Source organism: Actinoallomurus vinaceus, assembly GCF_039542055.1.
In the GTDB taxonomy this organism is placed as follows: domain Bacteria; phylum Actinomycetota; class Actinomycetes; order Streptosporangiales; family Streptosporangiaceae; genus Actinoallomurus; species Actinoallomurus vinaceus.
In genome coordinates this window covers 57,672-275,903 of sequence record NZ_BAABHK010000017.1, presented here as the reverse complement: position 1 = coordinate 275,903, position 218,232 = coordinate 57,672, and the positions used below count along the sequence as shown (strand labels likewise).

Sequence of the window (218,232 nt, the reverse complement as noted above, 5' to 3'; positions counted from 1 at the left end):
CGGAAGTTAAGCCCTTCAGCGCCGATGGTACTGCACTGGAGACGGTGTGGGAGAGTAGGACACCGCCGGACATTCACATATATCAGGAAAGCCCGCCAGGCTACACGCCGGCGGGCTTTCCTGCGTTTACGGCAGTTACCGAAGGACTGCCGCGTGCAGTTCCCGGAGCGTGTCACCGAGAACGGCAGCGGCGTCGCCGAGCACTTCCTGTTCGAATGCCGAAGCGTTGTCCGTCCATGGTTGGGCGTTGACGAGCACCCGGACCGTGTCGGGACGGCAGAAGTCGATGAGCCCGGCGGCGGGGTAGACCGTCCCGGACGTGCCGATGGCGATCCAAACGTCGGCGTGGCGGGCAGCGTCGATCGAGGCCCGCATCTTCCTGGCGGGGAGCTGCTCTCCGAACAGGACGACGTCGAGGCGGGCGATGCGCCCGCAGTGCGGGCAGGTGGGCACGGATTCGTGGAGGTCATCGTCGAACCAGGCGCCGTGGCGTGCGTGGCATGCCTTCCCCGAACAGCGAGTGTGGAAGACATTGCCGTGGAGTTCGGCGACGTTCCCGGAGCCCGCCCGGCCGTGGAGCCCGTCGATGTTCTGGGTGGCGATGTGCACGTCGAAGTGGGCTTCGGCGGCAGCCAACGCCTCATGCGCCGGGTTGGGGCGGGCGACGGATGCGGCGCGCCGTAGTTCGTTCCAGTGACCCCATGCCTGTTGGGCCTTGCCGTGCCAGCGGGAGGCGGTGGTCAACGCCTCGATGTCCGGGTTGCGGTCCCACATGCCGTCGCCGCCCCGGTAGACGGGCAGTCCCGACGGGGCTGAGATACCGGCCCCGGTAAGGACCGCGAGCCGCGGTTTGTGGTCGGCGGCAGCATCAGGCATTCGATCATTATCGGCGCCGGCGGAGTCTGATGAAACTGGATTTCTCCAGCGTCATCGCCTGCTCTGCCGAGCGAAAGCCGGAGGCCGGCCGCTGACGTATTTGGCGATTCAGGCTCGTCCGGAACTTGCAACACTCAGTTGAACACGGTCAGTGCCTGCTACGTTGATGTCGTGCCGTACGGCAGTCGGCGCATGACAGGTCGCAAGACCCATCGGGGAACTGAGGTGCGTGGTGTCCAACGAGGCCCAGGGCGAGCGCGTCATCGCGGTTCGCGACAGCAAGGACCCGGACGGTCCGAAGCTGTTCTTCAGCGTGAGCGCGTGGAAGGACTTCCTCGACCGCATCAAGGCGGGCAAGCACGACCTTCCGGAGGACATGCGCGAGGGCCTCGACGAGCGCTTCGCGCGCTGAGCCGGCCGACGCGACCCAGACAGACCCGGTGCCATCCGGCACTTGACCCGTGCGGCCACGCAGCGGCGCTGTGACGGGTGCCGTAGCCGGGCGGCGTACGGCGAGCTCGGCGATCCCGAAGGCGTGGTGGGCCAGGCCGATCCGACGATGGCGCGGCCACCCTGCGGTCGATAGTGGTGACGACTAGGCCTGCGCTCGTAATACCGCAGGGTTGTGCACGCGCTCGCGGCCTCGGCGATGCTCAGGCCCGCCTGGGGTCGGAGCGAGCAGGCTGGGGCACCGGCTGCGGCTTGACTTCGAGCATGCTCTAAACCCTGGCGTCGCCGATCACGCGTGCTTCAATATGGCGGCGGGCGTGTCCGGAAACGGGCCACTATCCCGTTCTTTCTGTATTGCAGATGTAAGCAGATTAATTGCCGATCGGCGTTTGACGCCTATTGTCAGGTTTGCTAGTTTCGCCGGAACCTCATGGACCCCTCGGGAGGGAATGGTGAGACCTGTCGTCGCATCCCTGGCGGGCGCGTCGGTGGTCGCGGTAGGCGCCGCGACCGTCTGGGCGGCCACGGACCGGGACGCCGTCTCGCCGGCCGTACCGACGGCCGTTTCGGCACAGGCGGCCGCCGGGCCGAAGCTCGTCATTCCCTCCAATTTCCCTGACCCGGGCGTCATTAAGGTGGGCACGACCTTCTACGCCTACGCCACGAATTCGCACGGCAAGAACATGCCGGTTGCTTCAGCGCCGTCGGCCCGTGGCCCGTGGAGCATCCTCGCCGCGGATGGGCTTCCGCGCCTGGGCAAGTGGGCGACGACCGGCCGGACCTGGGCCCCGGCCGTCACGCGCCGCAAGGACGGCAAATTCCTGCTGTATTACGCCGCCCGGAACGCGGCTCTCAAGCGGCAGTGTGTCGGCGTGGCGGTCGCGTCCTCGCCGGTGGGGCCGTTCGCCCCGTCCGGTTCCAAGCCGTTGGTGTGCAACGCCCCGGCCGGCGCCAAGCAGGGCAAGCTGAGCCCGGAGATCATCGATGCCGGGAGTTACGAAGAGAGCTCTCGGCGCTATCTGCTGTACAAGGTCGGCTACAACCAGTACCACAAGCCCTCGTTCTTGGCTCTCCAGCGGATGAGCGCCGACGGCCTGCAGCCGGTGGGCAAGCCCAAGGTGATTCTCAAGCAGACCAACGAGCCGTACACGGTCGAGGCTCCCGAACTCGTCCATCGGCAGGGCGAATATGTGCTGTTCTACTCCGCCGGCGTGTTCAGCAAGGACAACTACCAGACGCGGTACGCCGTCGCGTCCTCGCTCGGCGGGCCGTACAAGAAGGCGGCCAAACCGTTGATGACCACAGCCGGCTTCGGGCGGAAGGTGAACGGTCCGGGCGGCGCCGATGTGGTGTGGGACGCCGGAACCTGGCGCATCTTCTTCCACGGCGCGATCCTGGTCGGCCCCCCGCCGAAGCCGGATCCCTCACCCCAGCCCAAGAACCTCCAGCGCGGCATGTACGAGGCGGACCTGCGGTGGTCCAAGGGCGGCCTGCCGTACGTCCAGTAGGGCGCTCGGGGCCGTTCTGGGCCATCGGGACCAGCCGTCGCCGCGCGCCCGCTACGGAGGCGCTCAGCGCCAGGGAGAGGCCGGCCCTCAGCTCCCGATGCGCTTGCGGGCCTGCCCGCGAACGCGACGCCGCTGTGAAGGGTCGAGCATGAGGTAGCCGACGATCGGCGCGGCGATGAGGCCGAGCACGATCAGAAGGGTCACCCATCCGGGCAGCAGCCACCAGGCGATCAAAGCCACGGCCACTCCGCCCACGACGTATCCGGTCCGTCCCATGACAGCCTCCATCCCGAGGACCTCGCTAGAAGAACGCGCACCGGCGCGACCGGTGTTCCGCAAACCGAGATATATCTTCTTTCCGTGCCGCGAGAGCCGTCGCCGCGCCGCGTACGACCGTCGGCGCGATCAGAGCCCGCGGCGGTGGGCGGCCGAGCAGTGACCCTGCCGACGCCTGTCGCGCGGGCCGGCCCGTGTGATGATCGATGCGTGCCCATCAACGAACATCTGCTCACCCTGTTCGCCCTCACCACGATCGTCGCGATGGTGGTGCCCGGGCCCGACATGCTGTTCGTCCTCGGATGCGGGATGCGCGGCGGTCCGAGCGTCGGTCTCCTGGCGACGGCGGGGGTGGCGACGAGCGAGGCCGTTCACGTCGCCGTCGCGGCCGCGGGCCTCGCCGCGCTTTTCACGGCGGTGCCGCTCGCCTTCACGGTCGTACGGATCGTCGGCGCCGCCTACCTGATCTACCTCGGTGTGCGGACGATCTGTCGTCGCGGGGACGATGCGAGCGACGTCCGGAGCGTGGCCGGCGGGATGTCCGGCCGCTGGGCGTACCTCAACGGTCTCGCGACCAACCTCCTCAACCCGAAGATGGTCACGTTCACCTAGTCCTCCGGAGGATGCCCCGGCCTTCAGGCCGGGGAGGAATTCGGACTCTGCCAGAACCGTCCCGGCATGGCTGAGACGGTCCAAAAACGGAATTCACCGCAATTCGACGAAGCGCTTTACGTGCGCGCATGTCATCTGTAAGTTCACGGGCATGCGGATGGCGTACAAGTGCCGGGCCTACCCGGACCCCGAACAAGCGGCGGTGTTCAGCCGCACGTTCGGGTGTGTGCGCCTGGTGTGGAACAAAACCCTCACCGAACGTCACGCGGCCTACCACCAGCGGGGCGAGAGGACCTCCTACAGGCAGACCGACGCTGCTCTGACCGCGTGGAAGAAGACCGAGGACCTGGCGTTCTTGTCCGAGGTGTCGTCGGTTCCGTTGCAGCAGACGCTGCGGCATCAGCACGCGGCGTTCGCGAACTTCTTCGCCGGACGCGCCAAATACCCCCGCTTCAAGAACCGCAACGCCCGCCAGACCGCGCACTACACACGCTCGGCGTTCCGCATGAAGAACGGCGAGTTGTCCATGGCCAAGACCCGGGCGCCGCTGCGGTTCGTGTGGTCCTTCAATGACATCGACCTGTCCGCGCTGAACCCGACCATGGTCGTCATCTCCCGGGATCCGGACGGCTGCTGGTACGTCACGTTCGCCATCGACACCGACGCGCCCGAGCCTATGGACGATACCGGGCACGCCATCGGCGTCGATCTGGGGATCAAGGACTTCGCGGTCACCTCCGACGGGGAACGCATCGCCAACCCCCGCCATCTGGAGCGCAAGGCCCGCAACCTCGCCCGCTACCAGCGACGCATGGCCCGCCGCGAGCGCGGGAGCATGAACCGGCGCAAGGCCAAGGCCAAGGTCGCCCGCGCCCACCGCAAGGTCCGCAACGCCCGCGCCGACTTCCTGCACCGCCTCAGCACGAACCTGGTGCGTCGGGCCGACACCATCGTCATCGAAGACCTCGCCGTCACCAACATGGTCAAGAACCACGCGCTGGCGCGGGCGATCAGCGATGCCGGGTGGGGGGAGTTCCGGCGGCAGCTGGAGTACAAGGCCGAACGCGCCGGACGCACCCTCGTGGTCATCGACCGCTGGTACCCCTCCTCCAAGACCTGCTCGGCCTGCGGGCACCTGCTCACCAAGCTGAGCCTTTCCACCCGGCACTGGACGTGCCCTACCTGCCGCACCCGGCACGACCGGGACATCAACGCGGCCAAGAACATCCTTGCGGCTGGTCAAGCCGTAGCCAGGGACAACCCTGGTGATGCCTGTGGAGCTGATGTAAGACGGCAAGGGCCCTCCCTTCCGCAGCCGGCGCTGAAACAGAAACCCCGCGCTGCGAGACGCCCGGCCTAGGCCGGATCGGCCGCAAGGCCGATGGGACTCCCCCTTCATCAGAAGGGGGAGGAAGTCAAGATCGCCTTCCTTCCCCAGTTCGTCGACCCGAAGATCGGGCCCGTCTGGGCCCAGTTCGCGATCCTCGGGGCGATCGCCTTCGAGTTCGTCGTCGACGGCACGGTGGGACTGCTCGCAGGGCGGATCGGGCGGTGGATGCGTCGGCGGCGAACGGCCCGTCGGCGCCTCGACGTCGCGGTCGGCGGTGTCTTCATCGGGCTGGGAGTGCGCCTCGCCGTCGAGCGGTGACGGCGGGCCACGATGACCGGCCCGGCCCGGGAGGGCCGAGCCGTGCCACGCTCGCGGCGGCAGGACCGCGTCAGACGCGGAGCGTCAGCGGCCCGCCGCCCAGCTGCTCCAGGGCCCGCGCGTGCAGCAGGCCGTTGCTGCAGACGACGCTGCCGCCGTCGGGGCTGGGCACCCCGGTCAGGTCGGTGAAGATGCCGCCCGCCTCCTCCACGATGATCTGGAGGGCGGCGACGTCCCACAGGGAGACCTCGGGCTCGGCGGAGATGTCAGCGGTGCCCTCGGCGACCATGACGTGGGACCAGAAGTCGCCGTACGCCCGGCTGCGCCACACCGTACGGTTGAGGTCGAGGAACTTGTCCAGCCGGCCCTGCGCCTCCCAGCCTCCCAGGCTCGAGTAGGAGAACGAGGCGTCCTCCATCTCGGTCACGCCCGAGACGCGGCAGCGAGTGGCCTTGGCGAGGCTGCGGCCGGTCCAGGCGCCGCCGCCGCGCGCCGCCCACCAGCGGCGGTTGAGCGCCGGCGCGGACACCAGGCCGACGACGACCTCGTCGCCTTCCATGAGGGCGATGAGGGTCGCCCACACGGGAACGCCGCGCACGTAGTTCTTGGTCGCGTCGATCGGGTCGATGACCCAGCACCGGGGGCCGTAGCCGGTGCGGCCGTACTCCTCGCCGTGGATGGCGTCACGCGGCCGGGCACGCTTCAGCGTGTTGCGCAGCGACTCCTCGACCGCCCGGTCGGCGTCGCTGACGGGGGTGAGGTCAGGCTTGGTCTCGACACTCAGGTCGAGGGCCCGGAACCGGCGCGTGGAGACGTCGTCGGCCGCGTCCGCCATCACGTGAGCCAGCCGCAGGTCATCCGAATAGTCCGCCACGAAGGGCAACGGTATCGCGACAGGACCCACCGCAGACACACTAGAGGGCGTGAACACACCAATATCTTCCGTGTCCGGGCCTCTGGCAGAGCCGCCGACGCCGGCTCTGCTGTTCGATCTGGACGGAACGTTGATCGACAGCGTGTACCAACATGTGATCGCCTGGCGCAACGCGCTGACCGTCGTGGGCATCGACCTGTCGGTGTGGCGGATCCATCGCCGGATCGGCATGAGCGGCGGCCTGTTCGTGTCCGCGCTGCTGCGAGAGACCGGGGTGTCGCTGACCCCGGCCGAGGTCGAGGAGCTGCAGAAGCTGCACGCCCGGGCCTACCTCGAGCAGGTCGGCTCCGTACGCGCGCTGCCCGGGGCGCCGGAGCTCCTGCGCTTCCTGACCGACCGCGGCGTGCCGTGGGCCATCGCGACGAGTGGCCGGATGGAGACGGCGCACACGGCCCTGGGAATGCTGGGGCTGCCCGAGGACACCCCGATGATCACTCGTGACATGGTGCGGTTCGCCAAGCCCGATCCGGACCTGTTCCTCGCCGCCGCGGCGCTGCTCGGGGTCGAACCCAACCACGCCATGGTGGTGGGCGACAGCGTGTGGGACCTCCTGGCGGCACGCCGCGCGGGCGCGCTGGGCATCGGCCTGCTGTCGGGCGGGTACGGCCGCGACGAACTCGAACGGACCGGCGCCTTCCGCGTGTACGCCGACCCGGCCGACATGCTGACCCGCATCGACGAGCTGGGGCTGCGCCAGACCATCTGACCCACGGCTCCGCAGGGCGCCCGTCAGCGGACCGGGGCCTCGCTGTTCCAGGAGGCGAGCAGGCGCAGGTTCGCCTCCGAAGGGGAGCCCGCCTCGACGGTGTAGGTCACGAGGATCTGGTCGGGGTCGTCGGGGAGCCGCAGTGACTCGTAGTTCATGACCAGATCGCCGACCAGCGGATGGTGCAGGAGCTTGCGGCCGTTGCTCTTGTCCTTGACGTTGTGGTCGGCCCACCACCGGCGGAAGTCCTCGTTCTTGACCGACAGTTCGCCGACGAGGGCGGCCAGCTCCGGGTCGTCGGGGTACTCCCCGGCCCTCAGCCGCAGGAATGCGACGGTCTCCCGGGCCTTGATCGTCCAGTCGTCGAACACCGCCTGCACGTCCTCGTTGAAGAAGATCATGCGGCCCCAGTTGCGCCGTGCCGGTTCAAGGGCGCCGAAGTCGGTGAACACGGCGGCGGCCATGCGGTTCCATGCCAGAACGTCGGCGCGCCGTCCGATGAGGTACGCGGGGACGCCCTCGGCCATGTCGAGCAGCCGCCGGACGCCGGGCCGTACGCGCTCGGTCCGCGGGGGCCGGCGGCGGGACCGCGTCGGCTTGGCCAGGTTGCGCAGGTACGCGCGCTCGTCGTCGTCCAGCCGGAGGGCCTGGGCCACGGCCCCCAGGATCTCCTCGGAGACGTTGTTGGTCCGGCCCTGCTCCAGGCGTACGTAGTAGTCCACGCTCACCCCGGCGAGCTGGGCCAGCTCCTCCCTGCGCAGCCCGGGGACGCGACGGCGGCCGCCGTACGAGCGCAGGCCCACGTCCTCCGGCTGCAGCCGCGCGCGTCTCGTGCGCAGGAATTCCGCCAGCTCGGCTCGCTTGTCCATGCCGCCCAGTATCGGAGAGATCGTGGCGTTAAAGGTGGCCCTGCTGGACCCAGGCACGCCGTACCCCCGGTACGACTCGGCCCTGGGTACCCCCTTTCGGCGGTCCCAGGATTGGCGATGTCACCAAGGACACCACCGGAAGAAGGACCACGATGACCGAGCTTCAGGGCCGTACCGCCGTCGTCACGGGAGCCGCCAGCGGCATCGGCCCCGCCATCGCCCGCCGCCTCGCCGACGAGGGCGTACGGGTCGCGCTCCTGGCGCGCCGCGAGGAGCGCCTGGCCGACCTGGCGGGCAAGATCGAGGCGAACGGCGGGCGGGCCATCGCCGTCTCCGCCGACGTGACGAGCGACGCGTCGGTCGCCGCGGCGGCGGAGCGGATCCACGAGGCCCTCGGCCGGGTCGACCTCGTCGTCAACGCCGCCGGCGTGATGCTGCCCAACCCGATCGAGGACGGGCGCGTCGACGAGTGGACCCGGATGATCGACACGAACGTGACCGGCGTCCTGCGCGTCATCCGGGCGTTCACCACGGACCTGACCGAGGCGGCCGCCGCGGGCGGCACGGCGGACCTGGTGAACGTCTCCTCGATCGGTGCGCACGTCCTGTTCCCGAACTACGCGGTCTACGGCGCGACCAAGGCGGCGCTGACCCAGCTGTCCGCCTCGCTGCGCACCGAGTTCGGGCCCAAAGACGTCCGGGTCACCAACGTCGAGCCGGGGCTGACCGAGAGCGAACTCGGCGAGCAGATCGACAACGCCGACCTGCGGGGACAGCTCGACCAGATGCACGACGCGCTCGGCCCGCTGGCCGCCGACGACATCGCCGACCTCATCGCGTACGTCGCCGGCAGGCCGCGCAACGTCAACCTGCGGCAGATCGTCATCCTCCCGACCCGCCAGGCCTGACCGCGCCGCGAACGTGTAGAACATCGTTCATGGCGTCTCGCATCAGCGAACTCGTGCTCGACTGTCGCGACCCGGAGCGTCTGGCCGCCTTCTGGGCCGAGATCCTGGGCTTCCAGGTGATCGGCGGGGAGGGCGACGAGGTCGTGGGGATCGGGCCGCCGGAGGGCTTCGGCGGGCCGCAGCCGGTGATCGTCTTCCTTCGCTCCGACGAGCCGAAGAACGGCAAGCTGCGGCTGCACATCGACGTGAACGCCACCGACCGTGACCAGGAGGCGGAGCTGGAGCGCCTCCTGGCGGCCGGGGCCGTACGCGCCGACGTGGGGCAGACCGGCGAGGAGTCCTGGGTGGTGCTGGCCGATCCGGAGGGCAACGAGTTCTGCCTGCTGCGCCGTCGGCTCGACCCGCTCTGACGCGCCCGCACGGAAGGACCCTGTGTGCTGGTCGTGCCGCGGTGCCGAGTCGTGTCGCCTGCGGCCGCACGAGGCGGACCGGCGCGTCAGTCGGAGTCGTCGCCCTCGCGGCTCGCGAGCAGGCGCCGCAGCGACTCGAGGCGGGAGACGCTCGCGTGACCGGCGGCGGCCCACGCGTCGAGCGCGCAGTCGCGCTGCAGGTGGGTGCAGTGCGGCGGGCACTCGGCGGCGCCCTCGAGGAGGTCGGGGAAGGCGCCCAGGATGTCCTCGGGGGAGACGTGGGCCAGCCCGAAGCTGCGGACGCCCGGGGTGTCGATGATCCAGCCGTCGCCGGAGGGCAGTTCCAGCGCGATCGCCGAGGACGAGGTGTGCCGGCCGCGCCCGGTCACCGGGTTGACCTCGCTCACGGCGCGCTCGGCGTCGGGGACCAGGGCGTTCACCAGGGTGGACTTGCCGACTCCGGAGTGGCCGACGAGCACGCTGATCCGTCCGGACAGCCGCTCGCCGAGGTCGTCGACCGGCTCGTCCTTGCGGGTGACGACGTACGGGACGTCCAGCGGCGTGTACATCTCCAGCAGGTGCTCCGGGGACGCCAGGTCGGCCTTGGTCAGGCACAGCAGCGGATCCAGGCCCGCGTCGTACGCGGCGACCAGGCACCGGTCGATCATCCCTGAGCGCGGCGGCGGGTCGGCCAGTGCCGTGACGATGACGAGCTGGTCCGCGTTGGCGACGATCACGCGCTCGACCGGGTCGGCGTCGTCCGCGGTGCGGCGGAGGGTGGAGCTGCGCGGCTCGATCCCCACCACCCGGGCGAGGGTGTCGGCGTGGCCGGACACGTCGCCGACGAGACGCACCCGATCACCGACGACGACGCTCTTACGGCCGAGCTCGCGGGCTCGCATCGCGGTGACCCTACGGGGCCGCTCGCCCTTCCGCTTCGCCGCGCGCCCGGCGCCCTCGGCGCCGATCAGACAGGTGTAGCGGCCGCGGTCCACCGCGATGACGAAGCCGACGATCGCGTCATCGTGGGCGGGTCGTCGGCGGGTGCGCGGCCGGGAGCCGCGCCCCGGGCGCACGCGAACATCGTCTTCGTCGAGTCTGCCCCAGTCGCGCGCCATCGGATTACCGAAGCATCTCCGTCCACAGCTCGCCGAATTCGGGGAGCGTCTTGCCGACGGTCGGGAGGTTCTCCACCTCGACGCCGGGCACGGCCAGGCCGAGGACGGCCCCGGCCATCACCATCCGGTGATCGTCGTAGGTGTGGAAGACCCCGCCGCGCAGCGGCCTGGGCCGGATCTCCAGGCCGTCGGGCAGCTCCCGCACGTCACCGCCCAGGCCGTTGATCTCCGTGGTGAGCGCGGCGAGCCGGTCGGTCTCGTGACCGCGCATGTGGGCGATGCCGCGCAGCCGGGACGGACCGTCGGCCAGGGCGGCCAGAGCGGCGATCACGCAGCTCAGCTCGCTGACATCACCGAGGTCGACGTCGATGCCGTGGATCGCGCCGCCGCCGCGCACGGTCAGGTCGCCCCCGTCCCATGAGGCCGAACCGCCCATGTCGGCGAGCAGGTGACGCAGCGCGTCACCGGGCTGGGTGGTCTCGGTCGGCCAGCCGCGCACCGTCACCCGGCCGCCGGTCACCAGGGCCGCCGCCAGGAACGGCGCGGCGTTCGACAGGTCCGGCTCGATGTCGACCTCACCGCCGCGCAGCGCGCCCGGCTGCACGCGCCAGACGTCCGGGCCGCTCTCGGCGGAGGCGCCGGCGTCGGCCAGCATCCGCATGGTCATCGCCAGGTGCGCCGCCGACGGCACCGGCGGCCCTTCGTGGCGCACCTCGATGCCCTTGGCATAGCGGGGACCCGCCAGCAGCAGGCCGGACACGAACTGCGACGACCCGGAGGCGTCGATCGTGACCGAGCCGCCCGCCACCGCGCCCGTACCGCGCACCGTGAACGGGAGCGCGTCGCCCTCCACCTCGGCGCCGAGCGCGCGCAGGGCGGCGAGGATGGGGCCCATCGGCCGCTTGCGGGCGTGCGGGTCGCCGTCGAAGGACACCTCGCCGGCCGCCAGGGCGGCGACCGGGGGCACGAACCGCATGACCGTGCCGGCCAGCCCGACGTCGAGCGTCGCCGGGCCGCGCAGCTCGCCCGGCGTGACGCGCCAGGCGCCCCCGTCCGCGTCGTCGACGGCCACTCCCAGCGCGCGCAGCGCGCCCGCCATGAGCAGCGTGTCGCGGCTGCGCAGCGGCCGCCGGATCATCGACGGCTCGTCGGCCAGCGTGGCGAGGACCAGCGCGCGGTTGGTCATCGACTTCGACCCCGGCAGCGCGACGGCGGCGTCGACCGGCCCGTCGGCGGCGGGTGCGGACCACAGAGGAGGCATGACTGAAGGGTACCGGTCCCGGGGGTACGCGAACCGCGCGTAAAACGCCGGTGCGGAGACGATTGTGGATCGTGAATGCGCCGGTAGATCCCCGGGCCACGGCCCTGACCGCTCGCTACGTTGACGGCACCCGGGCCCGTCGCGGATCCCGGACCACACGACCAGGCAAACGCCTCGCCGGACTCGGAAGCGAGCCCGGCGCAGCGATCGGAGCGAGCGGCCGAGGTACGACGCCGTCCGCGGAGATCGTGAGGAGGGGCGAGCGACCGGATGACAGGAGCGAGCCCGACGCGGCGACCGGAGTGGGCGGCTGGGGTGTGAGGCCGTCCGCGGGGGTCGTGAGGAGGGGCGAGCGACCAGATGACAGGGGGACGACTGTGGACGCATCGCCACGGCCACGGCACCGGGCCCGGCGCGCGGCGGCCGGTCCGGCCACGCCCGCGGACGGGCGGCGACCGGCCCGGCTTCCGTCGGGACCGTACGAGCTGCGCCTCGCGGACCTGCGTACCCGGTGGCCCGGCGGTGAGGTCATCGGCTTCGGCGACACGGACCTCGTGCTCCCGCAGGGACGCCGGGTCGCGCTGCTGGGGCGCAGCCGCGTCGGCACCTCGGCCCTCGCCGCCGTGCTCCTCGGGTTCCTGGACTACCAGGGCGTCGCCACACTCAACGACGTGCAGCTGCGCGATCTCGCCGACGAGGACGTCCGCACGGTCATCGGGCTGTGCGCGCACGACGCCCACCTCTTCGACACGACGATCGCCGAGAACGTCCGGGTCGCCCGCCCGGACGCCGGTGACGAGGACGTCGCCCGCGCGCTGGGCCGGGCGGGGGTCGACCTCCTGCCCGACACCCACGTGGACGATCGCGACGTCGCGGTCGGGCCCGGGCGGCAGCGCATCGCCCTGGCCCGCGCCCTCCTGGCCGACCTTCCGGTCCTGATCGTCGACGAGCCGGACATCCGGCCGGACGAGGACGCCGCGGACGCCGCGCTGGCCGAACTGATCGACGCCGCCGAGGGCCGTACGCTCCTGCTGATCATGCATCGGACGGTCCTTCCGGGCGCCGCGCCGATCCTCCGCCACGTCGACGAGGTCCTGGAGATCTGAGCCGGTTCGGGCAGGCGTCAGTGCCCGATCTTGGTGGCCTTCCGGCGGGCACCCTCGACGCGCCTGGCGGCTTTGCGCCGTGCGCGTTCGGCCTTGCGGCCGGCCTCCGCCCGGGCGAGCGCAGCCTGAAGCCGCGCCTCGTGGGCGCTGGTGCGGGCGGCCTTGATCGGGCGGTACCGGCTCGGGGCGGTCGCGGCGACGAGCAGCGCTCCGAACAGTCCGGCGGTCTTGAAGAACTGGGACCGCTCCGTGGCGCGCCGCTCCGGGTCGTCCTCGGCCCAGAACCGGTGCTCGGCCAGCAGGCTGGGGACGAGCTGACCGGCGAGCACGAGCGTCGACAGCCGCTCGAACCGGCCCATGGCCAGGAGAGCGCCGGAGCCCACGCTCAGCGCTCCCTGCATCCGTACGAGCGTCTCGGGGTCCTTGGTGGGGAGCCAGGACACACGGTCGGCGAGGGGCTTGATCACGGGGGCGAGCCGCTCGGCCCGGTGGCCGGGATCGCGCAGCGTCTCGATGCCCGTGACCACGAACGGCGCGGCCATGAGGGGACGGGCGAGAGTCCTGATGGGTCGCATGCACCCGTCATGCCCACCGCGTGGGCGAACAAGCCCACCTCTTTGGCAAGCTTGGGCGCGTCCGGCGCGCGACGCGCCGTACGGACCGGGAGGGGACACGCGGAGCATGTGCGGGCGGTACGCCACGGCGCGTGGAAGCCAGGAGATCATCGACGCCTTCGACGTCGAGCGCGACACGACCGACGCGCTCGAACCCGACTACAACGTCGCCCCGACCAAACCCGTGCCGATCATCCTGACGCGCGACGTCCGCGAGCTCCACGTGGCGCGCTGGGGTCTGGTGCCCGCCTGGGCCAAGGACCTGTCGATCGGTGCCCGGATGATCAACGCGCGGTCCGAGACCGTCCACGAGAAGCCGGCCTTCCGGAGCGCGTTCGTCCGGCGGCGTTGCCTGCTGCCCGCCGACGGCTACTACGAGTGGTACGCCCGGGAGGACGGCGGTAAGCAGCCGTTCTTCATCCGGCCCTCCGACGGGAGCATGCTCGCCATGGCCGGCCTCTACGAGATCTGGCGGCCGCACCGCCGCCGGGAGGTCGGTCGGGGTGGGTTGGTCGGGAATGACGAGGTCGGTCGGGGTGGGTTGGTCGGGAATGACAAGGACAAAGGGGAGGCCGCGGGGGAGGACGAGTGGGTGCTGACCTGCACGGTCATCACCACCGAGGCGACCGACGACGTGGGCCGGATCCACGAGAGGATGCCGATGCTGGTGGAGCCGGAGCGCTTCGGCGCGTGGCTCGACCCGGCGCTGACGGGCCCCGACGAGATCCGCTCGCTGCTGGTGCCGGCGGCTGCGGGGAGCCTGGAGGCCTATCCCGTCTCCACGGCGGTGAACAAGGTCCGAAATAACGGACCTGAGCTGGTAAAACCCCTGCCGGAAATGGGTATCTCCTCCAACGGAACCCCCACGCTGTTCTGACCGCGCCGCCGGGAGGTACGCATGGTCGTGGACACGGCGCAGAGGCGCCTGGAGGACATGCTCGCCGATCTCGATCGCGCGATCGCGGTCCTGCAGAGTGAGCACCCAGAGGCCGACCAGCACACCGCCGACGCCGGTGCGAGCCTCTTCGCCACCGACCGGGCCGACGCCGCGCTGGACGCGATGCGCCGCGAGCGCGCGGAGGTGCTCGCGGCCCTCGAGCGGGCCCGTTCCGGCACCTTCGGCAAGTGCGTCGACTGCGGCCTGCCGGTGCCTGAGGGCCGTCTCGAGGCACGGCCCGCCGCCGCGCGCTGTGTCACCTGCCAGGCGAAGCACGACCGGATCCGACGCTGAGCCCCTGCCGACGCTGCGAGAGCCCGGTTGAGGCTGAGCCTCTGCCGGGGCCCTGAAGCCCGCCTGCACGCAGGGAGCCCCTGCCCGGCCCGGAAGCTCCTGGCCGTACGGAGAGAGCCCCTGCCGGCGCGGAGAGAGGGCCCCGGTGCCGAGCCTTGGCCGTACTGACAGAGCCCTTCGGCGCTGGAAGGGCCCGTGCCCGCGCTGAGCACCCTCCGACGCTTCCGGGGCCGCGTCCCCGGGCGCGTCATGCGCCCGGGGACGGCGAGCCCGTGTCAGGCGCTCTTGATCGCGCTGGCGACGAGGTGGATCCCGACCGGCTCGTCGCCGAGCGGCGCGGTCAGCTCGGCGCGGACCAGCCGCGGGAGCGCCTGCGGGCTCGTGGTCAGGACGTGCTCGACCGTCGAGGGCGAGAGGGTCGTGCGCGGCCGGATCCACTCCAGCTCCAGCCCGCTGTCGGTCAGCAGCTCTCGCAGCTGCTCGGCGCCGAAGCAGCGGGTGATCGACCCGTCCGGCCAGGGGACCAGGACGACCTCCGAGCGGGGCACGTCGGACAGGTGCGCCCAGAAGTTCTGCTCGGCGAGGATGGCCATGCCGAGAACGAGCGAGTCGACGCACATCAGCACCCGGCCGCCCGGCCGGAGTACCCGCGCGATCTCCGCGACGACGTTCTCGGTGACGAGATGCCGGGAGAGCACGCGGCCTTCGGCGACCACCGCGTCGAAGCACCCGTCGGCGAGGAAGCCGAGGGATGCGGGATCGGCCACCACCGGCCGTACCCGCCGCGAGCGCGGCCCGCTCCGGGGTGTCTCCTGGACCTCGACGACCGTGTGGCCGGCCGCCGCCACCTGGGACGCGCACCGTGCCTGCGGACCTGACAGGTCGAGGACGCGGGACGGCCGGTGGGGGAGCCAGCGGGAGAGTTGGGCGGCGGCGACGGCCCAGTAGAAGGTCCAGTAGCTCGCGAGTGTCTCGGACTCGCCAACAGCGGGATGCTTCGCCGGAATCGACAGCACGGCGGCTCCTCGGGGATGCATTTATCCCAATCCTTCCCTGTCGACGGCACCGCTTCACCCGTCGTCACTGGTGACCGAGCATTCCTCTTTCCCGGGAATCACGCGGCCATGCGAGGTGTTGCACTGCGTCATAACGGCCAGTGACAGCGATTAGTTCGAGGTGATGATGAGCCTTCTGCTCGCGGACCGTCGGCAGGTGTCGCCGGCGGACCCGCTATCGTCTGGTGCGTACGGTTTCGATGCCGACGCCGGCCGGACAGAGGAGGTGGGTCAGGTTCCCGAGGCAGTGGAGACACTGGAGGAGCGGACCAGGCGCTTCGAGCGCGACGTGTTGCCGTTCCTCGACCAGCTCTACTCGGCCGCGCTGCGGATGACGCGGAACCCGGCCGACGCCGAGGACCTGGTCCAGGAGACCTTCGCCAAGGCGTTCGGGTCCTTCCATCAGTTCCAGGAGGGCACGAACCTCAAAGCCTGGCTCTACCGGATCCTCACCAACACCTTCATCAACTCCTACCGCAAGAAGCAGCGGGAGCCGAAGCAGTCCGCCGCCGAGGAGATCGAGGACTGGCAGCTGGCGCGCGCCGAGTCCCACACCTCGACCGGGCTGAAGTCCGCGGAGGCCGAGGCGCTCGAGCACCTGCCCGACTCCGACGTCAAGACGGCCCTGCAGGCGCTGCCCGAGGACTTCCGCATGGCGGTCTACTTCGCCGACGTGGAGGGCTTCTCCTACAAGGAGATCGCCGACATCATGGGCACTCCGATCGGTACGGTGATGTCCCGGCTGCACCGCGGACGGCGTCAGCTGCGGTCGATGCTCGAGGACTACGCGCGCGATCGCGGCCTTGCCCGCGCGAACGGCGGCCAGCGTAGGGAGGACCAGTCATGAGCTGCGGTAAGCCGCACGAGACCCCCTGCTCTGAGGTGCTCGGCCGGATCTATGACTACCTCGACGGTGAGCTGGACCAGACCGGATGTTCCGACATCCGGCAGCACCTCGAGGAATGCGGGCCCTGCCTCCGGGAGTACGGCCTGGAGGAGGCCGTGAAGAAGCTCGTGCACAAGTCGTGCGGCTGCGACCCGGTGCCGCAGGATCTGCGGTCGAAGGTCCTGGGGCGCATCGAGCAGGTCCGCGCCTCCCTGACCGAGTAAGGCGGATCAGGACCGTAGGTGACGATTGGTTCACGCTTTGCTCACGTTTCCGCGCTCGTCTGCGTGACCCCTCGCCGTCGGGTTAGGCTTACCCCCGATCATTCGGGGATCGGCGAGTCAGTTGGCGAGCCACCGCGCCGTCCAGGTGCCCAGGCTCGTCAGGGGAGGCTGAAAAACATGCGAAAAGGCGTGTCCTGGGCTTAGCCCATTACCTCGTAGGGGCGGCAATGCGTGGACTACCCCTGGCCGCATGGGCATACGTCTGTACGGTCGTCACGCTCGGGACCGCGTGCATCGCTCTGTCGTCCTTCGACGGCATCGACTGGACGACGCTCGCGGTGCTCGCGGTGCTCTCCGTGGTCTGTGAGTCGGTGCCGGCGCTGCTCAGCAGCGCGAGCGCACGCGTCTCGCTGAGCTACTCGGCGGGCCTGGCCTCGGTCGTGCTGCTCGGCCCCGTGGGCGCGGCACTGGTGGGCGCGTCGGCCGTGGTCACCGGCCGACGCGACGTCGCCCTCGTGAAGAGGCTGTTCAACAGCGCGCAGTTCGCTCTCTCCGGATATCTCGCCGGCGTCGTCTACCAGGCGGCCGGCGGCACGGTCGGCAAGCCGACCGACGGATCCTTCCCCGGCATCATCCCGCCGTACGTCGCGGCGGTCGTCACCTACGTCGCGGTCAACCTCGGCCTGGTCGCCGTCATCCTCATACTGACCAAGAAGGCGCCCATGTGGGGGTTCCGCTGGGCGCCGGTCGGCCAGCTCACCGTCGGGCAACTCGCGTACGGCATGTTCGGGCTGCTCATCGCCGCCCCGTGGCGCGTCGTCGGCCCGTTCTCCGCCGTGCTGGTGCTGCTGCCGATGTTCATCGCCCGGTGGGCGCTCGAGCAGACCCGGGGGCAGCGGGAGGCCCAGGCGGCGACGATCGCCGCGCTGTGCCAGGCGGTGGAGACCAAGGACTACTACACGCGCGGGCACAGCGAGCGGGTCTCCCGGGGCGCGTCGATGATCGCCCGCGAGATCGGCATGCGGCCCGAGCGGGTCGGCGCGGTGCGGTACGCCGGCATGCTGCACGACGTCGGCAAGCTCGGCGTGCCGACGAGGGTGCTGCAGAAGTCCGGGGCCCTGAGCGAGGAGGAGTTCGCCGCCATCCAGCTGCACCCGATGCGCGGCCTGGAGATCGTCCGCGACATCGGCTTCCTCGACGAGGCCCTGGCCGGGATCATGCACCACCACGAGCGGATGGACGGCACCGGATACCCCATGGGCCTGGCCGGATCGGAGATCCCGGAGTTCGCCCGGGTGATCTCCGTCGCGGACGCCTTCGACTCGATGACCTCCACCCGGTCGTACCGGCCCGCCATGCCGAACGACGCCGGCATCGCCGAGCTGCGGCGCTGCGCCGGCACTCATTTCGACCCGGCGCTGGTCGAGGCGTTCATCGCCGCGATCGAGCGGAACGGCTGGATCCGCCCCGACCCGGTCGTCCCGCCCGAGGGCGAGGAGACGGCACAGCAGGACCACGACGACCCGAGCGCCCCGCTGCGCGTCGCCGGCGAAGGCGTCCGCCCGTGAGCCGGCGAGCCCGTGAACCGGAATGCACCCCTGAGCGGGAGGCCCGCATGACCGGAAGGCGCCCATGACCGCGAGCGACCCGACGCAGCGAGCGGAGAAATGAGCGCCGCACCGGCGCCCGCGCGGCGGCGCACCATCGGCCAGTCACTCGACTCCGCCCAGCTCCTGCTGATCGCGGTGGCGGGGCTGCTCGTCATCGGCTCGGTCACCCAGGTCGCCGCGGTCGGGGTCGTCGACTCCCGTACGGCGGTGCTGTTCGGCGCGCTGATCGCGGTGGGCGAGCTGCTCCGCATGGTCGTCCCCGGCAACCGGGAGGTCGCGCCGATCGCCAGCGCGGGGGCCCTCGGCTACGCGCTCCTGCTGAAGGTCGGGGCCGACTCGGCCGCCCACTCCGCCTTCCAGGTCGTGACCGTCACCGCCTGCGGCACGCTCGCCGGAGCGCTGCCGCACATCGCGGTCGGCCGGGTACCCAAGCTCGACGCGCTGGCCCGGCGGATCCTCACGCCCTCCATCGTGGCCTTCATCTTCCGGCCGATCATGCACTCGCCGCTGCGCGACCACTGGCCCGCGCTCATCACCGTGATGGTCCTGACGGTGATCCTGTCCTGTGTCATCGACGTCACCACCGCGGCGGTCATCCGGGCGGAGGCCGTACGCGCGCGGTTCGGCATCGCGCTCGGCGACGAGATCCGGGCCAAGGGGCCGCTGTGCGCCGCCTCCGGGGCGACGGGCATGCTCCTCGCGGTCAGCACCTTCGTGATGGGCCCGGCCGCGCTGCTCGTCTTCACCGCCCCGATCCTCGTCACCCAGGTCGCCTTCCGGAAATTCGCCGGCATCCGGGCGACCTACCTGCAGACCGTCCGCGCCCTCTCCCAGGTCACCGAGGTCGGCGGATACGTCGAGGCCGGCCACTCGCGCCGCGTCAGCCGGCTCGCCGTCGCGATGGGCCGGGAGCTGGGCATGACCGAGGAGGAGCTCCTCGAGCTCGAGTACGCCGCGCTCATGCACGACATCGGGCAGCTGTCGCTGCGCGACCCCATCCCCGGCGGCGCGACCGTCCTCGCCTCGCCCCAGGAACAGCGGCGCATCGCCGAACTCGGCGCCGGCGTGATCACCAAGACCGGCGTCCTCGACGAGGTCGCCGAGATCGTCCGCCGCCAGTCCGACCCGTACCGCGTGAGCGACGGATCGCCGCCACCGCTCGCGAGCCGTGTCATCAAGGTCGCGAACGCCTACGATGACCTCGTCGGTGACTCTCCTGATCGCGACCGGTCGGCGGCCGTGCTGGAGCGGCTGCGGCTCGACTCGGCGGCGGAGTACGACCCCACGGTGATCGAGGCGCTCGGTCACGTTGTCGACCGCATGCGGTGACAAGTCGGCCCCACGGGTTTTTGTCACCGCGCACGGCGGTACACCGCGCAACGCGTGGTTATTCTCGCTGGGCCGAGTGCAAATGAGGAGGATTGGTGTTCGAGTCCGTATTGGTGGCGAACCGTGGTGAGATAGCCCGGCGGGTGATCCGTACCGTGCGCGCCCTCGGGATCAAGGCCATCGCGGTCCACTCGGAGGCCGACGCCGATCTGCCGTACGTCGACGAGGCGGACGAGGCGATCCTCATCGGCCCGGCCCAGCCGGCGCAGAGCTACCTCGACGTCGACGCGGTGATGGAGGCGGCCAAGCGCACCAACGCGCAGGCCATCCACCCCGGGTACGGCTTCCTGGCCGAGAACGCCGGTTTCGCCGAGCGGGTCATCGCCGAGGGACTGGTCTGGATCGGCCCGCCGCCCGAGGCGATCGCCGCGATGGGCGACAAGATCAACGCGCGGAACCTCATGGAGAAGGCGGGCGTGCCCGTCGCCGCCGGCACCCGCGAGCCCGTCCCCGACGCCGACGCGGCGGCGGCCGCGGGCATCGGCTATCCCGTCATGGTCAAGGCGGCCGGCGGGGGCGGCGGCATCGGCATGAGCGTCGCCCGCGACGAGGCGGAGCTGCGCAAGGCGTACGAGACGGCCCGCACCCGCGCCGAGCGGTTCTTCGGCAACCCGGACATCCTGCTGGAGCGCTACATCGAACGCGCCCGCCACGTCGAGGTGCAGATCCTCGGCCTGGCCGACGGCACGGTCGTCGCCCTGGGCGAGCGCGACTGCTCCGTCCAGCGCCGCCACCAGAAGGTCGTCGAAGAGACTCCGTCGCCCGGCGTCGGCCCTGAGCTGCGCGCCCGCATGCTCGCCGCCGCCGTACGCGCCGGCGAGGCCGTCGGCTACCGCGGCGCCGGCACGGTCGAGTGCCTGGTCGACCCGGTCGCACAGGACTTCGTGTTCCTGGAGATGAACACCCGTCTCCAGGTCGAGCACCCGATCACCGAGCTCGTCACCGGCCTGGACCTCGTCGAGCAGCAGCTGCTGATCGCGGCCGGCGAGCCGGTGTCCTTCACCACCGTCGAGCCCCGCGGGCACGCCATCGAGTTCCGGGTCTACGCCGAGGATCCCAAGCGCTTCCTGCCCAGCCCCGGGCAGATCACCGTCTGGGAGGAGCCGTCCGGCGACGTCGTCCGCGTCGACTCCGGCTACCGCGCGGGCAACAAGGTCACGCCGTTCTACGACCCGCTGCTGGCGAAGCTGTGCGTGTACGGCCCGGACCGGGCCCAGGCCCTCGTCTCCGCCCGCCGCGCGGTCGAGGAGTTCCGCGTCGAGGGCCTGAAGACCAACCTGCCGTTCTTCACCGAGCTGCTGGACGACCCGGACTTCGTCTCCGGCGAGTACGACACCGGCCTCGTGGACCGGATGCGGGCCCGGTGATGGACGTACGGCACGCTGTGAGGATGCGTGACGGGAACCTTCGTACTGATCGAAACATGCGTCCGGCTCACGTCGGCGTCTGAGGAGAGGAGCCGCAGTGGCTGAGGTCCGCGCGGAAATGGTGGCGAACGTGTGGAAGGTGCTCGTCAGCGAGGGCGACCAGGTCGAGGACGGCGACACCCTCGTCATCCTGGAGTCGATGAAGATGGAGATCCCGGTGCTCGCCGAGGACTCCGGCACGGTCACGAGCCTCAAGGTCGCCGAGGGCGACGTCATCCAGGAAGGCGACCTCATCGCCGTCATCGAGTAGTCGGGGCGACGCTCGCCGTACGGCTTACTGCCGAGACCTTTCGTTGCTCCGGCCACGAAGACTCTCGGCGATCACGGCGGACTTACAGATCGTCTGTGTGTTTGTAGTGAATCCAGATCTTGAGAGCCGGGGGAAAGTCGGAGATCGGTGTTGCATCCGGCACGCCCGTCCTCGACGTGTCAGAGGGCGAGGGCGTAGGTCAGGAGGTCGACGCCCTTGGCGGGGCTCCAGTCGCGGTCCGGGGTGCGGACGAAGCCGAGGCGGCGGTAGATGCGGTGGGCCGCGTGCATGACCTGCTCGGTCGAGAGCCGGAGCGTGGTGCAGCCGTCCTCGCGGGCGCGGTCGATGCAGAGGCGGACCAGGGCCTCGCCGAGGCCGACTCCGCGGGCCATGGGGCTGACCGCGAGCATCCGGAACTCCGCCTCGCTCGGCCCGGCCAGCTGGGCCCAGGAGCTGCCGTACGGGCAGTAGGTCACGGTGCCGATGGGCTCGCCGTTCCGTACCGCGACGATGAGCTCCGCCTCGCGGGCTCGGGACGCGGCGTCGCGGAGGTGGGGGACGTAGCTGCCGTTCGGGCTGATGTACGCGGCGGCGACGTAGACGGCCGCGGTGAGCTCGCCGATCGCGCGCAGCTCCTCGGGTCGGGCGACATGGATCTCGATGTCGTCCGGTATCCCGCGGGAGGGCGGTCGCCCCGGCGTACCGATCGCCGGAGGCGTGTCCTGGCTCACGGAGGAAGCTTAGAACACCACAAAAGGGGCGAAGCTCGCGGTGGCCTCCCAACGTCATGCGGAGGAGACCACCGCGGGCCGGTCAGCCGGTGGTGAGCTCGGGCAGGTCCTGAACCTGCGGGTCCTTCGCGTCGGCGAGGAAGTCCGACGGGCTGGTCTCGTCGGCGCCGTCGGGGACCTTCAGCGCCTTCAGCAGGCCGGTCAGCACGACCACGACGAGCATGTTGATCACGAACGCGGTCAGCGCGATGTACCCGGTGTGGCCGATGAACGGGATGTTCGCGATCGACTGCCCGAAGTGCTTCTGCGTCGGCGAGGACTGGTTGTACGCGGTGACGGTGCCGTACACCATGGCCACGGCCCAGCCGGCGAGCAGCGCCCAGCGGTGGAACCACCGGGTGAACAGCCCGAGCGCCAGCGCCGGGAAGGTCTGCACGATCCAGATGCCGCCGAGCAGCTGCAGGTTGATGGCGAGGCTCTTGTCGAAGGCCAGGACGAAGATCAGCGCTCCGATCTTCACCAGCAGGGAGACGAACTGCGACACCCGCGTCTCCTCCGCCGGCGACGCCTCCGGCCGGAAGAACGCCTTGTAGACGTTGCGGGTGAACAGGTTCGAGGCGGCGATGGACATGATCGCCGCCGGGACGAGGGCGCCGACGCCGATCGCGGCGAAGGCGACGCCGGTGAACCAGCTGGGGAAGACGTGGTCGAAGAGCGTCGGCACGGCGAGCTGCGGGTTCTTGGCGGCCTTGACGGCGGCGGCGACGTCGGGCTTGGCCAGGGCCATGTAGCCGAGGAGGGCGAGCAGGCCGAGCAGCAGCGAGTAGGCGGGGAGCAGCGCGGCGTTGCGTTTGATCACGTTGCGGCGGCCGGCGGCGAGCGCTCCTGTCACCGTGTGCGGGTAGATGAACAGCGCCAGCGAGGATCCCAGCGCCAGCGTCCCGTACGCCCACTGGTTCAGGTCGCCGGTGATGATCGAGCCGGTCGGCTTGTGGGTGACCGGGTTGGTCTTGGTGAGAGCCGCCTGGGCGGTGTCGAAGATGTGCCCCCAGCCGCCGAGCTTCGTCGGGATGTAGAGGATCGCCACGATGATCACGATGTAGATCAGCGTGTCCTTGACGAAGGAGATGAGCGCGGGGGCGCGCAGGCCGGAGGTGTAGGTGTAGGCGGCCAGGAGGGCGAAGGCGATGAACAGCGGCAGGTCCCTGGCCAGGCCGGAGCCCTTCACGCCCATGACGGTGAGGACGGCCTGGATGCCGACGAGCTGCAGGGCGATGTAGGGCATCATCGCCAGGATGCCGGTGACCGCGACGGCCAGGCCGAGCGCCTTGGAACCGAAGCGGCCCCGGACGAAGTCGGCGGGGGTGACGTATCCGTGGACGTGCGACACCGACCACAGGCGAGGGCCGATGAGGAACACGATCGGATAGGCGATCGCCGCGTACGGCAGCGCCCAGAACCCCATGGCCCCGCCGGCGAAGACGGCGGCCGGCACCGCGATGAAGGTGTACGCGGTGTAGAGGTCGCCGCCGAGGAGGAACCAGGTGACGAAGGTGCCGAAGCTGCGCCCGCCGAGGCCCCACTCGTCCAGGTGCAGGATCGTCTGCCCGCGCCGCCAGCGCGCGGCGGCGAAGCCGACCACGGTGACCACGGCGATGAAGAAGACGAAGACGCCGAGTTCGACGCCGTTGACGTTGTCCATGGGAGCCTCACTCGCCCTTCTCGTCGGCCTGGTCGCGGGCCGGTGTCCGGCCGCCGCCGTTGCGGGTGAGCGCGTACGCGATGCCGATGAAGACCGCGGTGAGGATCACCCAGAGCAGCTGCCACCAGTAGAAGAAGGGGAAGCCGGCGAGCCTGGGCTTGATCTTCGCGTAGCTCGGGACGGCGAGGTAGATGACGAACGGCGCGATGAGGAGGACGGCGACCACGGCCCGTACGACGGGTCGTGTCGACTGCGCATCTTTGTGCGGCATGTGAGGCCCTTTCGAAACAAAGTTTCGCTGGTGGCCACTGTGAACGCGCGCGGTCACGTTCTGATCTCGGCATGACGCCTATTGATAACGAAACGGCAACGCCGGGAACCTCGCACTAACCCGATCGGCTCGGTTTCAGGAGGGGGCCCGGCTTTCTCGAGGGCACTTTCTCCTTGCCGGAGACGACGGGCGGCCGTGTCGCGGGGACGGATTCGCCCGGCATCGGTGTCGCACCCGGGAAGGCCCCCTCTGGCCCCGGCGACGTCTCGTTCGGGGAGGACGGCACGCCGTCCGCCCCCGGCCGCACGGCCGCCCCGGGGCACATGTCCATCCCGGCCCGGAGCTTCTGCTCCTGCTCGGCCTGCAGTTTCTGGTCCAGGGCCCCGGGCATCCTCACGATCGGAGCGCCGGGCAGGAGGAGCGCCGTGCAGTAGATCTGGGTGTACCCGGCCATCGACTGCTTCGAGAAGGCGTTCGCGTACTCGACGAACACGGCCCGCGATCCGACCACGCGGATGGTCACGTCGGGCGTCAGCTCCGTGTGCAGCCCGTGGGCGCTCTCCTGGTCGGTCGGGCCGGCGAGGAGCGCGTCGAACACCGCCTGGGTGTCCCAGGGGGCCACCGCCCGCGTCACGGGCCGTGGTCTGCCGTCGTCCAGCAGGAAGTACACTTGCGCGCGCGGCAGCGAGGTGGCGGTCGCGGTGGGGGCCTCCCCGGCGTTCACCACGCCGGTCGGGCGCACTCCGCAGCCGACCAGGGCGCACACCGCCGCCGCCGGCCCGATGGCGCGCAGGACCCGCCTCATACCGGGATCCGGACGATGAACACCGCGCCGCCGTCCGGCGCGTTCGCGGCCTCGATGGTGCCGCCGTGCAGGGCGGCGTTGGCCTGGGCGATCGACAGGCCGAGCCCGGTGCCCTTGCCCGCCGGCCGCGCCGGGTCCGCCTTGAAGAAACGGTCGAAGACGTACGGCAGCACGTCCTCGGGAATGCCGGGACCGTGGTCGATCACGCGTACTTCCAAGCCGGGTCGGCCCGTGATGCGGACGGGCGGCGCGCCGTGCCGCAGCGCGTTGGCCACGAGGTTGGCGATGATGACGTCGAACCGCCGGGGGTCGAGCCGGACGCGCAGGCCGGGCGGGATCTCGATGACGACCTGGTCGCTCCAGCCGCGCGTGGTGACGCACTCGCGGACGAGCTCGGCGAGCGGCACGTCGTCCAGGGTGAGGTCGGCGGTTCGGGCGTCCATCCGGCTGATCTCCAGGAGGTCCTCCACGAGGGCGCCCAGGCGGCGGGTCTGGTCGGCCACCAGCCGGGCCGCCGTGCCGGTGTCGGACGGGAGCCGGCCCGCGTCCTCCTCGAGCATGCCGGTGACCGCGGTCATCGCGGCGATCGGGGTGCGCAGCTCGTGCGAGACGTCGGCGGCGAACCTCCGTGCGGTCGCCTCGAGGCGGCGCAGCTCGCGCACGGTGTCCTCGAGGGAGGCCGCGCTCTCGTTGAAGATGCGCGCGACGTCGGCCAGTTCGTCGCGGCCGCGCACGCGGACGCGGGTGCCCAGGTGTCCCGCGCCGAGCGAACGGGCGGCCCGGGCCAGCCGGCGCAGGGGCCGCAGGACGCTGCGTCCGAGCAGCGCCGCGAGCACCACGGCCACGACGACCGTCAGCGCCCCCGCGCGCGTCAGCGCGCTCTGGATGCGGTGCAGGTCGGCGTTCTCCTTGGCCAGCGAGGCGAACACGACGACGGTCAGCGGCAGCGGCCTGCCGTCACGGCCCTGCACACGCGTGCCGGCGACCAGCCACGGCGTCCCGTGGAGGACGACGCGCTGGAAGTACAGCCCCTTGGTCACGTGGGTCGCCAGGCCGACGGGCACGTCGCGCAGGCTGAACTCGCCCGTGGCGACCGTCGTCGTCCCGTCGGTCACGACGATGTACCGGTCGGGCCGGACCAGCGCGGTGGCCACGTCCTGGAGGGTCTTCTCCGGCACCGGAGCGGTCAGGTCGCCGGGCACGTTGTGCGCGAGCGTCTCCCGCGTGTCGATGAGGACGGAGTCCTGAGCGCGCTGCAGGACGGCCCGGCGGACAAAGACGTAGCCGATGCCGGCCACGAGCGCGGTCGAGGCGAGACAGGCGGCGATGAACGCGACGAACAGGCGCCTGCGCAGTCCGCTGATCACGGTGCCGCGAACCGGTAGCCGAAGCCCCGTACCGTCTGGATCAGCGTCGGCGTGCCCGGGTCCGGTTCGATCTTGGCGCGCAGCCGCTGTACGCAGGCGTCCACCAGCCGCGAGTCTCCCGCGTAGCCGTGGTCCCACACCTCCCGCAGCAGGTGCCCGCGGGTCAGGGCCTGCCCGGGGTGACGGGTCAGCTCCAGAAGCAGCCGTAGTTCGGTCGGGGTGAGGTGGACGTCCACGCCGGCCCTCGTGACGCGCAGCGCCGCCCGGTCGATGATCAGGTCGCCGAACGTGGACCGGATCATCGGGCTGTTCTCCGCGCGGCGCAGGACCGCGCGGATCCGCGCGTCCAGCACGGCGGGCTCGACCGGCTTGACCACGTAGTCGTCGGCGCCCGCCTCCAGCCCGACCACCACGTCCAGGCTCTCCCCGCGCGCGGTCAGCAGGATGATCGGGATCTGGTCGGCCTTGCGGAGGCGACGGCATACCTCCACCCCGTCGATCCCGGGCAGCATGACGTCCAGCACCACGATCTCGGGGCGGCGCGCCCGGGCGTACTCCAGCGCCTCCTCACCCGTCGTCCGCGCGGTGACGGAGTGCCCCTGACGGCTCAGGGCCAGTTCCAGACCCGTTCGAACCGACGGATCATCCTCGACGAGCAAGATCGCGACCACGCGCCCATTATCGAGCGACCGGCCCGGCGGCGTGGTTCTGTCACGGAATCAAGACAATTTCCGGGAAGTGAGACGGCACCCCGACAGCTTGATGATCTTCCGTGACCAGGGTTGTCAGGCATGGTGGGAAGGCGAAGACGCGAACGGAACCGGTGGATCCGGTATGCGGTGCTGGGGCTGCGCAGCCTCATCCCGCGTAAGGGCCGCAGGTGGCGCCTGGTCCGGCGGAGCGGATACGTGTTCGGAGGTCTCCTCCTGATCCTCGGGGTCGCCATCGGAGTGATGTACACGCAGGTCAAGGTGCCGCCGGTCAGCGCCGCCGCGCGAGCGGAGGCCAGCATCCTCACCTACCGGGACGGCACCCCGCTCGCCCAGGTCGGGCGGCTCAACCGCGTCGCCGTGCCGCTGCGCGCGATGCCGGCGCACCTGCGCGGCGCCGTGCTCGCCGCCGAGCAGCGCGGCTTCTACCACGACCCGGTCGTCTCGCCCGTCGGCCTGGGCCGCGCGGCGTGGGCCGCGGTCTCCGGCGGAGCGCGCCAGGGCGGATCCGGCATCGCCCAGCAGTACGTCAAGGTCGCCTACCTGGACCCGCGCCAGACCCTCACCCGCAAGGTCAAGGAGCTGTTCATCGCGGTCAAGCTGAGCCGCTCTCGGTCCAAGGACTGGGTCCTCGAGCAGTACCTCAACACCGTCTACTTCGGGCGCGGGGCGTACGGGGTGCAGGCGGCCGCGCAGGCGTACTTCCGCAAGGACGTCGGCGCGCTCACGCCCGCCGAGAGCGCGCTGCTGGCCGGGATGGTCCAGGCGCCGTCGTACCTCGACCCGGCGCTCGGGCACACCGCCCAGACGCAGGCCCGCTGGCGGTACGTCATCGACGGCATGATGACCACGGGCGTGCTGCCGAAGGGACCGCGACCGGCGTTCCCGGAGGTCGCGCCCGCCCACACCGACCCGCTGTACGGCGGGCAGCGCGGCTACCTGATCGAACGGATCACCAGCGAGCTGCACGCCCGCGGTTTCAGTGACGACGAGATCTACCGGCGCGGCCTGCGGGTGACCACGACCCTCGACTCCGCGATGCAGGCCGAGGCGCCGCGCGCGGTGGCCGGTGCGCTCGGCCGGGACAAGGATCTGGAGGCCGGGCTCGTCTCGGTGCGGCCCGGCACCGGCGACATCCTCGCGGCGTACGGCGGGCGGGACTATCTCAAGCACCAGTACGACAACGCGTTCCTCGCCGACCTGCCGTCCGGGTCGTCGTTCTTCCCGTTCGTCCTGGCCACGGCGCTGGAGAACGGGATCGGGCTGCGCAGCACCGTGGACGCCTCGCCGATGAAGGGCGTCCTCAACGACGACGATGACAAGGCCGGCGCGACGGATCTCCTGCAGGCCGTCGGCCGCTCGTACAACACGGCGTTCGCGCGGCTCGGCGCCCGGACCGGAGCGTCCGCGGCGGGCAGCGTCGGCCTGCCGGCACGGTCCTCGCCGCCCAGGGTGCACGCCGTCGACGAGGCCGCGGCGTACGCTGCCCTGGTCGACGGCCGGTACGCCACGCCGCACATCATCTCCCGCGTCACGGACTCCTCGGGGAAGACGCTGCTGACCGTACGGCCCCGCGTCCGCCGCGCGATCTCGGCGGGCGCGGCCGCGGACGTCACCTTCGCCCTGCGGACCGCCGCAAAGTTCGAAGTCGCCGGGCGGCTCGCCAAGCCGGGGGGCGACCCGCGATCCGCCAAGCCGGCGGGCGGCCTGGCACCCGTACTGCTCGACCGGCCGATGGCCGGCAAGATCGGCACGACGGACCACAACGCCGCGGCCTGGTACTGCGGCTACACGCCGAGCATCGCCACCGCCGTCGTCACGTACCGGGCGAGCAACCGGCCGTTGATCAACCACGGTGACGCGCCCCTGCGCGAGACCACGAGCACGCCGAGCGCGATCTGGCAGGCGTTCATGACGACGGCCGTTCGCACCGACGCCGTCCAGGAGTTCCCGCCGCCCGCCTGGGTCGGGAAGACCCGCCGGTTCGCGACGCCCAGCCCGACCCCCACGCCGACCGTCTCGACGCCCGGCGCGCAACCGTCCACGGGGCTCCCGGCAGGGGTCCCGCCCACGCCGAAACGGCCGATCGTGCCGTCGGACCTGCGCAAGCAGAAACAGGCGGCCAAGAGGACCCGCTCACCCGCCGTCGTGGCGACGCCCTAAGGACCTGGTCGCCGCGGGTGCCGGCGGCTGATCGACCGTTCGTGGCCCCGTGGTCCTCCTGAGCGAAGGGACTCAGCGGATCCGGTGACCCCTTATCGCACTCTCTCGAAGAGGCCGTCGGTTCTGCGTTCCGTGGTCTCGACGAGGCCACGGAGGGTCACGGCGGCTCGGCCTCCCCTCGCGAAGACGATGCTCCTGTCCTCACGGAACCGCGGGAATGCCCTGTCCCCGTCCTGGCCCCGCTCGAATCGATCTGCGTCGGACCTGCCGGATCGCGGTACGGCGAAGGCGGGCGTGGCGGCGCCGATGGTGAAGATCGCCAGCGCGACGCCGACCACGGTCGCTGTCTTGAGAGCCATGTGTCCCCCTAGGACGTGAGATGTCGCAGGCCGATGGCCTGGCACTCGCATCGCCACACCCTCGTCAATTACCCGATGCCACCCGTGTCACACTAAGTGACTGACTCATCACGAACGCCATGGGCCTGGTCATACGAGAGGGCGTCGGCGACGGATCAACGGGGTCCCGGCGGCGGCGCGCCGGCCGGGATTGTGAACCCAGCGCTTATCACTGTGTTGCCGAGACAGTTGTTGATCATGGCCCTGACCTCACAGGATGCTTACCCCACCGCCGCACCGCAAGCGATCGAGCGACCGGGTGTGCGTGCGCGACGAGAGGAGGTGCGCGATGACCCGCAACGACATCGGCTGGCCGTAAGGCTCGAACGATCTGGCAGCGGCCGGCCCCCGGCTTCGGCGGGGGCCGGCCGCCTAGGAAGAACTAGGCGAGTGCGGAGCAGCCGGCCTCATCGGGAAGGAGCGGGCGGAACTGCACCCGGTAGGGCCGGCCGTGGTCCTCCCAGTCGCTCCACCGGCGGGTCGGCGAGGACAGCCGCACGGCCGCACGGGCGTCCGCGCCCGTCAGCAGGGTGCAGATCCTCGTGCCCACCGGGGTCCCCGAGCCGAGAGGCGCAGTGAACGGCCAGCTTCGCGCCCCGGCCGCGGACCCGGGGACCGCCAGCGCCGCGACCTTGGCCGGACGGTACGGGTGCGGCGCGGACGCCAGGTCGTCGCGCGGCCACGCGGCCGGATCGAGCCGGGCCAGGAACGCCGCCGCCTTGGCGTCGGTGACCGGCTGCACGACCCTCGTCGTACGCGGCCGTCCGCCGACCACGAACGTGATGACCTTGTACATCGCGTCCGCCATGTGCGGGCTCGCCACGGTGCGCGGCGTGGCCAGCCCGGCGTCGCCGGCCGCCGCCACGAGGCGGCGAAGCGCCTGCGGCGTCAGCCGGTACTCCGTCAGCGGGCCGGACCCGGCGATCGCCCGCCCGTCGCCGTACAGCGAGAAGTCCGGAAGGCTCCCCGGGCCGCCGAACCCGGCGAAGCCCCCGCTGGTGCTCGTCCGCAGGACCAGGCCCCGGCCCTGCGTGACCGGCGCCGACGAGGGCGCTGGAGTCGACGAGGGCGCCGGGGTCGACGAGGGATCGAGTTTGGCCTCCGAACGTCCGGAACAGCCGGCCGCCGCCAGGACGGCTCCGGCGCATGCCACCACGACCATGGCCTTCATAGGTGATCGCTCCTCAGTGCGTGGCGCGTCCCCGGAAGTCAGACGTGTTCCGAGGCCGCGCGGTTCCCTGACAGGTCGGGGGGAGCGGGTCGTACCGGAGGGTAGAGGGGTTCACGGGATGAGATCCCAGGTGCGGGCCCGGGCGGCGCAGTCCTCCCGGAAGGCCGCCGCGTCGAAGACGCCACCGAGATGCGGGGCGAGCCCGTCACGGGCGGCGAGCAGGAACTCCGGGCCGTCGAGCCGCCCCGACCGCTCGGGCAGCGCCCCGGACAGCGGACGGGCGGCGATCGTCTCCAGGTCCCGGACGTTGCACAGGTCGTCCAGGCCGGGCCGGTGCGGCCAGGCGCCGATGACGATCCCGGCCGGCTCCAGGCCGTGGTTCGCCATCGCCTCCAGGGTCAGCGCCGTGTGGTTCAGCGTGCCCAGCCCCGGCCGTACCGCGACCAGAACGGGCGCCCGCAGCGTGTGCGCGAGGTCGGCCAGCGTCGCCCCGTCGTCGTCGTACCGGACCAGCAGCCCGCCCGCCCCTTCGACGATGACCAGGTCGCGGTCCAGCGAGCGGATCCGCTCGGCCGCGGCGGCCAGGTCGGGAGGCGGCAGCTCGGCCCGCCGGGCGGCTGCGGCCGGGGACAGCGCGTCGGTATAGCGGGCGAACTCGTGCAGGTCGCCGACGCCCGCGAGCCGCCGGACCTCGTCGAGGTCCCCGGGCTGCCCGGGCCGCGCCCCGGTCTGCGCGGGCTTGACGACCGCGACCGACGCCCCCCGCGCCCGCGCCAGGGCGGCGACCGCCGCCGTGACGACCGTCTTGCCCACGCCGGTGTCCGTCCCGGTGACCACGAGCACACTCACTCTGGTGACTCTAACGAGTCACGGCGCCGAATCCCCGGCGACACTGCGGCCGGCGCCATCTCATCACCGCCGAGGATTGTCGGGCCTCTGACCCCGAAGACTCGCGACGGACACCCCCTAGCGCGGAACCTCGTCCCAGGGGTCCCACTTGTCCGTTGGGATCGCGAAGCCGAATGGATCCGGGAGGCGGATGGTCTCTCCGAACTCCCACGACTGGAGATGTCGGTACATGCCGCTACCCCGGTCAGGGTTGGAGAAGAACAGGGTCTGCGCGGCGCGCGGGTCGCGATCGACCAGAAGATAGTTGGGGATCCCGGTCTGGGCGTAGCCGCTCCATTTGGTGGCGCCGCCACGCCTCGGTCCTGGCTGACGGTCGCAGGCGGCGTTGGAGCGCGAGGTGACCTCGACGACGAGATCTACCTGGGTGGCAAGAAGGTGCCGGGCGTCAGCCTTTCGTGCCTCATCTTGCATATCAACGTCCAGGATGATGAGGTCCGGAATGTAGCCATCGCGGATATCCCTGAGATTCAGGTCGGTGACCTGCACGCAGCGCCAGCGGAAGGTCGGATCCGCGATCCTTGCCTCGACCAGGCTGTCGGCGATGTCCTGGACTATCCCGTTGTGGCCAACGGTCGGACCCGGTGACACGACGATCTCCCCTCCGATGACCTCGACCCTGGTGCCGTCGTCAGGGAGGTGGAGGACGTCGGCCAGTTCGCCGCGGACCCAGAGGTCGTACGGGGTGTCCGGGAGCGTGTAGTAATGGGCCACCGCGCTCACGTTGTGTGACTCCTCCCTCACGATCAGCTCCGGGTCATCGTAGGGAATCCGCTTACTGTCCGTACCGAGAACGGTACATTCAACGACGCTACGGCGTCTGGTCGCGGCGGCGGAGGCGGGTGATGAACTTGTAGCGGTCGCCGCGGTAGAAGGACTGGGCCCATTCGACGGGGTGGCCGTCGAGGTCGAAGGCGTGCCGGGACAGCAGGAGCAGCGGCAGGCCGACGTCGACGCCCAGGAGCTGGGCGTCGTCGGGGGTGGCCAGGACGGTCTCGATCGTCTCCTCGGCCTCGGCGAGGTGCACGTCGTACGCGGTGGCGAGCGTCTCGTACAGCGAGCCGTGGCGCGGGAGCTCCTTGCGGAGGCCGGGGAAGCGGCGCGCGGGCAGCAGCGACGTGTCGATCGACATGGGCTCGCCGTCGGCGAGGCGGAGCCGGTGGATGCGCAGGGCGCGGCCGCCGGGGCGGATGCCGAGCAGGCCGGCGACGCGCTCGTCGGCGGTGACGTAGTCGATGTCGAGGATGCGCGTCTCGGGGCTGAGGCCGTGGTGCCGCATGTCCTCGGTGTAGCTGACGAGCTGCAGTTCCTGGGCGACCTTGGGCTTGGCGACGAACGTGCCCTTGCCCTGGATGCGCTGCAGGCGTCCTTCGATCACCAGCTCGGCGAGGGCCTGCCGGACGGTCGTGCGGGAGGTGCCGTACTTCTCGGCGAGAGTGCGTTCGGGCGGCAGGGGGCTACCGGGGGTGAGGGCTTCGGTCAGCTCGATGAGGCGCTTCTTCAGCCGGTAGTACTTCGGGACCCGGGGTTCGATCCCTAGCTCAGGTGCCCGCTCAGCCGTCACGCGCTCTCCTAACGTTCATCGCCGCGTCGCTCCGGCGTTAGGAGCAGGGTACGGTCTGGAATCTTCCTTGACAGTAGCCAGGGCCTTGCAGGCTACTGTGAGATCGGCCTCGCCCAGGTCGGCGCGGGCGCTGAGGCGCAGGCAGGCGCGTCCCTCCGGCACCGACGGTGGCCGGAAGCAGCCGACTCGCACCCCTTGTTCGGCGCACAGCTCGGCGGCGCGGACGGCGTCGTGGGGATCTCCGATGATCACCGGGACGACGGCGGCGGCCGGGGACGTGGTCTCCAGGCCGAGTTCCCGCGCGATGCCGGTCAGCCGGCGGGCGCGCTCGCGGGCGCGTTCGGGCCGGTCCGGCTCTGCGTCGAGGACGTCGAGGGCGGCCAGGGCCGCGCCGGCGCACGCCGGCGCCAGCCCCGTGTCGAAGACGAACGACCGCGCGGTGTCCACGAGCGTCTCGATGACCTCGGGGGCGCCGAGGACCGCGCCGCCCTGCGTGCCGAGCGACTTGGACAGGGTGACGGTGAGGACGACGTCGGGCTGCCCGGCGAGACCGGCGGCGTACGCGGCGCCGCGCCCGCCCGGTCCGACGACGCCTAGCGCGTGGGCCTCGTCGATCACGAGGATCGCGCCGTGGCGCCGCACGACCTGGTGCAGCTCGCGGAGCGGCGCGAGGTCTCCGTCCACGGAGAACACCGCGTCGGTGACGACGATCGCGTCGCCCGTACCGGTCAGGGCCGCGTCGACGGCCGCGACGTCCGCATGGGGGGTCACGGTGACGGCCGCCCGGGAGAGGCGGCAGCCGTCGATGAGCGACGCGTGGTTGCCCTGGTCGGACACGATCAGCCGGGGACGCAGCGCGGTGAGGGCCCCCAGGTTGGCGAGGTAACCCGAGGAGAACACGAGCGCGGACGGCATGCCGGTGAACGCAGCGAGGCGGTGCTCCAGCTCGGTGTGCAGCTCCGTCGTCCCGGTGACCAGCCGGGACCCGGTCGAACCCGCGCCCCACGTCCGTACGGCCTCGACGGCCCCCTCGATCACCCGCGCGTCGCCGGACAGGCCCAGATAGTCGTTGGAGGCCAGGTCGAGGAGCCAGGGCCCCGGCGGGCGGGAGCGGAGCGTACGGTGCAGCCCGGCTGCCGTGCGTTCGCGCGCCGCGGCCGTCAGCCGCAGAAGAGGGTCCACCTGGAAATCATTCCAGCATCGCCTGCGATTATGCAGAGGTGCCCACGTTGACCGACCTCACCCGGCAGCACACCGATCTCGACGCGGCGGACCTCGAGTGGATCCACGCCCTGGTGTCGGACTGGCAGCTGCTCGCGGACCTGTCCTTCGCCGACCTGGTGCTCTGGGTCCCGTTGACCTCGCGCCGTCCCCGCGGGAACGGCGTGGTGGAGGGCTGGGTGGCGGTGGCCCAGATCCGGCCGACGACGGGCCCGACCGCCTACCCGGACGACCTCGTCGGCATGGTCGCCGACCCCGGGACGCGCGGCCTCATCGACGTGGCGTGGGCGGAGGAGCGGATCTGCCGGGAGGGCGACCCCGAGTGGGGGAGCGGCATCCCGGTCCGGGAGGAGGCCATCCCCGTACGCCGGGGCGGCCGGATCCTCGGCATCATCCAGCGCAGCACGAACCTCAGCTCGGCGCGTACGCCCAGCCACCTCGAACTGACGTATCTGCAGAGCGCCAGCGACCTGGCGAAGATGATCAACGACGGGCGTTTCCCGTTCCCGGGCGAGGAGCCCAACCTCGCGCGGTCACCGCGCGTGGGCGACGGCCTGATCCGGGTCGACCACGACGGGCGCGTGCTCTACGCCAGCCCCAATGCCCAGTCGGCGTACCGCAGGCTGGGGCTGGCCACCGACCTGGAGGGCACGCTCCTGCGGGACACCACGGCGCTGCTCGTCAGCGCCCCGGTGGACGACTCGCTGGCGGTGGTCGCCGGCGGGCGGGCCCCCCGCGAGACCGAGATCGAGGCGAACGGCGCGATCGTCCAGCTCCGCGCCATCCCGCTGATCGTCGACGGCGACCGTACGGGCGCGCTGGTGCTGCTGCGGGACGTCACCGAGCTGCGCTGGCGCGACCGGGCGCTGATGAGCAAGGACGCGACGATCCGGGAGATCCACCACCGCGTGAAGAACAACCTGCAGACCGTCGCGGCGCTGCTGCGGCTGCAGGCGCGGCGGCTGCGGGTGCCGGAGGGGCGGGAGGCGCTGGAGGAGGCGGTGCGCCGGGTCGGCTCGATCGCGATCGTCCACGAGACGCTGTCGCACACGCCCGACGAGCTGGTCGACTTCGACGACATCGCGGACCGGGTGATGGCCATGGCGGGGGAGGTATCCGCACCGGAGACCCGGGTGCGCCCGCGGCGGGTCGGCGGCTTCGGGGTGCTGCCCGCGGTGATCGCCACGCCGCTCGCCATGGTCCTGGCCGAGCTGCTGCAGAACGCCCTCGAACACGGGCTGGCCAACCGCGCCGGATCACTCGAGGTGGTGGTGACCAGGGGCGAGGAGCGGCTCAGCGTCCTCGTCGCCGACGACGGGAGCGGGCTGCCGGCCGACTTCGACGTCGAGTCGGCCTCAAGTCTGGGCCTGCAGATCGTCCGGACGCTGATCGTGGGAGAGCTGGGCGGGGTGATCGACCTGCGCCCGCGTTCGGGCGGGGGCACGGAGGTGGTCCTGGACATCCCGCTGGACCAGGGGCCGCGCACCGCGCCGCCGGGCTGACCGGCCGATCAGCCGTTCAGGGATCGGAAACGACCGACGCCCGGGGCCGTGGGCCACGGGCGTCGATGCCGCCTGCTGTCGTGGGCCGACCTGCGAACCACGATGCGGCGTCGTCGTATTCAGGTGTTGTCGTTCTCAGGCGTGGGCGCGAGCGCGGGCGCGGGCGTTCCGGCGCTTCAGGGCGCGTCGCTCGTCTTCGCTCATGGCACCCCAGACGCCGGCGTCCTGACCGGAGGCCAGAGCCCACCTCAGGCAGGCGTCGGTCACCGGGCAGTTGCGGCATACCTGCTTGGCCTCCTCGATCTGTACCAGCGCGGGGCCGGTGTTCCCGATCGGGAAGAACAGCTCGGGGTCCACGTCACGGCAGGCAGCGCGGTGGCGCCAGTCCATGCGGTCCACTCCTTCGTAGCGCGTGAAGTGTCGACTCCACTTGTGAACGGTTTCACGATGTCGCGAACAGTCCAAGGCCTGTTGGGTGAGGTCCGGGAAGTGTTCATGGCGGTCTCGACCAGGGGCGATACCCGATGCCGCGCGCCACTTAGAGATTCCCAGGGCGTCAGAGAGGGCGCAAGACCTTTGAGAAAACTTTCTCAAAGTATGGCTGTCGCGTGTGTCACATGACCGAAACATGAACGTCGCTTCGTGCCTCAGATCACGATGCGAACCGCCTTGGGGACCGAGCGGAAGGTCACCGCCTCGCGTTGACCGAGGTAGTCCCCGTCGACCTGGAAGGCGATCGGCCGATGCGACCGCAGCGTGAACTCCGGCAGGTCGTGCAGGCCCACGATGTGGCCCCCGCGCGGCTGCCGCTTGAACGGCGGCACGATCTGTGGCAGCACGCTCAGCGTGGACAGCAGGTCCAGCCGCCGCAGCCCGAACAGGTCGAGGCCGGTCGCGAACGCCGCCCGCGGGCTCGGGTCGACCGGCCACGGCCCGGCGTACGTCCATGGCGAGGTGTTCGACACGATGCTCAGGAAGATGTGCCCGAGCGGCGGCTTGCCGGGCACTTCGAGGGTGAGCGCCGGGCGCCGGCGGTCCGTCAGCACGAAGAACTGGCGCAGCGCCGTCCGGATGTACAGCGTCGAGTAGGCGCGGGACCCGGCCGACCGGAGCTGCTCGACGGCGTGGACGACCTCCGCGTCCAGCCCCAGGCCCGCGCAGAAGGTGAAGTAGCGGGTGCCGGCCATGCCGAGCCCCACGGTCCGGTGCCGGCCGGCGCGCAGCGCCTCCAGGACCTGGCCCGCGGCGTCGAGCGCGTTGTTGGGCAGGCCCAGCGAACGCGCGAAGACGTTCGCGCTGCCCGACGGGACGACCGCGAGGGCCGGCAGGTCCTCCGACGGCCCGTCGGCGAGCAGCCCGTTGACGGCCTCGTTCACGGTGCCGTCCCCGCCCAGCGCGATGATCACGTCATAGCCCTCGCCGACCGCCTGCTCGGCCAGCTCGGTCGCGTGCCCGCGCCGCTGGGTCTCGGCGAGCTCCAGCCGCACCTCGCCGGCGAACGCGCGCATCAGCACGTCCCGGGCCCGCCGTGACGTGGTGGTCGCCTTCGGATTGGCGATCAAGAGTGCGCGCACGACCAAAAGGGTAGTTCACCGCAGAACAGGGGAAGGCGCGGCCTGGGCATCACGGGCGGGCGCGCCCTACTAGTGTTCCTGGATGTGTCCACACGTCCCGCCACCCTGAGCGCCGCCGCAGCCGTCGAGGCCCTGGAAGGGGCCGCCGTGCTGGCCGTCGGCCTGTACGTCGGCATCGAGGCCGTCATCGGCCGTCCCCACGACCTCGCGAGCGCCGTCGCCCTCGCCTTCATGGCCGTCCTCGGCGGCGCCGGCATCATCGCGGTCGGCTGGGGACTGTGGCAGGTACGCCGCTGGGGGCGCGCCCCGGCGCTCCTCACCCAGATCTTCACCCTGATCATCGCCGTGTCGATGTTCCAGAGCCACCGGGCGGCCCTCGGGGTCGTCCTCGTGGTGGTGGCCGTCGCGGGCGCCGCCGCGCTGCTCAGTCCACCCACGACCCGCGCGCTCATCGACGAGTAACTCGGAAAACGAACACCCCCCGCCGAACCGGTCGGCGGGGGGGTGCTGAATTCTCGGGTGGCGTTCAGTCGTCGGCGGTGAGGCCGTCGCGGAGCTGGGCGAGCGTGCGGGCCAGGAGCCGGGACACGTGCATCTGGGAGATGCCGAGCTCGGCGGCGATCTGCGACTGCGTCATGTTGCCGAAGAACCGCAGCAGCAGGATGCGCTTCTCCCGGGCCGGGAGCTTCTCCAGCAGAGGCTTGAGCGACTCGCGGTATTCGACCCCCTCGAGGGCCTCGTCGACGATGCCCAGGGAGTCGGCGACCGCCGGGGCGTCCTCGTCGCCGGAGTCGGGGGCGTCGAGGGAGACGGTGGAGTAGGCGTTGGCCGACTCCAGGCCCTCGAGCACCTCCTCCTCGCTCATCTGCAGGTGCTCGGCCAGCTCGCTGACGGTCGGCGCGCGCCCCTCGCGCTGGGCGAGGTCGCTGATCGCCTTGGTCAGCGACAGCTTCAGCTCCTGGAGCCGGCGAGGCACGCGGACGGCCCAGCCCTTGTCGCGGAAGTGCCGCTTGATCTCACCGACGATCGTGGGCGTGGCGTACGTGGAGAACTCCACGCCGCGCTGCAGATCGAAACGGTCGATGGACTTGATCAGCCCGATGGTCGCGACCTGCACCAGGTCGTCCAGCCACTCGCCGCGGTTGCGGAACCGGCGGGCGAGGTACTCGACGAGCGGCAGGTGCAGCTCCACGAGTTCGTCGCGGATGCGCTGACGCTCCGGGTCGCCGTCGGGCAGGGTGGCGAGTCGCTCGAACAGCAGACGTGCTCGTGCTCGGTCGGGCACGCCGTGCTCGTTGCCGGCCACCGTGGTCTTCTCGGTCACGCGTCCACCTCGCTCAGCGGCCCGGAGCCGCGTGGGCGGTGGTCGAGAGCCGTTGGGGTCGCGGCGTTCACGACGTCTTCCCGCGCCGCTTGTTCATCACGATGGTCACCCGGTCGTCGACGCCGACCTCGGCGTCGACGTCACCGGCGAGCGAACTCAGGACCGTCCAGGCGAAGGTGTCGCGGCTCGGCTCCAGGCCGTCGACGGTCAGAACCGACACCGAGATGCTCATCGCGTCGTCGGAGAGCTCGAATTCGCACGTCAGATCCGTGCCCGGCACCGCCTGGGCCAGGAGCATCGCGCACGCCTCGTCGATCGCGATACGCAGATCCTCGATCTCGTCGAGGTTGAAGTCGAGGCGTGCCGCCAGCCCGGCCGTGGCCGTGCGCAGCACGGAAAGGTAGGCGCTGTCGGCCGGCAGCCGCACGGTCACGACGTCGCGCACGTCGGACACACTCGCCGGCATGGCCGCGGTTTCCTCGGTCACGTCACTCCCTCGTTGGGGCTACCCGCTGTTGTCGAAACTACCGCCTCAACGCACCTTGGCGCGCATCCGGCGCGCTCGGTCGTCGAAGTGATGATCGTAGAGGCCAGGCGACGTCTCGTCGCAAATCGGTGCCGTCGGGGCGGCCGGATCGCCGGAGACGCGCGTGGCAGGGCGGGTGCCCCGCCCGGCGGCCTTCCGCGGCGTCGTTCCCCGGCGGCATCCGGTAGGGCCGTGATCACCGTGGGAGAGGGCTTTCGGACAAGGTCAAGGAACCGTAGATTGTTCGCCCCACACCGGAAGATCATGTGTGACCCGGCAGAGAGGTGCGTACGGATGGACTTCTCCGGCAAGGCCCTGCACGTGGGCAGCCTGCTCCGCCCCCCGGCCCTCCTCCGGGCGCGTGAACGCCACGCGGCCGGTGAGATCGACGCGGAAGAGTTGCGGCAGGTCGAGGATCAGGCGGTCCTCGAGGCGCTCGCCGTGCAGCGGGACAGCGGCATCGGCGTCTACACGGACGGTGAGTACCGCAGGAACGACTTCATGAGCCACCTGACCGCGGCGACGGACGGCTTCGTCAGCCAGGCGCCCGTCCTGGACTGGAACGCCGACGGGGACGAGCGGACCACGGACGACGCCATCCTCAACCTGATCGGCGGGCGGCTGCGGCACCGGGACCGGTTCACCGACCGGGAGGCGGCGTTCCTGGCCGACCACGCGCCGGGCCCGTGGAAGCTGGCGGTCCCCGAGGTCACCAACTTCGTCGTCGCCAACTGGCAGCACGGGGTGAGCGACACCGTCTATCCGACCCGGGCCGACATCGTCGATGACCTCGCAGCGGTCGTACGGGCGGAGACGGAGGCGCTCGCGCGGGACGGCGTGCGGCACGTCCAGATCGACGCGCCGTGCTTCACGAGCTTCGTGAACGACCGGCTGACCGCCGTCTTCGAGGCGGAGGGGCTGGACCCGTCGGAGCTGCTGGACCGATGCGTCGAGGCCGACCGTGCGATCGTCGGCGGCCTGCGCGACGCGGGGGTCACCGTCGGGATGCACATCTGCCGGGGTAACTACCGGGGCCAGTGGTTCAACGAGGGGACCTATGACGGCATCGCCGAGGAGGTGTTCGGGCGGATCCCCGTGGACCACTGGCTGCTGGAGTACGACACCGAACGCGCCGGGAGCCTGGATCCGATCAAGCACGTTCCCGCCGGCACGACCGTGGTCCTGGGGCTGGTGACCACCAAGACGGGCGCGCTGGAGGACCCCGACGTTCTGGCGCGACGGGTGGACGAGGCGTCGCGTCTCGTGCCCCTGGAGGACCTGGCGATCAGCCCGCAGTGCGGCTTCGCGTCAGAAGTGCAGGGCAACCCGCTGACCTGGGACGACCAGCGGCGCAAACTCGACCTCGTGGTGACCGTCGCGCAGCGCGTCTGGGGCTAGGGCCGGTCTCGAAGCCCCGCGTCCGTAGCGAGGCTTCGAGACCGGCCCCAGAAACGCGAATGGCGGGCGGCCGACCCGAAGGTCGGCCGCCCGCCACCGAACTGAAGACGGGAACGGACCCGGATCAGGCGTTCTTGGTCTCCCAGAAGATCTTGGCGATCTCGTCGATCTTGGCCAGGAGCTCGTCCGCCTTGGCCTTGTCGAGGCTGCCCTTGGTGCCGCCGGCGCCCGCGAGCTTCGTGGCCTCGTTGAACAGCTGGTGCAGCTGCGGGTACTTCTCGAAGTGCGGCGGCTTGAAGTAGTCGGTCCAGAGCACCCACAGGTGGTGCTTGACCAGCTCAGAGCGCTGCTCCTTGATGATCAGAGCCCGGGCGCGGAAGATCGGGTCGTCGTTGGCCTCGTACTTCTCGACGATGGCCTTGATCGACTCGGCCTCGATCCGCGCCTGTGCCGGGTCGTAAACGCCACAGGGCAGGTCGCAGTGGGCCGACACTGTGGTCTTGGGGCGCAGAAGTCGTGCAAGCACCTGCGTGTCCCTTCCGTTGTTTCGGATCATGCTCCGATAGCAGACACTACCCCTGCTACCCTTCCCGCTCGCAGAGAGGTATGCCACGTGCAGACGGTCGAGGTGACGGGCGAGTCGATGCTGCCGGTGCTCCGGCCCGGCGACTGGCTGCTCGTACGGCGTGGCGCCCGCCTCGCCCCCGGTCACGTCGTGGTGGCACGTCACCCGCGCGAGGCCCGGCTGATCGTCAAGCGGGTGGCCTGGCGCGACCGGCACGGGTGGTGGCTGGAGAGCGACAACCAGCGGGCCCCCGGCCGGCAGGACAGCTGGGACTTCGGGGCCGTGCCCGACGACCTGATCCTCGGGCGTGTGATCGCGCGCTACTGGCCCCGGCCCTCCGTACGACTCCGCGCGCCCCGGCGGGGCCGGAGCGCGCGGATACGGGACGACGCCTGAGTCAGAGCACCTTGGACAGGAAGTCCTGCGTACGTCGGTGCTGCGGGTCGGTGAGCACCTCGCGGGGGTCGCCCTCCTCCACGACGACGCCCTCGTCCATGAAGACCAGCGAGTCGCCCACCTCGCGGGCGAAGCCCATCTCGTGGGTCACGACGACCATGGTCATGCCGTCCACCGCGAGCTGCCGCATGACGTCCAGGACGTCGCCGACCAGCTCCGGGTCGAGCGCGCTGGTCGGCTCGTCGAAGAGCATGAGCTTGGGCTCCATCGCGAGCGCCCGCGCGATGGCCACGCGCTGCTGCTGACCGCCGGACAGCTGGGAGGGATAGCTGTCCACCTTCTCGGACAGGCCCACCCGGTCGAGGAGCTGCAGCGCCCGCTCCCGTACGACCTGGCGGGACTCGCCCTTGACCCGGATCGGCGCCTCCATGATGTTCTGCACGGCCGTCATGTGCGGGAACAGGTTGAACCGCTGGAACACCATGCCGATGTCCCGCCGCTGCGCGGCCACATCCTTCTCGTGCATCTCGTGCAGCTTGTCGCCGCGCTGGCGGTAACCGACGAGATGGCCGTCGACCCAGAGCCGCCCGGAGTCGATCTTCTCCAGGTGGTTGATGCAGCGCAGGAACGTCGACTTGCCGGAGCCCGACGGTCCGATGACGCACATCACCTGACCGGACCGTACCTCCAGGTCGATGCCGCGCAGGATGTGGAGCCGGCCGAAGAACTTGTGGATGCCCTCGGCCTTGACCATCACGTCGCTCGCCGGTGCGTTCTCGGTCATGCGGACCCCTCCCGTACGGCCGGGGGCTTGACGTGGAAGGTCGTCAGGTTCCGCCGCAGGCGTTGCAGCGGGGTCGGGGGCAGCTCACGCGAGGAGCCGCGGCCGAAGTGACGCTCCAGGTAGTACTGCCCGACCGAGAGGATCGAGGTCACGATGATGTACCAGACACTGACCACGATCAGCAGCGGGATCGTCTTGTAGTTGGCGTTGTAGATGTCCTCGCCGGCCTTGAGCAGCTCGGTGAAGGCGACCGTGGAGGCGAGCGAGGTCGTCTTCAGCATCGAGATCGTCTCGTTGCCGGTGGGCGGGATGATCACCCGCATCGCCTGGGGGAGCACGATCCGCCGCATCATCTGGAGCCGCCGCATGCCCAGCGCCTGCGCCGCCTCGGCCTGGCCCTCGTCCACCGACAGGATGCCCGCCCGGACGATCTCGGACATGTACGCCGCCTCGTTCAGGCCGAGGCCCAGGATCGCCGCGACGAACGTGGTGACCAGGCTGTTGACGTCCCAGGTGATGAAGACCGGGCCGAACGGGATGCCGAGCGAGATGTCGCCCATCAGGGACTTGAAGTTGAACCAGAAGATGAGCTGGACCAGGACCGGCGTGCCGCGGAAGAACCAGATGTACAGCCAGGCCGCCGACGACAGCAGCGGGTTCGAGGACAGTCGCATCAGCGCCAGGACGATGCCGCCCACGATGCCGATCGCCATCGCGATGACCGTCAGTTCCAGGGTGGCGACGAGGCCCTTGAGGATGCCGCCCTCGAAGAAGAACTGCCGGAAGGTCGACCAGTCCAGGTTCTGGTTGGTGAACAACATGTGGACGAACATCGCGGTCAGCACCAGGATGACCGCGCCGCTCACCCACCTGCCGGGGTGCCGGACCGGCACGGCCTTGATGCTCTCAGGCCGTACCGGTTCGGGCGTGTCGATCTGACTCACGTTCGCCTCAGCCACCGGCTCCGTTGACCTTCGGGTCGGTGACGGCGCCGGCCGAGATGCCCCACTTCTCGGTCAGCTGCTTGTAGGTGCCGTCCGAGATCAGGTCCTTCACGGCCTTCAGGATCCCGTCCCGCAGGTCGTTCTCGTTCTTGGGGATCGCGATGCCGTACGGCGCGGTGTCGTAGGCGTTGCCGGCGATGACGAACTTGCCGCCGGACTCCTTGGCCGCGTACGCGGCGACCGGCGAGTCGGCCAGGACGGCGTCGGCGCGGCCGTTGCCCAGGGCCAGGTTGGCGGCGTTCTGGTCGTCCAGCGAGATCTTGGTCGGGGCCGGCTTGCCGCCCTGCTTGCACTTGTCGAGCCGGGCGCCGGCGTCGGGCTTGGCCGCGGACTTGGGCGTGAGCTCGTCCTCCTGCGTCGTGCCCGACTCCACCGCGATCTTCTTGCCGCACAGCGACAGGTCGTTCGGCGCGAGCTTCTCCGGGTTGCCCGCCTTCACCATGAGGCCGGTGCCCGCGGTGAAGTACGTGACGAAGTCGAAGGTCGCCTCCCGCTGCTTGTTGTCGGTGAAGGAGGACATGCCGATGTCGTACTTCTTGCTCTGCAGCGCGGGCAGGATGTTGTCGAACTTGACGTCCTGGTACTCCGCCTTCACGCCGAGCTTCTTGGCGATCGCGGTGCCGAGGTCGACGTCGAACCCGACGATCTGACCGTTCTGCTTGAACTCGTTGGGGGCGTACGACGCGTCCGTCGCGATCACGATCTTGCCGTTCTTCTTGATCGTGTCGAGTGCGCTCTTGCTGCCCCGCGTCGTCGTCTTGGCGTTGCAGGCGGACATGGCGAGGGCGGCCGTCAGGACTGTGATGCCCGCCCCGAGGGCGCGACGGCGAAGACCGCTGTGCACGGCGTCCTCCTCCTATGACAGGGCGTAACGCCCTGGTCGATTGCTCGGTAGTTTCCCGACATCTTGGCGCAACCCCATCCGAAGTGCGATTACTGCCTTGCAACAATCCCGCGACAGCCGGATGATCTTTGGCCGGGACGGTCAGCCGCTCGCTGCGTTGATCTTGGGCTCGTGTACGGCGCCCGCGGAGATCCCCCACTTGTCGGTGAGCCCCTGGTACGAGCCGTCCTTCATCAGCTCCTTGACGGCCTTGAACACCGCGTCCCGCAGGTCCTCATGGTGTTTGGGGACCGCGATCCCGTACAGCGCGGTCCCGTAGGCCTGCCCGGACACCTCGAAGTGGTCGCCGGACTGCTTCGCGCCGTAGACGGCGGACGGGGTGTCGGCCAGCACGCCGTCGGCGCGACCCTTGGCCAGCGCCGCGTTGGCGGCGGCCTGGTCGTCGAACGACATACGGATGGGGGCCGGCCGGCCGGCGTTCTTGCACGCGCTCAGGCGCGAACCGGCGTTCGGGTTCGCCGCGCTCTCCGGAGTGAGCTCGTCCTCCTGGGTCGTGCCCTTCTCGACGGCGACGCGCCTCCCGCACAGGGACAGATCGTCGGGCCGCAGGCGCTTCGGGTTGCTCTTTCGGACGAGCAACATCGTGCCCGCCGACAGATAGGTGACGAAATCGAACCGGCCCTCCCTTTCCTTCGTGTCAGTGAAGGAGGAGAGGCTGATGTCGTACTTGCCCTCGCTCAGCGCGGGCATGATCGACTCGAATTTCACGTCCTGGAACTCGGCCTTGAGGCCCAGTTTCCGGGCGATCGCGTGGCCCAGATCGATGTCGAAGCCGACGATCTGCTCGCCCTGCTTGAACTCGTTCGGCGGGTACAGGGCGTCGGTGGCAATGACGATCTTGCCGGCCTTCTTGGCCCGGCCCAGCGCTGTGGCCGGATCGGAGTCCTGGCAGCCGGACAGGGCGAACGTCGTGGTGAGCACGGTGAGGCCCGCCGCGGCCAAGCGGCGGACGAGTGGACGGGGACGCAGGGTTCCTCCTCGGGGCGGAGGTGGGACGAACAGGGGAAGTAAGACGACATCTTGGCCTACTCCCGCCCGAGAGGTGATCAACAATGACACGAATGGATAACGGGCGAGGCCATGACGGCAGGCCCCCACCCCCTGACTGCCGCGCGCCCGAGCGTGTGGGATAATTGGTGAACGGGTGACCCCCGTACATCGAGAGACGGCCGCGCTGTCCATTGACCCGGAGGCAAATGCGGTCGTCTGCCCGTATTTTCTCACTAGTAGCAGGGGTCGCTGTGGCTGCTGAGCCTGTCGAACCGCACGATTACGATGCCGATCCGGCCTTCGCGTTGCACCGCGGAGGCAAGCTGGAGGTCCGCTCGACCGTTCCCGTCCGGGACAACGACGACCTCGCCCTCGCGTACACGCCGGGGGTGGCACGCGTCTGCAGCGCGATCGCCGAGCACCCGGAGCTCGCCTACGACTACACCTGGACGTCCAAGGTGGTGGCCGTCATCACCGACGGCACCGCCGTGCTGGGTCTGGGTGACATCGGCCCGGCCGCGGCCATGCCCGTCATGGAGGGCAAGTCCCTCCTCTTCAAGGAGTTCGCCGGGGTCGACTCCGTGCCGATCTGCCTCGACTGCACCGACACCGACGAACTCGTCGAGACCATCACCCGGCTCGCGCCCAGCTTCGGCGGCATCAACCTCGAGGACATCAGCGCGCCGCGCTGCTTCGAGATCGAGGACCGGCTGCGCGCCGCCCTCGACATCCCCGTGTTCCACGACGACCAGCACGGCACCGCGATCGTCGCGCTCGCGGCGCTGCGCAACGCGTCGCGCCTCACCGGCAAGCCGCTGGCGAAGATGCGGGCGGTCCTGGCCGGCGCCGGCGCCTCCGGCGTCGCCGTGTCCCGCATCCTGCTGAACGCCGGGATCGGCGACATCGCCGTCTCCGACAGCAAGGGCCTGATCCACGAGGGCCGCGACGGGCTCAACCCGATCAAGCAGATGCTCGCCCGCGACACCAACCGGGCCGGGCTCAAGGGCTCGACCGAGGACGCCCTCCACGGCGCGGACGTCTTCATCGGCCTGTCGGGCGGCACCATCCGCGAGGACTGCCTCGACGTGATGGCCGACGACGCCATCGTGTTCGCGCTGTCCAACCCCGACCCGGAGATCCACCCCGAGATCGCCCGCCGCCACGCCCGCGTGGTCGCCACGGGGCGGAGCGACTTCCCCAACCAGATCAACAACGTGCTGGCGTTCCCCGGCGTGTTCCGCGGGGCCCTCGACGTCCGCGCGCACACGATCACGGAGGGCATGAAGCTGGCCGCGGCCGGCGCCCTGGCCGACGTGGTCGGCGACGACGTGTCCGAGGACTACGTGATCCCCAGCCCGTTCGACGAGCGCGTCGCCCCCGCCGTCACCCAGGCGGTCGCCGACCAGGCCCGCAAGGAAGGCGTCGCCCGCCTCTGACCCGATCGCTCACAGCCACGGCCCGCACCCGCCCAGCGCGTGTGCGGGCCGCGGTGTTTTCGTCTTCTAGCGGGACGCGGCGAGTGCTGTCGGCCGCCAAGGGGTTTCCGTGGGTCGTCAACTGATCGTCCGGTGGGGGCGGGTTAGAGTGCGGGCATGTTCGCCGTCACCGCCGCACGTATCGATGCCGACAATCCGCTGAACGGGCTGGAGCTCGGGGAACGTCCCGAGCCGACCGTTCCCGAGGGGTGGACGACGGTCACCGTCAGGGCGGCCGCGCTCAACCACCACGACGTCTGGACGCTCCGCGGCGTCGGGATCCGCGAAGACCGGCTGCCGATCGTCCTCGGCTGCGACGCGGCCGGGGTCGACGAGGACGGCAACGAGGTCATCGTCCACTCGGTGATCGGCGATCCGGAGCGGGGCGGGGGCGACGAGACGCTCGATCCGAAGCGCTCCCTGCTGTCGGAGACGTACGACGGGACGTTCGCGGAGAAGGTCGCGGTGCCGCGCCGCAACCTCGTGCCCAAGCCGGCCTCGCTGTCGTTCGAGGAGGCGGCGTGCCTGCCGACCGCATGGCTGACCGCGTACCGGATGCTGTTCGACAAGGCCGGGGTGCAGCCCGGGTCGACGATCCTGGTCCAGGGGGCGGGCGGCGGTGTCGCCACCGCGCTGATCGCCCTCGGGTCGGCCGCCGGCTACCGCGTCTGGGCGACCAGCCGCGGCGAGGACAAGCGCAAGCGGGCGCTCGAGCTCGGCGCGGACCAGGTCTTCGAGTCCGGGGCGCGGCTGCCCGAGCGGGTCGACGCGGTCATGGAGACCGTCGGCCAGGCGACGTGGTCGCACTCGCTGAAGTCCCTGCGTCCCGGCGGCCGGATCGTCGTCTCCGGCGCGACCAGCGGCCAGGTGCCGCCGGCCGAGCTGAACCGCGTGTTCTTTCTCCAGCTGTCGGTGGTGGGCTCCACGATGGGTACCCGGGACCAGCTCGTACGGCTGGCCCGCTTCCTCGACAAGACCGGGGTGCGTCCCCGGATCGACCGCGCGATTCCGCTGCGGGAGGCCCGGGACGGGTTCGCCGCGATGATCGACGGAGAAGTCTTCGGGAAGATCGTCTTTACGGCCTGACCGGCACCGGCGCTGGCGGTCACCGGCGCTGGCGGTCAGTCGCCGGGACGCGGCTCGTCCCGGCCATGACGCTCACCGGCCTGGCTTGGCGGTCAGCGCCCGGGGTGCGGGTCGTCTCGGCCGAGGATCTCCGTGCGCAGCCGTTCGGACGTCTCGGCGAGCAGCGCGCGTACCTCGGCGATCTGCTCGTCATCGACGCCGTCCCGCGCCGCGACGCGGATTTCGTCGACGAACTTCCGCAGGGCCCGGTCGAGCTTGACGCGCGCCGCGTCCTCACTGGTGCCCGTGGCGGTCGCCCAGGCGTCGTCCCAGGTCTGCCGCCACTCCTCCTTCAGCACGCGCTTGTGCTCCCGCCAGTGCTCCTTCTGGCGCTGCCACTCGTCCTTCTGCCGCCGCTTCGTCTCCTTGAAGTTCTGCGCCGCCGCACCGGCCGTGCCCTGCTTGCGTACCTCGCGGGCGGCCTGGGTGAGCTCCTCACGCAGCGACCGCACCGTGTCGCGTACGTCCTCCTGGACCTCGCGGGCGATGTCGCGTACGGACTCGGTGAGCTCGTCCTCCAGCTCGGCCAGCTCGTCCATCCGGCGCTCGAGCTCGGCCCGGCCCGCGTCGGTCAGGCGGTAGACCTTCTTGCCCTGGACGACCTCGTGGGTGACCAGGCCCTCCTCTTCGAGGCGGGCCAGCCGCGGATAGATCGTTCCCGGGGAGGGGGAGTAGACGCCGAGGAAACGGTCCTGGAGCAGGCGAATGACCTCATAGCCGTGCCGTGGGCTCTCCTCGAGCAGCTTCAGCAGGTACAGCCGCAGCCGGCCATGACCGAACACGGGGCTCATCTCTGGCCACGCCTCCTCACGTGCTTCACCACCGGTCTCGTCCTCGCTGCGTCGACTTCATCGTCCGCTCATCCTTCTCGCCCGCCGATCACGTCAGCTCCTCCGGACCCGGTCGGCTGAGCAGCGTGATGGCGCCGGAGACCGAGTTGACGGCGAGGGACGCCCCACCGTCGCCGAGCGTACCGGTGACGTCCTTGCCCATCGGGCGGTCCTGCCGGGTGAGCTCCGGGAAGGCCGCGTCGACGCGGCCGGTCAGGGAGGTCAGGGTCACCGTCGCGGAGGTCGACGCGGGCAGCCGCATCGTCACCTCGCCGGAGACGGTGTTCACCTGGGCGCGGCCGTCGGCGCGCAGGTCGACGTCGGTGGTGACCTTTCCGGTGACCGTGTGCGCCGTGAGGCGGTCGAGGCTGCCTCCGGCCAGGGCGAGGTTCCCGGAGACGGACTTGAAGGTCACCGAACCGGCGAGGCCCTGCGCCTCGATGTCGCCGGCCGCGGTGTTCGCGTCGATCGATCCGGTGACCCCGTCGAGGGTGACGGCGCCCGAGGCGGTCTTGACGGACACCCGGCCGGCCAGGCCGGTGATGACCGCGTTCGCGGTCACGAGGTTGAGGGTGACCGGGCAGTCGGGCGGAACGGTGATCGTGACGGCGACCCGGCCTCGGGTGTTCTGCAGCCACTTGACGACACCGTCCCAGCCGCTGCTCTTGTGGTTGACGGTCAGCATCCCGGCCTCGTGGATCACCTCGAGCGGCTGCCCGGAGATCTCGCCGACCTGGAGTGTGGGCTTCTCGTCGCTCGCCAGGATGGAGATGGTGCCTGCCACGATGTTCGCCCTGAGTGCGACCACGCCGTCGAAGTCGATCGTCTTGGGCTCATCTACGGTCCAGCGCGCCACGGCACGATCCCCTTCCGGTCAAGACGCTTCCCTCTCAACAAGATATGTCGTGTTTTGGGAAAGTCAAGATGTATCGCGTCTCTCGGTGGCGTTGCGGGAGACCGCCCGCCGGGGCCGGCGGGCGGGCCGATGCGTCAGTCGTCGTCCTCGTCGCCCAGCCGCGCCAGCCACGTGGCGAGCCGTTCGACCGGTGTCTCGAACTCGGGATTGAGATCGACGAACTCCCGCAGCCGGTCGGCCAGCCAGACGAAGGAGACCTCCTCCTCGCCGCGCCGGTCGGCCAGTTCCTCGATCCCCCGATCGGTGAAGTACATTGCTCAGCCTCTTGTCCGATGTCATGCCCGGGCCCGGAGCGGAACGGCGCCCCGCACGCGACCGTGCGGAGCGCCGTACGCCAGGGCGCGTCGGTCAGTCGCCGAAGACGGCGGCGACCAGACCCTGCTGCTCCAGCGCGTGGATCTTGGCGGACCCGACGGCGGGCGAGGAGCTCGCCCGGCGCGACACCCGCTTGAGCTCCCGGCCCTCCAGGTACGGCGGCAGCTTCAGCGCCATGAAGGTCCACGCCCCCATGTTCGCGGGCTCGTCCTGCGCCCAGATCAGCTCCGCGTCGGCCGGGTACTTCGCCAGCTCCGCCTTGATCTCGTCGACGGGCAGCGGGTAGAGCCGCTCCACCCGGATCAGCGCGACCGAGGTGTCGCCGGCCTTCTCCCGGGCGGCGGCCAGGTCGTAGTACAGCTTGCCGGTCGTGAGCACGACGCGGCGGACCTGACCCGGCTGCGCCGGGTCGCCGATCACCGGCTGGAAGGACCCCGAGGTGAGGTCCGACGTGGCCGACGTGGCGGCCTTCAGCCGGAGCATCGACTTCGGCGTGAAGACGATGAGCGGCTTCTCCCGCGGCGACAGCGCCTGCCAGCGCAGCAGGTGGAAGTAGTTCGCCGGGGTGGTCGGCTGCGCCACCGTCATGTTGTCCAGCGCGCAGGTCTGCAGGTAACGCTCGATGCGCGCCGACGAGTGGTCCGGGCCCTGGCCCTCGTAGCCGTGCGGCAGCAGCAGGACCACGCTGGAGCGCTGGCCCCACTTCTGCTCGCCGGAGGAGATGTACTCGTCCAGGACCGACTGCGCGCCGTTGGCGAAGTCGCCGAACTGCGCCTCCCAGCAGACCAGCGCGTCCGGGCGGGTCATGGAGTAGCCGTATTCGAAACCCATCGCGGCGTACTCGCTGAGCAGCGAGTCGTGGACGTAGAACTTCGAGGTGCCCTGGCCGAACTGCTTGAGCGGGGTGTACTCCTCGCCGGTCTTGCGGTCGAAGAGCACGGCGTGCCGCTGGCCGAAGGTGCCGCGCTGGGTGTCCTGGCCGACGACGCGCACCGGACGGCCATCGATCAGCAGCGACCCGAAGGCGAACATCTCGCCGGTCGCCCAGTCGATCGCGTCCTCTTCCACCATCTGCGCGCGCTTGGCCAGCAGCGGCTGGACGCGCGGGTGCGGCGTGAAGCCCTCCGGCAGGTTGAGCTGGGTGTCGAGGATGCGCTTGATCGTCTCGTCGGAGACGGCGGTCGCGACCCCGGCGTGGTCGACCGGGATGCGCTCGACGTCGGGCCGGTCGAAGCCCGCGGGCGCCTGCTGCTTGGTGGCCTCACGGGTCTCGCTGAACGCCCGCTCCAGCTGCTGCTGGTAGTCGCGCAGCGCCTGCTCGGCCTCTTCGACGGTGATGTCGCCGCGGCCGATCAGGGCCTCGGTGTACAGCTTGCGGACCGACCGTTTGGCGTCGATGAGGTCGTACATGAGCGGCTGCGTGAACGACGGGTTGTCACTCTCGTTGTGACCCCGCCGCCGGTAGCAGATCATGTCGATGACGACGTCCTTGTTGAACGCCTGCCGGTACTCGAACGCCAGCCGGGCCACACGCGCGCACGCCTCGGGGTCGTCCCCGTTGACGTGGAAGATCGGCGCCTGGATCATCCGGGCCACGTCGGTGGCGTACACGCTGGAGCGGGAGTACTCCGGCGCCGTGGTGAAGCCGACCTGGTTGTTGACGATGATGTGCACGGTGCCGCCGGTGCGGTAGCCGCGCAGCTGCGAGAGGTTGAGGGTCTCGGCCACGACGCCCTGGCCCGCGAAGGCCGCGTCGCCGTGGATGAGGATCGGCATGACGGTGAAGCCGCCCTCGCCGACGTCGCGCAGGTCCTGCTTGGCGCGGACGACGCCCTCGGCGACCGGGTCGACGGTCTCCAGGTGGCTCGGGTTGGCCACCAGGGACGTGCGGATCTTCGACCCGTCGCGGGTCACGAAGTCGCCGTCGGCGCCGAGGTGGTACTTCACGTCGCCGGAGCCCTGCGCGCTGCGCGGGTCGAGGTTGCCCTCGAACTCGCCGAAGATCTGGCCGTAGGACTTGCCGACGATGTTGGCCAGGACGTTGAGCCGGCCGCGGTGGGCCATGCCGACGACGACCTCGTCGAGGTGGTCCCGCGCGGCCGCGGTGATCACCGAGTCGAGCAGCGGGATCAGCGACTCGCCGCCCTCGAGGGAGAACCGCTTCTGCCCGACGAACTTCGTCTGCAGGAACGTCTCGAACGCCTCGGCGGTGTTGAGCCGGCCGAGGATGTGCAGCTGCTCCTCGCGGTCGGGGCCGTCGTGCGGGACCTCGACCCGCTTCTGGATCCAGGCGCGCTCGCCGGGGTCCTGGATGTGCATGTACTCGATGCCGACGGTGCGGCAGTAGGAGTTGCGCAGCACGCCGAGGATGTCGCGGAGCTTCATCGTCGGCTCGCCGCCGAAGCCGCCGGTGGCGAACTCGCGCTCGAGGTCCCAGAGGGTGAGGCCGTGCTTGAGGACGTCGAGGTCGGGGTGGCGGCGCTGGGTGTACTCCAGCGGGTTGGTGTCGGCCATGAGGTGGCCGCGCACGCGGTAGGCGTGGATCAGCTCGTGCACGCGTGCGACCTTGGCGACGTCGTCCTCGTGCGTGGCGCTGATGTCGCGCACCCAGCGGACGGGCTCGTACGGGATCCGCAGCGCCTCGAAGATCTCGTCGTAGAAGCCGTCCTCGCCGAGCAGCAGCCGGTGCACCATGCGCAGGAAGTCGCCCGACTGGGCGCCCTGGATGATGCGGTGGTCGTACGTCGACGTCAGCGTCATGACCTTGCTGATGCCGAGCCGGGAGAGCGCCTCCTCGGAGGTGCCGGCGTACTCGGCCGGGTACTCCATCGCACCGACGCCGATGATGCTGCCCTGGCCGGGCATGAGCCGCGGCACCGAGTGGACGGTGCCGATGGTGCCCGGGTTGGTCAGGCTGATCGTGGTGCCCGCGTAGTCGTCGATCGTGAGTTTGTTCGCCCGCGCCTTGCGGATGAGCTCCTCGTACGCCGCCCAGAACTGGCGGAAGTCGAAGGTCTCGGCGGCCTTGATGTTGGGCACGACGAGCTGCCGCTGGCCGTCGTCCTTCTTCAGGTCGATGGCCAGGCCGAAGTTGACGTGCTCCGGCCGGATCAGGGTGGGCTTGCCGTCCACCTCGGCGTACGAGGAGTTCATCTCCGGCATCGCCTGCAGCGCCCGGATGATGGCGTAGCCGATCAGGTGCGTGAAGGAGACCTTGCCCCCGCGGCCGCGCTTGAGGTGGTTGTTGACGACGATGCGGTTGTCGATCAGCAGCTTGGCCGGGACCGCGCGCACGCTCGTCGCGGTCGGCACGGCCAGGCTGGCCTCCATGTTGGTGACCGTGCGGGCGGCGACGCCGCGCAGCCGCACCTCCTCGGCGCCGGCGGGGGCCTGGGGGGCGGGCGCGGGCTTCTTCGCCGGCGCGGCCGCCTTCTCGGCGGCGGCCGGGGCGGCAGGCGTCTGCTTCGGCGTGGGGGCGGGAGAGGGCGGAGCCGTGGGGGGCGCGGCCGCCCCGTCGGCGCCGGTGGGCGCCTTGGCCGGCCGGTCCGGCTGATAGTCGGCGAAGAAGTTCCACCAGGCTCGATCAACCGAGTTGGGGTCTTCTAGGTATTTTTGGTACAGCTCGTCGACCAGCCACTCGTTGGGACCGAAGTCAGGAGTGTTCAGGTCGGCGGCGGATCGCGACGACTGGGTCGACACGGCGGCGATCGCCCTCTTCCGCGGCTCGCAGGTGGATCAGTAACCGTGACAAGGCTACCGGCCCGAGCGCCGCAGCGGGGCAAAGCCTCGGGCGGGCAGGGCAGTCTTCGGAGATCTCCGCCAAAACGGACGGCATATTTAGGCAGAATCCGGGTAGGACCCGTCTCTTTGGACATCCGTGATGTGATACCCGTCTCATTCCCGGGAGGTCGGTCGGGCCGGGAGGTCGGTCGGGGCCGGTTGGTCGGGAAGAGCAGGGTTGGTCGGGTGAGACTCGGGCGACGGCGTCGAGCGTCCGCTCACGGGTCGGTGACGCGCGCCGCGAAGTAGACGGCCTCGCTGCCGGGATGGCGGACGAACACCAGGAACGGCCGGTCGACGCGGAACTCCACGGAACGCCCCGCGGTGATGGCGGACAGGGTCACCACCACGGCCGTCGCGGCCGCGCCCTCGAACCCGGTCTCGTCCACGTCCAGTACGGCCTTGTGCTCGATCCGGTCGAGGCGGACCGGTTCGGCGGTCATGCCGGACAGGTCGGCGTCACCGGTGAACGCGGTGCCGACGCCCAGCGCGGCGAGGGTCTCGGCCAGACTCACCCGGCTCTCCACCCGGAAACGCGGCAGGGACAGCGCCACGCTCACGTGCCGCGCGGACTCGCGCAGCCTCCGCAGGAGGCCGGGGCCGGGCGGCGCGACCTCCGGATCCGGCCCGAGCAGAACCTCGACCGCCACGCCGCCGTCGGCCGGCAGCGTCGCCATCCGCCAGCCGTCGGCCTCGGCGTACGCCATCCGCCCGGTCCGTCGCATCATCGGCACCTCGCGCCGCCCCAGCGCGCCGTGGAACGGCTCCGGCCGGGTGTTCCGCTCGGTGAACTCGTGCCGCCAGGCGGCCTTCAGATAGAGCGCGTTGGCGATGACGGCGGCGGTGCGCCGGTCGACGGCGCCGGGCGCGAGCAGATCCTGGATCAGCTCCCGCGTGACCTTCTCCACCTCCGCGTTGATCGCCCGGCGCGCGCCCTCCGGGTCGGCGGCGAAGTCGGCGACGTGTACCGCGGCCCCGGGAAGGTCCGCGATCGCCCGCTGGTAGGAGTCCTCGAAGGCGAGTCCGGCGCGGGCCCAGAGGATGTTCGCCACCGCCATCTCGGCGTCGTCCACTACGGCGGCCTCGGCGAGACGGAGCCGCTCCGGCGGCGCGCCGAGCAGCCGCGTCAGTTCCTCCCGGGTCGTGCCGCGTGCGCCCGCGGCGACCATCGCGAGGGCCGACGCCACGGAGTACGGCGACCAGACGAGGTTCCCCTCCGGCGGCAGCCGGCGGTGCAGATTCAGCGTGAAATCGTCCATGTACGGCTCCTTCCCGTATCCAAAGTAATGACCGGTCTCAGACCAGGGGACGATTCACGGAGCGACCAGGGCTCATACGATGACGGACATGACGACGCCGGAAACGGGATGTTGATCGCCTGTGGGCCAGATAACGAACGCTCTGCTCGACCTGCACGGTCCCGTCATCTACGGCGTCGTCGCGGCGCTGGTCTTCGCCGAGGCGGCACTGTTCTTCGGCTTCGTGTTCCCCGGGGAGACCGCCATCGTGGTGGCGGGCGTGCTGGCCAGCCAGCACCGGGTCTCGCTGCCGATCCTCCTGGTGGTCATCGTGCTCGCGGCGGTCATCGGCGACTCGGTCGGCTATGAGATCGGCCGTCGCTACGGCGACCGCCTGCTGGGCATGAAGGCGCTCCACAAGCACCGCCCGAAGGTCGACAAGGCGCACGGGCTGCTGCGGCGGCGCGGCGCGTTCGCCGTCTTCCTCGGCCGCTTCACGGCCCTCCTCCGCGCGCTGATGCCCGCGCTCGCCGGCAGCGCCAAGATGCCCTACGGCAGGTTCCTGGTGTTCAACGCGCTGGGCGGGGCCGCGTGGGGGATCGGCTTCACCACGGGGGGCTTCCTCGTCGGCACCGCCTTCGAGCAGGTGGCGCAGTGGGCGGGGCGGGTCCTGGCGATCGGGGTGGCCGTCATCGCCGTCGTGGCGTTCATCGTCTGGTCGGTGCGCCGCAAGCGCCGGGAGAACGCCGCCGGCGAAGAGGGGAACGCGACGGCCGACGAGCCCAAGCCGGTCCCCGACCTCGGCCCCTGAACGCCGCCGCCGATCGTCGCGATCCCCGGCCAGATCTCCGGCCGGTCGCACTGCGGCCGACCCGGCACGTACGCGGAAACGGCCCGCGATCCCGGTCACGGATCGCGGGCCGTCGCTTCTCCCCGGCCGAGCGTGATTCGGTCGAGTGATGGAGACTGTCCGCAAGGCGGACCCAGGGTCCAGGAGATCAGGTCGCGAGGAGGGTACGGAGAATGGCGGAACTGCGGTTTGACGGACGGGTGGCCATCGTCACCGGCGCGGGCCACGGCCTCGGGCGGCAGCACGCGCTCGAACTCGCCGCGCGCGGCGCGAAGGTCGTCGTGAACGACCTCGGCGGCGCGCTCGACGGCACCGGCGCCTCCACGGGCCCCGCCGCCGACGTGGTCGCCGAGATCAAGAAGAACGGCGGCGAGGCCGTCGCCAGCCCCGACAACGTGGCCACCGCGGAGGGCGCGGAGGCGATCGTACGGACCGCGCTCGACGCGTTCGGCCGCGTGGACATCGTCGTCAACAACGCCGGCATCCTGCGGGACAAGTCGTTCAAGAACATGTCTCCGGAGGAGTTCGACCAGGTCATCGCCGTGCACCTGCGTGGGTCGTTCCTCGTCACGCACGCCGCCTGGCCGCACCTGCGCGAGCAGGCGTACGGCCGGGTGGTCATGACGTCGTCGCCGGCGGGTCTGTTCGGCAACTTCGGGCAGGCGAACTACTCGGCGGCGAAGATGGGCCTCGTCGGCCTGACCAAGACGCTCGCGGCCGAGGGCGCCAAGTACGGGATCAGGGTCAACGCGATCGCCCCGGTGGCGTGGACCCGGATGACGGAGGACCTGTTCCCCGCCGAGTTCCAGGACCGGCTCAGCGTCGAACACGTCACGCCGGTCGTCGTCTGGCTGGCCCACGAGAGCAACGAGAGCAGCGGCGAGACCTACTCCGTCGGCGGCGGGCGCGTGTCCCGGGTGTTCGTCGCCGAGGGCCCCGGCTTCACCAAGAAGGACGGGCTGAGCGTCGAGGACGTCCGCGACAACTGGCAGCAGATCAACGAGACCGAGCCGTACCTGCTCCCCAGGAACATCGGCGAGCAGACCGCGGCGCTGTTCGAGGCACTGCAGTAGGGCGTGTCTGACAGATCCCGTTCGTAGCGAGCGGCGTCCAGGCGTCGTCTGGGCGCCGCGCAGCCGGACAGCGGATTTGTCAGGCACGTCCTGGGGTCGGTGGCAGGCCCGGCCGCCGCCGCGGCCGGGTCACGCCCGGAAGTCGGCGAAGTCGAAGCCGGGGGAGACGACGCAGCTGACCAGGACCTCCCGGTCCGACGCGGGCCGGGCGGCCTGCCAGACGCCGGCCGGCACGAGCGCCTGCGGACGCTGGCCGTGCTCGACCTCCGGCCCCACGATGATCGTCTCGGTCTGCCGGCCGGGCGTGTCGGCGTCCCCGCCCAGCGTCAGTTCCAGGGGGCCGCCGAGGTGCCACAGCCACACCTCGTCCGACCGGACCGCGTGCCACATCGACTCCTCGCCCGGCCCGAGCAGGAAGTAGATGCCGGTCGCGGTCGCCCGCTCGCCGCCGTGCGCCGCCACCCGTACGGACGTCCGCCACGTCTCGCGGAACCAGCCGCCCTCCGGGTGCGGCAGCAGGTCGAGGGCCTCGGCGATCACGGGCCGGGTGTGGAACCCGATGACCCGCCCGCTCGGGTCGCGGCGGGCGTACCGGATCTCCGTGACGGCCGACCGGTTGACGGCGCCGGGCAGCGTCAGCGGCGGGTGGTCGAACACCAGCGCGATGACCTGCTGGTCGCCGCCGAAGGCGTCGGTCGCCAGGGCGGCGGCGTCCTCCTCCGGCGCGTACGCGGCGGTCTCGCTGCGGAACGGCTCGTCCGGCCGGGCGCGCCAGGCGTCGAGCGTCGTGAGTAGGAGCACGGTTCCACCGTAGTGCGGGGAGTGATCTCATCCGCGGATGCCGGGCCGCGCACGAGAAGTCGTCCGTCCAGCCCCCTCGGAGTTAGAGAGAAGATAAGTTACGATACATCTCGACTTTGAAGGGGGTCTCGATGGAGCCGTACGACGGGGTGACGCCGGACCGGCCGAGCGTGCGCGCCTCCGATCAGGAGCGCGACGAGACGGTCCAGCGGCTGCAGGTGGCCTTCGCCGAGGGACGCCTCACCGACGGGGAGTTCGACGAGCGCATGCGCGGTGCCCTGGCGGCCCGGACCCACGCCGACCTCGCCACGCTGCTCGCGGACCTGCCGGCGGCCACCACTCCCGTCGTGCCGCGGTCCTCGGCCGCGGTGGCGGGCCCCAAGCCGGGGCGCTACACGGTCGCCTACAAGAACAGCGTGCGTCACGCCGGGCGCTGGCGGGTGCCCGGGAGATTCCGGGCCCTCGTCTACAAGGGCAGCGGGGTGCTCGACCTGCGGGCGGCGGAGCTGACCGAGCCGGTCACCGCCATCCTCGCCGTCGCCTATAAATCGGACATCCAGGTCATCGTGCCGCCCGGCATCCGCGTCGAGGTGAACGGCTTCGGTGTCACCCGGGACGAGGACTGGGTGGGCGACCTGGCGGCCGACGCCCCGATCGTGCACATTCGGGCCTTCGCCTACAAAGGCCTGGTCGAGACCCGCACCATGCCCAAACACTGACTCCGGGCTGTCCGAAGCGCTGACCTCAGCGTTCCGGAGGCGGTGACATCTCCCACACCGCCCGAACGAACCTTTTCGGCTGCAAAGGCATCGTAAAGGTCGCCCGCATGAGGTAAAACAGGTTGGCTGTGCAATCTGTCAATGTTTGGGAGAGCTGAATGCGAATAAGCCTGGGGAAGGCCGCCGCCATAGGGACGTTGTCGGCAATGGCCCTCGTCCCGGCTGTGGCCGCCCCCGCGACGGCGTACGCCGTCGCCGCCACATCCCCCGTCTCGGCGCAGGCCAACCCGACGCTTCACTTCGGCGACAAGGGCGCCGCGGTGACGCGTCTGCAGCAGCGGCTGATCGCCCTTCACTACGACCCGGGGACGGTCGACGGCCAGTACGGCAGTCAGACCCGTTTCGCGGTCTGGGCGTTCCAGAAGGTCCAGGGAATGCACCCGACGCAGGCGGCGCCGGTCGGCAAGCTGACCTGGGCCGCGCTGGCAAAGCCCAAGACACCGAAGTCCATCGTCAAGGGTGGCGCCAAGAACCGCGCCGAGGTCAACCTCAGCCGTCAGCTGCTCTACATCTACAAGGGTGGCAAGCTGGTTCTGATCAGCCACATCTCGTCGGGCCGGGCGTACTACTACCAGAACGGCCAGAAGATCAACGCCCGTACGCCGACCGGTAACTACGCCGTGTACCGGAAGGCCAAGGGCTGGGAGACCGGTCCGCTCGGCAAGCTGTACAAGGGCAACTACTTCCTCCGCGGCTACGCCATCCACGGCGAGCCGGACGTGCCGCTGTACCCGGCCTCGCACGGTTGCGTGCGGACGCCGATGCACACCGCGGACATCGTCGCCAACCTGCTGCCGATCGGCACCAAGGTCTACCTCCGGGGCAAGGCGCCGGCCTGACCTCGATGAAACGGAGCCGTACGCGCACGCGTACGGCTCCGTTTCGCTGTTCTCAGCAGTCGACGAGCTCGGGGCGCTGGTTGAGGATCTGGGCGCGCGGCGTGACGAACTCCCGGTAGGCCTCGTGGGCACCCGGCCGGAACACCGCGACGCGGTGGCAGTTCTGGAACGCCAGGCGCACCCCGAAGTGCCGCTCCAGCGCTCCGCGCATCGCGTCACTGGCCAGCATGCGCAGCAGCTGACCGCGGGCGGTCTCGTCGGGCGGCGGCACCTCGTTGGCCGCGAAGTCGGCGCCGTCCGTCCGGAGCTCATCGATCAGCCCGGAGACGACCTGCCAGGCGTACGGCAGGGACGTGCGGACGCAGTCGACGAAGGCCGCGTCGTCGACGTCGTCCCGGCGGGCGCGCTCGATCAGCTCGGGGGATACGGTCAGGGACATGTCACCACCTCCGACCGGACGGTAGGCAGGCCGTGTCGGAGGCGTCTATGGCCCGACGGTGAGGACCGTCTCCGCACCCGCCGTTCGACGGATGGGAATGGGCCGGTCACGGGCCGTTCACGCTGGTGAGATTCCATCCGGGATGCTCTGCTCCCGGGCCCCGTTGCGGGCCGAATAGCGGTTTGATAGGTCCTTGCACGAACGGTCTTTTGACAAGAGGTGAGCGTGACCACGACCGGAAGCGGAGCGCCCCCCGGGGAGCCTTTCGGCGGCAGTGCCGTCCGCCCGACCCCCAAAACCCCCCGGCGCTCCGGCCGCGACGAGCGCCGCCGGATCAGCGAGCGGCTCGCGGAGGCGGCGGAGGAGGCCGCGCCGGACGGCCGCCGCGTGCCCGGCGTGCCGACCTCCTCGCCCTGGCAGCGTTCCAACGCGGTGTGGCACCGCGCCGGCATCGACTGGAGCCGAGGCGAGCCGGAGCCCCGCCCGTCCCCTCCCACCAGCGTCCCCGTCGCGGCGAGCGCCGCGGCCTATCCGAACGCCGCGCCGGCAGCGCCGCCCGCGCCCTCGGCCGCACCGCCTGCGCCGGCGGCGTCGCCGGCCCCGCCCACGCCGCCGGTCACGGCGCCCGCGGAGTCACCGGCGGAGGATGCGGAGCCGTGGACGCCCCAGCGCCGGGCGCGCCGCCTGCCCGCCGTGCCGCTGCGCCCCGTTGCGATCGCCGCCGCTGCGGTCGTCGTCCTCGGCGGCGGGGCCTACGTCCTTTTCGGGACGGGCGGCGGCGACGGCCCGAAGAAGCCGGCCACCCCCGCCGCGGTGGCCGCGGATCGCGTGTTCGGCCTGGACCCGGCGGCCAAGACCAGCGGCCGGGCGCACGCGCTCGCCGGCGTGGCCGCGGCCGGTGACACCGTCGTGGCGATCGGTTCCGAGCAGGGCGGCGTGTACTCCCGGGCGCAGTTCCTGACCTCGTCCGACGGCGGCCGCACCTGGCGGGCCGCGCGGGTGCGCGGCGACGACGGCGGCGATCCGCCGGCGGGGGAGTACCCGCAGCTGGTCGCCGGCGGGGGCGGGGCGTGGGCGGCGCTCGGCGTGACGTCGTCGGGCGTCGTGTCGTGGACGAGCCGTGACCCCCGGTCGTGGACGCGCACCGCGGTCGCCGGCGCGTTCGGCCCCGGTGACAAGATCGAGCGCCTGGCCCGCACGCGTTCGGGGTTCGTCGCGGCCGGCACGGCGGCGGTGAAGGGCGGCACGCAGGCCATCGTCTGGACCTCCCGCGACGGCCGTACGTGGTCGCGCCTCGGCCCCGAGCAGATCAGCCCCTCGTCGGCGGGCACGCCGCTGCGGATCTCCGGCGTCGCGGCGTACGGCGACACGGTGGTCGCCGAAGGCACGCTGCGGACGACCGTGACGGTCACGAAGAAGGTCAAGAAGAAAAAGAAGACGGTCCAGCAGACGACCGACCGGGAGGCCTTCTGGCGGTCGCCGGACTCCGGGCGCAGCTGGGCGCCGGTGACGATCCCGCAGGCCCAGGGGTCGTCCGGCAACGCCGTGGCGCTGGTGGCGACGCGCTCCGGGCTGTTCGCCGCCCGTGAGGCGTCCCGGACCACGGGTTCCAAGAAGCACCGCAAGACGACCGCGTACGCGGTGATCTTCGGCTCCGCCGACGGGCAGACCTGGGCGCCGGTCGGTCAGCTCGGCACGGACGGATACTCCCGCCTCGTCGCGCTTCGCGGTGCGGACGGCGGCCTGGCCGCGCTCGCCGCCGTCGGCGGTGGCAAGACCGCCGTGCTGAGCAGCGCCGACGGGAAGACCTGGCGGCGCACCGGTGACGTTCCGTCGGGCCGGGTCCTCACCGACGTGGCGCCGGCGACCGCCGGGCCCGTGGTCACCGGCCGGATCGGCACGGCCGACGCCTACCTCACGGTGGCGGGGGCCGGCGACGTGAACCTCACCGCGGTCCCGGACGCCGTGCACCCGGAGCGCACGATCTCCGGACTGGTCGCGGACGCGGGCCGGATCCTGGCGGTCGGCAGTTCCAACGGCGATGCCGCGCTGTGGGCGTCGCCGGACGGCTCGGCGTGGACCCGGGCCACACTCCCGGCGGGGGCGCCTCCCCGGCAGATCCTCGACGCCGCTCACGGGACCGCGGGCTGGCTCGCGGTCGGGCGCGCCGGTGGCCGCGCGCTGGTCCTGATGTCGGCGGACGGCGGCTCCTGGCAGAACGTCCAGGGTGGCAAGGCGTTCGACACCACCGGCCTCGCGCCGGTGGCCGCCGCCGCGAACGGCGGCGCGTACGTCGTCGTGGGCCGGTCCGGCGACGCCTCGGCCGCCTGGTACTCCACGGACCTGAAGAACTGGGCCGTGGCCGGGAGCGCGGGCAAGGGCGACCTGGCCGGTACCGGTGACGCGCCCAAGTGGATGGGCGACGTGACGGCGGGCCCCGCCGGGTTCGTCGCGGTCGGCGGTCAGACGAAGAACAAGACGGCGCAGCCGGCGGTGTGGACCTCACCGGACGGCAAGAAGTGGACGCTGTCCCCGGCCGCGCCGGCGCTGCCGCAGGGCGCCGCCGCCGGTTCGCTGATGTCGGTCGTGGCGCGGAACGGCGTGCTGGTCGCCACCGGCGTGACGGGTGCCGCGGGCGTGACCGGCCCGCCGGCCGCGGACACCCCGGGCTCGGCCGCCTTCGCCTCCGTCTCGGCGGACGGGGGCAGGACGTGGCAGCCCGTCTCGTTGCCCGGGGCGGGACAGGGCACGGCGGTGACGGCGGCGACGGCGACGGCGCACGGGTTCGTGCTCGCCGGCGCGGCCGGTTCGGACGTGGTGCTGTGGACCTCGGCAGACGGCCGTACGTGGCGGTCCTCGCGACCGGCGGGCCTGGGGCTGAACGGGCTCGGGACGCAGCGGCTCACCGGGCTGACGGTCACCGGCGGCACGCTGGTCGGCGTCGGATTCACCGGGGACGCGTCCGGGGACGTGCCGACTTTGTGGCGTCGGCCCATTCCCTGAGCTGGGCACGGATCGGCCCGGAGCGGGCGATTCCAGGATTCGGTCCGGCGAAAACGTCATTGCGGCCGCTCTTGTCGAACGGCGGCCGCAATGACGGTGCGGGGGAGGCGTCAGCTCACGTGAAGGTCGACGCCGAGGAGAATGAGAACCCACAGGAAGATGGCGAGAAGCGCGCTCAGGACGTGCTTGAGCAGGCTGATCGTGATGTAGTGGCGGTTCCACGCCACGAAGATGCCGATCAATATGTAAATCAGGCCGACGAAGCTGAAGCTGCCCCGTATCCGCATTGGCGCCTCCTGGTTCGGGGTTGAACGCCCGCCAGATGCCCGATATGGGGGGATTAAAACTTTCGCCACTTGAGGGCCGTCGGGAATGGTGTAGCGAATTCGCCACGCGCGGCGATGAACCTACGAGTCACCGAGGATGGGTGACCGGCGTGCCGGTCCGATACCTCATCACGGCGCGACCGCGCTCCCCTCTCACTGGGTCAGGGACCGCGGGTCGTGGCAGGGCGGCCGGCGGCCGGGCAGCGCCCGCCGGCCGCCCCTTTTCACCGGTAAAAGCGGACGGCGGCCCCTCCGGGAGGAGAGGCCGCCGGTGGGCGATGAGATTCAGTCGAAGAGCACGACCTGCCGGATCGCGTCGCCGCGCTTGAGCGTCGCGATGGCGTCGTTGAGGTCCTCGAACCGGATCCGCCGCGTGATCAGGCCCTCGAGGTCGAGCTTGCCGGCGCGCCACAGGTCGACGAAGAGCGGGATGTCGCGCTTGAGGTCGCTGCCGCCGTACAGCGAGGACTTGAGGGTCTTGCCGTCGAACAGCAGCGAGAAGGCGTTCATCTCGAAGTTGTCGTCCATCGCCCCCGCGCCGACCACGATGACGTCGCCGCCACGCCGGGTCGTCTGCCAGGCCGTCTGGATCGCCGCGGCCTTGCCGACGACCTCGAAGACGTAGTCGAAGCCCTGACCTCCCGTCAGCAGGCCGTTCGTCTCCGTCAGGTCGTCGAGCGTGGCCGTGTGGGTCGCCCCGAACTGCTTCGCGATCGGATGCTTCGCCTCGTTCGGGTCGATCGCCAGGATGGTCGCCGCGCCGGCGATCCGGGCGCCCTGGATCACCGACAGGCCCACCCCGCCCGCGCCGACGACGGCGACCTTCGACCCGGGCCGTACCTTCGCGGTGTTGAACACCGCGCCGACCCCGGTCGGGATGCCGCAACCGAGCAGGGCGGCGTACTCGAACGGCACGTCCTCGGCCACCTTGATGACGCCCTGCCACGGCACCACCAGTTCCTCCGCCCAGGTGCCGCACCCGGCCATGCCGTACGCGGGCGCGTCGCCGCCCAGCCGGAACCTCGGGTCGCCGAACGTCAGCGCGATGAACGTCATGCACAGGTACGGCTCGCCGCGCACGCACTCGGCGCAGGTGCCGCAGTCCGGGGTCCAGTTGATGACGACGTGGTCGCCGGGCTGGACGTTCGTGACCCGGTCGCCGACCTCGACGACCTCGCCGGCGCCCTCGTGCCCGAGGACGCAGGGGATCGGCATCGGCAGCACGCCCGACAGGACCGACAGGTCGGAGTGGCAGACGCCGGTCGCCTTGACCTTGACCTTCACCTGGTCGGGGCCGGGCTCGGTCGTCGTGGCGTCGTCGCGCAGATCGAGCTCCTCGTCGCCGACCTGGCGTAGGACCGCGGCTCGCACCGTGCACACCTCCATGGCAGGGCCGACGGGAGGGCCGGCCGACGATGTGGCGCCCGGGGCCGGGCGCCGGGGCTACTCCTCGAGGGTCAGCGCGGCCTTGGGGCAGGACCGTACGGCGTGCCGGACGCGGTCGAGCAGCTCGGCGGGCGGGTGCGGCTCGACGATGTGCAGGACGTCGTCGTCATCGAGGTCGAACACCTCGGGCACCAGTCCCACGCACACGCCGTTGGCCTCGCACACCAGCGGATCGACTCGTACTTCCATGGCTCCCTCGCTCAGGTGAGCTTGCGATGGTCCCAGGACGCGACGCTCGTCGGCTCGACGATGTAGGCGTGGCGCTTGGCCGCGGTCTCCTCGACGAACGGGGCGATGGCGTCGTCGTCCTTGAGGTCCATCATCCTGCGGACCACTTCGGTGCCAACATACCGAACGTCGTTCGGTTCGGTAAGGGTCCGGACCGTGCCGTACAGCATCAGCCCGCGCAGCTCGAAGTATTCCTCGCCCGCCTCGATGAGGCAGGTCACCCGAGGGTCGCGGCGCAGGTTGTGCGCCTTCCGCGACGTCCGGTAGGTCCAGAACGCGATCTTGTCGTCGACCAGTCCGTAGAACATGGTCACCAGGTGCGGGGTGCCGTCGCGGTTGATGGTCGCGAGCTGCAGTTTCTTCTGCTCCTTCAGGAGCGTGGTGACCTCGTCGTCCGTCATCGCGACACGGGAGCGCTGACTCACGCCAGAAAGTAGAACACGTTTCAGTCCGCGGCGGCAAGGGCTCGCGGTGTCGCCACGGAAACCGTCCAGAGTCGCCGGGAACCGCGTGCCGCGGTTCGGTCGAGTAGGGGAGACCGCAGCGAACGCCGAAAGGATGCTCCAATGAACGGACGTGGTTCCCCCTGCTCGCGCCCCCGAGCGCGGGACCGGGTGATGCCGTGAACGAGCCCGTGTCCGACCGCGTGCTCATCGAACGATCGCTCGCCGAACCGGATCGCTTCTCCGAGCTGTTCGAGCGCCACTGCGCCGAGATCTTCCGCTACCTGGCGCGCCGCCTGGGACCCGACGTCGCCGAGGACGCGACGGCGGAGACGTTCCTGACGGCGTTCCGCAAGCGCGATCGCTTCTCGCCGGACCGGGAGGACGCCCGGCCGTGGCTGTACGGCATCGCGACGAGGACCATCGGCGAGCACCGTCGCGCCGAGCGGCGGCGCCGGCGGGTACTGGGCCGCCAGGACATCCTGGCTCCGGCCGAGCCGTTCGAGGACCGGGCGGCCGGGAGGGTGGCCGCCCAGCAGTTGGGCGGGCGGCTCGCCGGCATGCTCGGCAAGCTGTCCGCGGCCGAGCGGGACCTGCTGCTGCTGATCGCCTGGGCGGACCTGACGTACGAAGAGGCGGCCGACGCTTTGGGCGTGCCCGTCGGCACGGTTCGCTCGCGGCTGCACCGCACCCGCAAGAAGGCGCGCACGGCCCTCGGCGGCACGGACCCGCTGTCCCTCTCCGAGGAATCACTGGCATGAAAGGGCAGGACATGGACGAGATGCAGCTGCTTCGGACCGCCCGCCCGGAGGTGCCCTCGTACCCGGAAGAGGCACGGGAGGCGGTGCGCGCCGCGCTGGCCGCCGCGGCCGATGGCACGGGCCCGCGTCGGCGCGGGAGGTCGTCCCGGAGCCTCCGGTGGAGCCTGGCGGCCGCCGCGGGCGGCCTGGCGGTCGCGGTCGGCGTCGCCGCCCTCGTCCAGGAGGCCGGCACACGTGGCGCCGGGACCGGCGGCCGGGCACCGGCCCACACCTCGACGGGGACGGTGGTCAACGCCGCCCAGGTGCTGCTTCTCGCGGCGGACACCGTCGAGGCGCGGCCCGCGACGCATCCGCGACCCAGCCAATGGGCGTACACGAAGGAGATGAGCTATTCGAGCCAGACGACCACCCCCGCCAAGCCGACGACGGCGGAGAGGTGGATGCGGTTCGACGGCACCCAGGAGGCCTCGCTGGGAGGTGACATGCCCGGCGTCGACCCCCATCGCCTCCGCTTCAGCAACCTCGACCACGACGCCGACGAGACGACCCCGATGCAGGACTACGCCTACCTCGCCTCGCTGCCGACCGATCCCAAGGCGCTCGTGAAGAAGTTCTGCTCGCGGGTGCCCGCGAAGGCCGCGGACCACACCTCATGCCTCTTCACCAACGCCGACAAGCTGCTGCCCAATGTGGCCATGCCGCCGCGGCTGCAGGCCGCGTTCTTCCGTGCCCTGGCGGCTCTCCCGAACATCGTCGTCAGGCGCGACGTGGTCGACCTGGCCGGACGGCACGACATCGCGGTGGCGGAGGCCTTCCCGGGCGACTTCCAGAGCGAGGTGATCCTCCTCGACCCGCGGACCTACGAGTACCGCGGCCAACGGCTGGAGTGGACGACGGATCCGAACGAGGCGCCGCCCGGACCGGGACGGACACCGCAGCGGGTGCTCGGGTCGCCCACCGGCGCCGGGGCCCGGCACGCGTTCACCGAGACCACCCGGATAGCAGCGGGAATCGTCGACCGGCCCGGCACTCGTCCGTGACCACGTGGGCTCCAGGGCTCGCCGTGCCGGTGCGGGCTCTGGGGGCGCACCGGCACGGCACGGGCCGCAGGGCCCGCCGCCCGTGACGTACGGTCAGAACGCCACGCCGCACGGGGGCATCACGTTCGCGTACGGGGCCCGGCGGTGCGGCGGGTCAGAAGGCCACGCCGCACCGGAGGATCACGTTCGCGTACGGGGTCGCCTCGCCCGTCCGGACCACGAGCTTGACGGCGTGCGCGAGCAGCTTCAGCTCCTCGTGCGGCACGTACGTCAGGGCGGGGAGCCGGTCGTCGAGGAGGGCGTCGCACTCGGGGTTGCCGCCGACGACCTCCTCCGCCGCGATCGCGCCCTCGACGACCACCTCCGCCAGGATCCCGTCGAGCACCTCGGCGAAGCCGGGGATGCCCGGCAGGAACGCGAGGTCCACGACCTCGACGTCGGCCGGGATCGGCATGCCGCTGTCGCAGATCAGCATCTGGTCGGTGTGCCCGAGCCGGGCCAGGGCGCCCGAGAGGGCGCCGTTGAGGATTCCCGCGCGCTTCACACGTCCTCCAGATCGGCGAGGCGCGGGAACGAGCTCTGCGCGCCCGCGACCCGTACGGCGGCCGCGCCGACGCGGGCCGCGAAGCGCGCCGCCTCCGCGAGGTCGTCGCCCTGCGCCAGCCGCCACGCCAGGGCCCCGGTGAACGCGTCCCCGGCACCCGTCGTGTCCACCGCCTCGACGCTTGGGGTCGGAACCTCGGTCACGCCGGTGCCGTCGGCGACCACCGCGCCGTCCGCGCCCTTCGTGATCACGACGGAGCGCGGGCCGCGCGCCAGCAGCCCGGCCGGGTCGTCCGCCCCGAGGAAGGCCGCCTCGTGCTCGTTGACGACGAGGGGGTCGCACAGCGCGAGGAGCTCGTCCGGAACCTCGGCGGGCGGCGACAGGTTGAACACCACGCGGGCGCCGGCGTCGTCGGCGGCCCGCGCGGCGGCCAGCACGGCGTCGAGGGGGATCTCCAGCTGGAGGGAGACCACCGAGGCGGCGGCGATCAGCGGCCTGGCCGCCGTGATGTCGTCCTCGGTGACCCGGCCGTTCGCCCCGGGGGAGACGATGATGCTGTTGTCGCCCTCGGGGCCCACCGTGATCAGCGCGACCCCGCTCGGGCCCGGTGTGGTGAGCAGGTGGGCGATGTCCACATCGTCGCCGCGCAGCGCGTCCCGCAGGAAGACGCCCTGGCCGTCGGTGCCGGCGCGGCCGAGGAAGGCCACCCGGCCGCCCAGCCGGGCGGCGGCGACGGCCTGGTTGGCCCCCTTGCCGCCCGGGTAGGTGGCCAGATCCGAGCCGAGGACGGTCTCCCCGGCCGCGGGGCGCCGGTCGACGCGGACCACGAGGTCCGCGTTGACCGAGCCGACGACCAGCACGTCGTAGGTCTTGTCCGGCATCAGGCTCCGTTCGTGAACTGGGCGACGTTGTCCTTCGTGGCCACCTTCACGGGGACGGCCACGGTCGCCTCGATCTTGCCGCCCTTTGCGGCCTTCACGGCGGACTGTACGGCCAGCTGGCCCAGGAGCACCGGCTGCTGGGCGACGTCGGCGCTCAGCGTCCCCGCCTGGATGGCCTTGAGCCCGTCCGGCGTGCCGTCGAAGCCGACCACCTTGACCTGCTTGCCGGCCTTCCCGCCCAGCGCCTTGATCGCGCCCAGCGCCATCTCGTCGTTGGCGGCGAACACACCGGTGATGTCGGAGTGGGCCTGCAGCAGGTTGGTCATGACGTCGAGGCCCTTGGTCCGGTCGAAGTCGGCGGGCTGCTGCGCGACGACCTGGATGCCGGGGAACGCCTTGATGCCCTCGGCGAAGCCCTGCTGCCGGTCCCGGGCGGCCGAGGTGCCCGCCGTGCCCTGCAGGACGGCGACCTTGCCCTTGCCGCCGAGCGCCTTGCCGAGCTCCTGCGCCGCCAGCTTGCCGCCGGCGACGTTGTCGGACGCGACGGTCTGGGCGGCGTCGGCGCCGGTCACGCCGCGGTCGGCGGCGATCACGGGGATCTTGCTGCGGTCGGCGGCCTTGACCGCCGGCGCGGCGGCCGAGGAGTCGACCGGGTTGATGATGATCGCCTTCATGCTCTGGCTGACGAAGTTCTGCACCTGGTTGACCTGCTGCGAGGCGTCGTTCTGGGCGTCCGTCACCGTGATCTTGACGCCCTCCTTCTTCGCCTCCGCCTCGGCGCCCTGGCGCAGCTGCACGAAGTACGGGTTGTTCAGCGTCGACACGGACAGGCCGATCTTGATGTCGCCGCCACCGCCGCCCGCGGAAGAGGAGCTCTTGTTGCAGGCCGTGAGGCCGAGGGCGAGGACCGCTCCGGCGGCCGCCACCGCGGCCGGCTTGATGAACTGCATGATGGTGAGACCTTTCTTGATTCTTCAGCGGGCCTGGCGGCGGCGCAGCGTGTCGAGGAGCACCGCGAGGGCGATGACGACCCCGATCACGACCTGCTGCCAGAAGGCGGAGACCGACAGGAGGTTCAGGCCGTTGCGGAGCACGGCGAGGATGAGAGCGCCGACGAAGGTGCCGAGGGCCTTGCCCTTGCCGCCGGACAGGCTGGCGCCGCCGATGACGACCGCGGCGATCGCGTCCAGTTCGTAGCCGAGGGCGGCCTGCGGCTGGGCCGACGCGAGCCGGCTCGCGAGCACGATCCCCGCGACGGCGGCGAAGCCGCCCGCCAGGGCGTACGTGATGAGCTTCTGCCGGGTGACCTTGATCCCGGACAGCCGGGCGGCCTCCTCGTTGCCGCCGATCGCGTACATCGCGCGCCCGGCGTACGTGCGATTGAGCACGACGGCGGTGATGACGCCCATCACGAGCATCACGATCACCGGCACGGGCAGGTAGCTGCCGATCGTGTCGCCGAGGTGCGACACCGAGTCCGGCAGGGCGATCGGGCTGCCCTGGGAGATGACGAGGCCGAGACCACGCGCCACGCCCTGCATGGCGAGCGTGGCGATGAACGGCGGCAGCTTCCCGTACGTGATCAGCGCGCCGTTGACGAGGCCGCACGCGATGCCGACGAGCAGCGCAAAGCCGGTGGCCAGCGGCCAGGGCATGCCGTTGCTGGTGGCGGTCCAGGCGAGGACGACCGCCGACAGGGCCGCGACCGCGCCGACCGACAGGTCGATGCCGGCCGAGATGATGACGTAGGTCTGTCCGAAGGCGAGGATCGCGGTGACCGCCGCCTGGACGCCGACGTTGAGCAGGTTCGTCACCGTGAGGAAGTCGCCGGACAGCAGCGTCAGGGCGACGACGAGGACGATGAGCCCGATGAGCGAGCCGTTCTCGCTCAGTACGGAGCCGCCCTTGCGCAGGCGCAGGACTCCGGTTGTCATGCTGTCTCCTCCAATTCGCCGACGGCGAGTGCCATCACCGAGTCCTGGGTCGCTTCGGCGGCGCTGAGCTCGCCGGCGAGCCTGCCGCGCGCCATGACGAGCACCCGGTCGCTCATGCCCAGCACCTCGGGGAGGTCGCTGGAGATCATGAGCACCGCGTGCCCGGCGGCGGTGAGCGAGTTGATGAGCTGGTAGATCTCGACCTTCGCGCCGACGTCGATGCCGCGCGTCGGCTCGTCGAGGATGAGGACCTTCGCCTCGGCCAGCAGCCACTTGCCGATGACGATCTTCTGCTGGTTGCCGCCGGACAGCGTGCGGACCTCCTGGGTGAGCCCGCTCATCCGCACGCCGAGCTGCTCGGCGACCCTGGCGGCGGCCTTGGTCTGGCCCGCCCGGTCGACGAAACCGGCGTGCGTCGCGTGGCGCATCGTCACCAGGCCGAGGTTCTCGCGGATGTCCGCGCCGAGGACGAGTCCCTGGCCCTTCCGGTCCTCCGGCACCAGGCCGAGCCCCGCCTCCATGGCGGCGGTGACGTTCCCGCGCGGCAGTCGCCGCCCGTCCACGAGGACCTCGCCGGAGTCGTAGTGGTCCGCGCCGAAGATCGCCCGCACCACCTCGGTACGGCCGGCGCCGACCAGCCCGGCCAGGCCGACGACCTCGCCGGCGCGTACCTCGAAGGACACGTCCTCGAACACGCCCGTACGGGTGAGGCCGCGGACCTCCAGCAGGGGAGCGCCCTGCGTGGAACGTTCCCGTGGGTACTGCTGGTCGATGGAGCGGCCGACCATCAGGCGGACCAGTTCGTCCTCAGGTGTGTCGGCGGGCACCTCCGCGACCGACGCGCCGTCCCGCAGCACTGTGACCCGGTCGCCGATCTGGGCGATCTCCTCCAGGTGGTGGGTGATGAAGACGATCGCCACGCCCTGCTCCTTGAGCTGCCGGACGATCGTGAACAGCCGCTCCACCTCGGACGTCGTGAGCACGGCGGTCGGCTCGTCCATGATGAGCACCCGGGCGTCGAGACCGAGCGCCTTGGCGATCTCCACCATCTGCATCCGCGCGATGCCGAGGCTCTCCAGCGGCGCGCGCGGGTCCGCGTCCACGCCGACCCGGTCGAGCATCTCCTGGGCGCGGGCGTACATCGCCTTCTTGTCGACGAACCCGAAGCGCCGGGGCGGCCGGCCGAGCATGAGGTTCTCCGCCACGGTCAGCTGGGGCACCAGGTTGAACTCCTGGTAGATCGTGGCGATGCCGAGCCGCTGGGCGTCCTCGGCGGTGCGGATCGTGGTCTCCCGGCCGTCCACGAAGATCGTGCCCTCGTCCGGGTGGTACGCGCCGGACAGCATCTTGATCAGCGTGCTCTTGCCCGCGCCGTTCTCGCCGAGGAGGACGTGCACCTCGCCCGGGCGCAGGTCGAAGTCGACGCCGTCGAGCGCCACGACCCCGGGGAACCGCTTGCGCAGCCCGCGTACCCGCAGGATCTCCTCTGTCATCAGCTCTCCGTTTCTCCGCAGGAGCGGCGGATCACGAGCCGGGCCGGCAGGACCACCGACTCGACGGGGCGGCGCTCGACGCGCTCCAGGAGCACGCGCACCGCGCGCCGTCCGAGCTCTTCGGCGGGCTGGGTGATCGCGGTGATCGGCGGGTCCAGGTGCACGAACCAGGCCACGTCGTCGAACGAGGCCAGCGCGACGTCGTCGGGGATCCGCAGCCCGCGCGCCCGGATCTCGTCCAGGGCGCCGAGCGCCATGAGGTTGTCTCCCGCGAAGATGACCTCGGGAGGTTCGGGCAGGTCGAGGAAGCGGGCCGCGATGGCCCGTCCACTGGCCGCCTGGAAGTCACCCGCTTCGAGGTACTCGTCGCGGACGTCCAGACCGCATTCTCGCATCGCGTCCAGGAACGCCCGCGTCCGCTCCCGGCCGGTGGACAGCAGCTCCGGCCCGGAGATGAACGCGACCCGGCGGTGGCCGAGCCGCTGGATGTGCCGGACGAGGTCGTGGATGGCCGCGGTGCCGTCGGCGCGCACGGCCGGAACGTCCATGCCGGGGAGCGTGCGGTCGAGGAAGACGAGGGGGCTCCCGTAGCGGACGCAGTCCTCGACGAGCGGGGTCGCCTCCGCCGTCGGGCAGATGAGCAGGCCGTCGACCCGCTGCTCGAGGAGCGTGCGCACGTAGTGGTCCTGCTGCTCGGGGCGCTCGTCGGCGTTGCCGATGACGACCGTGTACCCGGCCGCCCGCGCCTCGTCCTCGACCGCCCGGGCCATCGCGGCGAAGAACGGGTTGAGGATGTCGCCGATGATCAGCCCGAGCGTCCGGGTGGCCTCGGTGCGCAGCGAGCGGGCGACGCCGTTCGGCGTGTAGTGCAGCGCCCGCATGGCCGTCACGACCTTCTCCCGGGTCTCCGCGCTGACCCTCGGACTGTCGTTGAGCACGCGTGACACCGTGGCGACGGACACGCCCGCGTGTGCGGCGACGTCCTTGATGCCGGCCATGGTCCTCCCTGTCAGCGTCGTGGAAACGATTACACGGGAGTGTATGGAAACGATTACATGATCGACATGTGGCCTGGCTCACATTCGGGGCGGATGAGGAGCCATCAGTCAAGACGGATAGGGTGCCCGGGATGACGAGCCAGGCGACGAACCGCGTGCCGAACCCGAAGGCCGGGGAGCCATCCGCCGTGCCGATGCCGGCCGACCTGCGCCGCGCCGCCGAGGCCGCCAAGGGCTTCATGCCGGTGCCGGAAGGACTCGCGCTGTACGAGACGGCCCTGGAGTACGGCGTGCGCGGGCCGATCCTCGAGGTCGGCAGCTACTGCGGCAAGTCGGCCGTCTACCTCGGCGCCGCCGCCCGTACGACCGGCTCGACGGTGGTGACGGTCGACCACCACCACGGCTCGGAGGAGAACCAGACGGGCTGGGAGTACCACGATCCCTCCCTCCTCGACCCGACGACGGGCCGGATGGACACCCTCCCGGTGTTCCGCCGGACGATCGCCGCCGCCGGCCTCGAGGACCACGTCATCGCGATCGTCGGCGAGTCCGGCGCCGTCGCGGCGCTGTGGGCGCGGCCGCTGGCCATGGTGTTCATCGACGGCGGCCACGCCGAGGACCTCGCCCAGGCCGACTACGACGGCTGGGCCCCGCACGTCATGCCGGGCGGTGCCCTCGTCTTCCACGACATCTTCCCCGACCCGGCCGACGGCGGTCAGGCCCCGTACCGCGTCTACCAGCGGGCCCTGGCCACCGGCGAGTGGACCGAACGCCGCGTCGAGGGCTCTCTCCGCGTCCTGGAGCGGTCCTGACCCTCAGCTCTGCGCGCGCCGGACGAACACCGCGAACGCCGCGGTGACCATCGCCATCGCACCGATGACAACGAGCTGGGTGTGCATCGGGGCGACCAGCGCCGATCGCACGTCACGCAAGGGGGTCGAGGCGGGGGGAAGGGCCAGGGCGTACAGGACGGAGGTCCCGACGGCGCCTCCGATGAGCTGCCCGCCCTGGTGCAGCCCGGCGGCGGTGCCCCCGAGGCGTACGGGCGCGTGGCCGAGCACCGCGGCCGCCGCGGTGGGAATCACCAGTCCCAGGCCGAGCCCGGCGGGCACGAGCCACGGCAACACGGCCACGTACGAGTAGCCGGTCCCGAGTGGAGACAGGCCGAACGCCGCCACCATGGTGAGCAACAGCCCGATCACGAGCGGCGGCCGGGGGCCCATCCGATCCCCGACGGCGGCCGCCACGATCGCGCCGGCGACGTACGCCAGCGTCATCGGCAGCGTGCCGACCGCGGTGCCCATCGGCGACATGCCGCCCACGATCTGCAGGTAGATCGCCAGCAGCATGTACAGGCCGTTCAGCGCGGCGAAGCCGATCGCCGTCAGGCCGATCGCCGCCGGGAGCGACGGGGAGGCCAGCAGGACCGGAGGACGGCCGCGCCGCATCTGCGACTCCACGATCCAGAAGATCACCACCAGCAGCGCGGCCCCCACCAACAGCACGCCCGTCACCACGCCGTTCGACTCGCGGACACGTGTCACCGCGAAGGTCAGCACGAACAGCGCCGCCGACAGGAAGACCATCCCCGGCGCGCTGAACGACGCCGCCGCGTCGCCGCGCGACTCCCGGCCGGCGACCAGGACGATCAGGGCGGCGAGGACGCCCACCGCCGCCGGGAGGACGAACACGAACCGCCACGCGAGCCCGGAGATCACCGGCCACGCCCCGAACACGCCGGCGAGCGCCGCGCCGCCGACCACGGCGCCCCAGATCCCCGTGGCGACGTTCAGCCTGACGCCGGAGAACGCCTCCCGGACGAGCCCCAGACCGGCCGGTAGTGCCAGGCCCGCCGCGACGCCCGCCACGAGGCGCAGCGCGATGAGCATCCCGAGGACGGGCGAGAGGGCCGCCAGGAAGGTGGCCACCGCACACGCGGCCGTACCGATGACGAAGAGCCTCTTGCGCCCGAACCGGTCGGCGAGCCACCCGCCGGCGAGGACCGAGAGTGCCAGACCCAGCAGTTGCGCGTTCACGACCCAGGTCAGGTCACCGAGGCTGACATGCATGTCTTGCCGGATCGCGGGGAGTGCGAGGTTCAGCCCGCTCGCGGTGAGCGAGTTCGCCAGCACGCCCAGCACCACCCCGATCAGCGCCACCCACGGAACGCCGCGAGGGGCCGCCCGGAACGGGGCCGCGGTCTGCCTGGTGGCGCCCGCGGCGGTCATCCCCTGGGTGAGCAGCCCCATGACGTCACCGTGATGCGCGCCGGGCGGCGCGCCCAGCAGGTGCAGCAGCGCCTGGACGGCGGTCGGCCGCCGTCGCGGGTCCTTGTCCAGGCAGGCGGCGACCAGCCCCGCCAGCCACGGAGGCAGCCCGCTCAGATCCGGGGCGCCGTACAGGATCCCGTGCATCACCGACGGGACCGAGTCGCCGGCGAAGGCCCGGCGGCCGGTGGCCGCGAACACCATCGTCAGGCCCCACGCGAACATGTCGGCGGCCGGCCCGATCGCGCCGCCGGCCAGCTGCTCGGGCGCCATGTACGCCGGCGTGCCGACGGCCTGGCTCGTCATCGTCGCGTCGGAGTCCAGCACCCGCGCGATGCCGAAGTCGATGACACGGGGACCGCCCGGCCCCATGATGACGTTCGCGGGCTTGAAATCCCGGTGCACGATCCCGGCCTGGTGGATCGCCGCGAGCGCGGTCGCGGTGCTGACCGCGAGCCGCAGCAGGTCGGGCTCGGCGAGCCGGCCCAGCTCCTGCAGCGCCGGGCCGGGCACGAACTCACTGACGATGTACGGCTGGTCGCCGGCGACGTTCGCGTCGACCACCGGCGCGGTGCAGAACGCCGGGACCCGCTCGGCGGCCGACAGCTCCCGCACGAACCGCGAACGCGCCTTGGCGTCCCCGCTGAGGTGGGCGCGCAGCAGCTTGACGGCCACCTGGCGCCCGGACGGGTCCGCCGCGAGGTAGACCACCCCCTGGCCGCCCTCCCCGAGACGCCCGGTCAGCGTGTACTCGCCGAGTCGCGGGGGATCGCTCGGGAGCAGCGATACCGTCATCCGTCCTCCGAAGGGCGTCGATCCGCAGCGGTTCCGTCACTCGTCGAGTGGCCGGACCCGATCATTATCGGGAAACCGGGCCGATGTCGATCATTTCGGTCGGCGACCGCGCACTCCAGTACCGGTCCGGATCCGGACACCCGCGATCATTCCGTGAGGGCGGCGCGGACGTCCATCAGCGCGAAGCCGAGCAGGTTCAGGCCGCGCCACTGAGATGGGCGGGCGGCCTCCGGCTGGGACGCCGACAGCCCGATGCCCCACACGGTGTCGTACGGGCTGGCCTCCACGAGCACCCGGTCGCCCGTGCCCAGCAGGAAGTCACGCAGCGCCGGTTGCTGCCCGAACTTCCCCTCATTGGCCGCGACGACCAGGCCGTACCGGTGCGCGGCCCAGGTCTCCTCGTCGAACCCGCGCACCTTGCGCCCGGCGCCCTTGGCCTTGCCCGGGTCGTCGTCGGCGAGCACGCGCTTCTCCGCCTCGGCGTCCCCGAACAGCCGCGCCTTCCCGGCCATCATGAAGTGCTCGGCGGTCGCGTACCGCACGCCGTCCACCGTGAACGGCGCCGGATACCACTGACTCAGAAACCCCTTGCCGACCCCACCGCCCTTCGGCGGCCGATGCCCCCAGAACAGCGGCAGCTCCGGCAGCTCCCCACGCTCTTCCAGCCGGACCAGATCCTCGACGCGTATACCGCCCGATGCTGCTGCACCCGGACGTCCCCGGCAAACCGGTTAGCGAGCCGCATCAGCCGGAGCGAAGCGATAGTGCCACATCGGCGTCCCCAACAGCCATGCCCTGGACTTTGATCGTTGGATCAGGCGAACCCAGGTTAATATCGCCGTCCGCCGACCCCAGGCAAGACTCGAGTGGGGCCTCTCTTAGGGAGAGTCCCCACTCATGTCCTGCGCCCATTCAGCAATCCAGGCCGCGGGACCTGTCTGCTCGGCCGCCTCTAATGTTTATGGTCACGGTTCGCTTCCCGGGGCGAAGGTTCGCGAAAGGGAGTCAATCTTCCACACCCCTTTGATCCGAGTCAGATGGGCGGTAATCAGAAGCGCATTCTCTGGCTCAGCCCAGGCTATGTTTCCGGAGGGCTGTACTTGACCCATCACCGCCCATTGAAGCGTCTTCCCGGAGATAGTCGCAGTACTTCCTTGCTGTGCAGTGTGGTTGATCTGAACACCGCTGACTCCTGCATCCATGTCGATAACGGGATACTGGGAAGCGCTTACCCCTTGCATCGCTTCAGCGTTTCTGAGTACTGTCTGTAGTCTGTTTCCTTCGACGACCGCTTGGCGTCCGTGGTAGACACCTTGAATGCGTCGCATGCTCGCCGAGGGGTCCACTTTCTGAAAAGCTGCCGGATACCTGCTTTTGACGGTCGATATCGTACGCCCAAAACTAGCTAGTGCCGGCGCGGGCTTAACCTCTTCGCGCGCTATTGAGATTGCGCGTGAATTTGCCTGTGCATCCAGTATGACGCCACTCACGAATGCGCGTTGCACCGATGATAGATGTGCAATTTTAGAGCTCTCGTTTACTAGAAGTGGGCTTCCGTTTCCGTAAGAATCGGCCCAAATGGTGAGGCCGCCCGTAGCGAGCGCTGCTACGAGAGCAACCATGCTTATGCGTCTACGGCTTATTCCCGTGATCTTCATATTCTGATTCCTTTGCCTCAGTTCACCTATCAAGGCCACACGTGCCACAGTTGGAATGTCGTGTCGGCGGCGCCACTGTTGTATGGGGCTAGCGACCAAAATGCGTGGTAGCGGCCTGAAGTATGTGCGTCCACGACATTTCCGTACCAGCCGCTGGTAGAGTCGGTGCCGATCCCTACCTGCATCGAGGCGTGTTCGCGTCCACCTCCATTCGCTCCGTCCCAGCTGTAGTAGATTACGTCACCAGTGACTATATCGTCCGGGGTGTACGTATTAGTCCTTTTTTCTGGGCCCCAGGTATAGCGCCAAGTTGCCCCGGGGATGGTGTTTTGTAGGTAAGCGGCTTGATGGTCAATGTTGACCCAGGAGAGAGCCCAAGAGTCGGCCGATGAATACCACCAGTGGTAATCGTCGCTGACGTGTGCGGTCTGTTTTAGGCCGCCAGCCCAGAGCGCCTGTGAAACGAAATTGTTGCAGTCGCCATCGAAGTGCGCGAAGCTTGGATTGTAGGTTGTCGCGAAAGCGTCGGCGTAGTTGGCTGCATCGATCCCTGAGTATCCATTACTCCCGGCACGTACGGCTTGTCCTGGCTTTGCCGTAAACTTATGCACAACGTCACGCCCCGGGTGAGAATCGCGATTGAAACTGACTGCTTTCCCGTCGGTGTGAAGATAGTTAGATGTGCCTGCCATCGAGCCAAGTGTGATTGACCCTCCGGAAGTCTGAACCGGGGTGGCATAGTCCGTTTCGGACTCGGTTGCTGCTCCCGCAGTCGCCGATGTGGCGATTCCTGTGATAAGGAGCAAGGTGAAGACGCCTAGAGCGGCAGTTCTCCTAGCCTTATTTGAGCTCATTGCTTGGTCCTTCCAGTTCTATCGCGTAATGACTATCGCACTTATATCCTGATAGAAGTCTGGTCTCCGTTATGGCAGTAGTCTGTTATCGGAACTTTCCGTTAGCTGTCGCAGGCGGGGTAATCCAAACTGAGAAACGCGGCGCGTACCGCTAGGTCGTGTCCTATATGGCTTCTCCTCGCGTCGAACCTTACGAGCTGATGATCTTATGGTTTAGATGCTTTGTCAATGCCGACCAGAAGCTAAATTAATTCCCTCCTTTTTCTCTCGTTTCGGGCAGCCTATAAGGCGGCTTCGGCGACGCGCATTTCGGGCTGGTGTAGTGAACAGAGCGAGCTCATCCTGCGGATTCGATGGTCCAAGGGCCGGGCTATTCCGGATAACGCGCCTGGCGGTTGCCTGGGCCGAGTCATCGACGACCGGCCCCACGGCCCGGTGATTTCGGAGCGCTGCCCCGCCAGCGATCGGGGACCGCCGGCAGGCCTCATTCGGCGTCCGCTGTCGCCACACGAGCGGGCAAGGGCGTCGGGCGCAGGTCAGGACGAGGCAAGGTGAGCTTCCGGCGTACATCCCGCAGGTCAGACGGGTGACGACATAACCTACGGCAGCGGCGGAAACGTCCGTACCTACGACTACGACCACCTGCACCGCCTGACCGGCGACACCGTCAAGACCGCATCCGGTACGACCATCGCCTACGGCTACGACCCCAACGGAAGCGAGACGACCACCGGCCCAGTCCGGCTAGACCGACGACGCCACCGGCAAGGTTGATATGGGCTCACGCTGGTACAACCCGGCTGTCGGCCGGTTTCACAACAAGGACACCCAGGCCTTCGCCCCATCCCGAACTCCGCCGCCAGCCCGATCGCCTGCATGGGACGACGACCCGCTCACCCGCACCGACCCGACCGGCCACTTGGTGGGGCGATACCTCGCACGCGACGAAGTCCGTGGCCTCCACCACCTGGCATGCTGTCACCTCGGCGGCGTCTCGGGCCTGGAACACGGTGCTTTAGAAAGATGAAAACATCACCATCTAGGGTCTCGAACGGATGTCTTCGGCCGCTATGCGTCGCTCGTAGATCGGAAATAATTGCTTAGGGATCCTGAGGCCTGCCCTGGTCGTGGATTGCCCGAGCGGGAAATGAATCTCGCTGCAAGTCGTTCGGCCGCGCAAGTGGCTGAGGGGTTCCTAGCGTCGGGGAACTCTGAGTGAGATTCATGCGAGGTCGGACCGGCTGTCCGGTGCCAGCCCCGGACGACGCCAGTTCTTCTTCCAGGTCTGTCGGGCAACCTGTGGACAGACCGGGGGCGGATGTTGGTCGGCAGTGCGGTTACTCTGAGTCGACTATCGAGTCACTGAATGGTTGTAAGTAGTATCTCGACGCAGTTACCGTCTTGGCTGCTCCTGCTGCTCTTGCGCCATGTGTCGTCGGAGAGCTCAGACTTAAGTGACATTTGTCTATCTCCCTATTACGAGGGAAGATCGCTGGCGGCCTGCTCGATGAGTGCCAGTGATTCATCGGGATGCAGGGCTGCGGCGACGAGCCGGTCGAATGCGATCATATAGCGTGTTACGTCCTCCGGGCCTTCGACATAGATGTCGCCGGCAAGGGTTTCGATGTAGACCACGTTGGGGTCAGTCGGCTGCGGGAAGCCCAGGATGACGAACGGTCCGGTCGTTCCTGCGTGGGCCCCTGCGCGGAAGGGAACCACCTGGATCGTTGTCCTACCCTCCTCGGCGGCCTCTATGAGCCGATACAACTGCTCGCGCATGATCTTCGGTCCGCCGACGATGCGCCGGATGGCGGCTTCGTCGATGACCGCCCAGAGGCGAGGACGCTCGGGCCCAGTCAGGATCTTCTGGCGAGTTGTCCTAACTTGGATACGACGTTCCACGTCCTCACGATTCAGTTCCCGGGGACCACCGTGGAACGTAGCGCGCGCGTACTCCTCCGTCTGGAGGAGTCCCGGGATGACCAGCGGCTCGAAGTTCTGAATGGATGCGGCACCGGACTCGAAGCCGATGTATGCCGCGTACGGGTCGGGTAGCACGTCACGGAACGAATGCCACCAGCCGGGTTGGCGAGCCTCGCGGGCGAGTTGGAGGAGACCTTCGCGTTCCGCACCCACGATGCCGTAGAGCTCCAGCAGCGCGCGAACGCTTCGTGGCTGTGGCACAGATCGGCCGGTCTCGATTCGGAACACCGTCGACGTCGACCATTCCAAGCGACTGGCTACGTCCTCCCGGCTCAGGTTCATAGCCTCGCGTCGGCGGGTGAGCTCAAGGGCCAGTTGGCGAGCGCGCAGTGTCGGACTGTGATTCGCGTTCTCTTGCCCGGATTGTCCCCGCGACATCGTCGATCCCCTCGCTCGATTCCGTTTGCACTATTGCATCGCACTACTCGCGGTGGCATGCTGCCTACATGTTGTCACCGATCGAGTACCTAGCGTGTCTGGTCGGCGAAATATCGATATGTGCACTGTGTCCGCTGGCTGTTCACGATCGCTCTTGGCTGCAGCAGAAGACATGCCGGCCGCACGGCTGGGTCGACGGCCCAGCCTCTCCAGTTCATCAAACACACAAAAAGGGCACTCATGACATCTATTTCACTCGGTCCCAACGGCTCGCCTGGAAACGGCGTCGAAGCCCTGGAAGGGCTAGCCGCCCGGCTGCGGGCGGAGGGCTGGTACGCGCGGGTCATCGCCTTCGAGGGGCAGGCAGCATTACTGCGGGTGGTGAACCCGCTCGCACCGCCGCTCAACGACGACCTCGCGCTCCGGCAAGACCAGGCGGGGCTGTGGTGGTTCTGCTGGTCCTTCGGCGACCGGATCGCCCACGCCGACAACCTCGACATCGCTGCCGCCCGCATCACCCAGGTCCTCGGCTGTCCCGAACGCTGAACACGCCACCACGGCGGCCGGGGCCTTCTCCCGATGCTCGGCCACCGCGGTCACCGACACCTCCTGGAGGTCCCCGGAAATGTGCCCCGAACGCGCCACCCGGACGCCGAGCGGGCGGCATCGGTCCTGCCGCCTCGACGGCGATCCCCAAGCCGTCGTCACCGCCCGCGCACTCACCACCGCCGTACTGCTCGGCTGGAACGCCGACCTGGTCGAGGACGCCGTCCTCGTGACCAGCGAGCTGGTCACCAACGCCATCGCGCACGGCGCCGCCCCCGTCACCCTCGCCATCACCGTACGCAACGGAGACGAGCCGGCCATCGTCATCGACGTCACCGACGCCTCCCCAGACCTGCCCGTGCAGCACATGCCCGGCGAGGTCGGCCACTTCGGCCTGTGGATCGCCGAAGAACTCGCCCGCGTCACCGTCCACCCGAACCCGCCCGGCAAGACCGTACGCGCCACCTTCGACGTCATCGACGCGAGCCTGCTCCCGTCCTCATTGCCCATGACGCCGCTAGCCGACCCGTGACGCAGACCATGCTGGGCTGGCGAAGCTGATCGGCGCGTTCGACGACGAGGGCTAGTTCAGCGCCAGGGACTCCGACTCGCAGCCGCAGGCGACCGGGTCGGCGGGTTCGGAGGGGCCGAGCGGGCGGCCGTCGACCTCTTTGAAGAGGCGGGCGGCGGGGGAGGCGTCGGCGAGGGCGTCGGCGGCGAGGATGACGGCGGCGGCCGTGTAGGTCGAGCGGTCGCCGGGGAAGTGGCGCCGGTTGGCGAACTGCCAGCCGGTCCAGTACGAGCCGTCGTCGTGCCGGAGGTGCTGGATGGCTTCGAACACGTCGCGGGCGCGGGCGGTGTCGCCCATCGCGTCGAGGGCGAGGACGAGTTCGCACGACTCCGCGCCGGTCACCCAGGGCTGGTCGGATACGCAACGGCAGCCGAGGTCGTCGACGACGAACCTCTCCCAGCCCTCGTCGATCCGGCGGTACGCCGCGGGGCCGCGGAGCGGGCCGCCGAGGACGGGGTAGTACCAGTCCATCGAGAACCGGCTCTTGTCGGCGAACGCCTCCGGGTGGGAGGCGACGACGTGGCCGAGCTGGTCGGCGGCGAGCTCCCAGTCGGGCTGAGGCTCGCCGAGGTGTTCGGCGAGGGCGACGGCGCAGCGCAGCGACTGGTGGATGGACGAGCAGCCGGTGAGCAGCGCGTGGTCGTCGGGGGAGCCGTTCGCGTGCCGGATCCAGATGATCTCGCCGCGGGCGGTCTGCAGGCCGAGCGTGAACTCGATGGCGCGGTGGACGGCCGGCCACATGCGCCGGGCGAACCCCTCGTCCCCGGTGAGCGTCAGCTCGTGCCAGACGCCGACGGCGACGTACGCGGCGTGGTTGGACTCGCCGCCCGGTTCGGTGATCTCGCCGAGGACCCACTTGGCGGGCCAGGAGCCGTCGTCGCGCTGGTTCGCGCGCAGCCACTCGTACGCGCGGCGTGCCTCGGCGCGGAGGCCGGCGACGGAGAGGGCCATGGCGGCCTCGACGTGGTTCCAGGCGTCGACGTGGCCGGGGACGCCGGCGGTGGGCGCGAACCACGGGATGGCGCCCGAGGGCTCCTGCTGGGCGGCGATGCTGCGGGCGGTGGCGAGGATGTCGTCTGCGGTCAGGATTCCTGGTACGGCCTCAGGCCGCCGCATGCGCCTTCTCCTGCTCCTCGGTGACGGGGGCGGTGGGCTTGGTGAAGTAGACGACGACGCTCTTTCCGATGACCGGGTTCAGCACGCGTTCGGCGAGGCGGGTGGCGAGGGGGCGTTTCATGATGTCCCAGACGAGGACCTGGTGGTACGCCTTGGCGAGCGGGTTGCCGTCGTTGTTGACGCCGACCGCGCACTTGATCCACCAGTACGGCGCGTGCAGGCCGTGGGCGTGGTGGTGGTCGCCGACCTCGAAGCCGATCGACTTGAGCTTGGCCTCGAGTTCGGCGCGGGTGTAGATGCGCACGTGCCCGCCCGGGGCGGTGTGGTAATCCTCCGACAGCGCCCAGCAGATGCGCTCGGGAAGCCATGAGGGCACGGTCACGGCGAGCCGGCCGCCGGGCTTGAGCACGCGCAGCAGCTCGGCCATGGCCGCCATGTCGTCCGGGATGTGCTCGAGGACCTCCGCGGCGACGATCTTGTCGAAGGTGTCGTCGGGGAACGGCAGGCTCAGCGCGTCGCCGGTCACCGTGCGCGCCGACGCCCCCTCGGGCGGCTCGCCCTCCAGCTCCATCGCGGCGAACATCTTCGCCACCTCGGCCAGCTCCCGCTCGTCGCGGTCGAAGGCGACCACGTTGGCGCCGCGCCGGTAGAGCTCGAACGCGTGCCGCCCGGCGCCGCAGCCCATGTCGAGCACGTGCTCGCCGGGCGAGACGCGGAACCGGTCGAAATCCACGGTCAGCAGGGTCATGCTCCTTCCGGGCGGTGCCCGCGCCGGCGGGCGATGGCGGCCTCGTACTGGCCCACGAGGGCCCGCGCGACGGCGGACCAGGTGAACCGCTCCTGCACGCGCGCGTAGCCCGCCGCGCCGACCCGCTCGCGCTCCTCGGGGGAGTCGTGCAGCCGGCCGAGCACGCCCGCCAGCTCCTCGACGTCGCCGGGCTCGACGAGGACGGCCGCGTCGCCGACGACCTCCGGCAGCGCGCCCGTACGGCTGGCGACGAGCGGGGTGCCCGAGGCCATGTGCTCGACGGCGGGCAGGGAGAAGCCCTCGTACAACGAGGGCACGACCGCGATCTCGGCACTGGCGAGCAGCTCGCCGAGCTCCTCGTCGGAGATGCCGGAGACGAACCGGACGCGGTCGCCGAGCGAGAGTTCGCCGACGAGCTTGTCGGTGGGGCCGCCGGGGGTGGGCTTGCTGACGACGATGACGTGGACGTCGCGTTCGGTGGCGAGCTTGGCGACGGCGCGCAGCAGCGTCGCGACGCCCTTGAGGGGGGAGTCGGCGCTGGCCACGGCGACGATGCGGCCGGGTACGCGCTCGCCGCGCGGGTGGAAGTAACGGGTGTCGACGCCGAGCGGGAGGATGTGCACCTGCTCGGGCGGTGCCTGGAAGTCGCGGATGATGTCGCGCTTGGACGACTCGGACACGGTGAGGATGGGGCCGATGCGCTGGGCGACCCGCGCCTGCATCGCGACGAAGCCGTACCAGCGGCGCTTGCCGAACCGCTGCTTGAGCCCCTTGGCCGCCTCGATCTCGATCCGGCGGTCCACGCTGATCGGGTGGTGGATGCTGGTGACGAGGGGCAGGCCGAGGCGGGGGATGGCGAGGTTGCCGTAGCCGAGCACCTGGTTGTCGTGGACGACGTCGAACATGTCGCGGCGTTTGCGCAGCTCGCGCAGCACGCGAAGGCTGAAGGTCAGCGGCTCGGGGAAGCCGCCGGTCTTCATGTGCGCGAACTCCAGGACGTCGATCCAGTCGCGGTACTCCGACAGCGCCGGGGTGCGGAACGGGTTCTCGTCGGCGTACAGGTCCAGGCTCGGGACCTTGTGCAGCACGATCTCGTCGCGGTCGAGCTCGGGGTACGGCTGGCCGGAGAACACCGTGACCTGATGCCCGAGGTCGACCAGCTCCCGGGACACGTGCCGCAGATAGACGCCCTGGCCGCCGCAGTGCGGTTTGCTCCGGTAGGAGAGCAGGGCCACGCGCAACGGTTCGCCGATCTCACCCACGCGCCGCCCCTCCCGCAAGTGTCACTCCTGGTGAAGTTAGACCATAGCCTGACAAGTGTTACCGGCGAGTTGGTATTAGGCACGGAGTCCAAAAAGGTGGCGAACGCCACTTTTGGTGCACCAGGGGATCACCCGCTGAAACGGACCGGCATCTCCTTGATGCCGTTGATGAAGTTCGACCGGAGACGGCGCGGCTCCCCGGCGAGGGCGATGCCCGGGAGCCGCTCGGCGAGCGTCTCGAACAGCGCCCGCAGCTCCAGCCGTGCCAGGTGGGAGCCCAGGCAGAAGTGCGGGCCGCCGCCCCCGAAGCCGATGTGCGGATTCGGGTCCCGCCCGATGTCGAAGTCGTACGGGTCGGGGAACACGTCCTCGTCCCGGTTGGCCGAGGCGTAGAACACCACGACCTTGTCGCCCTCGCGGATCTCACGACCGCCCAGCTCGGTGTCCCTCGTCGCCGTGCGCTTGAACATGTTGACCGGGCTGACCCAGCGCACGATCTCGTCGGCGGCCGTACGGGCCAGGTCGCCGCCGTTCCGGCTGTCGTCGACCAGGCGCCGCCACTGGTCCGGGTGCTCGAAGAAGGCCAGCATGCCGCCCGACGCGGCGTTGCGGGTGGTCTCGTTGCCGGCCACGATCAGCAGCATCATGAACAGGTCGAACTCGTCGACCGTGAGCTCCTCGCCGTCGTGCGGGCGCAGCAGCGTCGTGACGATGTCGTCCCTGGGCTCCTTCCGGCGCCGTTCCGCCAGCTCGTTGGCGTAGGCGTACAGCTCGGCCGCCGCGGCGCCCTCTTCCTCCTCCGTCGAGCGCAGGTCCGGGTCGTCCTCGCCGATCAGGCGGTTCGACCACTCGAAGATCTTCTCCCGGTCCTCCACCGGCGCGCCGATGAGTTCGCAGATCACGTACAGCGGCAGGGGAGCGGAGACGTCGTGCACGAAGTCGGCCTCGCCCCGGCCCGCGACCTCGTCGATGAGGCCCCGGCAGATCTCCCGGACGTGCTCCTCGAGCCGCCCGATGGTCCGCGGGGTGAACCCCTTGTTCACGATGCTCCGCTTGCGGGTGTGCTCGGGCGGGTCCTGGTTGAGCATCATCATCCGCTGCATCACGAGGTGCTCGTCGGTCGGCTCGTGGAACAGCGCGAGCCTCCGGTACGAGGAGAAGATCTCGGGGTGGCGGGAGACGTGCACCACGTCGTCGTAGCGGGTGACCGCCCAGAAGTCCGGGTCGCCGGCGTGCCGGTGGACGGGGTCGTGATGGCGCAGCCGGCGGAACTGGTCGTGCGGGATGCCGCTGCTCGCGTACCGGTCGGGGTCGACTAGGTCGATGTCCATCACGGACCTTCCTCACAGGTCGGCTGTCTTGAATCCTCCGGCGGGCAGTCCGGTCAGCGCCTCGGCGAGCGCTTCGGCGGTCGAGCCGGTCACCCGCAGCGCCACCGTGGGCGGCGCCATGACCGAGACGGTGCCGCCGTACACGACGAACACCTGACCGGTGACGTCAGCGGCGGCGGGCGAGGCGAGGTAGGCCACCAGGGGAGAGACGTGCTCCGGGGCCAGCGGGTCGCGGCCGTCCTCGGGCGGCGGGCCGAACGTCCCGGCCGTCATCGCCGTACGGGCGCGCGGGCAGATCGCGTTGGCCCGCACGCCGTACCGCCCGCACGACTGGGCGATGGCGACCGTGAGCGCGGCGATGCCGCCCTTGGCCGCCGCGTAGTTCGGCTGGCCGGGCGAGCCGAGCAGGAAGGACTCGGACGCGGTGTTGACGACCCGGGCGTACACCGGGCCGCCCTGCTCCTTCGACCGGGCCCGCCAGTACGTCGTCGCGTGCCGGGCCATCACGAAGTGGCCCTTGAGGTGGACGCTCACGACGGCGTCCCACTCCGCCTCGGACATGTTGAAGATCATGCGGTCGCGGGTGATGCCCGCGTTGTTGACCAGGACGTCGAAGGTCCCGTACGTCTCCAGCGCCGTCTTCAGCAGCGCCTCGCCGGCCGCCCAGTCGGCGACGTCGCCCTCGGCGATCACCGCCTCGGCGTCCTGGCGGCGTACGAGCTCGGCGGTCCGCCGGACGGCCTCGCCCGGCAGGTCGTTGAGGACCAGCCGGGCCCCCCGGCGGGCGAACTCGAGCGCGTGCGCGCGGCCGAGCCCGTTGCCGGCCCCGGTGATCGCGACGACCCGGCCCTTGAGCGATACGTCGTTCCCGTTGGAGTTCCCGTTGGACGAGACGGCCATTCGGCTCCTTCCACCGGACGATGGCATGTCAACCGTCCGGGTGGCCGTCCGGATGGCTGACATGCCGTGTCTCAATATAGGTGAAACCTGTTCTAATTGCGCGGTTTGGACGGGGTGAATCGGACCGGCAGTTCCTTGATGCCGTTGATGAAGTTCGACCGCAGCCGGCGGGCCTCGCCGGCCTGCTCGATGTCCGGCATCCGCTCCAGGAGAACCTCGAACAGCACGGTCAGCTCGAGCCGGGCGAGGTGCGTGCCGAGGCAGAAGTGCGGGCCGCCGCCGCCGAAGCCGATGTGCGGGTTCGGGTCGCGGCCGACGTCGAAGGTGTACGGGTTCTCGAAGACGTCCTCGTCGCGGTTGGCGGACGGGTAGAAGATGACGACCTTGTCGCCTTCCTTGATCTGCCGCCCGCGCACCTCGGTGTCCTGCATCGCGGTCCGCCGGAACAGGTTGACGGGGCTGACCCAGCGCACGACCTCGTCGGCGGTGGTCTTGATCAGGCCCCGGTTGGCCAGCAGCCGCCGCCACTGGTCGGGGTGCTGGAAGAAGGTCAGCATGCCGCCGGACGCGCCGTTCCGCGTGGTCTCGTTGCCCGCCATGATCAGCAGCAGGATGAACATCGCGAACTCGTCCGCGCTGAGCACCCGTCCGTCGGCGTCGGGCTGCAGCAGCTTGGTGGCGATGTCGTCGCCCGGGTGCTCCCGGTGGTACGCGGCCAGTTCGTGGGCGTAGCCGAGGATCTCCGCCGAGACGTCCCGCGCGTGCTCGGCCGAGGTGCCGTAGTCCGGGTCGTCGAAGCCGATCAGGGCGTTGGACAGGTCGAACAGCTTGTTCCGGTCCTCCACCGGCGCGCCGATGAGCTCGCAGATGACGTACAGCGGGAACGGCGCGGAGATGTCCCGTACGAAGTCGGCCTCGCCGCGCTCGACCACGTCGTCGATGAGCTGGTGGCTGACGTCGCGGATGTGCTCCTCGAGCTGCTTGATCATCCGCGGCGTGAAGCCCTTGTTCACGTAGCCGCGCTGGCGGCTGTGCTGCGGCGGGTCCATGAAGAGCATCATCAGCCGGTACAGCGCGATGTCGTCGTCGGTGAACTCGTCGAACATCGACGTCCGCGCGTGTGAGGAGAACAGCTCCGGGTGGCGGGAGACGTGGACCACGTCGTCGTACTTGGTCACCGCCCAGAAGCCGGGCGAGCCCTCGTTCGGGTCCTCGTGCCAGTAGAGCGGCGCCTCCTGCCGGAGCCGGCGGAAGCCTTCGTCCGGAAAGCCCCCGTTTTCGTACAAATCCGGCGAGATGATGTCGATCCGCATCGGCGCTCCTCGGGAGGCGGCTGGCTCTGAAACACGTTCTAAACCAAGCGCTCGCTCGGGTCAAGATGAGGGAGGTCGCGGGGGACGTGGCGCGCGTCTCATCAGCGAAATGTGACCGGCTCGTCACAGGAAATTCGGTGGCCGTAAATGAGGTTCAGGGCGGGCGGCGGGCGAGGGTGAACCGTGCCGGGCGGGTGCGGCCGCGGGAGTGGCGCGGCCGTGCCGGTGAGAGGGTTCGGAACGGGCCGGACGGGGTGCGGCGCGTGTCTCAGACGCGTTCGAGGATGGTGGCGGTCGACAGGGCGCCGCCGGCGCACATCGTGACCAGGGCCGTGGAGGCGTCGCGGCGCTCCAGTTCGTGCAGGGCCGTGGTGATGAGCCGGGCCCCGGTGGCGCCGACCGGATGGCCGAGGGCGATGGCGCCGCCGTTGACGTTCACCCGGTCCAGGTCCGGCTCGTGGACCGACGCCCAGGACAGGACCACGGACGCGAACGCCTCGTTCACCTCGAACAGGTCGATGTCCCGCATGGACATGCCCGCCGACGCGAGGACCGTGGACGTCGCCTGGACCGGGCCGTCGAGGTGGTAGTACGGCTCGGCGCCGACGAGCGCCTGGGCCCGGATCCGCGCGCGGGGTCGCAGACCGTGCGCCCGCGCCCGTTCTTCGGACATCACCAGCACGGCCGCCGCGCCGTCGGAGATCTGCGAGGACGTTCCGGCCGTGTGCAGCCCGTCCCCGGCGGCCGGTCGCAGCCTCGCCAGGCCGCCCCGCGTGGTCTCGCGCAGCCCCTGGTCGCGGGTGACGGTGCGGACCTCCCCGGTCGGCGCGCCGTCGTCGCCGAGCACCGGCGCCTCGATCGGCGCGATCTCACGCTCGAACCGGCCGTCCGCCTGGGCCTTGGCCGCCAGCTGCTGAGAGCGCAGGCCGAAGGCGTCGAGGTCCGCGCGGGTCAGGCCGCGGCGCGCGGCGATGCGCTCGGCGGCGGTGAACTGGTCCGGCAGGTCGATCGACCAGTCGTCCGGGCGGGGGCGCACGTACGGGTGCCGTCCGCCGGCCTCCTCGCAGGGGCCCGTGCTCGCGACGTTCGCGCCGAGGGGCGCGCGGCTCATCACCTCGACACCGCAGCCGATCGCGGCCTCGACGACGCCGGCGTGGATGAGGGCGGCGGCCAGATGAACGGCCTGCTGGCTCGACCCGCACTGGGCGTCGATCGTCGTGACGCCGACCTGGTAGGGCAGTCCGGCGTAGAGCCAGGCGTGGCGTCCGACGTGCCCGCCCTGCTCACCCGCCTGGGTGACGCAGCCGGCGAACACCTGGCCGATATCGGCCGGGTCGATCCCGGCGCGCTCGACGGCGGCGCGCTGGGCGTGGGCCAGCACCGCCTGGGGTTTGAGCCCGGCGAGCCATCCGCGGCGCTTGCCGATCGGTGTGCGTACGGCTTCCACGATGACCGGCGAGCCCATCTGGCCTCCTGCGGTTACGACGCTTCACCGAAACTATAACCCGTTCTAAGACGGTGTCTGCAAGCCTGTCCGCCTCTGTCGATGACGGAGAGAACTTGTTCTTGTTCGGTTTCGAGTCGGAGAGCGTGGCCGCGGAGGCCGGTGTGGTGCCCCTTCGGTTACCCCCGGCCGAGGATGCCCGGGCGGGGGTGTTGTGTGCGATGTGGTCAGGCGATCAGCGTGTCGAAGTCGCCGGCCTTGGCGCCCTGGATCAGGGCCTCGATCTCCGCCTTCGTGTAGACCAGGGCGGGTCCGGCCGGATGCCGGGAGTTTCTGACCGCGACGCTCCCGTCGGGAAGCTGCGCCAACTCGACGCAGTTACCCTGCGAGTTGCTCCGGTGGCTCTTCTGCCACCGCACGTCGGCGATATCCGTGGCGGACATGCCGTTGTAGACCCGATACTGCATTCATGTCTCCTGGAGAATCCTGCTGAGGATCTCGGCGGTGTTGTCCGGAGGTGCGCTGACCACACAGAGGCGTTCCATCGCCTCCATGTAGGCGTCCACGTCGTCGCGTCTGTCCAGGTACAGCGCACTGGTCAGTTGCTCGACGTAGACCACGTCCGGCAGGTCCGATTCGGGAAACCGCAGGATGGTGAACGCCCCGGCCTCGGCGGTATGACCGCCGACCCGGAACGGCAGCACCTGAAGAATGACGTTCGGCAGCTTCGTCGCCTCGATGAGGCGCTCGATCTGGCCGCGCATCACTTCTCGTCCCCCGATCGGGCGTCGCAACGCCGCCTCGTCCACGACCGCCCACAGTCGGGGTCCGTCCCCTCGGGTGAGCAGCTTCTGACGAGTTATCCGCAGGCTGACCCTCTGCTCGATCTCTTCCGGAGGCGCGGCCGAGTTGCCCAGGGAGATGACGGCGCGGGCGTATTCCTCGGTCTGTAGCAGACCGGGGATGAACTGGACCTCGTAGGTGCGGATCAGCGCAGCCGCCTCTTCCAGCCCCACGTAGGTCTCGAACCAGCCCGGAAGAACGTCCCCGTACCTGTGCCACCAGCCAGGAGTGTTGGCGTCCTGGGCCAGGGCGAGAAGGGTCTCCCGATCTCGCTCGTCCATGACGCCGTAAAGGGTGAGCAGGTCGGCCACGTCGCGCTCCTTGAAGCCCACCCGGCCCAATTCCAGGCGGCTCATCTTGGAGCCGGAGGCCCGGATGGCGTATCCGGCCTCCTCGCGCGTGATGCCCTGCCGCTCCCGCAACCGGCGCAGCTGAGCACCGAGGAGCCGGCGAAGAACGGTCGGTCCTCCTGCGGGCTGCGCTGTGTCCACCCCTACCTCCATGAGCATCGGTCAGCGCACAGTCTGCCACTCCCTTCCCTCTATGTCAGAGCTTGCACGATCGTCTGCACGTGCATCGGGCCTTGCATCTGCAAGGCATGTCGAGCAGGATAGCGCGCGAGGCACGCCGATCACTGCTTCCCAGAGGATCGCGATGACAGCACACGGAGCGCGCTGGATGACCGGTGAGAAAGTCGACGAAGCGCATGAGTGGCTGTGGTCGGCGATCGCGCGGGGTGGACCGTGGTCCGATCACGCCCGGTCGGCCATGAACGTCGGATCGAACGCGATCACGCTGGACCTCTCCGCGGTGCCCGAATGCGTCCGGGAGGCCCGGGAGTTCGCTCGCAAGGGACTGGCGGGCTGGGGCCTGACGGCCATGTACGACGACGTCGGGCTCGTCGTCTCCGAACTCGTCACCAACGCCCTGCGGCACGCCGTCGGGGGCCGTCCCTTCGGCGATACGCCGATCACTCTCGGCCTCGTACGCGCGGAGGGCCGGCTGACCTGCGCGGTCGCCGATCCCAGCGATGAGGTGCCGACGCAGGGGGAGGCCGATTTCGTCTCCCAGAGCGGGCGCGGCCTCTATCTCGTCGACGCGTTCAGCGACTCGTGGAGCTGGACGCCGCTGTACGGCCACGGAAAGGTCGTCTGGGCGATCTTCACCATCCGCCGCGGGTACTGACCGGTCCCGGCGCTCCCGACCTCACCGACCGGCGCTTCCAACCTCACTGACCGGCCCCCGACCCGGCTGACCGGTCCAGCGCCCCCATCTCCGCGCTCCCGCTCACAGCAGCACCACGCCGGCGACCGCGATCACCATGCAGGTGCCGACCGCGAGAACGCCCTCCATGCGCGACATCGGCGGCGGGGCGCCGTTCGCGCGCAGCAGCCGCCGCCTGCGGTGCGCGATGACCGTTAGGGTCACCGGGGCGAGCAGGGCCGCCGCCCCCACCGGAAAAGCGATCTTGAAGGCGAGCAGGCCGACCGCCCAGCAGGACAGCGCCGTGCGCAGCCACGCGAGTTCCGTTCGCTGGGCCTGCAGACCGGAGCTCACCGGGTCACGATCCCGCTCACGAGGGTGAGGGCGAACAGGATCGCCACGCCCGCCGCCAACAGGGTGGGAAGCGGGTCACGTGGCAGGCACACGCCCAGCCGCATGGCCTCCTGCGCCCGTCGCCACCGGACGTAGGCGAACGGAGCGATCAGAACGCTCAGGGCGATCGCGCCCAGTCCGATCTCGCGGTGCCAGCCCGGCAGCACCACGCCCTGGATGCCGCCGGCCAGCGGTATGCCGAGCGCGGCCAGCCCGAAGGACGTCCGCACCCAGGCCAGCAGCGTCCGTTCGTTGGCGAGCGAGAACCGGTAGTCGGGCTCGTGCCCGGGTTCCTCGTCCGACATGTTCCTCCTCACGAGAGTCGAACCCCTTCTCACGAGAGTCGAGGCCGAGTCGATGATGCACGTACCCGCTGCCCGGACTCGCCGCCGCCCTCTACGAGACGGCGTACCGGCGCGCTCGCCCGACCCTGGCTGGGAACAATCCCAGCGTTTGGTGCAAATCGCCTGAACTTGTCCTCTGTATGACCCTGACCAGGGAAAAGGTCTGTCCGGATCTCCTCTTGTGGGCTTGTGTCGAGGCCTTTCGCGGAGCAACGTGGACCTTCGAGAGCGGAAACGGTGTTCCGGCACGAGCGGGGGATGGTCGGCATGGCCGTGCAGAAGAAAGCCACGAAGAGCAAGCCGGCGTCGTCGAGGACGACGCGAACGACGACCACCTCCAGGGGCGGCCGAACGGAGGCCGCGACCCGGACGTCGCGCCGCGCGGAGCACGGGGCGAAGGTCCCGGTCCCCGTGGTCATGCCGCACGTGAAGGTCATGAAGGTCCCCGTTCCCGGGGCCTCCTACGTCGGCGACGCCGGACGGGCCGCCGCCTCCCACCTGCCGCCCCCGGAACGGCTGGCGTTCTACGGCGGTCTGGGCGCCGCAGCGGTCTTCGGAATCATCGACTGGCCGGTGGCGGCCGCCGTCGGCCTCGGCACCATAGTGGCACGCCGTGCCTTCGGCGGCCGACGCGGAGCCGCCCGGCCCACCCGGGCCGCGCGGGAACAGGCCACCGGAGAAACGGCGGGCGCGCCGGCCGCCACGAGCCGGACGGCGGGCAGGACCACGAGCAGGAGCCGGACCACGACCGGCGGCAGGACCGCCGCGAGCAGGACGACCACCGGTAGGTCGACCACGAGCAGGACGGCGTCGAGCAGGACGGCCGCGAGCAGAACGGCTGCGGGCAGGACCGCGAGCCAGAGGGCGACGGCGAGCCAGGGCGCGACCGCGAGCCAGTCCGGCGGCGCCGGGGGCTCGACCAGCCGGTCGAGGGCGACGCAGGGCGCATGACGGCCGGGCCCCTGACCGATGCCGCTGCCACGCCTCCTCCAGACCGCGACCGGTCTGCTCCAGGCGACGACGACTCTGCCCGGTACGGTCGCGCGGGCGTCAGGCGGAACGGCAGCGGTCCCGGGCCTGCTGGCGCGCGCTTCGGGTGAGGCCGCGCGCCTCTCGGGGGCCGCCGCCGTGCGGGCCTCGGGAGAAGTCGCGGCGGCTGCGACGCGCCTTTCAGGCACCGCCGTACGGGCCTCTGGGGAGGTCGCGGGCGCGGCGGGGCGGCTGCCTGGCGCAGCCGTACGGGCCTCAGGAGATGTCGCGGGTGCTGTGGCGACGCTTTCCGGCACCGCCGCATGGGTCTCGGGCGAGGCCGCAGGTGCGGTGATGCGTCTTCCGGGTGCCGCGGTACGGGCTTCGGGTGAGGCTGTGGGTGCGGTCGCGCGTGTTCCGGGTGCCGCCGCGTGGGCGTCGGGTGAGGCTGTGGGTACGGTTGCGCGCCTTCCGGGCGCTGCCGTGCGGGCGTCGGGTGAGGCTGCGGGTGTGGTGGCGACGCTTTCCGGTGCCGCGGCGTGGGCCTCGGGTGAGGCCGCGGGTGCGGCGGGGCGCCTTTCGGGCGCCGCCGTGCGGGCGTCGAGTGGGGCCGCAGGTGCGGTGACGCGTCTGCCGGGTGCCGCCGTGCGGGCGTCGGGTGAGGCCGTCGGTGGGGTGGTGTGTCTTCCTGGGGTCGCTGCGCGGGCCTCGGGGGAAGTCGCGGGCATGGTCGCGGCGCTTTCCGGCGCCGCCGTATGGGCCTCGAGCGAGGCAATGGGTGCGGTGACGCGGCTTCCCGCTCCTGCCATGCGGGCGTCGGGAGGGGCCGCCGGTGCGGTGATGCGCTTTCCGGGTGCCGCTGCGCGGGTGTCGAGTGGGGCTGCGGGTGCGGGGGCGCATCTTTCGGGGGCTGCGGTGCGGGGGTCGAGTGGGGCCGCGGGTGCGGTGACGCGTCTTCCGGGTGCCGCCATGCGGGTGTCGGGGGAGGTCGCGCGTCTGCCGGGTGTGGTCGGCCGGCTTCCCGGGGCCGCCGTACGGGAGTCGGGGGCCGTGCTGCGGGCCGTCGTGGAGGCGATCGAGGAACGACGGGTACACCGGGCCGAGGGGCGGACGAGCATCCGCGTTCGCGGCGTGCACCACCCCGGCCGTGAGGACATGGCGACGGACCTCGTCGCCGAGATGCTGAAGGTCGCGGGCGTCGCGCGGGCGGAGGTCAACGGCGTTCTCGGGACCGTCATGGTGATCGAGGACGGCGAGGTGCCCGTCGACCAGCTCATCGACGTGGTCGAGAAGGTCGAGGACCGCCACGGCGCCGCCGACGACCCGTACGCCCGGCATCGCGACCCGGCGCACCGGAAGGGGGTCCTGCGGGAGACGGCCCTCGTCGCGGCGTACCTGACCGGTGCCGGCACCGCGATCGCGGGCCGGCTGGCGCTGCGCGCCGTCCCCATCCCCCCGGCCGTGGGCACCGCGATCGCGATGGTCGACTCGACGCCTCAGGTGCGGGAGCGGCTGTCGCAGATGATCGGGCACGCGGCCACCGACATGGTCATCGGCAGTGCCCTCGCGACCGCGCAGGCGCTGGCGCAGCAGCCGGTCGGCCTCCTCATCGGCTCCGTGCACCGGGGCGTCCGGGTGGGGGAGATGCGCGGGCATCAGACGACCTGGCACCGGCGCGTGGAGCACCTGGTCCAGCACGAAGGCGCCTTCGACGCCCCGGCCATGCATGAGCCGGAGCGGCCCGTGCCGATGCCCCACGGACCCGTGGAACGGGTGGCCTGGACGGTACCGGCGGCGATCACGGCCGCGGTGGGCACGTACTTCTTCACGCGCGACGGCGCGCGGGCGCAGGGAGTGCTCGCCGCGGGCGTGCCGCGGGCGGCGCGGATGGGCCGCGAGGCCTTCGCCACGCAGATCGGCCGGATCGCCGCCGACCACGACATCGTCGTGCTGAACCCCGAGAGCCTGCGCCGGTTCGACCGGATCGACCACGTCATCGTCGACGCCTCGGTGCTGCGCACCGGCGACATGATGATCGAGGACGTCGTCCCCCTGTCGCCGGCGGTCGGCGCTGAGGAGGCCCACGAACGCGCCCACGCGCTGGTCGACCTGGAACGGCCGGACGTCCGGCAAGAGGAGGGCGCCTGGGTGGTCGCCCCGGTACGGCCGGCCGGGGCGCGCCGCCGTGGCACGGGCGACTTCGTGTCCGCATCCGGCCTCCCGGCGGTCGCGCGCGAGCACGCGGCCGAGCTGCGGGAGCGGGGCGCGAGCGTGCTCCTCCTGACCCGCGACGGCGAACCCGTCGCCCTCGTCTCCGTGGTCGCCGAGCTCGCTCCGCTGGCCGAGGCGCTGATCACCGCCGCGCGGGGAGTCGGGTCGGTCGCGGTGGCCGGCGCCGCGCCGCTGGCGCAGCGGCTGAACGTGGACCGCAGGGTCGCGGGCGGGAACCGGCTGCTCGCCTCCGTACGACAGTGCCAGGAGGAGGGGCGTGCCGTCGCGCTCGTCGCGGCGCACGGCGGTGAGTCGCTCGCGGCGGCGGACGTCGGCATCGGCGTGCTGAGCCCAGGCCACCGGCCGCCGTGGGGCGCGCAACTGCTGTGCGGCCCCGGCCTGGCCGAGGCGTGCGTGCTGCTGGAGTCGATGCCGGCGGCGAAGCAGGCCAGCGCGCGGGCCGCGCACACCGCCGCCGTCGGGTCGGCGTCGGGGGCGCTGCTGGCCGCGGCGGGGTCGTCCGCCGGGGCGGCGCGGCGCGCGCAGCTCGCGGTCGACTTCGCCACCATCGCTGCGTTCGCCGTCGGCACCTGGTCGGGCCGGGTCCTGGCCCGGCGGCCCGCCCCCGTCCCGCAGGACCGTACGCCGTGGCACGCGTGGCCGGCCATGGCCGTGCTGAGCCGGCTGCACTCGTCGGCGTCCGGCATCGACGAGGACGAGGCCGCCCGGCGGCGCTCCGACCTGGGGGAGGAGGTACGGCCGCCAGGCCTGGCGCAGGTCACCGTCGAGGAGCTCGACAACCCGCTCACGCCGGCGCTCGCGGCGGGCGCCGGGGTCTCGGCGGTGATGGGATCGATCACGGACGCGGCCCTGATCAGCGCGGTCCTCGGGGTGAACGCCGTGATGTCCGGCCTCCAGCGGGTCCGCGCCGACCGCGCGTTGCGGCGGCTCGTCGACCTGAGCGCGGTACGCGTCCGGCTCCGCCGTCCCGGCGGGGACGGCGAGGACGGCGAGGAACCGCGGGCCACGGCCGACGAGCTCGTCCCCGGCGACGTCGTCGTGCTGACCGCCGGAGACGCCGTGCCGGCCGACCTGCGCCTGCTGGCCGCCGAGGACCTGGAGGTCGACGAGTCCAGCCTCACCGGGGAGTCGCAGCTGGTCACGAAGAGCCCCCGGCCGAGCCTGTCGCGGTCGGTCGCCGAGCGGGCCTCGATGCTGTACCAGGGCACGGTGATCGCGGCGGGGAACGCGACCGGTGTCGTCGTCGCGACGGGCGCCCAGACCGAGGTCGGGCGCACGATGCGGCAGGCCGGCGGCGAACGGCGTCTGGGCGGGGTCGAGGCGCGCCTGCGCGCGCTGACGGAGGTGACGCTGCCGGTCGCGCTCGGTGCGGGGGCGGTCCTCTTCCTGTCGGACCTGCTGCGCGGGCATTCGATGGCGCAGGCGCTCGGGCCGGCGGTCAGCCTCGCCGTCGCCGCCGTCCCCGAGGGACTGCCGTTCGTGGCCACGGCCGCCGAGCTCGCGACGGCGCGCCGGATGTCCCGGCGTGGCGCGCTCGTCCGCAACCCGCGCACGATCGAGGCGCTGGGCCGCATCGACGTGCTCTGCTTCGACAAGACGGGCACGCTGACCGAGGGCAGGCTGCGGCTGCGGCAGGTGTCCGACGGCATGGCGGCCGCCCCGGTGAAGAAGAAGCAGCTGTCGCCGTACTTCCGGAGGATCATCGCGGCCGCCGTCCGCGCGACCCCGGACCCCGGCGGCGGCCGGCTGCCGCACCCGACCGACCGGGCGATCATGAGGGCGGCCCGGAAGCTCGACATGGCCGCGGGCGAGGGCCTGAAGTCCTGGGAGCGGGTCGACGAGCTGCCGTTCGAACCCGGGCGCGGCTACCACGCCGTCCTCGGCCGGACGGACGGCCGTCAGCTGCTGAGCGTCAAGGGCGCACCGGAGATCATCCTGGAGCGGTGCGACACCTGGCTTCGGGACGACGGGCCCGTCCCGTTCGACCAGAAGGCGCGGGAGAAGGTCGAGCAGGAGGTGGACCGGCTGGCGCGTCTGGGGTACCGGGTGCTGGCGGTCGCCGAGCGCCCGGCGTCGGGGCGCCGGGATTTGACCGAGTCGCGCATCGACCGGCTGGGCTTCCTCGGCCTGGCCTGCATCGCCGACCCGGTCCGGCCGACCGCCGCCGAGGCCGTGGACCGGCTGCGCAGGGCGGGCGTCGACGTGGTCATGATCACCGGTGACCATCCGACGACCGCGGAGGCCATCGCCGCCGAACTGCGCCTGCTGAACGGCCGGATCTTGACCGGGCCCGACCTCGACGCCCTGCGCGACGAGGAACTGGCCGACGCGCTGGCCGGGGTGTCGGTCTACGCCCGGGTCAGCCCCGCGCAGAAGGCCCGCGTCGTCCAGGCCCTCCGGGCGGCCGGAAGAGTGGTCGCCGTCACCGGCGACGGCGCCAATGACGCCCCGGCCATCCGGCTCGCCGACGTCGGCATCGCGCTCGGCGAGCGCGCCACGCCGGCCGCCCGCGAGACCGCGGACGTCGTCGTCACGGACGACCGGATCGAGACGATCACCGACGCGATCGCCGACTGCCGGGCGATGTGGCGGTCCACGCGTGACGCCCTGGCCGTGCTGCTCGGCGGCAACCTCGGCGAGATCGCCTTCACGGTGGGCACGGGCCTGCTCAGCGGGCGCAGCCCGCTCAACGTGCGCCAGCTCCTCCTGGTCAACCTGCTCACCGACATGCTCCCCGCGATCGCCCTCGCGGCCCGCCCGCCGTCCGGCGTGACGCACGAGGAGCTCCTCGCGGAGGGCCCGGACCGGTCGCTGGGCGGCGCGCTCACCCGCGACGTGACGGTGCGCGCGGGCGCCACGGCGGGCGCCGCGCTGGTCGCGTGGGTACTGGCGAGGATGAGCGGCACCCGCGGCCAGGCCGACACCACCGGTCTGGTCGCGCTCGTCACCACGCAGCTGGCTCAGACGATCGCGGCCGGCGGGCGCGACCCGCTGGTGCTCGGCTCGGGCCTCGCGTCAATCGCCGCGCTGGGGATCATCGTGCAGGTGCCGGGTCTCAGTCACTTCTTCGGCAGCCGTCCCCTGCTGCCGCACTCCTGGGCGATCGCGCTGGGCTCGGCCCTGGCCTTCGCCGTGGCCGCGGTGCTGTTGACGCGCCTGCGGCGAAACAGGGTCTGACTTGGGAAAATATTCACTCCGTCGTCATCCCCGACAGTCGCTTTAATTCGGACAAAGAGGCATACTTCACGCGAAGGTATCCCTCAACCCCGTAGGTGCCCCATGCCTGACATCGTGTCGGCGGTCCTCGCGAAGGCGCTCGTCATGCTTCTCGAGGCCCTCCTCACCCGGCTGGCCCTCTACCTGATCCGCACCGGGATGTTCCAGCAGATCATGGCCGCCTGACCGCCCCGGGGGCGGGTCGTGGACCCGCCCCTCACCGGCCGGTCTCGCCGTGCCTCCCGGCGTCAGAAGTCGGCGAGCAGGCGGGCCGCGGCGATCTCCAGCCGCACCTGGATCACCTCGTTCGTGGTGTGGCCGCGCAGCACTTCCAGCATCTCCATCACCCACACGCTGCTCAGCGACCGCAGCAGCACCCGGCTCTCGTCGGTCCCCCGCTCGGCGTCGGTCGCCGTCACCCGGGCCAGCATGCCCGCCATGCGGTCGCCGAAGTCCGTCTTGACGTCCGACAGCAGCAGCGACCTGATCAGGGCATCGGCGAGCTCCGGCTCGCGCATCAGTCCGCGCGTGGCGCGCATCAGCACCTCGACGGCGCGCCCGGCCGCGGTCGCCGAGCGGGGCGGGCGGCGATCGAGGCTGCCCTCGAGGGTGTCCATCTCCTCGCTGACGACGGCGACGACCAGGTCCATCTTGGACGGGAAGTAGCGGTACAGCGTGCCGAGCGCCACTCCGGCGCGCTCGGCGACGGTGCGCATCTGCATCGCCTCGACGCCTCCGCGGGAGGCGAGGGCGGCGGCCGCCTGGACGATGCGGCGGCGGCGCTGGTACTGGCTGCGGGAGCGGACCCCCTGGTGGCTGGCGGCTGCGGACTCTGCCGTCACGACGACTCCTTGGGCTGGGAGCGCGGTGCCCCGCCCGCGCGTGTCGAGCACCAGAGTACCGCTGGCGAGAACACGTTATGTATTACCGGAGTGTTGCGGGGATGAGGAGGTTTCACCGAGGTAAGCGGACTCTGACATCCCTTCGGGTGCGGTCGTCGATCTCCGGCAGTGGACACATATTAGAATCTGTTCTAGTTTTCATCCGGGTGAGACCGACCGGGAGGTGATGCGGTGTCCGGCACCGTGGCCGACCTGCTCCGGGCGCGGGCCGCCGACGACCGCGTGGGCCTGCGGTTCGGCGACGCCGCCTGGACCTGGCGCGAGGTCGTCGGGGAATGCGCCGCCCGCGCCGGCTGGATGGCGAGGATTCCCAGAGCGAGGATTCCCAGAGCGGCGATGCCGAGAGGCACGCGCCCGCTGCACGTCGGAGTCCTGCTCGACAACGTCCCCGAGTTCGTCTTCCTGCTCGGCGGCGCGGCCCTGTCCGGCAACGTGATCGTCGCGCTCAACACGACCCGTAGCGCCGACGAACTGGCCGGCGACGCGACGCGCGCCGACTGCGACCTGATCGTCACCGAGCCGCGCCACGCGGCCCTCGCGGACCAGGTCGCCTCCCGTACCGGCCTCCCGGTCGCCGAACCCCGCCCGGCCCCGCCCTTCGACTCGCCGGTGCCGGTTGATGCGGCCGCGGCGGCCTCGCCGCTCGGCGCGCCCCCGCCGGTCGCGCCGTCCGGTGCCGCGCCGGTCACACCCGTCGACGTCCCGGCCCCGGTCGCGCCTTCGGAGGCGCCTGCATCGGTCGCGCCGGTCGACGCGCCCGCGCCGGTCGACGCGCCCGCGCCGGTCGACGCGCCCGCGCCGGTCGACGCGCCCGCGCCGGTCGACGCGCCCGCGCCGGACACGCTCCTGATGCTGATCTTCACGTCCGGCACGTCGGGGCGGCCGAGGGCGGTGCGGGTCACGCACCGGAAGGTCGTCGTGCCCGGCGCGATCCTGGCGGGCCGCCTGCTGGGCCCCGACGACGTCGTCTACTGCCCCATGCCGCTCTTCCACTCCGGCGCCGTCATGGCGGCGTACGCGCCGGCGCTCGCGGCCGGCGCGCAGCTCGTGCTCCGCGTGCGGTTCTCGGCCTCCGGCACGCTGCCCGACGTCCGCCGGTACGGCTGCACGTACCTGCACTACGTCGGCAAGGCGCTGTCGTACGTCCTGGCCACGCCCGAACGCGCCGACGACGCGGACAGCCCGCTGCGGGTCGCCTTCGGCAACGAGGCGGCCCCGCTGGAGCAGAAGCGGTTCGGCGCGCGGTTCGGCTGCGCGGTCGTCGACGGCTACGGCTCCACGGAGACCGCGATCGCCCTGTCGCCCGACCCGGCCGGACCGCCGGGAGCGCTCGGCCGCCTCGGTGACGGCATCAGGATCCTCGATCCGGAGACCGGCCGGGAGTGCCCGCCCGCGCGGCTGGACGCCGACGGCCGCGTGACCAACGGCGACGAGGCGATCGGCGAGCTCGTGAACACCAAGGGGCTCGGCCTGTTCGACGGCTACTACAACGAACAGGCCGACGACCGGCTCCGGGACGGCATGTTCTGGAGCGGCGACCTCGCCTACCGGGATGCCGGCGGCTTCGTGTTCTTCGCCGGGCGGCACGCCGACCGGCTGCGCGTCGACGGCGAGAACTTCGGCGCCGCCCAGGTCGAGCGGGTGCTCGGCGAGCTGCCGGGCGCGGAGGAGCTCGCGGTGTACGGCGTGCCGGACGTCGCGGCCGGCGACCAGGTGATGGTGGCGCTGGTCGGCGACTTCGACCCCGACCGGTTCGCCGCGTACCTGCGCGGCCGCGCGGACCTGGGTTCCAAGTGGACGCCGCGCTACGTCCGGGTCGCCGGCCGGCTTCCGTGCACGGCCTCCAACAAGGTCGTCAAGCGCGCGCTCGCGGCGGAGGCCTGGAACACCTCCGATCCGGTGTGGTGGCGGCCTGGCCGGGAGCCGGAGTTCCGCCGCATGACCGCCGAGGACGTCGACCGGCTGCGCGCCGAGTTCGAGAGCCGGGGCCGGGGACGCCTGTGGCCCTCCGGCGCCACGGAGTGAGAAGGGGACCATGGACTTCGACCTGGACGAGAACGCGCGGGAACTACAGGGACTCGCGGCCGGCCTGCTCGAACGCGAAGTGACGACCGAGCGCCTGGAGGCGCACGAGAGATCCGGCGCCCCGTACGACACGGCGCTGTGGAAGGCCCTCGCCGACGCCGGGCTGCTCGGCGCCTGCCTGCCCGAGGAACTGGGCGGCGCCGGGCTGGGGGCGGTGGAGTTCGCGGTCGTCCTCCGGGAGGTCGGCGCGCGCGTCGCCCCGGTCCCCGCGTACGCCTCCCTCGTCGCGGCGATGACGCTCGCCCGGCACGGCGGCGCGGAGCGGCTCGCCGGCTTCGCCGACGGCGGCTCGGTCCTGAGCGTCGCCTTCCGCGAGCCGGGCACCGGCCTCACGACGACCGCACGCCGCGACGGCGACGCGTACGTCCTCGACGGGATCAAGACCTTCGTCCCGTACGCCGGGCAGGCCGACCTCATCCTCGTCCCGGCGCGTCTCGTGGACGGGATCGGCGTCTTCCTCGTCGAGCCCGGCCAGGCGACATTCGCCCCGCAGCCGTCGGCCACCGGCGAGCCGCTGTCACGGATCGGCCTGGAGGGCGTACGGGTCGGCGCGGACGCGCTGCTGGACGCCGGGGCGTACGGCACCCTCACCGGGTACGCCACCGCCGGCGCGGTCGCGATCGTCTCCGGCGTGCTCGACGCGGCCCTCACGCTCACCACCGAGCACGTCAAGACCCGCGAGCAGTTCGACAGGCCCCTCGCCGAGTTCCAGGCCGTCACCATGCAGATCGGCGACGTCTACATCGCCAAGCGCGCCCTGGACGTGGCGGTGTGGGCGGGCGTGTGGCGGCTCGCGGTGGGGTACGACGACGCCGCGGAGGTCCTCGCCGTCGCCGCGTACAACGCCTGCGACCCGGCGCTGAAGGCCTTCTACACCTGCCAGCACCTGCACGGCGGGCTCGGCCTGGACGTGACCTACCCGCTGCACCGGTACTTCGCGTGGGCCAAGCACCACGCGCACCTGCTGGGCGGCGCGGAGGCGCAGCTCGACGCGATTGGAGCTCTGGTGGCCTGATGTTCATCGACCTGACCGACGAGCAGAAGGCGCTCCGCGCCGAGCTGCGCGACTACTTCGCCTCCTGCCTGACCGCCGAGCAGCGCGAGGGGATCGCCGACGACCCGTTCGGCACGGCGTACATGGCGCACTGCCGGCGGCTCGGCCGCGACGGCATGCTCGGCATCGCGCTGCCCAAGGAGTACGGCGGCCGCGGCTTCGGGCCCGTCGAGCAGCAGATCTTCGCCAACGAGATCGCCCGCGCCGAGGTGCCGTACCCGATCATCACGCTGAACACCGTCGCGCCGACGCTCGTGCAGTTCGGGACCGACGAGCAGAAGAAGCGGTTCCTGCCCGGCATCCTCGCCGGGGAGTGCCACTTCGCGATCGGCTACAGCGAGCCCGGCGCCGGCACCGACCTGGCCGCGCTGCGCACCACGGCGGTCCGGGACGGCGACCACTACATCGTCAACGGCCAGAAGATCTTCACCTCGGGCGCGCACTACGCCGACTACGTCTGGCTGGCCGCGCGGACCGACCCGGAGGCCAAGAAGCACAAGGGCATCTCGATGCTCATCGTCGACTGCAAGGACCCCGGCTTCTCGTGGACGCCGATCGTCACCATGGACGGCCGCCACCACACGAACTCCACCTACTACCAGGACGTCAAGGTCCCGGCGGACCTGCTCGTCGGCGAGGAGAACAAGGGCTGGAACCTCATCGTCAACCAGCTCAACCACGAGCGGGTCACCCTCGGCCCGGCGGGGAACATCGGGCACACCTACGACCGCTTCGTCCGCTGGGCCCGGACCAAGAAGGGCCGCGACGGCCGGCCGCTCATCGAACAGCCCGACGTACGGCGCGCGGTCGCGCAGGTCCACGCGTACCTGCGCGTCAACGAACTCCTCAACTGGCAGGTCGCCGCGAACATGGACCTCGGCTGGCTCGGCGCGCCCGACGCGTCCGCGACCAAGATCTACGGGTCGGAGCGCATGCAGGACGTCGGCCGCGTCGTCGGCGAGGCGCTCGCCCGCTACGGCGATCCCGGCGACGAGGAGACCCGCGACCTCATCGACCGTCTCGACCACGGGGTGAAGGGCGCGATCGTGCTGACCTTCGGCGGCGGCGTGAACGAGATCCAGCGGGAGCTCATCGCGATGATCGGCCTCGGCCTGCCGCGCGCCCCCCGGTAAAGGAGAGATCTTGCACGATCAGTTGATGGCCCTCGCCGAGGAGCTGACCGCCGCGGGGGAGAGCCCCGGGTCCCCCTGCGCGGACCCGGTGAACGCCGCGATGATCCGCAACTGGACCCAGGCGCTCGGCGACCACGGCGACCGCTGGGCGGAGACCGCCCCCCCGGCGATGATCCAGGTCTGGTCGATGCCGGGACTGGACCCCGGCAAGCCCCCGTCGATCGCGGACCGCGCCCTGACGCTGCTGAACGAGTCCGGGTTCACCGGTGTCGTCGCGACCAACTGCGAGCAGACCTACGACCGGTACCTGCGGCACGGCGAGCGGCTGCGCTCGACCATGAGGTTCGGCGGCGTGACCGGTCCGAAGCGGACCGGCCTGGGCGAGGGCTACTTCGTCACCTGGTACCAGGCCTGGTACTCCGGGGACGAGCGCGTCGCCGAGATGATGTTCCGGGTGCTGAAGTTCCGTCCGCGCACCCGCTCGGGCGGCGCGGCGAAGGGCCGTCACCCGCTGCGGCCCGCCGTCGGCCTCGACAGCCGCTTCTTCTGGGACGGCGTACGCGAGGGCGAGCTGCGCATCCAGCGCTGCGCCGAGTGCGGGCGGCTGCGCCACCCACCCGGCCCGATGTGCCCGAGCTGCCACGCGACCAAACGCGACCACGTCGCGGCGAGCGGCCGTGGCACGCTCCACAGCTACGTCGTCCACCACCACCCGCCGGTCCCCGGGCACGAGCCGCCGTTCGTCGTCGCGCTCGTCGACCTGGAGGAGGGCGTGCGCATGGTCGGCAACCTGCTCGACTGCCCGCCCGACCAGGTACGCGTCGGCATGCCCGTCGAGCTGTTCTTCCAGGAGATGGACAACGAGCTGACCCTGCCCCAGTGGCGCCCGGCGGGAGCGCCGAGGGCCACGCCGGAGCCGGCCGTGGAGGCCGCCGACGGCCTGCCGGGGCTGAGCGTCGAGCTGACGCCGACCTTCGTCATCGCCACCGCCCTGGCCACCCGCGACTTCACGCCGGTGCACCACGACACCGCCCTCGCCCGGGCGCAGGGGTCGAAGGACATCTTCCTCAACATCCTCACCACGATCGGCCTGGTCCAGCGCTACGTCCTGGAGCGTCTGCCGGACGCCGCCCTGGAGGGCATCTCCGTACGGCTCGGCGTCCCCGCGTACGCCGGTGACACGCTGACCATGACCGGCCGCGTCGTCGACGAGCGCACCGTCGAGGTACGCGGCGCGGTGAGTCTCGGCGACCACGCCGTCGCGACCGTACGACTCGAGGAGCGAGCATGACGATCTCCGGGAAGGCGGCGATCGCCGGGATCGGGGCGACCGAGTTCTCCAAGGAGTCGGGGCGCTCGGAGCTCCAGCTCGCCGCCGAGGCCTGCGTCGACGCGATCAAGGACGCGGGGCTGACGCCGTCCGACGTCGACGGCCTGGTGACGTTCTCGTCGGACACCAGCTCCGAGATCGCGGTGGCGCGGGAGCTGGGCATCCCCGGCCTGTCCTTCTTCTCCCGCGTCGAGTACGGCGGCGGCGCGGCCTGTGGCACCGTCGCCCACGCGGCGATGGCGGTGGCGACCGGGCAGGCGCGGACGGTCGTGTGCTACCGGGCGTTCAACGAGCGCTCCGGGCGCCGCTTCGGCCAGGCGGCGCCCCGCTCGGAGCACGCCGCCACGTCCACCGACCTGGAGTTCTCCTGGCACCTGCCGTACGGCTTCGCGACCCCGGCGGCCTGGGTGGCGATGTACGCCCGGCGCTACATGCACGAGTACGGCGTGACCAGCGAGGACTTCGGCCGGGTGGCGGTCGCCATGCGCCGCCACGCGGCGACCAACCCCAAGGCGTGGTTCTACGAGCGGCCGATCAGCCTCGACGACCACCAGGCGAGCCGGTGGGTCGTCGAGCCCCTGCACCTGCTCGACTGCTGCCAGGAGTCCGACGGCGGCGTCGCGATCGTCGTGACGAGCGCCGAACGCGCCCGCGACCTGCCCCACCCATCCGCGGTGATCAACGCGGCGGCGCAGGGCACGGGGCCGAACCAGATGATGATGTTCGGGTACTACGAGACGGACCTGGCGACCCTGCCCGCGATGGGGCGCGTGGGGGACACGCTCTGGCGGCAGGCCGGGATCGGGCCGGACGACGTGCGGACGGCGATTCTGTACGACCACTTCACGCCGTTCGTTCTGGTGCAGCTGGAGGAGCTCGGCTTCTGTGGGCGCGGGGAGGCGAAGGACTTCGTCGCGGACGGCGGCATCGAGTTGGACGGGCACCTGCCCGTCAATCCGAACGGGGGTCAGCTCGGCGAGGCCTACATCCACGGCATGAACGGCATCGCCGAGGCCGTACGCCAGATCCGCGGCACCTCGGTCAACCAGGTCGCCGGGGTCGAGAACGTCATCGTGACCGCCGGAACGGGCGTCCCCACGAGCGGCCTGATCCTCGGCCGGTCGTGACGGTCGGCGCTTATTCCACCGAGTCTTACAGTAAAGCTTACGTTGCTCACTGTTTGGTGCTATCGCGTTGACCTGCTCTGTCCCCGCTGGCTGTAGTTGAAATGGATGCTTTTGTCCATCAACGGCACGAGGACAGGGGGCACTCGATGCGTCATATCCGTCTGCTTCTGCTGACGCCCGTCCTGGGCGCCGGGCTGGTCATGGGTGGGGTCGCGTCGGTATCGGCGTCGGTGACGCCGATCGGTCAAGGGCATTCCGCGGTGAAGCCGCACCCCAGGCACAAGCACAAGAAACACGCCCGTGAGCCGTACGCCGCCGGATTCCGGCAGGGTTACTCCGAGGGGTTCGCCGATGGCAAGAAGGCCTGCCGCAGTATGGGGGTCGCGGCGCAGCGGCAGAAGACGACCACCGGCGTCGCCGCCTTCCGTGAGGGCTTCGCGGCCGGCTACCCGTCCGGCTTCTCCGCCGGATGCGCGGAAGCCAAGCACCACTGACGTCCTGGTCGGTCCCGGCGTTCTCCGCCGGGGCCGACGGATCCCACCCTTATCCCAAAGAAGATCATCATGAGTTCTCAGGACCAGAAGGTCGCAGTCATCACCGGCGCAGGCCAGGGCATCGGGGCCGGCCTCGTCGAGGCCTACCGCAAGCTCGCCTACGCCGTCGTCGCCACCTCGCGCACCATCGCCCCGTCCAACGACGCGGGCGTCCTGACCGTCCAGGGCGACATCGTCGACCCCGCCACCGCCGAGCGCGTCATCGCCGCCGCCGTGGAGCGGTTCGGCCGCGTCGACACCCTGGTCAACAACGCGGGAATCTTCGTCGCCAAGCCCTTCACCGATTACACCCAGGGCGACTACGCCGCCGTGACCGGTGTGAACCTCACCGGTTTCTTCTGGATCACCCAGCTGGCCGTCGAGCGCATGCTCGCCCAGGGCGGCGGTCACATCGTCAACATCACCACCAGCCTGGTCGACAACGCCGACGCTCGAGTCCCCTCCGTGCTGGCCTCACTGACCAAGGGCGGGCTGCAGTCCGCCACCAAGTCCCTCGCCATCGAGTACGCCACCCGCGGCATCCGTGCCAATGCCGTCTCACCGGGCACCATCAGGACCCCGATGCACCCCGAGGAGACCCACGAGGCCCTCGCCGCCCTGCAACCCGTCGGCCGGATGGGCGAGCCGAGCGACATCGTGGACGCGGTGATCTACCTGGAGAACGCCCCGTTCGTCACCGGCGAGATCCTCCACGTCGACGGTGGCGTGAGCGCAGGTCACTCATGACGGACACCGAAGTGATCCTGCGCGGCGTCCTCGACCAGTGGAAGGCGGGCGTCGACGCCCACGAGCCGCATCGGGTCGCCTCCCACTTCACCGAGGACGCGATCTTCCAGGGGCTGCACCCCTACAGCGTCGGGAGGCAGGGCGTCGCCGACTACTACGAATCCCAGCCCCTCGGCCTGTCGGCCGCGTATCGCATTCTGGAAAGCAGACGCCTTTCCGACGACCTCGTGCTCGGATACCTGGCCGTCGACTTCTCCTTCACCGACCGGCCCACGCTGAGCGTCAACCTCGGCGTACTGCTGAAGCGTTCGGGAGACGACTGGCAGATCGGCCACTACCAGGTCTCCCGCCTCTAGACCTGCCATCAGCGTGGGCAGCGCCCGAGCCGTGGACATGGCTCGGGCGCTGCCGCATGGTGGCCGCTTGAGATGGATCAGTCCGCGACGAGGCGGCTCCGGCGTCCCTCGCGCTCACGCTGCCGCCGGACGACGTACGTCCCGGGTGCGCAGCCGGTGGCTCCGTGCTCCGGATGCAGCAGGTAGGCGACGGCCGACGTCTCGAACACGCCGATCGCCAGCCCGTCGGAGTCGGAGACCCGCGTGGTCCAGCGGCAGGTGCCCGGGTCGGCGACGAGCGTGTGCGGGTTGCCACCGGCCTCGCCGCGCAGCAGCTCGACGCCCTCGGCCGGCACATCGGTCCAGGCCGGGTCCGGCCAGAAGCCCATGGCCGCCGCGACCATGGAGAAGGGGATGACGATGAGGTCGCCCTGGGCCTGAAGCCCGTCGACGACGGGGATTGTGACCGACGTCTCGAGGTGGTCGAGCACGGCGAGTCCGGTCTGCTGGGACAGGGAGGCAAGCGTCACGGTCATGGAGATCACCTCAGGTTCGTCGAAGAAGGAGGGAGTACTGCTCGGCGGACAGCCCGTACGTCCAGCCGGCGGCGGCGATCGGATCGTCGAGGAAACCCGGCACGGTCAGCCCGTACCTGCGGCGCCGCCCGTCGCGTTCCACGGACCCGTTGACCGCGAGGAGCACCCGGGCGTCCTTGCGCAGGTCGTACAGCTGTAGTTCCGATCCGAGGTTCCCCGGGTCCGGCGCGGTCGCGATCAGGCGCAGCCCGGCCTGGTCGATGTACGCGGCCCAGCCGATGTGCTCGATCGCGCACCGCCGGACCTCGACGTTCGTCTCGCGGGCGATCCGCTCGACGGTCGGGTCCGCGATGACCCAGGAGGGCACCGGCGTCCCGTGCCAGGCGTGGACGTCCCAGCCGTCCGCGTACCGCACGGCCGGGCCGTCCACGGAGTGGAGCCGGACCTCGCCGTCGTCGCCCCACACCTCGGTGCTCACGGCGACGGGCCGCTCCGAGAGCACACACGCCCCGTCGCGCGGCCACCACCAGCCGCACGACCGGGCCAGCGTGGCCCAGAGCTCGAACCGTCGCGTCAGCTCCGGGGAGAAACCCACCCCGGTCAATCGGCGGAAGGCGTCGTAGCGGGCGACCCAGGAGACACACTGTGTGCGGTACCAGGCGGTCGCCATGTGCAGCGGCGAGTCGTGGGCCGCGCGGAGCGCGATGACGATCGACCTGGACGAGGACTGGGCGAGCGAGATCTCGACCCGTCGGCGAATCAGCTCGTCCAATGGCCGGTCGGCCCAGCGCGCGAGGGCGTCGAGCTCATGGCGCAGCTCAGTTACCAGCCGCTCGAACCGTGACGGCAACGGCCACGCGGTCACGCGGTCGAGCGGTTCCGAAGGGCGCGGACGTACGCCCGGGGGAACGGTCGTCAGGGCTACGGCGGGTGAGGACACCCAGTGGAACCGTGGTGGATCGAGCCCGATCAGGCGGTAGAGCTCGGAGATGGCGGCCTCTGCGGCCGGACGGTCGGCGGGCGACGTCGACAGCAGCCGGCCCAGCCATTCTTCGCGGATTTCGGCAGCTTCCCGCTGCGGCAGCGCGCTCACCCGATGAAGGCGGCGTCCGCCTTTCCAATGATCATGTCCGAAGGGTGACAGATCGACCGCGCCCCTGTCCACCCGCCCACCGGCCGTCAGTTGTGTGGGTCCCCGAGCGTGAGCTTGACCTGGCCGGCGTCGACTTGGGCAGCGGTGAAGTTCACGACGCCATGGTGAGTGACCTCGACGCCGTAGAGCTTTTGCTTCGGGACGCCGGTCACGGTGAAGGGGAATGTGCAAGTCGTGGGACTATGGCTGGAAACGCCGCCGAAGTTCATGAATCCACCGGTATGGGCTTGGGATCCGATGGTGCCAGCGCCAACCTTTTTCCTCTTACCGTCGTAAACGGTCACCGGTGCTCCGGCAGCGATGTCGAGGTAGTCGCGGCCTATGGTGTAGCAGTAACCATCATCGGTCCACTGAAATTTGGTTGTCGGCGCATTCTTGTCCTCGATGACGATGCTTCCCTTGACCGCGACACTCGGGGTTTGGTGGCTGCATGCGGTGAGGACCAGGAGGGCCACGTCAGGCGACACGCGTGGCGTGTCGCCACAACGATGCCAAGGTCTATTGATGGGCGGTCGGGGTTCCTCCGCTGCCGAACGCGGCTTCGTGCCCGGATTGACCATTCGCTCCTGGACTGGTTGTATTCCAGGTAATCGAGGCAAATTACGGGACTCTTTTCCGTCCGGGACTGCTGCCCTTGTTCTGCGCCGTTTCGTCAGACGAGAATTTTCCCGCCTGAAGGTACGGCGCAGAACGAAGACCCTCGCCCGCTAACGACATTCAGGCGTTATGTCAGGTCTCGCCGTCCCCGGCGATCCCCGAGGCGAAGTGTCGGGGCCGGAACACGAGGCGATCGGCTTAGCGGAACGTCGTCCTTGTCGAAACGCCACCGAAGGCTTCGGAAATCGTCAGACGCGGCCTGTCCGTGTCGGAAGCCACCGGTGCGGTCGGTTCGGCTGGGCGATCGATGCTATTGAGTCGAGCCTGGATCCGGTCGAATGCTTCGCCGAGGATGGGAGAAGGACGATGACGACGTTGGTGATCGGGGCTCGCGGCAGCATCGGGCGAGAGGTCCTCAGGCTGCTTCTGGCCGCCGGCGAGCCGGTGCGTGCCTCGGTCCGTAACCGCGCGTTCGCGGATCTGCCGGCCGGTGTGCCGGTGGTCGCCGCCGATCTGACCAGACCGGAGACCCTGCCCGCCGCGCTGGACGGTGTGAAGAAGGTCTTCCTGTACTGCCCGCCCGAAGGGGTCGAAGGTTTCGCCAAGGCCGCCCAGGACGCCGGGGTCGACCACGTGGTGCTGTTGTCCTCGGGGTCGGTGCTGCTGCCGTACGCGGCCGGTAACGCGATCGCCGAGGAGCACCGTCTCGTCGAGCAGGCCTTGGCCGGCTCCGGGCTGCGCTGGACCCCGATCCGCCCCCTCGTACTGGCCAACAACGCCCTGAGCTGGGGCCATTCGATCCGCGCGGACAGTGTCGTCCGGCTGCTCCACCCCGAAGCGGCCATGGCGCCCGTACACGAGCGCGACGTCGCCGCGGTCGCCGTGGCAGGGCTCGACGGCGTCGACGACGTGAGCGGTGTGCTGACGGGCCCGGAGCCGATGACCCAGCGTCACCAGGTCGAGTTGATCGCCCAGGCGGTCGGCAGACCGATCCACATTGAGGAGCTCTCCGCCGAGGAAGGGCGCATTCATTTCAGCCGGTTCATGCCGCCGGACGCCGCCGACGCGGTCGTCGACCTCGTCACGGCCGCCCTGAACGGTGGCTCACCCGCCACGACCACGGCCCAGCGGGTACTTGGCCGAGTCCCCTTGCCCTTCGCCCAGTGGGCCCGCGACCACGCCGCCGACTTCCGCTGAGCCGGATCACCGTACGCGGGGCGGCCGGTCAGTGGACGCGGGCGTCGTCACCGTCGATCACGAGGACCTGTCCGTCGCGCAGCGGCCGATGTGGGACGCCCTCCGTGCGGTACCGCGCCGCGACCGCGTTCAGGGCCTCGCTCTCGGGGTGATCGGGGGAGTCGACGTGCGGCACGATGGCGTGGTCGAGGATGCCGAGTCCCGTCCAGGTCACCGGTTCGCCGTAGACGTCGGGAACGACCTGCGGGTCGTCGCAGTGCTCCAGGCCCCGCAGGCTCGGCGCGAGCACGCAGGCTCCGGCGCTGTACCCGGCGTACACGAGGGCGTCGCGGCGCAGGAGATCGGTCAGCGCGGTGTCCGCGCCACTGCGGGCGAGCGCGTGCCGGAGCATGAACACGTTCCCGCCCCGTACCCACACGGCGGGGAACCGGGCGAGCGCCGTCGCGACGGCGTCCGGCTGATCGAAGAAGTTACGTAGATCCAGCTCCACCGGCCGAAGGCCGAGGCCGGTCAGCGCGTCCAGCTCCCGGCGGACCCCGGCACGGCGTTCCTCCTCGGGCTGGGCGTCTATCGCGTTTGCCACCACCGCGACATCGCCCGGCCCGGAGCCGTCGAGTAGCGCGAGCAGCCGGTCCGGCCGGTCGCCAAGGCGGAATGAGGACAGGTACATGCGCATCGGGCACCCGTTCGTTGTTCGGAACGTCGCGGTCAATGACCTGGATCGGGCAGTACGGCGTCGGCCTCGAGAGGCCATGTGGCGGTACGGAGCGTGAGGCGGTCGCCGTAGGGGAACCAGTCCCCTTTGTCTTCGTCGGCCGGCAGAGGCGCAATGACGAAGTAGCGGTGCAGGAGCAACTCGCGGCGCCGTTCGAGGGGCAGGTCCGCGTTGGCGTCCTGCTCCGAGGCACGGTAGCCGTCTTCCAGATACTGTGCACCGTCCCAATTGAGGTGCAGCCCGTCGGGGTCGTCGTAGAAACGATGAAATTTGGTCCGATATTGGGAATTGCTGCCCCAGCCGACGGCGAGGTCATCGGTTCTTCGGGGATCGCGCCGGTGGGTGAAGTACAGCATGGACGTGGTCGCCACCTCGGCGTCGATCAGGCGGGAGGGTGCCCGCACGTGGACACCGGCCCGGCAGAACAGCAGGTCGCCGACGTGCGAACAGGGCTTCCAGGTACCACTCCCTCGACTCCTCATCGCCGGTGGACGGCCCTGGCGGCCACTCGCGGTGGCGAAGCGGCGCGACCGCGTCGAACAGTTCGGCCACTCTGGCGACCCACTCACGCAGGCCAAGGCGTTCTTCGCCGCGCTCCGTTTCGAGAAGGCGCTCATAGAACCGCCGGTAGACGAAAGCATCGAGGTCCACCGGCCTTGTCTACGGTCTGGTGCTCTATCCGCGCAACCGGAAAAGGCGCGGGCCGAGGACCGGCGGTGGACGGCGTATGCGCGGGTGCTCTGGCCGGCTTCCGGGTGGGTGTCAGAGACGGGGCTTATTGGCGGCTGAGGTAGGTGAGGACCGCGAGGACGCGGCGGTGGCCGCTGTCGGCCGGCGAAAGGCCGAGCTTGGCGAAGATGTTGCCGATGTGTTTGTGGACGGCGTTTTCGGTGATGACGAGCCGGGCTGCGATTGTGGCGTTGTCCTTTCCTTCGGCCATCAGGGCGAGCACTTGGCGTTCGCGCGGTGTGAGGTCGGCGATCGGGTCGTGGGCGTGACGGGTGAGGAGTTGCGCGATCACTTCGGGGTCCATGACGGTGCCGCCGGCGGCGACTCGCCGCACGGCGTCGATGAACTCGCTCACCCGGCTCACCCGGTCCTTGAGGAGGTAGCCGACGCCGCCGCGTTTATCGGAGATCAGTTCGGCGGCGTACTGCTGCTCGACGTATTGGGAGAGTACGAGCACCGGCAGGCCGGGGTGCCGGCGGCGGGCGTGGAGGGCGGCGTGGATGCCCTCGTCGCGGAAGGTCGGTGGTAGCCGTACGTCGACGATGGTGATGTCCGGCCGGTGTTCGGCGACGGCGTCGATGAAGCCGGGGGCGTCCTTGGTGATCGCGGCGACGTGGAAGCCTTTGGCGGTCAGCAGGAGTTCCAGCCCACTGGACAGCAGGACGTTGTCCTCGGCGATCACGACGCGCATGACAGGCTCACAGTGATCGTGGTCGGGCCACCGACGGGGCTGTGGATGCGGACGGTGCCGTCGAGCGCCAGGACGCGGTGGCGGATTCCGGCGATGCCGGTGCCCAGCGTCTCGTCGGCGCCGCCGATCCCGTCGTCGGTGACCTCGATCGTCAGCCGGTCACCGTCGCGTGCGACGCGGACGGTGGTCCGGGTGGCCCGGCTGTGCTTGGCGGCGTTGGTGAGCGCCTCGGCGATCGTGAAGTAGGCCACGGCCTCGACCGCGGCGGGGATCGTGCCGAGGTCGCCGATATCGAGGGTGGTGTCGATCGCCGATCGGGTCCCCAGGGCGGTCAGCGCCCCGGCGAGTCCGCGATCGGCGAGGATCGGCGGATAGATCGTCCGGATCACCGCACGAAGCTCCGCCATGGCCTCCTCGGTACCCTCATGCGCTTCCCGGAGGAGTCTGGCCAACATCTGAGGGTCCTCGCCCGACAACTCACGGGCCGCGCCCAGCCGCATCGCGATGGCGACCAGCCGAGCCTGGGTGCCGTCGTGCAGGTCACGTTCGATCCGGCGGAGCTCCGCGCCGTGCGCGTTCATGGCACCGGCGCGCGTCTCGGTCAGCGTCTCCACGCGCTGCGTCAACCGCTCGGCGGCCGAGGGGGACAGCAGCGCCACACAGATCCGGGCGTGCAGGCGCGCCAGCAGCGGAACCAGCCAGTAGGTCAGAGCCGCGAAGATGACGAATTGTGCGGTCCCCAGGGTCAACGCCGTACCCCACCCGGACAGCGGAACACCGGCGGCGAAGCCGCCCGCGCGGGTGCCGGCGGGCAACGCCCACCACAAGGGCACCGTCACGGCCGTCGCCACCGCGTTGCCCGCGCACACCACCACGACGAGCCCGAACGCCAGACTGGTCACGATGTATGTGCCCAGCCACCCGAGAACACGCCACGTACCGACACGGACGGGACCAGAACGCGGAGAAAGCAGCAACCGGCCGGCGCGGCGACGATGCCAGGACGCCCAGGCGCGAGCCATCGCCGGGACGAGGAATACGGGCAGCGCGAACAGGGCGACCGCAGCGGTCAACAGGCTCACCAGCAGATAACCCAGACCGCGCCACATCGCCGAAAGTCGACCGGCCCCATGGTGGTTCATCCGCACAAGTCTGAGCCACGGCGACCGAGCCCGGCACTACAGCCCACTACCCCTTTTTCTCGCGAGTGAGCTGTATCGTCCGCTTCCCCCCGCCAGACCTAGCGTCAACGCCCATGACGAGTTCACCGATTCATTCACCGCGGCGGCGCGGCCGGTCCATCCGACGGAACCTGGCCCTGGCCGCCATCGTGGCCGGAACCCTCTCCACTGGCATGCCCGGCGCGAGTGCCGCCCAGCAGTACGGCGACCAGGCCCGGCTCCGGCGCGACGCCGATGCGATCACGGCACTCGGCGTGACGGGAGTGCAGGCCCGCCTGGTCACCTCTGACGGCCGGAACCTGACCGCAACCAGCGGTGTCGCCGACCTGACGACCCGGCGGCAGGTCTCCTCGAACGGCTACTTCCGGATCGCCAGCGTCACCAAGGCGTTCGTCGCCACCGTGATCCTGCAACTGGCCGGGGACGGCAGGCTCTCCCTGGACGACACGGTCGAGCGTTGGCTTCCCGGCGTGGTGTCCGGCAACGGCAACGACGGCCGCGCGATCACCATCCGCCAACTGCTCCAGCACACCAGCGGCATCCACGACGACTACCCCGACTACACCTCGGCGGAGGACTTCTACCAGCACCGATACGACACCTACACACCTGAGCAGATCGTCGCCAGGGCGATGCGCCACCGCCCGGACTTCCGGCCCGGCACGGACTGGCGTTACTCCAACACCGGCTACGTCCTGCTCGGCATGGTCATCCAGCGGGTCACCGGGCACCCCTGGCATGAGGAGGTACGGGATCGGATCGTCCGGCCGCTCGGCCTCAAGCACACCTTCTGGCCGGGCACCTCGCCCACGCTGCCCCGGCCACACGCCAGCAGCTACCAGAGGTTCAAGCCCGGCGAACCACTCGTGGACGTCACCGAGCAGGTCGGCCCGTTCGCCGGTGGAGAGGCCGGACTCGTCTCCACCACCGCCGATCTCAACCGATTCTTCGGCGCCCTGCTCGGCGGCCGGCTCCTGCCCCCGGCGCAGCTGGCGCAGATGAAACAGACCATCCCCGTCAGCAAGGAGTTCGAGCCGCTCATGCCCGGCGCCCGTGACGGGCTGGGGCTCTTCTCACGCCCGCTGTCCTGCGGCGGGGTGTACTGGGGTCACGAGGGCGGCGATTCCGGCTGGATCAGCGCCGCCGGCGTCACGGCCGACGGTCGGCGCAGCGTCACGGTCTCGATGTCGGGCACGATCGCCGATTCGACGGACGACGTTCTGCGCATCACACGGGCCGAGAGCAAGCTGGTCGACGACGCCCTGTGCTCGACCCCGAACGCCGACGGTAAAACGGACTGACGGGCGGCGGGAGCGGAGACAGGCACGGGTCTTTGAGTCGGGCGGCAAGCAGGGGTGATGCGTTCTCACGCTTTGAACGGGATCCACGCACGGTCTTGCCGTCGACGGCCAGGCCGACCAGCGTGTCGCCGGGGTCGCAGACCGGGTCGGCGGCGTGCCGGGCGAGCCAGGCGCCCACGGCGTCGTCCAGTGCGTCGCCGTCCAGGCGGGCCAGGAGGCGTCCCAGCGTGGAGGCGTTCGGTGTGCTGGAGGTCAGCCCGAATTGTTCGCGCAGCCCGGTGTCGGTATCGGCGGCGAAACGGGCGATGGCGGCCAGCGATGTGGCTCCGCCGAGGACGGCGGCCAGGCACAGCGCGAGCAGGGAGCCCAGGCGGTAGCGGCGGCCCCGGACGCGGCGGGGATCGGGTATCCGGTCCAGGACCTCGGCGAGTGAGGTCAGCGCCGGCGGCTCCGAATCCGGGCAGGTGGAGTCGATGCCCGTGTAGTGGCGCTGCAGGACACCGATCAGGGAGAATGGCACGCGAACGCGACCCCTGTTCGTGATCAAAGGCTTCGACAACCTTGATCATCAGGGGTCGCGTCTCTCGTTGCCGCACTGGGTGAACCACGCGCAGCGACACGTATGCGGCCAATCAACTCATCTCGCTGGCTGAGAACGCATCAGCCCTGGCCGCTACATGCTGTCGCTCACCGACTTACCCCAGGCCACGCCGTCGGTGTGCGTACTGGCGAAATCCGGGTCCTCGTAGATGTGAGCCCTCTTGATGCGTTCACCTTCGAACTCGAATACGTTACAGAACAGCCCGAAGGACGAGACCCCGTCGGGGAAGGCCACACCCGATGTCGTCGTCCCCTTCACCGCCCCCTCGATTACCACATAATTTCCGGACGACAGCACGATGAAACCGGGGATGTCGTGTTCAATCGCCGAAATTCCCCTGCCGAGACCCTGCGCGAACGCCCCGATCTGGTCCTTCCCGGTGGCGAATCCAAACTTCGGGAAGAACATCTGGGCGTCGTCGGTGAAAAGATCCAAGACAGCCGGGTCTGCAGAATCCACCAAACGGAAATAGTTGATGGCTGCCTCTTCGCGCGCTTTCTGGAGATCACTACTGTCATGCATGCTTACTCCTGATGTGCGGTTGGCGCAGCGCTTTCCGCTGCGCAACGTATGCATTTCTGTGCCGCCCGGCACGCACTTCCCGAGTGATGGCGACCGTGACGACGAGTGTCCACGGACGGCCCGGGCCGATCGGGTCCACGGCGTGGGGGTGAAAGCGGGCCGGTCGCGCATGGTCCCGCTGGCACGTGCCCGTCCGGGCGCCCCGCACCGCTGTGATGTAACATACACGGTTACATCTGCGGGTGTCGAGGCGGACCAGGAGTCCGCCCGCATGAGCACCCGCTTCTTGTCAGGTCACGCCGGCGTGACCGTCGTCCGCCTCCGCCTCTGCGAAGCACAGGCTCCGCGCCGTGGCGCGGCGCGGATCAACAGGGGCGAAGGCCCCAAGGAGAGAGCATGAGCAATCCTTCCAGTGTGGCTTCGGCCGTTCAGTAGCCGGAATCGATACAGACCCCGGTCGAAGGCAAGCGTTCCCCGCGGGGTGGCTGGCCCGCCGTCGTCTCCGTCGCGCTGGTGTCGTTTGTGCTGGTGCTGTCGGAGTTCCTGCCGATCGGGTTGCTGCCCGTGATCTCCTCCAGCCTGGGTGTGTCCATCGGCACGGTCGGACTGGTGGTGGTCGTGCCCGGTCTGATGGCTGCGGTGACGGCTCCGTTGGTCACGATGGCGTCCGGGCGGCTGGACCGGCGCAGGGTCCTGATCGCTCTCGCCCTGGCCACCCTGGCAGTCAAGCTGCCTGCGCTGCCGCCCACCGGGGCGATCCGCTTGGCCACACTCACCTCCGCCCTGCGCAATCCCGCAGCCCGGGTCGCCCTGCTGATCTTCTTCGGGCACTTCGCCGCCTACACCTACGTGACCCCGTACCTGGAGGAGCAGGCACACTTCGGGTCCTCCACCGTGACGGCGGTGCTGCTGGCCTACGGTCTGGCGGGACTGGCTGGCAACTTCGCTGCCGGCGCGGTCATCGGCCGCCGTCTGCGCGCGGTGTACGTCGCCGCGGCCGTCCTGGTCCAACCCCCCGCCGAATCTTTGGTGGACGGCCCGTCGACGTCCTTGCACGGTCCCGACGGAAACGTCAAGCAGCGCACGTTCAACTGGGGGCAGGCAAAGCACTGCGGCCGATCCCGGGACGTCGCCTGTGTTGTAACATTAAACGTTACGGTGGGAGACGTAAGGCGCGGGTAGGAGCGTGATCCTGCTCGCTCGGAGGAGGCTGGGTGAGCGCGAACAGCAGAATGACGATCGGCGCACATGTGCTGACTTGGATGTCCCTGGACCGACAGAACAATGCGGTCGCCGTCTCGGAGCGCATCGCGGAGAGCGTCAACACCAATCCTGTGGTGATCCGCCGCTGCCTCGGCGACCTGCGCAAGGCGGGCTTGGTGCAGGCCAAAAGGGGCGTCGGGGCCGGCTGGACTTTGACGCGGGAGCCCGAGGAGATCACCCTGCTCGAGGTCTACCTCGCCATGGAGAGCGGGGGCCCGTTCGGGATGCACCACACCCCGCCGAACGCCGACTGCCCTGTCGGCTTCGGAATCCGACCGGCCCTGCAGCAGGTGTACAGCGGACTGGAGAAGCAAATGCAGCAATACCTGGCTGGCACCACGATCGCCGACCTGCTGCGAGATGTTCTCGCTCAACAGCCAGCGAGCACCGCCTCCCCCTGAACGAGAATTTCTTCCCGCGGGGCCATGTGCCGCGCCAGGTCGATCATCAGCCCAGCTCGTCGATGCACAAAAGATCGACGCGTCCGTAGCGGGCGATGGTCTTGCTCAGCTGCTTCTCGTCGGCTGCCTCGACCAGCTCGTTCACGAGCTTCGTCGCCAGGGTGTACTTCACCCGGAAACCGGCCATCGCCGCTTCGGTTCCCAACGCGATCAGCAGGTGGGACTTGCCAGTGCCGGAATCGCCGATCAGGCAGAGAGGCTGTGCCTTCTTCCGGTGACGGCTGGGAGTACTCACGGCAGCGACTCCTTCGGTGCGGCGGGACGACGGTGCAGCAGCTGGTCATAGGCGGCCGGCGAGGGCAACGGCCGCCGATCGGGCGGCAGGTGAGCGAGACGACGCTGCGTCAACGAGGCCACGGGAGACGGCTCCTGGGGCTGGGCCGGGGCGGCATCATCATCGGATTCAGCGGCCTTGCGGGCCTCCAGGGCGACCGCGTCCGCGGTCAGCGCGCCCACCCGTAAGGACGCGGCGAGCCCGACCACCAGGTGTTCGTGCGGGATACGACGGTGCAACAAGAGCACCTCGATCAGGGCCTTCGTGCCCTCCTTGTCCCCGCGGGCCTTGCGAGCCGCGGACCACCACGCGTCGTGGATCGGGGTGAACCTGCCCGTCTGGCGGGCCTGTTCCAGCGCGGTCGCCGGGGTGTTCGGAGATGAAGCCGGCGATCACGCGATCGCCTTCGGCGGGGAAGTCATCGGCCCAGTACGCGAGCCGGGTGCCGTTGACGACGGCGGTCACCTCGTCGGCCGACCACGTCCGCAGGATGAGGCGGTCGGTGGTCAACTCGGAATCGGTCGATGAGAAGGAAGAAGACACGAGAGAACTCCTGGTCGTAAGGAACGACCCGAGCGCGATCTAACCTCGCGCGGGCCGGATAAGGGCACGCTGAACAGGGCTGCTGGCAGCCATATTCATCACCCTCCTGGCATCCGGCCATCACGCGTCTCTCGCGTGGACGGCGACCGTAGCAAGATCTCATCTGTCCCGGCAACGAGAGAAGCTGATCCCCTCACGCGACAGCCGGACGTTAAGGAGATCGAGCATTGAGCCGTAAAGACGCCACTGTCTGTGACACGAGCGGATGCCGGGCGCTGACCTTCTATCCGCGAGTCCCGGCGACCGGTGCCCCGGAGGGATGGACGAGCACCGGGGACATGGAGGCCTGTCCCGCCTGCAGCGCGGGCACCGGCCCGGTTTTCGACGAGGGGCCATGTCCGCGATGCCACGGCATATGTGTGCTGCGCGGCGACCCGCCGGAGCGCGGGCAGTGCGTCTACTGCCACTACTGGATGACCCAGGCCGACTACGACCTGACCGAGGACGGCGGGACGGTCGCGGAGGTCCAGAATCCGGACCTGCCGGATCCGCGCGTGCTGGCCATCCTCCTGATGCGCAACAACGCCGAGTCGTTCCGCGTCCAGCACGCCCTGCTCCAACCGCTGATCGAGGCGATCGCCGCCGGAGGCCACCACACCTCCGCCGGGCAACTCGTCCTCAATTCCATGGTGACCGAGCTCGCGCAGTGGGCCAACAAGGCGATCAGCGCCGGCCTCGACGCCCTGCCCTTCCTCGACGTCTCGTACGACGAGGTCTGGGCGAAGCTGCTCGGCGACGGCGCGGACTTCTCCGGCCTCCCCGGGTGGCTCGTTCCGGGCTCTGCCGAAGAGGCCCAGGCCGACGAAGAACTGTGCGACGGTTGTGGCGCGCCCGATCACTGCCTCACCGCCGGTTGCCTGCGAGACGCCATCGCCGACCGCTCCGCCGCCGAGCAGGAGTGGTGACCGTAATACTGGTCGATTAGCCTCGCGCTTTCACGAAGTATTTTGTCCGGCTGTTGGTCAGGTAAGCAGAAATTGCCGCTGACCAGCGAGAATGAGGATTGTCCAGGTCCTTGTTCCTGCACCAGTCGGAAGCACTTCCCAGGTGAGGAAGCGTAGGTGGTCACACTACTGGCCGGGTTGCGCAGCATGTCGCGGGCTGTGCGGATCAGATCCTCGTTGACGACGGTGGGGCGTCGGCCGATCCTGCCACGGGCGCGGGTTCCAGCACGAAGACGGGGATCACGCGGTCGGTCTTCTCCTGGTATTCGGCGTACGGCGGGTACGCGGCGACCGCGCGATCCCACCACTCGGCCTTCTCATCCCCGGTGATTTCGCGGGCCGTCATGTCCTGGCGTGCGGACCCGTCCTGGAGCTCCACGTGCGGGTCGGACTTGAGGTTGAAGTACCAGACCGGGTGGCGCGGGAAGCCGCCCTTCGAGGCCACGGCCGCGTACCGCCCCTCGTGCTCCACGCGCATCAGCGGGATCTTGCGGATCTTGCCACCGAGCTGGCGTACGTGGCGACGGCTCTCCGCGGGATCACGACCAGCGAATCGGGCGATATTCGCCTACTCTCGGATGCGTACGATGAAATTCGCTCGCGGGCCCTTCCGGTGGAGATGTCTCGCGACCTGATCCGCCGGATTTTGGAGGAACGATGGACATGACGGACGCCACCTGGCGGAAGAGTAGTCGCAGCGAAGGGAATGGCGGCGACTGCGTCGAGCTGACCGTGGTCGAGGTTGCTGCGGGCTGACCGAAATTACCAATTAGGGTGGATTATGGAGATCGCGGGCGCGGCTTGGCGAAAGAGTAGCCGCAGTGAAGGAAACGGCGGTCACTGCGTCGAGGTGGCCGTCGTTGAGTCGGCGAGGGCTGCCTTCTCGTAGTTCACGTCCCTGGACGCTTCAGGAGCGCCGGGCCGGGATCCGACCCGTGTGCCCGGCGGGCTTCGAGCAGGGCGGGGAGGTGCTCCTTGCTCCAGGCTCGGGCGGCGTCGATCAGGGTCAGCAGGCTGCGGCCAAGCGCCGTCAGCTCGTACTCGACGCGGGGTGGGTTCTCGTCGTACGCGGTGCGGGTGACCAGGCCGTCGCGCTCCATCGCGCGCAGGGTCTGGGTGAGGACCTTCGGGGTGATGCCGCGCAGCGGTGTGCGCAACTCGGTGAACCGGCGGGGGCCGCGTTCAAGGCAGAGCACGACCATCGCGGTCCACTTGTCGCCGATCTGGATCGGCATGGCGCTCGACGGGCACACGGGGTCGAACATCTCCGGGTCCAGCGGCTCGGCCATGGCCCCGGACCCTATCCCGGTATCGTTGAGGTAACCAGTATCCCGTGGATACCGTCCCATCGCGGCGGCGAGGTACGCCGTCGGAGGGGAGTCACGGCATGAGCGGGATCGTCATTTTCGGGGCGGGCGGCCGGGCGGGGCGGGCCATCATCGCCGAGGCCCGTGACCGGGGGCATCGGGTGACGGCGGTCGTGCGGGATCCGGGCCGGTACGCCGATCTCGGGTCGGACGGCGTACGGGTGGTGGCGGGCGACGTCACCGACGCGCGGGCGGTCGCCGAGGTCGCGCGAGGCCACGACGCCGCGGTGAACGCGGTGAGTCCGTTCTCGGGGCCGGAGCAGGGGTTCGACGATCTCGATCCGGAGTTCTTCGTCAAGGCCGCCGACGCGCTGCTGCGGGGCCTGGCCGAGACCGGGGTGTCACGTCTCGTCGCGATCGGCCTGTTCGCCAACCTGAGGATGCCCGGTGGCGGCCTGGTGATGGACGATCCCTCGGCATTCCCGGCCGAGATCCGGCCGTTCGCCGCCGCGCACACGGCCGGCCTGGACCGGCTCCGTACGGCGGACACGACCGTCGACTGGCTGATGCTCACCCCGCCCGCGCAACTGGAGGCCGAGGGCGCCAGGACAGGGGGCTATCGGGTCGGCGATGAGACCGTGCCGCCGTCCGGGGCGCGCCTATCGTACGCCGACCTCGCCGTGGCGGCGGTGGACGAGATCGAGGCGCCGCGTCACCACCGCACCCGGGTGTCCGTGTTCGCCTGAGCGAAGGCGGCGGACGTCACGGGGCGGCCCGGCCACCGAGATGGCCGGGCCGCCGTCATTTCGCCGGTCGGCTCAGGGGCACGTCTTCCAAGCCCAGTGGTAGGTCGTCGTGATGCTGCCGTCCGTCGAGTCCATCGCCATGAAGCTGGTGGTCTTCGTCGGGTCCGAGGTGCCGGCGTTCACCCGCAGCTCGGTGTTGATGTTGAAGTTCCGCGACTCGCCGCACGGCAGGTAGACCAGCTGCGCCACGTCGGTCGTGTCGGTGTTCTGCCAGTTGTCGTCGTACGCGCCGTTGAGCGTGTGGCTGATGGCCGTGGTCTGCGAATGGCCCTGGAAGTAGTAGTTCGCCTTCTCGACGCCGCTGGCGCCCTTTTCGAGGTGGGCGAACCCGCGATAGTCGGCCTCGGCGATCGCGTACGTGAATCCCTGGGGTACGTGCACGGCCAGATTGAGCTGGCAGTTCTTCCGGAAATCGGTCGATGATGAGCCGACGCCGACCTGGGCCAGGTAGTCGCTGTACGTGACGGTGAAGGCCGTGTTGTCGGGAGAAACGGCCACCGCCGCCGTCCCGGCCGGGCAGCCTGAGCCGTTGACCGTCGCGATATCGATGACGATCTTGTCAGGCGGTGGGTTGGTGGGCAGGCCGGCGTGCCCCGGAGTCATGGTCGTGGCGAAGAACGCCACGATCGCTGCGGCGGCGACCACTAATCTGCGCATGGACGGGTCCCTTCTATGGGGGATCGACGTTTCCGGAATCAAGAACAACGCTTCCACTGGAAGCGATAGATGGTGTCCACTCCGCCTTGCGTGGTGTTCATTGCCATATAGCTGGTCGTATTCGCCGCGTCGGAGTCGCCTGTCGAGACTCTCAGTTCCGTGTTCACATTGAGAATGCGGTCCACACCGCAGGGCTTGTACACCAAGGCCGCCACATCGGCCCGGTCGGTGTTGTGCCATGCGCCGTCGTACGGGCCGCTGAGCGGGTGGCCGACCGCCACCGTCTCGGAGTTCCCCTGGAAGTAGTAGTTCGCCTGCTCCAGACCCGTCGCGCCGGATTGGAGATGGGCGTAACCGGCATAGTCGGCCTGGGCGATCGCGTACGTGAACCCTTGGGGCACGTGTACGAGGAGGCTGAGCTGGCAGTTCTTCCGGAAGTCGGTCGACCCCGCGCCGGCTCCGGCCTCGGCCACGTAGTCGCTGTACTTGACGGTGAACCCCGTATTGTCGGAGAGCTCGGTCACCGTGGCCGTTCCCTGTGGACAGCCGGAACCATTGACCGTCTTGACGTCGACCGTGATCCGGTCCGCCGGAGGCGCGGTGTCGGCATGGGTGGCCGGAGTGAGGGATACCAGAATCGCTGCGGCGGCACCGCCGATCGTCAGTTGCTTGAGCATTAAGGAGTCCCTTTGATGAGGAGGTGATTCCCGCAGCTTCTTCGGTGCGGTGGGAGCGGATAATAGTGACCGATAAACGACCGGTAGGTGCTCCGCCGTCGCGGGTCATCTCTGGTGAACGCATGATATGAGCGGCCTAACATCGAGTCAACTATCATTCTGACTCAGATGTAAATATCCGCTCAAGGTAGTCGCTCCGTAGCGGAGTGCGACTATTTACGGCAATGATTAAATCTGCTCTTGAGAATGCGTACCGCGCAGGAAGGCATCGCTTTCGTTTGCGGAACCTGGAACGTGGCGATATTGGATCGTTCCTCGGCGCTCGCCGTCGGTAAAGGGCGCTCGGGGATCGCGGCTGGGCCGTATCTGGAATACGGCGGCAACGTCTTTCATCGAGATGTGGCGAACGGGCGTTGTCGTTGTCGTAGGCTCGGCGCCGTGCGGAAGATCGACTGGGCGGACGTGCGCCGCAGAGTGACGAACCTCGCGGGTGCCCCGGCGGCGGCCGAGGTCTTCGGATACAACGGGCACCGTTTCGTGCTTGAGCCCGTGCTCCGACCCGATGAGCTCGCCGAGGTGGAAACGCAGCTCAACGTCGTCCTTCCGGAGGACTACCGGGAGTTTCTGCTCAACGTCGGGCGCGGCGGCGCCGGGCCCGCGTACGGGGTGTTCCCGCTACGGCGAGCGGACGACGGGCGCTGGCACTGGGTCGGTGACGGGGCGGACATGACCGCCCTGAACAGTCTCGACCGGCCGTTCCCCGTCCAGGGGCCGGACCCGGCCGTCCTCGACGCTCTGCGGGCCGAGCGCCCGGAGGAAGAGGACTTCCCGGTCATCGAGGACTTCGACGTCGCGTACGAGGCCTGGGAGGAACGTCTCGTCGCGGTGCTGGGGGACGAGGCGCGGACCATGGGCGCCATCTGCATCTGCCACCTGGGCTGCGCGCGGCGCGAGTGGCTGGTGGTCAGCGGTCCCGAGCGGGGGAACATCTGGGCCGACGACCGGGTCGACGACATCGACCTCTATCCGCTGACCGACAGCGGCTCCCGCCCCGACGATGGAGATCGCGTGACGTTCGGGGCGTGGTACCTCGAGTGGCTGGAGCAGGCCGAGGCGAAGGCGCGTACCTGATCGTGCCGGGCGTAACGGCTCGAACCGCTTCAGCCATCGTCGGTGGAGGCCGTGCCTCGGCTGGAAGGTCATCGCGTAGTGGCCGGTGACCCGGACGCCGGGCGCGGTCGGATCTGGCTGCTCCGTTGCGCTATGTGCCGTGCTTGGTGTTCGGGTCGGCGGCCGAGCCCATGGCCTGCTTGATGATCGACGTAGCGAGGACGTTGAGTGCTGCGTATCGCAGGGGGTCGTCGGTGATCTGCTGGGCGAGCTGTTCGGCACGGTGAGCATCGGTCGCTGCGAACGCCGAAGCTGCGATGCACAGCAGATGATCTCGGCCGGGACCGTGGTGTTCCCGGAGGAACTGCTCGATGACCGGTAGGTTCGGTGTGCCGGTCTCAGCGATCGACAGGTACGCGGTCGACTGTGCGGCCAAGGCTGCCTCTAGCAGATGGCGCAAGATGCGTCTGATCTGTTCGGGCTTGGAGTCGGCCCAGGCCATCGCCACGGCCATCAAGGTTTCGGCGATGCGCTCCAGATCGTGGTTGTCGAGCCGCCTCTGGCCGGGCTGTTGCGCTCGGGTCTCGGCGAGGTCGATGAGGCGGACCGCCAGCTCCGGGTCGACGGCGACGACATCCTCGGCGACCGTGACCAGCAGCCACGCTTCCAGGTCCGTATCGTCGGCATGGTCGGCGATGTACTGGGCGGCCTGCTGCGCGGTGGCGGGGCCGACGCCGGCTCCGGCTGCTGCGATCTTTCCCATCACGGACAGAACACGTTCCGGCTCGGCTTCCAGAGCGGTCTGGTAAGCGGTGTTGAGCCACCACCGTGCCTGCAGGGGGTTGGTCTCGGCGATCTGGTCGGCCATGGCGGCGAATGCCTCGCACCGATCGTCGGCATCGGTGATCCGCGAGGCGATGGCCTCGGCCCGCGACGGATCGCACCGTGCCGCGCCGGTGGCGATATACCTGAGATACCAAGGACCGGCGTTCTCTTCCCTCTGATGGTCGTCGCCGATCGTGGATTTGGCTTGCCAGCGCCCCCACCAGGGGTCGGGCTTCACAGGGACCGCTTCCTGGGCGACGGGTTCCTGGGCGACAGGTTCCGTGACGCTTCGTTCGGCCGCGTCGAGCAACGGCCGGTGATCCTGTCCGGTAGAGGCCGCTGCCTCGAGGATGTCCCTCCAGGCGGATGCGCGGATGTATGCCTCCGTGATCTTGCTGATGATCTGTTCCGCCCGGGCGGGGTCGGCCTCCGCCACCTCCACACCGGTCCATTTGAGTGCCCAGTCCTGGTCATCGCCCCTGACGCCGAGCGCGGTCGCTTCGGCAAGATCGATCAAACGCTCGGCGTGCCGCCGGTCGGCGGTATAACCGACCTTGGCGATCTCCGCCAGCGTTTGGGGCAGGTGGAACGCATAGTTAGCGTTGGGTGGGATCGTGCGGGCCACTTCTACTGCCTGGCCCATCAGCCCGGTGGCGCGGGCTGGGGCGGTAGCGGCCACTCTGCCGGCCTCGGCGGCCAGCGCCTTGGCTCGCAGCTCGGGGTTGTCGAAGTCCACGACACGTTGCGTGGCGCGGTCCAGCACCGCGAGCGCCCGCTGGGGATCCACCGCGATGAGCAGATCGATCAGACCCTCCAACGTCTCGTGTTCCACGGAGTACGAACCGTCGTCGAGAAGCTGGGCGATGAGCCGTTCGGCGTGATTGATCAGCTGCTGGGCGCGGGCGGTGTCGGACAGTTCCTCGACGGACGCCAGTAGAGCCAATGCCCGCGCTTCCACCGAGGGGAGCTGCTGCAGGTGCTGTTCGGCGTGGTCGAGATCGGCCTCGGCAATCGCTACGGCAACCTCGTACAGCGCTTCTTGCTGCTTTTCGGGATCGTCGATGGAACAAACGATCCGTACGGCGTGGTCGACCGCCGACCGGTGCTTCGAATCGGCGACCGGCCCAGAGACGGCACCGCCGCCAGACGATTCGGACAGGTCCTGTTCGAGCTGGGTGATCAACGCGGTGACCTCGGGTGGGAGCCATCGCGTGGTGCCCTCGCCGGGTTCGGCCAGCCGGTCGAGGAGGTCGGTGACACTGGGCCGTTTCTCCGGAGTCTTGGCCAGGCAGGCGCCCACCAGGTCGGCCAAGTCCTTCGGCAGTCCGGCCAGGTTGGGATCGTCGTGCACGATGCGGTACATGATCGCGTGACCCTGGCCGACGCCGAAGGGGCCGCGGCCGGTGGCGGCGAACGCCAGCACCGCCCCCAGGGAGAACACATCGCTGGCAGGACCGACCTGGTCGCTTTGGACCTGTTCGGGGGACATGAACGCCGGAGTGCCGACCACGGCCCCCGAGACGGTGTGGGAGGTGGCGTCCAGCGCGCGGGCGATTCCGAAGTCGATGACCCGGGGACCGTCGGCGGCCAGGATCACGTTGCCGGGTTTGAGGTCGCGGTGCACCAGGTCGCAGTCGTGGATCACGGCCAGGCCCTCGGCCAGACCCGCCCCCAGCACACCGATCGCCGCAGGCCGCAGCGGTCCGTGCTCAGCGACGGCCTGGTGCAGGGACGGGCCGGGGACGTAGGCGGTGACCAGCCACGGCGGATCGGCGTCGGGGTCGGCGTCCACCACCTGCGCGGTGTAGAACCCCCCGACCCGCCGTGCCGCCTCCACCTCGATCGCGAACCGGCGCCGGAACCCCGCATCGTCGGCCAGCTCCGGCCGCACCACCTTCACCGCGACCGGCCGGCCGCCGCGGGAACGACCCAAGAACACCTGACCCATACCGCCGCCGCCCAGCCGCCCCTTCAGCCGGTACGGCCCCACCTGGTGCGGATCACCCGCCCGCAGCGGCTCCATGCACCACCCTTCCGAAGGAACAACGCTGTATGTACGACAAGCCTAGATCCTTACAGGAAACGGCTCTTCCGTGAAGTGATCGGCCCCATGCCCCACCTCGGCCCGCGAAGGGGGCGGCGAGCGGCGCTGAGCCGAAGTGGCCGTCGTGGCGGGCCGCGGTCAGCCGCGCGGGGTCAGGATGACCGGGAGGCCGTTCTTGGGCTGGTAGGTCATCGCGTAGCGGCCGGTGATCTGGGCGCCCGGTACGGTCCGCACCTCGTACGCCTGGGCGATCGTCGCGATGAGGAGCTGCGCGATGGTGAGCGACATCGGCTCGCCGATGCACATGCGCTGGCCCTTGCCGAACGGGTAGTACGCCTCGCGGGCGCGGGAGTCGTAGCGTTCCGGGGTGAAGCGGTCGGGGTCGAAGGCCTCCGGGTCGTCCCAGTGGCGCGGGTCGTGGTGGGTGGCGTACGGGCTGATGATGATGTTCGCGCCGCCGGGGATCGCGTACGGGCCCACGACGTCGTCCTCGACGGAGCCGCGGAAGTACATGGGGAACGCCGGGTAGAGCCGGAACGTCTCGCTGACGACCCGCCGGGTGTACGTGAGCTCGGCCAGGTCGTCGTACCCGGGTCGCCGGCCGCCGAGGACCCGGTCGACCTCCTCGCCGAGCCGGGTGGCGGCCTCCGGATGCTGCGACAGCAGGTGCCAGGCCCACGCGACGCCGGTCGCGGTCGACTCGTACCCGGCGAGGAAGATGGTGAAGACCTCGTCGCGGAGCTGGCGGTCGCTCATCCGCTCGCCGGTCTCGGCGTCCTCGGCCTGGATCAGCGCGCTCAGGAGGTCCTCCCCGGCGTCGCCGTCGGCCAGGGCGGCCCGTCGGGCCGAGATGAGGGCGTAGATCTCCTGGTCGAGCGCCTCGATCGCGCGCCCGTACGCCGCCGCGCCCGGGGTCGGCAGCCAGGACGGCACGAAGAACGTCCACACCCGCCGGGTCATGCCGGCGAACACCTGGTCCGTCAGGTCGTGCAGGCGGGTGGAACGTTCCTCGTCGATGTCGGTGCCGAAGAGGGTCTTCAGGATGATCGTGATGTTGATCTGGACGGACTCACGGAGGATGTCGATTGGTGCGCCGTTCGCGACCGCCGGGGCCCAGCTCGCCATGGAGGCATCGACGGCCTCGCCGACCGTCTCGGCCATCCGCTGGATCCGCCGGGTGTGGAAGGCGGGCTGCATGAGCCGCCGCTGCCGCCGCCAGAAGTCGCCGTCGCTGGTGAACAGGCCGTTGCCGAGGGCGAGGCGAATGCCGTCCATGATGCTGCCCTTGACGTAGTTGGCCGCGTTGCCGACCAGGATGTGACGCACGTAGTCCGGGTGGCTGACGAGGTAGGCGCGGACCGGTCCGGCGCCGAGCCGTACGAGGCCGTCGCCCTGCCGCGCGGCCTTCATGCAGTAGCCGAAGGGGTCCTTCGCCAGCGCGACGAGGGAGACACCCCGGACTCCGGGGACGGGTACGGTCGCGTCGATCTGGGTGGCTGTGCCCATCGCGGCGTTCTCCAAAATCCGGCCGGGGGAGTGCCGGTGACCCGTGTGTGATCCGGAATCAGGCCTGGGGAAGGCCGAAACCGAAGCAGTCGTCCTAAACGGGGATTTTGGATCATCAGAGGGCCAAATGGCCAGCCGTAAACCTGTTTTGAGGTCTGCGGCCTCCAGGGCGGCTGCCGACGCCCGCCGCCGATCCGGCCCCGCAGCCCCTTGTCGGCTGCCGGCCGTCGAGACGCCCGCTACCGGCCGGCGGGGTGGTTGATGCCGTCCTCCGCGAGCCACAACTTCCGGCGACCCGATGGCAACGATCGGGGGTCGCGGTCGCCCAGACGCGGCGCTTGGATCTTGTCATGGTGTGTGATGGGGGCATGGACGCGGCGAGCGGGTTCACGGCCCGGACCGCGCATATCGTGGCGGTCACGTCCGCGCTGGCGTTCTCGGCCTTCGACGTGCTGCTGTACGTGCTCGGCCAGCGCACCGATGGGGCCTTCGGCCCGGCCGCGGGCCTGGCCCTCAGTCTCGTCGCCGACATCGCTCTTCTCTGGCTGATCCGGTCTCCGCGCACCGTGGCCGCGATCGCCCTGGCGGTGTCCGTCGCTCGGGCGATCGGAGAACTCGTCGCGCCCGGGACGCTGACGCCGGTCCATCCCCTGACGAGGATCGTCGTCCCGACCTGCGCCATCGTGATCATCTGGGTGATCGTGACGGTGCGGCCGGTCCGGGAGGCGCTGTCGTTCACGGTCGCGTTCGCCCTGCTCGGAGCCCATCCGTGGCAGCCGAGCGCGCTGGCCACCCCGACGGGGATCGCGGCGACGCTGGTTCCGGCGGCGCTGGCCTACTCCGTCCGGGCACGGGTACAGCTGCTCGCCTCGCTGCGGGCGAGGGTGGCCGCGGTCGAGCGTGAGCAGCACCTGCTCGCCGAGCAGGCCGTCGCCGCCGAACGCCGGCGGCTCGCCACGGAGATGCACGACGTCGTGACGCATCACGTGACCGAGATGGTCCTGCACGCGGGAGCGCTGAAACTGACCAGCGAGAGCACGCCCGTACGGACGGCCGCGGAGCAGATCCGCGCGGCGGGGGAGAAGGCGCTGGGTGAGCTCCGTGAGCTGATCGGGGTTCTGCACGGGGACGGGCGGCGGAACCCCGAACCCGCACCCCGGCGAACCGAGACGTCGGACCCGGTGGAGGAGATCGGTGACCTGGTCCGGGTCGCGCGAGAGTCCGGTGGAACGGTGACGCTCGAACTGCGCGGTGCCCGGCGGCCGATGACGACGGCGATCGCGCGCACCGCCGTACGCGTCGTTCAGGAGTCCCTGTCGAACGCGCGCAAACACGCTCCGGGCGCATCGGTGCACGTGAGGATCGACTATGGGGGACAGGCCACGACCGTGTCCGTACGGGATTCGGGGGGCGATGACCGGCATGGGAATCCGGCTCTGGCCGGCAGCGGATCCGGGCTCGGGCTGGTCGGCCTGCGACGTCGAGTCGAGCTCATCGGGGGAGAGTTCTCCGCCGGGGAGTCGGTGTCGGGCGGTTGGCAGGTGACGGCCTCACTGCCCGACTTCGGCGCCCCGGCACGGCCGGGAGGTGACGCGTGATCGAGGTGCTCATCGTCGATGACGACCCGATGGTGCGCCGGCACCTGACGACCATCCTGGAGACCGACGCGGAGATCCAGGTGGTGGGCGCCGCCGAGGACGGCGCGGAGGCCGTCGAGATGGCATTGAGGCTGTCCCCGGACGTCGTCCTGATGGACCTCCGGATGCCGACGGTCGACGGCATCACGGCCACCGAGCAGATCGCCCGCCATCCGAATCCGCCCGCGGTGATAGCGCTCACCACCTTCGATTCGGACGTCAACGTCGTACGGGCGCTGCAGGTGGGTGCCCAGGGGTTCCTCGTCAAATCGACTCCGCCTGAGGATCTGCTCCGCCTCATCCGCGTCGCGGCCGATGGGAACGGCGTGCTGTCGCCGGTGGCGATGCAGCGGCTCATCGCGCGGGCCGAGACGGCCGACGCCGCACAGCGGGAGGCGATGGCACGGATCGCCGGCCTCACCGAGCGCGAGCGTGACATCGCCGGCTGCCTGGGGCTCGGGCTGAGCAACGGTGAGATCGCGGCCAGGCTCTTCCTCTCCGAGGCCACCGTGAAGAGCTACATCTCCCGCCTGCTCGACAAGTTGCAGGTCCCCAACCGCGCCAAGGTCGGTCTCCTCGCCCAGCAGGCCGGACTGGTCGGCCTGGACGGCGAGTGAGCGTCCACCAGGCGATCCGCAACCCCTGGCCAACGGCATCAACCTTCGGCCGTACTCCCGTGGCCCCTCTCCGCCCTAGCGTCCCTGCCAACAGCCATCGACGTACCGGCGGGAGAGATGATGAAGGGCACGCGTATCACCAGGAATCGCCGTCAAGGACGAGACGGCGGCAGCCGGATGACGGACCTGTCAGGGAGCAGGCCGCCATCCCCGGGCGACACCCGGAAGCCCGCATCGGAACGGTCGCGGAACGGCCGCCCGCCAAGAGGCCGCCGAGCGGCGCTGAGCCTCGTGGTCATCACTCCGCTCGTCGCGGAGTTCACCCTGGGGACCACGCCGATCAGGATGGTGTGGCTGATCCTGCTGTACATCCCGATCTACGGCTTCGGCGTGCTGCTGATCCGTGAGCTGATCCGCAGAACCGGTGGCGGTCCGGGCTCCATGCTCCTCATGGGGGTCGTCTACGGACTGGTCGAAGAGGGCATCGCGCTGCAGGGCCTGACCAGCCCGCATCTCTATCACGTCGCGCGGTGGGCCCCGCGCGTGCTCGGGATCAATACCGCGTACGCCGAACTCAACCTGACGTATCACGTCGTGTTCAGCGTCACGATCCCGATCGTCCTGGCCGACCTGGTCTTTCCCGACCTCGCGCGCGGGCCGTACCTGCGCCGCCGCGGCCTGATCGGGACTGCGAGCGTGGCGCTGCTGGGAGTGCTCCTGCTCCGGGCGTCGGTGCCGCCGCAGGAGGATCCCGGCTACGTCGTGCCCGCCGCGGCGCTCCTCGGCTTCCTCGCGGTCATCGCCGTGCTGTCGACGACGGCACTGTGGCTGCTGCCGAAGGCCGGGCGCTCGCGTCGTTCGCCGACCGGCACGCCGGTGCCGTCGCCGGCCGTGGTGGCGACGGCCTGCGGCATCGCGACGCTGCTCTTCATGGGGCTGCTGTACCCGTTCGGCGGCGCCCACCGGTCCGCGTTCACGCACGGCGACTGGACGCTGGTGCCCATGGTCCTGGCCGCCGCCGTGGCCGTCGCGGCAGGGGCGACGCTGCGACGATGGAGCGCCGCGACCGCATGGACACGACGTCACCTGCTCGCCGCGGTGACCGGCGCACTGGTCGCCCACACGCTCTTCGGCCTCGTCGCCGACACGCACACCATCGCCGACGGCGTCGCCCTTGCCGTCGCCGGAGTCATCATGTGCGTGCTCCTCGCGCTGCTCGACCGGCGCGTACGTGACGGCTCCGCAGGGGAACTCCGCAGGCCCGTATAGAAGCCGTTGCTCCTACTCGTTCGCCATGGAGATCCTTGCGGCCTCGGCGTCCGCTGCCGTCGCCTCGTCGACGCGGTCGAGCCGGCGTAGGCAGGCGCTCAGGGTGAGCAACGCGTCGTGCAGCTTCCGTTCGGCCCGGTGGACGGCCTCCAGCGACGATTCCAGTTCTCGCTGCCGCTCCTGCAACAGAACCCGCTCGTCGTAGCGCGGGTCGTCGTCCCAGTGGTCCGCGGCCTCCAGTTGCCGGTGTCCTACTCGTTGCCGAAACACGTTCCTGCGGTAGAGGTTCACCACCTCCTCGCCGGCGGTCAGGGCTTCGTCCGGCAGGCCCAGTGAGAGCAGGCGGGCGCTGAAAGCGTGCCAGGTGGCCGCCAGCTCGGGGACCCCCCGAAAGACATTGGGACCTTCACGGCGCCGGATCTCTCGCATCGCCTCGGTGATGCGCACGCCCGCCTCTTCGGCCCGCTCGCTCCGGACCAGCCGCTCGCTGAGCAGGTCGACCATCGTGGCGAAGTTGAATGTCGAGTCGGGACGCTCGCGTCGGAAGGCCACGACCTCGGCGGTCACGTCGGCCGCCTCGGCGACGCGGCCGACGCCGTCGAGCTGATCCGCATAGGTCGCCAGCACGTGGCTGAGCTCAAGGTCCGCCGAAGCGTCTCCACGGTGCCCGAGCCGCCCACGGACCTCGTTCACCGCCACGGCCGCGTACTCCACCGCCTCCTCGCGGCGGCCGAGCCTGGCAAGGATCAGCAACCGCCATTGCACCATCCGCCAATATTCGGCCTCCTCCGTGGATCGGTCGGTGCTCGACAGCCGCAACTGCTCGTCGACGACTTCGAGCGCCTCTTCGTGGTGCTTGAGGTCGATGAGGTTGCTGAACAGCGCGGCCAAGGTACGGCGGACCTCGTCGGAGAAGACACCCGATCGAGCGGCGTCCAGCTCCCGATAGACCGTTAGTCTCTCCCGATTCGCCAGTGCGGCGAGGTCATCCCATCCCAGCGTCGTCAGCAACTCGGCGAGTTCACCCAGTGACTCAGGCAGTGCGGTCGGCGTGGGCCAGGCCTCCGGGGGCCGCCCGCGCAGCCGTTCGACCTGTTCCAGCTTGTCTTCCGCCCACCGCACGGTCTTGTCCGGCCGGGCCACACCCCGATAACGGCTGGAGTCCACCCGGCGGCTGAGCATCCCATGGCGGACGACCTCGGCGTTCAGCTCCTTCACCACCCCGCCGGCCGCCCCGGTGTCCGTTATCGGTCGGCGGGGACCGCGGCGGGATAGTTGATGCCCTCCTCCGCGAGGGCGAGGAGCTCCGACAGCACCTCGGAGAACCGATCGGCCTTCACCGTGCCGGAGCTGAGCAGCTCGAACGCCGTGTGGAACACGGAGTTGACCGCGGTCGCGACCACGTGCGGGCGCAGGTCGGTGGTGGGGTCGACGCCCATGCGCTCGGCGACGAGGCGGGTCATCTCCGCGTGCTTCTTCTGGCCGTGCTCGAGGCTGCTGCCGAACACGGTCGGGCTGGACTCCATCAGCTGCTTGATGCAGCCGAACCGCTCGGGGTCGAAGCCGAACGCGCCGTCCTCACAGGCGCGGATGACGTCGACCGCGGCGTGGCGGATCGCGGTGATCACCGGCTCGTCTGCCGGACGGGCGGTGAACGCCTCCTGCATCGCGGCGAACTGCTCCTCCTGGAACGTGTGGAGGACGTCCTCCTTGGAAGCGAAGTAACGGAAGAACGTCCGGGAGGACACGTCGACCGCGTCGGCGATCTCCTCGACGGTCGTCGCCTCGAAGCCCTTCTCGGCGAAAAGCTGGAACGCACTGTCCACGAGAGCCTCGCGGGTGCGCTGCTTCTTGCGCTCACGCCGACCGGCCGTCGGTGTGCAGGCCTGAACAGCAGTCGTCGCCTCCATGCCCGGATGGTAACCGACCTTGGACGCTCCGGCCAATAGTTCGTTCATCTTGTGACAGTCGTCATAGCGGGACGTTCGTCGCTTGACGACAAGTGTCACAGCATGACAGTTTGAGATCCACGCGAACTCTCGGAGGCAAGTTCATGTCCCAAGCGACACTCGCGTCCCGTCCGGGGGCGCGCGAAAGGCCGGCCCGTCCCGGGCATGGCCATCCCTGGTTGACGCTGCTCGCTGTCGCGCTCGGCGTGATGATGGTCGGCCTCGACGCGACGGTCGTGTCGATCGCCAACCCGGCCATCGCCAAGGACCTGCACGCCGACCTGACCGGTCTGCAGTGGGTCACCAACGGCTACCTGCTCGCGCTCGCCGTCACCCTGATCCCGGCCGGCAAGATCGCCGACCGGTTCGGGCGCAAGCGCACCTTCCTCGCCGGAGTGATCGGCTTCGCGGTGGCGTCCGTGCTGGTCGGGGTGTCCGGCGGCATCGGCATGGTGATCCTCTGGCGTGTCGTCCAGGGCTTCGCCGGCGCGCTGCTGCAGCCCGCCAGCCTGGCGATCCTCCGCAACACCTTCCCGGCCGAGCGGCTCAACGCGGCGATCGGAATCTGGGGCGCCACCGTCGGCATCTCCATCGCCGGTGGCCCGATCGTCGGCGGCCTGCTCGTCCAGCACGTCAACTGGGAGTCGGTCTTCTTCCTCAACGCCCCGCTCGGCCTGGTGGCCCTGCTGGTCGGTCTGTGGGTGATCCGTGAGTCCCGCGACGAGGAGGCGGTCGGCTCGTTCGACTTCGCCGGGGTCGCCCTGCTGTCGGGCGCGCTGTTCGCCCTGGTCTGGGGCCTGATCAAGGCCGGGACGTACGGCTTCGGCGACCAGGTGCCGCTGCTGTCGTTCGCCGCGTTCGCCGTCCTGATCGTCGGCTTCGTGATCTGGGAACTGCGGACCCCGCACCCGATCCTGCCGATGGGCCTGTTCCGCTCGGCGTCGCTGTCGGCCGCGACCGGCCTCATCGTCCTCGGCGCCTTCGCCCTCTTCGGGACGATCTTCTTCATCACGCTGTACCTGCAGCAGGTCCACGGGATGACCCCGGTGCAGGCGGGCGTCCGGATGCTGCCGATGACCGCGATCTTCATCGTGTCCTCGCCGCTGGGCGGGGCGCTGACCCAGCGCTTCGGGCCCCGCGTGCCGCTCGGCCTCGGCATGGTCTTCACCGCCGGTGCCCTGTTCGGCCTGTCCCGGATCGGGGTCGACGCCTCGTACAACCAGATCTGGCCGTGGTTCGTGCTCATGGGCCTGGCGTTCGGGTTCATCCTCACCGCCGGCACCGAGGCGATCGTCGCGAACGCCCCCGTCCACCTGGCCGGGGTCGCGGGCGGCCTGCAGCAGACCGCGTTCCAGGTCGGCGGCGTGCTCGGCACGTCGGTCCTCGGCACGATCCTGTCCAGCCGCGTCGGGAGCGTCCTCATCGACCGGCTGACCGGAGCGGGGCTGCCCGCACCGGCGGCCCACCAGCTCACCGCCGCCAAGGACTACATCGCCCAGGGCGTCGCGCCGGTCCCGGCGGGCGCGCCCGGACCGGTCGCCAAGGCCATCACCACCGGCAGCCACCTCGCCTTCATGGACGGTTTCCAGACCTCCATGACGGTCGCCGCGGGCGTCGCGCTCGTGGCCGCGCTCGCCGCCCTCCTCGTACGACGCGGCGAGTCGCCGGTCGAAGGCGGCGTCGCCATCTGAGTTCCACCCGGGTACGGGCGGCCGTCACCGCCCGTACCCGGGCCCCGAATGGAGGTCGACCATGTCCCACGCGATGCCGTTCCCCGCGACACCGTTGCCCGCCAGTGGCTGGGAGCTGCGCGTCGGGCGCGGCAGCCGCCGGCGTCCCGCCCTCGAGGTGCACACCGGCGACGGGCTCATCGACGTGGCCGTGGCCCGCGGCGTCGACACCGCGCTGATCCGCGGCGCGGTGAGCGGCAGGGGCTGGTCCATCGCCTGGGGGGAGCTGCCGCCCGGCGGCGAGGTGCTCGTGGAGTTCCACGCCGGAAGGTCCGTGCTGAAGGCCCCCGCCGTGACGATCGCCGGGGCGTTCTGGGTGGCGGAGGTGCCGAAGAGGTTCCGCTCCGTCGTGGTCACGACCGCGGTCGGGCGGGTCTCCCACCGCGTCCGGCGGTTCCGGCAGGCTCGCCTGCCCCGCGGGTAAGGCACCGGGAGGCCGGCGGTCCGTCGGCAGACGAGATCGTCAGGCGCGGCTGTCCGCACGGTAAGACGCGTCTGACGATCATCTGGTTGTCATCAATCTCTCAGAAACAACCCCTAGTCTGTGCGGCGTGCACTCGATCCTCAGGCGTTACCCCCTCCCCACGCTGTTCATCGTGGCGTTCTGCGGCGTCTCCGGTGTCTACGCGTACGGCCTGGGCCCGGCGCAGCAGCGGCTGGTCGTCGGGGCGACGGCCACCAACCTGGTGAACCTGAGGAGCGACCCCCTCGGCACGATGATCGCCTCGGCCTTCGTGGCCGAGGCCGCGCCGTGGATGTGGGTGGCCTTCGCCATCGTCGGCCTGTTCCCGGTGGCGCACCGGTTCGGCAACGTACGGACGCTCGTCCTCGTCGGCGCCGCCCAGGTGATCGGCACGCTGCTCAGCGAGGGACTGCTCGCCTGGCGGATCTCGACGGGCGCCGCACACCCCTCGATGCGCTACCTCGACGATGTCGGCCCGTCCTACGTGATCGCCTCCGCCCTCGTCGCGACCATCCTGTACGGCGCCGAGCCCCTCGTGCGCACCGCCCGGCACGGCCACTGGCTGTTCGACCGCGTCCCGAGCCGCTGGTGGCGCATCGGCGCCGCCGTCGGCCTGGCGTTCCTGGCACCGCATCTGTTCAACAAACTGGACCGGCTCGACGTCGCGGCCGTCGGCCACGTCGTCGCCCTGCTCGTCGGCGCGGGAGTCGGACTGCTCTTCGTCCACCGCGAGCGCACCCGCGTCGGCCCCGGCGGAACCGCACCGCGTACGGAGCTCGCCCCCGCCCTCAGCGAGGCCTGACCGCCCCCGTCCGCACATTCTGATCGGCTACTCGTCCGCACCGCGGTTCTCTGGGCACCCCGGCGGTGGCCGGAGTGCCCGGAGGAGCGGCTACTGCCGGCGGGCGATCACGGGCTGATAATCACTGGCCGTGCCGACGCTCCACATGCCGCCGCCGGGAATCGGTGCCAGCCCGAAGAGGGTCGCCTCTCCCTCGACCGGGACTGGCGCGTGCTGCCAGCCGTCAGAGGTCCGGCGCAGCGCGTACATCGTGTAGTCGTAGTTCGGCGTGAGGGTGTCGCCGACGGCCAGGGCCTGTCCGCCGCTGACCGCCATGTCGAACAGTTCGCCGCGCTCGTCCGGCACCTTCTCGCTGGTCCATTTGTGGCCGTTCCAGTGCAGCAGCATCGGACGGCGGATCTCCTCGATGCCGGGGGCGCGTTTGCCCCAGCCCGCGACCCACACGTCGTTCTTGGCCACCATCCGCACCCGCATGAGCACCTTCGTCCATTCGCCAGTGTCCGGTGCGGGGAACCGTTTCCACGAACGGCCGTTCCAGTGCATGATCAGCAGAGGGTCGGGATGAACATCGTCGTCCGTGTTCTGCGTTCCCGCGGCCCACACATCGCGTGGTCCCAGCGCGTCGATGTTCCCCAGGTGGAAGTTGTCGCCGAGTCGGGGCAGGGGGACTTTCCGCCACTTCTGGCCGTCCCACCGCTGGATGACCGAGCGCGTGGTCTTGTCGAGCGCCCAAACGCTGAGCCATGCCTCAGTGGGGCTGACCGCCTTGATGGCCTCGGTACCCACCTGCTCGGCGTTGACCGGGGCGATGGGAACGGACGTCCAGCTTTGGCCGTTCCAGTGCAGCAGTCCGCAGTCGGTGGAGGCCCAGGCGTCGTTCGGGCTGGAGGCGCTGAGGGCGTTGACGCGGGCGGACGGGGGGACGGGCACCTGCTGCCAGCTGTGCCCGTCCCAGTGCAGCATGACGGAGGTGAACATTCCCTTCGCGAAGGTGCAGGTGTCGTCGTCGGACGCGGCCGCGGCCTTGGCGAGCTGTTGAAAGCCGAGTGAGGGGTCCTTGGCGAGCCGTCGGTAGGCGGGGTTCTCGGGGGGCTTTGGAGGGTTCTTCGGTTTGAGGAGGAGCCCGCCGGCCCACGCGTCGTCGCGTCCGGTGGCAGTCACGCTGAGCAGGCTGACCTGTCCCTGAACGGGCACATCGAACGACTGCCAGTTCGGGGACCCCGCCGTCTGCGCCGCGGGTGCCGCTTTGGTGGGGGCCGCCGTGGACGTCGCCACTGCGGCCGCCGCCGCGGCTGCGAGCGTGACGGCCACAGCGGCGCTTTGAATGGACCTTGTCTTCTTCGGCATGTAAGGACCTTTCAACGGTTCGTGGGGTTGGGGTTTCAGGAGGTGGGGACGGCGCCGATCTTGTTCACCCAGCCCTGGCCTTCGAAGGCGACGTAGGTGCTGGCGCCGTGCTCCCCCGGTGTGCCGGGGCGGTTGCCGGGCCGCTGCTCGACGTCGAGGAGCTGGGCGGTCACCGGGTCGACCACCAGCCGCCCGATCACGCCGTCAGGGGTTTCGGCGGTGATCGTCACGCCGGACCTGCCCTCCCGGTCCTTGATTCGTCCGGTGACGCGGACGGACGGGTACTCCGCGAGGATCCGGTAGAGCGCCGCCCGGGTGCCGGGGGTGGTCGGTGCCCTGAACAGGTCTCCGGCGTTTTCGAAGACGTACAGACCGAAGTCGGCGGGGGCTCCGTAGCCGTTCGCGCCGCCCTTGCGGTCCTCCTGCCACAGCTTCCGCAGGTAGCTCTCCAGGCCGCTCTTGGTCGCCGGCAGGTCCGCCATGGTCTTCCACTCGATCTCGTGGGAGCCGATGTCGGGGTTCACCAGATGCGAGCCCTTGTCGTACGTCGTCGTGAACGGCTTGGACGCCGTCGTGCCACCGTTGACCATCAGTGGCGGTGAGCCCGCAGCCCGCCAGGCCGCCTCGTCCTTCTTGGTGGGGAAGGTGAGCTTGACGTCGAGTGGCAGGTGCGTACGAAACCGCATGCCGGTGCCGCTCGACAGGGTGCACGCCCAGTCCTCGGTGCTGCTCGCGGTCTGGGCCTGGAACGTCTGACGCTTGCCCTTGGGGATCGGGGCGTGCGGGCCGGGCTTGTAGGGCATCAGGTCCTGCCACATGCGCGTCCGGGTGTACCAGCAGGTCCCATGGGTGGCGGGCTGCTTGGCGACCGTCTCCGCGCTGGCCAGCAGGAACGCGCGGGTGTCGAGCGCCCCCTTCGGTCCGGTGTTGCCGTTCCCCGCCGTACCGCCATCGCGACCTCCGGACAGCACCCCTGCGGCCAGCACCGCCGTGGCCGCCACCACCGCGGTCGCGCCGGTCGCGAAGGCCAGCCGCCGGACCGGCCGCCGTCCCGGGACGAGGCCCCGGCTCACGGTGGCCTTTCCGGCGCGTGCCCGGACCATCCTCGTCTCGGGGCGTCGTTCGTAGGCCGCGTCGGCGAGTTCGTCCACCATCGCGGGCTTCAGGGCGTTGATCACGCTGTCGAGCTCGTTCTGCTTCACTGCTTCTCCGAAATCACTCGGGGGCGCGGGGCGCGTTCGGGCGTTTCCGCGCCGGGCTCGTGGAATGCGCCGAGTGCCCTGGCCAGCCGGCGGCGTCCGCGGTGCAGCCGGACGGTGAAGGCGGTGCGGGAGCAGCCGACGACCCGGGCCGCGTCGGCGGGCTCGAGCCCGTGCCAGGCGGTCAGGGCGACCGCCTCCGCCTCCTTGGGGGACAGGGTGCGCAGGGCCGCCAGCGCCTGATCGCGGGCTATGACGTGGTCGGCGGCGTCCCAGGCGTGCAGGTCGGCGTCGGTGGTCAGGCTGGCCAGCCGGTCGACCAGGCGCCGCGCCTGACCGGCGGCTCCGTGGGACTGACGGGCGAGGTTCCTGGCCACGGCCAGCAGCCACGGCAGCGCCCGCTCGGGGATCTCATCGACCTTCCGCCACGCGATCGTGAACACCTCGTTGGTGATGTCCTCGGCGGCCTGGGGCGCGACCCGCAGCACGACGTAGCCGAAGACGTTGCGGTAGTACGTCTCGTAGAGGCGGGTGAATCGGGCCTCTTGCTCGTCCACGCCACCTCCTTTCTTCTCGGGACACGAACGCCAAGAAGTCGAAGAAGGCGTCACCGGATTACGCGACAGATCGAGGATTCTCCACGAGCCCGGCCGACCGTACGAGGCGCCGACCGGTTCTCCCGGGGTGGAAAACCGATTGACCGGTGGGGCGTCGCGACGATCTCATCGGCGGATGGTCAAGATGCACGCCGACGAGGTGGAGACCGACGCGGAGCTCGTCCAGCGGCTGATCCGCGGGCAGTTCCCGCAGTGGGCGGACCTGCCGGTCGAGCGGCTCGCCTCCGGGGGGACCGTCAACGCCGTCTACCGGATCGGCGCCGGCCTGACCGCCCGGCTCCCGCTCACGGCGGGAGGGGTGGAGGCGCTGGAGCGGGAGCAGCGGTGGCTCCCGAGGCTCGCGCCCGTGCTGCCGGTCACCATTCCGGCCGTGGTGGGCCAGGGCGAACCCGCCGAGGGATACCCGTTGCCCTGGTCGGTCCACCGGTGGATCGAAGGTGAGGGCCCGGTCGAGGGCAGGGTCGCCGAACCCGAACTCCTGGCGCGCGACCTGGCGGCGTTCGTCACGGCCATGCGGAAGGTCGACCTCGACGACGCGCCCGTTGCCTATCGTGGGGTCCCGCTGGCGACCGTCGACACGGGGACGCGTGCGGCGATGGAGGAACTGCGGCACACCGACGAGCCCTTCGACGCCGAGGCGGCGATCGCGGCCTGGGAGGAGTCGCTGGCCGCACCGCCCTGGACGGGCGCGCCGTGCTGGCTGCACTCCGACCTCATGCCCGGCAACCTGCTCGTCGCCGAGGGAAGGCTCACCGCGGTTCTGGACTTCTCCACCGCCGGTCTCGGCGACCCCGCCTGCGATCTGATCGTCGCGTGGAACCTCCTGCCCCCATCAGGGAGGAAGGTGTTCCGGGACGCCCTGGACGCCGACGACGTGACCTGGGCGCGCGGCCGCGGCTGGGCCCTGTCCATGGCCGTCGGCCAGCTGCCGTACTACCGCCACACCAACCCGATCATGTCCGCCAATGCCCGCCACGTCATCCGCGCGATCCTCACCTGACAGAGCTCACTGGGCGCTTGATCTCAGGGCGTTCTCGCTGCCGGTCCGGCCGCGGCGACGGTCCATCTCGCGCCACTCCGGCCGCAGCCCGGCAAGGCTGGTCGTGAGGAAGTACGCGGCGCCGCCGGCCAGCAGCACGGGAACCAGCCCCCACGACGCGACCGCCGCCCCGCCGATCAGCCCGCCCAGCGGGATGCCCGCCCAGGCCACCGAGTCGCCCAGCGCTCTGACCCGGCCCAGCAGGTGACGCGGCACCCGCTCGAAGGAGATCGCCCCGATGATCGGGTTGAGGAAGCCGGCCCCGAACCCGGAGATGGCGAACACCGGGACGATCACCCACATCGGTGCGGTCGAGGCGAGGATGAGGAATGGCGGCGCGCCGGCGATCGTGAACCCGGCGAAGAAGACCAGGCGGCGCCGCATGCGGTGGGCGATCGCAGCGGCACACAGGCTGCCGGCGAGCGCCGTCACCGCGAGCGCGCTGCTGGTCAGGCCGATCGCGGCCGCTCCGTTACCGGAGTCCTTGGCCCACACTGGCCGGAGCACCGCGTTGAACGCCGAGTCCAGCAGGTTGGTGATCCCGACCATGATGACGATGGTGAGCAGGAGCGGCTCTCCGCGAAGGAAGGCGAAGCCCTCGCCGAAACTCCGCCAGTACCCCGGCTCCGCTTGAGCCGATCCCGCCTTCTCCGTCGCGCCGCCCATGCCGCGAGGCAGCACGAGAGCGGTGATCACTGATCCGAGCGCGAAGCAGCAGGTGTTGAGGACGAGGCCGGTCAGCGGGCCGAGCAGTGCGACCAGCGCGCCTCCGGCCGCCGGACCGATGGTGGAGGCCAGCCGTTCGGTCGCTCCGGACAGGCCCGTGGCGCGCTCCGTCGGCACGCGGCTGCGCTCGGCCGCGTCCGGGATCATGACCTCCTTGGCCAGGTCGCCCGGGCCACGTGCCGAGCCGATCAACGCGACCAAGCCCAGCAGCACCGGAAAGGTGAGCAGGCCCGAGGAGTGGAGCAGCGGAATGGCGCCGACGGCGCCGGCGCTCGCCAGGTCGGTGGTCCAGGAGACCGCCCGCGGGCCGGCCCGGTCCACCAGCGGTCCGGTCAACGCCTTGACCAGCACGTAGGGCGTCATCTCACAGAACGCCACCAACCCGGTCCGCGTGGCGCTGCCCGTCGTGATGAGCACGAACCACGGCAGCGCGATGGCCGAGACCCGGGTGCCGGTCAACGACACGGCGATCGCCGTGAGCAGCCCGGCCAGCGGCCGTACGGTCCGCTTCCCGGACACGCCGGCGACGTCCGGGACCTCCCCCGTCACGTCCTCTCCCGGACGGCCACGTCCAACTCCAGGCTCATCCTTCGGGGGCGATCATGGTCCTCACCTTAGATCGCCGGCAACTCCTTGCAAAGTCATTTGCAAAGGAGCGCCACCACGCCCGCGTCGGCGCGGACGTAGAGGATGCCGTCGGCCGGTAGAACGGCCTGCGCGTCCTCGTCGAAGGCGCTCTCGTCGTCCTTCCCGACCAGAATGTCGTCGCGGACGTCGCCGATGCGATGGCCCGTCGTGATCGTCCAGCGGACCTCACCACTGTCGGCGGCGAACGCACGGACCACACCAGACCGATCCGCGACGTCGGCCGGCAGCCCGTTTCGTCGTATCGACGCACCGGGCGGAGGGCCGCGCTCAGCCGGCTCAGTGCTTCGGCTGCCCGGAGTCGCTCTTCTTCGGGGCCGGGGTGGGGCTGGCCGTTACGTTCGGGAGCGGAAGGGAGGGCAGCGACGTCGTCGGGCTCGGGGTCGCCGGGGCGGACGTCGGCGGCTTTGGAGTCGGCGTCGTGGGGCTGGACGGGCTCGTGGGCGGGCGGCTCGCCGACGCCGACGAGGAGGGGCGCGCGGGTGTGGCCGTGCCGGACGGCGACGCCGCGCCGGCCGCGGACGGGGCCGGGGTCGCGCCGACGGGCGAGGACCCGCCGTTCAGCGGGGTCGTGCCTCCGGTCGAGGACGCGGGACTGCTCGTGGACGTGGCCCGGTGCTCGATCCGGGTGTGGTCGTCGACGGTGGAGGCTCCCCGGTCGGTGCCGGCCGGCCAGATCACGATCGCCCCGATGACCGCCGCGGCGCACGCGGCGAGGGTGAGCGTCTCGGTGAGCACGGCGTGCCGGGCACGGGGCTTGCGGTGGTGCCGGGCCGGCGGGGCGGCGGGCCCGACCTTCGGCTGGGGACCGGTGGCCGCCTCGGCCGGGCCGAACAGGACGTCCAGTGGGACGGGCAGGCCCTCGGCGTCGAACAGCAGCGCGCCGCCGGTCGCCCGCTCGGTGGCGGCGCAGGCGGCCAGCACCCGCTCGCGCAGCGACGCCGGCGGGTCGACCGGCCGGATCACCAGCGTGTGAAGGCGGCCCTTCGCCAGCGCCGTCAGCACCTCGTCGTCGGCCTCGGCACCGGCCTCAAGCACGGCGATGACGGCCTGCTCGAGCCGGCGTCGCGCCAACCGGACCAGCAGCTCGGCGGTGTCGCGCGCCACGCCGAGGATCCGCGCGAGATCCTCGGTCTCCAGGACGGCGGTCAGCGCGAGCGCCTCCCGGTGCTCCGGGCGCAGCCGGGCCAGCGCGCGCTCCAGCGGCGCCGCTTCCGGGGCCGCGTGCGGCGGCGCGCCGCGGCGTACGCACTCCGCGCGCGCCAGCGCGTACAGCCACACGGGGAGCGACGCGTCGTCGGACGGCGGCCCCGCCGGGTGACGGGCGGCGGCGACGAAGGCGTCCCGTACGGCGTCGGCGGCCTCGTCGCCGACCATGCGCCGGCAGCAGGCGTACATCAGCGCGCCGTGCTCGTCGTAGAGCAGGGCGAAGACCTCCGGGTCACCGGCGCGCAACGCCTCCGTCAGGGACACCCTCTAACTCCGTTCTGGCACGCAGGCCCACGTAACAAGTCAAGAGCAAGTTACCAGCGGGCCAAAAAACGACGCCAGGGGGATTTCTACCTGAGTTACGTTGTCGAGGGCGACTTCTTCCCTACGCCACCTCGTCGAGGGGGCGGAGTTCGTCCGCGTAGCTGACCGAGACGCGGCGCATCACGCCGCCGTCGTCGATGGAGTACTGCCCGAGGCGCCAGAGCGGGGGCGAGTAGGCGTGGATGGACACGCTGCGGTCCGCCGACCCGACCAGGCGGTGGATGTGCTCGGGGCCGAAGGAGAACGACGTGCCCGCCGCCACCTCCACCTCGACGTGCTCGCCGCCGATCCGGGGGTTGCACTCCTTGAGGGCGCCGTCGACGACCGCGACCGCGCCGGAGGAGATGTCGTGGTCGTGCCAGCCCGTGTCGTTCTCCGGTGTCCAGCACAGCAGCCACACGTCGAGGTACTCGTCGCGGTACAGGGACACGTAGTGGCGCTTGCCGTCGGGGAAGTCCACGAGCTCACGCCACGTCTCGGGACGGGCGGCCAGATCGTCGACGAGGCGGCGCAACTCGTGCCGGTCGAGGCTTCGTGCAGGCAGGGACTCGAAGGCCACGGGGGTCAGTCCTTTCCGGTGAGCAGTCGATGGGGATTCGCCGTGCGGATGGCGTGCTCGGCGGCGTCGCCGAGGCCGAAGTCGGCGGGGGGCCGCGCGTACGGGCGGTCGGAGCCGCACACGATCGGGTCGATGCCGATCGCCCGGACCACGGCGTCCACGGCGCGCGGCCCGTACGACGACGTCTCCACGTAGGCGTTCGGGTCGACCTGGCCGCGTCCGCCGCCGCGGGCGGCCAGGCGTTCGCCGTGCAGGGGAGCGAGCCCGGCGAGCAGCGCGAAGCACACGCGCAGGCCGGGATGGCGCGGCCGCCCGAACGCGCGGAAGGCGAACCAGGCGGCGTGCATCTGCTGGACGTACGGCACCAGCGCGGGCCACCACGCCGGCCCGTCCGCCACCGGCGCCGGGCCGGGGTGGACGAGGAGCGGCCGGCCGCGCTCCTCCAGCAGCGCCAGAAGCGGCCCGCACCGGTCGTACCCGGCCGCGTCGAGCAGTGCCGTCGCGGGCAGTTGCAGGCCGGTGAACCCCTGGTCGAGGAGGCGGGCGAGGGCGGTCGCGTCGATCTCGGCCAGGCCCGCCGAGGCCCACGCGCGGAACCGCTCGGGCAGCAGCAGCGCGTCCGCGTGGTGCGCGTCGAGCAGCGGGCCGCCCTCCTCGGGGGGCAGGAACTCGACGCCGAGCGGCGAGGACAGGGAGGTCAGCGCGAGATCGACGCCGTCCTCCGCGAGGGCGGCGGTGCGGCGTGCGACGTCGTGATCGGCGGGATCGACCTCGTACGGGGCCTCGCCGGGGAGGTGGAGCGTCCAGTGGTCGAGCCGGGGAGGGGCCGGGCGCCTTCGGAGCGCGTCGATGAACGCCGGCCCCCAGAGGTGCTGGTGGACATCGATCCGCACGTGCTCTCCTCCTTGGGCCGGATGTTCCTGAACCGGTTCACTGAACCGTATCAGTGTACCGGTTCAGTTGACCGTTTCACCCGTTCAGCGGTCACCCGGTGGACATCTGGGGCTTTACGTAATGAAAAACACTTTTCGGATTATTGATGCGGTTCAGTAGGGAAAGCTCTCGGTTCGTCGCCGGATCGGAGGTGCGCCGATGAGCCGCCTGACCATCGATGAGATCTACGAACATGTGAAGGGAGTGTGCTTCAAGACCGGGCCACCCGGGCTCGTCGGCGTGGAGACCGAGTGGTTCGTGATCGACCGGAACGCCCCTGCGCGGAGCGTTCCGCTGTCGCGTGTCCAGGCGGCGATGGAGGCGGCCGGGCCTCCGCCGGCCGGAAGCCGCATCACGTACGAGCCCGGCGGCCAGCTCGAGCTCAGCTCGCCCCCGCGGCGAGGCCCCGCCGCCGCGTACGCCGCGATCGCGCGGGACATCGCCCACGTCGGCGCTCACCTGGCCGAGGAGGGCTTGGCCCTGGACGGACGCGGCGCGGACACCCGCCCGACGGTGTTCCAGGCGACCGAGGGCCGCTATCGGTGCATGCGGGACTACTTCGGGGAGTCCGGCCTGCGCATGATGTGCGGCACGGCCTCGCTCCAGGTCTGCCTCGACATCGGCGCCGACGACAAGGACGCCGCCCGGCGATGGCGGCTCGCGCACGCGCTCGGTCCCGTGCTGGTCGCGGCCTTCGCCAACTCGCCCGGCCCGGCCGCGCGGTCGAGCCGGCAGATCGTGTGGGAGACGCTCGACCGGGGGCGCACCGCGCCCGTCGGCGGCGACGACCCCGCCGAGGCGTGGACCCGCTACGCCCTCGACGCGCAGGTCATGCTCATCCGCGACGGCTGGGTGGCGGCGCCGGGGATGACCTTCCGCGAGTGGGCGGCCACGGGCAGGCCCGACCTCGGCGACCTGGCCTATCACCTGTCGACGCTGTTCCCGCCGGTCCGGCCGCAGGGCTGGCTCGAGCTGCGGATGATCGACGCACTGCCGGAGCCGTACTGGCCGGTGCCCCTCGCCGTCGCGACCGCGCTGCTGGACGACCCGCTCGCGGCCGACGCCGCCGAGGAGGCCGCCGAGCCCGCCCGGGACCGCTGGCGGCAGGCCGCGCGGGACGCCCTCGCCGACCCGGTGCTGGCCCGCGCCGCCCGGCGCTGCTTCGAGGCCGCCCTGGACGCCCTGCCCCGGCTCGGCGCCGACACGCTCATCCCGCCGGTGGAGGCGTACGCCCGCCGCTTCGTCGAACGCGGCCGCTGCCCGGCCGACGAGGAGGCCGAGCGACCATCCGACGCCGAGCGAGGCGGGCGGAGTGGCCGGGTGAGGGAAGAGCCCGCTCGCGGAGCGAGTGCGAAGGCCGGGCGACCGGCCGACGCCGAGCGAGGCGGCCGCGGAGCGAGCGAGAAGGCCGCGCGAGGGGCCGGCGACGAGCGACCCACCGACCGGGCCGGTGAACGACTCGCCGGCCGGGCCGACGGACGTCGAGCCGCGAGACCCGACGCGTACCCGGCCGTGCCGGGCGTCCCCGCCGGGCCGCCCGCCACGACCGCCGAGGAGGAACCCACGTGGACCTGAAGGAACGGATCGCGACCGAGCTGATCGCCGCGCGCGAGCGCAGCGTCGGCCTGACCCTGGAGGCGCTCGACGAGCCGGGCCTGGTGACGCAGGTCTCGCCGCTGATGTCCCCGCTGGTCTGGGACCTGGCGCACATCGGCAACTACGAGGAGCTGTGGCTGCTGCGCGCCGCCGCGGGCCAGGAGGCGATGCGTCCGGAGATCGACAACCTGTACGACGCGTTCGAGCACCCACGCGCCGAACGGCCGAAGCTGCCGCTGCTCACCCCGGCCGAGAGCCGCGCCTACATCGACACGGTGCGGAACAAGGTGCTCGACTCGCTGGAGAAGGTGCCGCTGACCGGCGGCCCGCTCACCGAGGGCGGCTTCGTCTACGGCATGGTCATCCAGCACGAGCACCAGCACGACGAGACGATGCTCGCCACCCACCAGCTCCGCAAGGACGGCCCCGCGCTGCTGGACCCGTCCCCGGCGGAGCCTCCGGCGGGGGACGTCGCCCTGGCCGGGAAGGAGGCGCTGGTCGAGGCGGGCCCGTTCGTCATGGGCACCTCCGACGACCCGTGGGCGTACGACAACGAGCGCGGTGCGCACACCGTCGACCTGCCCGCCTTCTTCATCGACGTCACACCGGTCTCCAACGCCGCGTACCTGGCGTTCATGGAGAACGGCGGGTACGACGACCCGCGCTGGTGGCACCCCGACGGCTGGGACTGGCGCATACGGTCCGGCAAGCGGGCCCCGGCGTTCTGGCGGCGGGAGGGCGGTCAGTGGCTGCGCCGCAGGTTCGGCCGGACCGAGCCGATCCCGTCGGCCGAGCCGGTGCAGCACGTGTGCTGGTACGAGGCCGACGCCTACGCCCGCTGGGCGGGCAAGCGGCTGCCCACCGAGGCCGAGTGGGAGAAGGCGGCGAGCTGGGACCCGGCCGCGGGCCGCAAGCGCCGCCTGCCCTGGGGGGACGACGGCGAGCACGCGAACCTCGGGCAGCGCATGATGCGGCCCGCCCCGGTCGGCTCGTACCCCGAGGGGGCGTCGGCGTACGGCGTGCGGCAGCTGCTCGGCGACGTGTGGGAGTGGACGTCGAGCGACTTCCGCGGCTACCCGGGGTTCCGGGTCTTCCCGTACAAGGAGTACTCCGAGGTGTTCTTCGGCACCGACTATAAGGTGCTGCGCGGCGGGTCCTGGGCCACGCACCCGATGGCCTGCCGGACGACGTTCCGCAACTGGGACTATCCGATCCGCCGGCAGATCTTCGCCGGGTTCCGCTGCGCGAGGGACGTCTGATGTGCCGTCACCTCGCCTACCTCGGCCCGCCGCGCACCCTGCACGAGCTGCTGTACGCCCCGGAGTTCTCGCTGGAGCGGCAGGCGTACGCGCCGCGCATGAACGGCACCTGCATCCTGAACGCCGACGGGTTCGGCGCGGGCTGGTACGACCCGGCCCGTGACCGGCCCGTGCGGTACCGCCGGTCCCAGCCGATGTGGACGGACCTGTCGTTCGCCGACATCGCCGAGGTCGTCCGGAGCGGCTGCGCGGTCGCGGCGGTCCGCTCGGCGACGCCCGGCTTCCCGGTGGACGAGTCGTGCGCCCAGCCGTTCACCGACTCCGAGCGGCTGTTCAGCCACAACGGGCGGGTCGAGGGGTTCGCCGGGGTCGAGGCGAAGCTGCGGGAGCTCGCCGGCGACCTCGCGCCGGTCCCGGACGCCCGCGCGCCGGTGGACTCGGCCCTGGTGTTCGCGCTGGCCGCCGGGCGGTGGCGCGCCGGCGGAACCCTCGCGGAGGGGCTCGCGCACGCGGTGGAGGTCACCGCCGCGCTGGCCCCGGGCCGGTACAACCTGCTCGCCGCCGACGGGCGTTCGCTGGCCGCCACCGTCTGGGGCGACACGCTGTTCGTCCGGCGAGGCGAGGGGGCGGTGATCGCCTCCGAGCCGTACGACGACGAGCCCGGGTGGGAGGAGATCCCCGACCGCTCCCTGGTGACGGTCGATCACCTCGAAGTACGCGTAGACCCGCTCTGAAAGGGCCCCACCGGGCCGACGACGGACACGAGAACATCGGGAGGCAATCGTGGATCGCTTTCTCACCCCCGACGACCTGGGGAAGGCGCTGCGCCGGGACGTCGCCGAAGGCCTGGGCGCCAGACCGAGGACCCTGCCCGCCAAGTGGTTCTACGACGAGCGCGGCAGCGAGCTGTTCGAGGAGATCACCCGGCTGGAGGAGTACTACCCGACCCGCCGCGAACGCGCGATCCTCGCCGCGCGGGCGCCCGAGATCGCCGAGGCGACCGGCGCGCGCACGCTCATGGAGCTGGGGGCCGGGTCGGGGGAGAAGACCCGGATGCTGCTCGACGCCCTGTCCGGCACCCTGCGCACGTACGTGCCCGTCGACGTCAGCGGCGACTTCCTCGCCCGTGCGGCCGCACAGATCGCCGAGGACCACCCCGGCCTGCGGGTGCACCCGGTCGTGGCCGACTACGAGCGGCACATGTCCCTGCTGCCCGACGGGGAGCGCCGCCTGGTCGTGTTCCTCGGCGGGACGATCGGCAACATGACCCCGGCCGAGCGGGTGTCGTTCCTCAGCGCGCTGCGCGCGACGATGGACGACGAGGACGCCCTGCTCCTCGGCGCGGACCTGGTCAAGGACGAGAAGCGACTGGTCCGCGCGTACGACGACGCGCGCGGGGTCACCGCGGAGTTCAACCGGAACGTCCTCAATGTGATCAACCGGGAGCTCGGCGCGGACTTCGTCCCGGAGCGCTTCGCGCACGTCGCCCTGTGGAGCCCGGGAGACGAGTGGATCGAGATGCGCCTGCGGTCACTGGAACCGCAGGTGGTCCATGTGCCGGCGATCGACCTGGAAGTGGAGTTCGACGAGGGGGAGGAGGTGCGTACGGAGATCTCCGCGAAGTTCCGCCGGGAGCGCCTGGAGGCCGAGGCAGGGGCGGCCGGCATGACGATCGACCGATGGTGGACGGACGCGGACGGCGACTTCGCCCTGACTCTTGTCAGACCCGGTCTATAGGGTTGGAGCGTGGCGCAGCAGCAACGCAAGCGAGCGACCATCCGCGAGGTGGCGAAGGCGACGGGGCTTTCGCCGGCCGCGGTCTCGTACGCGTTGCGCGGCATCCAGACGTCGGAGGAGACGCAGCAGCGGGTCCGCGAGGCCGCCCGTGAGCTGGGCTACGAGGCGCATCCCATCGCCCGGGCCCTGGCCAGCGGGCGCACCGGCATGGTCGGCCTGCTCTGCGGCTCCCTCGAGGACCTGTGGCAGCAGTCCCTGGCCGTCGGCATCGGCCGGGCGCTGTTCGCCCGCGACCGCTACGCCATCATCCTCGACGCGGCCGGCGACCCCGAGCGGGAGGTGACGCTCGCCCGGCAGCTGCGCGACCAGCGCGTCGACGGCCTGATCGTGCAGCCGGTCGACCCGGCCGCCGATGTCTGGGCCGAGCTGGGGGAGAGCCTGCCCGTCGTGTCCATCGGCGACTCGCTGCGCGGCGGGCACGCGTACGGCGAGGTGGTGTTCGACAACCGCGCCGGCGTCACGCTCGCCCTGGAGCACCTGCACCAGCTCGGGCACCGGCGCGTCGCCGTGCTCACCCCGACGCGGGCCAGCACCCCCGACCGCCCCGCCGACGTGCACGTCCACGCCGAGGCCGAGCGCATCGGGATCGCGGTCCACGTCGTCACCTCGCCCCAGGACCTGCCCGGCGCCACCGAGACGGCCCTGACGGTGCTCGGCGAGGCGGACCGGCCGACCGCGCTGTTCTGCTTCTCCGACTCGATCGCCTACGGGGCGTACGCCGCGACCCGCGCGCTCGGCCTCGCGGTGCCCGGCGACGTGTCGGTGGCCGGGTTCGACAACCATCCGATGTCCGCGCTGCTCACGCCGCCCCTCACCAGCGTCGACTGGGACATCGACGACATCGTCCACTCGGCCGTGCGGGTGATCGTCGGCGGCATCGACGGCAAGCCGCGCCGCCGCCGCATCGTCTGCGAGCCGAGCCTCCTCCCACGCGAATCGACCGGGAAATGCCCTCAGTAGGAGCCGTACGGCGCGATCCGGGCCAGCAGGTCGGCGGCGGTGGCGATGTCGGTGTCGAGCGGCCGGTCCTCGACCGCCGGGTCGAGCGCGTCGGCCGTCTGGGCGTACACCTCGCCGAGCCGCCCCAGCGGGATCCGGTTCTGCATGCGCAGCGCGCGCACGGCCGCGACGAGCTCGCAGGCGAGCGCCGTGCGGAACGCCGTGATGACGTCCGTGGTGGCCCGCGCCGACTGGGTGGAGAAGCCCGCGTGCTCCTCGACGCCCCGCGACAGCACGGCGCTGCCGAGCGCCGCCGGGGCGGCGAGCCGCCGGATGTCGGCGATGGCCGAGTGCGCGACGTACTCCAGGATCATGATCCCCGAGCCGGGCTCGCCGGGCGCGGCCTGGAAGGCCTCCAGCCCGGTGAAGGCCGGCTCCACCAGCGTGCCGAGGCGGGCCGCCGACAGCGCCGCCGTCTGGAAGATCGCGGCCCGTACGGCGTCGAGCGCCAGGCCCACGTACGCCGTGTGGAAGTTGCCGTTGTGCCAGACCGTGCGGTTCGCCACGTCGACGAGGGGGTTCTCGGCCGCGGCGTTGATCTCTCGCGTGACGACGCCCTCGGCGTGCTCGGTGACGTCCACGGCGGGGCCGTGCACCTGGGGGAACGCCCGGTAGCCGTACGGATCCTGGATGCGGGCCGGGCGCAGGTCCAGGTCGGCGGTCAGCGCGCGCATCGCCTCGGCGACCCGGCGCTGGCCGGGGTGCGGGCACGCCTCGTGCACGGGCGCGGCGAAGGCCTCGATGGAGCCGCGCACGGCCAGCAGCGACAGCCCGGCCACCGGGATCGCCGCGCGCAGCAGCTCGGTGACGTCCCGGCAGGCGAGCGCGGACTCGCCGAGCGTCGCGGCGTTCGAGCTCATGAACGCCAGGGCGTCGGTCGGGCGCAGCGGGAAATGCGGGCCGGCGGCCCCGCCCTGCCAGGGGCGTTCGCCGACGAGGCAGAGGGCGGTCGCGGCCAGCGCGGTCAGGTCGCCGGTCCCGATCGCGCCGTACGCCGGGATCGGGGGGATCGCCCACCGGTTGATCGCGTCCGACAGCGCGCCGAGCACGCCCGGGTCGACGCCGGAGCCGCCCGCGGCGATCTGGTTGAGGCGCACGACGAGCATCGCGCGCACGGTCTCGGCGGGCAGCAGCGGCCCGGCCCCGCCGGCGTGGCTGCGCAGCAGGCGCAGGCCGTGGGCGTCGTCGTCCTCGATCGCGACGTTCCGGTTGGCGCCCACGCCGGTGGTGCGGCCGTAGACCGGCTGCCGGTCCGCGACGTCGCGGGCGACCTCCCAGGCCTGCCGGGCCCGCTCGACGGCTTGTGGCGAAACCGTGACCAAAGCGCCACTTCTGGCGACAAGCCCCACGATGTCGCAGGTCAGGCCACTGCCGTTGATCTCCACGGCCGTCTGGTTCATCGTTGAAACCTTACGACGAGGGAATATGCCACTATCTTGACCTTTAATCTCGGATAAGTGAGAGGCTGCGCCACTCGTGATCGAACCGGACCTTGTCCTCCGGCGACACCCCGACGCCACCCGGCCGCGGGACGGGGTCTCCGCCCCGGCCGCGTCGTCGGCGCGCGCCCGGAGCGTGATGTTCCGGATGATAGGCGGTGGATTTCGGGCCGCCAGGGCCTGGACGCTCCTCCGGTGTCCGGGTCCATCGTCCGCCATGCTTCCGGCGGGCGGATCCGGTGTGCGCAAAATGCCGGTTACGCTGCTGAAACGTACCCGTCATGCCTCTCCGCGAGCCTCTGTCAAGAGTCTCGCATCTCAGACACAAGCAGGATCGGCCGGGTGTCGTGACCGCCGCCGGTCGAGTCCAATAAGGGACCCATACGGCCATCCGGTCACGCGTCGACGTGGGGGCGGGTCGCGCACGTTCCACGCAAGGGAGAGCCAGTCTTGATCAAATTCGACGGCGTCTCGAAGCGGTACGCCGACGGCACGGTGGCCGTTGACGACCTCACGCTCGAAATACCCACCGGACAGATCACGGTCCTCGTGGGCCCGTCCGGCTGCGGCAAGACCACGACGCTGCGGATGATCAACCGCCTGATCGAGCCGACCAGCGGCACCATCACGATCGACGGCGAGGACATCCGCAGCCAGGACCCGGCCCGCCTGCGCCGCGGCATCGGCTACGTCATCCAGCACGCCGGGCTGTTCCCGCACCGGACGATCGTCGACAACGTCGCGACCGTGCCCTACCTGCTCGGCTGGGACAAGAAGAAGGCCCGGGCCACGGCCATGGAGCTGCTGGAGCGCGTCGGCCTCGACCCGAAGATGGCCAAGCGCTACCCCTACCAGCTGTCCGGCGGCCAGCAGCAGCGCGTCGGCGTCGCCCGCGCGCTCGCCGCCGACCCGCCGGTCATGCTGATGGACGAGCCGTTCAGCGCCGTCGACCCGATCGTGCGCAGCAGCCTGCAGGACGAGTTCATCCGGCTGCAGTCCGACCTGCGCAAGACCATCGCGTTCGTCACCCACGACATCGACGAGGCGGTCAAGCTCGGGCACACCGTCGCGGTGTTCAAGGTCGGCGGCGTCCTCGCCCAGCACTCCACGCCCGACGAGCTGCTCGGCCACCCGGCCGACGACTTCGTCAAGGAGTTCCTCGGCGGCGACAAGGGGCTCAAGCGGCTGCGCTTCAACCGCGAGCTCGACCTGCGGGACGAGCCGGGCGTCGGGGCGGCGGAGCGATGAACGTCATCGCCGCGGCAGACGGCGAGCCCCTCATCCGGTGGGACTGGATCGGCGACCACACCGGCCAGCTCGCCGACCTGACCGTGCACCACCTGAAGCTCGCGCTGCTGCCGATCCTGTTCGGCCTGGTCCTGGCGATCCCGCTCGGCGTCATGTGCGTGCGCTGGCGCTGGCTCTACCCGCCGACGCTGGGCGTCGCCAACGTCCTGTACGGCGTGCCGTCGCTCGCGTTCTTCATGCTGCTCATCCCCTACTTCGGGATCGGCTCCGGCGGCAAGGCCGACTTCACCATCATTGTGCCGATGACGCTGTTCTCCCTGTCGGTCCTCGTGCCCAACGTCGTCGACGGGCTCCGGTCCGTTCCCGACCCGGTCCGCCAGGCCGCCACCGCCATGGGCTTCGGCACGCTCCGGCGGCTGATCCAGGTCGAGCTGCCGATCGCGGTTCCCGTCGTCATCGCGGGCGCGCGAGTCGCCACCGTCGCCTCCATCAGCCTGGTCAGCGTCGGCATGCTCATCGGCAACGGCGGGCTCGGGCAGCTGTTCATCGACGGCTACGCCCGTGACTTCACCACACCCATCATCGTCTCCTGCGTGCTGATCATCGCCCTCGCGCTGGTCAGCGACGGTGTCCTCGTCGCCGCGCAGCGCCTGCTCACGCCCTGGGCCCGGAGGAGGACCCGATGAACCTCGCCGACCAGATCAGGGCCGCCTGGACCTGGCTCACCACCTCCGCCCACTGGAGCGGCGGTGACGGCATCCCGCACCGGCTGCTCGAGCACCTCCAGTACAGCGCGCTGGCCCTCGTGATCGCCGCCCTCATCGCGCTCCCGCTCGGCGCGATCGTCGGCCACACCGGGCGCGGCGGGTTCGTCGTCGTGACGATCGCCAACTTCGCCCGGGCCATCCCCACGCTCGGCCTGCTCCTGATCATCGTTACGGTGATGTCCATCGGGCTCACCCCCGTCCTCATCGCGCTCACCGCGCTGGCGATGCCGCCGATCCTCGTCAACACGTACGAGGGCATCCGCGGCGTGGACCCCGACATCAAGGACGCCGCCCGGGGGATGGGCATGACCGGCCCGGGGATCCTGCTGAAGGCCGAGGTGCCGGTCGCGATGCCGCTCGTCCTCCTCGGCCTGCGCACCGCCGCCATCCAGGTCGTCGCGACCGCCACCATCGCGGCGGAGGTCGGCATCGGAGGCCTCGGCCGTTACATCATCGACGGCCTCGCCCGGAAGGACTACCCGTCGGTCGTCGGCGGCTCGGTGCTGGTGCTCCTCCTTGCCGTCGCCGTCCAGGTCGCCTTCGTCGGCATCCGGCGGGCCGTCGTGTCGCGGGGCCTGCGCAACCAAGCCTGAGCTCATGATTCACAGGGAAGGAATATCCATGATCCGCATAGTCCGTGGGGCCGCCGTCGGTGTGGCCGTCGCGCTGGCCCTCACCGCCTGCGGGAGCAGCGGTGACAAGAGCGGCGGCAACCCGCTCGACCAGAAGAGCAGTGGCGGCGGCTCGGGAGGCGTCGTCGTCGGGTCGGCCAACTTCCCCGAGAGCCAGCTGCTCGGCGAGGTGTACGCCCAGGCGCTGGAGGCCAAGGGCGTCAAGGTCACCAAGAAGTTCAACATCGGCAGCCGTGAGGTCTACTACGACCAGGTCAAGTCCGGCGGCATCACCGTGATGCCGGAGTACAACGGCGCGCTGCTGACCACCTCGGTCGACAAGACCAGCAAGGCCGTGACGACCGACGAGGTGAACGCCGCGCTGAAGGCGAAGCTGCCCGCCTCGCTGGAGGTCCTCGACTCCTCCAAGGCCGAGGACAAGGACTCGGTGACGGTCAACTCCCAGACCGCCGCCAAGTACCACCTCAAGTCGATCGCCGACCTCAAGCCGGTCGCCGGGCAGCTCACGATCGGCGGCCCGTCGGAGTTCAAGACCCGCGAGCAGGGCCTGGTCGGGCTGGAGAGCAAGTACGGGCTGAAGTTCAAGAAGTTCCAGCCGTTCGACGCCAACGCGCAGACGACGCTGGTCAAGCTGCTGAAGAGCGACAGCATCCAGGCCGCCGACCTGTTCACCACGGACCCGACGATCGCGGCCAACAAGTTCGTCGTGCTGGAGGACCCCCAGAACGTCTTCAGCGCGCAGAACGTCACGCCGCTGGTCTACAAGTCCGGCCTGAACGACACCGGCGTCGCCGCCCTCAACGCGGTGTCGGCCAAGCTCACCACCGCCGACCTGCTCGCCATGATGACCAAGGTCGTCGGCGACAAGCAGGACGCGAGCACCGTCGCCAAGGACTGGCTCAAGCAGGCCGGCCTCGGCGGCTGACCCGGGCAGTGCGGCCCCTCGGCGATCGCCGAGGGGCCGTCCGCGCATCCCGGAAGGAGGTGAGCGCGCGGTGAGCGCACGGGAACTGGCACAGTGGACCAGGGCGCGGCTCGGCCGGTGCGGGCCCCCGCTCGACCTGCTCACCGCCCGTTTCGACAAGCACGTCTACGCCCCGCACGCGCACGCGGAGTTCACCGTCGGCGTCTGCGTCGGCGGCGCGGAGTCCATCGACTACCGCGGCGGCCGCATCCGTACCGGCCCGGGCACCATCGTCGTCCTCGAGCCCGGCGAGATGCACACCGGCGGCCCCGCCACACCCACCAGTGGCTACGCCTACCTCGCGCTGTACACCGACCCGGCCCTGCTCACCGACGGCGTCCTCGGCGGCGTTCCGCACTTCCGGGAACCGCTCCTCGACGACCCCGAACTCGCCGGAGCGCTGCGCGCCGCGCACATCGACATCGCCCGCTGTCCCGACCCGCTGGAGGCGGAGTCCCGCCTGCCCTGGCTGCTGACCGCGCTCGCCCACCGGCACTCCACCGCCCGCCCGGTGAGCGACACGGTCCCCGGCGCCGCCCGGATCGCCCACACCGTCCGCGACCGTCTCGCCGACGAGCTCATCGCCCCGCCCTCCCTCGCCGGCCTCGCCGCCGAGCTGGGTCTGTCCCGCTACCAGCTCCTGCGCGCCTTCCGCACGGCGATGGGCGTACCGCCGTACGCGTGGCTCGCCCAGTACCGGGTGACCAGGGCTCGCGCGCTCCTGGAGTCCGGGCTGCGGCCCGCCGAGGTGGCCGCACTCGTCGGCTTCGCCGATCAGGCGCACCTCACCCGGTGGTTCCGGCGGGTGCTGGGAGTGACCCCGGCGGCGTACCGCACCAGCGTGGCAAGGGCCGCGTAAGCGCGACGCGAGGGCTGTGTAGGCGCGACGCGAGGGCCGGTTGGCGTGAGGCGAGGGCCGCGTGGGCGCAACAGCGTTCAAGACGGCGCCCGCCGGCCCGGCCGATACTCGCCGCATGACTGCACGCGGTTGGCTCCTGTTCTCCCTGATGGGAGTGGTCTGGGGCATCCCCTATCTGATGATCAAGGTGGCGGTGGACGCCGTGTCCCCGTCCACGGTGGTGTTCGCGCGCTGCGCGCTCGGCGCCGCATTGCTGCTGCCCTTCGCGTTGCGGCAGGGCGGCCTGGCCCGCACCGTACGGGCGCACTGGCGTCCCCTGCTGGCCTTCGCGTGCATCGAGATCATCGTCCCCTGGTTCACCCTCAGCGACGCCGAGCGGCACCTGTCCAGCTCCACGGCTGGCCTGCTGATCGCGGGCGTGCCGATCGTCGGGGTCGTCGTGGCCCGCTTCTTCGGCGACACGGACCGGCTCGGTCCCCGGCGGGCGGCCGGCCTGGCGGTGGGCCTCGTGGGCGTCGCGGTCCTCACCGCGCCGCACCTGACCGGCGGCGACGCCCGCTCCCTCGCCGAGGTGTTCCTGACCGTGCTGGGCTACGCCACGACGCCGCTGATCGCCGCCCGCTACCTGAAAGACGTCCCCTCGCTCCAGCTCACGGCCGCCTGCCTGGCCCTGGCCGCCCTGGTCTACGCGCCCGTGGCCGCCGTCACCGGTCCGTCCACCATGCCGTCCGCGAAGGTCCTGGCCGCGCTCGCCGGTCTCGGCGTTGTGTGCACCGCGGTCGCCTTCGTGGCCTTCCTGGAGCTGATCAAGGAGGCGGGCCCGACCCGCGCCACCGTCATCACGTACGTCAACCCGGCGGTCGCGGTGGCGGCCGGGGCGCTGTTCCTCGACGAGCCGCTGACGCCCGGGATCGTCACCGCCTTCGCGCTGATCCTGGCCGGCTCGGTCCTGGCGACGGCGGGCCCCGCCGCCAAGGAATCGCGCGACGGGTCCGGCGCCGTCCGCCGGACCGGCGCGCCGCGCACGCCTGATGCCTTGGTCGGCACGGCGGACGAGCCCGGCGTCGAGTGCCCCTAAGGCGTGTCTGACAAGTCCCGTTCGTAGCGAGCGGCGTCCAGGCGGCGCGTCGCAAGGCGGAGGAGGGAGTCAGCCCGGTGTCGGCCGGCGACTCCTTCCGGGGTCCCCGCGGAAACGCGGAGGTCGGCGAAGCCGTCTCTGCGCGTTTCCGCGAGGTGGGGGCGACAACGCGGCGAGGCGCGGCCTGGGCACCGCGCAGGAGGACGGCGGGGCTTCGAGACAGGTCCTGACGGCGGGTCACATCTCCCGGAGGCGGTCGCGCAGGGCCCGTGCGACCTGGCCCATCAGCGCCTCCGCCCCGGGCTGGTGCATCGCCGGCACTCGCGACTCGGTGAGCGCGGCCACCCCGAAGACCCGGCCGTCGGCGTGCTCGACCACCCCCACCTCGTGGCGCAGGTTGAGGAGCGTCCCGGTCTTGGACGACCAGCGTGAGGCGTCGGAGCTGAAGTCGGGCGCCAGCCGGTGCCGCAGCATGTTGTCGCCCATGAGGCCCCGGACCCGCTCGGCGACGTCCGCGTCGATCTTCGAGGGAGCCCACAGCACCTGCAGCAGGTCCAGGAACGCCCGCGCGGAGCCGGAGTTCGCGAGCGTCACGTCGAGCTGCGGGATCCGGTGGCCCCGTCCGGTCGTCCCCGCCTCGATGGCCAGGGCATGGGCGAGATGGACATCCTCGCGGGGCAGGAGCTCCGCCAGGGTCTTGGCGAGGTCGCCGATGGTGTGCCGGACCGTGATGCCGCGCACGCCCAGCCCCTGCAGGATCGCCGCGACCTCGGCGGGCGGGGTCAGGGTGAACAGCGCGTCCGTCGCCGTGTTGTCGCTCACCGTCATGCTGAGGTGGAGCAGGTCGTCGACGGCGATCTCGGCCGGGTGACGGAACCTGCTCAGTCCGGCCGGTCCGGGAGCCGTGACGCCGCCCGGCCCCACCAGGAGCCGCGTGGTGCCGTCGAGCTCGCCCCGCCGGATGCGCTCGAGGGTGGCGAGGGCCAGCGGGATCTTCACGAGCGAGGCGACCGGGAACTCCAGATCGGGCTCGATGCCGATCTCGTCGCCGGAGTACAGGTCCCGGACCAGGAACGAGCCGCTGAGCCCCGCGTCGTCCAGCGCCCGCCGCAGCTCACCGATCAGGCCCTCGACGCTCGTCACCGCCCACCTCCAGCCGTCGTCTCATCCGCCGGGCCCGCGTCCCGGCCGGGCCGGTGAGCGCCCAGGCAGCGGGCGATCTCCTCCCGGAGCCGGGTCCGTACGCGCTCCGCGTCGTCGCCGATCGCCGCGGCGACCCCGAAGCCGCGCGCGACCTGGAGATCGCCGACCGGGCGCCAGTGCAGGCCGAGGTCCTCCGCCTGCTTGGGCGAGCATAGGAGGAGATCGCCCGCGCCCACGACCTCCGCGGTGGCGGCGACGAGGGAGGGCGCGACGGTGACCTGGGCGGGCTGCAGGCCGACCGCGTCGCGCATCCGGAACACGCGGTCCCGGATGTGGGGGACGTCGTCCTCGGGCTGGATCCAGATCCGGCGTCGCCGCGCCGACAGCGGCGCCCGGCCCGCGCGGAGACTCTCCAGGTGGACCGTCCGGACGGGCGGGTCGGCGGTGCCGGCCAGCCCGAGCCGTACGGACCAGGTCCCGTCGTCCGGCGGAACCGCCGTCAGGGCGGCGCGCACCTCCCGGGACCGGACGAGCTCGGCCCGTTCGGCCGGGGGCGCCGGGTGGAAGTCCAGGTAGACGCCCTTGCGGCGGGCGTCCGCGTCGAGCACCGCCAGATCGCGAACGCCGCAGGCGTCGGGGACGGCGAGGCGAAGCGGGCTCAGCCTGGCGCGCTCGGCCTCGTCTTCCATGGCCTCGGCCAGGCGGACGAGACGTTTGGCCGACGGGAGCATGTCGCGGCCGAACCGCGTGAGCGTCACCCGGCGCGACGACCGGTCCAGCAGGCGCTCTCCGAGATGCTTCTCCAGGGCGGCGATCCGGCGGCTCGCCACGGACTGCGGGATGCGCGTCGCCGCCGCGCCCTCCGTGAAGCTGCCGTGCTCGCTCACGTTGACGAACGCTCGCCAGGCTCCGAGGACGTCCACGACCTGAGTCTATGCCGGAACAGCATCGGTCGGTCGGTTTCCGTCTTTGACGGCATAGGAGGGCGGCCGTGAGACTCCCGGCCATGACCAACGCACGACAGGAAGACCGGTCCATCCGCCGCCTGGCGGCGCTTGCCGCCCTTGCGCTGGTGCCCCTGACGGCGTGCGGCACGGGCGGCCACGCGACCACGGCGTCCTCGAAGGTGAGCGCCGCGGCGACGCCCGCGGCCGAGCGGAGCGACCAGGCGTTCCAGGCCCTGGAGAAGCAGCACGACGCGCGCCTCGGCGTCTGGGCGCTCGACACCGGCACGGGACGGATCGTGAGCTGGCGCGCCGGCGAACGGTTCGCCTACGCCTCCACGCACAAGGTCCTGAGCTCCGGCTCCGTCCTGCGCCAGGACTCGATGAAGCGGCTGAACACGGTCGTCAAGTACACCTCGAAGGACCTCGTCGCCAATTCCCCTATCACCGAGAAGAACGTCGACAAGGGGATGACGGTCAGCGCGCTGTGCGACGCCGCGCTCCGCTACAGCGACAACACGGCGGCCAACCTCCTCTTCCGGGAGCTGGGAGGGCCGAGCGCCCTCCAGGCCGCGCTGCGGCGGACCGGGGACGTCACCACGCACGTCGACCGCACCGAACCGACCCTCAACACCGCGATCCCGGGCGACGTCCGCGACACGACCACGCCACAGCAGATGGGCCTCGACCTGCAGAAGTACACCCTCGGTCACCTGCTGCCGAAGCCCAAGCGCGCCATGCTCGTCGACTGGATGCGGCGGAACACCACCGGCAACGCCGTGATCCGCGCCGGTGTCCCGGCCGACTGGATCGTCGGCGACAAGACCGGATCCGCCGACTACGGAACGCGCAACGACATCGCGGTCGCCTGGCCGCCGCACCGGGCCCCGATCGTCATCACGGTCTTCACCACGCGGTCGACCAAGGACGCCAAGACCGACGACGCGCTCGTCGCGGCCGCCGCCAAGGTCGTGGCCGGCCGCCTGAGCTGACCTCCCGCGGGCGGCCGTACACGTGACGCACCGATCGGAGCAGCGTCGGCCGGGCGCTCACCCGGCTGCGTCGTCGATCTCGCCGACACCCGGGCACCGCGCGGCCGCTCGCCGACCGCGAGCGGTCGCACCCGGTGCACCGGTCCCGTACGGTCGTCCTCCGATCAGGACGGCCGTACGCGGTGGACGGGCGCCGTACGGACGTCCCGAAGACGTCTCGGGACGTCCGTACGGCGTCACGACATCGGTCAGAAGTAGCCGACGACCCGGTGGACGCGGCCGGCGGCGAACTCCATCACGTCGTGACCGGTCGCCACCGCCTCGTCCGAACCGGCCGGGCCGAGTCGCCAGGTGAACAGGACGGTGTCGTGGTGGGCGCCGATGACCTCGCCCAGGGTGAAGACGAGGGTGCCGAACTTCTCGTGGGCGTTGGCGATGGCGGTGGAGAGCGCGGCGTGGCCCTCGATGCGGGCGTAGTCGGGGTCGGAGTAGGTCGAGTCCTCCGTCAGGACCGCCTTGATGAGGGCGTCCCGGCGGGCGTCGTCCCGCTCGTTCCAGATCTCCAGGTACTGCGTGATGAGGTCGACGGTCTCGCTCATGACCCGATTCCTTCCAGTGTTTCGATGGTGGTGGTGTCCTGCGGCGCGGACGCCGAGGGACGCTTGAGGATGAGGGCGATCAGCCCGCCGGCGGCCGTCACGGCGGCCGCCGTCCAGCCGGCGGTGTGCAGGCCGCCGAGGACGCGGGCCGGGGCCCGGTCCGCGCCCAGGCCCGCGTTGGCCACGGCGACGAAGACGGCCAGCCCCATCGCGCCGCCGATCTCCTTGGCGGTCGTGGCCAGCCCGGACGCGACGCCCTGCTCGGCCGGGGCCACGCCGGACCCGGCGGCGACGAACACCGCGACGAAGGCGACGCCGCCGAAGAAGCCCCACAGCACGCTGCCGGGTAGCAGGGCCCAGAAGGTCCCGTGCGCCGACGTGCCGGCGACGAGCGCGGCGATCCCCACGCCGGCGCCGAGCATCCCGAGGCACAGCGTGGCGCGGAAGCCCCACCGGCCGAGCATCATGGGCGCGGCCTTCAGCGCCGCGCCCATGCAGACCAGCGTGAGGGGCAGGAAGGCCAGCCCCGCCTCCAGCGCGCTGTAGCCGAGGACGGGCTGCAGGTAGGTGGTGAGCACGTAGTAGCCGCCGCCGAGCGTGGCCTGGAAGACGGCGATCACCGCCATGGTGGTGGCGAGCCCCCGGTTGCGCAGCAGGCGCAGCGGTACGAGGGGATCGGCGGTGCGCGACTCGACGAGCAGCAGCAGCGCCAGCAGCGCCGCGCCGGCGGTCAGGGACCCGGCGCCGCGAAGCGAGCCCCACCCGGCCTCCGGGCCGCTCGCCAGGCCGAGCACCAGCAGCGCCGACCCCGCGGTGGCCAGCAGCGCTCCAGGCACGTCGAAGCCCGCCCAGCCCGACCTGCGCGGCGGGTCGGCCTCCAGCAGCCGGCGTCCGGCCAGCGCCGCGCCCAGGGCGAGCGGCACGTTGACGAAGAACACCCACTTCCAGCCCAGGTAGTTCGTGAGGACGCCGCCGAGCAGCGAACCGGCGGCCAGGCCGGCGCTGCCCGCCATGCCCCAGGCACCCATGGCCCGGTTGCGCTCGGGCCCCTCCGCGAACCCGGTGAAGATCAACGCGAGCGTCGCGGGGGTGAGCAGGGCTCCGCCGGCTCCCTGGACCGCCCGGGCGGCGACCAGCAGGCCGGGGCCCGAGGCGAGGCCCCCGGCCAGGGACGCCACGCCGTACAGGACGAGTCCCAGCGTGAACATCCGCCGGGCGCCGAGCCGGTCGACGGCGCGGCCGCCGAAGAGCAGGAGGCCGCCGAGCCCGACGGCGTAGGCACTGACCACCCACTGCACGGACTGGGCGGTGAAGCCGAGCGCCCGGCCGATGTCGGGCAGGGCGACGTACACGATGTTGTAGTCCAAAGCCACGATGAGCTGGGTGAATGCCAGCAGGGCCAGCCTCGGGCCGGCCCGGTGACGGGACATGTCCAGACCACGCTCCTCTTCGCCGTAGATTTACTACACGGCGTTCAATATCGACACGGCGAACAGTAGCGCAACGCTGTAGCCTGTCAAGGGTGGGAGAGCAGACGATCAGCCGGCGGGCCCGGCTCCGCGCCGAGACGACGCGAGAGATCAAGGAGATCGCGCTCCGGCTGATGGCGGCCGGTGGGCCCGACGCCATCTCGCTGCGCGCCATCGCCCGCGAGATGGGGATGACCGCCGGGGCCATCTACAGCTACTTCGCCACCCGCGACGACCTGATCACCACGCTGATCTCCGACGTCTACACCGAGCTGGTCGACCGGGCGGAGGCCGCCCGCGACGCCGTCCCGGAGGCCGATCCCGGAGGCCGCGTCGTGGCCTGGGCCCAGGCCGTCCGCGAGTGGGCGCTGGCCAATCCAGAGGGCTTCCGGCTCATCTACGGCGATCCCGTCCCGGGATACCGGCCGCCCGAGGGCGGGGCGGCGCGTGAGGCGAACCATCGGGCCTGCGGCGGCCTGACCGGCCTGGTGGCCGCCGCGTGGCCGCAGGCCGAGGCCCTGCACGACGGCGACTACGACTGGTCCGACTTCGACCCGGACCTGGTCGCGCAGGTCCAGGGGGAGTTCCCCGGCCTGCCCCCGGCCGCCGTCGCGCTGGCGCTGCGCGTCTGGGGCCGCATGCACGGCCTGGTGGCCCTGGAGATCTACGGGCACATCGGCCCGCTGGCCAAGGACCCGGCGGCGCTGTACCGCGCGGAGATGTGCGACCTCGTCCGCTCGCTAGGCCTGGAACCGCCCGCCTGACCACCCCCTATGTGGCAATTCCGGATTTGCCGCATAAAGAGCGTGCGCCCTTTGGCTGTCTTTGCCGAGCCTCACGCCCGTCGATCCTCGGCATGAGCCTGCTCGTCGAGAAACCGACGAGAATTCCCGCATTTTCCCGGCCGTGACAGGGAGCTCTGATCCGTTTCACTGGGTGACAATGGTCCCGGCTTGCGCATATTCCGGGGAAGGGAAGTGCGATGCGCGACATCGATCCGCTGCGCCCCGAAGATCCCGACCGGGTCGGCGACCACCGGCTCACCGGGCGGCTGGGCGAGGGCGGTCAGGGCGTCGTCTACCTCGCCGTGGACGGCGACGGTGGCCGGGTCGCCGTCAAGCTCCTGCACGCCCGGCTGCTGCGCGGCGCCGCGGCGCAGGCCGAATTACGCGATCAGATGGCCCTGGTGCGGCGGGTGGCGGACTTCTGCACCGCGAAGGTCCTCGATTTCGGCATGGACGGCGACCGTCCCTACATCGTCACCGAGTACATCGACGGCCCGTCGTTGCAGACGCTCGTCGAGACCGACGGCCCGCTGAGCGGCGGCGCACTCCAGCGGCTGATGGTCGGCACGGCGTCGGCGCTCGCGGCCACCCACCAGGCCGGCGTCCTGCACCGGGACTTCACGCCGCACAACGTTCTCATCGGCGCGGACGGGCCACGAGTGATCGATTTCGGCATCGCGCGGGCGCTGGACACCGATGCGACGACCACCAGCGGGCTCGTCGGCACCCCCGCGTACACCGCGCCGGAGCGGCTGGACGGAGACCGGCCGGGCGCGCCGGCCGACGTCTTCGGCTGGGCGGCGACGATGACGTTCGCCGCGACCGGGCGGCCGCCGTTCGGCACCGATTCCGTCGCCACGGTGCTCAACCGGATCCTCCACGACGAGCCCGGCCTCGACGGCGTTCCATGGCCGTTCCGTGACGTGATCGGCCGGTGCCTGGCCAAGGATCCGGAGCGGCGGCCGGAGGCCCGCGACGTCCTGCTGCGGCTGCTCGGTTACGCGGAGGCGGCCCCGGCCACGGCCGGCGCACCGGAGGGGCTCCTGCGCGCCGATCGGCTGACCGTCGACCGGCCGGATCGGTTCACCCCGCGGCACCCGGCCCCGGTGCCACCGTCGCGACGGTGGTGGCGCGGCCGGGGCCGGGCGCTGATGGCGGCCGGTGTCGCCGTCGTCGCCATCGGCGGCTCGGCGATGGCGTTCGTCCTGAACCCCGACGGCCGGCACCACCGGCACGTGACACCTCCCTCCGCCCCTCCCACGGTCACGGTCGGCTCGGCCAACTTTCCCGAGAGCCACCTGCTCGCCGAGATCTACGCGCAGGCGCTCGAGGCGAAGCGCATCAGGGTCATCCGGAGATTCGACCTGGGCGACCGCGAGACCTACTTCAGTCAGGTCGCGTCGGGACAGATCCAGGTGATGCCGGAGTACAACGGCGCGCTCGCCGAGTCGCTCGACCACACCGGCGAGGCGGTCGGCACGGACGAGGTCAACGCGGTGCTGAGACGCGTGCTGCCGCCCCAGCTCCAGATGCTCGCCTCGGCGCGGGCGGAGGACAAGGACTCGGTCACGGTGTCCAAGAGGACCGCCGACCAGTACCACCTGCGCACCATCGCCGATCTCGCCCCGATCGCGGGCCGGCTCGTGATGGGCGGGCCACCGGAGTTCCAGACCCGGCACCAGGGCCTCGTCGGGCTGCGCGGAACGTACGGGCTGGGGTTCCGCAGCTACCAGCCGTTCGAGACCGGGGACCGCGACACCATGATCCAGCAGCTCGGGAACGACGTCATCCAGGCGGCGAACCTCTTCACGACCGAGCCCGCGATCGCCGAGAACCACTTCGTCGTCCTCGCCGATCCGAAGCACCTCTTCAGCGCGCAGAACGTCACTCCGCTGGTCTACCGGTCGGCGCTCAACACCGCCGGGCGGGCCGCGCTGGACGCCGTCTCGGCCAAGCTGACCACCGAGGACCTGCTGACCATGAACACCAAGGTCTCGGTCAACCAGGTCGACCCCACGGCGGTGGCCAAGGACTGGCTGCAGCGGACCGGCCTCCTCGAGTGAGGCCGGTGTCGTGACGGGGTGCCACCGGCACTGACTGGTTGATCAAGTCACGCAATGATCATCTTCCGGTCGCCGGACCGCCACCAAGATCAAGTCGACTGTGTGCACTACGTCCATGATCGTTAAGGGGACACCGTGCCACGTCGACTCAGGTCCATCGGCGCCCTGCTCGCCACGACCGCCCTGTCTCTCACCGTCGCCACCGGAACCGCCCACGCCGGCTCCCCGGCGGACGCCGTCATCGGCGGCACCGGGAAGGCGAGTCCCAGCGCGGCCGACGGCGCCGACTACTGGACGCCCGAACGCATGGCCGCCGCCACTCCCGCCGCCGACCCCACCGACACCTCCACCACCCCGTCCAGCCCGCCGTCGTCGGGAATCTCGCAGAGCAGCCCGGGCAGCCTGCCCGCAGGCTCCGCAGCCGCTCCGGGGACCGTCACACCGCAGGCGCTGACGTACTTCTGGCAGTCCAAGGTCTGGGCCTCGCACGGCGTGATGCCCGCGACGACCATCGGCAAGCTGTACTTCACCGACACGTCGGGCGAGGGCCACTGGTGCACGGCGACCACGATCGCGTCGAACAACCGCAGCACGATCTGGACGGCCGGGCACTGCGTCACCGACGGCAAGAAGCACTGGTACTCGAAGTTCCTCTTCGCCCCGGACTACCACGACGCCGAGTGGCCGTACGGCACCTGGTCCGGCAAGGCCTGGGCGGCCCCGAACGGCTACTACGACGGCGGCGACAGCATGTATGACATGGCCGCCATCGCCCTGTACAACAACAACTCCGGCAGCAAGGTCGGAGACGTCGTGGGCCAGCAGGGTTACCAGTTCAGCGACTCCAACAGCGGCCGCCTGTGGCCGGACGTCCGCTCCTTCGGCTACCCCCAGGACACCCACCCCGCCCGCTCCGACATCGACCCGAACGCCCACGACCTGCGCTTCTGCGTCGGCGAGGTGACGACACCCGCGTACCAGGAGATCTCCTGCGACATGGGCCACGGCGCCAGCGGCGGGCCGTCCCTCTACGACCTCCAGCTCTCCCGCGGCTGGGGATACATCATCGGGCTCAACAGCTTCCAGAACTCTATGGCCAGCCACATCAACTTCGGCCCGGTCCTCGGCACCGCCGCCGTCAACGCGCTCAACGCGGTGAAGTCCCAGTAGGCCGCCGCGCCGATCAGCCCTTGACGGTGAGCAGCGGGCGGAGCTCGACGACCGGGTCGGCGACGCCCGCCCGGCCCAGGCTGGACACGACCGGGCCGATGTCCTTGTAGACCCAGGGCGCCTCCTGCTTGAGGTCACGGCGCCACGCGGCCATCACGTCCGACCGGCGGGTCACGGCCGGGTCGTGGTGGTCGAGGGGCGTGACGACCCGGAAGTCCCGCAGGAAGGCGTCCAGGTCGGCGTCGCCTCCGCGTGAGGCGGCACCGCGGGGGACACGGCGGCCCGCGCCGTGGCAGGCGCTCGCCAGCGTGCGCGGGTTCCCATGCCCGCGCAGCACGTAGCTGGCCGCGCCCATCGAGCCCGGCACGATGACCGGCTCGCCCCACATCGCGTACGGCCCGCCGGCCGCCTCGGCGTATCCACCCGCCGGCGTCGCGCCCTTCCGGTGGACGACGTGGCCGTCGTCGCCCTGCCAGAGCAGGTTGTGCGGAGCGTCGTACACCACGTCGCCCGAGAGCTCCCCGCACTCGGCGGCCAGCCCGATGCGCATCATGAGCGCGAGGAAGAACCGGTTGCCGACGGCGAAGTTCGCCGCGTTGCCGAACGCGTCGAGATACCGCCGCCGCGCCCCCTCGGACCGCTCGTCCAGCAGCATCGGGAGGATGCCGTTGTCCGGCAGCGGCACGCCGCGTGGCCACATCGCCTTCGCCTGTTCCAGCCCGGTGGCGTTGGCCTGGTGTCCCAGGGACAGCGAGCCGCTGTGCACCATCAGCACCACCTGGCCGGGCGTGAAGCCCCAGGCGTACGCGGCCTGCCGGTCGTGCACGGCCGCGACGTACTGCAGCTCCGCGAAGTGGTTCCCGCCGCCGACGCTGCCGATGATGCTGTCGTAACTGGTGCCGCCCGCGCTGTCGATCCAGTCCCGGAACGCCTCCGCGGTCGTGGTCGGGTACCGGGCCGCGTGGATCCGCCCGGCATCGGCGTCACCGGGCCGCAGGGCCGGCCATACCCCGTCGGCGACCGGGTCCCCGGCGTCCAGGAGCCCGGGCAGGCCGTCGCGCAGCAGCGCCTCGCGCTGCACGCCGGACAGGGCGATCCGCCGCCCGCCCTCGAAGAACAGGTGCCGGAGCCGCCGCTCCAGCGCGTCCAGGCACGGGCGCACCCGGTCGACGGTCAGCGACGTCGTCTCCAGCCGCATGCCGCAGTTGATGTCGTTGCCGACCGCCTGGGGGATCAGCGCGCCGTGGCTCCGCAGCACGGTGCCGATCGGGATGCCCGCGCCCTTGTGCAGGTCGGGGGTGAGGACGACCCGGTCGATCGCCGCGCCGGAGTGGCCGGTCGCCGCCGAGAGCCGGTCGAGCGTGCCGGCGGTGTCCAGCACGGTGAGGATCTCGTCGATCGCGCTGGACTCGATGGGCACGTCCGGCCCGGCGCAGATGTCGATGGGGACGTCCCACCGGTTCGGCAGGGTGAGCCAGTCGTCGTCGACGCGGACGAGCCGGGGGTCGGGAGAGGAGGCGAGGGTCCGCCGCTTGGCGATGGTCATGAGGACTTCCTGATTGCTGCTGGTGGGAGGGCATGGGTGGATGGCGCCGCCATCCGTGGATCGATGACGCACGGGATGCCGCCGGAGTGGGTCCGGCGACGTGCTCCCCGGGTTCAGCAGCCGCAGGGTGGACCCAGCGTAACGATCGCGATCAACGCGGTCGACCGGATATCCGCGGTCATACCGGGATGTGGCCGCCGAGGCGGCGTGTCAGCTCGGCCGCCGCCTCGCGGACGCGGGCGGCGATGTCCGGCCACTCGTCCTCGTCCCGGGTCTCGCGCCGGAACGTCACGGTGATCGCGGCGGCCGGGCGGCCGACGTGGTCGAAGCTGCACGCCGCGATGCTGGCGAACCCCTCGGTCACGTGACCGTCCTCGATCGCCCAGCCGCGCCGGGCGTCCTCGGCGAGCAGCCGCCGCAGCTCGCGCAGGGACGTCGGACCGGCACCGGTGCGGTCGACGAAGGCCCCGGGGAACAGCGCGCGCACCTGCACGGCCGGCAGGTGGGCCAGCATCGACCGGCCACTGGCGGTGAGGTACGCCGGTAGCCGTACGCCGACGTCCGTGACCAGCGTCGCGTGGTGCCGGGGCTGCTCCTTCAGCAGGTACAGCGTCTCGGCGCCGTGCAGCACGCCCAGCTGGCCGATCTCGCCGAGCCGGTCGACGAGGCGGACGAGCAGGGGGCGGGCCAGCCGTTCGAGGGGCCCCTGCCGCAGGTACGCCGAGCCGATCTCGAACGCCGTCACACCCAGGCCCCACAGCCGGTCCTCGGGCAGGTAGGTGACGAAGCCGTCCTCGGCCATGGCGGTGAGCAGGTGGTACGTGCTGGACCGCGGCAGCGAGAGCTCCCGGGCGATCGCGGAGGCGGCGAGTGGCCGGGCGGAGGACGCGAGCAGCCGGAGAACGGCCAGCGCGCGCCGCGCCGCGGGCACCTGTTCGGCGGCCATTCCACCCTCCCTCAGGTCAGAGTCTCGCATCTCAGACACCAGGGCCGCCCCCCGGGTCCCGGCCGCCGGACGCGTCGAGTCCAATAGATGCATGGATACGACCAATGGTGGGTCCGTCGACGTCGGGGTGGGGCCGCTCGCCTTCGACCAGGTCGTGGCCGTCGCCCGGCACGGCGCGCGGGTCACGCTGACCGATGAGGCCCTCAAGGCGATCGCCGTCGCCCGGGCGTACGTCGACGAGCTCGCCGCGCGGCCCACGCCCGCGTACGGCATCTCGACCGGCTTCGGCGCGCTGGCCACCCGGCACATCCACGAGGACCTGCGGGCCAAGCTGCAGCTGAACATCGTCCGCTCGCACGCCGCCGGTTCCGGCCCGGAGGTGGAGGCCGAGGTCGTCCGGGCGATGATGCTGCTGCGGCTGAGCACGCTCGCCACCGGGCGTACCGGCGTGCGTCCGGTGACCGCCGAGACCCTCGCCGCGCTGCTCAACGCGGGGATCACGCCGATCGTGTACGAGTACGGCAGCCTCGGCTGCTCCGGCGACCTGGCGCCGCTCTCGCACGTGGCCCTCGCCCTGATCGGCGAGGGCGAGGTGCGCGACGCCGACGGGCGGCTGCGCCCCGCCGCCGAGGCGCTCGCCGAGGCGGGCATCGAACCGCTGAGGCTCGTCGCCAAGGAGGGCCTGGCCCTGCTCAACGGCACCGACGGCATGCTCGGCATGCTCGCCCTGGCCATCGAGGACCTGCGCGGCCTGCTCAAGGCCGCCGACGTCGCCGCCGCGATGAGCGTCGAGGCGCAGCTCGGCACCGACCGGGTCTTCGCCGCCGACCTGCAGGAACTGCGGCCGCACCCGGGCCAGGGCGTCAGCGCCGCCAACCTGCGGGCCCTGCTCGCCGACTCGGCGATCATGGAGTCGCACCGCGGCCCCCACTGCAACCGCGTGCAGGACGCCTACTCGCTGCGCTGCTCGCCGCAGGTCCACGGCGCCGCCCGCGACACCCTCGACCACGCGGCCCTCGTCGCCTCGCGGGAGCTGGCCTCCGCGATCGACAACCCGGTCGTGCTGCCGGACGGCCGGGTCGAGTCCAACGGCAACTTCCACGGCGCGCCCGTCGCGTACGTGCTGGACTTCCTCGCCATCCCGGTCGCGGACGTCGCCTCGATCTCCGAGCGGCGTAGCGACCGGATGCTGGACGTCGCGCGGTCGCACGGGCTGCCGGCGTTCCTCGCGGACGACCCGGGCGTGGACTCCGGCCACATGATCGCGCAGTACACCCAGGCGGGCATCGTCTCGGAGCTCAAGCGGCTCGCGGTCCCGGCCAGCGTCGACTCGATCCCCAGCTCCGCCATGCAGGAGGATCACGTCTCGATGGGCTGGAGCGGCGCGCGCAAGCTGCGGCGGGCCGTCGACGGCCTGACCCGCGTCATCGCCATCGAGATCCTCACCGCCGCCCGCGCCCTCGACCTGCGGGCGCCGCTGCGACCCGGCCCGGCCACCGGCGCGGTGGTCACCGCCCTGCGCTCCCGGGTGCCCGCGCCCGGCCCCGACCGCTATCTCGCCCCGGAGATCGCCGCCGCCGTCGACCTCGTCCGCGACGGCTCCCTCGTCGCCGCCGCCGAATCCGTCACCGGGCCGCTGGCCTGAGTAAGGAGATGCACACGATGGGTCCTCGCCCCGTCCGCGCGCCGCGCGGAACGACGCTGAGCACCAAGGGCTGGCAGCAGGAGGCCGCCCTGCGCATGCTCATGAACAACCTCGACCCGGAGGTGGCCGAGCACCCCGACGAGCTGATCGTGTACGGCGGGTCCGGCCGGGCGGCGCGCTCGTGGGACGCGTTCGACGCCATGGTCCGCTCGCTGCGCTCGCTCGAGGCGGACGAGACGCTGCTCGTCCAGTCCGGCAAGCCGGTCGGCGTCATGCGCACCCACGAGTGGGCGCCGCGCGTGCTCATCGCCAACTCCAACCTCGTCCCGCAGTGGGCCACCTGGGAGGAGTTCCGCCGCCTGGAGGCGCTCGGGCTCACGATGTACGGCCAGATGACCGCCGGGTCGTGGATCTACATCGGCACGCAGGGCATCCTGCAGGGCACGTACGAGACGTTCGCGGCCGTGGCCGCCAAGCGGTTCGGCGGCTCCCTCGCCGGCACGATCACGCTCACCGCCGGGCTCGGCGGCATGGGCGGCGCGCAGCCGCTCGCCGTCACCATGAACGGCGGCGTCGCGATCTGCGTCGAGTGCGACCCGACCCGCATCGACCGCCGCGTCGAGCACCGGTACTGCGACGTGCGCGTCGACGACCTCGACGAGGCGCTGCGGCTGGCCGTGGAGGCCCGCGACGCGCGGCGTCCGCTGTCCATCGGCCTGCTCGGCAACGCCGCCGACATCGTGCCGAAGCTGCTGGAGATGGGCGCGCCGATCGACGTCGTCACCGACCAGACCTCGGCCCACGACCCGCTGACGTACCTCCCGCGCGGCGTCGCCTTCGAGGACATGGCCGACGAGCGCGCCAAGGACCCGGAGGGCTTCACCACCCGGGCCCGCGAGTCCATGGCCGCGCACGTCGAGGCGATGGTCGGGTTCCAGGACGCCGGCGCGGAGGTCTTCGACTACGGCAACTCGATCCGCGGTGAGGCAGAGCTCGCCGGGTACACGCGCGCCTTCGACTTCCCGGGCTTCGTGCCCGCCTACATCCGGCCGCTGTTCTGCGAGGGCAAGGGCCCGTTCCGCTGGGCGGCGCTGTCCGGCGACCCGAAGGACATCGCCCGTACGGACAAGGCGATCCTCGACCTGTTCCCCGAGAACGAACAGCTCGCCCGCTGGATCAAGATGGCGGGGGAGAAGGTCCACTTCCAGGGCCTGCCCGCGCGGATCTGCTGGCTCGGCTACGGCGAGCGCGACCGGGCCGGCCTGGAGTTCAACAAGCTCGTGGAGACCGGCGAGATCAGCGCGCCGATCGTCATCGGCCGCGACCACCTCGACTCCGGCAGCGTCGCCTCGCCGTACCGCGAGACCGAGGCCATGGCCGACGGCTCCGACGCGATCGCCGACTGGCCGCTGCTGAACGCCCTGGTCAACGCCTCGTCCGGCGCGTCCTGGGTGTCGATCCACCACGGTGGCGGCGTCGGCATCGGCCGGTCCATCCACGCCGGGCAGGTCTCGGTGGCCGACGGCACGCCGCTCGCGGCGCAGAAGCTGGAGCGGGTGCTGACCAACGACCCGGGCATGGGCGTCATCCGGCACGTCGACGCCGGCTACGACCGCGCCACCGAGGTCGCGACCGAGCGCGGCGTCCGCGTCCCCATGAACGAGCAGTAGGCCGACCCTTTGAACGGACGGTAGGCCGACCGTTTTGAACGGACGGTAGGCCGACCGTTTTGAACGGACGGTACGGCGATCGCTTGAACGGGCGGTAGGCCGTTCCTTCGAACGGGCGGGTAGGCCGATCCCTCCGCTCCGCTCGCCTGCCATCGGCATGGGAAGGTGAGCGGAGCGGCCGCGTGAGGAGACCGAATGGGTTACGAAGAGATGTGGCGGGACCTGCTCCCGATCGGGCGCGTCTCCGGCGGCGGCTACCGCCGGTTCTCCTGGACGGCCGCCGAACGGGAGTGCCGCGCCTGGTTCGCCGAGGAGGCGGGCCGGCGGGGGCTGACCCTCGAGCAGGACCGCAACGGCAACCTCTTCGCCTGGTGGGACGTCCCCGGAGGCCGCCGGGACGCCGTGCTGACCGGCAGCCACCTGGACTCCGTGCCGGACGGCGGTGCGTTCGACGGGCCGCTCGGCGTCGTGTCGGCCCTGGCCGCCGTCGACCTGCTGCGCGAGCGCGGCGTGACGCCGGTACGGCCGCTGGGGATCGCCGTCTTCGCCGAGGAGGAGGGCGCTCGGTTCGGCGTCGCCTGCCTCGGCTCCCGCCTCCTGACCGGCGCGATCGACCCGGTCCGGGCGCGCGCCCTGCGCGACGGCGACGGCGTGACCTGGGCCGACGCCATGGCCGCCGCCGGGCACGACCCCGAGGCGATCGGCCCCGATCCCGACCTCCTCGCGGGAATCGGCTGCTTCGTCGAACTCCACGTCGAACAGGGCCGGGCCCTCGAAACGCCCGTCGGGGTGGCCAGCGCCATCTGGCCGCACGGCCGCTGGCGGTTCGACTTCACCGGCCAGGGCAACCACGCCGGTACGACGCTGCTGCCGGACCGCCGTGACCCCATGCTGCCGTTCGCGCACACCGTGCTGGCCGCCCGCGATGCCGCCACCCGGCACGAGGCGGTCGCGACCATGGGCAAGGTCCGCGTCACCCCGAACGGCGTCAACGCCATCCCGTCGGCCGTCCAGGCCTGGCTCGACACCCGCGCGCCGGACGACGCCGCCGTACGCGCGACCGTCGCCGACATCCGCGCCGCCGCAGAGAAGGCCGCCCGCGAGCACGGCGTCGAGGTGGCCCTGGCCGAGGAGTCCTACACGCAGGTCGTGGACTTCCACGCGGAACTGCGCGACCGGATCGCCGCGACCCTCGGCGGGCCGCCCGTCCTGCCGACGGGCGCCGGGCACGACGCGGGCATCCTGTCCGCGCACGTCCCCACCGCGATGCTGTTCGTCCGCAACCCCACGGGCGTCTCGCACGCGCCCGAGGAGCACGCCGAGCCCGCCGACTGCCTCACCGGAGTCGAGGCCCTCGCCGATGTCCTGGAGAACCTGATCGCGAAATGAAACGTCACGCCGAGCCCGGTGACCGCCTCACCCGAGTCGGGGCGCTCGCCGCCGTTCTGGAGGACCTGATCACCCCATGAAACCGCGCGCCGAGATCGGTGACCGCCTTAGCCGGGGTCGAGGCGCTCGCCGCCATCCCGGAGAACCTGGTCACGCCATGAAACGTCACGCCGAGATCGGTGACCGCCTCGCAGGGGCCGGGGCCCTCGCCACCGTCCTGAAGGGCCTGAAACCGCACGCCGAGACCGGTGGCCGTCCCGCCGGGGCCGAGATGCTCGCCGCCGCCCCGCAGGACCGGGTCACCCGATGAGACTGCACGCCGAACACGCCTGGCTCGGCGACCGCGTCGCGGCCGACGTCCTCCTCGAGATCGCGGGCGAGCGCCTCGTCCGGGTCACCCCGGGCGTGCCGGCCCCGCCGAACGCCGAACGCCTGCCCGGACTGACGCTGCCCGGCATGGCCAACGTGCACTCCCACGCCTTCCACCGGGCGCTGCGCGGGCGGGTGCAGGCGGGCCGGGGCGACTTCTGGACCTGGCGCACCCACATGTACGAGGTCGCGGCCCGGCTCGACCCGGACTCCTACCTCGCCCTGGCCCGGGCGGTGTACGCCGAGATGGCGCTCGCCGGGATCAGCTGCGTCGGCGAGTTCCACTACGTCCACCACGCCCCGGGCGGCACGCCGTACGCCGACCCGAACGCCTTCGGCGACGCCCTGAAGCAGGCCGCCCGCGAGGCCGGCATCCGGATCACGCTGCTCGACGCCTGCTACCTGACCGGCGGCATCGGCAAGGACCTGGAGGGCCCGCAGCTGCGGTTCGGCGACGGCACGGCGGACGCGTGGGCCGAACGCGTCTCGGAGTTGCGCGCCGACGACCACGCGCGGATCGGCGCCGCCATCCACTCCGTACGGGCCGTCCCCGGCGACCAGATCCGCACCGTCGCCCAGTGGGCCCGGCAGCGCCGCGCGCCGCTGCACGTCCACCTGTCCGAGCAGCCCGCCGAGAACGAGGCGTGCCTGGAGACGTACGGCGTGACGCCCACGCGGTTGCTGGCCGACCAGCGGGCGCTAGGCGGCCGGACCATCGCCGTCCACGCCACCCACCTCACCGCCGACGACATCGGCCTGCTCGGCGCCAGCCAGAGCGGCGTGTGCATGTGCCCGACCACCGAACGCGACCTCGCCGACGGCATCGGGCCGGCCCGTGAGCTGGTCGCCGCCGGGTCGCCGCTGTCGCTCGGCTCCGACCAGCACGCGATGATCGACCTGTTCGAGGAGGCCCGCGCGGTCGAGCTCGACGAGCGCCTCCGTACCCGCAGGCGCGGCAACTGGACGGCCGGCGAGCTCCTCGCCGCCGCGACCTGCAATGGCCACTCGGCGTTGGGCTGGCCCGAGGCGGGCCGCATCGAGCCCGGCTCGTACGCCGACCTGGTGACCGTGGGCCTGGACTCGGTACGCCTGGCCGGCGCCGCCCCCGGCCACCTCGCCGAGTCGGCCGTCTTCGCCGCCTCGCCCGCCGACGTCCGCCACGTCATGGTCTCCGGCAGGCAGATCGTCCGCGACGGCCACCACCTCCTCATCGGCGACGTCCCCCGCGCCCTGACCTCCGCGATCACCGCCCTGACCGACTGAGACCTCAGGAAAGTGACGCCTGCCGGACCGCGTCGAGTGAGGAGGTCGCCGGTCTGTGCAGCAGGTCCGCCAGGTCGGGGCGGGGTGTGTCGGCCCATCCGGAGCGGAAGGCGCCGTAGTAGGCGATCAGCATCTCGATCGCCGGCGCCGGCCACCCGGCCGCCGCCCACTGGGCGCGGCACTCCTCGTCCGAGACCGGGCGGTAGCGGATCTCCCGGCCGGCCAGCGTGCTCGCGAGAGATGCCAGGTCGTGCCAGCTGATCGCGTCCGGGCCGGTCAGTTCATAGGTACGGCCCTCGTGGCCCGACTCGGTGAGGACGTTGGCGGTCGCCTCGGCGAGGTCCGTGACGGCCGCCGGAGTGGCGCGGGCGTCGCCGGCCGGCGCGGTGAGGGTACCGGTGTCCATTGACGACCGGACGTCGCGGTCGAGGGACGCCGCCATGCCGTACAGCATCCGCAGGATCGTCCAGCCGGTGCCGGACGTGGCGACGAGTTTCTCGGCCGCGGCGAAGTCGCGGACGAAGTCGAGCGGGCAGCGGTCCAGGTCCTGCCAGCCGGTGAACACGACGCGGCCGGCCCCCGCCGCCAGCGCGGCGTCGACGGCGGCCGCCTGCTGCCGCGCCCGGGTCTCGGACGCGGTGCCGTAGTTGGTGGCGTTGATCAGGACCGTGGTGGCCCCGGCGAAGGCGTCTCGAAGCGTTTTGGGCCGGTCGAAGTCGCCGTGGCGCACCCGGACGCCCTGGTCGGCGGGCCGGGTCGCCTGGGCGGGGTCGCGGACGCTGACGGCCAGTTCGCCGGCCGGTATCCGGGTCAGAAGATGGTCGACGACGAGGCGGCCGAGGGGTCCGTTCGCGCCGGTTACAACGATCACGAGATCTCCTTGGGGATCGACTAAAGTGGGGCGCACGCCCCGCTTAGGGAATATACGGGGCGATCGCCCCGTTTACAACGTGTGTTGAGGGAGCCATGCCGGACGACACATCAGCCGACGCCCGAAAGCGCAGGTCGCCGCGCGCGGACGCGGTCCGGAACAGGCAGCGGGTCCTGTCGGCGGCCCGTGAGGCCTTCGCCGCCGAGGGGCCGTCGGTCAGCCTCGACGACATCGCCCGTCGTGCGGGAGTGGGCGCCGGTACCGTTCACCGTCACTTTCCGACCAAGGACGAGCTGCTCAGGGCGGTCATCGTCGACCGGCTGGAGGAGTTGGCGACGGCCGCGCGAGGGCTCGCCGACGCCGCCGATCCCGGCCAGGCGTTCTTCACCTTCCTGCGGCAGTTGGTCGCCGAGTCCCGGCACAACCTCGCGGTCTCGACCGCGCTCACCGATCCGTCGGATGTCGGCGGCGCGGTCCTGGAGGCCGGCGGCGCTCTGCGCGAGGCTCTCGCCGCACTCCTCTCTCGTGCGCAGGAAGCCGCCGCCGTTCGGTCGGACGTCGACGCGGACGAGCTCCACGCGATCATCCTGGGAGCGCTCACCATGGAGCAGCATCTCCCGCCCGATTCCCGGGGGCTGGGCCTGGCGGTCATCGTCGACGGCCTGCGTTCCGTGCGCGATCGCTGATCGGGCGCGGAAGACGGCGAGTCCCCGGCGGCGGCCTCGCGGCCCGCACTGCCGCTGCCCGCCGTCCGGGATGCGCTGCCGGCTGTACGCGCATCGGTGTGCGTGATCGTCCGCTCTTCTCGACAAACGGGGCGAGCGCCCCGTATCGTTCTAAGCGGGGCGCTCGCCCCGTTAATCCTGCACGAGTCACAAGAGGACGCCTAATGTCGACGACCACCCCCCGCGCAGTCATCGAGCACCTGCTCTCCCTCACCGCCACCGGGCCCACCGAGAAGATGGCCGACCTGTTCACCGAGGACGCGACGTTCGAGGCTCCGACCGCACCGCCCGGCGCGCCCGCGCACGAGGTCGGACGCGAGACGTTCCGGGCGCACCTGGCCGCCGGGGCGCAGATCCAGGAGTTCACCGGCATCGACCAGGTCACCATCCACGAGACCGCCGACCCCGAGGTCGTCATCACCGAATATCGACTACACGGCCGCGTGCTCACCACTGACACCCGGTTCGCCGCCGACATCGTCATGATCACCAGGGTTCGGGACGGCCTGATCACCTGGATCCGCACCTACTCCCACGAGAAGGCCCAGCCGGCCGCCGCCTGACCTCGTACGGCCTGGCCGGCGCGCTCTCCCGTCCGCGGCAACCTTTCGGGCGTGCCGCGCGACTGGGGAGGTGGCGGCGCGGTCTCCGGACGGCAAGGACCGCGTTGCCTCCGTTCAGCCACGAGGTAAGGATTTTCATGCGCAAAGCCCTGCTCGTCGCCGGTCTGGCAGCCCTCTCGGCCGGCACGACCTTCGCCGTGACCCAGACCGGCGGGGGTCGGATCTCCACCGTCTCCAGCGGGTCGACGGCGTCCAAGGCGCCGACGGTCACCGTGGCGGCCTGGCCGAAGCCCACCACCACGAAGAAGCTCACCGCCACGCGGAAGGTGACGACGTCGTACGACGGGAGGCTCACGCGGTTCGTGGCCGGAGGGAACCTCGGCAACGGCGGTCAGGGCGAGAGCCAGAAGGCGATGTTCGAGCTGGCCGACGGCGCGGTGCTGAAGAACGTCGTCATCGGCGCCCCGGCCGCCGACGGCGTGCACTGCAAGGGCACCTGCACCCTGCAGAACGTCTGGTGGGAGGACGTCGGCGAGGACGCGGCGACGTTCAAGGGCACCAAGGCCGGCCAGACCATGACCATCGACGGGGGCGGTGCCCGGAAGGCGTCGGACAAGGTGTTCCAGCACAACGGCCCCGGCACCATGGTCATCAAGAACTTCCAGGTGGAGGACTTCGGCAAGCTCTACCGGTCCTGCGGAAACTGCTCCAGGCAGTACGCACGTCACGTGATCTTCCAGAACATCACGGTGACCGCGCCCGGCAAGGCGATCGCCGGGATCAACCCCAACTACGGCGACACCGCGAGGTTCTCCCGGATCACCGTCCGCGGCGACGCCAAGAAGAAGATCACCGTCTGCGCCCGCTACCAGGGCGTGACGCACGGCGAGCCGAAGAAGACCGGCAGCGGTCCCGACGGCAGGTACTGCCTCTACAAGCCGTCCGACGTGACCTACCGCTGACCCGAGGGCACCATCACCGGCGTCCGCTAGGCCGAGTGACACAGCGGACGCCGGTGATCTCGGCTCGTGCGGAATCGCCGCATGACGACTGTGCTCTGCGTACCCCAATGGCAAGGCTCGGCGTCGGGCAAGGCGCCCCGGCTGATGGCGGGTGCCCGCCGTGCCGCCGAGCTCGTTCCGTTCGACGCGGTGGTGACCGTGCCGGTGCTGGAGACCGCCGGGGAAGGCGCCTGACGACATCATCGGGGCGGCCCTCACCGAACACGCGCCGTCCGGCGACGACGTCGACCTCGGCGAGGCCGATGTGATCCGCCGGCTGGGCGCCGCGCTGACGCGCTGACGGCGGGGATGGCCGCGCCAGGGCGCAGCGCCGGGGACCTATGCTCATCCCGCCATGCGTATCCGGATACTGGGGCCGCTGCAGGTGCGGGCGGGGGACGGGCGGCCGGTCGAGGTCGGCGGGACGCGGCTGCGCCTGCTGCTGATCCGGCTCGCGCTCGATCCCGGGCGCCTGGTCACGGCCGAGCGGCTCATCGACGATCTGTGGGACGGTGAGCCGCCGGTCGATCCGGCCGGCGCCCTGCAGAGTCTCGTCGCCCGGCTGCGCCGCGCGCTCGGCGAGGACCGGGGGCTGATCGCCTCCCACCCCGCGGGCTACCGCCTCGACCTGCCGCCGGACACGGTGGACGCCGAGGCGTTCGAGCGAGCGGGGGCCGAGGCGCGCGCCGCGTTGTCGGCGGGCGAGCCGGCGCGCGCGGTCGCCGTGCTGGACGAGGCGCTCGCCCTGTGGCGGGGAACGCCCCTGGCGGACGCGGCCGGTGCGGCCTTCGCCGCCGCGCCGGCGGCGCGGCTGGAGGAGCTGCGGCTGTCCATGGTCGAGGACCGGATCGACGCCGCGCTCGCCGCGGGTGTGCCGGTACCGGTCGCGGAGGTCGAGGCGTCGGCCGCCGCCCATCCCACCCGGGAACGCCTGCAGGCCAGGCTCATGCGGGTCCTGTGCGCTGCCGGCCGCCGGGCCGACGCCCTGGAGGCGTACGAGCGGGTGCGGCACGCGCTCGCGGACGGGCTGGGCGTCGATCCCGGACCGGAGCTGCGGGGCGCGCATCGCGCGGCGTTGCGGGAGGAGGCCGCGTCGCGGCCCGGCGCGCTGCCCGCCCGGTCGACGCGGTTCATCGGCCGCGATCGCGAACTCACCGGGGTCCGCGCCGCTCTGGAGGACGCCCGGCTCGTCACCCTCACGGGGTTCGGCGGCACCGGCAAGACGCGGCTGGCCGTCGAGGTCGCGGACGGGTGGCCGGAGCCGGTCCGGATGGTCGAGCTGGGAGCCGTCACCGCGCCGGGCGGAGTGGCGCCGGCCGTCATGTCTGCGGTGGACGACGGCGAGGCCGGCGCGTTCGGGGCGTTCGCGTCGGCGGATCCCCTGGACCGGCTGGTGGCGGCGCTCGCCGGCCGCCGCCTCCTGCTGCTCCTCGACAACTGCGAGCACATCGTCGACGCCGCGGCTGAGCTGGCCGAACGCCTGCTGGCGGCCGCGCCGGAGGTCCGGATCCTCGCCACCAGCCGGGAGCCCCTGGCGATCGCGGGGGAGTCGCTGTACCCGGTGGCGCCGCTCGGCCTGCCGGAACCCGGCACCGACCCCCGGCAGGCCCCGGCGGTGAGCCTCTTCGCGGATCGGGCGGCGGCGGTCCGGCCCGGCTTCGCCGTGACGGACGACATCGTCCGGGTCTGCCGCGAACTGGACGGCATCCCGCTCGCCATCGAGCTCGCCGCCGCCCGGCTGCGGTCGCTGACCGCCGACCAGCTCGCCGAGCGGATCGGCGATCGCTTCCGCCTCCTCGACCACGGCCGGCGGTCGGCCCTGCCCCGGCACCGTACGCTCAGGGCGGTCGTCGACTGGAGCTGGGACCTGCTCGACGAGGCCGAGCAGGCGCTGCTGCGCCGGATGTCGGTGTTCGTGGGCGGCGCGGACGCCGGGGCCGTACGCCGGGTGTGCGCTCCCGGCGGCGACGTGGTCGAGGCACTGGCCGGGCTGGTGGACAAGTCCCTGGTCATCGCGGTCGCCGACGGTACGAGCGTGCGGTACCGGCTGCTGGAGACCGTCCGGGAGTACGCCGCCGGCCGGCTGGAGGAGGCGGGGGAGACCGCGGCGGTGACGCGCGCGCACGGCGCGTACTACCTGGAGCTGGCGGAGACGGCCGAGCCCCTGCTGCGCGGCCGCGACCAGCTCGTCTGGCTGGCGCGGCTCGACGCCGATCAGGGCAACCTGGACGCCGCGCTCGGCCAGGCGGTGGCGTCCGGGCTGGCGGAGACCGCACTGCGGATGGTCGTCGCGCGGGTCTGGCCATGGGTCCTGCGGGGCGGGTGGCGTCAGGTCGGCGAGTGGGCGTCCAGGGTCCTCGACGCCGCCGGACCCGAACCACCGCCCGGCTGCGAGACGGCCCACGCCATCTGCGTGCTGATCGCCTCGTCGGACGGCGCGCCGTTCGGGGTCCGGCAGGTCACCCCCGCGCTCGGCCGGGCCCTGCGGGTCATCGAGCGCAGCGATCATCCGGCGGCGTTCGCGGCCTGGGCGCTCGCGGGCGGCCACGCGGGGGAGGCCCCGGGCGATCGGCTGGGCGCCCTGGTCGAGCGCTTCGGCGGGCACGCCGACCCGTGGCTGCGGGCGATGACCCGGCTCGTCGAGGGAATCGTGGAATTCGAGTGGACCGCGGGCGGCGCGGCACGGGCCGAGGCGCACGTGCGGGCGGCGCTGGACCTGTTCGACGAGGTGGGCGACCGGTGGGGGCAGGCGTTCTGCCTGTACGAGCTGGCCCTGATCCTGGCGAACCGCGGATCCTGGGCCGACGCCGCGTCGGCGCTGGAACGGGCGCGGGCGCGGGCCGCCGAGATCGGCGCGGTCGAGGAGATCCCCGCGCCCATGATGCTGCTCGTCCAGCTGGGGCAGGCGCGGGCCCGAGCCGGCGATCACACCGGCGCCCGGACCGATCTGGAACGGGCACTCACCGCCGCCGACCGCGGCGGGGACGCGCTCGGGCGGGCGCGGGTCCGCGGCGCGCTGGGCGAGCTCGCGCTGCTCGGCGGCGACCTCGACGAGGCCGCCCGGTGGCTGCGGGACGCGCTCGCGATCGCGCCGGAGCGGGCCCCCGCCCAGTTCGTCGCGCTGCTGCGCGGCGTCCTGGCCCGCGCCGAGACGGCCCGGGGCGACTCCGGCGCTGCCCGCGTCCTGCACGCCGAGGCCCTCGGCCTGATGGCGGGGACCGGGGACGACGTGGCCCGCGCGACCGCCGTGGAGCACGCCGCCGCGTGGTGCCTCGACCAGGGCGACGCCGAGTGCGCCGCGACCGTCCTGAGCGCGGCCCGTACGCTCCGGGGCATCGACGAGACGGACGACCCTTGGATCCGGGAACTGCTGGGCCGGTGTGCGGCCGCGCTGGGAGAGGCGCGCCTCCACGCCGCGTGGGAGCGCGGCCGCGTCCTCTCCCGGCCCGAGGACCTGCTGCTTCAGGCGATGGAGCGCAGGTAGGCGTCCGGGTCCGCGTCGTAGGACCCGATGTACCCGTCGGGCCGGACCACCACGATCCCGTCGGTGCCGTACGCCGCGCGGGCGTGCCCCTCGGTGTCGACGAGGTCACCGCCCTCGCCCACCGTGTAGGCGCGTACCGCCGGCCCGTACGACGCATTGATGCGGGCGACGGTCTCCGCGTGGGTCGCGCCGAAGCCCAGCACCGTGACGTGCGGGCCCCGGAACACGTCGAACAGCCGGGCCGGCCGTCCGTCGGCGCTGTGGCAGGGCGCGTCCGGCGCGCGCCCACCGGCCTTTCCGCCGCCGACGGACAGGGGGCTGTCGGGGTAGCCGATGCCGAGCTGCTGCGTCTCCTCACCGCGCCGGAACGCGTCCGCCTGGCCCTCCACGGCCTTCCGGTACAGCCTCGTGCTGATGCCGAGCACCCCGGCGGCGACCGGCAGGCGCTCCTCTTCGTAGGTGCCCAGCAGCGTGTCGCCGCCCCGGGCGAGCTTCCATCCCAGGTTGTAGGCATCCTGGATGCCGGTGTTGAGTCCCTGCCCGCCCGCCGGGGAGTGCACGTGGGCGGCGTCTCCGGCTAGGAACACCCGGTCGGCGCGGAACCGCTCCGCCATCCGGATGTTGACCCGGTAGACCGACGTCCAGCCGATGTCCGTGAGCCGTACGTCGGCGACCGAACTGACGATCTTCTGGAACGTCTCCAGGGACAGGTCCGGCGTCTCCTCCCCCTCGATGGGAGCGGTCAGCTGGAAGACGTCGGTGCCGGGCAGCGGGCACAGCCCGACGGTCAGCTTCTGGGTGGCCATGTCGCCCCATACGTGCCAGTGGCCGCGGTCCAGGTCGCCGGTGCGGACGTCGGCGATCAGCATCCGCTCCGCCTCGTGCGTCTCCCCGTCGAACCGGACCCCGAGCCGCTTGCGGACGAGGCTGCGCCCGCCGTCCGCGCCGACGAGGTACGCGGCGCGCACCCGGCGGCCGCCGTCGAGCTCGACCGTGACGCCGTCGGTGTCCTGCTCGAAGCCGGTGACCTCGGCCTGTTCCACCCGCCCGCCGAGCTCCGCGAGCCGGTTCCGGAGGATCTCCTCGGTGCGCCACTGCGGCACCATCCAGACGTTGGGGTAGGGCACGTCCGGGGTCGGCTCGGCCGGTTCGTGCATGCGGCCCTGCCACACCACCGACCCGTTCTTGTAGGCGTTGATCAGCGGGTAGGGGGCGCCGGACGCCAGCACGGCGTCCACCACGCCGAGGTCGTCGAACACCTCGAGCGTGCGGGGCTGCAGCCCCTTTCCACGCGATCCGGTCAGCTGCTCCCGCTCGACGATCCGGAAGTCGACGCCACGGCGGGCGAGGTCACAGGCCAGGGTCAGGCCGGCCGGACCGGCTCCGGCGATGAGGACGTGGGTCTCTGTCTCGTTCATGCCGCCGACGATGGACCGGGCCGCTGTCATCCCACCGGCATCCCGCTGTCAGCGCGGTCCTCTTGAGCTCTGAATTGCCATACGGTACGGTATGGCCGTCCATTTCCCCGGCACATTATTGGCTTATGACACACCCATCTAATTCCGACGCCGGTTACCCGAATGAGAATCCAGACTGGGGTTCGCAGGGCCGGCCGCCCATGCCCGCGTACGGTGAGCAGTCGTACGGACCACCACCGTCACACCCTCCGACCGGCGAAAAGATGAGCGGACTGGCCGTTGCCAGCTTCGTCTTCGGCCTGACCGGGTGCCTCTCCCTCTTCGGGGTGATCCTCGGCATCTCCGCGCTTCGTCAGATCAAACGGGACGGCGACCGCGGTCGTGGATTCGCGATCACTGGAATTGTTCTCGGGGGCATTTGCAACGGAACTGCGGCGATCCTCGTCATTGCCTCCTTCGCCGCCGGCTCCTAGCGGACGAACGATGGACCGGGCCGCTGTCACCTCACTGGCATTCGCTGTCGGTGCGTCGGCCCGGTCCGCCCCCTTCTCGCCGGCGACGTACCGGAGGCCTTGGCCGGCGCGGGCGCCGGGACGCGCCGGCCAAAGAAGCGGACCGCCGGACGAGCTTCGTGCTGCGGTCCTTCTCCTCCGGAGCTGTGACGCCGGGTCGCGGCGGACGGCCCGAGGCCTGTCCGCCGGGAACCGCTGGTAGCAGCCGCCGCCCCACCATACGGCACCGTATGGGACGTGTAAAATGGGGATCCGCGATCAGATCGACGGCTCGCCGTGCGGGACGAAGCGCCGATCGTCTCTGCCGTACCTCATCCGGGATGACGGACCGGGCCGGGGTGGCGCCCGTACGGCGACGTATGGGGGTCGGTCACTGCGGTAGTGTGCGGCCGTGGTGAAGGAGCAGGGCAAAGGCGGCGGCCGGCGGCTGACGGCGCAGGATTGGGTGGACGCGGCGCTGACCGCGCTGGGCGAGGGCGGCCTGGCCGCGGTGGCCGTCGAGCCCCTCGCGAAGCGGCTCAAGACCACCAAGGGCAGCTTCTACTGGCATTTCGCCAACAGGGAGGCCTTGATCGAGGCCGTGTTGAAGCGCTGGGAGGAGCTCAACACCGAAAGCGTCATCAAGGCGGTGAACGACGAACCGGACCCGGAACGGCGGCTGCGGAACCTCTTCAAGGAGGTCCCCGCGGCGACCGACGGGGATCCGATCGAGGTCGTCCTGGTGGGCAATGTCAGACACCCGCAGGTCGCCGCCGTACTCCAGAGGGTCACCGAGCGCCGCATCGACTACGTGACCCAGATCTTCACCGAGCTCGGGTTCCCGGCCGATGAGGCGCGCCGCCGTGGCGTGCTGATCTACACCAGCCACCTGGGTCAGACCCACCTGATGCATGCCGCGCCGAACGTGCTCCCGGCGAGCAGGGCCGAGCGCAAGCGCTATCTGGAAACGCTGCTCGAAATCCTGCTGCATCGCGAATGATCCTTGATCGTCCAACCTGCGCGCCGTCGTCGGATCAAAGTCTGGACGAAAAAGACCGCCCCGGCCGATGGTCCGGGGCGGTCGACACCTGCGAAGTCGGCCGTACTCGATCTTCTTGATCTTTCCTTCGACCTTGCCGGCTCAGGCCTGCTTCGCTCCGCCCTTCAGGCTCCTTCGGTGGCCTCGTCGGAATCGCGCTGAGGGCGGTTGGAGGGGTGGTGCCGGTCACGGCCTGCCTCGCGGAGGCGGTCACCTAGGGGGATCGCCGTGACCGACACCGTCGACGGGCGGGCGCGGTGCCGCGAGAACGTCGCGCCCGCCCGCGATCTAACCGGCGGGTGAAGCGTCCGTCGGACGAGTGTTACGGCACGTGCGATTCGTTGGCGACGATGGGGGCGTGGCCGTCGCCGGCGACGATGGGGGCGTGGCCGTCGCCGGCCGCGATGCTCGGCGGCGGCGGGATGAGGCGCGAGTTGGCGGGTGCGGCGGGCAGGGATTCGTCGGCGGAGGCCGCGGTGGCGCTTGCTCCCAGCACGCCCACCCCGAGGGTGAATCCCAGCGCCGCCACGCCGATCAGCTTCCTGTGGTTCATGTGACCCCTTCTCTCCGTGCGGGATTCCCGTGGTGTTCGCACGGAACCCGCGCCGATACCAACCATACGGTTGCGTATGGGGGAACCATACCATACGCAACCGTATGGTCAGGCCCCGGGTCATCTCGGATGTCAGACGGCATCGCGCTCCGGGCGCGATCCGCAAGCTGCCTCGGGTGCGATGCTGGCGATGCACGGACCGAGCGAGCCGGAGGCATCTGTGAGCATCGTGATCACGAACATCGGGGAGCTGGTCGGCGCCGACGAGGAGCGCTGGCTGATGCGGGACGCCGCGCTGGTCATCGATGGGGACCGGATCGCGTGGGCGGGGTCCGCAGCCGAGGCGCCGGCCGCCGACGAGGTGTACGACGCGGGCGGCCGGGCGGTGCTGCCCGGGTTCGTCGACTCGCACGCGCACCTGGTGTTCGCGGGGGAGCGCGCGGAGGAGTTCGCCGCACGCATGAGCGGCCGGCCGTACGCAGCCGGGGGCATCCGTACGACGGTCGCGAAGACCCGCGCCGCCTCCGACGAGGAGCTCGGCGCCAACGTACGGCGGCTGGTCGCGGAGATGGCCCGGCAGGGCACCACCACCGTGGAGTGCAAGTCCGGGTACGGGCTGACCGTCGCCGACGAGGAGCGCGCGGTACGGATCGCGGCCGGGCTGGTCGACGAGGTCACCTACCTGGGCGCGCACGTCGTCCCGGCCGGGTCCGACCCGGACGAGTACGTCCGGCTGGTCACGGGGGAGATGCTGCGGGCCTGCGCGCCGTACGCGCGGTGGATCGACGTGTTCTGCGAACGCGGGGCGTTCGACGCCGACCAGACTCGGGAGATCCTGACCGCGGGCCGGGACGCCGGGCTGGTCCCGCGCCTGCACGCCAACCAGCTCGGCCACGGCCCGGGCGTCCAGATCGCCGTGGAGTACGGTGCCGCGTCCGCCGACCACTGCACGTTCCTGTCCGACGCCGACGTGACCGCGCTCGCGGACTCCGAGACGGTGGCGACCCTGCTGCCCGGTGTGGAGTTCTCCACCCGGCAGCCCTATCCCGACGCCCGCCGTCTCATCGACGCGGGGGTGAGCGTGGCGCTCGCCACCGATTGCAATCCGGGCTCCTGCTACACCTCCAGCATGGCGTTCTGCGTCGCCGTGGCGGTCCGGGAGATGCGGATGACGCCGGAGGAGGCGGTACGGGCGGCCACCGAAGGCGGCGCGCGGGCGCTGCGCCGGACCGACGTGGGGCATCTGCGGCCGGGCGCGCGGGCCGACGTTCTGCTGCTCGACGCCCCGTCGCACATCCACCTGGCGTACCGGCCCGGTGTTCCGCAGGTGGCGAAGGTGTGGCGGGCCGGACTGCTGGTCTGACAATAGAAGGATGGCTCGCGTCAATTATTTTATTAATTGATCTTGTCAAATAAGCGGTTACTGATTTACGGCCCGAGGTGGCCACACTGTGGCGTTGACTGTTAACCCATCGTCATCCACTCTTGAGGGGACAGCCCCCAGCCCCTCGGGAGCCTCCTGATGTCCAAGCACGTCTGCCACATGCCGACCCGCCCGCCTCTCGCGATCAGGCGATGATCGCGCGATCGCACGACCCCGGCGTAGGAAAGATTTCACGAGCGCGGAGAAACCGATGGCTCGCCGAAATCAAAAAATGCCGAGAGGCGGAAATGATACGCATTCTCATCGTCGAGAATACAAATCTTGTACGCGGCGGGCTCGTCGCCCTGCTCGACGGGCAGCCCGACATGTCGGTCGGCGCCGCCTTAGAGTCCGCCGACAAAGCCGTGCCGACCGCACTGGAAATGGACGCCGACGTCGCCCTCATCGGGGCCGGCCTGGCGGGCGGGGACGGTCTCGCGGTCGCCGGTGAGCTGCACGACGAGCTCCCCTCCTGCGGCATCCTCATCATGGCCGGCCGCCGCCGACCAGGCGACCTGCGCCGGGCGGTGGCCGCCGGGGTGATGGGCTACCTCCTGATCGACGCACCGCCCGAGGACCTCGCCCACGCCGTCCGGCGAGTCGCCCAAGGGGAGCGGGTGATCGACGCGGAGCTGGCCTTCGCCGCCCTGCAGACCGCCGACAGCCCGCTGACCGAACGGGAGCTCGACGTGCTGCGGCTGGCCGCCCAGGGAGCGTCATCCGCCGAGATCGCGAACCATCTGTTCCTCTCGGTCCGTACCGTCCGCAACCACATGTCGCGGATCATCGGGAAGATCGGCGCACGTAACCGGGTCGACGCCATTCGCATCGCCGACGACGCGGGTTGGCTCTGAGCCTCCCGCCGGAGTCCGCTCCGGATCCACCCGGCGGCCGGCGGGCGTCCGGTCGCGCAGCGGGCGACCTTCCGCGTCCCCCCGAGCCCACTCGCCCACCGGGCTGCCGTCCACGCCCGCCGGGGACGGTCGCTCCGCCGGGTGGCGGTCCGCGTTCGCTCGGGTCTGCTGGTCCGCCGGATGGGGGTCCGCGCCTGCCGGAGGCGGCTGGTCTGCGCCCGCCCGGGTCGGCCGGTCTGCCGGGTGGCGGTCTGCGTCTGCTCGGGTCGGCTGGTCCGCTGGGTGGCGGTCCGCGCGCGGCAGGGTCGGCTGGTCTGCGCCTGCCGGGGTCGGCTGGTCAGCCGATTGGGCTGTCGTATCCGCCGGACGGCTGTCCGTGCCGGCCGTCCAGTGGCCGTCCAGATCCCGGTACGGCGCGCAGCGGACGAGCAGATCCTCGTGGCCGCCGAGCCAGGCCCGCGTCCCGTCGAGGAGGAGGACCCGGCGGGCACGCCGTGCCGAGGTCATCCGGTGCGCGATGACGATGAGGGAGCCCGACCGCGCGGCGAAGGCCTGCTCGGCGCGCTCCTCGGCCGCGGCGTCCAGGTGGCAGGTGGCCTCGTCCAGTACGACCAGCCGCGCCGGTGACAGGTAGGCGCGCGTCAGCGCGACGAGCTGGCGTTCACCGGCCGACAGCGCGGCGGGGTCGAGTATGGCGTCGTACCCGCCGAGGCGTTCGACGACCGGTGTCAGGCCGACGGCCTCGGCGGCGGCGTCGAGCGTGCGGTCGCCGGGGCCCGTGCCGCCGTCCCAGGCGTCCGGGCGCAGGTAGCAGAGGTTCTCCCGCAGCGTGCCGCCGAAGACGTACGCCTCCTGCGGGATCAGCGTGCGGGCGTCCGGGGTGACCTCCGTGGCGGGCGTCCCGCCCAGGCGCACGGTCCCGCGGGCCGGCGTGAGCAGCCCGGCGATGAGCAGGGACAGGGTCGACTTGCCGATGCCGCTGGGGCCGACGATCGCCAGGTGGTCGCCGTCGAGCACCGACAGGGACAGGTCCTCGATCACCGGGTCGGCCGCCGGCCCGTACGCGAAGGTCACCCCGGACAGCCGCAGGTCCCCGCCGCCGGGCGCGCCGGGGCGGGGCACGGGCGGCACGTCGCCGGCCTCCATCAGGCGGTCGAGGGTGACCGCCAGACGCAGCCCGCTGCCGCCCAGTCCCCGGATCGCGGTGTGCAGGGCGGGGGTGAGCCCTTGGAGGACGTACGTGAGCGCGCCGAGCACCGCGCCGGGGGTCGCGCCGTGGCGCAGCAGCCATGGGGCGGCCGCGACGATCGCCAGCAGCGGCACCCGCCCGCCGACGGCGAGCGCGATCGTCCGGCCGGCGGCCAGGCGCGCCACCGACCGTGCGGCCGCCGCCTGCGCGTCGATGAGCCGCCCGGTCTCGGCGGCCATGGAGTCCTCCGCGCCACAGGCGACGACGTCCCGCAGCCCGGCGACCAGCGCGGTCGAGGATCGGGCGATCCGCTCCTCGGCGAGGATCAGCTCCCGCTGGCGGGCCACGGCCCGGGACACCATGCAGAGGAACAGCCCGAGCCCGGCCGCGACCGGCGGCACCACGAGAACGAGCGTCACCGGCATCAGAGCCGTCAACCCGATCAACGCGCTCACCAGCGTGAACACGAAGCCGCGAACGACCACCAGCAGCCCCGCGAACGTGTCCCGGACGATCTCCACGTGCTGGGTCAGCCGGGCGACGGCGGCGTCGTCCGGACGCCCGGTGCGGACGGCCTCACGGACGGCACTGCGGACCACCTGGCGCACCAGGGCGTCGCGCAGCGGCTCGACGATGCCGGCCAGCGGCCGGTACGCCCGCGCACCGCCGACCGCGCCGACGGCCGCGGCGGCGGCCAGGGCGGCCAGCCAGGTCAGCCCCACCCCCGTACGGTGGGCCAGGAACGCGTCCGTGGCGCCCGCGACGGCCCGGCCGAACACGAGGACGGGCGCCGCCTCGACCGCCGACCAGACCGCGAGCAGCGCCGTCTCGCGTGGATGCCGACGCACGGCGGCGAGCAGCACCTGCCAACTGCGGACCCGCTGCCGGGCCATCAGCGGATCACCTCGCGGTGCGCGGGGTCGGCCCACGTCTCGTGGTGTGGCGTGCGGGAGCGGGTCCGTTTCGGCTGCCGGGCCATCAGCGGATCACCTCGCGGTGCGCGGGGTCGGCCCACGTCTCGTGGTGTGGCGTGCGGGAGCAGGTCTGTTTCCGCTGCTGGGCCATCAGTGGGCCACACCTCCCGGTACGCCGGGTCCGCCCACGGCTCGCGGTGCGGGGGACGGCGGTGGGTCCGGTTCGGCTGCTGGGCCATCAGCGGAACACCTCCCGGTACGCCGGGTCCGCCCACAGGTCGTGGTGCGGGGCGCAGGCGCGGATCCGCCCGCCGTCGAGCCAGGCCACCAGGTCCGCGCGGGCCGCCGTCGCCGCCCGGTGGGCGATGATCAGACGGGTGCGCGGGTCCCGGGTGAGGACGTCCCCGATCTGGACCTCGGTCACGGTGTCGAGGCTGGAGGTCGCGTCGTCGAGGATCAGCACCCGCCCGGGATGGGCGAACGCGCGGGCGAGGCCGAGGCGCTGCAGTTCGCCGCCGGAGAGCGGGGCCGCGTCGGGCGGGGTCCGGTAGCCGGCGGGCAGGCGGCGGATGAAGGTGTCCGCCTGGGCGGCGTGCGCCGCCGCGACGGCGTCCCCGCCGATCGCCTCGGCGATGGTCGCGCCGAACAGGGCGGGCCGCGCGAACGCGTACCCGAACGCCTGCCGCAGTGCCGTACGGCTCAGGTCGCGTAGCGGAACGCCGTCCAGGAGGATCTCGCCCGCGTCCGGTTCGGCGAGGCGGCCGGCGAGGGCGGCGAGCAGGGACTTGCCCGACCCTGACCGCCCGACGACGGCGACGGCCCGGCCTCCGGGGACGGTCAGGTCGAGGCCGTCGAGGGCGGGAGCGGCCGACACGCCGCGGAACTCCAGGCGGCCGGGTCCCGCCGGCGGCGAGGCGGCGCCATGGGCCGGCGGTTCCCGGTCGAGCACGGGGGACAGGCGGGCCGCTCCGGCGCGGGCGCGGGCCAGCCGGCCGAGCTGAGTGATCACCGGGCCGACGTCGGAGCCCAGCCCCGCGTACTGGGTGGCGGCGAGCAGGCCGCCCGCGGTGAGCCGCCCGGCGGCCAGTTCGTACCCGGCGACGGCCAGGACCGCGATCTGCAGCAGCGGGACGGCGAGGGTGCTCCTTCCGGCGGTCGCGGCCTGCACCCGCCAGGTCGCGTGCCCGTGCGCGGCGAGCTCGGGGAGGGGCGCGAGGATCCGGGCGGCCTCGCGGTCGGCCGTACCGGCGGCCGCGACCGTACGGTTGCCGGCCAGGGTCTCCACGAGCCGGGCGGCGATGGCGCCCTGGACGGCCAGATAGCGGCCGACGACGGCGGAGGTGTCACGGACGAACGCGTTCAGCACGAAGACGATCAGCGGCAGGCCGAGGGCGAAGGTCAGTGCGAGCCAGGGGTCGAGCAGGACCAGGGCGATCACTCCGCCGACCGGGGGAAGGATCGCGGTGACGGCGAGGACGAGCGCGGACGGGGCGAGGCCGGTGTCCGCGGTGGCCGTGACGGCCCGGCTGGTCACGTCGCCCGCCGCGAGGCCGGTCGACGTCGTCATGGGCCGTTCACCCTCCTCACTCGCGCCGCGAGCGACGTTCGTCGTGTCGGAGGCGCGCCGGGCGGCGTCGCTCGGCCACTCACTCCGCTCGCTGCCGAGGGCTTGCCTGTTCCCGGGTCGCTCACCCTCTTCACTCGCTCCGTGGTCGGCCTCGCCCCGCGGCCGCCCGCTCTCCTCGCCGCGGCGGGTTCGCTGCACGCCGGCCGAAATGCCGGGCGACGTGCTGAGAGACGGGCCCAGCGCCAGGAGGCGGCGTACGAAGCGGTGGCGCATCCGCGCGGTGGCGGTGGCGGCGCTCGCGCCGATCGCGAGTTCGGTGAGGACGTCGCCGGTCGTGGCGGTGGCCACCAGGGCCGCGTAGGCGAGCGGCCAGGTGGAGGTCCCGCCGTCGTGCAGGACGCCGTCCACGGCGCGGCCGAGGACGGCGGGCAGGAGCGTCTCCGCCCCTGCGCGCAGAAAAGAGGTGACGGCGAGCAGGTTCGCCCAGACGCCGCCGTCGCGGACCGCCCGAATCACGAGCCTGCTCGCCGTCATCGGTCTCCCTGCCTTCATGGCCCGAGCCATGGTTCTCGGAGCCATCAGTCGATCATCAGAGGCAGATCGTGATGCTGTGCGAGCTGTGGCACAGCAGGCTCAGGCTGCTGTTCGCCTCGCCGCCACCACCCGGGGTGGTGGACTCCATGCCCTGCATGTCGAGGAGCGTCATCGTTGGTTCACCTCCCTACCGTGTTCGTGTCTCCGACACCCGCGAGGGTTCTCGCGGGTTGCTCTGGTGCTGCCAGGAACGGCAGGTGGACCGGCCGGTCGTGCAGTGCCGCGCCGAGCGCGAGCAGGACGCCGGCGGTCCCGGTGCCCAGGTCCATCGAGAGCCGGAGCAGGTTCTCGCCTGGGAAGGCCAGGCCGCCCTTGTACGAGACGGCGTGCCAGGCCAGATCGCGGACGTGCGCGGCCGCCTGTGGATCGCCCTGCCGGGCGAGGTGCAGCAGCATCCCGGCGCGTCCGCTGAACAGTCCGGACTGGGCGTAGTAGACCGACCGGGCCGCGAGCCGGATGCCCTCGCGGGCCTCGGCGAACCGTTCGTCCGCGCGGTGCGTGAGGTAGTCGTCGATGACCATTCCGATGCCGACACTGCCCCGGGCTAGGTACGGGAGGATCCGCGAGCCCTCGTCGACGTGGAGCGCGCCGTGCTTGTCGGTCACGCACCGGTCGAGGTCAAGCCGGATGGCCGTGGCGGCCAGGTCGAGGAGGTTCGTGTCGCCGGTGCGCTCGAAGAACCGTACGAACATCAAGGCCGGGCCGGACATGCCGTTCAGCAGCCCGGGCCGGGCCGGCGGGCCCGCGGCCACGAGGCGGTCGGCGACCAGTTGGGCCGCGCGCGCCGCGGCGTCCCGGAGGGCCGGCGCCTCGAGCGGGCCGGACAGCTGCTCCAGGGCGAGCGCGATACCGGGCAGCCCGCCGTGCAGGTCGAGGGCGAGACGGTCCCACCGCTCGCCGAGGCAGACGTCGACGACCTCGGCCGCCGCGTCCAGGTGGCCGAGGTGGGCCAGCGTGAACGCCGCCCCGTACAGGCCGTCGTACAGGCCGAGCCCGGTGCCGGACGGCGGGTTCGTGGCGTGCTCGATCAGCCAGTCCTCGTGGTCGACCGGACAGCCGGTGACGTCGAGGGCGTACAGGATGCCCGCCGCGCCGTACGCGAGGCCGAGCGCGCCGCCGCCGAACTGCTGGATGTCGCCGGGGAAGAGCCGGTCGTCGCGGTCCGGCGTGGCGCTGGCCATGATCGCCGTGCTCAGCGCCGAGCGCGCCTCCTCCCAACCGGCCTGGTCGGGGCTGATCCGGGGACGGGGACCGACGAGCCGCGTGCCCGTCGCCGCGTCCCGGGAGATCTCCGCGACGGCCGGCTCGAGGAACCCCTCGGGCACCGGGAACCGTTCGGCGATCACCTCGGCCAGGTGTGCGGCCTTCGTCCGGTCGAGCTGGAACAGCGTCGTCAGCGGCGCGAACAGCGCGAGTCTCAGGCAGGCGAGGCAGTACCGGTCGACGGCCGTGCCCCGGCGGTCGGGCGGGGCCAGGAAGCCGGGGTTGGCGAGGATCTGCCGCCCCTCGTCGGCCGCCGGCGCGGCCGTCTCGAAGTCGATCAGCGCGATCGTGTCGTCCGGCCGTACGACGATGTTGAACATGTGCAGGTCGTTGAAGACGACCCCGCGGGCGTGGACGGCCTCGACGACGCGTTCGGTGCCCTCGTAGACCTTCAGGGCCCATGCGGTGTACTCGGCGAGCCGGGCGGGATCGGGCTCGGGGTCGAGGAGCGGATGCCGCTCGGCGAAGAAGGTGTTGAGCGTGCGGCCCTCGACGAACTCCTCCACCAGGAAGTGGTGGTCGCCCAGCGTGAAGTAGCCGCGTACCGCGGGCACACCGTCGATCCCGGCCAGCCGCTCCAGCATGTCGCGCTCGCGCTCGAGCCGCGTCACGGCGTCGGCGCCGTCGGCCGCCAGGCCGGCGTGCGGCCGGCCCTCCTTGAGGACGACGCGCTCGCCGGTCCGGGTGTCCTCGGCGGCGTAGACCCCGCCGCCGTTGGAGAAGTGCAGCGCCTCGGTGACCCGGTACGGCAGCCCGGCCATCGTGACCGCGTTGCGCGTCTCGAGGTGCGGCCGCAGGCAGTCGGGGACGGTCACCCAGTCCGGCACCCTGAACACCGGGTCGCGGCGGTCCGGCACGAGCCGGCCGTCGCCGTCCTCGATGGCCGAGACGAGCCGGCCGTTCTCGTCCATGCAGTGGCGTTCGGTGAAGCCGCCGTAGCGGACGTAGAGGGGGCCGTCGCCGATCCGCAGATCGGTGAGGATGTACGGCCCGGGCTCGCCGGTCAGGAGCTCGCCGAGCTCCCGCAGAATCAGCTGGAGTTCGGCCTCGTCGCGCGGATATATGGTGACGAGCTTCCCGCTTCCACCGCGTGGCGCGTATTTCGCGTTGCGCATCAGCAGGACGTCGACACTGCGGAGGTGCTTGAAGGAAATGCCGCGCGGAACGCAATAGTCGCGCACCCGGGTCACCACGCCCTCGGCGTTGTCGTGACACGCGGACACGTGGATCTTCCAGCCCTGATGGGGGATCTGCTGGGCCGGCGGGACGTAGACGAGCCATTCGCTGCGGCGAATCCGCTGCCACCCTTCGGGGAGGGACTCATCGGCGATGGAGAAAGCCGGGCGCTCCTGTCCGTCGAGGACGTCATAGAAGAGCCTGTCTTTCTGGCAATACAACTCGTACTGCTTTTCCACCGGTGCGTCCTCTGCTCGGAGCGGGCAGGTCGGGAGAGGTTCCAGGCGTTTCGAGAAGGAGAATGTCAGGGCGGCCGCTGGATCGCCTAGGGACAAGTGTCACGAATGACTCGTGAACATGTCCTATAGCCACATGTGACCTCGAAAGTAGACAAGTCGGCCGATGCCGCATCGGCGCAGATAGCCGCCTTTCCGAATGGCTACTCTGCGGTATCTCTCGCGCGGGCCGAGGTGCCCGAGGTGGGGCGGTGACCGTGACCGGCATGAAGGCCCGGAGCGCGCCGGTCGGCGTATGTCGGGGCCAGGCCGTGGCCGGGTGGCGTGGGGACCGCGATGAGTGTCTCTTTGCCGGTCGTAGGGGGTGCGCCCGGCTATCCGAAAGGAGGTCGCATGGCTGCTGGTCCAGGCTTGCCAGTCCTGACGGCGCCGTCGCGCACGAGCATGCGTAGTGGGGCACCGGCTCTGGTCGGATCAGCGTTGCCTCTCGGATGTCTCCCGTGTCCCGTTCTCGCCGGTCAGATGCGACAGAGTATCCGTCATATCTCCGTCACACAGAACGCTCATACGATCACGCGCTTATCAGCGTGTTATACTCCGGCGGTCCTGCTTTTGTTGGCAGAATGAGCAGGCGACCAGCCCGATGACCGTACGGAAACCCGTCCGGTCATCGGTCAGAGGATGGTCCACGACCGCCTGGCTGCCCGCGAGACGAGAGGCGGATGGACGCCATGCCCGAGACACCGAGATCCCCAACGGGGGGAGCGGCGGAGTCGGGGCAGGGGAGGGCTTCCATGGCCGGCCGTTCCCCCGGGCCGTTGGAGCGGGTGACCGTCAATCTCACGCCCCGTTCCGCCAAAGCGCTCGACGATGTCGTCCAGTTGACCCGGGACACCAAGACGGATGTGATCAACCGGGCGCTCCAGGTGTACGCGTACGTTGAGAAGATCATGTACGACGGTGGCGCTGTCTATATACGGGAAGCCGAATCTGAAGATCTTGAGCGGCTGAAATTCTTCTGATTTTTCATCGCTCGTTCCCCGTGGTCTCGCGCCACAAAAAGCGAGGCGAGCGCCATTCCTGCTGGTCTACACGTATGCCTGCTGTCGCCAAACCGAATTGGAACGTGCCAATACGATCGGCGTGCACACCCCGTAGTGACTGTCCGGGTGGATGATTGCTACCTCGCTCGGTGCGGGTATGGCGTTTTGCCACCTAGCTGATTTAATCTGAGCTCGTTGCGAGGTCGCAGAAGGCAAGATCGCAGACCCCCGGATTCTCGATCTTGACCGGCAAGGGGAAGAAGATGGCTTCGGATCCCGGCCCTGTCGTTCAACGCGCGCGGCTGACCGCCGAGCTCCAGCGGATACGCCGCGACGCCGGGAAGACGCAGGAGGAGGTCGCCCGCGCGCTGGATTGGTCCCCGTCGAAACTCATCAGGATCGAGGGCGGAAACGTCGGTATATCGACAACCGACCTTCAGGCGCTGCTGAGATATTGCGGGGTCAACGACGAGGCGCGAATCCGGGAGCTCGCCGCGCTCGCACGTGGCGCGCGGACCCGCGGCTGGTGGGATCCATACAAGGGCGACTTGGACAGCGCCTATGCGACGTACCTCGGCTACGAACTCGGGGCATCGAGCCTACGGTGGTTCTCACCGCTCCTCGTGCCCGGCCTTCTGCAGACCGAGGAATACTCGCGCGCACTGACCATCGAATACTTCCCCGACGCCCGTACGGCCGAGCCGGTCATCGAGGTCCGCCTGCTGCGGCAGGACAAGGTGTTCAATCGCGAGGACCGGCCACGGCAGCACTACATTCTGGATGAGGCGGTGATCCGACGACGGGTCGGCGTGCAACGTGATCCTACGATCATGCCGCGCCAGCTCGCTCACATCCTGGAGATCGCACGTATGCCGGATGTGACGATCGAATTGATCCCCTTCGATAAAGGGTCACATTTCGGCTTGCGTGGCGAATTCACCATTCTCGGCTTCGACACCGGTCCTGCCGGAATTCTCTATCTCGAGAATGCCCGCGGCGGTGACCTAACCGTCGCTGACAGTGAGCAGATCGCGGCCTACCGAGAGGCATTCGACCACCTGCGACAGCTGGCGTTGCCCGAAGAGGAGACCGTGGCCTTCATCGAGGCAGCCGCTGCGCAAATGAGCGCATGAGCACCACCGGACGCGTGACTACAGCCATAAGCGCCGGGCGCGTGAACGAACGCGTGAGGCCAGAGACCTCGGGCGCCGGACGGCACTGGCGGATCGACCCGATGCGCCCTCCTGACTGCTCCAGCTCATAGGAGACGAGCGGTGCGCAGAGAACAGATTGACGAGATCGACCTCGGCGAGGGCGAAGAGCCGACCGGCCGCGCGGACGTGGCCATCGAGCGGCAGACGCACGAGATGACCGCCACGATGGGGGACCTGCGGCTGCGGACCGCTTCGGACGAACCCGTCCACTCACCGAGCGGGATGGCCACGGCAGGCCTGAAGACGGCGCTCGCCGGACTGATCGCCAGCGCGCCCTTCATCACCGGCGGTTACCTGCTCCACGTGCCGGCCTGGCTCGCTCTCGTACTGGCCATGCTGGCCTTCCTGCCGCTCGTCACCTGCATCGGCGTGGTGATCATCACGCGGGAGCTCCGGCGCGGCGCCGCCCCATGCACCGTACGGCAGTCTCGGGCCCCCTGGTCGGTCGGCCTCACCTCGCCGGCCGTCACGGGCTCCCGGTCGGCCCGCCTCACCTCGCCGGACGCCGTCGCCGACGCCCGGCCACCCGTCCGCGCAACCGCCCTCTCCCCGGATGGAGGCTCTTCATGTACATCGTTCTCGCCGTGATCGTCGCCCTCTTCATCGGCGCGCGTTCCGAACGCGCCCGTCAGGCCCACCGGAACTGGGGCATGTACAAGGCCCGCCTCGCCGAGATGCGCGGCCTGCGGATGCGGGAGACCGCCCGGGCGATCTTCGGGATCGTCGCCCTGCTGGCGATGATCGTTCTCGTCAGCGGTATCGGCGGTTGACGCGGATCAGCGGCGGCCGGTCGGCGTCGACGTAGTCGACGGCGAGGACCTCGGCGATGAACAGCATATGGTCACCCGCGGTGACCTGCTGCCGGGCCTCGCACTCCAGCGCGGCCGCTCCACCCTCGATCACGAGCGCCCCGGACCGCGAGCCCCGATGGTGGGGCTCCCGGCGATCAGCAATCGGAGGCTCGGCTGGCCCCGCTGCGGCGGACCGGCCGAGCCCCCGCTGGACCGTGACCAGCGCCGTCACGACCCAGCGGTCGCTGGTCCCCAGCAGAACGCATTCAGATGCCGCACTACCACGTGACCGAAACGCCCTCCAAGGCTGACTCAAGCTAATGCCGCGTCCAAGATCGTTGCCCGTGTAATTGATCTTTCTTGACATCTACCCGCCGTTGGTGCAGTCTCGACATAAATGCGCTATTGACGGATCGTCATAGTGCGAGGGGACATCGCTACTGGAGGTCGATTTGACCAACCGTCTACGTGTGATCAGTCTCGATAATGACATGAGCTGTTGGCGGCTGGATAGTGTGCACTATATTGGCGTTACGTCACTTGCGAGAGGTATCTTTGCCCTGTATTACACAGATTACATGAAAGCGGCTAATGCCTGACGTTTCGTCCAGTAGAGCAGACTTTGGTGATAGCCTTCGTAAGTTGCGTCGTGGGGCTGGTATGAGCGTTAACCAGATGGCCACAGCAGCTGGATGGCCTTCGTCCAAAGTTGTAATGATTGAGTCTGGCCAGGAAGTTCCTTCGAGCGGTGAAGTCGCGACATGGCTAACAGCTACATCGAGCATGTATGCGGCGTCTGAAATATATGAACAGTTGATTGCACTTGAAAGAGATTTTCATCAGAGCCGTGGCCAGAGTGGTCGAGCACTCCAGCTACGGCGGCTCGAATTTGAGGAAAGAGCACTTAGCTTGCGTGTATTTGAGCCGCATTTTGTGCCAGGCCTATTGCAAACCCCTGAATACGCTCGTCTTCGGCTTCAGGTGCGCGCGCGCCTCCATGACCGCTCCTCGGGGGACCTCGAAGATGCGGTCGCAATGCGAATGGCACGACAAGAAGTGCTTCGTCGCAAGGAAATGCGGTTCCATTTCTTGGTAGCCGAATTCGGCCTGCGCTCTGGAGCGTATGCCGACAAGGCAGTGATGCAACGGCAAGTCCGATTCCTGCAGGGGGTGTCTGCGGACAACGTAAAATTGGGTGTGTTGCCTGTAGGTGTCGAATGGCACGTCAATATCGATCACGGATTTTGGATGTTCGACAGCAGTCAAGTCCTTATTGAAACGCTGACTGCGGATCTTAGGCTGACTCAGCGCAGCGAATTGGAAGACTATGAGCGCGTATTTAATATTTTGGCCGATATTGCCGTCTATGGGAATCAAGCTGAGGCGATCTTTGCTAAAATCACGAGTGATCTAGACTCAGATAGGTCAGTGGGCTGCGAGTAGTTTCAGACTGGTTAACAAGGGAGAGCCATGAGTCGGCAGCTTCAACTATCAGAAGTGATCCGGCAACTACGCGAGGAACTCAGTAAGGCGATTCATGAGGGAGCTGATGAAGATCTGCGCTTTGAGTTGGCATCGGTGGAGCTAGAACTTGCTGTCACGATCGAGATTACCGGAGAGGCTAGTGGTAAGGTCCGCTTCATGGTGCTCGATGGAGGGGCCAGCGCCAAGCGATCATCGGGCACTACTCAACAGATTCGTCTAGTGCTCGATCCGCATCGGGTTACCGCGCCTAACGAGCGTGTCTCAATTGCAGGAAAAACGATTAGTGGCGAACGCTAGAGTAGATATGACAGTAGGTACCGATGGCGGTCGGCGCCTTAAGGGCGTAGATATCCATTGCGTAGCCGAAGTTATTGTCCTCGGCGTTGATAGTGCATCTCGTCGAGGTTCCGGGTATTTGATCTCACCAGACCGAGTCTTGACCGCTACTCATGTCGTCCAGGGCGCGACCGATATGCAGGTGCGGCTCGACGCTGACACCGACGATGAGCTTATTATCCGAGCCTCTGAGTGGTTCTCTGTTGGTGACGTCACAGTACTACTACTCGAAGCGCGCGCAAATCGCGATAAAGAGTCTTCGGCGACTTTTGGGACGCTTACCGATCGGGCTGCCGTCGTCGAAATGCATGCTATCGGCTTCCCAAGGTTCAAGTTAAGAGACGATGTTACGGGGCGGGATGGGTCAACGTCCCGGTATCGCGATCATCATCATGCGGTGGGCTGGACCGCAGTTCTATCAAACCGGCGTAGCGGTACGTTTGAGCTAAACGTAAGTCCGCCAGAGCGAGACACAGATCCGGCGGTATCTCCGTGGGAAGGAATGTCCGGTTCGGCCGTTTGGGCGGCTGGAAAAGTCGTCGGAGTCGTGTCTTTTGATGATCAGCGTGAAGGCTTGAATAGACTAACCGTATCGCGCATCGATCGATGCTTGGAAACGGCCGCAGAGGCTGACCGACAGCGTCTGGGCCAGCTGCTTGGTTTGACAGGCAACGGCCAAGGTCTGTACGACGTCACACCGCGTACGGCAGAGGAGTTTGTCCTGTCCGCCTATCGCGAACAGATCCAAGATATTGCCCCGGCCGGCGGACTTCAAGGACGGCAAGCAGAACTCGAGGAGCTAGCTCAATTCTGCGCAAGCAACCGGTTCTATATGCATTTGCAAGCGCCACCATGGGCTGGAAAAACTGCACTGACCTCTTGGTTTGTGCTCCATCCTCCGGCTGGAGTTGACGTAGTCTCGTTCTTCGTTACAGCAAGACTAAGTAGTCAGGCTGATAGCGACGCTTTTAACGAAGCGCTAATCGAACAACTGGCTGCCTATCTAGAGACTGCGGTGCCTTCCCTTACTACATTGAGAGCCCGCGATGGACATCGTCGGCTCCTCCTGAGAGAGGCCGCATCGCGTGCCATCTCCTTGGGGCGTCGGCTCGTGCTTGTCGTTGATGGCTTGGATGAAGACATCGGAGCCCAACAGGATGTCGACCGTTCCAGTATCGCATCTCTGCTGCCAAAACAGCCAATTCCTGGACTCCAAGTCATCGTAACGCGGCGCAGCCACCCGCCTCTCCCAGCGGAGGTTGTGCCGGATCACCCGCTCCGAACGTGTCCTCCTACGTTTCTCGAACCGTCGACTAAAGCTCGGAATATCAAGGATCAAGCCGTCCGGGAACTGCGGCACTTGCTGAATGGGACGCCACTAGTACGAGACATCATCGGCTTCATCGCCGCCTCCGGAGGAGGCCTAACGGCAGCTGATATGTGCGAACTCGTCCAGCAGCCTCCATATTTGGTCGAAGGGCAAATCGAAAGCTCACTCGGCCGCGTCATTAACCAGCGCTTGATTAGCCACCCTAATCGAGAACGTGAGCGGGTATATATCTTTGCGCATGAGACGCTGCAGGAATCGGCACAAGAACAGATCGGCGAACTGCTCTTGGAGCAATACCGAGGCCATCTGCATTCATGGGCTGATAGTTATAAAGAGGCAGGATGGTTGGCTGCAACGCCCTACTACCTCCTAGGTGAATATGCTCGTTTGATCGAGCAGTCATCTGACTGGCGCCGCCTTGTTTCGTATGCTATTGACATACGACGCCAGGATCGTCTATTCGCAGTAACGGGAGGAGATGCCGCTGCGCTAGCCGAAATTCGTGCTGCTCAATCCCTGGTGCTACGGGCTATGGCGCCAGATCTAAACTCGATGGTGCGGCTAGCTGTCCATCGGGTAAGTCTCGAAGGTCGGAATTCACGTATTCCACCGAACCTTCCACAGGTCTTGGGATTGCTAGGTCTTCTTGATAAGGCGGAGGCGCTAGCTTCCGCAATTTCGAACCCCGAGTTTCGGATTGTTGCGCTGATCTGTCTTGCGGTCTCAGCTGCAGAATTTGGTGATTACGACTTTGTAGAGAACATCGTTAAATTGGTGCCTGACGACGATTGGCGGATGGTTGCGTGGGGCGCGCACGCCAGGGCGGTGGCCCGCCATGATAATTCGAGTCAAGTCGAACGGATGGCTACAGCTATCGGTAGTTTCGACAAACGGGCCGAAGCTCTCCTACGCGCCATTGCTGTGTCTGTACGATCTGGCGATTCTGGAAATATGGACCTATTGTTGGATTCAATTTATGAGTCGGGTGAGGGTGATAGGTTGCTGGTGGAGCTTGCGGGGCTGGTTGCTCGTATCGGGGATCTTCGGCGCGCCGAAGGCCTGGCTGGTCGTGCTGCAGGCCGGGAGTGGAAGGCGCAGGGGTTGGTTGCGGTCGCCAGTCAAGCGGCGGTTCGTGGGGAAGCAGCTTATGCGTCGCGTTTGATTGCGCAGGCTGAGGAACTCGTGTCTGGCGTCAGTGGTGGGGGGGATCACCGGGCTCGGGTACTAATGGATCTTGTTGGCGCTGCGGCGAACTTGGGAGATCTTGACCGTGCGCAAAGATTTGCGCTTTCGATTAATGATCGATATTGGCGGGCGCAGGCACTTACTGATCTGGCTCGGGGATTGGCGTCGGCTGGCGAGGTCCGGCGTGCGCAAGAGATTGCCGAAGGAATAGACGACTCGTACTGGCGAGCGCGAGCTTTCCTGGAGGTTTCCGAGTCCCTCTCTTCGACTGTTGATCCTGAGTCGGCGACGTATCTCCTGGAGGTTTCCGAGTCTGCTGTTGTTGAGATCGCTGATGTTGAGGAGCGGACCCAGTCTATTATTGATCTGGCGATCGTTAACGCACGCAACGGTAACGGTGAAAGCGCCGCTGCGCTGCTTAACCATGTCGCGGACCCTTTTCTGAGGGCTGAGGCTATCGCTGCACTTTCCGCTCCAGATAATTCGATAAGCTCGGACTATCTCGATCGCGCTATACACTATCTATCGGGTGTGGAGCGGGCTGTGAAATTAATCATCGAAGCTGCAGTATCTGTACTTAATTCGGGGGCGGCTAATGACGCCGAACGCCTGCTTGTTAGAGCGCGCAAACTAATACCACTCTTTCGAGATCCTTATCGAAAAGCATACCTTTTGTCTCAGCTCGCTACCGTATCTGTTCAACTTGAGGATTATGATCAAGCGAATGAGTTCGTCGCTGAAGCGGAGCGGACTGCCCGTATGGCCGTCGATCCCGAGCGAAGAATCGAGATAATCGGGGATCTGGCAATTGCCGCTGCGGTGGCAGGGGATATTAATCTAGCTTTGAGATTGACTGAAACGCTGTCCGATGTTGAGGTATGTGCGCGAACTCTGGCTGCTGTTCTTGCCCAGAACCGGGGCGAGGTCTTGCTCGACTCTGTTATAACGGTCGTCCGCACCGCTGAGAATGCGGCGGAAACTCTCGAATCGCCTGTACGGCGTGCCCAAACTCTCGCTGAGCTTGCGAGAGCGATGGCTTCTGTAAATGGCGCGGATGAGGTCGAGGAACTTCTTAATAGGGCTTGTCAAGCCGCTTCGACTATAGATGACGCCTTTGGGTGCGCCAGGACATTGCTTGAGCTGCTTAGCGTATTCGTGTCCGTTGACGGAGATCAAGCTCAGCTGCAATCCCTTATACACGATGTCGAGCTGTTGTTGGATTCAATTTATGAGTCGGGTGAGGGTGATAGGTTGCTGGTGGAGCTTGCGGGGCTGGTTGCTCGTATCGGGGATCTTCGGCGCGCCGAAGGCCTGGCTGGTCGTGCTGCAGGCCGGGAGTGGAAGGCGCAGGGGTTGGTTGCGGTCGCCAGTCAAGCGGCGGTTCGTGGGGAAGCAGCTTATGCGTCGCGTTTGATTGCGCAGGCTGAGGAACTCGTGTCTGGCGTCAGTGGTGGGGGGGATCACCGGGCTCGGGTACTAATGGATCTTGTTGGCGCTGCGGCGAACTTGGGAGATCTTGACCGTGCGCAAAGATTTGCGCTTTCGATTAATGATCGATATTGGCGGGCGCAGGCACTTACTGATCTGGCTCGGGGATTGGCGTCGGCTGGCGAGGTCCGGCGTGCGCAAGAGATTGCCGAAGGAATAGACGACTCGTACTGGCGAGCGCGAGCTTTCCTGGAGGTTTCCGAGTCCCTCTCTTCGACTGTTGATCCTGAGTCGGCGACGTATCTCCTGGAGGTTTCCGAGTCTGCTGTTGTTGAGATCGCTGATGTTGAGGAGCGGACCCAGTCTATTATTGATCTGGCGATCGTTAACGCACGCAACGGCAATGCCCGTCGAGCCATAGATCTCCTACAAGAACAGCGAGAAGTTGTAAGTAATCGGTCAGATGGACAGCGCGAGGCTGGTGCTATTTCTGTGCTGGCAATTGCTGCTGCAAGGCTTGGTTCAATTGATCTTGCGCGAACATGGGTGCGGGATATTTCTGACAGCTACTGGCGTGCGCGAACGCTGGTTGGAATAGTAGAGGTGCTTTGCGATGGTGATTCGATAGCCGAATTTGAGAAAAGTGAAGTTATGGACCATCTTCTCGCCGAAGCATTGGCGGTCGCGAAATGGCAGATTTCATTGAATGCTATAGCGCATACCCGCCCGACTGTGATTCCCGTAATTGCGGAAGAGGTCAAACTCGTTATGTCGCATTGGATCTGAGGTCAATCGTTCGTCGCCCTGGTGGCGGTGATCGTGCTCGTCAGCGGTATCGGCGGTTGACGCGGATCAGCGGCGGCCGCCCGGTGTCGATGTAGTCGACGGTGAGGACCTCGGCGATGAACAGCACATGGTCACCCGCGGTGACACGCTGCCGGGTCTCGCACTCCATCGCGGCCGCTCCGCCCTCGATCACCAGTGCCTCGGACCGTGCCCCCCGATGGTGGGGCTCCCCGGCGATCAGCAACCGGGCGCTCGGCCGGCCCGCCGCGGCGAACCGACCGGCGAGCGCCCGCTGGTCCGCGGCCAGCACGGTCACGGCCCAGCGCTCGCACCGGTGCAGCACCTCGCTGAGGTACGACGTGCCGTCGATTCCGGCCAGCACCATCGGCGGATCGAGGGACACGGAGGAGAACGCGGTCAGCGTCGTGCCGATGTCGTCGCGTCCGTCGCGAACGGTCACGACCACGACTCCGGTCGCGAACGTCGCGAGCGCGTCGGTGAAGTCGGGAACCTCGCCTTCGGTCACGGCGCGAACGGCTCGATGCCGCTGGGCGTCAACGGATCTCCCAGGTGCCCGGGAGCATGAGCGGGCCGCCGGACGGCAGGCCGAGGCGCGTCGCGATCCCCGTGATCGGCCCCCAGGTGCCCACCCGGGCGCTCGCCGCCGTACGGTCGTCGCTGGACTCGGCCGGGCGCAGGCGATCGAGCGGCGTGACGCGGGGGTAGGTCCGCACCGGCGCGTCGACGGGCAGCCCGGCCTTCTTCCGCGCCAGGTCGACCGCGTACGCCAGGCCGCCGAGCTCGTCGACCAGCCCCCGCTCGTGGGCGTCCGCCCCGGTCCACACCCGGCCCCGGGCCAGCTCGTGCACGCGGTCGCGGGACATGGACCGGCCCTCGGCGACCTTGCCGACGAAGTCGTCGTACACCCGGTCGAGGAAGGTGTTGACCCGCGTCCACTCCTCGTCGGTGAAGTCGCGCGTCGGCGCGTACATCCGGGCGTGCGCCCCGTGCTCGACGGTGCCCAGCCCGATGCCGAGCCGGTCGAGCAGGTCCCCGACGACGGGCTTGCCGAAGACGACCCCGATCGACCCGGTGAGCGTGCCCGGCTGCGCGACGATCGTGTCGGCGGGGGCGGCGACGAAGTAGCCGCCGGACGCCGCGACGTTGCCCATCGACACGATGACCGGCTTGCCCGCCTTGCGGGCGAGGACGACCTCGCGCCAGATCGTGTCCGAGGCGACGTACGAGCCGCCGGGGCTGTCGATCCGGAACACGATCACCTTGACCTTGTCGTCCCGGACCGCCGCACGGAACGCCGCCGCGACGGTGTCCGAGCCGATCGACGCGCTCTGCCCGGGCAGAAGGCTGCGGCCGCTGCGGCCCAGCCGGATCGGCCCATGCCCCTGGATGAGCGCGACGACGTCCTGCTGCGGACGCGGGATCCGCTTCTTGACGCCCTGACCGCGGTTGTAGCGCGCGACGTAGCGCAGCCGGACCTCCCCGTCCGCGCCGGATCCCCGCGCCGCCTCCCGGATCTCGGCGTACACCTCGTCGCGGTAGGCCAGCCGGTCGACCAGGCCGGCCTCGAGGGCCTCCGAACCCAGCAGCGGCGCCCGGTCGATCAGCTCGCGGACGAGCTCCTCGGGAAGCCCGCGCCCGGCGGCCACGCCCGCGACCACCTGCTCGCCGACGGAGGACACGATGCGGTCGGACATCTCCCGGTGCTCGGGCGTGTACGAACGCTCCATGAAGGTGTTCGCGGCCGTCTTGTACTCGTGCCGCTTGGCGAACCGCGGAGTGATCCCGGCCTTCTCGAGGGCCTCGTTGAAGAAGGGCTCCTCCAGCGCGACGCCGGTCAGCGCCAGGTCGCCGGACGGCTGCAGGTAGATCCGCTCGAACGCGGTCGCGAGATAGTACGGGACGGTGCCGCGGCCGGTCTCCCCGAACGACTCCGCCCAGGCCACGGTCAGCTTCCCCGCCTGGCGGAACGCCTGGACGGCCGCCCGCAGCTCCTGGGCGACGGCGAGGCCGAGCCGGTTGCCGCCGATCCGTACGATGAGCGCCCGCACCCGCGGGTCCGAACGGCCCTTCCGCAGCCCGTCGAGGACGTCGCGCAGGTGGGCCCGGCGCATCGACACGACCGCGGTCACCGGGTCGGCGGGCGGCCCTTCGACGATCCCGTCGGTGAGATCGAGTTCGAGGATCAACGGCGCGGTGCGGCGTTCACGCGCGTCCTTCAACAGGTCGACCACTGCTCCGGCATCCACCATGAGGCAACCCTATTCCGACGGGCCTCACCGGGGCACGGCCAACCAGGTCCTAAGCGCGTACGCGAGGCGCGGCGGCGGTCCCGTCGCCCGCCCGCCGGCGTGCGGCGATGAGCATTCCCGCGGGGATGAGGACGAGGATCATCGGAGTCGGCTCGAGGAGCAGTGAGCCGGCGAGCGTCCAGGCGACGAGCCCCCATCCGAGGTATGGGGGGAGCGTCCGTCCCGCCCGGCCGGTGGAGACCACGACCGCGCCGAGCAGCAGGAGCGGCAGGCCGAAGCTGCCGACCGTCAGCCAGTAGGCGCCCAGCTCGGGGCTGAGGTCGCTCAGACCGTGCTCCGGGAGCCACAGGTCTCCCTGGAGGAACGCGGACAGGTGGGCGTGGCTCAGCGCGGTGGTGGTCACGAGATGGGCGGTGGCCAGGAACATCAGGATTCTGCCGGCCCAGACGGTCACGGGCGCCTCCTCCGGTCGTGCGGGCTCGTCGCGCCGTGGCGCGGGGATCGTGCCGGCGGGTAAAGTTAACACTGCTTACATGGAGGGATATTAACGGTGTCAACATCGCCTCGCAAGACGGCGTACCACCACGGCGACCTTCGGCGCGCCCTCGTCGACGCCGGCCGCGAGCTCGTTCGGGACCAGGGCGTCGCGGGCCTCACGCTCCGCGCCGCAGCCGCGCGGGCGGGCGTCTCGGCCGCCGCGCCGTACCGGCATTTCCCCGACAAGGAGTCGCTGCTCGCGGCGGTGATGGCCGAGGGGTTCCGGGAGCTGGCGGCCACGATGTCCGAGGCGGAAGGGGCCCGCCCGCTCGACCGCATGCACGTCATCGGGCAGCGCTACCTCGCGTTCGCGGACGCCGAGCCGGCTCTCTACCGGCTGATGTTCGGCGGAACGGTGCCCGACCGGGCCGCTCACCCCGTCCTCGAAGCCGCCGAGTCCGAGGCGTACGCGATCATGCGCACCGTGATCGCCGAGGCGATCCGGGCGGGGGACGTCCACGCCGACTCGATCGACGCCGTCCTGCTGACCATGCGCTGCGTGATGCAGGGACTGGCCGCGCTCATCGTGGACGGGCAGATTCCGCGCGAGCGGATCCCCTCGGCGGCGCGGGCCGTGATGGGCGTCGTCGATCAGGGACTCCTGCCGCGCTGAGCGCGAGCGTGGGCCGGCGCCCTGGTGGCGCCGGCCCACGATGGGTCAGCCGAGACCCGAGGACAGCGCGGTCATCAGGGTGCCGGTGTCCCCGGACATCTCCCAGATCATCGCGCCGAGCAGGTTCTTGGACTTGATGTAGTCGGTCTTCTTCCCGATCGACCAGGGGTCGTCGAACGTCCACCACTGGCCGTTCGCGCCCGTGTAGCAGTACGTCGCGACGGCCTGCTCGTCATGCTGCACCGTGCAGCCCGGGACGTTCGCGGCGATGTTCTTGTAACCCCGGGTCCCGGCCTCCTCCGGGAAGTCGCCGGGCGCCGCGCCGTTCGCCGACTGCCACTCGCCGTTCTTGCCGCCGTCGGCCACCTGCTGCCAGCCCCGGCCGTAGAACGGGATCCCGATCGTCAGCTTGCGGGTGCTCACCCCCGCGTCGGTGTAGATCTTCACCGCCGAGTCGACGCTGAAGTGGGTGGAGTACGGGTCGTCCGTGTCGACGTACAGGTTCGCCTGGTGGCCGGTGCGGGTCGGCTCCCAGGAGTTGTCGCTGCCCGCGCCGTGGAAGTCGTATCCCTGCACGTTGGCGAAGTCGAGGGAGTTGAAGATCTTGGACAGGTCCCAGCCGGCGTTGACCTTGACGGAGTCGGCCGGGGTGAAGGCGGTCAGCAGGTACCCGCTGCCCAGGGCGTTCAGCTGGCTGCGGAACTCCGCGAGCAGCGCGGTGAGGTTCGCCTTGTCGCTCGGGTCGTAGTGGTTGCCCGGGTGCCCGTCCGGGCTGCCGGGCCACTCCCAGTCGACGTCGATGCCGTCGAACACGCCCGCGCCGGTCCCGGCGCCGCCGGTTCCGTCGGACGACGCCGGCAGGTTGCCCTTGATGAACATGTCGATGCAGGAGCTGACGAGCTTCTTGCGCCCGGCGTCCGTCTTGGCGGCGTCGGAGAAGAACTTCGAGTACGTCCAGCCGCCGATCGACACGAGCACCTTCAGGTTCGGGTACTTGGCCTTCAGCTTCTTAATCTGGTTGAAGTTGCCCTTGACCTTCTGGTCCCAGGTGTCGCCGACGCCGTCGACGCTGTTGGCCGCCGACACCGAGGCGCCGTAGTCGGCGTACGCGTCACCGGCCCCGGTGCCCTGGTCGGGGTCCGCCGGGTTGGTCGACGTGCTCTTCGTGGTCTCCAGGCAGGTCAGGTTGGTCGGGTCGAGGTTCTCGAACGCGTAGTTGAGCACGGTCAGCTTCCCGGCCGCACCCGTCGTGTCGAGGTTCTTGATCCAGAAGTTGCGGCCGTAGATGCCCCACTGGGGGTAGTAGCCGACCTTCTGGTACGAGCCGCCGCCACCGCCGCCGGCCTGCGTGGTCCCGGTGACCGCCGCGCTCTTGGCGGACTCGTTCCCGGCCGCGTCCCGCGCGGTGACGGTGTAGGTGTGGCTGCTGCTCGCGGCCAGCCCGCCGATCGTGGCGCTGGTCGTGGTCGTCGTGGCGACCACCGTGGACCCCTCGTACACGCGGTAGTCCGTGACGCCGACGTTGTCGGTGGATGCGGTCCAGGCGAGACTGATGGAACTGGACGTCGTGCCGCTGACGCGCAGGCCGGTGGGCACCGTCGGCGGTGAGGTGTCGCCCCCGCCGCCCCCACTGCCGTCGCAGGACTGCCCGTTCAGCTTGCAGTTCAGCGGCGTCGCCGACTCGGGTGCGCCGAGCCAGCCGAAGCTCGCCGAGGCGCCGGGCGCGAGGGTGCCGTTGTAGTCGCGGTTGGTGAAGGTGTAGTGCGTGCCGCTCTGGGTCATCAGCGCGTCCCAGTACGACCCGACGGATCCGCCGGCGGGCACGTCGAACTCGACCTTCCAGCCGTTGAGGGTCGTGGATCCGCCGTTGGTGATCGTGTACTTGCCCTGGTAACCGGTGCCCCAGCCGGAGTCCTTGGTGAAGGTGGCGGTGGGAGCGGTGGCCGCGCGGGCGTCCGGAGTGGCGTGGGGCAGGGCGAGGAGGGCCGTCGCCGCGAACGCGACGACGAGCCGGAGAATGGTCCGTCTCAAGTTCGGCTCCTCTGAGACTGGCGGGGGGAGGAGCACGGCGCCGTACTGGCCGAAAAGAAAACATTCTTTCCAGTTGGTCGGAAGCTAACTCCCCTGGAAGGCCGCGTCAATGCCCGAAAAACCAGTGGTCAAGCCCGCTGTGCGGGTGGTTTCCGGCGGATGCCGCCCCGACCTGCCGGTTACCCTCACTGGTATGGGCGACGGGGACGGCTGGGTGAGTTGCGACGCGGGTCATCGCCACTGGGGACGGCACGGCGCCGCCGGTCTGCTCCTCTATCACCCGGGTCTCGACGGCCCCCACGTCCTCCTCCAGAAACGCACCCTCCTGTCGATCGGCGGCGGCACCTGGGGCATCCTCGGGGGCGCCCGCCACAGCCACGAGGACGCGATCACCGGGGCGCTGCGCGAAGCGGGGGAGGAGAGCACACTCGACCCGTCCGTCGTCCGGGTCCACGGCCTCGTCGGCGAACACCACGGCGGCTGGTCGTACGAGACGGTGATCGCCTCGGTCGACGAGCGGCCCCGCGTCCGCCGCGCGTCCTTCGAGACCGCCGCCGTCGCCTGGGTCCACGTCGACGAGGTGCCCCGCAAGAAGCTGTTCCCGGCGTTCGCCGACGGCTGGTCCAGGCTCCGCGAGGCGCTCGTCCGGCCGGTGCTCGTCGTGGACGCCGCCGCCCTCGACGGGACCGACGGCGGTCGCCCGGTCGACGACGCCGCCCTCGACGGGACGGACGGCGGTCGCCGGGTCGATGGCGCCGCCCTCGTACGGCTGCGCGACCGGCTCGCCGCCCTCGGCCCGATCGCGGACCTCCCCGGCGCGGCCGCCGACCTGTCCTACCCGGAGATCGTCATCGCCGCCGACGACGCGGACGTCCCCGGCGTCGACGGCGTACGGGTCGTGGCGGTGCCGGCCGGTGCCGAGGCGTTCGCCGAGCTGGCCGCACCGGGCGCCCCGGACGAGCATCGCGTCGTCGTCACGGGCGACCCGGAGCGGAGGCGGCGTACGCAGGCGGCGGGCGCGGCGGTCGCCGACCCGGGCTGGCTCCTCGGCCTCCTCTCCTGATCGCCGGCGGCCGTACGGTGCTCTACCAGGGCAGCGGGCCGTTCTCGTCGAAGTAGCCGGCCGTGGGTCCGTCCTCGCCGACCAGGGCCAGGTCGACGGCGACCTTGGCGCCCTGCGCCGGCGTACGGGCGCCCCGGTGGCCGTTGAGGTCGGTGGCGCAATGACCGGGCTCGACCGCGTTGATCTTGATCGCGGTCTGCCGCAGCTCCTTGGCGTACTGCACGGTGATCGCGTTCAGCGCCGACTTGGACGACCCGTAGGCCAGGAACGCCGGCATCGTCGAGTCGGGCGCCGCGTGCCCGCTGATCGACGCCAGGCGGCTGGAGACGTTGACGATCCGGCCCGCCGGCGAACGCCTCAGCAGCGGCAGCATCGCGTTCGTCACGGCCACCACCCCGAACACGTTGGTCTCATAGACCGTCCGCATCGCGGCCACGTCCGTCTCGCTCGGCGGGCCGCTCACGGGGCTGTCGGTGATTCCGGCGTTGTTGACCAGGATGTCGAGCCGTCCGAAGCGATCGTCGATCCAGCGCGCCGCCTCGGCGATCGACGACTCGTCCGTGACGTCGAGCCGGACGTGGTGGAACTCGCCGCCTTCGGCGCTCAGGGCGGCGACCGCCTCCTCGCCTCGGCTCGGATCGCGCGAGGACACCAGCACCGCACAGCCGTGCTGGGCCAGTCCACGAGCGATCTCCAGTCCGATGCCCTTGTTCGCCCCGGTCACCAGGGCCGATTTCGTTGTCATACGAAGATCCAACGATTTAGAGCGCGCTCGAAGTCAACCCTGTCGCTTCGATCAGACGCGATGGGGCATGGTGGCCTCATGAAGCCCGTTCTCATCGTCGACGGCGCGAACGTCGTGGGCTCCCGGGCCGACGGCTGGTGGCGGGACCGGGCCGGTGCCGCCGCGCGGCTGCGCGACCGGCTCGCCGCCCTCGGCGGGGTGGAGGGGCTGCCGGGAGAGGGCCCGGGCCTTGCCCATCCGGAGATCATCCTGGTCACCGAAGGCGCCGCGCGGGGCGTGCCGAGCGTTCCCGGCGTACGGGTGGTGGCGGCGCCGGGCAGCGGCGACGACACCATCGCCCTGCTCGCCGTGCCCGAGGCGGACGAGCGCCGGACCGTCGTGACCGCCGATCGCGAGCTGCGCCGACGCGCCGAGTCGGCCGGCGCGTCCGTCGTCGGGCCCCGCTGGCTCCTGGACCGCCTCGGCTGAGACCGCCTCCACCCAGGACTCCGACCGCCTCCATGCCTGACGCGCCTGCGCGCCGGACCTTCGTGCGCCGGTCGCGCGGATGCGAGTGTGACGCGCATTACATCGGCCCCGTGTCACGGACGGGCGGGCAGCTTCCATCTCGTGGTCATCAGTACGACGAAAGGCGCGAAGATGACCACGCGGCACGAAACCGGCACGGCGGCCCCACACCGCGTTCTGATCCTGGGGGCGGGGTACGCGGGCATGTCCGCGGCGATCCAGCTCGCGACCCGGGTCAAGCGGCGCGAGGACGTGCGGGTGACCCTGGTGAACCCGCAGGAGCGGTTCACCGAGCGGCTGCGGCTGCACATGACCGCGACCGGGCAGCGGCTCGCCGAGCTGAGCATCCCGGAACTGCTGGAGGGCACGGGCGCCCGGTTCGTACGCGGCTGGGTGACGGCGGTCGACGCGGACGCGAAGACCGTGCGGATCGACGACGACCAGGTCCTGCACTACGACACACTGGTGTACGGGTTGGGCGGCGTGGCCGACACGGCCGCGGTTCCGGGGGTCGAGGACCACGCGTACACCCTGAACAGCGCCCAGGACGCCGAGGTGCTGGCCGGCCGGCTGGCGGGGATGGGCACCGGCACGGTGGTGGTCGGCGGCAGCGGGCTGACCGGCATCGAGTCGGCCGCGGAGATCGCCGAGCGGCACCCGGAGCTGAACGTCGTGCTGCTGGGCCGGGGGGAACCCGGGGCGGCCATGAACCCGAAGGCCAGGGCGTACCTGCGCTCCGCGCTCGAGCGCCTCGGCGTCCGGGTGCGCGGCGGGGCCGAGGTGGTGAAGGTGCTGCCCGACACGGTCGAGCTGGCGGGCGGGGAGAGCATCGCCGCCGACCTGGTCCTGTGGACGAGCGGTACACGGGTGTCGCCGCTGGCGGCCGCGGCCGGGCTGACCGTCGACGAGCGTGGCCGCGTCGTCACCGACGCCACGCTGCGGTCGGTGTCGCACCCGGAGGTGTACGCCGTGGGCGACGCGGCCGCCATCCGCCAGGGCTACGGCGTCATGCACGGCACCTGCCAGGGCGGCATGCCGACCGGTGTGCACGCCGCGGTGTCGATCGTCCGCGCGCTGAAGGGGAAGCGGCCCAAGCCGTTCCGGTTCGGCTACTACCACACGCACGCCGGTGAGCCTGGGCCGGCACGACGCGGTCGTGCAGTTCACCCACCCCGACGACAGCCCCCGGCGGACGTATCTGACCGGCCGGATGGCGGCCCGGTATAAGGAGACCGTGACCGCTTCACCCTGGCCGACCTACGGCCGCATGAAGAAGATGCCCGCCTCGGGCGCGTTCTGGCCCCGCGGCGGCCGCTTCACCCGGGTCCGGGGTGCCCGGTGACCCAGGACCTCGACCAGCAGGTGTTCGACCAGCACCGCAACCTGCTGTTCTCGGTGGCCTACCGCGTCCTCGGCACCGCGGCCGTCGACTTCAGCCACGCCGAGATCGCCGAGGCGGTGGACCGTTCCGAGGCCGCGGTGCGCCAGGCCGCGCACCGTGCCCGCGAGCACGTACGAGCCCGGCGGCCGCGCTTCACCGCGGACCGGTCGCGGCAGCGCGAGGTCACCGAGCGCTTCTTCGCCGCCGCGACCGGTGGCGACGTCAACGCCCTCATGGAACTGCTGTCCCCGGACGTCACCCTGTGGACCGACGGCGGCGGCAAGGTCCGGCAGGCGCTGCGCCCGGTCGTGGGGGCGTCCACGGTGGCCGCCTGGTTCGCGGCCCTCGGTACCGTCTCCTACCAGGGCGTCGAGCCCGCCGACATGACCGCCGAACTCGTCGAGATCAACGGCGGGCCGGGTGTGGTGTTCAGCGGACCGGGCCGCGTGATCGCCACCGTCACGTTCGACTTCGACGCCGACGGCCGCATCACCGCCATCCACAACGTGGCCAACCCGGACAAACTCGGGGCCATCGCGGACGGCACCGCGCACGACCTCGGGACGCGGTCAGCGCCTCGGCATGAGGCCCGCCCTTCGGCCGAAGGGCGGCCCCGCCGGCGGTGGATCGAGTTCCGATCTCCTCGATCGGCTGTTATTGTCATGCTTGACAATAAGGAGCGGTGCGGATGGCAGCGCAGCGGCGCAGGCGTCGTACGCCCGCCGAGGCGCGCGAGGAGATCCTGGCGGCCGCGGCGGCGCTCATCGCCGAGCGCGGGCCGGACGGGGTCGGGCTGCGGCAGGTGGCCGAGGCGGTCGGCGTAACGCACGGCCTGGTCACGCACTACTTCGGCACCTACGGCGCCCTGGTCCGGGAGGTCCTCCGGCGCGAGAACGCGCTGCTGCGCGAGCGCGTCCGCGACCGCATCCGCGCGGAGGCGGGCCTGCCGACCGCCAAGGGGATGATGAGCGTGCTGTTCGACACGCTCGCGGACGAGCGGTACGTACGCCTGTGGGCGTGGGCGGAGCTGCACGCCGACCTCGGGATGGCGGATCTGGGCCTGCGCGAGCTGGTCGACGCGATGGACCAGGGCATCCGCGCGGTACTGCCCTGGGAAGAGGTCCCCGGCCGGGACCGGATCGAGGCGGTCGTGCTGCTCGGCCTGTCCGCCGCCTACGGCTACGCGCTCGGGCACCGCTCCTGGCTCTCCGGACTCGGCCACGACCCGGCCGACCCGGGCCGTGACGCCGCCTTCCGCTCCGGCCTGACGGCCGTGCTGGCCGGCCACATGACAGAGGCGTCCGGGCTGGTGCCCCGCGACAAGGAGGAACGGTAACCGTCATGACGGTCAACGTGGCCCTGCCGGTGGGCATCGCCCTACTCGTCATCGGCCTGCAGTTCACGACGCGACCCGTGCGATGGCAGAACTGGATCTGGGTGGTCCTCTGCGTCGCCCGCGGCTTCGTCCCGCCGGGGCCCTCCCGCGCGACCGCCGCCGGCATCGGCCTGCTGGTCGTCTCACTGATCGCCTCCGCGATCTTCGGCGTGCTGCGCGGCCGCACCATGCCGATGTGGCGCGGCCAGGACGGACTCGTCTACCGCCGGGGCGGCGGCGTCACGCTCCTGCTGTGGCTCGCGACGGTCGCCACCCGGCTCGCGCTCGGAGCACTGGGACAGGCGGTGTTCGCCGAGCCGTTCGCCCTCGACGCGCTGTGGCTGGGGCTAGGCGTGACCCTCGCCGCCCAGCAACTGGTCATGACCCACCGCGCGACCCGCCTCCCGCACCCGGCACCCCGACGCGACCGCCCCGCCCCCGCCCGCTAAGGGTCTTGATTTTTGCCATTGCTTTGCGTAAGCATTCGAACACTATTAGTGTTCGCTGCATGCCCAGTCGTGATCACCAGATGTGGTTGGAGTTGATCCGGCTACGGCCCGCGCTCGCGGCCGACCTGCTCGACTACGTGTGCAAGGGCTTGGTGCCGTCCTCCGCGCACGCGCGCATGGAGCCCACCGACCTCAGCGCGCACAAGCCGGTGTCGTACCACGCCGATGCGGTCGTGACCCTCGGGAAGGATCAGCCGGAGCTCGCCGTCATCGTCGAGGTGCAGCTGCGCCGGGATCCGCAGAAGCACCTGACGTGGCCGGCCTACGTGGCCACGGCCCGCGCCCGGCTGGGTTGCCCGACCGTGCTGCTGGTCATCTCCCCGAAGCCGGGCG

General features: G+C 70.6%; 213 protein-coding genes, 1 rRNA gene and 4 pseudogenes (1 of these 218 cut by a window edge). 107 read left to right on the top strand and 111 right to left on the bottom strand.

What is annotated here, in order from left to right; genetic code table 11:
- Positions 1 to 71: ribosomal RNA gene (gene rrf, locus ABEA24_RS53845) — 5S ribosomal RNA — on the top strand; the annotation flags it as partial.
- A gap of 64 nt (positions 72 to 135) precedes the next feature.
- Here rrf and ABEA24_RS43115 read toward each other — a convergent pair.
- Entirely contained in the window at positions 136 to 876 is a 741-nt protein-coding gene (locus tag ABEA24_RS43115) for an SIR2 family NAD-dependent protein deacylase (protein ID WP_345439623.1), read from the bottom strand.
- A gap of 232 nt (positions 877 to 1,108) precedes the next feature.
- Between ABEA24_RS43115 and ABEA24_RS43110 the strand changes: the two genes are divergently transcribed.
- Together ABEA24_RS43110 and ABEA24_RS43105 are read left to right on the top strand one after the other, a co-directional pair.
- Positions 1,109 to 1,288 (top strand): DUF397 domain-containing protein, encoded by a 180-nt coding sequence (locus tag ABEA24_RS43110; protein WP_345439621.1) that lies wholly within the window; start codon positions 1,109 to 1,111, stop codon positions 1,286 to 1,288.
- Between the two features lie 490 nt (positions 1,289 to 1,778).
- Entirely contained in the window at positions 1,779 to 2,834 is a 1,056-nt protein-coding gene (locus tag ABEA24_RS43105; protein WP_345439619.1) for a glycoside hydrolase family 43 protein, read from the top strand.
- Positions 2,835 to 2,921: 87 nt separating this feature from the next.
- Here the strand turns inward: ABEA24_RS43105 and ABEA24_RS43100 are convergent, their stop codons facing one another.
- On the bottom strand, positions 2,922 to 3,110 hold the full coding sequence (locus ABEA24_RS43100; protein WP_345439617.1) for a hypothetical protein: 189 nt from the start codon (positions 3,108 to 3,110) through the stop codon (positions 2,922 to 2,924).
- A gap of 210 nt (positions 3,111 to 3,320) precedes the next feature.
- On the opposite strand from ABEA24_RS43100, the gene ABEA24_RS43095 reads away from it, so the two are divergent.
- The 3 genes from ABEA24_RS43095 to ABEA24_RS43085 all read left to right on the top strand — a co-directional run bounded on the left by ABEA24_RS43095 (position 3,321) and on the right by ABEA24_RS43085 (position 5,370).
- On the top strand, positions 3,321 to 3,722 hold the full coding sequence (locus ABEA24_RS43095; protein ID WP_345439615.1) for a LysE family translocator: 402 nt from the start codon (positions 3,321 to 3,323) through the stop codon (positions 3,720 to 3,722).
- A 151-nt stretch (positions 3,723 to 3,873) separates the two neighbouring features.
- On the top strand, positions 3,874 to 5,082 hold the full coding sequence (locus ABEA24_RS43090; RefSeq protein WP_345439613.1) for an RNA-guided endonuclease InsQ/TnpB family protein: 1,209 nt from the start codon (positions 3,874 to 3,876) through the stop codon (positions 5,080 to 5,082).
- 21 nt (positions 5,083 to 5,103) lie between these two features.
- Entirely contained in the window at positions 5,104 to 5,370 is a 267-nt protein-coding gene (locus ABEA24_RS43085; protein ID WP_345439611.1) for a LysE family transporter, read from the top strand.
- A 70-nt stretch (positions 5,371 to 5,440) separates the two neighbouring features.
- Here ABEA24_RS43085 and hisN read toward each other — a convergent pair whose 3' ends face one another.
- Positions 5,441 to 6,244 carry a histidinol-phosphatase gene (hisN, locus tag ABEA24_RS43080; protein ID WP_345439609.1) on the bottom strand — a complete coding sequence of 268 codons (804 nt, stop codon included), beginning with the start codon at positions 6,242 to 6,244 and terminating at the stop codon, positions 5,441 to 5,443.
- Positions 6,245 to 6,314: 70 nt separating this feature from the next.
- On the opposite strand from hisN, the gene ABEA24_RS43075 reads away from it, so the two are divergent.
- A complete protein-coding gene (locus ABEA24_RS43075) occupies positions 6,315 to 7,010 on the top strand; it encodes an HAD family hydrolase (RefSeq protein ID WP_345439607.1) in 696 nt (231 codons plus the stop codon).
- 23 nt (positions 7,011 to 7,033) lie between these two features.
- Here ABEA24_RS43075 and ABEA24_RS43070 read toward each other — a convergent pair whose 3' ends face one another.
- Positions 7,034 to 7,879: a helix-turn-helix transcriptional regulator gene (locus tag ABEA24_RS43070; RefSeq protein WP_345439605.1), complete on the bottom strand. Its 846-nt coding sequence runs from the start codon at positions 7,877 to 7,879 to the stop codon at positions 7,034 to 7,036.
- A 152-nt stretch (positions 7,880 to 8,031) separates the two neighbouring features.
- On the opposite strand from ABEA24_RS43070, the gene ABEA24_RS43065 reads away from it, so the two are divergent.
- Complete coding sequence (locus ABEA24_RS43065; RefSeq protein WP_345439603.1) at positions 8,032 to 8,787, top strand: SDR family oxidoreductase; 756 nt, start codon at positions 8,032 to 8,034, stop codon at positions 8,785 to 8,787.
- 29 nt (positions 8,788 to 8,816) lie between these two features.
- Entirely contained in the window at positions 8,817 to 9,197 is a 381-nt protein-coding gene (locus ABEA24_RS43060; RefSeq protein WP_345439601.1) for a VOC family protein, read from the top strand.
- Positions 9,198 to 9,283: 86 nt separating this feature from the next.
- On the opposite strand, the gene rsgA is transcribed toward ABEA24_RS43060, so the two are convergent.
- Both rsgA and aroA read right to left on the bottom strand, forming a co-directional pair.
- Positions 9,284 to 10,315 carry a ribosome small subunit-dependent GTPase A gene (gene rsgA, locus ABEA24_RS43055; protein ID WP_345439599.1) on the bottom strand — a complete coding sequence of 344 codons (1,032 nt, stop codon included), beginning with the start codon at positions 10,313 to 10,315 and terminating at the stop codon, positions 9,284 to 9,286.
- 4 nt (positions 10,316 to 10,319) lie between these two features.
- Positions 10,320 to 11,576 (bottom strand): 3-phosphoshikimate 1-carboxyvinyltransferase, encoded by a 1,257-nt coding sequence (aroA, locus tag ABEA24_RS43050; protein WP_345439597.1) that lies wholly within the window; start codon positions 11,574 to 11,576, stop codon positions 10,320 to 10,322.
- Positions 11,577 to 11,953: 377 nt separating this feature from the next.
- On the opposite strand from aroA, the gene ABEA24_RS43045 reads away from it, so the two are divergent.
- Positions 11,954 to 12,682 (top strand): ATP-binding cassette domain-containing protein, encoded by a 729-nt coding sequence (locus ABEA24_RS43045; protein ID WP_345439595.1) that lies wholly within the window; start codon positions 11,954 to 11,956, stop codon positions 12,680 to 12,682.
- A gap of 17 nt (positions 12,683 to 12,699) precedes the next feature.
- Here the strand turns inward: ABEA24_RS43045 and ABEA24_RS43040 are convergent, their stop codons facing one another.
- On the bottom strand, positions 12,700 to 13,257 hold the full coding sequence (locus tag ABEA24_RS43040; RefSeq protein WP_345439593.1) for a DoxX family protein: 558 nt from the start codon (positions 13,255 to 13,257) through the stop codon (positions 12,700 to 12,702).
- Positions 13,258 to 13,363: 106 nt separating this feature from the next.
- Here ABEA24_RS43040 and ABEA24_RS43035 point away from each other — a divergent pair, with 106 nt between their 5' ends.
- Positions 13,364 to 14,173, top strand: coding sequence for an SOS response-associated peptidase (locus tag ABEA24_RS43035; RefSeq protein WP_345439591.1), 810 nt, complete (start codon positions 13,364 to 13,366; stop codon positions 14,171 to 14,173).
- A gap of 21 nt (positions 14,174 to 14,194) precedes the next feature.
- The gene (locus ABEA24_RS43030) at positions 14,195 to 14,527 is read left to right on the top strand and encodes a TraR/DksA family transcriptional regulator (RefSeq protein WP_345439589.1); all 333 of its coding nucleotides are present in this window, start codon (positions 14,195 to 14,197) and stop codon (positions 14,525 to 14,527) included.
- Between the two features lie 275 nt (positions 14,528 to 14,802).
- Here ABEA24_RS43030 and ABEA24_RS43025 read toward each other — a convergent pair whose 3' ends face one another.
- Positions 14,803 to 15,564 (bottom strand): class I SAM-dependent methyltransferase, encoded by a 762-nt coding sequence (locus ABEA24_RS43025; protein WP_345439587.1) that lies wholly within the window; start codon positions 15,562 to 15,564, stop codon positions 14,803 to 14,805.
- Positions 15,565 to 15,706: 142 nt separating this feature from the next.
- Here ABEA24_RS43025 and ABEA24_RS43020 point away from each other — a divergent pair, with 142 nt between their 5' ends.
- The 6 genes from ABEA24_RS43020 (at position 15,707) to ABEA24_RS42995 (ending at position 21,368) form a co-directional block, all read left to right on the top strand.
- Positions 15,707 to 16,429 carry a sigma-70 family RNA polymerase sigma factor gene (locus ABEA24_RS43020; RefSeq protein WP_425551306.1) on the top strand — a complete coding sequence of 241 codons (723 nt, stop codon included), beginning with the start codon at positions 15,707 to 15,709 and terminating at the stop codon, positions 16,427 to 16,429.
- Positions 16,426 to 16,692, top strand: coding sequence for a mycothiol system anti-sigma-R factor (gene rsrA / locus ABEA24_RS43015; RefSeq protein ID WP_345439583.1), 267 nt, complete (start codon positions 16,426 to 16,428; stop codon positions 16,690 to 16,692). Before ABEA24_RS43020 ends, rsrA begins: the two co-directional genes overlap by 4 nt.
- A 227-nt stretch (positions 16,693 to 16,919) precedes the next feature.
- On the top strand, positions 16,920 to 18,260 hold the full coding sequence (locus ABEA24_RS43010) for an HD-GYP domain-containing protein (RefSeq protein ID WP_345439581.1): 1,341 nt from the start codon (positions 16,920 to 16,922) through the stop codon (positions 18,258 to 18,260).
- A 99-nt stretch (positions 18,261 to 18,359) separates the two neighbouring features.
- Positions 18,360 to 19,631, top strand: coding sequence for an HD-GYP domain-containing protein (locus ABEA24_RS43005; protein ID WP_345439579.1), 1,272 nt, complete (start codon positions 18,360 to 18,362; stop codon positions 19,629 to 19,631).
- 95 nt (positions 19,632 to 19,726) lie between these two features.
- The gene (locus tag ABEA24_RS43000; RefSeq protein ID WP_345439577.1) at positions 19,727 to 21,058 is read left to right on the top strand and encodes an acetyl-CoA carboxylase biotin carboxylase subunit; all 1,332 of its coding nucleotides are present in this window, start codon (positions 19,727 to 19,729) and stop codon (positions 21,056 to 21,058) included.
- A gap of 97 nt (positions 21,059 to 21,155) precedes the next feature.
- Positions 21,156 to 21,368 (top strand): biotin/lipoyl-binding carrier protein, encoded by a 213-nt coding sequence (locus tag ABEA24_RS42995; RefSeq protein ID WP_345439575.1) that lies wholly within the window; start codon positions 21,156 to 21,158, stop codon positions 21,366 to 21,368.
- A gap of 179 nt (positions 21,369 to 21,547) precedes the next feature.
- On the opposite strand, the gene ABEA24_RS42990 is transcribed toward ABEA24_RS42995, so the two are convergent.
- The 6 genes from ABEA24_RS42990 to ABEA24_RS42965 form a co-directional block, all read right to left on the bottom strand.
- Positions 21,548 to 22,099, bottom strand: coding sequence for a GNAT family N-acetyltransferase (locus ABEA24_RS42990; protein WP_345439573.1), 552 nt, complete (start codon positions 22,097 to 22,099; stop codon positions 21,548 to 21,550).
- A gap of 82 nt (positions 22,100 to 22,181) precedes the next feature.
- Entirely contained in the window at positions 22,182 to 23,801 is a 1,620-nt protein-coding gene (mctP, locus tag ABEA24_RS42985) for a monocarboxylate uptake permease MctP (protein ID WP_345439571.1), read from the bottom strand.
- Between the two features lie 7 nt (positions 23,802 to 23,808).
- Positions 23,809 to 24,072, bottom strand: coding sequence for a DUF3311 domain-containing protein (locus tag ABEA24_RS42980; protein ID WP_345439569.1), 264 nt, complete (start codon positions 24,070 to 24,072; stop codon positions 23,809 to 23,811).
- Between the two features lie 115 nt (positions 24,073 to 24,187).
- Complete coding sequence (locus ABEA24_RS42975; RefSeq protein ID WP_345439567.1) at positions 24,188 to 24,877, bottom strand: hypothetical protein; 690 nt, start codon at positions 24,875 to 24,877, stop codon at positions 24,188 to 24,190.
- The gene (locus tag ABEA24_RS42970) at positions 24,874 to 26,244 is read right to left on the bottom strand and encodes a sensor histidine kinase (RefSeq protein WP_345439565.1); all 1,371 of its coding nucleotides are present in this window, start codon (positions 26,242 to 26,244) and stop codon (positions 24,874 to 24,876) included. Before ABEA24_RS42970 ends, ABEA24_RS42975 begins: the two co-directional genes overlap by 4 nt.
- Positions 26,241 to 26,915, bottom strand: a complete 675-nt coding sequence (locus ABEA24_RS42965) for a response regulator (protein ID WP_345439563.1) — start codon at positions 26,913 to 26,915, stop codon at positions 26,241 to 26,243. Before ABEA24_RS42965 ends, ABEA24_RS42970 begins: the two co-directional genes overlap by 4 nt.
- A 237-nt stretch (positions 26,916 to 27,152) precedes the next feature.
- Here ABEA24_RS42965 and ABEA24_RS42960 point away from each other — a divergent pair, with 237 nt between their 5' ends.
- Complete coding sequence (locus ABEA24_RS42960) at positions 27,153 to 29,117, top strand: transglycosylase domain-containing protein (RefSeq protein ID WP_345439561.1); 1,965 nt, start codon at positions 27,153 to 27,155, stop codon at positions 29,115 to 29,117.
- 92 nt (positions 29,118 to 29,209) lie between these two features.
- Here ABEA24_RS42960 and ABEA24_RS42955 read toward each other — a convergent pair whose 3' ends face one another.
- The 6 genes from ABEA24_RS42955 to ABEA24_RS42930 all read right to left on the bottom strand — a co-directional run bounded on the left by ABEA24_RS42955 (position 29,210) and on the right by ABEA24_RS42930 (position 34,338).
- Positions 29,210 to 29,476 (bottom strand): hypothetical protein, encoded by a 267-nt coding sequence (locus ABEA24_RS42955; RefSeq protein ID WP_345439559.1) that lies wholly within the window; start codon positions 29,474 to 29,476, stop codon positions 29,210 to 29,212.
- A 421-nt stretch (positions 29,477 to 29,897) separates the two neighbouring features.
- Positions 29,898 to 30,686, bottom strand: a complete 789-nt coding sequence (locus ABEA24_RS42950; protein ID WP_345439557.1) for a hypothetical protein — start codon at positions 30,684 to 30,686, stop codon at positions 29,898 to 29,900.
- Between the two features lie 111 nt (positions 30,687 to 30,797).
- On the bottom strand, positions 30,798 to 31,535 hold the full coding sequence (gene bioD / locus ABEA24_RS42945) for a dethiobiotin synthase (protein WP_345439555.1): 738 nt from the start codon (positions 31,533 to 31,535) through the stop codon (positions 30,798 to 30,800).
- A 117-nt stretch (positions 31,536 to 31,652) separates the two neighbouring features.
- Complete coding sequence (locus ABEA24_RS42940; RefSeq protein ID WP_345439553.1) at positions 31,653 to 32,315, bottom strand: Uma2 family endonuclease; 663 nt, start codon at positions 32,313 to 32,315, stop codon at positions 31,653 to 31,655.
- Between the two features lie 88 nt (positions 32,316 to 32,403).
- Positions 32,404 to 33,156 carry a GntR family transcriptional regulator gene (locus tag ABEA24_RS42935; RefSeq protein ID WP_345439551.1) on the bottom strand — a complete coding sequence of 251 codons (753 nt, stop codon included), beginning with the start codon at positions 33,154 to 33,156 and terminating at the stop codon, positions 32,404 to 32,406.
- 15 nt (positions 33,157 to 33,171) lie between these two features.
- Positions 33,172 to 34,338 carry an 8-amino-7-oxononanoate synthase gene (locus ABEA24_RS42930; protein WP_345439549.1) on the bottom strand — a complete coding sequence of 389 codons (1,167 nt, stop codon included), beginning with the start codon at positions 34,336 to 34,338 and terminating at the stop codon, positions 33,172 to 33,174.
- Between the two features lie 38 nt (positions 34,339 to 34,376).
- Here ABEA24_RS42930 and ABEA24_RS42925 point away from each other — a divergent pair, with 38 nt between their 5' ends.
- Positions 34,377 to 35,879 (top strand): histidine kinase N-terminal domain-containing protein, encoded by a 1,503-nt coding sequence (locus ABEA24_RS42925; protein ID WP_345439547.1) that lies wholly within the window; start codon positions 34,377 to 34,379, stop codon positions 35,877 to 35,879.
- A gap of 135 nt (positions 35,880 to 36,014) precedes the next feature.
- Here the strand turns inward: ABEA24_RS42925 and ABEA24_RS42920 are convergent, their stop codons facing one another.
- Complete coding sequence (locus tag ABEA24_RS42920; protein ID WP_345439545.1) at positions 36,015 to 36,269, bottom strand: WhiB family transcriptional regulator; 255 nt, start codon at positions 36,267 to 36,269, stop codon at positions 36,015 to 36,017.
- Between the two features lie 257 nt (positions 36,270 to 36,526).
- Positions 36,527 to 37,453 carry a diacylglycerol/lipid kinase family protein gene (locus ABEA24_RS42915; protein WP_345439543.1) on the bottom strand — a complete coding sequence of 309 codons (927 nt, stop codon included), beginning with the start codon at positions 37,451 to 37,453 and terminating at the stop codon, positions 36,527 to 36,529.
- An 84-nt stretch (positions 37,454 to 37,537) separates the two neighbouring features.
- On the opposite strand from ABEA24_RS42915, the gene ABEA24_RS42910 reads away from it, so the two are divergent.
- Positions 37,538 to 37,915 carry a hypothetical protein gene (locus ABEA24_RS42910; protein ID WP_345439541.1) on the top strand — a complete coding sequence of 126 codons (378 nt, stop codon included), beginning with the start codon at positions 37,538 to 37,540 and terminating at the stop codon, positions 37,913 to 37,915.
- 64 nt (positions 37,916 to 37,979) lie between these two features.
- On the opposite strand, the gene ABEA24_RS42905 is transcribed toward ABEA24_RS42910, so the two are convergent.
- Both ABEA24_RS42905 and ABEA24_RS42900 read right to left on the bottom strand, forming a co-directional pair.
- Positions 37,980 to 38,777: an RNA polymerase sigma factor SigF gene (locus tag ABEA24_RS42905; protein ID WP_345439539.1), complete on the bottom strand. Its 798-nt coding sequence runs from the start codon at positions 38,775 to 38,777 to the stop codon at positions 37,980 to 37,982.
- A gap of 67 nt (positions 38,778 to 38,844) precedes the next feature.
- Positions 38,845 to 39,264 carry an ATP-binding protein gene (locus tag ABEA24_RS42900; RefSeq protein WP_345439537.1) on the bottom strand — a complete coding sequence of 140 codons (420 nt, stop codon included), beginning with the start codon at positions 39,262 to 39,264 and terminating at the stop codon, positions 38,845 to 38,847.
- A 333-nt stretch (positions 39,265 to 39,597) separates the two neighbouring features.
- On the opposite strand from ABEA24_RS42900, the gene ABEA24_RS42895 reads away from it, so the two are divergent.
- Positions 39,598 to 40,701 carry a cobalamin-independent methionine synthase II family protein gene (locus ABEA24_RS42895; protein ID WP_345439535.1) on the top strand — a complete coding sequence of 368 codons (1,104 nt, stop codon included), beginning with the start codon at positions 39,598 to 39,600 and terminating at the stop codon, positions 40,699 to 40,701.
- 124 nt (positions 40,702 to 40,825) lie between these two features.
- Here the strand turns inward: ABEA24_RS42895 and sodN are convergent, their stop codons facing one another.
- A complete protein-coding gene (gene sodN, locus ABEA24_RS42890) occupies positions 40,826 to 41,227 on the bottom strand; it encodes a superoxide dismutase, Ni (RefSeq protein ID WP_345439533.1) in 402 nt (133 codons plus the stop codon).
- An 87-nt stretch (positions 41,228 to 41,314) separates the two neighbouring features.
- Between sodN and sodX the strand changes: the two genes are divergently transcribed.
- Complete coding sequence (gene sodX / locus ABEA24_RS42885) at positions 41,315 to 41,662, top strand: nickel-type superoxide dismutase maturation protease (protein ID WP_345439531.1); 348 nt, start codon at positions 41,315 to 41,317, stop codon at positions 41,660 to 41,662.
- Between the two features lies 1 nt (position 41,663).
- Here sodX and ABEA24_RS42880 read toward each other — a convergent pair whose 3' ends face one another.
- From ABEA24_RS42880 to ABEA24_RS42865, 4 genes are all read right to left on the bottom strand, one after another.
- A complete protein-coding gene (locus ABEA24_RS42880; protein WP_345439529.1) occupies positions 41,664 to 42,446 on the bottom strand; it encodes an amino acid ABC transporter ATP-binding protein in 783 nt (260 codons plus the stop codon).
- Entirely contained in the window at positions 42,443 to 43,390 is a 948-nt protein-coding gene (locus ABEA24_RS42875) for an amino acid ABC transporter permease (RefSeq protein ID WP_345439527.1), read from the bottom strand. Before ABEA24_RS42875 ends, ABEA24_RS42880 begins: the two co-directional genes overlap by 4 nt.
- A 7-nt stretch (positions 43,391 to 43,397) precedes the next feature.
- The gene (locus ABEA24_RS42870) at positions 43,398 to 44,294 is read right to left on the bottom strand and encodes an ABC transporter substrate-binding protein (RefSeq protein WP_345439525.1); all 897 of its coding nucleotides are present in this window, start codon (positions 44,292 to 44,294) and stop codon (positions 43,398 to 43,400) included.
- A gap of 141 nt (positions 44,295 to 44,435) precedes the next feature.
- On the bottom strand, positions 44,436 to 45,296 hold the full coding sequence (locus ABEA24_RS42865) for an ABC transporter substrate-binding protein (RefSeq protein WP_345439523.1): 861 nt from the start codon (positions 45,294 to 45,296) through the stop codon (positions 44,436 to 44,438).
- A 299-nt stretch (positions 45,297 to 45,595) separates the two neighbouring features.
- On the opposite strand from ABEA24_RS42865, the gene ABEA24_RS42860 reads away from it, so the two are divergent.
- Positions 45,596 to 46,780, top strand: a complete 1,185-nt coding sequence (locus ABEA24_RS42860) for an NAD(P)-dependent malic enzyme (protein WP_345439521.1) — start codon at positions 45,596 to 45,598, stop codon at positions 46,778 to 46,780.
- 156 nt (positions 46,781 to 46,936) lie between these two features.
- Positions 46,937 to 47,905, top strand: a complete 969-nt coding sequence (locus ABEA24_RS42855) for a zinc-binding dehydrogenase (RefSeq protein WP_345439519.1) — start codon at positions 46,937 to 46,939, stop codon at positions 47,903 to 47,905.
- A gap of 92 nt (positions 47,906 to 47,997) precedes the next feature.
- Here the strand turns inward: ABEA24_RS42855 and ABEA24_RS42850 are convergent, their stop codons facing one another.
- From ABEA24_RS42850 to ABEA24_RS42830, 5 genes are all read right to left on the bottom strand, one after another.
- Complete coding sequence (locus ABEA24_RS42850) at positions 47,998 to 48,735, bottom strand: PadR family transcriptional regulator (protein WP_345439517.1); 738 nt, start codon at positions 48,733 to 48,735, stop codon at positions 47,998 to 48,000.
- A gap of 88 nt (positions 48,736 to 48,823) precedes the next feature.
- The gene (locus ABEA24_RS42845; protein ID WP_345439515.1) at positions 48,824 to 49,630 is read right to left on the bottom strand and encodes a DUF4097 family beta strand repeat-containing protein; all 807 of its coding nucleotides are present in this window, start codon (positions 49,628 to 49,630) and stop codon (positions 48,824 to 48,826) included.
- 134 nt (positions 49,631 to 49,764) lie between these two features.
- On the bottom strand, positions 49,765 to 49,944 hold the full coding sequence (locus ABEA24_RS42840; protein ID WP_252775676.1) for a DUF6104 family protein: 180 nt from the start codon (positions 49,942 to 49,944) through the stop codon (positions 49,765 to 49,767).
- 94 nt (positions 49,945 to 50,038) lie between these two features.
- Positions 50,039 to 53,704, bottom strand: a complete 3,666-nt coding sequence (locus ABEA24_RS42835; protein WP_345439513.1) for a multifunctional oxoglutarate decarboxylase/oxoglutarate dehydrogenase thiamine pyrophosphate-binding subunit/dihydrolipoyllysine-residue succinyltransferase subunit — start codon at positions 53,702 to 53,704, stop codon at positions 50,039 to 50,041.
- 299 nt (positions 53,705 to 54,003) lie between these two features.
- Complete coding sequence (locus tag ABEA24_RS42830; RefSeq protein WP_345439511.1) at positions 54,004 to 55,044, bottom strand: serpin family protein; 1,041 nt, start codon at positions 55,042 to 55,044, stop codon at positions 54,004 to 54,006.
- A gap of 121 nt (positions 55,045 to 55,165) precedes the next feature.
- Here ABEA24_RS42830 and ABEA24_RS42825 point away from each other — a divergent pair, with 121 nt between their 5' ends.
- Both ABEA24_RS42825 and ABEA24_RS42820 read left to right on the top strand, forming a co-directional pair.
- Positions 55,166 to 55,834 (top strand): DedA family protein, encoded by a 669-nt coding sequence (locus ABEA24_RS42825; protein ID WP_345439509.1) that lies wholly within the window; start codon positions 55,166 to 55,168, stop codon positions 55,832 to 55,834.
- A gap of 212 nt (positions 55,835 to 56,046) precedes the next feature.
- Positions 56,047 to 56,946, top strand: a complete 900-nt coding sequence (locus tag ABEA24_RS42820; RefSeq protein ID WP_345439507.1) for an SDR family oxidoreductase — start codon at positions 56,047 to 56,049, stop codon at positions 56,944 to 56,946.
- A 129-nt stretch (positions 56,947 to 57,075) separates the two neighbouring features.
- Here ABEA24_RS42820 and ABEA24_RS42815 read toward each other — a convergent pair whose 3' ends face one another.
- On the bottom strand, positions 57,076 to 57,747 hold the full coding sequence (locus ABEA24_RS42815) for a cupin domain-containing protein (protein ID WP_345439505.1): 672 nt from the start codon (positions 57,745 to 57,747) through the stop codon (positions 57,076 to 57,078).
- Between the two features lie 131 nt (positions 57,748 to 57,878).
- Here ABEA24_RS42815 and ABEA24_RS42810 point away from each other — a divergent pair, with 131 nt between their 5' ends.
- Positions 57,879 to 58,466, top strand: a complete 588-nt coding sequence (locus ABEA24_RS42810) for a DUF1707 SHOCT-like domain-containing protein (RefSeq protein ID WP_345439503.1) — start codon at positions 57,879 to 57,881, stop codon at positions 58,464 to 58,466.
- 158 nt (positions 58,467 to 58,624) lie between these two features.
- Positions 58,625 to 59,365 carry a L,D-transpeptidase family protein gene (locus ABEA24_RS42805; RefSeq protein WP_345439501.1) on the top strand — a complete coding sequence of 247 codons (741 nt, stop codon included), beginning with the start codon at positions 58,625 to 58,627 and terminating at the stop codon, positions 59,363 to 59,365.
- A 52-nt stretch (positions 59,366 to 59,417) separates the two neighbouring features.
- On the opposite strand, the gene ABEA24_RS42800 is transcribed toward ABEA24_RS42805, so the two are convergent.
- On the bottom strand, positions 59,418 to 59,804 hold the full coding sequence (locus ABEA24_RS42800) for an SCO5389 family protein (protein WP_345439499.1): 387 nt from the start codon (positions 59,802 to 59,804) through the stop codon (positions 59,418 to 59,420).
- 225 nt (positions 59,805 to 60,029) lie between these two features.
- On the opposite strand from ABEA24_RS42800, the gene ABEA24_RS42795 reads away from it, so the two are divergent.
- Positions 60,030 to 62,807, top strand: a complete 2,778-nt coding sequence (locus tag ABEA24_RS42795; RefSeq protein WP_345439497.1) for a hypothetical protein — start codon at positions 60,030 to 60,032, stop codon at positions 62,805 to 62,807.
- Positions 62,808 to 62,917: 110 nt separating this feature from the next.
- Here ABEA24_RS42795 and ABEA24_RS42790 read toward each other — a convergent pair whose 3' ends face one another.
- The 4 genes from ABEA24_RS42790 to ABEA24_RS42775 form a co-directional block, all read right to left on the bottom strand.
- Complete coding sequence (locus ABEA24_RS42790; RefSeq protein WP_345439495.1) at positions 62,918 to 63,094, bottom strand: hypothetical protein; 177 nt, start codon at positions 63,092 to 63,094, stop codon at positions 62,918 to 62,920.
- Between the two features lie 324 nt (positions 63,095 to 63,418).
- Positions 63,419 to 64,504: a Zn-dependent alcohol dehydrogenase gene (locus ABEA24_RS42785; RefSeq protein ID WP_345439493.1), complete on the bottom strand. Its 1,086-nt coding sequence runs from the start codon at positions 64,502 to 64,504 to the stop codon at positions 63,419 to 63,421.
- Between the two features lie 72 nt (positions 64,505 to 64,576).
- Positions 64,577 to 64,768, bottom strand: a complete 192-nt coding sequence (locus tag ABEA24_RS42780; RefSeq protein ID WP_252809494.1) for a ferredoxin — start codon at positions 64,766 to 64,768, stop codon at positions 64,577 to 64,579.
- 11 nt (positions 64,769 to 64,779) lie between these two features.
- Positions 64,780 to 65,208, bottom strand: coding sequence for a pyridoxamine 5'-phosphate oxidase family protein (locus ABEA24_RS42775; RefSeq protein WP_345439490.1), 429 nt, complete (start codon positions 65,206 to 65,208; stop codon positions 64,780 to 64,782).
- 221 nt (positions 65,209 to 65,429) lie between these two features.
- On the opposite strand from ABEA24_RS42775, the gene ABEA24_RS42770 reads away from it, so the two are divergent.
- Together ABEA24_RS42770 and ABEA24_RS42765 are read left to right on the top strand one after the other, a co-directional pair.
- On the top strand, positions 65,430 to 66,011 hold the full coding sequence (locus tag ABEA24_RS42770) for an RNA polymerase sigma factor (protein WP_345439488.1): 582 nt from the start codon (positions 65,430 to 65,432) through the stop codon (positions 66,009 to 66,011).
- Positions 66,008 to 67,051: a CU044_5270 family protein gene (locus ABEA24_RS42765; protein ID WP_345439486.1), complete on the top strand. Its 1,044-nt coding sequence runs from the start codon at positions 66,008 to 66,010 to the stop codon at positions 67,049 to 67,051. The genes ABEA24_RS42770 and ABEA24_RS42765 overlap by 4 nt, the downstream gene beginning before the upstream one ends.
- Positions 67,052 to 67,205: 154 nt before the next feature.
- Here the strand turns inward: ABEA24_RS42765 and rbsD are convergent, their stop codons facing one another.
- From rbsD to ABEA24_RS42735, 6 genes are read right to left on the bottom strand one after another with little or no spacing between them, the layout of a single operon-like run.
- The gene (gene rbsD / locus ABEA24_RS42760) at positions 67,206 to 67,595 is read right to left on the bottom strand and encodes a D-ribose pyranase (RefSeq protein WP_345439484.1); all 390 of its coding nucleotides are present in this window, start codon (positions 67,593 to 67,595) and stop codon (positions 67,206 to 67,208) included.
- Entirely contained in the window at positions 67,592 to 68,476 is an 885-nt protein-coding gene (locus ABEA24_RS42755; protein ID WP_345439482.1) for a ribokinase, read from the bottom strand. The genes rbsD and ABEA24_RS42755 overlap by 4 nt, the downstream gene beginning before the upstream one ends.
- Positions 68,476 to 69,426 carry a substrate-binding domain-containing protein gene (locus ABEA24_RS42750; protein WP_345439480.1) on the bottom strand — a complete coding sequence of 317 codons (951 nt, stop codon included), beginning with the start codon at positions 69,424 to 69,426 and terminating at the stop codon, positions 68,476 to 68,478. The genes ABEA24_RS42755 and ABEA24_RS42750 overlap by 1 nt, the downstream gene beginning before the upstream one ends.
- A 24-nt stretch (positions 69,427 to 69,450) precedes the next feature.
- The gene (locus tag ABEA24_RS42745) at positions 69,451 to 70,410 is read right to left on the bottom strand and encodes an ABC transporter permease (RefSeq protein WP_345439478.1); all 960 of its coding nucleotides are present in this window, start codon (positions 70,408 to 70,410) and stop codon (positions 69,451 to 69,453) included.
- The gene (locus tag ABEA24_RS42740) at positions 70,407 to 71,903 is read right to left on the bottom strand and encodes a sugar ABC transporter ATP-binding protein (protein ID WP_345439476.1); all 1,497 of its coding nucleotides are present in this window, start codon (positions 71,901 to 71,903) and stop codon (positions 70,407 to 70,409) included. The genes ABEA24_RS42745 and ABEA24_RS42740 overlap by 4 nt, the downstream gene beginning before the upstream one ends.
- Positions 71,903 to 72,901: a LacI family DNA-binding transcriptional regulator gene (locus ABEA24_RS42735; protein WP_345439474.1), complete on the bottom strand. Its 999-nt coding sequence runs from the start codon at positions 72,899 to 72,901 to the stop codon at positions 71,903 to 71,905. The genes ABEA24_RS42740 and ABEA24_RS42735 overlap by 1 nt, the downstream gene beginning before the upstream one ends.
- A gap of 194 nt (positions 72,902 to 73,095) precedes the next feature.
- Here ABEA24_RS42735 and ABEA24_RS42730 point away from each other — a divergent pair, with 194 nt between their 5' ends.
- A complete protein-coding gene (locus ABEA24_RS42730; protein WP_345439635.1) occupies positions 73,096 to 73,713 on the top strand; it encodes a class I SAM-dependent methyltransferase in 618 nt (205 codons plus the stop codon).
- A gap of 3 nt (positions 73,714 to 73,716) precedes the next feature.
- Here ABEA24_RS42730 and ABEA24_RS42725 read toward each other — a convergent pair whose 3' ends face one another.
- The 5 genes from ABEA24_RS42725 to ABEA24_RS42710 form a co-directional block, all read right to left on the bottom strand.
- Positions 73,717 to 75,963: an MDR family MFS transporter gene (locus tag ABEA24_RS42725; RefSeq protein ID WP_345439472.1), complete on the bottom strand. Its 2,247-nt coding sequence runs from the start codon at positions 75,961 to 75,963 to the stop codon at positions 73,717 to 73,719.
- Between the two features lie 146 nt (positions 75,964 to 76,109).
- Positions 76,110 to 76,595: a riboflavin biosynthesis intermediates N-glycosidase gene (gene ybiA / locus ABEA24_RS42720; protein ID WP_345439633.1), complete on the bottom strand. Its 486-nt coding sequence runs from the start codon at positions 76,593 to 76,595 to the stop codon at positions 76,110 to 76,112.
- Between the two features lie 1,055 nt (positions 76,596 to 77,650).
- The gene (locus ABEA24_RS42715) at positions 77,651 to 78,313 is read right to left on the bottom strand and encodes an amidase domain-containing protein (protein WP_345439470.1); all 663 of its coding nucleotides are present in this window, start codon (positions 78,311 to 78,313) and stop codon (positions 77,651 to 77,653) included.
- 1,521 nt (positions 78,314 to 79,834) lie between these two features.
- Complete coding sequence (locus ABEA24_RS53840; RefSeq protein ID WP_425551305.1) at positions 79,835 to 79,936, bottom strand: DUF397 domain-containing protein; 102 nt, start codon at positions 79,934 to 79,936, stop codon at positions 79,835 to 79,837.
- Positions 79,937 to 79,951: 15 nt separating this feature from the next.
- Entirely contained in the window at positions 79,952 to 80,836 is an 885-nt protein-coding gene (locus tag ABEA24_RS42710) for a helix-turn-helix domain-containing protein (protein WP_345439468.1), read from the bottom strand.
- Positions 80,837 to 81,076: 240 nt separating this feature from the next.
- Here ABEA24_RS42710 and ABEA24_RS42705 point away from each other — a divergent pair, with 240 nt between their 5' ends.
- Entirely contained in the window at positions 81,077 to 81,382 is a 306-nt protein-coding gene (locus tag ABEA24_RS42705; RefSeq protein WP_345439466.1) for a hypothetical protein, read from the top strand.
- Positions 81,383 to 81,461: 79 nt separating this feature from the next.
- Positions 81,462 to 81,914 (top strand): ATP-binding protein, encoded by a 453-nt coding sequence (locus ABEA24_RS42700; protein WP_345439464.1) that lies wholly within the window; start codon positions 81,462 to 81,464, stop codon positions 81,912 to 81,914.
- Positions 81,915 to 81,965: 51 nt separating this feature from the next.
- On the opposite strand, the gene ABEA24_RS42695 is transcribed toward ABEA24_RS42700, so the two are convergent.
- From ABEA24_RS42695 to ABEA24_RS42655, 9 genes are all read right to left on the bottom strand, one after another.
- Complete coding sequence (locus ABEA24_RS42695) at positions 81,966 to 83,069, bottom strand: prenyltransferase (protein ID WP_345439463.1); 1,104 nt, start codon at positions 83,067 to 83,069, stop codon at positions 81,966 to 81,968.
- Entirely contained in the window at positions 83,056 to 83,817 is a 762-nt protein-coding gene (locus tag ABEA24_RS42690) for a class I SAM-dependent methyltransferase (protein ID WP_425551304.1), read from the bottom strand. The genes ABEA24_RS42695 and ABEA24_RS42690 overlap by 14 nt, the downstream gene beginning before the upstream one ends.
- Positions 83,814 to 85,079, bottom strand: coding sequence for a glycosyltransferase family 4 protein (locus ABEA24_RS42685; RefSeq protein WP_345439461.1), 1,266 nt, complete (start codon positions 85,077 to 85,079; stop codon positions 83,814 to 83,816). The genes ABEA24_RS42690 and ABEA24_RS42685 overlap by 4 nt, the downstream gene beginning before the upstream one ends.
- A gap of 128 nt (positions 85,080 to 85,207) precedes the next feature.
- The gene (locus ABEA24_RS42680; protein ID WP_345439459.1) at positions 85,208 to 86,410 is read right to left on the bottom strand and encodes a cytochrome P450; all 1,203 of its coding nucleotides are present in this window, start codon (positions 86,408 to 86,410) and stop codon (positions 85,208 to 85,210) included.
- Between the two features lie 12 nt (positions 86,411 to 86,422).
- Entirely contained in the window at positions 86,423 to 87,310 is an 888-nt protein-coding gene (locus tag ABEA24_RS42675; RefSeq protein WP_345439457.1) for an SDR family NAD(P)-dependent oxidoreductase, read from the bottom strand.
- 92 nt (positions 87,311 to 87,402) lie between these two features.
- Positions 87,403 to 88,623 carry a cytochrome P450 gene (locus ABEA24_RS42670; protein ID WP_345439455.1) on the bottom strand — a complete coding sequence of 407 codons (1,221 nt, stop codon included), beginning with the start codon at positions 88,621 to 88,623 and terminating at the stop codon, positions 87,403 to 87,405.
- 268 nt (positions 88,624 to 88,891) lie between these two features.
- A complete protein-coding gene (locus ABEA24_RS42665) occupies positions 88,892 to 90,088 on the bottom strand; it encodes a steroid 3-ketoacyl-CoA thiolase (RefSeq protein WP_345439453.1) in 1,197 nt (398 codons plus the stop codon).
- A 206-nt stretch (positions 90,089 to 90,294) separates the two neighbouring features.
- The gene (locus tag ABEA24_RS42660) at positions 90,295 to 90,534 is read right to left on the bottom strand and encodes a DUF397 domain-containing protein (protein WP_345439451.1); all 240 of its coding nucleotides are present in this window, start codon (positions 90,532 to 90,534) and stop codon (positions 90,295 to 90,297) included.
- Positions 90,535 to 91,401, bottom strand: coding sequence for a helix-turn-helix domain-containing protein (locus ABEA24_RS42655; protein ID WP_345439449.1), 867 nt, complete (start codon positions 91,399 to 91,401; stop codon positions 90,535 to 90,537).
- Between the two features lie 187 nt (positions 91,402 to 91,588).
- Between ABEA24_RS42655 and ABEA24_RS42650 the strand changes: the two genes are divergently transcribed.
- Positions 91,589 to 92,095 (top strand): ATP-binding protein, encoded by a 507-nt coding sequence (locus ABEA24_RS42650; protein ID WP_345439447.1) that lies wholly within the window; start codon positions 91,589 to 91,591, stop codon positions 92,093 to 92,095.
- A 102-nt stretch (positions 92,096 to 92,197) separates the two neighbouring features.
- Here the strand turns inward: ABEA24_RS42650 and ABEA24_RS42645 are convergent, their stop codons facing one another.
- From ABEA24_RS42645 to ABEA24_RS42635, 3 genes are all read right to left on the bottom strand, one after another.
- A complete protein-coding gene (locus ABEA24_RS42645) occupies positions 92,198 to 92,467 on the bottom strand; it encodes a DUF202 domain-containing protein (protein WP_345439445.1) in 270 nt (89 codons plus the stop codon).
- Positions 92,464 to 92,811: a YidH family protein gene (locus ABEA24_RS42640; protein ID WP_345439443.1), complete on the bottom strand. Its 348-nt coding sequence runs from the start codon at positions 92,809 to 92,811 to the stop codon at positions 92,464 to 92,466. Before ABEA24_RS42640 ends, ABEA24_RS42645 begins: the two co-directional genes overlap by 4 nt.
- Before the next feature lie 563 nt (positions 92,812 to 93,374).
- On the bottom strand, positions 93,375 to 94,028 hold the full coding sequence (locus ABEA24_RS42635; RefSeq protein WP_345439441.1) for a hypothetical protein: 654 nt from the start codon (positions 94,026 to 94,028) through the stop codon (positions 93,375 to 93,377).
- Positions 94,029 to 94,764: 736 nt separating this feature from the next.
- On the opposite strand from ABEA24_RS42635, the gene ABEA24_RS42630 reads away from it, so the two are divergent.
- Positions 94,765 to 99,228: a cation-translocating P-type ATPase gene (locus ABEA24_RS42630; RefSeq protein ID WP_345439439.1), complete on the top strand. Its 4,464-nt coding sequence runs from the start codon at positions 94,765 to 94,767 to the stop codon at positions 99,226 to 99,228.
- Between the two features lie 102 nt (positions 99,229 to 99,330).
- Positions 99,331 to 99,453 carry a hypothetical protein gene (locus ABEA24_RS42625; protein WP_345439437.1) on the top strand — a complete coding sequence of 41 codons (123 nt, stop codon included), beginning with the start codon at positions 99,331 to 99,333 and terminating at the stop codon, positions 99,451 to 99,453.
- A gap of 62 nt (positions 99,454 to 99,515) precedes the next feature.
- On the opposite strand, the gene ABEA24_RS42620 is transcribed toward ABEA24_RS42625, so the two are convergent.
- The gene (locus ABEA24_RS42620; protein ID WP_345439435.1) at positions 99,516 to 100,109 is read right to left on the bottom strand and encodes a TetR family transcriptional regulator; all 594 of its coding nucleotides are present in this window, start codon (positions 100,107 to 100,109) and stop codon (positions 99,516 to 99,518) included.
- A gap of 231 nt (positions 100,110 to 100,340) precedes the next feature.
- Between ABEA24_RS42620 and ABEA24_RS42615 the strand changes: the two genes are divergently transcribed.
- From ABEA24_RS42615 to ABEA24_RS42580, 8 genes are all read left to right on the top strand, one after another.
- The gene (locus ABEA24_RS42615) at positions 100,341 to 102,194 is read left to right on the top strand and encodes an AMP-binding protein (RefSeq protein WP_345439433.1); all 1,854 of its coding nucleotides are present in this window, start codon (positions 100,341 to 100,343) and stop codon (positions 102,192 to 102,194) included.
- Between the two features lie 10 nt (positions 102,195 to 102,204).
- Positions 102,205 to 103,269, top strand: coding sequence for an acyl-CoA dehydrogenase family protein (locus ABEA24_RS42610; protein WP_345439431.1), 1,065 nt, complete (start codon positions 102,205 to 102,207; stop codon positions 103,267 to 103,269).
- Entirely contained in the window at positions 103,269 to 104,441 is a 1,173-nt protein-coding gene (locus ABEA24_RS42605) for an acyl-CoA dehydrogenase family protein (RefSeq protein ID WP_345439429.1), read from the top strand. Before ABEA24_RS42610 ends, ABEA24_RS42605 begins: the two co-directional genes overlap by 1 nt.
- A gap of 10 nt (positions 104,442 to 104,451) precedes the next feature.
- A complete protein-coding gene (locus ABEA24_RS42600) occupies positions 104,452 to 105,732 on the top strand; it encodes an OB-fold domain-containing protein (RefSeq protein ID WP_345439427.1) in 1,281 nt (426 codons plus the stop codon).
- Entirely contained in the window at positions 105,729 to 106,898 is a 1,170-nt protein-coding gene (locus ABEA24_RS42595) for a lipid-transfer protein (RefSeq protein WP_345439425.1), read from the top strand. Before ABEA24_RS42600 ends, ABEA24_RS42595 begins: the two co-directional genes overlap by 4 nt.
- Before the next feature lie 146 nt (positions 106,899 to 107,044).
- Positions 107,045 to 107,392 (top strand): hypothetical protein, encoded by a 348-nt coding sequence (locus ABEA24_RS42590; protein ID WP_345439423.1) that lies wholly within the window; start codon positions 107,045 to 107,047, stop codon positions 107,390 to 107,392.
- Positions 107,393 to 107,461: 69 nt separating this feature from the next.
- Complete coding sequence (locus ABEA24_RS42585) at positions 107,462 to 108,178, top strand: SDR family NAD(P)-dependent oxidoreductase (RefSeq protein WP_345439421.1); 717 nt, start codon at positions 107,462 to 107,464, stop codon at positions 108,176 to 108,178.
- Positions 108,175 to 108,534, top strand: coding sequence for a nuclear transport factor 2 family protein (locus tag ABEA24_RS42580; protein WP_345439419.1), 360 nt, complete (start codon positions 108,175 to 108,177; stop codon positions 108,532 to 108,534). The genes ABEA24_RS42585 and ABEA24_RS42580 overlap by 4 nt, the downstream gene beginning before the upstream one ends.
- Positions 108,535 to 108,611: 77 nt before the next feature.
- Here ABEA24_RS42580 and ABEA24_RS42575 read toward each other — a convergent pair whose 3' ends face one another.
- The 3 genes from ABEA24_RS42575 to ABEA24_RS42565 all read right to left on the bottom strand — a co-directional run bounded on the left by ABEA24_RS42575 (position 108,612) and on the right by ABEA24_RS42565 (position 110,669).
- On the bottom strand, positions 108,612 to 109,049 hold the full coding sequence (locus ABEA24_RS42575; protein WP_345439417.1) for a hypothetical protein: 438 nt from the start codon (positions 109,047 to 109,049) through the stop codon (positions 108,612 to 108,614).
- A gap of 10 nt (positions 109,050 to 109,059) precedes the next feature.
- Positions 109,060 to 110,142, bottom strand: coding sequence for a DUF6745 domain-containing protein (locus ABEA24_RS42570; RefSeq protein WP_345439415.1), 1,083 nt, complete (start codon positions 110,140 to 110,142; stop codon positions 109,060 to 109,062).
- A gap of 86 nt (positions 110,143 to 110,228) precedes the next feature.
- A complete protein-coding gene (locus ABEA24_RS42565) occupies positions 110,229 to 110,669 on the bottom strand; it encodes a hypothetical protein (protein ID WP_345439413.1) in 441 nt (146 codons plus the stop codon).
- 496 nt (positions 110,670 to 111,165) lie between these two features.
- Between ABEA24_RS42565 and ABEA24_RS42560 the strand changes: the two genes are divergently transcribed.
- Positions 111,166 to 111,996: an NAD(P)H-binding protein gene (locus tag ABEA24_RS42560; RefSeq protein WP_345439411.1), complete on the top strand. Its 831-nt coding sequence runs from the start codon at positions 111,166 to 111,168 to the stop codon at positions 111,994 to 111,996.
- Between the two features lie 28 nt (positions 111,997 to 112,024).
- On the opposite strand, the gene ABEA24_RS42555 is transcribed toward ABEA24_RS42560, so the two are convergent.
- From ABEA24_RS42555 to ABEA24_RS42540, 4 genes are all read right to left on the bottom strand, one after another.
- A complete protein-coding gene (locus ABEA24_RS42555; RefSeq protein WP_345439409.1) occupies positions 112,025 to 112,672 on the bottom strand; it encodes a Type 1 glutamine amidotransferase-like domain-containing protein in 648 nt (215 codons plus the stop codon).
- A 32-nt stretch (positions 112,673 to 112,704) separates the two neighbouring features.
- On the bottom strand, positions 112,705 to 113,067 hold the full coding sequence (locus ABEA24_RS42550) for a hypothetical protein (protein WP_345439407.1): 363 nt from the start codon (positions 113,065 to 113,067) through the stop codon (positions 112,705 to 112,707).
- A gap of 419 nt (positions 113,068 to 113,486) precedes the next feature.
- Positions 113,487 to 114,131 carry a LuxR C-terminal-related transcriptional regulator gene (locus ABEA24_RS42545; RefSeq protein ID WP_345439405.1) on the bottom strand — a complete coding sequence of 215 codons (645 nt, stop codon included), beginning with the start codon at positions 114,129 to 114,131 and terminating at the stop codon, positions 113,487 to 113,489.
- On the bottom strand, positions 114,119 to 115,240 hold the full coding sequence (locus ABEA24_RS42540) for a sensor histidine kinase (protein WP_345439403.1): 1,122 nt from the start codon (positions 115,238 to 115,240) through the stop codon (positions 114,119 to 114,121). The genes ABEA24_RS42545 and ABEA24_RS42540 overlap by 13 nt, the downstream gene beginning before the upstream one ends.
- Positions 115,241 to 115,386: 146 nt before the next feature.
- On the opposite strand from ABEA24_RS42540, the gene ABEA24_RS42535 reads away from it, so the two are divergent.
- Positions 115,387 to 116,613, top strand: a complete 1,227-nt coding sequence (locus ABEA24_RS42535) for a serine hydrolase domain-containing protein (RefSeq protein WP_345439401.1) — start codon at positions 115,387 to 115,389, stop codon at positions 116,611 to 116,613.
- On the opposite strand, the gene ABEA24_RS42530 is transcribed toward ABEA24_RS42535, so the two are convergent.
- Together ABEA24_RS42530 and ABEA24_RS42525 are read right to left on the bottom strand one after the other, a co-directional pair.
- Positions 116,540 to 117,133, bottom strand: coding sequence for a transposase family protein (locus tag ABEA24_RS42530; RefSeq protein WP_345439399.1), 594 nt, complete (start codon positions 117,131 to 117,133; stop codon positions 116,540 to 116,542). The genes ABEA24_RS42535 and ABEA24_RS42530 overlap by 74 nt on opposite strands.
- Positions 117,134 to 117,286: 153 nt before the next feature.
- Positions 117,287 to 117,736, bottom strand: coding sequence for a nuclear transport factor 2 family protein (locus tag ABEA24_RS42525; RefSeq protein ID WP_345439397.1), 450 nt, complete (start codon positions 117,734 to 117,736; stop codon positions 117,287 to 117,289).
- A 513-nt stretch (positions 117,737 to 118,249) separates the two neighbouring features.
- Here ABEA24_RS42525 and ABEA24_RS42520 point away from each other — a divergent pair.
- Together ABEA24_RS42520 and ABEA24_RS42515 are read left to right on the top strand one after the other, a co-directional pair.
- Positions 118,250 to 118,918, top strand: a complete 669-nt coding sequence (locus ABEA24_RS42520; RefSeq protein ID WP_345439395.1) for an MFS transporter — start codon at positions 118,250 to 118,252, stop codon at positions 118,916 to 118,918.
- Between the two features lie 32 nt (positions 118,919 to 118,950).
- Positions 118,951 to 119,400 (top strand): Rrf2 family transcriptional regulator, encoded by a 450-nt coding sequence (locus tag ABEA24_RS42515; protein ID WP_345439393.1) that lies wholly within the window; start codon positions 118,951 to 118,953, stop codon positions 119,398 to 119,400.
- Positions 119,401 to 119,449: 49 nt separating this feature from the next.
- Here ABEA24_RS42515 and ABEA24_RS42510 read toward each other — a convergent pair.
- Positions 119,450 to 119,671: pseudogene (locus ABEA24_RS42510) on the bottom strand (ATP-binding protein); the annotation flags it as partial.
- A 20-nt stretch (positions 119,672 to 119,691) separates the two neighbouring features.
- Entirely contained in the window at positions 119,692 to 119,973 is a 282-nt protein-coding gene (locus tag ABEA24_RS42505; RefSeq protein WP_345439391.1) for a hypothetical protein, read from the bottom strand.
- Positions 119,974 to 120,058: 85 nt separating this feature from the next.
- On the opposite strand from ABEA24_RS42505, the gene ABEA24_RS42500 reads away from it, so the two are divergent.
- Positions 120,059 to 120,262, top strand: a complete 204-nt coding sequence (locus tag ABEA24_RS42500; protein ID WP_345439389.1) for a hypothetical protein — start codon at positions 120,059 to 120,061, stop codon at positions 120,260 to 120,262.
- Between the two features lie 242 nt (positions 120,263 to 120,504).
- The gene (locus tag ABEA24_RS42495) at positions 120,505 to 121,242 is read left to right on the top strand and encodes a hypothetical protein (RefSeq protein WP_345439387.1); all 738 of its coding nucleotides are present in this window, start codon (positions 120,505 to 120,507) and stop codon (positions 121,240 to 121,242) included.
- 205 nt (positions 121,243 to 121,447) lie between these two features.
- Here the strand turns inward: ABEA24_RS42495 and ABEA24_RS42490 are convergent, their stop codons facing one another.
- Positions 121,448 to 121,777, bottom strand: a complete 330-nt coding sequence (locus ABEA24_RS42490) for a nitroreductase family deazaflavin-dependent oxidoreductase (RefSeq protein ID WP_345439629.1) — start codon at positions 121,775 to 121,777, stop codon at positions 121,448 to 121,450.
- 161 nt (positions 121,778 to 121,938) lie between these two features.
- On the opposite strand from ABEA24_RS42490, the gene ABEA24_RS42485 reads away from it, so the two are divergent.
- Together ABEA24_RS42485 and ABEA24_RS42480 are read left to right on the top strand one after the other, a co-directional pair.
- The gene (locus ABEA24_RS42485) at positions 121,939 to 122,037 is read left to right on the top strand and encodes a DUF397 domain-containing protein (protein ID WP_345439385.1); all 99 of its coding nucleotides are present in this window, start codon (positions 121,939 to 121,941) and stop codon (positions 122,035 to 122,037) included.
- Positions 122,038 to 122,062: 25 nt separating this feature from the next.
- Positions 122,063 to 122,170 carry a DUF397 domain-containing protein gene (locus ABEA24_RS42480; RefSeq protein WP_345439383.1) on the top strand — a complete coding sequence of 36 codons (108 nt, stop codon included), beginning with the start codon at positions 122,063 to 122,065 and terminating at the stop codon, positions 122,168 to 122,170.
- Position 122,171: 1 nt separating this feature from the next.
- On the opposite strand, the gene ABEA24_RS42475 is transcribed toward ABEA24_RS42480, so the two are convergent.
- Positions 122,172 to 122,570: a winged helix-turn-helix transcriptional regulator gene (locus ABEA24_RS42475; protein WP_345439381.1), complete on the bottom strand. Its 399-nt coding sequence runs from the start codon at positions 122,568 to 122,570 to the stop codon at positions 122,172 to 122,174.
- A gap of 98 nt (positions 122,571 to 122,668) precedes the next feature.
- Here ABEA24_RS42475 and ABEA24_RS42470 point away from each other — a divergent pair, with 98 nt between their 5' ends.
- Complete coding sequence (locus ABEA24_RS42470) at positions 122,669 to 123,334, top strand: NAD(P)-dependent oxidoreductase (protein WP_345439379.1); 666 nt, start codon at positions 122,669 to 122,671, stop codon at positions 123,332 to 123,334.
- A 72-nt stretch (positions 123,335 to 123,406) separates the two neighbouring features.
- On the opposite strand, the gene ABEA24_RS42465 is transcribed toward ABEA24_RS42470, so the two are convergent.
- On the bottom strand, positions 123,407 to 124,051 hold the full coding sequence (locus tag ABEA24_RS42465) for a DUF4360 domain-containing protein (RefSeq protein ID WP_345439377.1): 645 nt from the start codon (positions 124,049 to 124,051) through the stop codon (positions 123,407 to 123,409).
- Positions 124,052 to 124,089: 38 nt separating this feature from the next.
- The gene (locus ABEA24_RS42460; protein ID WP_345439375.1) at positions 124,090 to 124,728 is read right to left on the bottom strand and encodes a DUF4360 domain-containing protein; all 639 of its coding nucleotides are present in this window, start codon (positions 124,726 to 124,728) and stop codon (positions 124,090 to 124,092) included.
- Between the two features lie 438 nt (positions 124,729 to 125,166).
- On the opposite strand from ABEA24_RS42460, the gene ABEA24_RS42455 reads away from it, so the two are divergent.
- Positions 125,167 to 125,859, top strand: a complete 693-nt coding sequence (locus ABEA24_RS42455) for an SMI1/KNR4 family protein (RefSeq protein WP_345439373.1) — start codon at positions 125,167 to 125,169, stop codon at positions 125,857 to 125,859.
- Positions 125,860 to 125,989: 130 nt separating this feature from the next.
- On the opposite strand, the gene ABEA24_RS42450 is transcribed toward ABEA24_RS42455, so the two are convergent.
- Positions 125,990 to 128,686 carry a serine/threonine-protein kinase gene (locus ABEA24_RS42450; protein ID WP_345439371.1) on the bottom strand — a complete coding sequence of 899 codons (2,697 nt, stop codon included), beginning with the start codon at positions 128,684 to 128,686 and terminating at the stop codon, positions 125,990 to 125,992.
- Positions 128,687 to 128,845: 159 nt separating this feature from the next.
- Complete coding sequence (locus ABEA24_RS42445; protein ID WP_345439369.1) at positions 128,846 to 130,213, bottom strand: cytochrome P450; 1,368 nt, start codon at positions 130,211 to 130,213, stop codon at positions 128,846 to 128,848.
- A 368-nt stretch (positions 130,214 to 130,581) separates the two neighbouring features.
- On the opposite strand from ABEA24_RS42445, the gene ABEA24_RS42440 reads away from it, so the two are divergent.
- The 3 genes from ABEA24_RS42440 (at position 130,582) to ABEA24_RS42430 (ending at position 133,736) form a co-directional block, all read left to right on the top strand.
- On the top strand, positions 130,582 to 131,811 hold the full coding sequence (locus tag ABEA24_RS42440) for a sensor histidine kinase (protein ID WP_345439367.1): 1,230 nt from the start codon (positions 130,582 to 130,584) through the stop codon (positions 131,809 to 131,811).
- Positions 131,808 to 132,467: a response regulator gene (locus tag ABEA24_RS42435; protein ID WP_345439365.1), complete on the top strand. Its 660-nt coding sequence runs from the start codon at positions 131,808 to 131,810 to the stop codon at positions 132,465 to 132,467. The genes ABEA24_RS42440 and ABEA24_RS42435 overlap by 4 nt, the downstream gene beginning before the upstream one ends.
- 291 nt (positions 132,468 to 132,758) lie before the next feature.
- Positions 132,759 to 133,736: a hypothetical protein gene (locus ABEA24_RS42430; RefSeq protein WP_345439363.1), complete on the top strand. Its 978-nt coding sequence runs from the start codon at positions 132,759 to 132,761 to the stop codon at positions 133,734 to 133,736.
- A gap of 12 nt (positions 133,737 to 133,748) precedes the next feature.
- On the opposite strand, the gene ABEA24_RS42425 is transcribed toward ABEA24_RS42430, so the two are convergent.
- Both ABEA24_RS42425 and ABEA24_RS42420 read right to left on the bottom strand, forming a co-directional pair.
- Positions 133,749 to 134,954 carry a hypothetical protein gene (locus tag ABEA24_RS42425; protein WP_345439361.1) on the bottom strand — a complete coding sequence of 402 codons (1,206 nt, stop codon included), beginning with the start codon at positions 134,952 to 134,954 and terminating at the stop codon, positions 133,749 to 133,751.
- 26 nt (positions 134,955 to 134,980) lie between these two features.
- Positions 134,981 to 135,694 (bottom strand): TetR family transcriptional regulator, encoded by a 714-nt coding sequence (locus ABEA24_RS42420; protein ID WP_345439359.1) that lies wholly within the window; start codon positions 135,692 to 135,694, stop codon positions 134,981 to 134,983.
- Between the two features lie 95 nt (positions 135,695 to 135,789).
- Here ABEA24_RS42420 and ABEA24_RS42415 point away from each other — a divergent pair, with 95 nt between their 5' ends.
- The 3 genes from ABEA24_RS42415 to ABEA24_RS42405 all read left to right on the top strand — a co-directional run bounded on the left by ABEA24_RS42415 (position 135,790) and on the right by ABEA24_RS42405 (position 138,680).
- Complete coding sequence (locus tag ABEA24_RS42415) at positions 135,790 to 137,376, top strand: MFS transporter (protein WP_425551303.1); 1,587 nt, start codon at positions 135,790 to 135,792, stop codon at positions 137,374 to 137,376.
- Positions 137,377 to 137,437: 61 nt separating this feature from the next.
- Entirely contained in the window at positions 137,438 to 137,839 is a 402-nt protein-coding gene (locus ABEA24_RS42410) for a hypothetical protein (RefSeq protein ID WP_345439355.1), read from the top strand.
- A 127-nt stretch (positions 137,840 to 137,966) separates the two neighbouring features.
- Positions 137,967 to 138,680, top strand: coding sequence for a rhomboid-like protein (locus ABEA24_RS42405; protein ID WP_345439353.1), 714 nt, complete (start codon positions 137,967 to 137,969; stop codon positions 138,678 to 138,680).
- 90 nt (positions 138,681 to 138,770) lie between these two features.
- Here ABEA24_RS42405 and ABEA24_RS42400 read toward each other — a convergent pair whose 3' ends face one another.
- The 3 genes from ABEA24_RS42400 to ABEA24_RS42390 are packed head-to-tail and all read right to left on the bottom strand — an operon-like array spanning position 138,771 to position 141,783.
- Positions 138,771 to 140,027, bottom strand: a complete 1,257-nt coding sequence (locus ABEA24_RS42400) for a WD40/YVTN/BNR-like repeat-containing protein (RefSeq protein ID WP_345439351.1) — start codon at positions 140,025 to 140,027, stop codon at positions 138,771 to 138,773.
- 35 nt (positions 140,028 to 140,062) lie between these two features.
- Positions 140,063 to 141,229: a CU044_5270 family protein gene (locus ABEA24_RS42395; RefSeq protein WP_345439349.1), complete on the bottom strand. Its 1,167-nt coding sequence runs from the start codon at positions 141,227 to 141,229 to the stop codon at positions 140,063 to 140,065.
- Entirely contained in the window at positions 141,226 to 141,783 is a 558-nt protein-coding gene (locus ABEA24_RS42390) for an RNA polymerase sigma factor (protein WP_345439347.1), read from the bottom strand. Before ABEA24_RS42390 ends, ABEA24_RS42395 begins: the two co-directional genes overlap by 4 nt.
- A gap of 175 nt (positions 141,784 to 141,958) precedes the next feature.
- On the opposite strand from ABEA24_RS42390, the gene ABEA24_RS42385 reads away from it, so the two are divergent.
- Positions 141,959 to 142,843, top strand: coding sequence for an aminoglycoside phosphotransferase family protein (locus ABEA24_RS42385; protein ID WP_345439345.1), 885 nt, complete (start codon positions 141,959 to 141,961; stop codon positions 142,841 to 142,843).
- Between the two features lie 6 nt (positions 142,844 to 142,849).
- Here ABEA24_RS42385 and ABEA24_RS42380 read toward each other — a convergent pair whose 3' ends face one another.
- The 5 genes from ABEA24_RS42380 to ABEA24_RS42360 all read right to left on the bottom strand — a co-directional run bounded on the left by ABEA24_RS42380 (position 142,850) and on the right by ABEA24_RS42360 (position 147,238).
- Positions 142,850 to 144,157 carry an MFS transporter gene (locus ABEA24_RS42380; protein ID WP_345439343.1) on the bottom strand — a complete coding sequence of 436 codons (1,308 nt, stop codon included), beginning with the start codon at positions 144,155 to 144,157 and terminating at the stop codon, positions 142,850 to 142,852.
- 92 nt (positions 144,158 to 144,249) lie between these two features.
- Positions 144,250 to 144,453 carry a hypothetical protein gene (locus tag ABEA24_RS42375; RefSeq protein ID WP_345439341.1) on the bottom strand — a complete coding sequence of 68 codons (204 nt, stop codon included), beginning with the start codon at positions 144,451 to 144,453 and terminating at the stop codon, positions 144,250 to 144,252.
- A 79-nt stretch (positions 144,454 to 144,532) separates the two neighbouring features.
- Positions 144,533 to 145,726, bottom strand: a complete 1,194-nt coding sequence (locus tag ABEA24_RS42370) for an RNA polymerase sigma factor (protein WP_345439339.1) — start codon at positions 145,724 to 145,726, stop codon at positions 144,533 to 144,535.
- Positions 145,727 to 145,847: 121 nt separating this feature from the next.
- Entirely contained in the window at positions 145,848 to 146,345 is a 498-nt protein-coding gene (locus ABEA24_RS42365) for a cysteine dioxygenase (RefSeq protein WP_345439337.1), read from the bottom strand.
- A gap of 5 nt (positions 146,346 to 146,350) precedes the next feature.
- Entirely contained in the window at positions 146,351 to 147,238 is an 888-nt protein-coding gene (locus ABEA24_RS42360) for an amidohydrolase family protein (protein ID WP_345439335.1), read from the bottom strand.
- Between the two features lie 199 nt (positions 147,239 to 147,437).
- On the opposite strand from ABEA24_RS42360, the pseudogene egtA reads away from it, so the two are divergent.
- From egtA to ABEA24_RS42335, 5 genes and pseudogenes are all read left to right on the top strand, one after another.
- Positions 147,438 to 148,577 (top strand): annotated as a pseudogene (gene egtA, locus ABEA24_RS42355) (ergothioneine biosynthesis glutamate--cysteine ligase EgtA); the annotation flags it as partial.
- A 266-nt stretch (positions 148,578 to 148,843) separates the two neighbouring features.
- Positions 148,844 to 150,133, top strand: a complete 1,290-nt coding sequence (gene egtB / locus ABEA24_RS42350) for an ergothioneine biosynthesis protein EgtB (RefSeq protein ID WP_345439330.1) — start codon at positions 148,844 to 148,846, stop codon at positions 150,131 to 150,133.
- Complete coding sequence (gene egtC / locus ABEA24_RS42345) at positions 150,133 to 150,867, top strand: ergothioneine biosynthesis protein EgtC (RefSeq protein ID WP_345439328.1); 735 nt, start codon at positions 150,133 to 150,135, stop codon at positions 150,865 to 150,867. The genes egtB and egtC overlap by 1 nt, the downstream gene beginning before the upstream one ends.
- Before the next feature lie 49 nt (positions 150,868 to 150,916).
- Positions 150,917 to 151,870: an L-histidine N(alpha)-methyltransferase gene (gene egtD, locus ABEA24_RS42340; RefSeq protein ID WP_345439326.1), complete on the top strand. Its 954-nt coding sequence runs from the start codon at positions 150,917 to 150,919 to the stop codon at positions 151,868 to 151,870.
- Positions 151,871 to 151,879: 9 nt separating this feature from the next.
- Positions 151,880 to 152,890, top strand: coding sequence for a LacI family DNA-binding transcriptional regulator (locus ABEA24_RS42335; RefSeq protein ID WP_345439324.1), 1,011 nt, complete (start codon positions 151,880 to 151,882; stop codon positions 152,888 to 152,890).
- On the opposite strand, the gene ABEA24_RS42330 is transcribed toward ABEA24_RS42335, so the two are convergent.
- Complete coding sequence (locus ABEA24_RS42330) at positions 152,884 to 154,329, bottom strand: aromatic amino acid ammonia-lyase (protein ID WP_345439322.1); 1,446 nt, start codon at positions 154,327 to 154,329, stop codon at positions 152,884 to 152,886. The two genes, ABEA24_RS42335 and ABEA24_RS42330, sit on opposite strands and share 7 nt — an antisense overlap.
- Before the next feature lie 489 nt (positions 154,330 to 154,818).
- Here ABEA24_RS42330 and ABEA24_RS42325 point away from each other — a divergent pair.
- From ABEA24_RS42325 to ABEA24_RS42300, 6 genes and pseudogenes are all read left to right on the top strand, one after another.
- Positions 154,819 to 155,589 (top strand): annotated as a pseudogene (locus ABEA24_RS42325) (ABC transporter ATP-binding protein); the annotation flags it as partial.
- A 23-nt stretch (positions 155,590 to 155,612) separates the two neighbouring features.
- Positions 155,613 to 156,302 (top strand): ABC transporter permease, encoded by a 690-nt coding sequence (locus ABEA24_RS42320; protein ID WP_345439320.1) that lies wholly within the window; start codon positions 155,613 to 155,615, stop codon positions 156,300 to 156,302.
- Positions 156,299 to 156,976: an ABC transporter permease gene (locus tag ABEA24_RS42315; RefSeq protein WP_345439318.1), complete on the top strand. Its 678-nt coding sequence runs from the start codon at positions 156,299 to 156,301 to the stop codon at positions 156,974 to 156,976. Before ABEA24_RS42320 ends, ABEA24_RS42315 begins: the two co-directional genes overlap by 4 nt.
- 28 nt (positions 156,977 to 157,004) lie before the next feature.
- Complete coding sequence (locus ABEA24_RS42310) at positions 157,005 to 157,940, top strand: ABC transporter substrate-binding protein (protein WP_345439316.1); 936 nt, start codon at positions 157,005 to 157,007, stop codon at positions 157,938 to 157,940.
- A 70-nt stretch (positions 157,941 to 158,010) separates the two neighbouring features.
- Positions 158,011 to 158,838, top strand: a complete 828-nt coding sequence (locus tag ABEA24_RS42305) for a helix-turn-helix transcriptional regulator (RefSeq protein WP_345439314.1) — start codon at positions 158,011 to 158,013, stop codon at positions 158,836 to 158,838.
- Between the two features lie 115 nt (positions 158,839 to 158,953).
- The gene (locus tag ABEA24_RS42300) at positions 158,954 to 159,916 is read left to right on the top strand and encodes a DMT family transporter (RefSeq protein ID WP_345439312.1); all 963 of its coding nucleotides are present in this window, start codon (positions 158,954 to 158,956) and stop codon (positions 159,914 to 159,916) included.
- Positions 159,917 to 160,153: 237 nt separating this feature from the next.
- On the opposite strand, the gene ABEA24_RS42295 is transcribed toward ABEA24_RS42300, so the two are convergent.
- Both ABEA24_RS42295 and ABEA24_RS42290 read right to left on the bottom strand, forming a co-directional pair.
- Positions 160,154 to 161,059, bottom strand: coding sequence for a serine hydrolase (locus tag ABEA24_RS42295; RefSeq protein ID WP_345439310.1), 906 nt, complete (start codon positions 161,057 to 161,059; stop codon positions 160,154 to 160,156).
- A complete protein-coding gene (locus tag ABEA24_RS42290) occupies positions 161,056 to 161,982 on the bottom strand; it encodes a LysR family transcriptional regulator (protein ID WP_345439308.1) in 927 nt (308 codons plus the stop codon). Before ABEA24_RS42290 ends, ABEA24_RS42295 begins: the two co-directional genes overlap by 4 nt.
- 83 nt (positions 161,983 to 162,065) lie before the next feature.
- Between ABEA24_RS42290 and bla the strand changes: the two genes are divergently transcribed.
- On the top strand, positions 162,066 to 162,995 hold the full coding sequence (bla, locus tag ABEA24_RS42285) for a class A beta-lactamase (protein ID WP_345439306.1): 930 nt from the start codon (positions 162,066 to 162,068) through the stop codon (positions 162,993 to 162,995).
- Positions 162,996 to 163,243: 248 nt separating this feature from the next.
- Here the strand turns inward: bla and ABEA24_RS42280 are convergent, their stop codons facing one another.
- On the bottom strand, positions 163,244 to 163,594 hold the full coding sequence (locus ABEA24_RS42280) for a nuclear transport factor 2 family protein (RefSeq protein WP_345439304.1): 351 nt from the start codon (positions 163,592 to 163,594) through the stop codon (positions 163,244 to 163,246).
- The gene (locus tag ABEA24_RS42275; protein WP_345439302.1) at positions 163,591 to 165,024 is read right to left on the bottom strand and encodes an MFS transporter; all 1,434 of its coding nucleotides are present in this window, start codon (positions 165,022 to 165,024) and stop codon (positions 163,591 to 163,593) included. The genes ABEA24_RS42280 and ABEA24_RS42275 overlap by 4 nt, the downstream gene beginning before the upstream one ends.
- Positions 165,025 to 165,116: 92 nt before the next feature.
- Between ABEA24_RS42275 and ABEA24_RS42270 the strand changes: the two genes are divergently transcribed.
- From ABEA24_RS42270 to ABEA24_RS42260, 3 genes are all read left to right on the top strand, one after another.
- Positions 165,117 to 165,827 (top strand): TetR/AcrR family transcriptional regulator, encoded by a 711-nt coding sequence (locus tag ABEA24_RS42270; RefSeq protein ID WP_345439300.1) that lies wholly within the window; start codon positions 165,117 to 165,119, stop codon positions 165,825 to 165,827.
- Between the two features lie 218 nt (positions 165,828 to 166,045).
- Entirely contained in the window at positions 166,046 to 167,911 is a 1,866-nt protein-coding gene (locus tag ABEA24_RS42265) for a glycine betaine ABC transporter substrate-binding protein (protein WP_345439298.1), read from the top strand.
- A 135-nt stretch (positions 167,912 to 168,046) separates the two neighbouring features.
- Entirely contained in the window at positions 168,047 to 169,081 is a 1,035-nt protein-coding gene (locus tag ABEA24_RS42260; RefSeq protein WP_345439296.1) for a trypsin-like serine peptidase, read from the top strand.
- A 13-nt stretch (positions 169,082 to 169,094) separates the two neighbouring features.
- Here ABEA24_RS42260 and ABEA24_RS42255 read toward each other — a convergent pair whose 3' ends face one another.
- On the bottom strand, positions 169,095 to 170,627 hold the full coding sequence (locus ABEA24_RS42255) for an RtcB family protein (protein ID WP_345439294.1): 1,533 nt from the start codon (positions 170,625 to 170,627) through the stop codon (positions 169,095 to 169,097).
- 178 nt (positions 170,628 to 170,805) lie between these two features.
- On the bottom strand, positions 170,806 to 171,573 hold the full coding sequence (locus ABEA24_RS42250) for an IclR family transcriptional regulator (protein WP_345439292.1): 768 nt from the start codon (positions 171,571 to 171,573) through the stop codon (positions 170,806 to 170,808).
- Between the two features lie 91 nt (positions 171,574 to 171,664).
- Here ABEA24_RS42250 and hutH point away from each other — a divergent pair, with 91 nt between their 5' ends.
- From hutH to ABEA24_RS42225, 5 genes are all read left to right on the top strand, one after another.
- On the top strand, positions 171,665 to 173,218 hold the full coding sequence (hutH, locus tag ABEA24_RS42245) for a histidine ammonia-lyase (RefSeq protein ID WP_345439290.1): 1,554 nt from the start codon (positions 171,665 to 171,667) through the stop codon (positions 173,216 to 173,218).
- A gap of 17 nt (positions 173,219 to 173,235) precedes the next feature.
- Complete coding sequence (gene hutU, locus ABEA24_RS42240; RefSeq protein WP_345439288.1) at positions 173,236 to 174,888, top strand: urocanate hydratase; 1,653 nt, start codon at positions 173,236 to 173,238, stop codon at positions 174,886 to 174,888.
- A gap of 195 nt (positions 174,889 to 175,083) precedes the next feature.
- Positions 175,084 to 176,277, top strand: a complete 1,194-nt coding sequence (locus ABEA24_RS42235) for an allantoate amidohydrolase (RefSeq protein ID WP_345439286.1) — start codon at positions 175,084 to 175,086, stop codon at positions 176,275 to 176,277.
- Positions 176,278 to 176,434: 157 nt separating this feature from the next.
- On the top strand, positions 176,435 to 176,587 hold the full coding sequence (locus tag ABEA24_RS42230; RefSeq protein ID WP_345439284.1) for a hypothetical protein: 153 nt from the start codon (positions 176,435 to 176,437) through the stop codon (positions 176,585 to 176,587).
- Entirely contained in the window at positions 176,584 to 177,909 is a 1,326-nt protein-coding gene (locus ABEA24_RS42225) for a formimidoylglutamate deiminase (RefSeq protein WP_345439282.1), read from the top strand. The genes ABEA24_RS42230 and ABEA24_RS42225 overlap by 4 nt, the downstream gene beginning before the upstream one ends.
- A gap of 4 nt (positions 177,910 to 177,913) precedes the next feature.
- Here ABEA24_RS42225 and ABEA24_RS42220 read toward each other — a convergent pair whose 3' ends face one another.
- Positions 177,914 to 178,780 carry an NAD(P)H-binding protein gene (locus tag ABEA24_RS42220; protein WP_345439281.1) on the bottom strand — a complete coding sequence of 289 codons (867 nt, stop codon included), beginning with the start codon at positions 178,778 to 178,780 and terminating at the stop codon, positions 177,914 to 177,916.
- Between the two features lie 95 nt (positions 178,781 to 178,875).
- Here ABEA24_RS42220 and ABEA24_RS42215 point away from each other — a divergent pair, with 95 nt between their 5' ends.
- The 5 genes from ABEA24_RS42215 to ABEA24_RS42195 all read left to right on the top strand — a co-directional run bounded on the left by ABEA24_RS42215 (position 178,876) and on the right by ABEA24_RS42195 (position 184,553).
- Positions 178,876 to 179,466 carry a TetR/AcrR family transcriptional regulator gene (locus ABEA24_RS42215; protein WP_345439279.1) on the top strand — a complete coding sequence of 197 codons (591 nt, stop codon included), beginning with the start codon at positions 178,876 to 178,878 and terminating at the stop codon, positions 179,464 to 179,466.
- A 203-nt stretch (positions 179,467 to 179,669) separates the two neighbouring features.
- Positions 179,670 to 180,068, top strand: coding sequence for a nuclear transport factor 2 family protein (locus ABEA24_RS42210; protein WP_345439277.1), 399 nt, complete (start codon positions 179,670 to 179,672; stop codon positions 180,066 to 180,068).
- Between the two features lie 137 nt (positions 180,069 to 180,205).
- A complete protein-coding gene (locus tag ABEA24_RS42205; RefSeq protein WP_345439275.1) occupies positions 180,206 to 181,030 on the top strand; it encodes a pectate lyase in 825 nt (274 codons plus the stop codon).
- A gap of 81 nt (positions 181,031 to 181,111) precedes the next feature.
- Positions 181,112 to 181,264 (top strand): hypothetical protein, encoded by a 153-nt coding sequence (locus ABEA24_RS42200; protein WP_345439273.1) that lies wholly within the window; start codon positions 181,112 to 181,114, stop codon positions 181,262 to 181,264.
- A gap of 160 nt (positions 181,265 to 181,424) precedes the next feature.
- Positions 181,425 to 184,553, top strand: coding sequence for an AfsR/SARP family transcriptional regulator (locus ABEA24_RS42195; RefSeq protein ID WP_345439271.1), 3,129 nt, complete (start codon positions 181,425 to 181,427; stop codon positions 184,551 to 184,553).
- Here the strand turns inward: ABEA24_RS42195 and ABEA24_RS42190 are convergent.
- Positions 184,532 to 185,971: an FAD-dependent monooxygenase gene (locus ABEA24_RS42190; RefSeq protein ID WP_345439269.1), complete on the bottom strand. Its 1,440-nt coding sequence runs from the start codon at positions 185,969 to 185,971 to the stop codon at positions 184,532 to 184,534. The two genes, ABEA24_RS42195 and ABEA24_RS42190, sit on opposite strands and share 22 nt — an antisense overlap.
- A gap of 263 nt (positions 185,972 to 186,234) precedes the next feature.
- Between ABEA24_RS42190 and ABEA24_RS42185 the strand changes: the two genes are divergently transcribed.
- Positions 186,235 to 186,444 (top strand): DUF4190 domain-containing protein, encoded by a 210-nt coding sequence (locus ABEA24_RS42185; RefSeq protein ID WP_345439267.1) that lies wholly within the window; start codon positions 186,235 to 186,237, stop codon positions 186,442 to 186,444.
- A 430-nt stretch (positions 186,445 to 186,874) separates the two neighbouring features.
- Positions 186,875 to 187,462, top strand: coding sequence for a TetR/AcrR family transcriptional regulator (locus ABEA24_RS42180; RefSeq protein WP_345439266.1), 588 nt, complete (start codon positions 186,875 to 186,877; stop codon positions 187,460 to 187,462).
- 361 nt (positions 187,463 to 187,823) lie between these two features.
- On the opposite strand, the gene ABEA24_RS42175 is transcribed toward ABEA24_RS42180, so the two are convergent.
- Positions 187,824 to 188,054, bottom strand: a complete 231-nt coding sequence (locus tag ABEA24_RS42175; RefSeq protein ID WP_345439264.1) for a hypothetical protein — start codon at positions 188,052 to 188,054, stop codon at positions 187,824 to 187,826.
- 190 nt (positions 188,055 to 188,244) lie between these two features.
- Here ABEA24_RS42175 and hutI point away from each other — a divergent pair, with 190 nt between their 5' ends.
- Positions 188,245 to 189,417, top strand: coding sequence for an imidazolonepropionase (gene hutI, locus ABEA24_RS42170; protein ID WP_425551302.1), 1,173 nt, complete (start codon positions 188,245 to 188,247; stop codon positions 189,415 to 189,417).
- Positions 189,418 to 189,725: 308 nt separating this feature from the next.
- The gene (locus tag ABEA24_RS42165; RefSeq protein WP_345439262.1) at positions 189,726 to 190,331 is read left to right on the top strand and encodes a response regulator transcription factor; all 606 of its coding nucleotides are present in this window, start codon (positions 189,726 to 189,728) and stop codon (positions 190,329 to 190,331) included.
- A 603-nt stretch (positions 190,332 to 190,934) separates the two neighbouring features.
- On the opposite strand, the pseudogene ABEA24_RS42160 reads toward ABEA24_RS42165, so the two are convergent.
- The 4 genes and pseudogenes from ABEA24_RS42160 to lanKC all read right to left on the bottom strand — a co-directional run.
- Positions 190,935 to 191,477 (bottom strand): annotated as a pseudogene (locus tag ABEA24_RS42160) (ATP-binding cassette domain-containing protein); the annotation flags it as partial.
- Positions 191,478 to 192,672: 1,195 nt separating this feature from the next.
- The gene (locus tag ABEA24_RS42155) at positions 192,673 to 194,535 is read right to left on the bottom strand and encodes an ATP-binding cassette domain-containing protein (RefSeq protein WP_345439260.1); all 1,863 of its coding nucleotides are present in this window, start codon (positions 194,533 to 194,535) and stop codon (positions 192,673 to 192,675) included.
- A 55-nt stretch (positions 194,536 to 194,590) separates the two neighbouring features.
- Positions 194,591 to 194,707: a SapB/AmfS family lanthipeptide gene (locus ABEA24_RS42150; protein ID WP_345439258.1), complete on the bottom strand. Its 117-nt coding sequence runs from the start codon at positions 194,705 to 194,707 to the stop codon at positions 194,591 to 194,593.
- A gap of 7 nt (positions 194,708 to 194,714) precedes the next feature.
- On the bottom strand, positions 194,715 to 197,273 hold the full coding sequence (gene lanKC, locus ABEA24_RS42145; RefSeq protein ID WP_345439256.1) for a class III lanthionine synthetase LanKC: 2,559 nt from the start codon (positions 197,271 to 197,273) through the stop codon (positions 194,715 to 194,717).
- 791 nt (positions 197,274 to 198,064) lie between these two features.
- Between lanKC and ABEA24_RS42140 the strand changes: the two genes are divergently transcribed.
- The 4 genes from ABEA24_RS42140 to ABEA24_RS42125 all read left to right on the top strand — a co-directional run bounded on the left by ABEA24_RS42140 (position 198,065) and on the right by ABEA24_RS42125 (position 200,297).
- Complete coding sequence (locus tag ABEA24_RS42140; RefSeq protein ID WP_345439254.1) at positions 198,065 to 198,292, top strand: ribbon-helix-helix domain-containing protein; 228 nt, start codon at positions 198,065 to 198,067, stop codon at positions 198,290 to 198,292.
- 263 nt (positions 198,293 to 198,555) lie between these two features.
- Positions 198,556 to 199,446 carry a helix-turn-helix domain-containing protein gene (locus tag ABEA24_RS42135; RefSeq protein WP_345439252.1) on the top strand — a complete coding sequence of 297 codons (891 nt, stop codon included), beginning with the start codon at positions 198,556 to 198,558 and terminating at the stop codon, positions 199,444 to 199,446.
- Between the two features lie 141 nt (positions 199,447 to 199,587).
- Positions 199,588 to 200,115: a hypothetical protein gene (locus tag ABEA24_RS42130; protein WP_345439250.1), complete on the top strand. Its 528-nt coding sequence runs from the start codon at positions 199,588 to 199,590 to the stop codon at positions 200,113 to 200,115.
- The gene (locus ABEA24_RS42125) at positions 200,094 to 200,297 is read left to right on the top strand and encodes a hypothetical protein (protein WP_345439248.1); all 204 of its coding nucleotides are present in this window, start codon (positions 200,094 to 200,096) and stop codon (positions 200,295 to 200,297) included. Before ABEA24_RS42130 ends, ABEA24_RS42125 begins: the two co-directional genes overlap by 22 nt.
- Here the strand turns inward: ABEA24_RS42125 and ABEA24_RS42120 are convergent.
- On the bottom strand, positions 200,278 to 200,685 hold the full coding sequence (locus ABEA24_RS42120; RefSeq protein ID WP_345439246.1) for a flavin reductase: 408 nt from the start codon (positions 200,683 to 200,685) through the stop codon (positions 200,278 to 200,280). The genes ABEA24_RS42125 and ABEA24_RS42120 overlap by 20 nt on opposite strands.
- Positions 200,686 to 200,909: 224 nt before the next feature.
- On the opposite strand from ABEA24_RS42120, the gene ABEA24_RS42115 reads away from it, so the two are divergent.
- The 3 genes from ABEA24_RS42115 to ABEA24_RS42105 are packed head-to-tail and all read left to right on the top strand — an operon-like array spanning position 200,910 to position 206,868.
- Positions 200,910 to 201,761 carry a helix-turn-helix domain-containing protein gene (locus ABEA24_RS42115; protein WP_345439244.1) on the top strand — a complete coding sequence of 284 codons (852 nt, stop codon included), beginning with the start codon at positions 200,910 to 200,912 and terminating at the stop codon, positions 201,759 to 201,761.
- 27 nt (positions 201,762 to 201,788) lie between these two features.
- The gene (locus tag ABEA24_RS42110; protein WP_345439242.1) at positions 201,789 to 202,100 is read left to right on the top strand and encodes a trypco2 family protein; all 312 of its coding nucleotides are present in this window, start codon (positions 201,789 to 201,791) and stop codon (positions 202,098 to 202,100) included.
- A gap of 7 nt (positions 202,101 to 202,107) precedes the next feature.
- The gene (locus tag ABEA24_RS42105) at positions 202,108 to 206,868 is read left to right on the top strand and encodes a trypsin-like peptidase domain-containing protein (protein WP_345439240.1); all 4,761 of its coding nucleotides are present in this window, start codon (positions 202,108 to 202,110) and stop codon (positions 206,866 to 206,868) included.
- Positions 206,869 to 206,908: 40 nt separating this feature from the next.
- Here ABEA24_RS42105 and ABEA24_RS42100 read toward each other — a convergent pair whose 3' ends face one another.
- The 3 genes from ABEA24_RS42100 to ABEA24_RS42090 are packed head-to-tail and all read right to left on the bottom strand — an operon-like array spanning position 206,909 to position 209,592.
- On the bottom strand, positions 206,909 to 207,394 hold the full coding sequence (locus tag ABEA24_RS42100; protein WP_345439238.1) for a flavin reductase family protein: 486 nt from the start codon (positions 207,392 to 207,394) through the stop codon (positions 206,909 to 206,911).
- Between the two features lie 28 nt (positions 207,395 to 207,422).
- Positions 207,423 to 209,138: a signal peptide peptidase SppA gene (gene sppA, locus ABEA24_RS42095; protein ID WP_345439236.1), complete on the bottom strand. Its 1,716-nt coding sequence runs from the start codon at positions 209,136 to 209,138 to the stop codon at positions 207,423 to 207,425.
- Positions 209,139 to 209,187: 49 nt separating this feature from the next.
- Positions 209,188 to 209,592, bottom strand: coding sequence for a DUF6463 family protein (locus ABEA24_RS42090; protein WP_345439234.1), 405 nt, complete (start codon positions 209,590 to 209,592; stop codon positions 209,188 to 209,190).
- A 96-nt stretch (positions 209,593 to 209,688) separates the two neighbouring features.
- Here ABEA24_RS42090 and ABEA24_RS42085 point away from each other — a divergent pair, with 96 nt between their 5' ends.
- The gene (locus ABEA24_RS42085) at positions 209,689 to 210,288 is read left to right on the top strand and encodes a TetR/AcrR family transcriptional regulator (protein ID WP_345439232.1); all 600 of its coding nucleotides are present in this window, start codon (positions 209,689 to 209,691) and stop codon (positions 210,286 to 210,288) included.
- A gap of 45 nt (positions 210,289 to 210,333) precedes the next feature.
- Here the strand turns inward: ABEA24_RS42085 and ABEA24_RS42080 are convergent, their stop codons facing one another.
- Positions 210,334 to 212,319: a glycosyl hydrolase family 18 protein gene (locus ABEA24_RS42080; protein ID WP_345439230.1), complete on the bottom strand. Its 1,986-nt coding sequence runs from the start codon at positions 212,317 to 212,319 to the stop codon at positions 210,334 to 210,336.
- A 193-nt stretch (positions 212,320 to 212,512) separates the two neighbouring features.
- Here ABEA24_RS42080 and ABEA24_RS42075 point away from each other — a divergent pair, with 193 nt between their 5' ends.
- A complete protein-coding gene (locus ABEA24_RS42075) occupies positions 212,513 to 213,382 on the top strand; it encodes an NUDIX domain-containing protein (RefSeq protein WP_345439229.1) in 870 nt (289 codons plus the stop codon).
- 22 nt (positions 213,383 to 213,404) lie between these two features.
- On the opposite strand, the gene ABEA24_RS42070 is transcribed toward ABEA24_RS42075, so the two are convergent.
- Positions 213,405 to 214,127, bottom strand: coding sequence for an SDR family oxidoreductase (locus ABEA24_RS42070; protein WP_345439227.1), 723 nt, complete (start codon positions 214,125 to 214,127; stop codon positions 213,405 to 213,407).
- A 78-nt stretch (positions 214,128 to 214,205) separates the two neighbouring features.
- Here ABEA24_RS42070 and ABEA24_RS42065 point away from each other — a divergent pair, with 78 nt between their 5' ends.
- The 6 genes from ABEA24_RS42065 to ABEA24_RS42040 form a co-directional block, all read left to right on the top strand.
- Entirely contained in the window at positions 214,206 to 214,595 is a 390-nt protein-coding gene (locus ABEA24_RS42065) for a PIN domain-containing protein (RefSeq protein WP_345439225.1), read from the top strand.
- A gap of 171 nt (positions 214,596 to 214,766) precedes the next feature.
- The gene (locus ABEA24_RS42060) at positions 214,767 to 215,861 is read left to right on the top strand and encodes an NAD(P)/FAD-dependent oxidoreductase (protein WP_345439223.1); all 1,095 of its coding nucleotides are present in this window, start codon (positions 214,767 to 214,769) and stop codon (positions 215,859 to 215,861) included.
- Positions 215,862 to 215,972: 111 nt separating this feature from the next.
- Entirely contained in the window at positions 215,973 to 216,839 is an 867-nt protein-coding gene (locus tag ABEA24_RS42055; RefSeq protein WP_345439221.1) for a sigma factor-like helix-turn-helix DNA-binding protein, read from the top strand.
- On the top strand, positions 216,755 to 217,351 hold the full coding sequence (locus ABEA24_RS42050) for a TetR/AcrR family transcriptional regulator (protein ID WP_345439625.1): 597 nt from the start codon (positions 216,755 to 216,757) through the stop codon (positions 217,349 to 217,351). The genes ABEA24_RS42055 and ABEA24_RS42050 overlap by 85 nt, the downstream gene beginning before the upstream one ends.
- A gap of 5 nt (positions 217,352 to 217,356) precedes the next feature.
- Positions 217,357 to 217,839, top strand: a complete 483-nt coding sequence (locus ABEA24_RS42045; RefSeq protein ID WP_345439219.1) for a hypothetical protein — start codon at positions 217,357 to 217,359, stop codon at positions 217,837 to 217,839.
- Positions 217,840 to 217,898: 59 nt separating this feature from the next.
- Positions 217,899 to 218,232, top strand: partial view of a hypothetical protein gene (locus ABEA24_RS42040; RefSeq protein WP_345439217.1) — the beginning only. 530 nt of this gene lie beyond the right edge of the window; only the first 334 of its 864 coding nucleotides appear in the window; the start codon lies at positions 217,899 to 217,901; the stop codon falls past the right edge of the window.

What these genes read in the sequence shown, in the direction of transcription:
- ABEA24_RS42710 (WP_345439468.1), bottom strand. Translation starts at nt 80,836, where the DNA reads ATGTCGCGGGGACAATCCGGGCAAGAGAACGCGAATCACAGTCCGACA.
- ABEA24_RS42880 (WP_345439529.1), bottom strand. Translation starts at nt 42,446, where the DNA reads ATGACCGAGAACGCACCGGCGAGCGACGTGATGGTCAAGGCCGAGGGC.
- ABEA24_RS42525 (WP_345439397.1), bottom strand. Translation starts at nt 117,736, where the DNA reads ATGCATGACAGTAGTGATCTCCAGAAAGCGCGCGAAGAGGCAGCCATC.
- ABEA24_RS42120 (WP_345439246.1), bottom strand. Translation starts at nt 200,685, where the DNA reads ATGTCAAGAAAGATCAATTACACGGGCAACGATCTTGGACGCGGCATT.
- ABEA24_RS42205 (WP_345439275.1), top strand. Translation starts at nt 180,206, where the DNA reads ATGCGCAAAGCCCTGCTCGTCGCCGGTCTGGCAGCCCTCTCGGCCGGC.
- ABEA24_RS42470 (WP_345439379.1), top strand. Translation starts at nt 122,669, where the DNA reads ATGAGCGGGATCGTCATTTTCGGGGCGGGCGGCCGGGCGGGGCGGGCC.
- ABEA24_RS42320 (WP_345439320.1), top strand. Translation starts at nt 155,613, where the DNA reads ATGAACGTCATCGCCGCGGCAGACGGCGAGCCCCTCATCCGGTGGGAC.
- ABEA24_RS42420 (WP_345439359.1), bottom strand. Translation starts at nt 135,694, where the DNA reads ATGAACGAACTATTGGCCGGAGCGTCCAAGGTCGGTTACCATCCGGGC.
- hutU (WP_345439288.1), top strand. Translation starts at nt 173,236, where the DNA reads ATGGGTCCTCGCCCCGTCCGCGCGCCGCGCGGAACGACGCTGAGCACC.
- ABEA24_RS42590 (WP_345439423.1), top strand. Translation starts at nt 107,045, where the DNA reads ATGCGTCATATCCGTCTGCTTCTGCTGACGCCCGTCCTGGGCGCCGGG.
- ABEA24_RS42955 (WP_345439559.1), bottom strand. Translation starts at nt 29,476, where the DNA reads ATGGCTCTCAAGACAGCGACCGTGGTCGGCGTCGCGCTGGCGATCTTC.
- ABEA24_RS42485 (WP_345439385.1), top strand. Translation starts at nt 121,939, where the DNA reads ATGGACATGACGGACGCCACCTGGCGGAAGAGTAGTCGCAGCGAAGGG.
- ABEA24_RS42750 (WP_345439480.1), bottom strand. Translation starts at nt 69,426, where the DNA reads ATGCAGTTCATCAAGCCGGCCGCGGTGGCGGCCGCCGGAGCGGTCCTC.
- ABEA24_RS42045 (WP_345439219.1), top strand. Translation starts at nt 217,357, where the DNA reads ATGACGGTCAACGTGGCCCTGCCGGTGGGCATCGCCCTACTCGTCATC.
- ABEA24_RS42070 (WP_345439227.1), bottom strand. Translation starts at nt 214,127, where the DNA reads ATGACAACGAAATCGGCCCTGGTGACCGGGGCGAACAAGGGCATCGGA.
- ABEA24_RS42610 (WP_345439431.1), top strand. Translation starts at nt 102,205, where the DNA reads ATGGACTTCGACCTGGACGAGAACGCGCGGGAACTACAGGGACTCGCG.
- ABEA24_RS42745 (WP_345439478.1), bottom strand. Translation starts at nt 70,410, where the DNA reads ATGACAACCGGAGTCCTGCGCCTGCGCAAGGGCGGCTCCGTACTGAGC.
- ABEA24_RS42250 (WP_345439292.1), bottom strand. Translation starts at nt 171,573, where the DNA reads ATGGCCGCCGAACAGGTGCCCGCGGCGCGGCGCGCGCTGGCCGTTCTC.
- ABEA24_RS42185 (WP_345439267.1), top strand. Translation starts at nt 186,235, where the DNA reads ATGAGCGGACTGGCCGTTGCCAGCTTCGTCTTCGGCCTGACCGGGTGC.
- ABEA24_RS42585 (WP_345439421.1), top strand. Translation starts at nt 107,462, where the DNA reads ATGAGTTCTCAGGACCAGAAGGTCGCAGTCATCACCGGCGCAGGCCAG.
- ABEA24_RS42475 (WP_345439381.1), bottom strand. Translation starts at nt 122,570, where the DNA reads ATGGCCGAGCCGCTGGACCCGGAGATGTTCGACCCCGTGTGCCCGTCG.
- ABEA24_RS42540 (WP_345439403.1), bottom strand. Translation starts at nt 115,240, where the DNA reads ATGTGGCGCGGTCTGGGTTATCTGCTGGTGAGCCTGTTGACCGCTGCG.
- ABEA24_RS42780 (WP_252809494.1), bottom strand. Translation starts at nt 64,768, where the DNA reads ATGGAAGTACGAGTCGATCCGCTGGTGTGCGAGGCCAACGGCGTGTGC.
- ABEA24_RS43100 (WP_345439617.1), bottom strand. Translation starts at nt 3,110, where the DNA reads ATGGGACGGACCGGATACGTCGTGGGCGGAGTGGCCGTGGCTTTGATC.
- ABEA24_RS42580 (WP_345439419.1), top strand. Translation starts at nt 108,175, where the DNA reads ATGACGGACACCGAAGTGATCCTGCGCGGCGTCCTCGACCAGTGGAAG.
- rsgA (WP_345439599.1), bottom strand. Translation starts at nt 10,315, where the DNA reads ATGGCGCGCGACTGGGGCAGACTCGACGAAGACGATGTTCGCGTGCGC.
- ABEA24_RS42920 (WP_345439545.1), bottom strand. Translation starts at nt 36,269, where the DNA reads ATGGACTGGCGCCACCGCGCTGCCTGCCGTGACGTGGACCCCGAGCTG.
- ABEA24_RS42675 (WP_345439457.1), bottom strand. Translation starts at nt 87,310, where the DNA reads ATGGCCGTCTCGTCCAACGGGAACTCCAACGGGAACGACGTATCGCTC.
- ABEA24_RS42725 (WP_345439472.1), bottom strand. Translation starts at nt 75,963, where the DNA reads ATGACGGTATCGCTGCTCCCGAGCGATCCCCCGCGACTCGGCGAGTAC.
- ABEA24_RS42445 (WP_345439369.1), bottom strand. Translation starts at nt 130,213, where the DNA reads ATGGGCACAGCCACCCAGATCGACGCGACCGTACCCGTCCCCGGAGTC.
- ABEA24_RS42800 (WP_345439499.1), bottom strand. Translation starts at nt 59,804, where the DNA reads ATGTCCCTGACCGTATCCCCCGAGCTGATCGAGCGCGCCCGCCGGGAC.
- ABEA24_RS42300 (WP_345439312.1), top strand. Translation starts at nt 158,954, where the DNA reads ATGACTGCACGCGGTTGGCTCCTGTTCTCCCTGATGGGAGTGGTCTGG.
- bla (WP_345439306.1), top strand. Translation starts at nt 162,066, where the DNA reads ATGACCAACGCACGACAGGAAGACCGGTCCATCCGCCGCCTGGCGGCG.
- ABEA24_RS42560 (WP_345439411.1), top strand. Translation starts at nt 111,166, where the DNA reads ATGACGACGTTGGTGATCGGGGCTCGCGGCAGCATCGGGCGAGAGGTC.
- ABEA24_RS43040 (WP_345439593.1), bottom strand. Translation starts at nt 13,257, where the DNA reads ATGCGACCCATCAGGACTCTCGCCCGTCCCCTCATGGCCGCGCCGTTC.
- ABEA24_RS42895 (WP_345439535.1), top strand. Translation starts at nt 39,598, where the DNA reads ATGGACTTCTCCGGCAAGGCCCTGCACGTGGGCAGCCTGCTCCGCCCC.
- ABEA24_RS42660 (WP_345439451.1), bottom strand. Translation starts at nt 90,534, where the DNA reads ATGCAGTATCGGGTCTACAACGGCATGTCCGCCACGGATATCGCCGAC.
- hutI (WP_425551302.1), top strand. Translation starts at nt 188,245, where the DNA reads ATGCACGGACCGAGCGAGCCGGAGGCATCTGTGAGCATCGTGATCACG.
- ABEA24_RS42150 (WP_345439258.1), bottom strand. Translation starts at nt 194,707, where the DNA reads ATGACGCTCCTCGACATGCAGGGCATGGAGTCCACCACCCCGGGTGGT.
- ABEA24_RS42810 (WP_345439503.1), top strand. Translation starts at nt 57,879, where the DNA reads ATGGAGCCGTACGACGGGGTGACGCCGGACCGGCCGAGCGTGCGCGCC.
- ABEA24_RS42855 (WP_345439519.1), top strand. Translation starts at nt 46,937, where the DNA reads ATGTTCGCCGTCACCGCCGCACGTATCGATGCCGACAATCCGCTGAAC.
- ABEA24_RS42215 (WP_345439279.1), top strand. Translation starts at nt 178,876, where the DNA reads ATGCCGGACGACACATCAGCCGACGCCCGAAAGCGCAGGTCGCCGCGC.
- ABEA24_RS42840 (WP_252775676.1), bottom strand. Translation starts at nt 49,944, where the DNA reads ATGTACTTCACCGATCGGGGGATCGAGGAACTGGCCGACCGGCGCGGC.
- ABEA24_RS42310 (WP_345439316.1), top strand. Translation starts at nt 157,005, where the DNA reads ATGATCCGCATAGTCCGTGGGGCCGCCGTCGGTGTGGCCGTCGCGCTG.
- ABEA24_RS42195 (WP_345439271.1), top strand. Translation starts at nt 181,425, where the DNA reads ATGCGTATCCGGATACTGGGGCCGCTGCAGGTGCGGGCGGGGGACGGG.
- ABEA24_RS43025 (WP_345439587.1), bottom strand. Translation starts at nt 15,564, where the DNA reads ATGCATCCCCGAGGAGCCGCCGTGCTGTCGATTCCGGCGAAGCATCCC.
- ABEA24_RS42605 (WP_345439429.1), top strand. Translation starts at nt 103,269, where the DNA reads ATGTTCATCGACCTGACCGACGAGCAGAAGGCGCTCCGCGCCGAGCTG.
- ABEA24_RS42385 (WP_345439345.1), top strand. Translation starts at nt 141,959, where the DNA reads ATGGTCAAGATGCACGCCGACGAGGTGGAGACCGACGCGGAGCTCGTC.
- hutH (WP_345439290.1), top strand. Translation starts at nt 171,665, where the DNA reads ATGGATACGACCAATGGTGGGTCCGTCGACGTCGGGGTGGGGCCGCTC.
- rsrA (WP_345439583.1), top strand. Translation starts at nt 16,426, where the DNA reads ATGAGCTGCGGTAAGCCGCACGAGACCCCCTGCTCTGAGGTGCTCGGC.
- ABEA24_RS42440 (WP_345439367.1), top strand. Translation starts at nt 130,582, where the DNA reads ATGGACGCGGCGAGCGGGTTCACGGCCCGGACCGCGCATATCGTGGCG.
- ABEA24_RS43005 (WP_345439579.1), top strand. Translation starts at nt 18,360, where the DNA reads ATGAGCGCCGCACCGGCGCCCGCGCGGCGGCGCACCATCGGCCAGTCA.
- ABEA24_RS42415 (WP_425551303.1), top strand. Translation starts at nt 135,790, where the DNA reads ATGTCCCAAGCGACACTCGCGTCCCGTCCGGGGGCGCGCGAAAGGCCG.
- ABEA24_RS42075 (WP_345439229.1), top strand. Translation starts at nt 212,513, where the DNA reads ATGGGCGACGGGGACGGCTGGGTGAGTTGCGACGCGGGTCATCGCCAC.
- ABEA24_RS43070 (WP_345439605.1), bottom strand. Translation starts at nt 7,879, where the DNA reads ATGGACAAGCGAGCCGAGCTGGCGGAATTCCTGCGCACGAGACGCGCG.
- ABEA24_RS42460 (WP_345439375.1), bottom strand. Translation starts at nt 124,728, where the DNA reads ATGCTCAAGCAACTGACGATCGGCGGTGCCGCCGCAGCGATTCTGGTA.
- ABEA24_RS42065 (WP_345439225.1), top strand. Translation starts at nt 214,206, where the DNA reads ATGAAGCCCGTTCTCATCGTCGACGGCGCGAACGTCGTGGGCTCCCGG.
- ABEA24_RS42165 (WP_345439262.1), top strand. Translation starts at nt 189,726, where the DNA reads ATGATACGCATTCTCATCGTCGAGAATACAAATCTTGTACGCGGCGGG.
- ABEA24_RS43060 (WP_345439601.1), top strand. Translation starts at nt 8,817, where the DNA reads ATGGCGTCTCGCATCAGCGAACTCGTGCTCGACTGTCGCGACCCGGAG.
- ABEA24_RS42115 (WP_345439244.1), top strand. Translation starts at nt 200,910, where the DNA reads ATGCCTGACGTTTCGTCCAGTAGAGCAGACTTTGGTGATAGCCTTCGT.
- ABEA24_RS42950 (WP_345439557.1), bottom strand. Translation starts at nt 30,686, where the DNA reads ATGAAGGCCATGGTCGTGGTGGCATGCGCCGGAGCCGTCCTGGCGGCG.
- ABEA24_RS43090 (WP_345439613.1), top strand. Translation starts at nt 3,874, where the DNA reads ATGCGGATGGCGTACAAGTGCCGGGCCTACCCGGACCCCGAACAAGCG.
- ABEA24_RS42755 (WP_345439482.1), bottom strand. Translation starts at nt 68,476, where the DNA reads ATGCCGGACAAGACCTACGACGTGCTGGTCGTCGGCTCGGTCAACGCG.
- ABEA24_RS42595 (WP_345439425.1), top strand. Translation starts at nt 105,729, where the DNA reads ATGACGATCTCCGGGAAGGCGGCGATCGCCGGGATCGGGGCGACCGAG.
- ABEA24_RS42980 (WP_345439569.1), bottom strand. Translation starts at nt 24,072, where the DNA reads ATGCCGCACAAAGATGCGCAGTCGACACGACCCGTCGTACGGGCCGTG.
- ABEA24_RS42225 (WP_345439282.1), top strand. Translation starts at nt 176,584, where the DNA reads ATGAGACTGCACGCCGAACACGCCTGGCTCGGCGACCGCGTCGCGGCC.
- ABEA24_RS42265 (WP_345439298.1), top strand. Translation starts at nt 166,046, where the DNA reads ATGCGCGACATCGATCCGCTGCGCCCCGAAGATCCCGACCGGGTCGGC.
- ABEA24_RS42975 (WP_345439567.1), bottom strand. Translation starts at nt 24,877, where the DNA reads ATGAGGCGGGTCCTGCGCGCCATCGGGCCGGCGGCGGCGGTGTGCGCC.
- aroA (WP_345439597.1), bottom strand. Translation starts at nt 11,576, where the DNA reads ATGCCTCCTCTGTGGTCCGCACCCGCCGCCGACGGGCCGGTCGACGCC.
- ABEA24_RS42790 (WP_345439495.1), bottom strand. Translation starts at nt 63,094, where the DNA reads ATGCGGATACGGGGCAGCTTCAGCTTCGTCGGCCTGATTTACATATTG.
- ABEA24_RS42200 (WP_345439273.1), top strand. Translation starts at nt 181,112, where the DNA reads ATGACGACTGTGCTCTGCGTACCCCAATGGCAAGGCTCGGCGTCGGGC.
- ABEA24_RS42190 (WP_345439269.1), bottom strand. Translation starts at nt 185,971, where the DNA reads ATGAACGAGACAGAGACCCACGTCCTCATCGCCGGAGCCGGTCCGGCC.
- ABEA24_RS42125 (WP_345439248.1), top strand. Translation starts at nt 200,094, where the DNA reads ATGTACATCGTTCTCGCCGTGATCGTCGCCCTCTTCATCGGCGCGCGT.
- mctP (WP_345439571.1), bottom strand. Translation starts at nt 23,801, where the DNA reads ATGGACAACGTCAACGGCGTCGAACTCGGCGTCTTCGTCTTCTTCATC.
- ABEA24_RS42820 (WP_345439507.1), top strand. Translation starts at nt 56,047, where the DNA reads ATGGCGGAACTGCGGTTTGACGGACGGGTGGCCATCGTCACCGGCGCG.
- ABEA24_RS43030 (WP_345439589.1), top strand. Translation starts at nt 14,195, where the DNA reads ATGGTCGTGGACACGGCGCAGAGGCGCCTGGAGGACATGCTCGCCGAT.
- ABEA24_RS43085 (WP_345439611.1), top strand. Translation starts at nt 5,104, where the DNA reads ATGGGACTCCCCCTTCATCAGAAGGGGGAGGAAGTCAAGATCGCCTTC.
- ABEA24_RS42315 (WP_345439318.1), top strand. Translation starts at nt 156,299, where the DNA reads ATGAACCTCGCCGACCAGATCAGGGCCGCCTGGACCTGGCTCACCACC.
- ABEA24_RS42625 (WP_345439437.1), top strand. Translation starts at nt 99,331, where the DNA reads ATGCCTGACATCGTGTCGGCGGTCCTCGCGAAGGCGCTCGTCATGCTT.
- ABEA24_RS42805 (WP_345439501.1), top strand. Translation starts at nt 58,625, where the DNA reads ATGCGAATAAGCCTGGGGAAGGCCGCCGCCATAGGGACGTTGTCGGCA.
- ABEA24_RS42850 (WP_345439517.1), bottom strand. Translation starts at nt 48,735, where the DNA reads ATGAGCCCCGTGTTCGGTCATGGCCGGCTGCGGCTGTACCTGCTGAAG.
- ABEA24_RS42555 (WP_345439409.1), bottom strand. Translation starts at nt 112,672, where the DNA reads ATGCGCATGTACCTGTCCTCATTCCGCCTTGGCGACCGGCCGGACCGG.
- ABEA24_RS43020 (WP_425551306.1), top strand. Translation starts at nt 15,707, where the DNA reads ATGATGAGCCTTCTGCTCGCGGACCGTCGGCAGGTGTCGCCGGCGGAC.
- ABEA24_RS42330 (WP_345439322.1), bottom strand. Translation starts at nt 154,329, where the DNA reads ATGAACCAGACGGCCGTGGAGATCAACGGCAGTGGCCTGACCTGCGAC.
- ABEA24_RS42110 (WP_345439242.1), top strand. Translation starts at nt 201,789, where the DNA reads ATGAGTCGGCAGCTTCAACTATCAGAAGTGATCCGGCAACTACGCGAG.
- ABEA24_RS42575 (WP_345439417.1), bottom strand. Translation starts at nt 109,049, where the DNA reads ATGACCGTGACGCTTGCCTCCCTGTCCCAGCAGACCGGACTCGCCGTG.
- ABEA24_RS42670 (WP_345439455.1), bottom strand. Translation starts at nt 88,623, where the DNA reads ATGCGGATCGACATCATCTCGCCGGATTTGTACGAAAACGGGGGCTTT.
- egtC (WP_345439328.1), top strand. Translation starts at nt 150,133, where the DNA reads ATGTGCCGTCACCTCGCCTACCTCGGCCCGCCGCGCACCCTGCACGAG.
- ABEA24_RS43065 (WP_345439603.1), top strand. Translation starts at nt 8,032, where the DNA reads ATGACCGAGCTTCAGGGCCGTACCGCCGTCGTCACGGGAGCCGCCAGC.
- ABEA24_RS43010 (WP_345439581.1), top strand. Translation starts at nt 16,920, where the DNA reads ATGCGTGGACTACCCCTGGCCGCATGGGCATACGTCTGTACGGTCGTC.
- ABEA24_RS42715 (WP_345439470.1), bottom strand. Translation starts at nt 78,313, where the DNA reads ATGGCAGGCACATCTAACTATCTTCACACCGACGGGAAAGCAGTCAGT.
- ABEA24_RS42535 (WP_345439401.1), top strand. Translation starts at nt 115,387, where the DNA reads ATGACGAGTTCACCGATTCATTCACCGCGGCGGCGCGGCCGGTCCATC.
- ABEA24_RS42140 (WP_345439254.1), top strand. Translation starts at nt 198,065, where the DNA reads ATGGCCGGCCGTTCCCCCGGGCCGTTGGAGCGGGTGACCGTCAATCTC.
- ABEA24_RS42765 (WP_345439486.1), top strand. Translation starts at nt 66,008, where the DNA reads ATGAAAGGGCAGGACATGGACGAGATGCAGCTGCTTCGGACCGCCCGC.
- ABEA24_RS43115 (WP_345439623.1), bottom strand. Translation starts at nt 876, where the DNA reads ATGCCTGATGCTGCCGCCGACCACAAACCGCGGCTCGCGGTCCTTACC.
- ABEA24_RS42730 (WP_345439635.1), top strand. Translation starts at nt 73,096, where the DNA reads ATGCCGGCCGACCTGCGCCGCGCCGCCGAGGCCGCCAAGGGCTTCATG.
- ABEA24_RS53840 (WP_425551305.1), bottom strand. Translation starts at nt 79,936, where the DNA reads ATGTCACTTAAGTCTGAGCTCTCCGACGACACATGGCGCAAGAGCAGC.
- ABEA24_RS42650 (WP_345439447.1), top strand. Translation starts at nt 91,589, where the DNA reads ATGACCGGTGAGAAAGTCGACGAAGCGCATGAGTGGCTGTGGTCGGCG.
- sppA (WP_345439236.1), bottom strand. Translation starts at nt 209,138, where the DNA reads ATGGTGGATGCCGGAGCAGTGGTCGACCTGTTGAAGGACGCGCGTGAA.
- ABEA24_RS42450 (WP_345439371.1), bottom strand. Translation starts at nt 128,686, where the DNA reads ATGGAGCCGCTGCGGGCGGGTGATCCGCACCAGGTGGGGCCGTACCGG.
- ABEA24_RS42410 (WP_345439355.1), top strand. Translation starts at nt 137,438, where the DNA reads ATGTCCCACGCGATGCCGTTCCCCGCGACACCGTTGCCCGCCAGTGGC.
- ABEA24_RS42235 (WP_345439286.1), top strand. Translation starts at nt 175,084, where the DNA reads ATGGGTTACGAAGAGATGTGGCGGGACCTGCTCCCGATCGGGCGCGTC.
- ABEA24_RS42665 (WP_345439453.1), bottom strand. Translation starts at nt 90,088, where the DNA reads ATGGGCTCGCCGGTCATCGTGGAAGCCGTACGCACACCGATCGGCAAG.
- ABEA24_RS42400 (WP_345439351.1), bottom strand. Translation starts at nt 140,027, where the DNA reads ATGCCGAAGAAGACAAGGTCCATTCAAAGCGCCGCTGTGGCCGTCACG.
- ABEA24_RS42480 (WP_345439383.1), top strand. Translation starts at nt 122,063, where the DNA reads ATGGAGATCGCGGGCGCGGCTTGGCGAAAGAGTAGCCGCAGTGAAGGA.
- ABEA24_RS42640 (WP_345439443.1), bottom strand. Translation starts at nt 92,811, where the DNA reads ATGTCGGACGAGGAACCCGGGCACGAGCCCGACTACCGGTTCTCGCTC.
- ABEA24_RS42775 (WP_345439490.1), bottom strand. Translation starts at nt 65,208, where the DNA reads ATGACGGACGACGAGGTCACCACGCTCCTGAAGGAGCAGAAGAAACTG.
- ABEA24_RS43035 (WP_345439591.1), top strand. Translation starts at nt 13,364, where the DNA reads ATGTGCGGGCGGTACGCCACGGCGCGTGGAAGCCAGGAGATCATCGAC.
- ABEA24_RS42700 (WP_345439464.1), top strand. Translation starts at nt 81,462, where the DNA reads ATGTGCCCCGAACGCGCCACCCGGACGCCGAGCGGGCGGCATCGGTCC.
- ABEA24_RS42690 (WP_425551304.1), bottom strand. Translation starts at nt 83,817, where the DNA reads ATGACCCTGCTGACCGTGGATTTCGACCGGTTCCGCGTCTCGCCCGGC.
- ABEA24_RS42830 (WP_345439511.1), bottom strand. Translation starts at nt 55,044, where the DNA reads ATGGACGATTTCACGCTGAATCTGCACCGCCGGCTGCCGCCGGAGGGG.
- ABEA24_RS42280 (WP_345439304.1), bottom strand. Translation starts at nt 163,594, where the DNA reads ATGAGCGAGACCGTCGACCTCATCACGCAGTACCTGGAGATCTGGAAC.
- ABEA24_RS42230 (WP_345439284.1), top strand. Translation starts at nt 176,435, where the DNA reads ATGAAACGTCACGCCGAGATCGGTGACCGCCTCGCAGGGGCCGGGGCC.
- ABEA24_RS42695 (WP_345439463.1), bottom strand. Translation starts at nt 83,069, where the DNA reads ATGCGGCGGCCTGAGGCCGTACCAGGAATCCTGACCGCAGACGACATC.
- ABEA24_RS42465 (WP_345439377.1), bottom strand. Translation starts at nt 124,051, where the DNA reads ATGCGCAGATTAGTGGTCGCCGCCGCAGCGATCGTGGCGTTCTTCGCC.
- ABEA24_RS42255 (WP_345439294.1), bottom strand. Translation starts at nt 170,627, where the DNA reads ATGACCATCGCCAAGCGGCGGACCCTCGCCTCCTCTCCCGACCCCCGG.
- ABEA24_RS42155 (WP_345439260.1), bottom strand. Translation starts at nt 194,535, where the DNA reads ATGACGGCGAGCAGGCTCGTGATTCGGGCGGTCCGCGACGGCGGCGTC.
- ABEA24_RS42105 (WP_345439240.1), top strand. Translation starts at nt 202,108, where the DNA reads ATGACAGTAGGTACCGATGGCGGTCGGCGCCTTAAGGGCGTAGATATC.
- ABEA24_RS42550 (WP_345439407.1), bottom strand. Translation starts at nt 113,067, where the DNA reads ATGCTGTACTTCACCCACCGGCGCGATCCCCGAAGAACCGATGACCTC.
- ABEA24_RS42740 (WP_345439476.1), bottom strand. Translation starts at nt 71,903, where the DNA reads ATGACAGAGGAGATCCTGCGGGTACGCGGGCTGCGCAAGCGGTTCCCC.
- ABEA24_RS42680 (WP_345439459.1), bottom strand. Translation starts at nt 86,410, where the DNA reads ATGGACATCGACCTAGTCGACCCCGACCGGTACGCGAGCAGCGGCATC.
- ABEA24_RS42705 (WP_345439466.1), top strand. Translation starts at nt 81,077, where the DNA reads ATGACATCTATTTCACTCGGTCCCAACGGCTCGCCTGGAAACGGCGTC.
- ABEA24_RS42275 (WP_345439302.1), bottom strand. Translation starts at nt 165,024, where the DNA reads ATGTCCCGTCACCGGGCCGGCCCGAGGCTGGCCCTGCTGGCATTCACC.
- ABEA24_RS42175 (WP_345439264.1), bottom strand. Translation starts at nt 188,054, where the DNA reads ATGAACCACAGGAAGCTGATCGGCGTGGCGGCGCTGGGATTCACCCTC.
- ABEA24_RS42210 (WP_345439277.1), top strand. Translation starts at nt 179,670, where the DNA reads ATGTCGACGACCACCCCCCGCGCAGTCATCGAGCACCTGCTCTCCCTC.
- ABEA24_RS42545 (WP_345439405.1), bottom strand. Translation starts at nt 114,131, where the DNA reads ATGCGCGTCGTGATCGCCGAGGACAACGTCCTGCTGTCCAGTGGGCTG.
- ABEA24_RS42060 (WP_345439223.1), top strand. Translation starts at nt 214,767, where the DNA reads ATGACCACGCGGCACGAAACCGGCACGGCGGCCCCACACCGCGTTCTG.
- ABEA24_RS42735 (WP_345439474.1), bottom strand. Translation starts at nt 72,901, where the DNA reads ATGGCCGGCATCAAGGACGTCGCCGCACACGCGGGCGTGTCCGTCGCC.